The 164,842-nt window shown below is 72.3% G+C and carries 141 protein-coding genes, 6 tRNA genes and 2 pseudogenes; 82 read left to right on the top strand and 67 right to left on the bottom strand.

All coding sequences use genetic code 11. From position 1 onward, the window contains the following. The first annotated feature begins 144 nt into the window (after positions 1–144). From kdsB to cysN, 10 genes are all read left to right on the top strand, one after another. On the top strand, positions 145–921 hold the full coding sequence (kdsB, locus tag ML340_RS08440) for a 3-deoxy-manno-octulosonate cytidylyltransferase (protein ID WP_240098662.1): 777 nt from the start codon (positions 145–147) through the stop codon (positions 919–921). Next, a complete protein-coding gene (locus ML340_RS08435) occupies positions 918–1,397 on the top strand; it encodes a low molecular weight protein-tyrosine-phosphatase (protein WP_240098660.1) in 480 nt (159 codons plus the stop codon). Before kdsB ends, ML340_RS08435 begins: the two co-directional genes overlap by 4 nt. Positions 1,398–1,402: 5 nt before the next feature. Then, entirely contained in the window at positions 1,403–3,286 is a 1,884-nt protein-coding gene (gene uvrC / locus ML340_RS08430; protein WP_240098659.1) for an excinuclease ABC subunit UvrC, read from the top strand. Next, complete coding sequence (pgsA, locus tag ML340_RS08425; RefSeq protein WP_240098656.1) at positions 3,283–3,906, top strand: CDP-diacylglycerol--glycerol-3-phosphate 3-phosphatidyltransferase; 624 nt, start codon at positions 3,283–3,285, stop codon at positions 3,904–3,906. The genes uvrC and pgsA overlap by 4 nt, the downstream gene beginning before the upstream one ends. Next, positions 3,897–3,972 (top strand) — tRNA-Gly (locus ML340_RS08420). The genes pgsA and ML340_RS08420 overlap by 10 nt, the downstream gene beginning before the upstream one ends. A 93-nt stretch (positions 3,973–4,065) precedes the next feature. Then, a tRNA-Cys gene (locus tag ML340_RS08415) sits at positions 4,066–4,139 on the top strand. Between the two features lie 246 nt (positions 4,140–4,385). Beyond that, a tRNA-Leu gene (locus ML340_RS08410) sits at positions 4,386–4,472 on the top strand. An 18-nt stretch (positions 4,473–4,490) separates the two neighbouring features. Next, the gene (locus ML340_RS08405) at positions 4,491–6,119 is read left to right on the top strand and encodes an FMN-binding glutamate synthase family protein (RefSeq protein ID WP_240098654.1); all 1,629 of its coding nucleotides are present in this window, start codon (positions 4,491–4,493) and stop codon (positions 6,117–6,119) included. 34 nt (positions 6,120–6,153) lie between these two features. Further along, positions 6,154–7,059, top strand: a complete 906-nt coding sequence (gene cysD, locus ML340_RS08400; RefSeq protein WP_425608301.1) for a sulfate adenylyltransferase subunit CysD — start codon at positions 6,154–6,156, stop codon at positions 7,057–7,059. After that, positions 7,059–8,948, top strand: coding sequence for a sulfate adenylyltransferase subunit CysN (cysN, locus tag ML340_RS08395; RefSeq protein WP_240098652.1), 1,890 nt, complete (start codon positions 7,059–7,061; stop codon positions 8,946–8,948). The genes cysD and cysN overlap by 1 nt, the downstream gene beginning before the upstream one ends. Before the next feature lie 112 nt (positions 8,949–9,060). Here the strand turns inward: cysN and ML340_RS08390 are convergent. Beyond that, positions 9,061–9,135: transfer RNA gene (locus ML340_RS08390), tRNA-Val, on the bottom strand. 146 nt (positions 9,136–9,281) lie between these two features. On the opposite strand from ML340_RS08390, the gene ML340_RS08385 reads away from it, so the two are divergent. The 26 genes from ML340_RS08385 to ML340_RS08260 all read left to right on the top strand — a co-directional run bounded on the left by ML340_RS08385 (position 9,282) and on the right by ML340_RS08260 (position 39,477). After that, positions 9,282–9,998 carry a polysaccharide biosynthesis/export family protein gene (locus ML340_RS08385; protein WP_240098650.1) on the top strand — a complete coding sequence of 239 codons (717 nt, stop codon included), beginning with the start codon at positions 9,282–9,284 and terminating at the stop codon, positions 9,996–9,998. Positions 9,999–10,013: 15 nt separating this feature from the next. Then, on the top strand, positions 10,014–12,308 hold the full coding sequence (locus ML340_RS08380) for a GumC family protein (RefSeq protein ID WP_240098648.1): 2,295 nt from the start codon (positions 10,014–10,016) through the stop codon (positions 12,306–12,308). Between the two features lie 3 nt (positions 12,309–12,311). Continuing rightward, a complete protein-coding gene (locus ML340_RS08375; protein WP_240098646.1) occupies positions 12,312–13,694 on the top strand; it encodes a J domain-containing protein in 1,383 nt (460 codons plus the stop codon). Further along, positions 13,691–14,914: a tetratricopeptide repeat protein gene (locus ML340_RS08370; RefSeq protein ID WP_240098644.1), complete on the top strand. Its 1,224-nt coding sequence runs from the start codon at positions 13,691–13,693 to the stop codon at positions 14,912–14,914. Before ML340_RS08375 ends, ML340_RS08370 begins: the two co-directional genes overlap by 4 nt. Before the next feature lie 68 nt (positions 14,915–14,982). Beyond that, entirely contained in the window at positions 14,983–15,468 is a 486-nt protein-coding gene (locus tag ML340_RS08365) for a hypothetical protein (RefSeq protein ID WP_240098642.1), read from the top strand. 112 nt (positions 15,469–15,580) lie between these two features. Further along, positions 15,581–17,002 carry an O-antigen ligase family protein gene (locus ML340_RS08360; protein ID WP_240098640.1) on the top strand — a complete coding sequence of 474 codons (1,422 nt, stop codon included), beginning with the start codon at positions 15,581–15,583 and terminating at the stop codon, positions 17,000–17,002. A gap of 28 nt (positions 17,003–17,030) precedes the next feature. Further along, positions 17,031–18,317 (top strand): Vi polysaccharide biosynthesis UDP-N-acetylglucosamine C-6 dehydrogenase TviB, encoded by a 1,287-nt coding sequence (tviB, locus tag ML340_RS08355; RefSeq protein WP_240098638.1) that lies wholly within the window; start codon positions 17,031–17,033, stop codon positions 18,315–18,317. 10 nt (positions 18,318–18,327) lie between these two features. Next, on the top strand, positions 18,328–19,248 hold the full coding sequence (locus tag ML340_RS08350; RefSeq protein WP_240098636.1) for a WxcM-like domain-containing protein: 921 nt from the start codon (positions 18,328–18,330) through the stop codon (positions 19,246–19,248). A 163-nt stretch (positions 19,249–19,411) separates the two neighbouring features. Further along, positions 19,412–19,888 (top strand): GNAT family N-acetyltransferase, encoded by a 477-nt coding sequence (locus tag ML340_RS08345; RefSeq protein ID WP_240098634.1) that lies wholly within the window; start codon positions 19,412–19,414, stop codon positions 19,886–19,888. Further along, entirely contained in the window at positions 19,885–20,835 is a 951-nt protein-coding gene (locus ML340_RS08340; protein ID WP_240098632.1) for a GNAT family N-acetyltransferase, read from the top strand. Before ML340_RS08345 ends, ML340_RS08340 begins: the two co-directional genes overlap by 4 nt. A 78-nt stretch (positions 20,836–20,913) precedes the next feature. Beyond that, on the top strand, positions 20,914–21,324 hold the full coding sequence (locus ML340_RS08335; protein WP_240098630.1) for a sugar 3,4-ketoisomerase: 411 nt from the start codon (positions 20,914–20,916) through the stop codon (positions 21,322–21,324). After that, positions 21,321–22,421, top strand: coding sequence for a DegT/DnrJ/EryC1/StrS family aminotransferase (locus ML340_RS08330; protein ID WP_240098628.1), 1,101 nt, complete (start codon positions 21,321–21,323; stop codon positions 22,419–22,421). The genes ML340_RS08335 and ML340_RS08330 overlap by 4 nt, the downstream gene beginning before the upstream one ends. A gap of 2 nt (positions 22,422–22,423) precedes the next feature. Continuing rightward, positions 22,424–23,929: an O-antigen translocase gene (locus ML340_RS08325; protein ID WP_240098627.1), complete on the top strand. Its 1,506-nt coding sequence runs from the start codon at positions 22,424–22,426 to the stop codon at positions 23,927–23,929. A gap of 6 nt (positions 23,930–23,935) precedes the next feature. Beyond that, complete coding sequence (locus ML340_RS08320) at positions 23,936–24,946, top strand: glycosyltransferase (protein ID WP_240098625.1); 1,011 nt, start codon at positions 23,936–23,938, stop codon at positions 24,944–24,946. 159 nt (positions 24,947–25,105) lie between these two features. Beyond that, positions 25,106–26,260: a glycosyltransferase gene (locus tag ML340_RS08315; protein ID WP_240098623.1), complete on the top strand. Its 1,155-nt coding sequence runs from the start codon at positions 25,106–25,108 to the stop codon at positions 26,258–26,260. 2 nt (positions 26,261–26,262) lie between these two features. Beyond that, positions 26,263–27,462, top strand: coding sequence for a glycosyltransferase (locus ML340_RS08310; RefSeq protein WP_240098621.1), 1,200 nt, complete (start codon positions 26,263–26,265; stop codon positions 27,460–27,462). Between the two features lie 44 nt (positions 27,463–27,506). Continuing rightward, positions 27,507–28,517: a glycosyltransferase family 4 protein gene (locus ML340_RS08305; protein WP_240098619.1), complete on the top strand. Its 1,011-nt coding sequence runs from the start codon at positions 27,507–27,509 to the stop codon at positions 28,515–28,517. Positions 28,518–28,520: 3 nt separating this feature from the next. Next, positions 28,521–30,470, top strand: a complete 1,950-nt coding sequence (asnB, locus tag ML340_RS08300) for an asparagine synthase (glutamine-hydrolyzing) (protein WP_240098617.1) — start codon at positions 28,521–28,523, stop codon at positions 30,468–30,470. Continuing rightward, the gene (locus ML340_RS08295; RefSeq protein WP_240098615.1) at positions 30,470–31,510 is read left to right on the top strand and encodes an EpsG family protein; all 1,041 of its coding nucleotides are present in this window, start codon (positions 30,470–30,472) and stop codon (positions 31,508–31,510) included. Before asnB ends, ML340_RS08295 begins: the two co-directional genes overlap by 1 nt. A 7-nt stretch (positions 31,511–31,517) precedes the next feature. Beyond that, a complete protein-coding gene (locus ML340_RS08290) occupies positions 31,518–32,654 on the top strand; it encodes a glycosyltransferase family 4 protein (protein ID WP_240098613.1) in 1,137 nt (378 codons plus the stop codon). Then, positions 32,654–33,058, top strand: a complete 405-nt coding sequence (locus tag ML340_RS08285; RefSeq protein ID WP_240098611.1) for a VanZ family protein — start codon at positions 32,654–32,656, stop codon at positions 33,056–33,058. The genes ML340_RS08290 and ML340_RS08285 overlap by 1 nt, the downstream gene beginning before the upstream one ends. 30 nt (positions 33,059–33,088) lie before the next feature. Beyond that, a complete protein-coding gene (locus tag ML340_RS08280) occupies positions 33,089–34,099 on the top strand; it encodes an NAD-dependent epimerase (protein WP_240098610.1) in 1,011 nt (336 codons plus the stop codon). Beyond that, on the top strand, positions 34,096–35,211 hold the full coding sequence (locus ML340_RS08275) for a nucleotidyltransferase family protein (protein ID WP_240098608.1): 1,116 nt from the start codon (positions 34,096–34,098) through the stop codon (positions 35,209–35,211). Before ML340_RS08280 ends, ML340_RS08275 begins: the two co-directional genes overlap by 4 nt. Positions 35,212–35,259: 48 nt before the next feature. After that, a complete protein-coding gene (locus ML340_RS08270) occupies positions 35,260–36,663 on the top strand; it encodes a mannose-1-phosphate guanylyltransferase/mannose-6-phosphate isomerase (protein WP_240098606.1) in 1,404 nt (467 codons plus the stop codon). Next, positions 36,641–38,323: an ABC transporter ATP-binding protein gene (locus tag ML340_RS08265; RefSeq protein WP_240098604.1), complete on the top strand. Its 1,683-nt coding sequence runs from the start codon at positions 36,641–36,643 to the stop codon at positions 38,321–38,323. The genes ML340_RS08270 and ML340_RS08265 overlap by 23 nt, the downstream gene beginning before the upstream one ends. 83 nt (positions 38,324–38,406) lie before the next feature. Beyond that, complete coding sequence (locus ML340_RS08260; RefSeq protein ID WP_240098602.1) at positions 38,407–39,477, top strand: MraY family glycosyltransferase; 1,071 nt, start codon at positions 38,407–38,409, stop codon at positions 39,475–39,477. 146 nt (positions 39,478–39,623) lie between these two features. Here ML340_RS08260 and ML340_RS08255 read toward each other — a convergent pair whose 3' ends face one another. From ML340_RS08255 to ML340_RS08215, 9 genes are all read right to left on the bottom strand, one after another. Beyond that, positions 39,624–40,709 (bottom strand): radical SAM/SPASM domain-containing protein, encoded by a 1,086-nt coding sequence (locus tag ML340_RS08255; protein ID WP_240098600.1) that lies wholly within the window; start codon positions 40,707–40,709, stop codon positions 39,624–39,626. Next, complete coding sequence (locus ML340_RS08250) at positions 40,706–41,008, bottom strand: PqqD family protein (RefSeq protein ID WP_240098598.1); 303 nt, start codon at positions 41,006–41,008, stop codon at positions 40,706–40,708. The genes ML340_RS08255 and ML340_RS08250 overlap by 4 nt, the downstream gene beginning before the upstream one ends. After that, positions 41,005–41,838, bottom strand: a complete 834-nt coding sequence (locus tag ML340_RS08245) for a hypothetical protein (protein WP_240098596.1) — start codon at positions 41,836–41,838, stop codon at positions 41,005–41,007. Before ML340_RS08245 ends, ML340_RS08250 begins: the two co-directional genes overlap by 4 nt. Then, on the bottom strand, positions 41,835–42,218 hold the full coding sequence (locus ML340_RS08240; RefSeq protein WP_240098594.1) for a S24/S26 family peptidase: 384 nt from the start codon (positions 42,216–42,218) through the stop codon (positions 41,835–41,837). Before ML340_RS08240 ends, ML340_RS08245 begins: the two co-directional genes overlap by 4 nt. A gap of 83 nt (positions 42,219–42,301) precedes the next feature. Further along, positions 42,302–42,469, bottom strand: a complete 168-nt coding sequence (locus tag ML340_RS08235; protein WP_240098592.1) for a hypothetical protein — start codon at positions 42,467–42,469, stop codon at positions 42,302–42,304. Between the two features lie 155 nt (positions 42,470–42,624). After that, positions 42,625–44,811: a hypothetical protein gene (locus tag ML340_RS08230; RefSeq protein WP_240098590.1), complete on the bottom strand. Its 2,187-nt coding sequence runs from the start codon at positions 44,809–44,811 to the stop codon at positions 42,625–42,627. A 604-nt stretch (positions 44,812–45,415) separates the two neighbouring features. Then, on the bottom strand, positions 45,416–46,285 hold the full coding sequence (locus ML340_RS08225) for a tetratricopeptide repeat protein (RefSeq protein WP_240098588.1): 870 nt from the start codon (positions 46,283–46,285) through the stop codon (positions 45,416–45,418). 409 nt (positions 46,286–46,694) lie between these two features. Beyond that, entirely contained in the window at positions 46,695–47,321 is a 627-nt protein-coding gene (locus ML340_RS08220) for a TetR/AcrR family transcriptional regulator (protein ID WP_240098586.1), read from the bottom strand. A 13-nt stretch (positions 47,322–47,334) separates the two neighbouring features. After that, on the bottom strand, positions 47,335–47,592 hold the full coding sequence (locus ML340_RS08215; RefSeq protein ID WP_240098584.1) for an acyl-CoA-binding protein: 258 nt from the start codon (positions 47,590–47,592) through the stop codon (positions 47,335–47,337). Positions 47,593–47,727: 135 nt separating this feature from the next. Here ML340_RS08215 and ML340_RS08210 point away from each other — a divergent pair, with 135 nt between their 5' ends. After that, positions 47,728–49,725 (top strand): SDR family oxidoreductase, encoded by a 1,998-nt coding sequence (locus ML340_RS08210; protein WP_240098582.1) that lies wholly within the window; start codon positions 47,728–47,730, stop codon positions 49,723–49,725. Positions 49,726–49,904: 179 nt separating this feature from the next. Here ML340_RS08210 and ML340_RS08205 read toward each other — a convergent pair whose 3' ends face one another. The 3 genes from ML340_RS08205 to ML340_RS08195 form a co-directional block, all read right to left on the bottom strand. Beyond that, on the bottom strand, positions 49,905–50,858 hold the full coding sequence (locus ML340_RS08205) for a restriction endonuclease (RefSeq protein WP_240098580.1): 954 nt from the start codon (positions 50,856–50,858) through the stop codon (positions 49,905–49,907). 181 nt (positions 50,859–51,039) lie between these two features. Next, entirely contained in the window at positions 51,040–51,663 is a 624-nt protein-coding gene (locus tag ML340_RS08200) for a phasin family protein (RefSeq protein WP_240098578.1), read from the bottom strand. A gap of 58 nt (positions 51,664–51,721) precedes the next feature. Next, positions 51,722–52,969 (bottom strand): patatin-like phospholipase family protein, encoded by a 1,248-nt coding sequence (locus ML340_RS08195; RefSeq protein WP_240098576.1) that lies wholly within the window; start codon positions 52,967–52,969, stop codon positions 51,722–51,724. Positions 52,970–53,055: 86 nt separating this feature from the next. On the opposite strand from ML340_RS08195, the gene ML340_RS08190 reads away from it, so the two are divergent. After that, positions 53,056–53,793 carry a DUF8198 family protein gene (locus tag ML340_RS08190; protein ID WP_240098574.1) on the top strand — a complete coding sequence of 246 codons (738 nt, stop codon included), beginning with the start codon at positions 53,056–53,058 and terminating at the stop codon, positions 53,791–53,793. Positions 53,794–53,802: 9 nt separating this feature from the next. Here ML340_RS08190 and ML340_RS08185 read toward each other — a convergent pair whose 3' ends face one another. After that, entirely contained in the window at positions 53,803–54,594 is a 792-nt protein-coding gene (locus ML340_RS08185) for an FHA domain-containing protein (RefSeq protein ID WP_240098572.1), read from the bottom strand. 87 nt (positions 54,595–54,681) lie between these two features. On the opposite strand from ML340_RS08185, the gene ML340_RS08180 reads away from it, so the two are divergent. Beyond that, complete coding sequence (locus tag ML340_RS08180) at positions 54,682–54,954, top strand: polyhydroxyalkanoic acid system family protein (protein WP_240098570.1); 273 nt, start codon at positions 54,682–54,684, stop codon at positions 54,952–54,954. Here ML340_RS08180 and ML340_RS08175 read toward each other — a convergent pair. Next, positions 54,938–55,561, bottom strand: coding sequence for a protein-methionine-sulfoxide reductase heme-binding subunit MsrQ (locus ML340_RS08175; protein WP_240098670.1), 624 nt, complete (start codon positions 55,559–55,561; stop codon positions 54,938–54,940). The two genes, ML340_RS08180 and ML340_RS08175, sit on opposite strands and share 17 nt — an antisense overlap. A gap of 29 nt (positions 55,562–55,590) precedes the next feature. Continuing rightward, positions 55,591–56,547 (bottom strand): protein-methionine-sulfoxide reductase catalytic subunit MsrP, encoded by a 957-nt coding sequence (msrP, locus tag ML340_RS08170; protein WP_240098568.1) that lies wholly within the window; start codon positions 56,545–56,547, stop codon positions 55,591–55,593. A gap of 184 nt (positions 56,548–56,731) precedes the next feature. Between msrP and serC the strand changes: the two genes are divergently transcribed. The 4 genes from serC to aroA are packed head-to-tail and all read left to right on the top strand — an operon-like array spanning position 56,732 to position 61,386. Further along, positions 56,732–57,817, top strand: a complete 1,086-nt coding sequence (gene serC / locus ML340_RS08165; protein WP_240098566.1) for a 3-phosphoserine/phosphohydroxythreonine transaminase — start codon at positions 56,732–56,734, stop codon at positions 57,815–57,817. Continuing rightward, positions 57,810–58,964 carry a prephenate dehydratase gene (pheA, locus tag ML340_RS08160; protein WP_240098564.1) on the top strand — a complete coding sequence of 385 codons (1,155 nt, stop codon included), beginning with the start codon at positions 57,810–57,812 and terminating at the stop codon, positions 58,962–58,964. The genes serC and pheA overlap by 8 nt, the downstream gene beginning before the upstream one ends. After that, positions 58,961–60,082: a histidinol-phosphate transaminase gene (hisC, locus tag ML340_RS08155; protein ID WP_240098563.1), complete on the top strand. Its 1,122-nt coding sequence runs from the start codon at positions 58,961–58,963 to the stop codon at positions 60,080–60,082. The genes pheA and hisC overlap by 4 nt, the downstream gene beginning before the upstream one ends. Further along, on the top strand, positions 60,079–61,386 hold the full coding sequence (gene aroA, locus ML340_RS08150) for a 3-phosphoshikimate 1-carboxyvinyltransferase (protein WP_240098561.1): 1,308 nt from the start codon (positions 60,079–60,081) through the stop codon (positions 61,384–61,386). The genes hisC and aroA overlap by 4 nt, the downstream gene beginning before the upstream one ends. Before the next feature lie 127 nt (positions 61,387–61,513). On the opposite strand, the pseudogene ML340_RS08145 reads toward aroA, so the two are convergent. The 12 genes and pseudogenes from ML340_RS08145 to ML340_RS08090 form a co-directional block, all read right to left on the bottom strand. After that, positions 61,514–62,032 (bottom strand): annotated as a pseudogene (locus tag ML340_RS08145) (lipocalin family protein); the annotation flags it as partial. Beyond that, positions 62,029–63,114: an SAM-dependent methyltransferase gene (locus ML340_RS08140; RefSeq protein WP_240098557.1), complete on the bottom strand. Its 1,086-nt coding sequence runs from the start codon at positions 63,112–63,114 to the stop codon at positions 62,029–62,031. The pseudogene ML340_RS08145 and the gene ML340_RS08140, both read right to left, overlap by 4 nt. Beyond that, positions 63,111–63,905, bottom strand: a complete 795-nt coding sequence (locus ML340_RS08135) for a DUF1295 domain-containing protein (RefSeq protein ID WP_240098556.1) — start codon at positions 63,903–63,905, stop codon at positions 63,111–63,113. Before ML340_RS08135 ends, ML340_RS08140 begins: the two co-directional genes overlap by 4 nt. After that, complete coding sequence (locus ML340_RS08130) at positions 63,902–64,435, bottom strand: DUF2878 family protein (RefSeq protein WP_240098554.1); 534 nt, start codon at positions 64,433–64,435, stop codon at positions 63,902–63,904. The genes ML340_RS08135 and ML340_RS08130 overlap by 4 nt, the downstream gene beginning before the upstream one ends. Further along, positions 64,435–65,700, bottom strand: a complete 1,266-nt coding sequence (locus ML340_RS08125) for an SAM-dependent methyltransferase (protein ID WP_240098552.1) — start codon at positions 65,698–65,700, stop codon at positions 64,435–64,437. The genes ML340_RS08130 and ML340_RS08125 overlap by 1 nt, the downstream gene beginning before the upstream one ends. Continuing rightward, positions 65,697–66,479, bottom strand: a complete 783-nt coding sequence (locus ML340_RS08120) for a DUF1365 domain-containing protein (protein ID WP_240098550.1) — start codon at positions 66,477–66,479, stop codon at positions 65,697–65,699. Before ML340_RS08120 ends, ML340_RS08125 begins: the two co-directional genes overlap by 4 nt. Next, positions 66,476–67,786 (bottom strand): NAD(P)/FAD-dependent oxidoreductase, encoded by a 1,311-nt coding sequence (locus tag ML340_RS08115; protein WP_240098548.1) that lies wholly within the window; start codon positions 67,784–67,786, stop codon positions 66,476–66,478. Before ML340_RS08115 ends, ML340_RS08120 begins: the two co-directional genes overlap by 4 nt. Further along, positions 67,783–68,724 (bottom strand): acyl-CoA desaturase, encoded by a 942-nt coding sequence (locus ML340_RS08110; RefSeq protein WP_240098546.1) that lies wholly within the window; start codon positions 68,722–68,724, stop codon positions 67,783–67,785. The genes ML340_RS08115 and ML340_RS08110 overlap by 4 nt, the downstream gene beginning before the upstream one ends. Before the next feature lie 95 nt (positions 68,725–68,819). Further along, a complete protein-coding gene (locus tag ML340_RS08105) occupies positions 68,820–69,587 on the bottom strand; it encodes a hypothetical protein (RefSeq protein ID WP_240098544.1) in 768 nt (255 codons plus the stop codon). A gap of 74 nt (positions 69,588–69,661) precedes the next feature. After that, the gene (locus ML340_RS08100) at positions 69,662–70,339 is read right to left on the bottom strand and encodes a ChrR family anti-sigma-E factor (RefSeq protein WP_240098542.1); all 678 of its coding nucleotides are present in this window, start codon (positions 70,337–70,339) and stop codon (positions 69,662–69,664) included. Then, complete coding sequence (locus ML340_RS08095) at positions 70,336–70,902, bottom strand: sigma-70 family RNA polymerase sigma factor (protein ID WP_425608300.1); 567 nt, start codon at positions 70,900–70,902, stop codon at positions 70,336–70,338. The genes ML340_RS08100 and ML340_RS08095 overlap by 4 nt, the downstream gene beginning before the upstream one ends. A gap of 114 nt (positions 70,903–71,016) precedes the next feature. Next, positions 71,017–71,664, bottom strand: a complete 648-nt coding sequence (locus tag ML340_RS08090) for an energy transducer TonB (RefSeq protein ID WP_240098528.1) — start codon at positions 71,662–71,664, stop codon at positions 71,017–71,019. A 93-nt stretch (positions 71,665–71,757) separates the two neighbouring features. Here ML340_RS08090 and serS point away from each other — a divergent pair, with 93 nt between their 5' ends. Both serS and ML340_RS08080 read left to right on the top strand, forming a co-directional pair. After that, positions 71,758–73,038 carry a serine--tRNA ligase gene (serS, locus tag ML340_RS08085; RefSeq protein WP_240098525.1) on the top strand — a complete coding sequence of 427 codons (1,281 nt, stop codon included), beginning with the start codon at positions 71,758–71,760 and terminating at the stop codon, positions 73,036–73,038. A 7-nt stretch (positions 73,039–73,045) separates the two neighbouring features. After that, on the top strand, positions 73,046–74,044 hold the full coding sequence (locus tag ML340_RS08080; protein WP_425608299.1) for a LysR family transcriptional regulator: 999 nt from the start codon (positions 73,046–73,048) through the stop codon (positions 74,042–74,044). 5 nt (positions 74,045–74,049) lie between these two features. Here the strand turns inward: ML340_RS08080 and ML340_RS08075 are convergent. Continuing rightward, positions 74,050–74,139: transfer RNA gene (locus tag ML340_RS08075), tRNA-Ser, on the bottom strand. Positions 74,140–74,278: 139 nt separating this feature from the next. Here ML340_RS08075 and ML340_RS08070 point away from each other — a divergent pair. Beyond that, entirely contained in the window at positions 74,279–74,929 is a 651-nt protein-coding gene (locus ML340_RS08070; RefSeq protein WP_240098522.1) for a response regulator, read from the top strand. A gap of 27 nt (positions 74,930–74,956) precedes the next feature. Here ML340_RS08070 and ML340_RS08065 read toward each other — a convergent pair whose 3' ends face one another. After that, positions 74,957–77,992 (bottom strand): Rne/Rng family ribonuclease, encoded by a 3,036-nt coding sequence (locus ML340_RS08065; protein ID WP_240098520.1) that lies wholly within the window; start codon positions 77,990–77,992, stop codon positions 74,957–74,959. A 403-nt stretch (positions 77,993–78,395) separates the two neighbouring features. Here ML340_RS08065 and ML340_RS08060 point away from each other — a divergent pair, with 403 nt between their 5' ends. After that, positions 78,396–79,361: an RluA family pseudouridine synthase gene (locus ML340_RS08060; protein ID WP_240098518.1), complete on the top strand. Its 966-nt coding sequence runs from the start codon at positions 78,396–78,398 to the stop codon at positions 79,359–79,361. Positions 79,362–79,370: 9 nt separating this feature from the next. Here ML340_RS08060 and ML340_RS08055 read toward each other — a convergent pair whose 3' ends face one another. Next, on the bottom strand, positions 79,371–79,712 hold the full coding sequence (locus ML340_RS08055) for a 4a-hydroxytetrahydrobiopterin dehydratase (RefSeq protein ID WP_240098516.1): 342 nt from the start codon (positions 79,710–79,712) through the stop codon (positions 79,371–79,373). Between the two features lie 96 nt (positions 79,713–79,808). On the opposite strand from ML340_RS08055, the gene ML340_RS08050 reads away from it, so the two are divergent. Next, entirely contained in the window at positions 79,809–80,402 is a 594-nt protein-coding gene (locus tag ML340_RS08050) for an NfuA family Fe-S biogenesis protein (protein ID WP_240098514.1), read from the top strand. Positions 80,403–80,417: 15 nt separating this feature from the next. Next, a complete protein-coding gene (locus ML340_RS08045) occupies positions 80,418–82,085 on the top strand; it encodes a TrbL/VirB6 family protein (protein ID WP_240098511.1) in 1,668 nt (555 codons plus the stop codon). Positions 82,086–83,206: 1,121 nt separating this feature from the next. Here the strand turns inward: ML340_RS08045 and ML340_RS08040 are convergent. The 12 genes from ML340_RS08040 to ccmA form a co-directional block, all read right to left on the bottom strand. After that, positions 83,207–83,293, bottom strand: a tRNA-Leu gene (locus tag ML340_RS08040). Between the two features lie 42 nt (positions 83,294–83,335). Then, complete coding sequence (locus ML340_RS08035) at positions 83,336–83,941, bottom strand: cysteine dioxygenase family protein (RefSeq protein ID WP_240098509.1); 606 nt, start codon at positions 83,939–83,941, stop codon at positions 83,336–83,338. Between the two features lie 33 nt (positions 83,942–83,974). After that, positions 83,975–85,117 (bottom strand): homoserine O-acetyltransferase MetX, encoded by a 1,143-nt coding sequence (gene metX, locus ML340_RS08030; RefSeq protein ID WP_240098507.1) that lies wholly within the window; start codon positions 85,115–85,117, stop codon positions 83,975–83,977. 93 nt (positions 85,118–85,210) lie between these two features. Further along, positions 85,211–86,221 (bottom strand): tetratricopeptide repeat protein, encoded by a 1,011-nt coding sequence (locus tag ML340_RS08025; RefSeq protein WP_425608298.1) that lies wholly within the window; start codon positions 86,219–86,221, stop codon positions 85,211–85,213. Continuing rightward, positions 86,221–86,673, bottom strand: coding sequence for a cytochrome c-type biogenesis protein (locus tag ML340_RS08020; protein ID WP_240098503.1), 453 nt, complete (start codon positions 86,671–86,673; stop codon positions 86,221–86,223). The genes ML340_RS08025 and ML340_RS08020 overlap by 1 nt, the downstream gene beginning before the upstream one ends. Then, positions 86,670–87,218, bottom strand: a complete 549-nt coding sequence (locus ML340_RS08015) for a DsbE family thiol:disulfide interchange protein (protein WP_275672678.1) — start codon at positions 87,216–87,218, stop codon at positions 86,670–86,672. Before ML340_RS08015 ends, ML340_RS08020 begins: the two co-directional genes overlap by 4 nt. Next, entirely contained in the window at positions 87,215–89,161 is a 1,947-nt protein-coding gene (locus ML340_RS08010) for a heme lyase CcmF/NrfE family subunit (RefSeq protein ID WP_240098501.1), read from the bottom strand. Before ML340_RS08010 ends, ML340_RS08015 begins: the two co-directional genes overlap by 4 nt. Beyond that, positions 89,162–89,626, bottom strand: a complete 465-nt coding sequence (gene ccmE / locus ML340_RS08005) for a cytochrome c maturation protein CcmE (protein ID WP_240098499.1) — start codon at positions 89,624–89,626, stop codon at positions 89,162–89,164. Next, positions 89,623–89,787 (bottom strand): heme exporter protein CcmD, encoded by a 165-nt coding sequence (gene ccmD, locus ML340_RS08000; RefSeq protein WP_240098497.1) that lies wholly within the window; start codon positions 89,785–89,787, stop codon positions 89,623–89,625. Before ccmD ends, ccmE begins: the two co-directional genes overlap by 4 nt. Next, positions 89,784–90,533, bottom strand: a complete 750-nt coding sequence (locus ML340_RS07995) for a heme ABC transporter permease (RefSeq protein WP_240098495.1) — start codon at positions 90,531–90,533, stop codon at positions 89,784–89,786. Before ML340_RS07995 ends, ccmD begins: the two co-directional genes overlap by 4 nt. Before the next feature lie 96 nt (positions 90,534–90,629). Continuing rightward, complete coding sequence (gene ccmB, locus ML340_RS07990; protein WP_240098493.1) at positions 90,630–91,301, bottom strand: heme exporter protein CcmB; 672 nt, start codon at positions 91,299–91,301, stop codon at positions 90,630–90,632. Next, entirely contained in the window at positions 91,298–91,942 is a 645-nt protein-coding gene (gene ccmA, locus ML340_RS07985) for a heme ABC exporter ATP-binding protein CcmA (RefSeq protein WP_240098491.1), read from the bottom strand. The genes ccmB and ccmA overlap by 4 nt, the downstream gene beginning before the upstream one ends. A gap of 92 nt (positions 91,943–92,034) precedes the next feature. Here ccmA and ML340_RS07980 point away from each other — a divergent pair, with 92 nt between their 5' ends. From ML340_RS07980 to tpx, 3 genes are read left to right on the top strand one after another with little or no spacing between them, the layout of a single operon-like run. Next, a complete protein-coding gene (locus ML340_RS07980) occupies positions 92,035–93,183 on the top strand; it encodes a pyridoxal phosphate-dependent aminotransferase (protein ID WP_240098489.1) in 1,149 nt (382 codons plus the stop codon). A gap of 26 nt (positions 93,184–93,209) precedes the next feature. Then, on the top strand, positions 93,210–94,055 hold the full coding sequence (locus ML340_RS07975; protein WP_240098666.1) for an amidohydrolase: 846 nt from the start codon (positions 93,210–93,212) through the stop codon (positions 94,053–94,055). A gap of 31 nt (positions 94,056–94,086) precedes the next feature. Next, positions 94,087–94,587, top strand: coding sequence for a thiol peroxidase (gene tpx, locus ML340_RS07970; protein ID WP_240098487.1), 501 nt, complete (start codon positions 94,087–94,089; stop codon positions 94,585–94,587). A 153-nt stretch (positions 94,588–94,740) separates the two neighbouring features. Here the strand turns inward: tpx and ML340_RS07965 are convergent, their stop codons facing one another. The 4 genes and pseudogenes from ML340_RS07965 to ML340_RS07950 form a co-directional block, all read right to left on the bottom strand. Further along, positions 94,741–95,616, bottom strand: a complete 876-nt coding sequence (locus tag ML340_RS07965) for a pirin family protein (protein WP_240098485.1) — start codon at positions 95,614–95,616, stop codon at positions 94,741–94,743. 109 nt (positions 95,617–95,725) lie between these two features. Further along, positions 95,726–97,105 (bottom strand): pseudouridine synthase, encoded by a 1,380-nt coding sequence (locus ML340_RS07960; RefSeq protein ID WP_240098483.1) that lies wholly within the window; start codon positions 97,103–97,105, stop codon positions 95,726–95,728. Positions 97,106–97,127: 22 nt separating this feature from the next. Beyond that, positions 97,128–97,817 (bottom strand): annotated as a pseudogene (gene scpB / locus ML340_RS07955) (SMC-Scp complex subunit ScpB); the annotation flags it as partial. A 5-nt stretch (positions 97,818–97,822) separates the two neighbouring features. Next, on the bottom strand, positions 97,823–98,680 hold the full coding sequence (locus tag ML340_RS07950) for a segregation and condensation protein A (RefSeq protein ID WP_425608297.1): 858 nt from the start codon (positions 98,678–98,680) through the stop codon (positions 97,823–97,825). Positions 98,681–99,009: 329 nt separating this feature from the next. Here ML340_RS07950 and ML340_RS07945 point away from each other — a divergent pair, with 329 nt between their 5' ends. From ML340_RS07945 to ML340_RS07900, 10 genes are all read left to right on the top strand, one after another. Then, positions 99,010–99,309, top strand: coding sequence for a YciI family protein (locus ML340_RS07945; RefSeq protein WP_240098479.1), 300 nt, complete (start codon positions 99,010–99,012; stop codon positions 99,307–99,309). Between the two features lie 2 nt (positions 99,310–99,311). Then, a complete protein-coding gene (locus ML340_RS07940; RefSeq protein WP_275672683.1) occupies positions 99,312–99,629 on the top strand; it encodes a BolA family protein in 318 nt (105 codons plus the stop codon). A gap of 165 nt (positions 99,630–99,794) precedes the next feature. Then, positions 99,795–100,874, top strand: coding sequence for a LacI family DNA-binding transcriptional regulator (locus ML340_RS07935; protein ID WP_240098476.1), 1,080 nt, complete (start codon positions 99,795–99,797; stop codon positions 100,872–100,874). Positions 100,875–100,896: 22 nt separating this feature from the next. Then, the gene (locus tag ML340_RS07930) at positions 100,897–103,938 is read left to right on the top strand and encodes a TonB-dependent receptor (RefSeq protein ID WP_240098474.1); all 3,042 of its coding nucleotides are present in this window, start codon (positions 100,897–100,899) and stop codon (positions 103,936–103,938) included. 67 nt (positions 103,939–104,005) lie between these two features. Next, on the top strand, positions 104,006–105,526 hold the full coding sequence (locus ML340_RS07925) for a tryptophan halogenase family protein (RefSeq protein ID WP_240098472.1): 1,521 nt from the start codon (positions 104,006–104,008) through the stop codon (positions 105,524–105,526). 26 nt (positions 105,527–105,552) lie between these two features. Next, a complete protein-coding gene (locus tag ML340_RS07920) occupies positions 105,553–107,013 on the top strand; it encodes a glucoamylase family protein (protein ID WP_240098463.1) in 1,461 nt (486 codons plus the stop codon). Positions 107,014–107,015: 2 nt separating this feature from the next. Beyond that, positions 107,016–108,299: a sugar ABC transporter substrate-binding protein gene (locus ML340_RS07915; RefSeq protein WP_240098461.1), complete on the top strand. Its 1,284-nt coding sequence runs from the start codon at positions 107,016–107,018 to the stop codon at positions 108,297–108,299. Beyond that, a complete protein-coding gene (locus ML340_RS07910) occupies positions 108,296–109,177 on the top strand; it encodes a carbohydrate ABC transporter permease (RefSeq protein ID WP_240098459.1) in 882 nt (293 codons plus the stop codon). The genes ML340_RS07915 and ML340_RS07910 overlap by 4 nt, the downstream gene beginning before the upstream one ends. After that, entirely contained in the window at positions 109,177–110,004 is an 828-nt protein-coding gene (locus ML340_RS07905) for a carbohydrate ABC transporter permease (protein WP_240098457.1), read from the top strand. Before ML340_RS07910 ends, ML340_RS07905 begins: the two co-directional genes overlap by 1 nt. Positions 110,005–110,042: 38 nt before the next feature. Continuing rightward, positions 110,043–113,135, top strand: coding sequence for a discoidin domain-containing protein (locus ML340_RS07900; RefSeq protein ID WP_240098455.1), 3,093 nt, complete (start codon positions 110,043–110,045; stop codon positions 113,133–113,135). A gap of 61 nt (positions 113,136–113,196) precedes the next feature. On the opposite strand, the gene ML340_RS07895 is transcribed toward ML340_RS07900, so the two are convergent. After that, positions 113,197–114,591, bottom strand: coding sequence for a GH1 family beta-glucosidase (locus tag ML340_RS07895; protein WP_240098453.1), 1,395 nt, complete (start codon positions 114,589–114,591; stop codon positions 113,197–113,199). 101 nt (positions 114,592–114,692) lie between these two features. Here ML340_RS07895 and ML340_RS07890 point away from each other — a divergent pair, with 101 nt between their 5' ends. From ML340_RS07890 to gyrA, 8 genes are all read left to right on the top strand, one after another. Beyond that, the gene (locus tag ML340_RS07890) at positions 114,693–115,772 is read left to right on the top strand and encodes an ABC transporter ATP-binding protein (RefSeq protein ID WP_240098451.1); all 1,080 of its coding nucleotides are present in this window, start codon (positions 114,693–114,695) and stop codon (positions 115,770–115,772) included. A gap of 130 nt (positions 115,773–115,902) precedes the next feature. Further along, positions 115,903–119,406, top strand: a complete 3,504-nt coding sequence (smc, locus tag ML340_RS07885) for a chromosome segregation protein SMC (protein ID WP_240098449.1) — start codon at positions 115,903–115,905, stop codon at positions 119,404–119,406. A 22-nt stretch (positions 119,407–119,428) separates the two neighbouring features. Continuing rightward, positions 119,429–120,139 (top strand): cell division protein ZipA, encoded by a 711-nt coding sequence (zipA, locus tag ML340_RS07880; protein ID WP_240098447.1) that lies wholly within the window; start codon positions 119,429–119,431, stop codon positions 120,137–120,139. Between the two features lie 30 nt (positions 120,140–120,169). Then, complete coding sequence (gene ligA, locus ML340_RS07875) at positions 120,170–122,272, top strand: NAD-dependent DNA ligase LigA (protein ID WP_240098445.1); 2,103 nt, start codon at positions 120,170–120,172, stop codon at positions 122,270–122,272. Further along, on the top strand, positions 122,269–123,249 hold the full coding sequence (epmA, locus tag ML340_RS07870) for an EF-P lysine aminoacylase EpmA (protein ID WP_240098443.1): 981 nt from the start codon (positions 122,269–122,271) through the stop codon (positions 123,247–123,249). Before ligA ends, epmA begins: the two co-directional genes overlap by 4 nt. A gap of 176 nt (positions 123,250–123,425) precedes the next feature. Continuing rightward, positions 123,426–124,214 (top strand): DUF3011 domain-containing protein, encoded by a 789-nt coding sequence (locus tag ML340_RS07865; RefSeq protein WP_240098441.1) that lies wholly within the window; start codon positions 123,426–123,428, stop codon positions 124,212–124,214. A gap of 37 nt (positions 124,215–124,251) precedes the next feature. Continuing rightward, a complete protein-coding gene (gene mtnA / locus ML340_RS07860; RefSeq protein ID WP_240098439.1) occupies positions 124,252–125,331 on the top strand; it encodes an S-methyl-5-thioribose-1-phosphate isomerase in 1,080 nt (359 codons plus the stop codon). Positions 125,332–125,528: 197 nt separating this feature from the next. Further along, positions 125,529–128,144 carry a DNA gyrase subunit A gene (gene gyrA / locus ML340_RS07855; protein ID WP_240098437.1) on the top strand — a complete coding sequence of 872 codons (2,616 nt, stop codon included), beginning with the start codon at positions 125,529–125,531 and terminating at the stop codon, positions 128,142–128,144. A 15-nt stretch (positions 128,145–128,159) separates the two neighbouring features. Here gyrA and ML340_RS07850 read toward each other — a convergent pair whose 3' ends face one another. Continuing rightward, complete coding sequence (locus ML340_RS07850; protein WP_240098435.1) at positions 128,160–128,645, bottom strand: peroxiredoxin; 486 nt, start codon at positions 128,643–128,645, stop codon at positions 128,160–128,162. 162 nt (positions 128,646–128,807) lie between these two features. Between ML340_RS07850 and ML340_RS07845 the strand changes: the two genes are divergently transcribed. Together ML340_RS07845 and ML340_RS07840 are read left to right on the top strand one after the other, a co-directional pair. Continuing rightward, complete coding sequence (locus ML340_RS07845) at positions 128,808–129,290, top strand: Hsp20/alpha crystallin family protein (protein WP_240098433.1); 483 nt, start codon at positions 128,808–128,810, stop codon at positions 129,288–129,290. 107 nt (positions 129,291–129,397) lie between these two features. Next, positions 129,398–130,291: a DnaJ C-terminal domain-containing protein gene (locus ML340_RS07840; protein WP_240098431.1), complete on the top strand. Its 894-nt coding sequence runs from the start codon at positions 129,398–129,400 to the stop codon at positions 130,289–130,291. Between the two features lie 26 nt (positions 130,292–130,317). Here the strand turns inward: ML340_RS07840 and ML340_RS07835 are convergent, their stop codons facing one another. The 9 genes from ML340_RS07835 to purB all read right to left on the bottom strand — a co-directional run bounded on the left by ML340_RS07835 (position 130,318) and on the right by purB (position 141,641). Next, entirely contained in the window at positions 130,318–130,692 is a 375-nt protein-coding gene (locus ML340_RS07835) for a response regulator (protein WP_240098429.1), read from the bottom strand. A 72-nt stretch (positions 130,693–130,764) separates the two neighbouring features. Next, on the bottom strand, positions 130,765–131,775 hold the full coding sequence (locus tag ML340_RS07830; protein WP_240098427.1) for a YhdH/YhfP family quinone oxidoreductase: 1,011 nt from the start codon (positions 131,773–131,775) through the stop codon (positions 130,765–130,767). Then, positions 131,772–132,383, bottom strand: coding sequence for an LOG family protein (locus ML340_RS07825; protein ID WP_240098425.1), 612 nt, complete (start codon positions 132,381–132,383; stop codon positions 131,772–131,774). Before ML340_RS07825 ends, ML340_RS07830 begins: the two co-directional genes overlap by 4 nt. Positions 132,384–132,454: 71 nt before the next feature. Next, positions 132,455–133,888, bottom strand: coding sequence for a dihydrolipoyl dehydrogenase (lpdA, locus tag ML340_RS07820; RefSeq protein WP_240098423.1), 1,434 nt, complete (start codon positions 133,886–133,888; stop codon positions 132,455–132,457). 55 nt (positions 133,889–133,943) lie between these two features. Further along, positions 133,944–135,152 carry a dihydrolipoyllysine-residue succinyltransferase gene (gene sucB / locus ML340_RS07815; protein WP_240098421.1) on the bottom strand — a complete coding sequence of 403 codons (1,209 nt, stop codon included), beginning with the start codon at positions 135,150–135,152 and terminating at the stop codon, positions 133,944–133,946. A 33-nt stretch (positions 135,153–135,185) separates the two neighbouring features. Continuing rightward, positions 135,186–138,020 (bottom strand): 2-oxoglutarate dehydrogenase E1 component, encoded by a 2,835-nt coding sequence (locus ML340_RS07810; protein ID WP_240098419.1) that lies wholly within the window; start codon positions 138,018–138,020, stop codon positions 135,186–135,188. A 140-nt stretch (positions 138,021–138,160) separates the two neighbouring features. After that, the gene (locus ML340_RS07805) at positions 138,161–139,072 is read right to left on the bottom strand and encodes a GNAT family N-acetyltransferase (protein ID WP_240098417.1); all 912 of its coding nucleotides are present in this window, start codon (positions 139,070–139,072) and stop codon (positions 138,161–138,163) included. Next, positions 139,069–140,271 (bottom strand): cupin domain-containing protein, encoded by a 1,203-nt coding sequence (locus tag ML340_RS07800; RefSeq protein ID WP_240098415.1) that lies wholly within the window; start codon positions 140,269–140,271, stop codon positions 139,069–139,071. The genes ML340_RS07805 and ML340_RS07800 overlap by 4 nt, the downstream gene beginning before the upstream one ends. 2 nt (positions 140,272–140,273) lie before the next feature. After that, entirely contained in the window at positions 140,274–141,641 is a 1,368-nt protein-coding gene (gene purB / locus ML340_RS07795; protein WP_240098413.1) for an adenylosuccinate lyase, read from the bottom strand. Positions 141,642–141,722: 81 nt separating this feature from the next. On the opposite strand from purB, the gene ML340_RS07790 reads away from it, so the two are divergent. Then, the gene (locus ML340_RS07790; RefSeq protein ID WP_240098411.1) at positions 141,723–143,153 is read left to right on the top strand and encodes a class II fumarate hydratase; all 1,431 of its coding nucleotides are present in this window, start codon (positions 141,723–141,725) and stop codon (positions 143,151–143,153) included. A gap of 33 nt (positions 143,154–143,186) precedes the next feature. Here ML340_RS07790 and ML340_RS07785 read toward each other — a convergent pair whose 3' ends face one another. The 5 genes from ML340_RS07785 to ML340_RS07765 are packed head-to-tail and all read right to left on the bottom strand — an operon-like array spanning position 143,187 to position 146,381. Beyond that, the gene (locus ML340_RS07785; RefSeq protein ID WP_240098409.1) at positions 143,187–143,900 is read right to left on the bottom strand and encodes a DUF2884 family protein; all 714 of its coding nucleotides are present in this window, start codon (positions 143,898–143,900) and stop codon (positions 143,187–143,189) included. Between the two features lie 34 nt (positions 143,901–143,934). Next, positions 143,935–144,918, bottom strand: a complete 984-nt coding sequence (locus ML340_RS07780) for an ABC transporter permease (RefSeq protein ID WP_240098407.1) — start codon at positions 144,916–144,918, stop codon at positions 143,935–143,937. Next, positions 144,915–145,778, bottom strand: coding sequence for an ABC transporter ATP-binding protein (locus tag ML340_RS07775; RefSeq protein WP_425608296.1), 864 nt, complete (start codon positions 145,776–145,778; stop codon positions 144,915–144,917). The genes ML340_RS07780 and ML340_RS07775 overlap by 4 nt, the downstream gene beginning before the upstream one ends. Further along, a complete protein-coding gene (locus tag ML340_RS07770) occupies positions 145,775–146,146 on the bottom strand; it encodes a GntR family transcriptional regulator (RefSeq protein WP_240098403.1) in 372 nt (123 codons plus the stop codon). Before ML340_RS07770 ends, ML340_RS07775 begins: the two co-directional genes overlap by 4 nt. Before the next feature lie 4 nt (positions 146,147–146,150). Next, positions 146,151–146,381, bottom strand: coding sequence for a hypothetical protein (locus ML340_RS07765; RefSeq protein WP_240098402.1), 231 nt, complete (start codon positions 146,379–146,381; stop codon positions 146,151–146,153). A 193-nt stretch (positions 146,382–146,574) separates the two neighbouring features. Between ML340_RS07765 and ML340_RS07760 the strand changes: the two genes are divergently transcribed. From ML340_RS07760 to ML340_RS07740, 5 genes are all read left to right on the top strand, one after another. Then, complete coding sequence (locus ML340_RS07760) at positions 146,575–147,498, top strand: FKBP-type peptidyl-prolyl cis-trans isomerase (RefSeq protein WP_240098399.1); 924 nt, start codon at positions 146,575–146,577, stop codon at positions 147,496–147,498. Positions 147,499–147,580: 82 nt separating this feature from the next. After that, positions 147,581–148,363 (top strand): FKBP-type peptidyl-prolyl cis-trans isomerase, encoded by a 783-nt coding sequence (locus tag ML340_RS07755; RefSeq protein WP_240098397.1) that lies wholly within the window; start codon positions 147,581–147,583, stop codon positions 148,361–148,363. 73 nt (positions 148,364–148,436) lie between these two features. Then, entirely contained in the window at positions 148,437–149,786 is a 1,350-nt protein-coding gene (locus ML340_RS07750) for a UDP-glucose dehydrogenase family protein (RefSeq protein WP_240098395.1), read from the top strand. A 4-nt stretch (positions 149,787–149,790) separates the two neighbouring features. Beyond that, positions 149,791–150,036 (top strand): SlyX family protein, encoded by a 246-nt coding sequence (locus tag ML340_RS07745; RefSeq protein ID WP_240098393.1) that lies wholly within the window; start codon positions 149,791–149,793, stop codon positions 150,034–150,036. Between the two features lie 20 nt (positions 150,037–150,056). After that, complete coding sequence (locus tag ML340_RS07740; RefSeq protein WP_240098391.1) at positions 150,057–150,665, top strand: DUF2058 domain-containing protein; 609 nt, start codon at positions 150,057–150,059, stop codon at positions 150,663–150,665. A 3-nt stretch (positions 150,666–150,668) separates the two neighbouring features. On the opposite strand, the gene ML340_RS07735 is transcribed toward ML340_RS07740, so the two are convergent. Genes ML340_RS07735 through ML340_RS07720 form a run of 4 tightly spaced genes read right to left on the bottom strand, consistent with a single transcriptional unit; the run spans position 150,669 to position 156,538 of the window. After that, positions 150,669–151,820, bottom strand: a complete 1,152-nt coding sequence (locus tag ML340_RS07735; RefSeq protein WP_240098389.1) for a prephenate dehydrogenase — start codon at positions 151,818–151,820, stop codon at positions 150,669–150,671. Further along, positions 151,817–154,501: a methionine synthase gene (gene metH, locus ML340_RS07730; protein ID WP_240098388.1), complete on the bottom strand. Its 2,685-nt coding sequence runs from the start codon at positions 154,499–154,501 to the stop codon at positions 151,817–151,819. Before metH ends, ML340_RS07735 begins: the two co-directional genes overlap by 4 nt. After that, the gene (locus tag ML340_RS07725) at positions 154,498–155,601 is read right to left on the bottom strand and encodes a homocysteine S-methyltransferase family protein (protein ID WP_240098387.1); all 1,104 of its coding nucleotides are present in this window, start codon (positions 155,599–155,601) and stop codon (positions 154,498–154,500) included. The genes metH and ML340_RS07725 overlap by 4 nt, the downstream gene beginning before the upstream one ends. A gap of 7 nt (positions 155,602–155,608) precedes the next feature. Beyond that, the gene (locus tag ML340_RS07720) at positions 155,609–156,538 is read right to left on the bottom strand and encodes an ArsR/SmtB family transcription factor (RefSeq protein ID WP_240098664.1); all 930 of its coding nucleotides are present in this window, start codon (positions 156,536–156,538) and stop codon (positions 155,609–155,611) included. 149 nt (positions 156,539–156,687) lie between these two features. Between ML340_RS07720 and ML340_RS07715 the strand changes: the two genes are divergently transcribed. The 4 genes from ML340_RS07715 (at position 156,688) to ML340_RS07700 (ending at position 164,709) form a co-directional block, all read left to right on the top strand. Next, the gene (locus tag ML340_RS07715; protein ID WP_240098385.1) at positions 156,688–157,836 is read left to right on the top strand and encodes an acyl-CoA dehydrogenase family protein; all 1,149 of its coding nucleotides are present in this window, start codon (positions 156,688–156,690) and stop codon (positions 157,834–157,836) included. Positions 157,837–157,897: 61 nt separating this feature from the next. Then, entirely contained in the window at positions 157,898–162,820 is a 4,923-nt protein-coding gene (locus ML340_RS07710) for an NAD-glutamate dehydrogenase (protein ID WP_240098383.1), read from the top strand. Between the two features lie 68 nt (positions 162,821–162,888). Continuing rightward, positions 162,889–163,659 (top strand): NAD kinase, encoded by a 771-nt coding sequence (locus tag ML340_RS07705; RefSeq protein ID WP_240098381.1) that lies wholly within the window; start codon positions 162,889–162,891, stop codon positions 163,657–163,659. A gap of 144 nt (positions 163,660–163,803) precedes the next feature. After that, positions 163,804–164,709 (top strand): 5'-nucleotidase, encoded by a 906-nt coding sequence (locus ML340_RS07700; RefSeq protein ID WP_240098379.1) that lies wholly within the window; start codon positions 163,804–163,806, stop codon positions 164,707–164,709. The last annotated feature ends 133 nt before the right edge of the window (positions 164,710–164,842 follow it).

Here is a 164,842-nt window from a genome sequence, read left to right as displayed (position 1 = left end):
GGGCTGCAAGAAAGGACGGTCCGGCACAGGCACCCAGTGCTCAGTCGCGGGCTTCATTCACTGGCCCAGAGGCCGCTCGGGCTGCCCGAGCCGGTCCGCGGGCTGAAAGATACAAGGCCGCGCCGGCTCGGCGATAATGGCGGCATGTCCCCGCCCGATTTCGTGGTCGCGATCCCCGCGCGCTATGCCTCCACCCGCCTGCCCGGCAAGCCGCTGCAGCGGATCGGCGATGCCCCGATGGTGCTGCACGTGGCGCGCCGCGCGCTGGCCGCCGGCGCGCGCCAGGTCTGGGTGGCGACCGACGATGCGCGGATCGCCGCCGCGCTGGAGGGCAGCGGGGTGCAGGTGGCGATGACCTCGCCCGCGCATGCCTCCGGCAGCGACCGCCTGGCCGAGTGCGCGGCGCTCGCCGGCTGGCCGGAGGACACGATCGTGGTCAACCTGCAGGGCGACGAGCCGTTCGCGCCGGCGGCGGGGATCGCCCAGGTCGCCGCCGTGCTCGCCGCCGGCGGTGCCCGCATCGCCACCCTCGCCAGCCCGATCGACGACGCCGCGACCCTGTTCGACCCCAATGTGGTCAAGGTGGTGCGCGGCGAGGACGGGCGCGCGCTGTACTTCAGCCGCGCCCCGGTGCCGTGGCCGCGCGACGCCTTCGCCCGCGACCGCGGCGCGCTGCCGGAGGGCGCGCTGTGGTGGCGCCACATCGGCCTCTACGCCTACCGGGTCGCCGACCTGCATGCGTTCGCCGCGCTGCCGCCGGCGCCGCTGGAGCGGGTCGAGGCGCTCGAGCAACTGCGCGCGCTGGAGGCCGGCTGGCCGGTGGCGGTGGCCGCGGCGGTGGCCGCGTTCCCGCCGGGGGTGGACACCCCGGAGGATCTCGCCGCGGCGCGCGCGCGGCACGCGCGCGGGGAGGGCGCATGAACCGCGCACCGGGCCTCCTGATGGTGTGCATGGGCAACATCTGCCGTTCGCCGATGGCCGAGGGTGCGCTGCGCCAGCGCCTGGCCGCGGCCGGGCTGGCGCAGGCACTGCGGGTGGATTCGGCCGGCACCAGCCGCGCGCACGCGGGCGAGCCGCCGGACCCGCGCGCGGTCGCCTGCGCCGCGCGCCACGGCGTGGACATCGCCGCGCAGCGCGCGCGCGGGCTGGAGCCGGAGGACTACGACCGCTTCGACTACCTACTGTGCGCGGACCGCAGCGTCCTGCACGATGCCGGCGTGCGCAAGCCGCGCACCGCGCATGCGCAGGTGGTGCTGCTGCTGGACTGGACCGGGCAGGGCCGGCGCGACGTGCCCGACCCGTACTACGGCGGCAGCCGCGATTTCGAGCACGTGTGGCGGCTGGTGGACGCGGCCGCGGCGGAGATCGTCGCGCGCGTCCAGGCCGGGGCGCTGTAGCCGCGATGCCCGCACGCCGCCCGCCCGAACCGGCGCCGCCGGCGTTCGACGGCAAGGCGGTGGCCGCCGGGCTGCCGCTCGCGCCCGGGGTGTACCGCATGCTCGACGCGGCCGGCCAGGTGCTGTACGTCGGCAAGGCGCGCGCGCTGCGCAACCGGGTCGGCAGCTACTTCAACGCCACCCCGAAGCCGGCGCGGATCATGGCGATGCTGGCGCAGGTGGCGCGCATCCAGGTCACCGTCACCCGCAGCGAGGCCGACGCGCTGCTGCTGGAGAACCAGCTGATCAAGTCGCTGCGCCCGCGCTACAACGTGATGCTGCGCGACGACAAGAGCTACCCGTACGTGCTGCTCACCCGCGAGGACTGGCCGCGGCTGGCCTTCCACCGCGGCGCGCGCGCGCAGCCGGGGCGCTACTTCGGCCCGTACCCGAGCGCCGGCGCGGTGCGCGAGACCCTGGCCCTGATGCACAAGCTGTTCCGCCTGCGCAGCTGCGAGGACAGCGTGTTCCGCAACCGCAGCCGGCCCTGCCTGCAATACCAGATCGGCCACTGCAGCGGGCCGTGCGTGGGGCTGGTGGCGGCCGACGAGTATGCCGATGCGGTGCGCCGCGCCACCCTGTTCCTGGAGGGGCGCAGCGCCGAGCTCGACGCCGAGCTGGCGCAGGCCATGCAGCGCGCCAGCGAGGCGCTGGAGTTCGAGCAGGCCGCGCGCCTGCGCGACCTGATCGCCACCATCCGCAAGCTGCAGGCGCGCCACACCATGGACGGCCGCAACGCCGACCTCGACGTGCTCGCGGTGGCGATGCAGGGCAGCCATGCCTGCGTGCTGCTGCTGGCCTTCCGCGACGGCCGCAACCTCGGCACCCGCGCGCACTTCCCGCGCACCAACGGCGAGGACAGCCCGGCCGAGGTGCTGGCCGCGTTCGTCTCGCAGTACTACGCCGAGCAGCCGCCGCCTGAGGAGATCGTGCTCGACCGCGACATCCCGGAGCAGGCGCTGATCGCGCAGGCGCTGTCCGAGCACGCAGGGCGCCGGGTCGAACTGCGCAGCCGGGTGCGCGGCGAGCGCGCGGCGCACCTGGAGCTGGTGCGCCGCAATGCCGAGCTGGCGCTGGCGACCGAACTGGCCAGCAGCCGCACCCAACAGGCGCGCCTGCAAGACCTGCAGCGGCTGCTGGGCCTGCCGGCGCCGCCGCGCCGGATCGAGTGCTTCGACATCAGCCACACCGGCGGCGAGGCCACCGTCGCCGCGTGCGTGGTGTTCGATGCGCAGGGGGCGGTGCGGGCCCAGTATCGCCGCTACAACATCGTCGGGATCGAGCCGGGCGATGACTACGCGGCCATGCAGCAGGCGCTGCAGCGGCGCTTCCGCGCCGCCGCCGCGGGCGACCCGGAGGCGGTGCTGCCGGACGTGCTGCTGATCGACGGCGGCGCCGGCCAGGTCGCGCAGGCGCGCGAGGTGCTGACCGACGCCGGGATCGACGGCATCGCCCTAGTCGGCGTGGCCAAGGGCCCGGAGCGCAAGCCGGGGGCCGAGACCCTGCTGCTGCCGGACGGCCGCGACGTGCGCCCGGGCGCCGCCTCGCCGGCGCTGCAGCTGATCCAGCAGGTGCGCGACGAGGCCCACCGGTTCGCGATCACCGGGCACCGCGGGCGCCGCCAGAAGGCGCGCGCCAGCAGCCGGCTGGAGGACATCGCCGGGATCGGGCCGCGCCGGCGCGCGGCCCTCTTGCGGCATTTCGGCGGTCTGTCAGGATTGCAGGCGGCCGCGGTCGACGAGATCGCGCGGGTGGAGGGCATCCACCGCGCGCTGGCCGAACGCATCTGGGCCAGCCTGCACGGGCTGGAGGCAGCCGCCGCGGCGGCGGAGACGGACCGGGCGCCATGACCCTGACGCTACCCACCTGGCTCACCCTGGCGCGGATCGCGATGATCCCGGTGCTGGTGGTGGTCTACTACCTCGACTACCGCTGGACCAACCTGGCCGCGGTGCTGATCTTCATCGGCGCCTCGCTGACCGATTGGCTGGACGGCTGGATCGCGCGCCGCTACGGGCTGTATTCGGCGTTCGGCGCGTTCCTCGATCCGGTCGCGGACAAGCTGATGGTCGCGGTCGCGCTGGTGATCACCGTGCAGTACCACCACACCGTGTGGATGGCGCTGTGGGCGAGCGTGATCATCGGCCGCGAGATCGCGGTCTCGGCGCTGCGCGAATGGATGGCCGAGCTGGGCCAGCGCGCCGCGGTCGCGGTGGCCACGGTCGGCAAGGTCAAGACCGTGGTGCAGATGGTGGCGCTCGGCTTCCTGCTGTACCGCGAGCCGTTCTTCGGCCTGCCGGTGTTCCAGGTCGGCGAGTGGCTGCTGGCCGCGGCGGCGGTGCTGACCCTGTGGTCGGGCCTGCAGTACGCGCGCGCTGCGTGGCCGGCGTTGCGCGCGCAGGAAATGCGCCAGCGGGGTGTTGACAGCGATCGGCCAGCCCGTAAAATGCCGGCCTCCACGCGGGAATAGCTCAGTTGGTAGAGCACGACCTTGCCAAGGTCGGGGTCGCGAGTTCGAGTCTCGTTTCCCGCTCCAGATGCACCGAAGCCCCGTTCGCGGGGCTTCGCTTTTTCCGGCTCGCCTCGGCGTGCCGGATGTGGAAGAATCGCCCCGCGCGATGCGCCTCCCGGCCGGGTGGCAGAGTGGTCATGCAGCGGACTGCAAATCCGCGTACGCCGGTTCAATTCCGACCCCGGCCTCCAATCCAGCGGCCCCGCCCCCGGCGGGGCCGTTTTCGTTGCAGGGCCACTCCGGCACCCCACGGGTGTGTCGGCGTGGCCGGCGGCGCGACGGGCGGCGCGGGGACGTTGCGGCGAATGCGAGCGCAGGCTCCGGGCGCGGTGCGAGGGCGCCTGGCGCGCTGGCCGCCGTGCAGCCTGCGGCGCGCGGGCAGGGCGGTAGCCATGGGGCGCGCGGGCGCCATGCCGCTCGCGTAAGCTTTGGGCCACGCCCGGGTGGCGAAACCGGTAGACGCAGCGGACTTAAAATCCGCCGGCCGCCAGGCCCTGAGGGTTCGAGTCCCTCCCCGGGCACCACATTGCGCAGGAGGTGCGATGTCGCGCTACGCCGCCTATGCCGCCAGCCTGGCGCTGACGTTGCTCTGCCTGCTGCTGGCCTGGCGCTTCGGCGCGGCTTGGGGCTGGGGCGTGCTGGTGTTCGGCGCGTTCGCCGTGCTCGGCAGCGTCGACCTGCTGCAGCGGCGCAGCACGCTGCGCCGCAACTACCCGATCCTCGCCCACTTCCGCTACGGCCTGGAGGCGATCGGGCCGGAGATGCGCCAGTACTTCATCCAGTCCGACACCGCCGAGGTGCCGTTCTCGCGCGAGCAGCGCGCGCTGGTGTACCAGCGCGCCAAGGGTGTGAGCGACGTGCGCCCGTTCGGCAGCCTGCACGATCCCTACGCGGTGGACTACGAGTGGATCAACCACTCGCTGGCGCCGGCAGCGATCGCGTCCGCCGACTTCCGGATCGCGATCGGCGAGGCATGCGCGCAGCCGTATCCGGCCAGCGTGTTCAACATCTCGGCGATGAGCTTCGGCGCGCTGTCGGCGGCGGCGATCCGCGCGCTCAACGCCGGCGCCGCGCGCGGCGGCTTCTACCACGACACCGGCGAGGGCGCGATCTCGCCCTACCACCGCGAGGCCGGCGGCGACCTGGTGTGGGAGATCGGCTCGGGCTACTTCGGCTGCCGCGACGAGGACGGCCGCTTCAGCGAGGAGCGCTTCGCCGCGCAGGCGCGCGATCCGCAAGTGAAGATGGTCGAGGTCAAGCTGTCGCAGGGCGCCAAGCCGGGCCACGGCGGGGTACTGCCCGCGGCCAAGGTCAGTGCCGAGATCGCCGCCACCCGCGGGGTGCCGCCCGGGGTGGACTGCGTGTCGCCGGCCGCGCACAGCGCTTTCTCCGACCCGCGCGGGCTGCTGCGGTTCGTCGCCCGCCTGCGCGCGCTCTCCGGCGGCAAGCCGGCCGGGTTCAAGCTCGCGATCGGGCATCCGTGGGAATGGTTCGCGATCGCCAAGGCCATGCACGAGACCGGCGAGCTGCCGGACTTCATCGTGGTGGACGGCGCCGAGGGTGGCACCGGCGCGGCCCCGGCGGAGTTCATCGACCACGTCGGCCTGCCGATGCACGAGGCCCTGCTGCTGGTGCACAACACCCTGGTCGGACTGGGCCTGCGCGAGCGGATCCGGCTCGGCGCGGCCGGCAAGATCGTCAGCGCGTTCGACATCGCGCGCACGCTCGCGCTCGGCGCGGACTGGTGCAACGCCGCGCGCGGCTTCATGTTCGCGCTCGGCTGCATCCAGTCGCTCAGCTGCCACACCGACCGCTGCCCGACCGGGGTGGCGACCCAGGACCCGGCGCGCTGGAAGCGGCTGGACGTGGCCGACAAGGCGGCCCGGGTCGCCGCGTTCCACCGCAACACCCTGCTGGCGCTGCGCGACCTGCTGGCCGCGGCCGGGCTGGAGCACCCGCGCGAGCTCGGCCCGGAGCACATCCTGCGCCGGGTCAGCCCGACCGAGATCCGCTCGCTGGCGGCGCTGTACCGCTTCCTCGAGCCGGGCGAGCTGCTCGGCGGGCGGGTGCCCGAGCACGCGGTGTTCCAGGCGTTCTGGCCGCTGGCGGCCAGTGACAGCTTCGCGCCGCCGGAGCGGGTGCGCGCGCTGCGGGCGCGCAAGACGGCTTGATAGACTGCCGCCCCCGTTGCCGTCCGCCATCGCCGTGCCCCGATCGCCGACCCACCTGGACCGCCTCGAGGCGGAGAGCCTGCACATCCTGCGCGAGGTCGCCGCCGAGTTCCGCAACCCGGTCCTGCTGTATTCGATCGGCAAGGACAGCACGGTGCTGCTGCACCTGCTGCGCAAGGCGTTCTTCCCGGCGCGCCCGCCGATCCCGCTGCTGCACATCGACAGCACCTTCGAGTTCCGCGAGACCTACGCCTTCCGCGACCGGGTGGCCGCGCGCGGCGACGTCGAGCTGCGCGTGCACGTCAACCAGGAGGGCGTGCGCCAAGGCATCAATCCGTTCGCGCACGGCGCCAGCGTCTACACCGACGTGATGCGCACCCAGGCCCTGCGCCAGGCGCTGGCGGAGGGCGGCTACGACTGCGCGATCGGCGGGGCCCGCCGCGACGAGGAGAAGTCGCGCGCCAAGGAGCGCATCTTCAGCTTCCGCAGCGCGCAGCAGCGCTGGGATCCGAAGAACCAGCGCCCGGAGCTGTGGAACCTCTACAACACCCGCATCCACAAGGGCGAGTCGGTGCGCGCGTTCCCGCTCTCGAACTGGACCGAGCTGGACGTGTGGCTGTACATCCTGCGCGAGGGCATCGAACTTCCGCCGCTGTACTTCGCGCGGGTGCGCCCGGTGGTGGAGCGCGACGGGGTGCTGATCATGGTCGACGACGAGCGCCTGCCGCTGCGCGCGGGCGAGCTGCCGCAATACCGCAAGGTGCGCTTCCGCACCCTCGGCTGCTACCCGCTGACCGGCGGGGTGGAGTCGGAGGCCGAGACCCCGGCGCAGGTGGTGGCGGAACTGCTGGCCGCGCGTACCTCCGAGCGCCAGGGCCGGGTGATCGACCACGACCCGGCCGACTCGATGGAGAAGAAGAAGCAGGAGGGCTACTTCTGATGCGCCTGGACGACGCCGAGGCGCGGGTGGCCGAGCACCTGCGCCGCCACGAGGACAAGCAGCTGCTGCGCTTCATCACCTGCGGCAGCGTGGACGACGGCAAGAGCACCCTGATCGGGCGCCTGCTGCACGACACCCGCCAGCTGCGCGACGACCAGCTGCGCGCGCTGGAGGCCGACAGCCGCCGCCACGGCACCCAGAACGGCGCGCTCGACTTCGCCCTGCTGGTCGACGGCCTGGCCGCCGAACGCGAGCAGGGCATCACCATCGACGTGGCCTACCGCTTCTTCGACACCGCGCGCCGCAAGTTCATCGTCGCCGACTGCCCCGGGCACGCGCAGTACACCCGCAACATGGCCACCGGCGCTTCCACCGCCGACCTCGCGGTGGTGCTGGTGGACGCGCGCAAGGGCCTGCTCACCCAGACCCGCCGGCACAGCTATATCGTGTCGCTGCTGGGCATCCGCCACGTGGTGCTGGCGGTCAACAAGATGGACCTGGTCGGCCACGATCCGGCGGTGTTCGCGCGGATCGAGGAGGCCTACCATGCGCTGGCCGCGCAGCTGGGCATCGCCCGGGTGGACGCGGTGCCGCTGTCGGCTCTGCACGGCGACAACGTGACCGCGCGTTCGCAGGCGCTGCCGTGGTATGCCGGGCCGTCCTTGCTCGAGTTGCTGGAGAGCGCGCCGCCGGCGCGCGCGGGCGAGGCCGAACGGCTGCCGTTCCGGATGCCGGTGCAATGGGTGTGCCGGCCCGACCAGGACTTCCGCGGCTTCGCCGGCACCATCGCCGGCGGGCGGGTGGCGCCGGGCGATGCGGTGGTGGTGCTGCCGTCCGGGCGGCGCACGCAGGTCGCGCGGATCGTGACCGCCGACGGCGACCTCGATGCCGCCGAGGCCGGGCAGGCGGTGGTGCTGACCCTGGCCGATGAGGTCGATGCCAGCCGCGGCGACGTGATCGCGGCCGCCGCGGCGCCGCCGGAGATCGCCGACCAGTTCGCCGCGCACCTGCTGTGGATGGGCGAGGAGCGCCTGCTGCCGGGCCGGCCCTACCTGCTCAAGCTGGGCACCCGCACCGTCGGCGCCACGGTCACCGAGATCAAGCACAAGATCGACGTCGACACCCAGGAGCCGCTGGCGGCCAAGACCCTCGAGCTGAACGAGGTCGCGGTGTGCAACCTGCACCTCGACCAGCCGCTGGCGTTCGCCCCGTACGCCGAGGACCGCACCCTCGGCGGGTTCATCCTGATCGACCGCCACAGCAACGCGACCCTCGCCGCCGGCACCCTCGACTTCGCCCTGCGCCGCGCCGGCAACCTGCACTGGCAGCCGCTCGACGTGGACAAGGCCGCGCGTGCGCGGATCAAACAGCAGGCGCCGCGCTGCCTGTGGTTCACCGGGTTGTCGGGGGCCGGCAAGTCGACGATTGCCAACCTGGTCGAGCGCCGGCTGCTGGCGCTGGGGCGGCATACCTACCTGCTGGACGGCGACAACGTGCGCCATGGGCTGAACAAGGACCTCGGCTTCACCCCCGAGGATCGGGTCGAGAACATCCGCCGGGTCGCGGAGGTGGCGCGGCTGATGACCGACGCCGGGCTGATCGTGCTGGTCAGCTTCATCAGCCCGTTCCGGGCCGAGCGCGAGATGGCGCGCCGCCTGTTCGCGCCCGGCGAGTTCCTCGAGGTGTTCGTGGACGTGCCGCTGGCGGTGGCCGAGCAGCGCGACGCCAAGGGCTTGTATGCCAAGGCGCGGCGCGGCGAGCTGCGCAACTTCACCGGCATCGATTCGCCCTACGAGCCCCCGGAGCAGCCGGAATTGCACCTGCACGCGGCGGAGGCGGACGCGGAGGCGCTGGCGGCGCAGGTGGTGGCCGCGCTCGGGCTGGACTGAAGCTGGCTGGCTGCCGCTGCGCGGTCGGCGGCTGCGCTCGGTATGGATTGATACCGCGAACGGATGCCGGCCTGAAACGCCGCAGCCGGCGCGGGGCCGGCTGCGTGGGAAGTGGTGGGCGGTGTAGGGTTCGAACCTACGACCCTTGCCGTGTGAAGGCAATGCTCTACCGCTGAGCTAACCGCCCGGGTCGGGGCGCGCATTGTACAGGAACCCGGCGGCGCGGCAAGACTGTCTGTCGGTGGATGTGCAACTGATTCGTCGTGCTTTTGCGCGCATGCTTGGCACGGGCATAATGCAAGTCAAACGGGTTTGGTCGTCCAAGGGCATCGCATGTCAGGGACTAAAACGGCTATCCGGCTGTGGGGGGCGCTGCTGCTGGCGCTGCTGCTGGCCGCGTGCGCCGGTGGCGGCGGTGTGCGCACGGTCGTCGGCGGCGCGGGCACGTTGGCGCCGCCGGACTCGACCAATGCCCAGGGCGCCTACGAGGGCGCCAGCGACTACCGCATCGGCGCGCAGGACCTGCTCAACATCAGCGTGTTCGGGGTCGAGGAGCTGACCAAGGACGTGCGCGTCAATTCCAACGGCCAGATCTCGCTGCCGCTGGTGGGCACGGTGATGGCCGGCGGCAAGACCATTCCGGAGCTGGAGGCGGAACTGGCCCGCCGCTATGCGGACGGCTACCTGCAGAACCCGCAGGTGACCGTGTTCGTCAAGGAATTCACCAGCCAGCGGGTGACCCTGGAGGGCGCGGTCAACAAGCCCGGCATCTACCCGCTGACCGGGCGCACCTCGCTGCTGCAGGCGATCGCGCTGGCCGGCGGGATCGACGACCGTACCGCCGACCTCGGCGGGATCGTGGTCATGCGCCAGATCGGCGGCAAGCGCCAGGCCGCGGTGTTCGACCTGCGCAAGATCCGCCACGGCCAGATGGAGGATCCGCAGATCTACGGCGACGACATCGTGGTGGTCGAGCAGTCCGGCAGCAAGACCGCGTTCCGCCGCTTCATCGAATCGGTCCCGGCCCTGGGCCTGTTCCGTCTACTGTGATGCAAGGACGCAGCTATGAGTGAGGACCACCTGCCGATGCCGCCGGGCGGCGACGGCGAGCGCCTGCCGGCCCGCCCGGCGTCGCCCCATGCCGCGCTGGCCCAACGCCAGGCGCTGCCGGCGGCCCTGCAGTTCCAGGACACCGCGGCCAAGGCCGATCCGGATGCGATCGACCTGTTGGCCTACTGGCAGGTGCTGGTCAAGCGGCGCTGGCTGGTGCTCGGCTGCGTGGCCGCGGCGCTGGTGGCGGCGCTGCTGGTCACCCTGCTGACCACCCCGGTGTACCGCGCCAGCGTCCTGCTCGAACTGCAGCAGCAGGGGCCGCAGGTGGTGCAGGTCGGCGGGGTGCAGCCGTCCGACTACGCCGGCTGGGACCCGGACTTCATGCAGACCCAGGTGCAGCTGCTGCAGAGCCAGTCGCTGGCGGAGCGGGTCGCGGACGAACTGGACCTGGATCCGGGCATGCTGGCGCGCCTGGAGGCACCCGGCCCGCTGCAGCGCCTGCTCGGCCTGCTGCGGCCGCAGCCGCGCGCGCAGGCGCAGGCGCGCCCGCGCGACCCGCGCGCCGCGCAGGCGCTGGACCGCCAGGTCGCCGGCCTGATCCGCGCCGGGCTGAGCGTGACCCCGGTGCGCGACTCGCGCCTGGTCTACGTCAATTACGACAGCGTGGCCCCGGACTTCGCGGTGCGGGTCGCCAACGCGATCGCCGACGGCTTCATTGCGGCCGGGATTGAGCGCCGCTTCGGGGCGACCTCGTACGCCAAGACCTACCTCGAGGACCAGCTGCGCCTGACCAAGGCCAAGCTGGAGGACTCCGAGCGCCGGCTGGTCGAGTTCGCGCAGAAGGAGAACCTGGTCAACACCGGCAAGGACGACCAGTCGCTGGCCAGCCAGAACCTGGTGCAGCTCAACGCGGCGCTGGCCGCGGCCCAGGACCAGCGCATCCGCGCCCAGGCGCGCTGGCGGCAGGCCGCCTCCGGCGGCGCGCTGCCGGCGGACATGATCGGCAATTCCAGCATCCGCGCCTTGCAGCAGCAGAAGGCCATGCTGCAGGCCAAGTACCAGGAGCTGTTGCAGAAGTTCAAGCCGGACTACCCGGACATGCTGCAGCTCAAGGGCCAGATGGACGAGCTGGACAGCCAGATCGCGCGCGAGGTCGCCAGCGTGCGCGCGTCGGTCAAGGCCGAGTACGACGCCGCCGCCGCCCAGGAAAATCTGCTCAAGGGCCAGATCGCGCAGTTGCGTAACGAGGCGCTGGCGGTGGACGGGCGCAGCATCCAGTACAACATCCTCAAGCGCGAGGCGGACACCAACCGCCAGCTCTACGACAGCTTGTTGCAGCGCTACAAGGAGATCGGGGTCGCCGGCGACGTGCGCGCCAACAACATCGCGATCATCGACCGCGCGCAGGACGCCGGGCGGATCCGCCCGAGCCTGCGCAACAACCTCGCGCTCGGCCTGCTGGCCGGGCTGCTGCTGGGGGTGCTGGCCGCGTTCCTGCTCGAGTTCCTGGACGACACCCTGAAGCTGCCGGCGGACATCGAGCAGAAGCTGCACCTGCCGGTGCTCGGGGTCATCCCCAAGCTCGGTCCCAAGGACAGCATCGCCGCGGCGATCGCCGACCCGCGCTCGCACTTCTCCGAGGCCTACCGCTCGGTGCGCACCGCGCTGCAGTTCGCCACCGACCACGGGGTGCCGCGCACCCTGCTGGTGACCAGTTCCGGCCCCGGCGAGGCGAAGTCGACTACCGCATTGACCTTGGCCCGCAATTTCGCCCAGATGGGCAAGCGTGTGCTGCTGATCGAGGCCGACCTGCGCAACCCGTCGCTGCGCCGCAACTTGCGCCTGGAGGGTGGGGAGCAGGGCCTGAGCAATCTACTGGCCGGCAGTTGCACTTTGTCCGAAGTGATCCTCCCGACGGACGACCCGCGGCTGAAGGTGGTGCTGGCCGGGCCGCTGCCGCCGAACCCGGCGGAACTGCTGTCCGGCAGCAAGCTGGTCTCGGCGCTGACCATCGCCGCCGAGACCTACGACCAGGTGATCGTGGACGGCCCGCCCACCCTGGGCCTGGCCGATGCGCTGATCCTGGCCAACGCGGTGGACGGCACCCTGCTGATGGTGACCAGCGGCAAGACCAAGATCAGCGTCGCCCAGGCCTCGCTCAAGCGGCTGCTGTCGGCGCGGGCAAGGATCGTGGGCGCGGTGCTGGCCAAGTACGATGCGCGCGCCGCCGGCTATGGCTACGGCTACCACTACGACGCCTATTCCTACTACGGCTACGGCCACCGCCCGCGGCTGGGCAAGGGCTGAGCGATGGCCGCCACGGGCGACGACGCGCTGCACTGGGCGTTGGCGCTGCTGCAGGCGCCGGGCGAACGCCACGTGCTGCGCCGGCGCCCGCTGCCCGGCGGGATCGAGCGCCTGCTGCTGATTGCCGGGGGCGAAGCGCCGGAGGTGCTTGCGCAGGCCGCCGCCGAGACCCAGGAGCCGCCGGCGCGGCTGATCGAGGCTGCGCGCTTCTATGCCCGCGAGGTGCTGTTCCATCCGCAGGCGGATGCCTACCGCCTCCTCGGTGCGACCGCCGATGCGGATGCCGCCGTCCTCAAGCGCCACCATCGCCTGCTGCAGCACTGGCTGCATCCCGACCGGGTGCGCGAGGCCGAGGATGCGGTGTTCGCGGCGCGCATCAACCAGGCCTGGAACCGCCTGCGCACTCCGGCGCTGCGCGCTGCCTATGACGCCGGCCAGGCGCATGCGAGAGATCGCAATGCGATGGTGGAGGAGGCCGGCCTCCCCATGCCGCCCGGCAGCGCGGTGCGCGACTGGGCGTCCGCCGACGCGCTGGCGCGGCCGGCCCCGCGGCGCCAGCGTTGGCCGGTGTACGCCCTGCTTGCGCTGGGCCTGCTGCTCGGCCTGCTGGTCCTGCGCGAGACCGCGCGCGAACCGGCGCGGCTGGGGATCGAGGACGCCGACCTCCGCCAGCCAGCGGCCGCAGAGGACAGCGAAACGTTGCTGCGGCAGGCGCTGTCGATGCACTCGCCCTATGCGGTGAGGCAGGAATCGCCGTCCCGCCGTGCCGGACCGGCGACGGTGGCGGCGTCGGCGGCTCCGACGGCTCCGACGGCAGGCCGGCAGCCCGTGCCGGCCGAGGCGGTCACCCCAGCGCCGGCGCGCGCGAAGGTGGTGCGGTCTGCGCCCGCGGCCGATCTGGTGGCGCGGCAGACGCTGGCACCGCCCGCATCGCGCCCGCCAGCGGCCGCTGCCGCGGTGGCGGTCGCCGCGCCGTCCGCCAGCGCGGCTCCTGCTGCTGCTGCGAGCACGGAATCCGCCCATGCCCCCGCCGCCGTCGCCGCGCGCGAAGACGAATTGCCGAGCATGGCCCGGGTGGTGGCGGCGCGCAGCAGCGGCGAGCGGCTGCTGGCCTACCTGGATCGCGCCGGGCAGCCATCGCCGCCGATCTGGAACAACCCGCGGGTCGAGGCCGCGGCGGCCCAACTCGGGGTGGTCCTGCGCCAGTCCGGCGCGCGCCGGGTGGGCGAGGCCGACTGGCGGATCGGCAGCCTGCAGGCGAGTCTGCGCCAGCGCTACCGGATCCCGGAGGTCGGGGAGCGCAGGATCCATGCCGACCTGGTCTGGCGCGAGGGCCAGTGGTTGGTGCGCGGGATCGAACTGGAACCGCCGGAGGCCGAGGCATGAGCCGGGCGCGCCTCGTGGTGCTGGCCTTGGTGGTGCTGGCGGCGCTGTTCGCCGGCTGGCGGATCCTCGGCGAACTGCAGGCCGAGCGGCTGGCGACAAGCCAGCCGGAGGCCGCCTTGCGCTGGCGGCCGCAGGATCCGCAGGCGCTGCGGGCACTGGCCGAACGTGCCCTGCAGCAAGGCCAGCCGCAGCGCGCGGCGGAACTGGCACGCCGCCTGCTTGCGGCCGAGCCGCTGCCGGGGGAGGCCTACCGGGTCCTGGGCCAGGCCGCGGACGCCGCCGGCGAACGCACCGCGGCCACGCGGCTGTACGCGATCGCGGCGGCTCACGCCCCGCGCGACCTGCCGGCGCAGGCGCCACTGGTCCAGTCGGCCCTCGTCGCTGGCGACTACCCGCAGGCGCTGGCGCGGATCGACCTGATCCTTCGCGCCACCCCGGCACGCGGCACCCAGGTGTTTCCGCTACTGGCGCAATTGGCGCAGGATCCCGGCTTCGCCGCGGCACTGGCAGACGCTCTGGCGCGCGATCCGCCCTGGCGCGAAGGGATGATGGCCTATCTGCGCGACCCACGGGCCGCCAGCGGGCATGCCGCCGGCCGGATCATGGAGGCCCTGCGCACGCGCGGCGCGCTCGACCCGCAGGAGTACGCCGACTGGCTGGACGGCCTGCTGCAGCAGGGGCGCTGGGGCGAGGCCTATGCGCGCTGGGCCGGCACCGTCCCGTTGCCGGCCGACGGCCGCTTGCCGCTGCTGTACAACGGCGACTTCGCCCGCCTGCCGGGCGGGCGCGGCTTCGACTGGCGCCTGCCGCGGGTGCCCGGCGTACTGGCGGAGTTCGCCCCGGCGCCGGGCGGCGGCTACATGGCCTGGCTGCGCTTTCTCGACCGGCCGGTGGGCGAGACCGGGCTGGCGCACGCCCTGGTCCTGGCCCCCGGGCGTTACCGCCTGGACATCCGCCAGCGCGCGGCGGCGCTGCGCGGAGAACTCGGGCTGCAATGGCAGCTCGCCTGCGCCGGCCCGGCCGGGGAACTGGCGCGCAGCGATCCGTTAGAGGGCAGCTTCGACTGGCGCGAGAGCACACTGGAGTTCACAGTCCCGTCACAGGGCTGTGCTGGAGTCTGGCTGCGGCTGGTCAACGCCGTGCCCGCCGGCGCCGGCTCGCGGCTGAGCGGCGAGGTTTGGGTCGATCGGGCGTACGTGGTGCCGATGACCATTCCATGAAAAAACTGCTTGCCGATCCCGATGCTTGTTGTTAAGTTAAACGCAAATGGATACGGGGGTACGTCGCAATGAAGCGCTATTACAGCTTCGCCCTGGTGGCTATCTTTCTTGGCAGCATGTCTCTGACTGCCTTCGCCCAGTCCACAACTGATGCCTCGCGTAGCGACAGCAGCGGCTGGGACAAAATCGTGCTCGAAGACAAGTCCGGCAGCGTCATGGTTAGCACGGGTGGCGACTACCAGATGGCGAGCGCCGGTCAGCAGCTTGCAGTCGGTCAGCGAATGATGCTGACCGGAGGTGACTCGATGGCGAAGGTGGTCTACTACAAGCTGGATCGCGATGGCCGCGTAGTGCAGCGCTGCGTCAAGGACTACCGCAATCCCGAGACCTATATCATCGACGCCAGCTGCGTTGCGGCGGGGTGGGCCGATGGTGCCCGCAATGCGGGGGGGGGCGCGATTATTGCTGGCGCTGCGGTCGCCGGTGCGTTGCTGCTGAATTCCGCGGGTAACGTTCCTACCCAACCGGGGGCGGTCAGCGCCTGCACGCGTTGAGCATGCGTGCACCGGCGAGCGCCGTTGGCGTGCGCGTCGGCATTCGAAGGGCAGGCATGGCGCCTGCCCTTCGCGTTTGCGGGGTACCGTGGGCATGAGCATGGGCACGAGCATGGGCGCCATCACGACCGGACGCTGGGGCCTGGGCCTGCACCGGCTGTTGCCATGGGCCCTGCTGGGGCTGCTGGTGGCGGTCTGGCTCGGCGGCGGGGTCAGCGTGGATCCCAGCGCGGCCGACGAGGTGCTGGAACTGCTGGCGCTGCCGGTGTTGGTGATCGCGGCGGCGGCGCTGCTGGCGGACGGCGTGCACGACCGCCTGGCGCGTGCGGGCGTGGTCCTCGCGCTCGCCCTGGTCGCACTGCCGCTGCTGCAGCTGCTGCCGCTGCCGGCGGGGCTGTGGTCGCTGCCGGCCGCGCGGCAGGCGCTCGCCGCGGATCTCACGGCTGCGGGAGTCGCGGCGCCGGACCTGCGCTGGACGCTCACCCCGGCCGCGACCGAGCAGGCTCTGTGGAGCACGCTGCCGGCGCTGGCGCTGTTCCTGGCCGCGTTGGCGCTGGATACACCGCGCCTGCGGCTGTGGATGGTGCGCGCACTGCTGGCGATCCTCGCCGGCAACGTGCTGTTCGCGTTCTTCCAGGCCAGCCTGCCGGAGGACAGCGCGCTGCGCCTCTACCACAGCTGGGGCCCGAACTTCGGTGGCCTGCTGGTGAATGCCAACCACCACGCCACCGCGTTGCTGATCGGGCTGAGCCTGGCGGTCGGGCGCGCGGTGCATGCCCGCCGCCGCGCAGCGGCCGGGCGTGCGGCGCCGACGGCCTGGCTGTGGCCGGCCGGGTTCGCCCTGGCCTGCGTGCTGCTGATCCCGCTGACCGGCTCGCGCGCGGGCATGGTGCTGGCGCTGCCGGTGCTGGTCGCCGCGCTGTGGCTGACCGGGGCGGTGGATGCGCGCCGTCTGCGGCGTTCGCCGCGGATGCTGGCAGCGGTGCTGGCCAGCCTGGTGCTGCTGGCGTTGGCGGCGTGGTCGGTCGCCGGTTGGATGCAGGTGGATGCGGTGCACGAACTGCGCGGGCGGATCGCGCAGGCGACGCTCGCGATCGCTGCCACCCAGCAGCCGTGGGGCAGCGGCGTCGGCAGTTTCGTGCCGGTGTTCGCGCAGGGGGCGCCGCCCGACCTGCTGCTGGATGCCTACATCAACCATGCCCACGACGAATACGTGCAGTGGTGGCTGGAGGCCGGCTGGGCCGGGCTGCTGGCCATGCTGGCCTTCGCCGCGCTGATGCTGGCCGCGCTGCGCCGCCTGTGGCGCATGCGCGGGCAGAGCGGCGAGGCCATCCTCGCCGCCTCCTGCTGGGTCGCGCTGCTGGCGCTGCTGCTGCATTCGACGGCGGATTTCCCGCTGCGCACCCTGACCCTGATGGGCACCGGCGCGCTGCTGGCCGGGCTGATGCTCGGCGCGCTCGCTGCCTGCCCGGACGCGCGGCCGGCCGCGATCGCGCGTGATGCCGGCCACCCCGGCCCGCTTCCATCGGCATAATCCCTCCATCCACCATACCCGTTCGCACATGGACTTGCAGCAACGCCTCGCCGATGCGCGCATCGCCGTCATCGGCCTCGGATACGTCGGCCTGCCGCTGGCGGTCGAATTCGGCAAGCAGCGCCCCACCGTCGGCTTCGACATCAACCCGACCCGGATCGCGGAACTGCGCGCCGGCCGCGACAGCACCCTCGAGGTGGAACCGCAGGAACTGGCGCAGGCACGTCACCTGCGCTATGGCGACCGCCTCGATGCGATCGCCGAATGCAACGTCTTTATCGTGACGGTGCCGACTCCGATCGACGCGGCCAAGCGCCCCGACCTCGGGCCGCTGGTGCGCGCCAGCGAGACCATCGGGCGCGTGCTCAAGGAGGGCGACGTGGTGGTGTACGAATCCACCGTCTATCCCGGCTGCACCGAGGAGGTCTGCGTGCCGGTGCTGGAGCGGGTCTCCGGCCTGCGTTGCAACGCCGGCTTCCATGTCGGCTACAGCCCGGAGCGGATCAACCCGGGGGACAAGCAGCACCGGCTGCCTTCGATCCGCAAGGTCACCTCCGGTTCCACCCCGGAGGCCGCCGACTTCGTAGACGCGCTGTATGCCGGGATCATCACCGCCGGCACCCACAAGGCGCCGTCGATCAAGGTCGCCGAGGCCGCCAAGGTGATCGAGAACACCCAGCGCGACCTCAACATCGCGCTGGTCAACGAACTGGCGGTGCTGTTCCACCGGCTCGGCATCGACACCCTCGACGTGCTGGAGGCGGCCGGCACCAAGTGGAACTTCCTGCCGTTCCGGCCCGGCTTGGTCGGCGGCCACTGCATCGGCGTGGACCCGTACTACCTGACCCACAAGGCGCAGGAGATCGGCCACCACCCGCAGGTGATCCTCGCCGGGCGCCGCACCAACGACGCCATGGGCGCCTACGTCGCCGGGCGCGTGCTCGAGCTGCTGCTGCGCAAGCGCATCAACCCGGTGGACGCGCGGGTGCTGGTGCTGGGGCTGGCCTTCAAGGAGAACTGCCCGGACCTGCGCAACACCCGGGTGATCGACACCGTGCACGCCCTGCGCGGCTACCACTGCGCGGTGGACGTGCACGACCCATGGGTGGACGCCGCCGAGGCGCGCCACGAGTACGGCCTCGACCTGGTCGCCGCGCCCGCAGCGGGCGCCTATGATGCGGTGGTGCTCGCCGTGGCCCATCGCCAGTTCGCCGCGCTCGGCGGCGACGGCGTGCGCGCCTTCTGCAAGCCGCAGGCCGTGGTGTACGACGTCAAGGGCGTGCTGCCCCGGGAAGCGGTGGATGGGCGGTTGTGAGGATGCACAGATGACCGGTTCCAGTGGAGTGATGCAGCACCCCAGCGCCGATGTGCAGAGCACCGCCATCGGTGCGGGCACCCGTATCTGGCAATACGTGGTGATCCTGCCCGGCGCGCGGATCGGGGCGGATTGCAACATTTGCTCGCACTGCTTCATCGAGAACGACGTGGTGGTCGGGGATCGCGTCACGGTCAAATCCGGCGTGCAACTCTGGGATGGTCTGCGCGTTGGGGATGACGTGTTCATCGGGCCGAATGCTAGTTTCACCAATGACCGTTTTCCTCGCAGCCGTTGCAAGCCGGAGCACTTCGTCAACACAGAAATTGAATCGGGGGCATCCATAGGCGCGAACGCGACCTTGCTCCCGGGGGTGCGCATCGGACGCAATGCCATGATCGGGGCTGGTGCCGTGGTGACGCGGTCGGTACCACCAAATGCCATCGCAGTCGGCAATCCGGCGCGGATCGTTGGTTACGTGGATGCTTCGCCCGCACTGTCAGTGGAAAAAGTGTCGCCAGCGTCTCCGCGCTCGGACGACTATCTGAAAGAATTGCCTTTGGTCGAGGATATCCGCGGCAGCCTGAGCGTCGGTGAGTTCCTCAGATCGGTTCCGTTCGAGGCGAAGAGATATTTCCTGGTATTCGATGTGCCCAGTGAGCAGACCCGTGGCGAGCATGCGCACCGGCAGTGCCATCAATTCCTGGTGTGCGTGCACGGCAGGGTGCATGCCATCACCGACGATGGTCGCCGCCGCCGTGAATTCGTGTTGGATCGTCCCAATCTCGGCCTGCACCTGCCGCCGATGACCTGGGGCACCCAATACAAATACTCGCCGGATGCGGTGCTGTTGGTGTTCGCCTCGCATTACTACGATCCGGACGACTACATCCGCGATTACGACGAGTTCCTGCGTTTGGTCTCGGCGTAAATTGAGCCTTCATTCTGGTGCCTGGTTATGGTAGTGTCCGAATTTTTCTGCGTGCCATTCGAGGGGTTATACAATTTTTGCATTGCGGCGAATTCTGTGACGCATTATCGGTGCCGACTGGTGATTGTGGGGTGTTGAGATGGGCAATCAGCATGCTGCTGTCTTGCCGGAGCACGATGCGGGGTCACTGATGTTGGTACCCTATACGCGTGAATGTCTAGATTTGTCCTGGGGCTGGCTGAATGATCCAGAAATACGCGCATTAACCATGACGCCTGCATTTACTCGGCAGGAGCAACTGCAATTCTTCGATGACTTGCCGTCTCGGGTTAATTATCACATCTGGGGCGTTCAATATGATGCTCAGATTGTGGGTGCCGCAGGACTGAAAAACTTTAGAGGTGATACTGCCGAATACTGGGGGTATATCGGAGTCAAGGGGTTGTGGGGGCGCGGTTTGGGGCGACGGATGGTGGAGCAGGTCGAGAGTAAGGCAAGAGAGCTAGGGGTTGCTGCACTAGACCTGAAAGTTGCAGCCAGCAATCCCCGTGCCATCGCACTGTATCGCAAAATGGGCTATGCGGTGGTCGCAGGTGATGATAACGGCATGGTCTTGCGCATGCTGAAGGCATTGCCATGAGTATAAAGGTGGTTCGCTATTCGCCGGAGTTGCGTAGTGATTGGCATGCGGTCGTCGCAGGTGCGCGTAATGCGGTGTTCCAGTTTGAGCGTGAATTCATCGAATACCACGGTGATCGTTTCGTCGACATGTCCCTGCTGGCCTACATGGATGGCGCGCCGGTTGCGGTCGTGCCGGCTGCATATGACCCCATCGGTCAGAAGCTGATCAGCCACCCCGGGCTGACCTTTGGCGGAATCGTCGTGTTGCGCGAGTTGCGCGGGGGCGATTGTATCGCGGTGGTTGACGCAGTGCTCGAGGTCTGCAAGGCATGGGGGATGCGTGCATGTATCCTCAAGCCTTTGCCAGCACAGTTTTGTAACTACCCTTCGGGGGATGTTGAATACGCGCTTTGGCGCATGGGGTTCAAGGTCATCCGCCGCGACCTGTCCAGCTTGTTGCCCCTGTATGATGCAATTCGGCCGAGTAATCTGCGGCGGCGTTCACTGCGCAAGGCGCGACGTGCCGGGGTTTGCGTGCGGGTAGAATCCGATATCAAAGCATTCCATGCCTTGCTGACGTCTGTTCTGTCTGTTCGTCACGGCATCAAGCCCGTGCATTCAGCGGATGAGATGAGATTACTCATGTCAAGGTTTCCAGAAAATATCTCGATTTTCACGGCCTATTTGGCGGATACCATGCTGGCCGGTGCCATGGTCTTCCGGTATGGCCACGTCTGGCACACCCAGTATCTCGCAAATTCTCCTCGTGGTTGCGAAATTGGCGCTCTGGACGTAGTTATCGACGATGTCGCGGAACGTGCGCGCGAGGCCGGTGCCAAGTACCTGAGTTTCGGCATTTCAACCGAGGACCAGGGGCGTGTCTTGAATGATGGGCTGCTTTGGCAGAAAGAGAGTTTCGGTGCGCGAGCGATCACTCATGATTTCATGGAGTGTCAACTGTGTTGAAATTAAAGTTGGGTGAAATGCATGGTGTCCTTCCCGCTTGCGGTGCAGATCTGTTGCTAGCCATGCAGGAGTTGATGTGTGTCCATCCATGACTGCTACCTCCTCGATCTACCGCAAATCACGAATCCGCGCGGCAACCTTACGTTTATCGAAGGAGGGGTGCACGTCCCGTTCGAGATACGCCGGGTCTACTACCTCTATGACGTGCCCGGTGGAGCAGAGCGTGGTGGCCATGCTCACAAAGCCCTACAGCAGCTGATCATTGCGATGTCCGGAAGTTTTGACGTCGTCTTGGATGACGGGCGCGAGAAACGGCGCTTTCATCTCAATCGTTCGTATACCGGATTGTACGTCTGCCCGATGATCTGGCGCGAGCTCGACAATTTTTCATCGGGTTCGGTTTGCATGGTACTGGCTTCCAATCTGTACGACGAGGGTGACTACTACCGGAACTATCAGGATTATCTGCGCGCACGAGGCCTGCGATGAAGCAGGTTCCGTTTCTCGACCTCAAGGCACCGCACCAGGAATTGCAGGCCGAACTGGATGCGGTCTGGGCGCGCGTGCGCGATTCCGGTTGGTACATCCTCGGCCCCGAGGTGGAGGCCTTCGAGCAGGAATATGCGGAGTACTGCGGCGTGCGTCACTGCGTCGGCGTCGCCAATGGCCTGGATGCCCTGCATTTGGCGCTGCGCGCAATGGATGTCGGCACAGGCGATGAGGTCATCGTCCCGTCCAACACTTACATCGCCACCTGGCTCGCGGTCAGCCAGTGCGGCGCGACGCCGGTGCCGGTGGAGCCGGATCCTGCGACCCACAACCTCGACCCGGATCGGATCGAGGCGGCGCTCACCCCGCGCACCAAGGTCATCCTGCCCGTGCACCTGTACGGGCAGCCGGCCGACCTCGACCCGATCCTGGCGATCGCGCGCCGGCATGGCCTGCGCGTGCTGGAGGATGCCGCGCAGGCGCACGGTGCACGCTACAAGGACCGGCGCGTCGGCGCGCACGGCGATGCGGTGGCCTGGAGCTTCTATCCCGGTAAGAACCTGGGCGCGCTGGGCGATGCCGGTGCGGTCACCACCAACGACGACACCATCGCCGACCGCCTGCGCGTGCTGCGCAACTACGGCTCGCGGGTGAAGTACGTGAACGAGGTGCAGGGTTGGAACAGCCGGCTGGATCCGCTGCAGGCGGCCATCCTGCGGGTGAAGCTGGCGCATCTGGATGCCTGGAATGCTCGTCGCGTGGAGATTGCGGCGCTCTACCTGCGCGAACTGGCGGATTGCGGCGTGCGGCTGCCGCAGGTTCCGGAGTGGTCACAGCCGGTATGGCACCTGTTCGTCATCCGTCATCCGCAGCGCGACGGATTGCAGCAGCGGCTCGCCGAGGCCGGCGTCGACACCCTGATCCACTACCCGATCCCGCCGCACCGGCAGCAGGCCTATGCCGCGCAGGGCTGGCCGGAGGCGGCATTCCCCATCGCCGAGCAGTTGGCCGGGGAGGTGCTGAGCCTGCCGATCGGCCCGCATCTGTCGCCCGATCAGGCACAGCAGGTCGTTGCGGCAGTGCGCGCGGCGCATTGAGCATGTCGGAAGGCCATGGCTACCACCACATCCTGCGCTCGTCCTCGATCATGGGCGCGGCGCAGGCCATCAACTACCTGGCCGGCCTGCTGCGGGTGAAGGTGGTGGCGATCCTGCTCGGCCCTGCCGGCGTCGGCGTGGTCGGGTTGTACACCTCGGCCACCAATCTGATCGGGACGATCAGCGGCCTGGGCCTGCAGGGCAGCGCGGTGCGCGCCATCGCGCAGGCCCACGGCCACGGCGATGCGAAGGCCGTGGCGCGCAGCATCCGCGTGCTGCGCCGGCTGTGCTGGGCGGCGGGGTTGCTCGGCTGGCTGCTGAGCATCGCCCTGGCGCTGCCGCTCAGCCGATGGATGTTCGAGAACGATCAACATGCCGGGGCGCTGGCGGTGCTAGGCGGCATGACGCTGCTGACCCTCATCGGCAATGGCCAGTTAGCGTTGCTGCAGGGCCTGCGCCGGATCGGCGATATCGCGCGCGCGCAGGTGCTGGCGGCGGTGCTGAACACCGTGGCGACGATCGCGCTGTACGCCTGGCTGGGCACGCGCGGCATCGTGCCGGTGCTGCTTGTGACGGCTGCCCTGACCCTGCTATCGAGCTGGTGGTTCGCGCGCCGGGTGCAGGTGCCGCCGGTGCCGCTGGACTGGGCGCAGACCCGGGCGATCGCGCGGCCCATGCTCGGGTTGGGGTTGGCGATGATGTGGAGCGGCCTGCTGGCGATGGGGCTGGACCTGCTGACGCGCAGCCTGCTCAGCCGCCATTTTGGGCTGGATGCGGCGGGGCTGTACCAGGCGGCCTGGTCGCTGTCCGGCCTGTTCGCCGGATTCGTGCTCAGCGCGATGGGCACCGACTTCTATCCGCGCCTGACCGCCGTGATCCACGACCGCGCGCGCGCGATCGCCACCATCAATGAACAGACCGAGATCGGCCTGCTGCTGGCGCTGCCGGGGCTGCTGGTGACCCTGGGCTTCGCCCACTGGATCGTGTGGCTGCTGTATTCGGCCAGGTTCGCCCCGGCGGCGGACGCGCTGGCATGGATGGTGCTGGGGGTGCTCGGGCGCGTGCTGTCCTGGCCGCTGGGCTACCTGCTATTGGCGCGCGGGGATGCGCATCGCTACGCCGCGACGGAGATGCTGTTCGCCGGGTTGCAGGCCGTGCTGCTGTGGCTGTGGATCCCGCGTCAGGGCGTGGTCGGCGCGGCGTATGCCTTCGCCACCAGTTATGCGCTTTACCTGCTCGGCGTGCGCTGGCTGGGCGGGCGCCTGCTCGGCTTCGCCTGGGGCGGGCAGGTGCGTAGCATGATGGCCGTGGCCGCGGGGCTGGTACTTGCCACGCTGGCCGTCGAGCGCTGGCTGGCCGGATCCGCCGGATTGGCGGTTGCCAGCCTGACCAGCCTCATCGGTACGGCCTGGAGCCTGCGCGTGCTGGCGCAGCGGCTGGGGCACGGGCACCGGCTGGTGCGCTGGCTGCAGCGCCTGCCGGGCGCTCGCGCCGTGCTGGGAGTGTGAGGACGCATGTCGCAGGACTATCCGCTGGTCACCTTCGCCCTGTTCGCCTACAACCAGGAGCGCTACATTCGCGCGGCGGTGGAGGCGGCCCTGGCGCAGGATTATCCGAATTTGGAGATCCTGCTCTCAGACGATGCTTCGACCGATGCCACCTTCGAAATCATGCAGGACGCCGTGGCCGGATACCGCGGGCCGCACAGGTTGCGCTTGAATCGCAATCCCAAAAACCAGGGGCAGGGTGGATTGGGTGCACATGTCAATCAGGTATTGGCGCTTGCGCAAGGGGTGATTGTGGTTTTTGCGGCGGGTGACGATGTTTCCCATCCGACGCGCGTGTCGCGTTTGGTGCGATTGTGGGAAGAACATGGTCGGCCGACTGCCTCGCTACACAGCGCGGTGCGGGCGATTGATGAGCATGGATCTCCGCTGCAGATCTTGTCGGGTCGCGAATCTTATGCGGGCTGTAGTGTTGAGGCGATGATCCGGAGCGGTGGCCGTGGCGTGCTCGGTGCCTCGCATGCGATCACGCGTGATTTGTTCGAGCGGTTCGGCGAACTGAGTCCCGGTGCCCTCTTCGAGGATCGGATATTGATGTTCCGTGCTTTCCTGGCGGGGCGGATCTTATATTGTCAAGACGTTTTGGTTGATTACCGCATCCATTCTGGAAATATCAGCGGGCGCGCCATTTATGTCGACCCAGTGCGTTGGAGGCGCTGGGTGAATGCAAGTATCGATGTGTTGTCGCATTACGAGCGAGACTGCGCGCGAGTGCATAACGGAACGTTGCCGCCACGCTTGCTGCGGGCTTTGGCGAATGAAAAAAAGCGGCTCGCAGGCTGCTTTGACGTATTGTCCGACAGGCGTTGGCGACGCATTCAGGCAGGCTGGCGCTATGCCGCTGACCAAACTCTGATCCATCGGCTTGCGTTCACCCTCCAGTGCGCCGGATGGGGGGATGCGGCCTTGGTCAGAGGAATGCGGTACATCAGAAACAAGATGCTGAAGTGCATGGCATGATAGATCCTGCGGCGGGCAATACCATAGGGCCGGGCGAAGTCGACCGCTGTGGCAGGCCTGGTGCGCGAGGGTCATGGCTGCGGGCGTCACGGCCGTTTGCGAGGAGTAAGCATCGCGCCTATCGGGGTTTCAGGCGGCGATGGTGCCTGAGTGGTGAGTGTGAGGAAGATCATGGCCCATAGAAAATCGAATTTGGTGGACATCGCCATTGTCCTTCCCAATTTGCGGGCCGGTGGTGCCGAGCGCGTCAGCATTTACCTCGCCAATGCATTCATTTCCCGCGGGCTGCGCGTCGATATGGTGCTGATGCAAGCGGAGGGTGAGCTTCAGTCGCTGCTCGATCCGCGTGTTCGCGTCGTCGATCTGCAGTGTGGGCGGGTCCGGCATCTGTTCCGACCGTTACGGCGCTATTTGCTGGACGTGCACCCGTCGGGCTTGTTAGCGAACATGTGGCCGCTAACGGCGATGGCAGTGGCCGTGGCGTCACTTTTGCGACTCAATACCCGCATTGTGGCGGTCGAACACAACACCTGGTCCGTGCATGGCCGTGGTTATAGGGCGTCCCATCGGGTGGCGTTGCGCAGCAGCATGCGAAAGCTGATGCCATATGCGGATGCCCTCGTCGGTGTCTCGGGCGGAGTCGCGCGTGACCTCGAGGATATGGCAGGTCTGCCTGTAGGCCGAGTGCATACGATATACAACCCGGTCACTGGTCTGCCGGCTAAGCAGGACGATCCCAATATCGATCCAGTCTTTGCGCGGGACTGGCTGCACTCGTCTGGTAAGAAAATCATCGCGGTGGGCACGCTGAAGGCCCAGAAGCGTTTCGATCGCCTGCTGCATGCATTCGCGCGCCTGCCACGTGAAGATGTGGTGCTTCTGATCGTGGGGGAAGGTACGGAGCGACAGGCGCTGGAATCATTGGCCAGCGACCTTGGTGTGCGCCCGCGCGTCTTCATGCCTGGATTCACCCGCGACCCGGCGGTGTACCTGCGCCAGGCGGACCTGTTCGTGCTTTCCTCGGATTATGAAGGTCTGCCGACCGTTCTGATCGAGGCTCTGGAGGCGGGTACACCTGTCGTCAGCACCGACTGCCCATCCGGTCCGCGCGAGATCCTGGACGATGGCAAATACGGCACGCTCGTGCCGGTCGCAGACGTGGACGCCCTTGCACGGGCGATGGAGGAGGCGCTGTCGCGCAAGCACGACCGTGATGCGTTACGCCGTCGGGCTCAGGACTTTAGCGTGGACAAGGCCGCTGATGCCTATCTGGACCTGCTGCTGCCGGGGTGGCGGAAGGGGTGCTCCACGTGAGCATGGGCGTGCTCTACATCAGCTATGACGGCATGTTGGAGCCACTCGGACAGTCGCAAGTGCTGACCTATCTGGAGCGGCTGGCGCCCGACTGGCGCATCCATCTTGTGAGCTTCGAGAAGGCCGAGGACTGGGCCGATCTGCCGCGGCGGCAAGCGCTGCGCAAACGCATTGCCCAGGCCGGAATCACATGGCACCCGCGCCGCTACCATAAGCGCCCTTCTACGGTGGTGACGGCGTGGGATGTGATCGTGGGGGTCGTCACTGGCCTATGGCTGGCCTGGCGGCACCGGTTGCGCATCGTGCATGCGCGCAGCTACGTGGCGGCGCTGATGGCGCTGGTGCTGAAACGACTGGCGGGGATGCGCTTCCTGTTCGACATGCGTGGCTTCTGGGCGGACGAGCGCGTCGATGGCGGGCTGTGGCCGCGTGATGGCCGCATGTATCGGATTGCAAAAGGCTTCGAACGCCGGTTCTTGTTGAGTGCGGATCACGTGGTGTCGCTAACCCATGCGGCCGTCGTGGAAATGCAGAGGTTCGATTATCTGCAGGGAGGTATGCCGCCGGTCACGGTGATTCCGACCTGCGCCGATTTGGAGCGTTTCATGCCGATCGAGGGGCGGCGCGATCCGCGCGCATTCACGTTGGGATACGTGGGATCGGCTGGGACCTGGTATCTGTTCGACGCTGTGGCGCGCGCGATGCGCCTGCTGCTGGACCTGCGGCCGGAGGCGCGTCTGCTGGTGGTGAACCGGGGTGAGCACGAGCACATCCGGGCCTGCTTGCGAACTGCGGCGATCCCGGATTCTTGCGTGGAGTTGCGCCGCGCCGACCCGGCCGAAATGCCCGAGCTGATGGCGCGGATGGATGCGGCGGTGTTCTTCATCAAGCCGGTCTTCTCCAAGCAGGCATCGGCACCTACCAAATTGGGGGAGTTGCTGGGTTGCGGCATCCCGGTGCTGGCCAATACGGGTGTCGGCGACATGGCGACGATCTTGGTCGAGGATACGGTCGGCATCGCGGTGTCGGGGTTCGACGCCGACAGCCTCCGGCAAGGCATGCGCGATCTGCTCGCATTGGTTGCCCAGCCGGGTATCCGTGAGCGCTGCGTGGCGAGCGCTCGTCGCCATTTCTCGCTCAAGGAGGGGGTTGCGCGTTACTCGGCCATCTATGAGCGCCTGGTGAGCGGATGCGCGTCCTGATGCTGCCCCGCTACACCCGCGCCGGCGCCAGCAGCCGGGTGCGGATGTACGACTACCTGCCGGCGCTGCGCGCCGCGGGCTTCGAGGTCGAGGCCGTAGCGCTGTTGGACGATGCCTACGTGCAGGCGCTGTACGCCGGACGGCGAGCGCCGGTGAGTGTGCTGCGCGGCTACCTGCAGCGGCTGCGGGCGATGTGGCGTACGCGCCAGTTCGACGTGGTGTGGCTGGAGAAGGAACTGCTGCCCTGGCTGCCGGCCTGGGTGGAGCGGCTGCCGGGGCGGGTGCCGCTGGTCGTGGACTACGACGATGCCGTGTTCCACCGCTACGACGCCCACCGCTCGCGCCTGGTGCGCGGCCTGCTCGGCGGCCGGATCGATGCGGTGATGCGGCGTGCGGATGCGGTGACGGCGGGCAATGCCTACCTTGCGGAGCGCGCGCGGCGGGCCGGCTGCCAGCGGGTGGAAACCGTGCCGACCGTGGTCGATCTGGATCGCTACGCGGCCACACCGCTGCGCAGCGAGGCCGCGGTGCCGGTGATCGGCTGGATCGGGTCGCCGGCCACGGCCGGTTATCTCCAGCGCGTCGCCGGCGTGATCGAACGCTTGCGAAAGCGGTGGCCACTGCGGGCAGTGGCGGTCGGCGCCCGGCCCGACCAGATTGCAGGCACGCCGTTCGAAGCGGTGCCGTGGTCGGCCGCCGACGAGGCTGCGCAGGTGGCCGCGTTCGACATCGGCATCATGCCGCTGCCGGATGCGCCCTGGGAGCGCGGCAAGTGCGGCTACAAGCTGATCCAGTACATGGCCTGCGGGCTGCCGGTGGTGGCCTCGCCGGTCGGAGTCAACTGCGAACTGGTGCAGCCTGGCGTCAACGGAGCGCTGGCCGAAAGCGAGTCCGACTGGGAAAATGCGCTGGCCAAGCTGCTGGACGACGCAGCATTGCGGCGACGGCAGGGGCAGGCCGGGCGGGCGCGGGTGGCAGAGTGGTATTCGTTGCAGGCGCAGGCGCCCCGGATCGTCGGCATCTTGCAGGACGTGGCCCGCAGGGGGCGGAGTTGAGGCATGTGCGGAATCGCAGGCGCCTGGCAGCCGGGCGCGGACAGGGAGGTGCTCGTCGCGCGGGCGCAGGCGATGGCCGCGGCCATCGCCCACCGTGGGCCGGATGATGCGGGCGCCTGGGCGGACGCCGAGGCCGGCCTCGCGCTCGGCCATCGTCGCCTGGCCATCCTCGACCTCAGCGCGGCCGGCCACCAGCCGATGCTGTCCGCCTGCGGGCGCTGGGTGATCGTGTTCAATGGCGAGATCTACAACCACCTGGACCTGCGCGCGCAGTTGCAGGCGGCGGGTGCGGCACCGGCCTGGCGCGGGCATTCGGACACCGAGACCCTGCTGGCGGCGGTCGCGCACTGGGGACTCGAGCAGACCCTGCGTCGCTGCACCGGGATGTTCGCGCTGGCGCTGTGGGACCGCGAGCGGCGGGTGCTGGCGCTGGCGCGCGACCGGCTCGGCGAAAAGCCGCTGTACTACGGCTGGCAGGGCGGGGCCTTCCTGTTCGGGTCCGAGCTGAAGGCGCTGCGCGCGCATCCGGCGTTCGTCGGCGGGATCGATCGCGGCGCACTGGCACTGCTGCTGCGCTACAACTACGTGCCGGCGCCGTATTCCATCCACCCCGGCATCCGCAAGCTGCCGCCGGGGACCTGGCTGGAACTGGCGGCCGGCGAGCGCGAGCCGTCGCCGCGGGCGTACTGGTCGCTGCGCGAGGTGGCCGAGCGCGGGATGGCGGCGCCGTTCGAAGGCAGCGAGGCCGAGGCGCTGGATGCGCTGGCCGAGACGCTCGGGCGCGCGGTCGCCGGGCAGCGGCTGGCCGACGTGCCGCTTGGTGCGCTGCTCTCCGGCGGCATCGATTCGACCCTCGTCACCGCGCTGATGCAGGCGCAGAGCCGCCAGCCGGTGCGCACCTTCACCATCGGCTTCGAGGAAAAGGCCTACGACGAGGCCGAGCATGCGCGCGCCATCGCCGGGCACCTGGGCACCGCACATACCGAAGTGCGCCTGACTGCCGAAGATGCGCGCGCGCTGATCCCGCGCATGCCAGAGGTCTATGACGAGCCGTTCGCGGATTCCTCGCAGTTGCCGACCTGCCTGGTGATGCAGCTGGCGCGCCGGCACGTCACGGTGGCGTTGTCCGGCGATGGTGGCGACGAACTGTTCGGCGGTTACAACCGCTACCTGCTGGGGCCGCGCGTGTGGCGGCGGATGGCGCCGGTGCCGGCGCCGCTGCGGCGGCTGGCGGGCGCGGGCTTGCAGGCGCTGCCGGCGCAGACGGTGAACCGGCTGGCCGGACCCTTGGCCCGCCACGCCGGGATCGCCCAGCCGGGGGACAAGGTCCACCGCCTCGGCCAGCGCCTGCGGACCGTCCAGAGTTTGGACGACATGTATGTGTCGCTCGTCAGCGAATGGCCGCAGCCGGCGGCCATGGTGGTGAACGGGGCCTTGCCGCCGAGCCTGCCGGATCTACGCGACCAGTGGCCGCGCCTGTCCGACCCGGTGGCGCGGATGATGGCGCTGGACGCGCTGACCTACCTGCCGGACGACATCCTGGTCAAGGTCGACCGCGCGGCGATGGCGGTCTCGCTGGAGACGCGCGCACCGTTCCTGGACCATGCGGTGGTCGAACTGGCCTGGCGGCTGCCGATGGCCATGAAGCTGCGCGGCGGCCGCGGCAAGTGGATCCTGCGCCAGCTACTGGATCGTTACGTGCCGCGCGCGCTCATCGAGCGCCCGAAGATGGGGTTCGGCATTCCGCTGGATGCCTGGCTGCGTGGTCCGCTGCGTGGCTGGGCGGACGATCTGCTCGACCCGGCGCGGCTGCGCCGCCAGGGCCTGCTGGACCCGGCACCGGTGCAGCGGGTGTGGCAGGCGCACCGGCGCGGCCAGGGTCAGTACGGCTACCGGCTGTGGTCGGTGCTGATGTTCCAGGCCTGGCTGGATGCGCAGGGCGGTGGCGGCTGATGTGGCCCTACTGGCTCATGTTCCTGGTGCCGGCCTGGGGCGTGCTGCTGCCCGGGCGGCTGGCGCGCCGTCAGGCCTGGTTGCCCTGGGCCGCGGTGTTCCTGCTGTTCTCCCTGCTGGTGGGGCTGCGCCACCAGGTCGGTGGGGATTGGATGAATTACCTGCCGATGTTCGAGCGCGCTTCGCGGTTGGATCTGGGTCAGATTTTGGAAATGAGCGACCCCGGTTATTACCTGCTCAATTGGTTGGTGGGGCGCACTGGCGGCGACATCTACTGGGTCAACCTGATATGCGCGCTGGTCTTGATGGCCGGCACCGTGCGCTTCTGCCGCGCCCAGCCCAATCCCTGGCTGGCGCTGCTGGCGGCAGTGCCGTACATGCTGATCGTGGTCGGCATGGGCTACACCCGCCAGGCAGTGGCGCTGGGCTTTGCGCTGCTGGGCCTGACCGCGCTCGGGCGGGGGCGGGTGCGCCGGTTCGTGCTGTGGGTGGCGATCGGGGCGACCTTCCACAAGTCGGCGGTGCTGCTGCTGCCGATCGCGGCGCTGGCCGCCAGCCGCAACCGGATCCTGACTGCAGTGCTGGTGGCGGCGACCACCGCGCTGCTGTACTACCTCTTGGTGGCGGATGCGTCCGAGCGGCTGTGGCAAAACTATGTCGAGGCCGACTACCAGTCGCAGGGCGGCCTGATCCGCGTACTGATGAACGTCGTGCCGGCGCTGCTGCTGCTGGCGTTCCGGCGCCATTTGCTGCCGGATCCGCAGGAGCGCCGGCTGTGGCTGTGGATGGCGGCCTTCGCGCTGGTGTGCCTGCCGCTGGTGCCGCTGGCCTCGACCGCGGTGGATCGGGTGGCGCTATACCTGATCCCGCTCCAGCTGTTCGTGTTCGCGCGCCTGCCGCGGCTGGCGCAAAGCGTGCAGGTGCGCACGCCGCTGGTGCTGGCCGAGGTGGGCTACTACGCGGCGGTGCTGTTCGTCTGGCTGCACTTCGCCGTACACGCGCGGCTGTGGGTGCCGTACCAGTTCATGCCGCTGGGCTGAGGCGGCGATGAAGGCGGTTCTGTTCGCCAATACCGACTGGTACCTGTGGAACTTCCGGCGCTCGCTGGCGCTGGCCCTGCACCAGGCCGGGCACGAGGTGCTGCTGCTCTCGCCCGACGGACCCTACGGCGAGCGTCTGCGCGGCCTCGGGTTGCGCTGGCAGGCGCTGCCGATGGACCGCCGCAGCCTGCATCCGCTGCGCGAGGCGCGCCTGCTGCTGCACCTGTGGCGGCTCTTGCGGCGCGAGCGCCCGCAGTTGGTGCACGGCTTCACCATCAAGTGCGCGGTGTACGGATCGTTGGCGGCGCGCCTGGCGCGGGTGCCGGCGCGGGTCAACGCGGTCGCCGGCATGGGCTATGTGTTCACCAGCCAGGACCTGCGCGCGCGCCTGCTGCGGCCGTTGCTGCGCCGGCTGTTCCGGCCGGCGTTCGCCGGCGGCAATGCGCGTCTGATCCTGCAGAACCCCGATGACGTGGCGCTGTTCGCCGGCTCCGGGCTGGTCGATCCGGCCGCGATCCGCCTGATCCCCGGCTCCGGGGTGGACTGCGCGCGCTTCGCCCCGGATCCGGCGCGCACGCCGGGGCCGCGCGTGCGCGTGCTGCTGCCGGCGCGGCTGCTGTGGGACAAGGGCCTGGCCGAGTACGCCGCGGCCGCGCGCCTGCTGCGCGCGCAGGGCGCGCCGGTGGAGCTGCTGTTGGCCGGCGAGCCGGACCCGGGCAATCCCGCGGCGGTGCCGGAGGCGACCGTGCGCGGCTGGGTGCAGGAAGGGCTGCTGCAATGGCTGGGGCATGTGCAGGACATGCCGGCGCTGCTGCGCACGATCGATGTCGTGGCGCTGCCGAGCTACCGCGAAGGGCTGCCCAAGGGCCTGATCGAGGCCGCCGCCTGCGGCTGCGCGCTGGTCGCCTCTGACGTGCCCGGCTGCCGCGAAGTGGTCGAGCACGGGGTCGACGGCCTGCGCGTGCCGGTGCGCGACGCGCCGGCGCTGGCGCAGGCGATCGCGCGCCTGGCTGCGGATCCGGCGCTGCGCGCGCGCCTGGGCGCGGCCGCGCGCGCCAAGGCCGAGGCCCGCTTCGACGAGCGGATCGTGGTGCGCGACACCCTGGCGGTGTACCGCGAGCTGTGCGGCGAGGCGATGGGCTGATGCGGCGCGTCCTGCTGCGCGGGCTGCTGTTGTTGGTGCTGGCGCTGGTGCTGCTGGCGGTGCTGGTGCCGAACGACCTGATCGCCGCCGCGCGCGCGCACTGGGCCTGGCTCAACCGGCCGATGATCTGGATCGAGAACCTGCACAGCACGGTCAACCTGTTCCACCTGCTGCTGTTCGCGCTGCTCGGGGCGGTCGCGGCGCTGGCGCTGCCGGCCTGGCGCGCGCGCCGGATCGCGCTGGCGCTGCTGCTGATCGGCATCGGGACCGAGGTCGCGCAGATCTGGATCCCGGGGCGCGACCCGCGCGTGTCCGACGTACTCATCGACCTGCTGGCCGGACTCGCCGGCTGGGCAGTGCCGGCCGCGCTGCGCGCCCTGTGGGTGCGCGGCCGTGGCCAGTAGAATCCCGCCATTCCATCCGCTGTCCTCCGCATGCCCATCCTCGTCACCGGCACCGCCGGCTTCATCGGCTCCCACGTCGCCCACCGCCTGCTCGACCGCGGCGAGCAGGTGGTCGGGCTGGACAACCTCAACGACTACTACGACGTCACCCTCAAGCAGGCCCGACTGGCGCGGCTGCAGGCGCGTGCGGGCTATGTCCACGTCGCCGCGGATCTCGCCGACCGCGCGGCGATGGAGGCGCTGTTCGCGGCGCACCGCTTCGAGCGCGTGGTGCACCTGGCCGCGCAGGCGGGCGTGCGCTATGCCGCCGAGAACCCGCACGTATACGTCAGCAGCAACGTCACCGGCTTCCTGCACGTGCTGGAAGGCTGCCGCCGGCAGGGCGTGCAGCACCTGGTGTACGCCTCCACCAGTTCGGTGTACGGCGCCAATACCGCGATGCCGTTCTCCGAGCACGCCTCGGCCGAGCATCCGCTGACGCTGTATGCAGCCACCAAGAAGGCCAATGAGCAGATGGCGCACAGCTATGCCCACCTGTACGGCATCCCGTGCACCGGCCTGCGCTTCTTCACCGTGTACGGCCCGTGGGGGCGGCCGGACATGGCGCTGTTCCTATTCACCCGCGCGATCCTGGCCGGCGAGCCGATCCGGGTGTTCAACCATGGCCGCCACAAGCGCAGCTTCACCTATGTGGACGACATCGTGGAGGGCGTGCTGCGCACCCTCGACCGGGTGCCGGGCCGGGACCCGGGCTGGTCGGGCGCGCACCCGGATCCGGCCACCAGCGGGGTGGCGCCGTACCGGCTGTACAACATCGGCAACGAGCGCCCGGTCGAACTGCTGCGCTACATCGAGGTGCTGGAGCAGTGCCTCGGGCGCAAGGCGCGGATGGAATTGCTGCCGCTGCAGGCCGGCGACGTGCCCGACACCGAGGCCGACGTGTCCGACCTGGTCGCGGACGTCGGCTATCGCCCGCAGGTGCCGGTCGAGGAGGGCGTGGCCCGCTTCGTCGCCTGGTACCGCGAGTACTACCGGGTGTGACCGCGGCGCGCGCCGACGCCGACGGCGTGGACCTGCGCGCAGCCTGCGCCGGCACGCTGGCCGGGCGCGCGCAGGCCTTGCAGGCGCTGCTGGCGGCCGATCCGGAGGCGGTGCTGGCCTGCGCCGAGGCCGAGGGCGTGGCGCCGCTGCTGGCGCGCGCGCTGCCGGCGCAGGCACCGACCGCCGCGCTGCGCGCGCGGCTGGCGGCGCAGGCGCGCCTGGACGGGATGCGCCTGCTCGCGCGCGAGGCCAGCGCGCGCGCGGTGCTCGACCAGCTCGCCGAGGCCGGGCTGCCGTGCTTCGTGCTCAAGGGCATGGCGCTCGGGCAATGGCTGTATCCGGCGCCGGAACTGCGCCCCGGCTGCGACATCGACCTGCTCGTCGCCGATCTGGCGCAGGCCGAGGCGGCGACCGCGGCGCTGGTGGCGGCCGGCTGGACATTGGCGCATGGCGTGGCCCCGCGCCAGGCCAGCGACACCCAGGTCGCGCTGGTGGATCCGGCGCGGCGCGGGGTGGTGCTGGACCTGCACTGGCGCCTGCTCAACCATGCCGGGCTGGACCGCGGGTTGGCCTTCGCCGACCTGTGGGCGCGCGCGCAGGCGCTGCCCGGCCTGCATCCGCAGGCGCGCGCGCTGGGCGCGGCGGATGCGTTGCTGCACGCGGCCCTGCACCGCGCCGGCAACCGCGCGGCCGGCACCCACGACCGCCTGCTGTGGCTGTACGACGTGCACCTGCTCGCCGCGCGCTGCGGGCCCGGCGACTGGGCGCGGCTGCTGGCGCCCGCGGCCGATCCGGTGCACCTAGCCGCGCTGGTGGACGCCTTGCAGGCCGCGCATGCGGCGTTCGCGACCGCCTTGCCGCCGGAGCTGGCCGAGGCCGCCGCGCGCAGCGCCGGTGCCGGCCTGCACCTGGACGCACCCGGCGCGTTCGACCGCAGCCATCTGCGCGGATTGCCCTGGCCGCAGCGGCTGCGCTGGCTGTGGCACAAGCTGCTGCCGCCGCCGGCCTTCATGCGCCATCGCTACGACGCCCACGGCCCGCTCGGCCTGGCCGCGGCCTACCTGCGGCGCTGGGGCGTCGGCCTGCGGCGCGCGCTCGGGGCCGACCGCTGAGCCGGCGCCGGCCGGCGACCGCCGCAAGGTGGCTGGCATAATCCGCCGATGATCCCGGTCATCCTCTCCGGCGGTTCCGGCACCCGGCTGTGGCCGCTCTCGCGCGACGCCTATCCCAAGCAGTTCCTGCCGCTGGTGGGCGAGGACTCGATGCTGCAGGCCACCTGGCGGCGGGTCGCGCCGCTGGCCGCGGCTGCGCCGATCGTGGTGGCCGGCGAGGAGCACCGCTTCATGGTCGCCGAGCAGCTGCGCGAGGCCGGCGCCAGCGCGGCCACCATCCTGCTCGAGCCGGTCGCGCGCAACACCGCGCCGGCGATCGCGGTCGCCGCGCTGGAGGCGCTGCGCGGGGGCGAGGACCCGTTGCTGCTGGTGCTGCCCTCCGATCACGTGATCGCCGATCCGGCCGGCTTCCGCGCCGCGGTGCAAGAGGCCGCGCCGGCGGCCCGGGACGGCCAGCTGGTCACCTTCGGCATCGTGCCGGACGCGCCGGAGACCGGCTACGGCTACATCCAGGCCGCGCCGGGGCAGGGCGTGCGCGCGGTGCGGCGCTTCGTCGAGAAGCCGGATGCCGCGACCGCTGCCGCCTACCTGGCCGCCGGCGATCACTACTGGAACAGCGGCATGTTCCTGCTGCGCGCCTCGGTCTACCTGGAGGAACTCGCGCGGCTGCAGCCGGCCATGCTGGAGGCCTGCCGGCACGCGCATGCGCAGGCACGGCGGGATCCGGACTTCGTGCGCCTGGACGCGCAAGCGTTCGCCGCCTGCCCGGCCGATTCGATCGACTACGCGGTGATGGAGCACACCGCGCGCGCCGCGGTGCTGCCGCTGGAGGTGGGCTGGAACGACGTCGGCAGCTGGGCCGCGCTGTGGCAGGTCGCGGAGCAGGACGGCGACGGCAACGCCCACCGCGGCGACGTGCTCGCGCTGGACTGCCGCGACACCCTGGCCTGGGCCGACGGCGGCCGCCTGGTGGCGCTGCTCGGGCTGCAGGATGTGGTGGTGGTGGACACCGCCGATGCGGTGCTGGTCGCGCGCAAGGACGCGGTGCAGGACGTGCGCCGGCTGGTCGCGGCGCTGAAGGCGCAGGGCCGCCCGGAGGTGCAGCTGCACCGGCGGGTGTACCGGCCGTGGGGCAGCTACGAGGCGATCGACGCCGGGCCGCGGTTCCAGGTCAAGCGGATCACGGTCAAGCCGGGCGCGGCGCTGAGCCTGCAGATGCACCACCACCGCGCCGAGCACTGGGTGGTGGTGCGCGGCACCGCGCGGGTCACCCGCGGCGAGGAGGTGATCCTGCTCGGCGAGAACCAGAGCACCTACATCCCGCTCGGGGTGCGCCACCGCCTGGAGAATCCCGGCAAGCTGCCGCTGGAACTGATCGAGGTGCAGTCGGGCGGCTACCTCGGCGAGGACGACATCGTGCGGTTCGAGGATGCCTACGGCCGCCAGCACTGAGGCCGCCGCCGCGGCGCGGCCGTGGCGGCCGCTCCTGGGCCTGCTGCGGCCGGACTGGGCACAACTGGCCGTCAGCGCCCTGCTCATGTGCCTGCAGAGCGCCGCGCTGCTGGCGATGCCGTGGCTGGCCGGGCGCGCCACCGCCGCCTTCGCCCACGGCGGGGCATTGGCGCCGCCGTTGCTGGGGCTGTTCGCGCTGGTCGCCGCCCAGGCCGGGCTGGGCTGGTGGGTGGCGGTGCGGGTGCAGGCGGCGACCGCGGCGATGACCGCGCGCGGCAGCGCCCGCCTGTACGCGCATCTGCTCGCGCTGCCGCTGGACTGGCACCGCCGGCGCCGGCGCGGCGACCTGCTGGCCCTGCTCGGCGAGGACATCGATCGCCTCGGCGCCTTCCTCGGCGCGACCCTCACCACCTTGGTGCCGTTGCTGCTCACCTGCGCCGGCGCGCTGCTGATGATGCTGCGGATCGCGCCGCTGCTGGGCCTGGGGCTGGCACTGCTGGCGCCGCTGGGCTGGCTGCTGCTGAAGCTGGCCGGGCGCCGCCTGCGTCCGCTCGGGCGGGCGCTGGCGGAGGCGCAGGCGGCGCGCGCCGCACAGGCCGAGCGCGGGCTGGCGCTGCTGCCCCTGGTCAAGGCCGACGGGGCGCTCGCGCGCGAGGCCGCGGCGTACGCGGACCGGGCCGAGGCCCTGCGCGTGCTCGACCTGCGCCAGGGGCGGCGGCTGGCGGCGATCGCACCGGTCGTGCGCACCCTGGCCGCGGCGCTGGTGCTGGCCCTGCTGGGCCTGGCCGGGATGCAGGTGCAGGCCGGGCTGCTGGCCGGCGCGGATCTGGTGAGCCTGCTGCTGTATGGCCTGCTGCTGGCGCAGCCGGTCGGCGAGCTGGCCGGCGTGTACGGCGAGTGGCAGGCGGTGCGCGGTGCGTTCGGGCGGATCGTCGAGGTGCTGGCCGTGGCCCCCGAGGCCGATGCCCCGGCGTCCGAGCCATTGCCCGTGCGCGCACGCGGCGCGCTGTCGTTCCGGGGCGTGCATTTCGCCTATCCGGACGGCCCGCCGGTGCTGCGCGGGGTGGATCTGGAAATCCGTCCCGGCGAGGTGGTCGCGATCACCGGCGCCAACGGCGCCGGCAAGAGCACCCTGGTGCAACTGCTGCTGCGCTTCGCCGACCCGGATGCCGGCCAGATCCTGCTCGACGGCCGCGACCTGCGCGAATGGCCGCTGGACCTGCTGCGCCGGCAGATCGGCTGGGTCGCGCAGCCGGTGCTGCTGGCGCATACCGGGATCGCCGCCAACATCGCCTATGCCGATCCCGGTGCGACACCCGAGCGGATCGAAGCCGCGGCGCGCATGGCCTGTGCCGACGCCTTCATCGCGGCGCTGCCGCAGGGCTATGCGACTGCAGTCGGCGACGACGGGCTGCGCCTGTCCGCCGGGCAGCGCCAGCGCATCGCGCTGGCGCGCGCGCTGCTCAAGGACGCGCCAGTGCTGGTGCTGGACGAGGCGACCGCGATGTTCGACCCGGTGGCCGAAGCCGACTGGGTTGCGCAGGCGCGCGCGGCGCTGCGCGGGCGCAGCGTGCTCTTGATCACCCACCGCCCGGCCAGCCTGGCGCTGGCCGACCGCGTGCTGGAACTGGCCGACGGCGTGCTGCGCGAACGCGGTTGAAACCCATGCGCTGACGTTACGATGGTTGGCGGCATCGGGCGGCCGATCCAGGCGGCCCATCCAGAACGGGAAGCAGGGGGAGCATGCTGCAGGCATTCAATCCGGGACTGATCCTGCTGGCGTTTGCGCTCGCGGCGGTGCTGCCGTGGCTGCTGCAGCCGCTGGCGCGACGCTGGGATCTCTACGACCGGCCCGCGGGACGCAAGGACCATGCAGTGCCCACGCCGGTCACTGGCGGATTGGCGATGGCGGCGGCCGCCGCGGCTGCCGCTGGCCTCTGGACCGGGCAGGCGCCGCCGCCCTCGCTGCTGGCGTTCGCCGCTGCGGCGGCGGTGCTGGTCGTGGTCGGGCTGTGGGACGACCGCCGCGACCTGCGCTGGTACTGGCGGATCCTCGCCCAGGTCGTGGCGGCGCTGATCATGATCTACGGCGGCCAGGTGCGGGTGGAGCAACTCGGCCCGCTGTTCGGGCTGCCCTCGCTCACGCTCGGGTTCCTGTCGGTGCCGTTCACCGTGTTCGCCACCGTCGGCCTGATCAACGCCATGAACATGATCGACGGCGCCGACGGGCTGGCCGGGCTGCTCGGGCTGGCGGCGCTGGTGATGCTCGCCGCGGCGGCGGTGTATGCGGGCAACTTCGGGCTGGCGCAGCGGGTGGCGATCCTGTGCGGCGCGCTGGCCGGGTTCCTGCTGTGGAACCTGCGCTTCCCCTGGCGGCCGCGGGCACGGATCTTCATGGGCAATGCCGGCAGCGGCTTCCTTGGCCTGGTGATCGCCTGGGTCGCGTTCCGCCTGACCCAGAATCCCGGGCATCCGGTCAACCCGGTGCTGGCGCTGTGGCTGGTGCCGGTGCCGGTGATGGACACCCTGGTGCTGATCGTGCGCCGGCTGCAGGAGGGGCGCTCGCCGTTCGCCGCCGGGCGCGACCATATCCACCACCTGATGCAGGACGCCGGCTTCGGCGCGACCCGCGCCGCGGTCTGGCTGACGGTGTTCAGCCTGCTGTGCGGGCTGGCGGCGGGGCTGGCGATGCGCCTGCACGTGCCGCATCCGCTGCTGCTGTTGGCCTATGTGGCGTTGTGCATCGGCTGGTATTGGCTCAGCCGCGACCGCGCGCGCGCGATTGCGCTGTTCCGCTGGCTGTTGCGCGATTGAGCCGGACACGCGCGGAGGCCGCTGCCGCAGGCCGCCTGCCGGGGATCGCAGGTGGCGCGATGGCCACAGGTCGTTGGCAGCGGCCAGCCGCGGAGCCGCCGGTCAGAGAATGAGACGGCCCCGGCAGGCAGTCGCCACGCGGCCCTTCATTCCACCACCACCAGCGGGATGCTGCGCCCCTGCTTGCGCAGCAGGTTGCGCGAGGGCACCCCGGTGCGCGCGAAGGACTTCTCGCAGTCCTGGGTCGATGGCCCGCGCATGTTGCCTTCCAGGTAGGCCAGCCCCGGGCAGCGGGTGCAACTGCTGCCATGCACGCAGCTCGAGCAGCCTTCCAGGTCCGACACCCGGATCGCGCGCACCTCGTTGAGCTGCGGGGAGTCGCGCCAGATGTCCAGGAAGCGCTGCTCGCGGATATTGCCCACCTTGTACGGGAACTGCACGCAGGGGTACACGTCGCCATACGGGGAGACATAGCAGGCGGTGTGGCCGGCGCTGCAGGGCAGGGTCTCGTAGGCCTCCTCCAGCGGGGTCGGGCCGGACGGGGGGGCGAGGAAGCGCTCGGCCTGGTCGCCCAGCAGCGAGGTGTCGTGCAGGATGCCGCGCAGGCGCTCGCCGTCCATGTTCAGCGCGACCGGGGTGCGGTCGCCGTCCAGCATCGGGGTGATCGTGGCGTCCACCTCGTAGCGCACGCCCATGGCCTCCGCCAGCGCCTGCACCTGTTTGTAGTGGTCGGCGTTCTGCGCCATCAGCACGTTGGCGAAGATCACCTTGATCCCGGCCTCGCGCAGTAGGCGCGCGGCCTCCACGCTGCGCTTGAACGAGCCGGGCAGCTTGGTGATCGCGTCGTGGGTCTCGGCATCGTGCGAGTACAGGCTGATCTGCACCGATTCGATGCCCAGCTGCGCCAGACGCCGGGCCTTGGCCGCGCGGATCATCACCCCGTTGGTCTTGAGCTTGACCGAGAACTGCCGCCGGCGCGCGTGTTCGATGATCTCGAACAGGTCCGGGCGCATGAAGATCTCGCCGCCGCTGAGGTTGAGGAAGAAGGTGCCGGCCTCGGCCAGTTGGTCGAGCAGGCCGAGCACTTCATCGGTGCGCAGCTCGCCGTGGTCCTCGTGGTCGAGGTAGCAGTGGATGCAGCGCTCGTTGCAGCGGTAGGTCAGGTCCACCTGCACGGCCAGCGGGATGCCCAGCGCCATCGCGCGGGTGGCCATGGTCTCCATCACGCTCATCCGTCGGTCTCCGCGAACGGCCGGTCGGCCACCTGCAGGATGCCATGCCCGGCCAGCCCCTGCACCAGCTCCAGCGCATCGGCCAGGGCCGTGTCCACATCCACCGCGTAGCGTGGGCAGATCCGGGTGCGCACGATCTCCTGCAGCGGGGTGCGGCCATCGGCGGCGTCCCACAGCAGGGCCGCGGTCTCGTTCAGGCTGAACACCGCGGACGCCTGCCCGGACATGATCATCAGTTCGTCGCCGATCCGGCGCGCGGCCACCTGCGGGGAACGGAGGATGTAGGTCGGCTCGGTCATGCGGAGGCTCGCAGCAGATCCCACACGCGGTGGTCGGGGTAGAAGGTCAGCCGGCGGACCGGCACCGCGGCCGCCAGCGCGATGGCATTGTCGAACACGCGTGCGGTCAGGGCGTCGTCGCGCGCGAAGTAGAGCACGTTCGCCAGCAGGGTGCGCACGGCCTGCGCCGGCGGCAGCGGGTCGATCCGGTTCTGCTCGCCCTTGGCCAGCAGGAAGATGCCGGCCAGCGGGGCGCTGGTGTTCTCGCCCGGGGTGGACAGCTCGCCCGCGAACGGGGTGCCGTGGGCGCGGTAGCCGCCGGCAGGATCGCGGCGAACGAACGACATCTCGTCGGTCAGCACCCGGGCATCGCGCGGGGCCAGGCGCGAGATCGTGGTCTTGCCCGAGCCGGAGACGCCGGTGAACAGCCAGGCGCGGCCGTCCAGCACGGCGCTGGAGGCGTGCATCAGCATCCCGCCTTCCTCGGCCAGCAGCACCGTGTGGAGGATGCGCAGCACGGTGTCGAGCGAGTACGGGCTCGGGTGCAGGCGCACCCGGCCGCGCCCGGCGCGCGGGTCGAAGCGGGCCTCGAAGTCGCCGCAGGTCAGGCGCCAGGCGCTGCCCTCGCGGTGCACGCCAACCTCGGTGGTAGTGCCGTCCAGCACCGGGTCCGGCGTACCCAGGGGCACCACTTCGGTGTCGAACACGTAGTGCGGTGCGCCGGTCGGGGCGGTGAAGCCGCGGAAGCGCGCGGCCATCATCTGGGCGAAGTCCGGCGATTGGGTCTCCAGGCGCACGTTGATGCCGCCGATGCCGATGTCCAGCGGAAACGGGGCAGGAGCGGTGGTCATCGCAGCAGGTCGCTCAGGCGGGGAAAACGGACGGCCACCCGGCGTGCGCCGGGCAGATGGCGCAGCAGCCAGCGGGCGAGGCGGGTGCGCCAGCGCGCCGGACCGTGGGGCGGTGGCAGGGCGCGGCCGGCGCGCGACTGCGCCACCAGCACGCCGAGGACATCATGCAGGGCAATGGCGCCGTCGCGGTGGCGGAGGCTGTCCCCCTGGGTCACGATGGCGTCCGCCCCGATCGCCACGATCCGATGCACGCGCAGCGCGTCCCTCTGGCGCAGCAGCACGATCTGCCCGAGCCGCAGGCCCTCCGCGGCGACCGGCGCGAACACCAGCTCGTCGCCCGGCTGGATCGCCGGCAGCATGCTGCTGCCATAGGCGCGCATCCGTAGCACTCCGGATTGGCGCAGGCTGTCCTGCGCCAGCTGAAGGCGGGCGCCGTCGCGGGTCGCCGGCGTGGATCGAATCCTCAGGACGCGTTGCGGCGGCCGCGGCAGGCTTGCTGGGTGATGTTGACCTTGCCGCAGGCCAGGGCCATGGTCTCGAACACAGGCTCGTGCTGGAAGGCCGGCTTCTGGTACGGAAGGCGCTCGAACTGCCCCTGCTGCGGGGCTGTGGCGTGCTGCTGATCCTTCACGATGGCATCTCCTATCGATTGGGCTTGATGAGCTTACAGATTCAGCGCGCGACAAGCCAACGATATCTGGATCGGGACGACGTCTGCAAATTTTTTGGTCTCAGGCCATCAGCGGCTGTTGCTCGGGATGAGGGCTGCAGAGCGCATACGGGCCATCAGAGCAGCCCGGCCTGGCTGGCTTGCACCGCGTTGCCGGTGCCGTTGACGTTGCCGCCATGGCTGAAATACACCTGCGAGGCGCCGGGGGAACTGCTGATGTTGTCCACCACGATCCCGCTGGTGCCGCCGAAGGTCGGCAGGCCGGCGCCGGGGGCCAGGCTGGGCGACCACGGGCCGCTGGCGACGTCGAACATGTACAGGCAGTCGCCGGTGCAGCCGGTGGCCGGCAGGTTGGCCTTCTTGGCCATGCTGAAGTAGAGGAACTCGCGGCTGCCGTTCTTGATCACGGTCACCGGCGACCAATCCCAGTTGTTGGTCAGGCAGTCGCCGACCGTGTTGCAGTCGTTGAGGCCGACCACCGGCCCGATGACCGGAGTGCCCATCGCGCCGTTGACCAGCGGGATCTTCCACAGGGTCGGAACGAATGTGTCGTTGCTGGCACCACCGACGATGTAGAGCGCCCCGGTGCCGGTCGGGCTGCTGTAGTAGGCCTCGTCGAACATCCCGGCGTACAGCGTGCTGACCGTGCTGTTGCCGCGGCCGACATAGGCGATCTCGGCCGGCGGCGCGCCGGCGGCGAAGGTGAGCGGATAACGCACTACCGCACGGCACGCATTGGTCAGGCCATTAGTGCTCGGGCTGATCGTGCAGGTGGGCTGGTCACTGGCGATGGGCGTGCTGAACAGGAAGCCGAACACGCTGCCGGTATTGGCGTCCACCAACACGCTGTCGCGCAGGCCGGTGGTGTTGTCGAACGCGAGCTTGGCACCGCTGACCACGCTGCCGGTGCTGGCATCCACCCGGTGCAGCTTGCCGCCGATACCGGCACCGCCGCTCTGGCTGCCGACGTACACCTGGCCGGCGAAGGCCACCGGCGAGGACAGCTTCATGCCGGCCTCGACCGTGGCCGGGAACCCGCCGGTGGTGACTTCGGTCGGCACGCCTTGGAACACCCCGGTGAACTTGTGCAGGCGGCCGTTGCCGTCGCCGACCCACAGCACGTCGGCGGCGTAGTCCACGTAGGGCGAGGAGAAGGTCGCCTGGCCGTCGGTATTGCTGGTGCCGCTGAAGGTCAGCGCCAGCATCGCGCTGCCGCTGCCGGCGCGCGCGGCGGCGTAGGCGGCGCCGCTGGTGGCCACGGTGGCCGGGGTGGCCGGGCTGGCGGCGGTGCCCTGGCCGGCGGCCCACTTCAGCAGCACCAGTTGCAGGGTGTTGCCGTTGCGCTGCACGAATGCGACCTGGCGCGCATCGTCGTGGTAGGACAGCACCGGCGAGGTCTCGACCGTGTAGCCGTTGCCGGTGTTGTAGGCCCACAGGACGTTCGGCGCCTTGATCGCACCGTTCTGGTTCCATGGGCCGTTGCACTGGCCCTGGTAGAGCTGGTTGAAGGCGACGATGGTGGGTTGGCCGGCCGTGCCGGTGCCGTTTGTGCGGGTGAGGCTGAAGTTGTTGAGGGTCTCGCTGACCAGGCTGTTGGTCACGTTCCCCGTGGTTTCCGAATATATGGTGACCTGGGCGCCGCTGGCGACCGCAGTGAAACCGGTCTGGCTGCTGTAGCGGTTGATCGCCGCCGCCAGGTTGGCGGCCCGGGTGTTGTTGTTGTTGGGGTTCTGGAAATTGGTGCCGGTGTTGTCGCTGGCGCTGGCGGTCAGCACCACCTGGCGCGGCATGGCACTGCCGATGGTGACAGTGTTGCCGTTGCCCGGATTGCCGGTGAAGGTGCCGACCCACTGCTCGCGGCTGCCGCTGGAATTGGCACCCGGCGCGACGGTCGGATAGACCACGAAATCGTTGGTGCAGTTCGGCGCGGCGAAGATGTCGTAGCTGTACTTGGCCGGGAACAGGTTGAGCGAGCCGCGCCCGCCCTGGCCGTTGGGGCCGCCGCCGAGCACGTTGCTCCAGTCGCGCTGCAGGGAACTGGTGGCGGGAGGCGGCGTGTTGGGGCTGCGGCGATGGCGCACGTCACGGGTCGCACTGGCCTGCAGCGCACTGGGCGCGGCGTAAGCCATGGCTGCGGGCACCGCGCCGGCCTCGGCCTGCAGCCGTTTGGCCATCGACAGCAGATAGCGCGGGTCGCGGTAGCGCACGTCCCAGCCGGCCCCGCCGAGGCGGGCGTCCGCAGTGGCGCCGGGCAGCAGCGGGTCGGCATACACCACCGCGCGCTGGCTCCAGTCCTGCGGCACGCCGACATGGCTGGCGACCGGCGCGGCACGGGTGGGAAGCGGGGCAGGGGCGGTCCGGACAGCGGATCCGCCGGGGGAAGCCGCCAGCGCGGCCAGAGTGAAGGACAACAAACCAACTGCGGCGCCCGCGAGGGCGCCCTTGCGATGACCCGTCATGGCATCTCCTAAGAAAGCGGGATGGAACCATGCCCCCCTGTAGGGCATTTCGCGAAGCCTATCACGCTTTAATGGTGATACCGCTGGGGGTTCCGACGAGCGGTCGCGCACGCGTGGTGCGTGGCATCCGGCACGCGACGTGCGCGCATCGCGCGGCTGAGCCGGGCGGGCCGCTGGCGGCCCCGGCTATGCAGGGCTCGGCATGGCCGGCAAGCGGGATGCCTGCCCTGCATGCTTGCCGTGCCCATGGGGTGCCGGCGCTAGCGTGTGCCGGCCCGGCCCGGCCGTGCGCACGCGCATGCCCCGCGCGCCGGTGCCCAGAACGCTGCTCCCATGCGGGTTACGACCGGGGCGTGCTCCCGCGCCGGGCATTGCCTTGCTGGCGCGGGTCCGCGGGCGCGGCCGGGCGTACGCCCGGCGCCGGCTCAGCGGCCGGCGGCGCCCGGCCTCATTCGATCTGGTCGCGCGCCCAGGCCGCGTCCAGCGCCTCCATGGCATCGCGCGGCGTGCACTGGGCGGCCCGCTCGTAGGCCGCGGCGGCGGCGTCCTCGTTGTGGTCGGAGTCCAATAGCAGGAGCAGGTTGCCGTGCTCGACGTGCACGATCGGGGCCTTCGGGGTGAGCTTGAGCGCGGTCTGGATGTGGCGCTCGGCCTCGCTGGCCTTGGCCCCGTAGGTCAGACCGGCCAGCAGGCTGCCGACCTTGGCCACGATCTCGGCGTGGTACAGCGCCAGCGCCGTGTGCGCCTCGGCATGCTTGGGCGCCAGCGCCAGCGTCCGGTCCAGCGCGCTGCGGACTTTGCCGGCGATCCCCAGCTTCAGCGCCTTGGCGATCGACAGCCCCTGGCTGTAGCGGCCCAGCGCGAACGCCAGCCGGTAGTGGCTGTTGGCCTCGTCCGGCAGCGCCTGCACCGCGGCCTCGGCCAGCGCGGCGGCGCGCTCGAAGCGCTTGAGCTTCTCGTCCGCATCCTCCACCAGATGGGTGGCATGGATGCCGAGGGCCTTGACCGCCACCGAGGCGCCGACCGGCCCGAGCGCGCTTCCGGCGTCGAACGCGGCCTTGAAGTCGCCGCGGTGGAAGGTGCGCCAGGCCGCCTGCAGGGCCTCGGCGAGGGCATCCGCGGTGAGATCCGGGGCGGCCCGGCCGGCGGCCTTCAGCAGCGCGGCGGCGCGCTTGCGATCCGGCCACGGCTCGCCGTCGCCGGCGTGCAGCCCGGGCCAGGCCTGCTTGAGCGCATCGCCGGGATAGGCGAAGGCCGCGGCATCCAGCGGGAAGGCGGCCCAGGCGGACTTGGATGCGGGCTTGGACTTGGCGGCCATGTGCGGCTCCGGCGGTGGCGGAGCCGGCAGCATCCGGCGCGGCGCGGGCGCTGGCAAGGGGGCGGCCGCACGGCGCGGCGGGCCGCGGCGCGGGCACGGCTAGTGTGAATGCTCCATGCCGCTGGTCGAGGCTGGTGCGGCAACCCTGCTGGAGCCATCGCCATGCGTGCACGTCGCCCCGTCCGTCCTTCCCGCAGCGCCGCCCGTCCGGCGCCGACCGCCCGTCACCTCTGGCTGGCGGCACTCGGTCTGCTGGTGGCCGGGCCGCGCCAGGCCCGCCGGCTGCTGCGCGCCGCCCCGGAGCTGGCGCAGGCGCTGTGGCCGCGCGTGCGGCCCGCGCGCCGCCGGACAAGGGCGGCGGCGAAGCGGCGCACGCCACGCCGCTGAAGGTGTCCGCCCGCACCGGCCGTCAGTCCAGGTAGGCGCGGGTGAGGGTGTTCAGATGCACCCGCTCGGCATCGCGCAGGAACGGCGCGATCAGCATCATCACCTGCACGATGCCGTCGCGGATCGCGGCCTGCTCGTCGCGGTCGCCGCGCGCGGCGGCATAGTTCAGCCAGAACGTGGCCACCACCAGCACGTTGGTGGCCGCCGCGTCCAGCTCGGCGGCGGAGGCGCGCATCACCCCGGCCTTGACCAGCCCGCGCATGACCGCGTGGGCCTGCTCGTCGGCGCGCTTGAGGATGCGCGCGAAGCGCAGGCGCAACCGCCGGTTGCGGCTGAGGATGTCGACCAGGTCGCGGTACAGGAAGCGGTAGTCCCAGATGCACTCGAACACCAGGTGCAGCTGCAGCCAGATGTCCTCCAGCCCCGGCAGGCGGCCCTGCGGCGCCGAAAGCGCCGCGTCCATGCGCGTCTCGTAGCCGGCGAACAGCTGCTCGATGATGTCGTCCTTGTTGCGGAAGTGGTAGTACAGGTTGCCGGGGCTGATCTCCAGCTCGTCGGCGATGTGGTTGGTGGTGACGTTCGGCTCGCCCTGCGCGTTGAACATCGCGAGCGACGCATCCAGGATGCGCTGGCGGGTCTGGCGGGCCATCGGCGGCGGGGGCTTACGCGGTGAGCTTCTTCACCAGCGCCACGTACTGCCGCATCGCGTCCTCCTGCGCGGTGCCCTTGAGCTTGGCCCAGGCCTCGTACTTGGCGGTGCCGACGAAGTCGAAGAAGCCCGGCTTGGGGCCGCTGATGTCGCCCTCCGAGCCCTGCTTGTAGAGCGCGTACAGGCGCAGCAGGGTGTCGTTGTCGGGGCGCTCGGACAGCGAGTGGACGTCCTTGGCGGCTTGCTCGAACTGGGCCTTGAGGTCGGACATGGCGGCATCTCCGGAGGGAGCCGGCATCACACCATCGCGCCGGCGCCGAATCAACCGGCGGCGGGAATTGTCCGGGCGCGGCGGCTCTGGCAACGTAGCGGCCACGATGGCGGCGCATGCGCGCGGGAGGGTGCGATGCACTATCTGGTGACCGGCGGGACCGGGTTCCTGGGGCAGTTCCTGATCGAGCGCCTGCTGGCGCGCAAGGGCAGCACGGTGCACGTGCTGGTGCGCAAGGCCTCGCTGAAGAAGTTCGCGGCGCTGGCGAAGAAGCGCGGCTGGGACCCGCGCCGGGTGCTGGCGGTCGAGGGCGACATCGCGCAGCCGGGCTGCGGGCTGGCGCCGGCGACGCTGCGCGCGCTGGCGGCGAAGAAGATCGCCCATGTGTTCCACCTCGCCGCGGTGTACGACCTCACCGCCAGCGCCGAGGAGCAGCGCGCGGCGAACGTGGATGGCACCCGGCACGCGCTGGACCTGGCGGTCGCGCTCAAGGCCGGCTGCTTCCACCACACCAGCTCGATCGCCGCGGCCGGGCTGTATCCGGGCGTGTTCCGCGAGGACATGTTCGAGGAGGCCGAGGGGCTGGACGATCCCTACCTGCGCACCAAGCACGAGGCCGAGGGGCTGGTGCGCGCGGAGACGCGCATCAAGTGGCGGATCTACCGCCCGGGCATGGTGGTCGGGCACTCGCAGACCGGCGAGATCGACAAGATCGACGGGCCCTACTACTTCTTCACCCTGATCAAGAAGCTGCGGCAGATGCTGCCGCCGTGGATGCCGATGCTCGGGATCGAGGGCGGGCGCATCAACCTGGTGCCGGTGGACTACGTGGCGGCGGCGATGGACCACATCGCGCACAAGCCGCGGCTGGACGGCCACTGCTTCCACCTGGTCGACCCGGAGCCGCTGCGGGTGGGCGAGGTGCTCAACGTGTTCGCGCGCGCCGGCCACGCGCCGGAGATGAGCATGCGCATCGACGCGCGCATGTTCGCGTTCGTGCCCGGCAGCGTGCGCACGGCGATCGGCAACCTGCCGCCGGTGCGGCGCTTCGTCGGCATGCTGCTGCGCGACTTCCGCATCCCGCGCCAGACCCTGAAGTTCCTGACCTATCCGACCCGGTTCGACAACCGCGAGACCGAGCGCGCGCTGAAGGGCAGCGGGATCGCGGTGCCGCGCCTGGAGGACTACGCCTGGCGGCTGTGGGACTACTGGGAGCGCCACCTCGACCCGGACCTGTTCGTGGACCGCAGCCTGCGCGGGCGCGTGCGCGGCAAGGTGGTGGTGGTGACCGGCGGCTCGTCCGGGATCGGCCTGTCCACCGCGCAGAAGGTGGCGGCGGCCGGCGCCACCACGGTGATCGTGGCGCGCGGCGAGGAGGAGCTGTTCAAGGCGCGCGACGCGATGGTCGCGGCCGGCAGTAAGGTGTTCGCCTACACCGCCGACCTCAGCGACATGGCCGACTGCGACCGCCTGGTGCAGACCGTGCTCAAGGAGCACGGGCACGTGGACATCCTGATCAACAACGCCGGCCGCTCGATCCGGCGCTCGATCGAGCTGAGCTTCGACCGCTTCCACGACTTCGAGCGCACCATGCAGCTGAACTACTTCGGCAGCCTGCGCCTGATCATGGGCTTTTTGCCCGGGATGATCCAGCGCCGCCGCGGCCACATCATCAACATCAGCTCGATCGGGGTGTTGGCCAATTCGCCGCGGTTCTCCGCCTACGTCGCGAGCAAGGCCGCGCTGGATGCGTTCAGCCGCTGCGCGCAGGGCGAGCTGTCGGGCAAGGGCATCAGCTTCACCACCATCAACATGCCGCTGGTGAAGACGCCGATGATCGCACCCACCAAGATGTACGACAGCGTGCCGACCCTGACCCCGGACGAGGCGGCGGACCTGGTGGTGAAGGGCATCATCGAGCGCCCGAGCCGGATCGCGACGCGCCTGGGCATCTTCGCCGCGCTGGTCAACGCGCTGGCGCCGAAGGCCTACGAGGTGGTGATGAACACCGCGTTCGAGCTGTTCCCGGACTCGGCCGCGGCGCGCGGCGACAAAGCGGCGCTGAAGGGCGAGGCGGCGCCGAGCAGCGAGCAGATCGCGTTCGCGGCGCTGATGCGCGGGGTGCACTGGTAGGGCGCGGGGGCGTGCACTGGGCGTTCCCGCGCGTGGTCGACAGGCCCGCCGCGAACGGGGATGCGGGCCGGGAACGAACGGAAACCCGGATGCGCCGTCAGCAGGGCTGCGGGCGTGCTACCCAGGGAGACCGGGAGGAGCGCCAGCGCGCGCAAGTGCCGCCCGCGCAGTGGGCGGCATCAGAACGTGCGGCACTGCCGGAAGCGCACCGGGCGGTGGCTGTCCGGCGGCGGCTGCAGCTGCACGCGCGAGGGGGCCAGCTCCTCGTAGCGCACCAGCAGCGGGCACAGCTGCGGCAGCGGGTCGGCGTCCTCGCTGGCGAGGTAGACCAGCAGGGTGGATTGGGTCGACCACAGCGCGCGCGCGACGCCCGGCAAAGTCGAGATGGCGTCCGCGGCTTCCTTGCGCCGGCGTTCGAGCTCCACCGGATCCGACGGCGCGGGGGAACTGGCCGGCCCGGTGGCCGCGGGCGCCGCGGGGCGCGGCGCGGAGGCGATGCTGGCAGGCGCGCCGGTCGGCACCGTGTCCGCCGCCGGTTCGCCGGGCGCGGCCAGCCAGCCGGCGACCGCGGCCAGCGCGAGTGCGACCAGCCACGGCGCGGCCTGGTGGAGCGGCGGTGTCGCCCGCTTCGGCAGCGGCAGTGCGGAGGCATCCACCAGCGGGCGCAGCTGCGGCCACAGGGCCTCGCCGTCGATCAGTTCGATCCCCTGCCGCTCGCCCAGGCGGCGCGCCTCGTCGTCGAAGCGGCCGGGGCTGACCACGATGACGTGGGTGGCGCCGCGCAGCTCGGCGGCCTTGGCCAGGCCCATCAGCGGCTGGCTGCCGACCACCGCGCCGGTGCCGTATTTGCAGGCCAGCAGAGTGCGCTGGCCCTCGCGCTCGAGCAGGATGTCGCCGCCGTCGGCGGGTACGTCGTCGGCCTGGCCGTCGCTGCGCAGCACCCGGTAGTGGCGGGTGCGCATCAGCGCCAGCACCAGGCGGGTGAATTCGCGCCAGCGCAGCGAGGCCAGGTACGCCAGCCCGGCTTGGCGGTCGTCGTCCGGCGTGGCCGCGGGCGTGCGCCGGCGCAACCAGACGTGGCCGCCGAAGCCGACCAGCAGGAACACGGCGAGAGCGATCAACAGCGCGGGCATGGACGGGAACGGACCGGCACGGGAATGCGAGGGCGGCGACTATAGCCGTTCACGCGGCCCGCGGGCAGGGTCGGTCATCCGCGGCGTGATCGCCGGCAAGCAATGCCCGCCAGTCCGGGAATCGCAGGGGGAGGGGGCGTGCGACGCGACGGACTGGCGGGACTTGGACCGGATACAGGGATCAGGCCTGCGCGGTGCTGCTGCCGGTCTCGGTGCTGGTGCCAGCGGCACGCTTGCGCGGGGCGGCGGGCTTCGCGGCCGCGGCCTTGGCCGCCGGCGTCTTCGCGCTGGCGCGCTTGCGCGGGGCTGCCGCCGACTTGGCCGAATTGGCCGGCTTGGCCGCGCTGCCGCCTTGGCGCAGCTGGGCGGTCAGGCGTTCGACCCGCTCGCTGAGCGCCGCCAGGTCCTCGCGGCTGGGCACGCCCAGGCGCACCAGCGCGCGCTGCACGCGCTCCTCGAACACCTTCTCGAGCTTGTCCCAGGTGTCGGCGGCGCGCTCGCGGGCCTGGCCGACGGTGCCCTCGACCGCGTCGCGCACGACATCGGCGCGCGTGCTGGCGAAGCGGCGGGCGCTCTGCTCCAGCGACAGGCCGTCGCGCACCAGGCTCTCGAACAGGCGGCTGCCCTCGGCCTGGGCGCGGGTGAAGGCACCCATGCCGGCCAGCCAGATCTGCTGCGCGGATTCGGTGATCGAGCGCCCGAGCAGGCGATCGGCGGACGCGCCGCTGGCCTTGCGGGTCTTGCCGGTGGGCTTGGACGCCTTGCCGGCGGCGGACTTGCGGGCGGACTTCTTCAGCGTGGCCATGGGCCCTCCGGGGGCGATGGGAGCGTGCCTCGCAGGATGGGCGCGTGGGCTAGAGCATTCACACCATGCGCGCGGGCCGGGCCAGGCGGTGCTCGAGGTCGTCCAGCGCCCGCGCCAGGCGCGCGGTGGTCTCGGTGCGGCGTGGCGCGGCCGGCAGGTGGGCCACGATCGAGCGCGGACGGTCGGCGATCACGTCCGCGCGCAGGCGGATGCCATGCCGGGCCAGCACCGGGGCCAGCGCATCGCGGCGCCGGCGCAGATCGGCCAGGGTGTTGCGGTAGCCGAGCTGGAGGATGCGCCGGCGCGCGGAGAAGCTGAAGAAGTTGGTGTAGAACAGCTCGCGGTCGTCGGGATTGGGTTCCAGCACCAGCTGGTCGATCCCGGGGTACTGCTGGGCGTAGCGCGCCAGCCCGACCTGCATGCGCGACTGCAGCATGGTGCGCATGGTCTGCGACAGCACGCCGGGCAGCCCGCCGTCGGCGATCCGGCGGTCGCTGAAGCGGTGCCCGCGCGCGCTGGCCTCGGCATCGTCGCCGGGGTTGAACGGCACCAGCGGGTTGATCCCGATCAGCAGGTCGACCCCACGCTCGAGCAGCAGCGAGGCGTGCATGGTGCGGCGCAGGGCGCCGTCCACGATGTGGCGGCCGCGCAGTTCCACCGGCGGGTACAGCCCGGGCAGGGCGGCGCTGGCCTGCACCGCCTGCGAGATCGGTATGTCGTCCCAGCCCGGCCCGCCGAACTGCACGGTCTGGCCGCTGTCGAGGTCGACCCCGACCACGTACAGCGGGCGGTCGAGGGTGCGGAAATCGTTGCTGCGGCCGTGGCGGGTGAACACCCGGCGCAGGTAGGCCTCGATCGGGCGGTTGTCGAACAGGCCGGTCGGCACGAGCGCGCCGAGGCGGGTCACCAGGTCCGACCAGCGCGAGTCGCCGCGGCCCTGCCAGAGGTCGGCGAGCAGGCGCGCCCCGGTGTCCGGCAGCCGCCGCAGGCGGCGCGCGTATTCGCCGAGGGCCGGGCGCAGGAAGGTGTCCGGGCGCAGCCGCAGCTCGGCGCCGGGGTCGTCGAGCAGCATCCGGCACAGTTCGGCGGTGCCGATCCGGTTGGCCAGGCCGGCGGCGAAGAACGCGCCGGAGCTGACCCCGACGTAGCCGTCCAGGCGGGTCAGGTCGAGGCCGTCGCAGGCCTCGTCCAGCGCGCGCAGCGCGCCCAGTTCGTACATCGCCCCGACCGGGCCGCCGCCGGCGATGGCCAGGCCGATGCGGGTGGGAGCAGTGGGTGGACGGGGGCTGGCGTGGAGCGCGAGCATGCGGAAGCCGGGACGGGACCGGGCGCAGTGTAGCCGAGCCGCGCGGCGGGCTTGTCGAGGCGCAGGCCGCCCCCATCTGGGCGGCGATGGCGACCGTCGCTTCCGATCCCGGCGCGCGGGTCGCGCGCTGCCTGGCCTGGCACCGCGCGCTGCACGACCCCGTGCGCGAGCCGCGCAACCGCGCGCCTTGGCTCAAGCCGCTGCAGGCCTGGCAGGCGGCGCGCCTGCAGCGCAGCTTCGCCGGGTTCCTGCGCGATCCGCGCCAGCGCCCGGCGGCCGAGTTCTTCCTCAGCGACCTCTACGGCCCGCACGATTTCAGCCGGCGTGATGCGGATCTGGCGCGGGTCGCGCCGATGATGCAGCGGCTGCTGCCGCGCCCGCTGCTGGCGACCCTGGCCGATGCGATCGCGCTCGGCGCGCTGACCCATGCCTTCGACCTGCGCATGGCGCAGGCCCTGGGCGCGCAGCGTCCGCCGCTGGCGGCGATCGACGTCGCCGCGTATGCCGAGGCCTACCGCCGGGTCGGATTGCCGCGCCTGCGCGCGCGCCAGATTGCGTTGATCGATGCGGTCGGCCACGGCCTGGCCGCCGCCCTGCGCCTGCCCGGGGTCGCGACCCTGCTGCGGCTGTCGCGCGGGCCGGCGCGCGCGGCCGGGGTCGAGGCCCTGCAGGGCTTTCTGGAGCGTGGGCAGGCGGCGTTCGCCGCGCTCGGCGACGCCCGTCCGTTCCTCGCCCGCATCCGCCGTGACGAGACCGCGGTGATGCAGCGGCTGTTCGCCGGCGACCCGGCGCCGTTCGGGCCGGACTGGCACGCGCTGGATTGAGGCGCGCGGTCAGCGGCTGCCGAACAGCAGCAGGGCGGCGAGCAGCGCCGCCAGCAGCGCGGCGCTCACCAGCAGCCATGGCACCCGGCGCCAGCCGGCGGGCGCCGGCGGCGGAGCGTCCAGATCGGCATGCGCGGCGGCAGGGCGCGCCGGCAGCGGATGGTGCGGTGGCGGACCTTCCAGCACGAAGCGCTGGCCATCGGCGAACGCCAGCTGGTCGCCGGCTTGCAGCGGCATACTCTGCACCGGCAGGCCGTTGCGCCAGACCCGGCCGGTCTCGACGTGGAGCCAGACCCGATCGCCGTGCAGGGCGAGGCGCGCGCGCACCGGCGCAGCGTCCCTGGCCAGCGGCGCATCGGCGTCCGGATCGCTCGCGAGCCGGCGCGGGCGCTCCAGCGACAATGCCAGGCCGTGGTGGCGCCCGCCGATGCCGCGCAGCACGTGCCGCAGTCCGCTGGCCGGATCTGCGGGCGGCGCGGCGGGGGCCGGCGGCGGGACTAGCGGGGCGTCCTCTTCCCCCGCGCGCACCAGCAACAGCGCGCTGCCGTCCACGTGCAGCAGATCGCCCGCGCGCAGGAACGCCAGCCGGCACACCGGGCGGCCGTTGACGTGCACGCCGGGCGCAGCGTCGGGCAGGGCCAGCCAGATCCCGCGGCGATCGACGCTCAGCTGCAGGCGCCAGGCGTCCTCCGGATCGACCCGGTCGAGGCCGTGCGGCCGCACGCCGAGCCGGTGCACGCCGGCAGGCAGGGCCAGGTCGGGGCGTTCGCCGTCCGTGAAGCGCAGGCGCAGTTCGTCCATCCGCTCGAATCTAGCATGCGCCGGTGCCGGTCGATTGGCCGCACCGCGGGCGCGCGGCACAATGGCGCCCCGCCCACGGAGCCTCCCATGTCCAGGATCGACATCCGCCACCCGCATGCCCTCGGCCGCGCGCAGGCGCGCAAGGCGGTCGAGCAGATCGCGCGCACCCTGGCCGAGCGCTTCGACATCCAGTACGACTGGCAGGGCGACGTGCTCGAGTTCCGGCGTGCCGGGGTCGACGGCCGGATCGCGCTGGAGGACGCGGCGCTGCACGTGCAGGCCAAGCTCGGGTTCCTCACCGCGATGTTCAAGGAGCCGATCGAGCAGGAGATCCGGCGCGTGCTCAGGGAGAAGTTCTGACCGCGCGCGCCTGCCGCGCCCGCTGCCACAGCGCGCGCGCCGCGCGCCAGCCGAGCAGCAGCGCGACCAGCGCGGCGTACAGCAGCGGCTCGCGCACGTCGGCCTTGACCAGCCACCAGAAGTGCAGCACCGCCAGCACCGCGACCGCGTACACCAGCCGGTGCAGCTGGCCCCAGTGCCGCCCGAGCCGGCGCATCCAGCCGCGGGTCGAGGTCACCGCCAGCGGCACCAGCAGCAGCCAGGCCAGGAAGCCGACCGTGATGTAGGGGCGCTTGGCGATCTCCTCGAACACCTGCGTCCAGTAGCGGCGCAGGTCCAGCCCGAGGTAGGCGGCGAAGTGCAGGCTGGCATAGGCGAAGGCGTACAGGCCGAGCATGCGCCGGAAGCGCAGCAGCACGCTCCAGCCGGTCAGCTGGCGCAGCGGGGTGACCGCCAAGGTCAGCAGCAGCAGGCGCAGCGCCCACAGCCCGAGGCGGTGCTCGATCTCGGCCACCGGGTCGGCGCCGAGGGCGTCGCTCGCCTGGGTAGCGACCTGCCACATCTGCCAGCCCAGCCACCCCAGCGGCGCGAGCAGGGCCAGGTGCAGCCCGGCCTTGGCCGCGACCAGGCCGCGCCCGGCCGCAGGCGGCGGGCGGGTCAGTACCACCGGCGCAGGTCCATCCCGGCGTACAGCGCCGCGACCTGGTCGGCATAGCCGTTGAACGGCCGGGTCGGGATGCGCTCGGCGAACAGGTTGCCGCCGTTGCCGGCGATCCGGCGCTCGGTCTTCTGGCTCCAGCGCGGGTGGTCCACCGCCGGGTTGACGTTGGCGAAGAAGCCGTACTCGGACGGCTGCGCGCGGTTCCAGCTGGTGCGCGGCATGCGCTCGACGAAGTCGATCGCCACGATCGACTTGATGCCCTTGAAGCCGTACTTCCACGGCACCACCAGCCGCAGCGGCGCGCCGTTCTGCTGCGGCAGCGGCTTGCCGTACATGCCGGTGGCGAGCAGGGTCAGCGGATGCATCGCCTCGTCGATGCGCAGGCCCTCGCGGTACGGCCAGTCCAGCACCGGCACCCGCACGCCCGGCATCTGCACCGGATCGGCGAGGCTGGTGAAGGCCACGTACTTGGCCTGGGCGGTCGGCTCGAACCGGCGCAGCACCTCGCCCAGCGGCACCCCGCGCCAGGGGATCACCATCGACCAACCCTCGACGCAGCGCATGCGGTAGATGCGCTCCTGCACCGCCAGTCCCTGCAGCAGGGTTTCCAGCGGCACCAGCCCCGGCCGCGCGCAGTGGCCGCCGACCGCGACCGACCACGGCGCAGTGCGCAGGGTGCGCGGCGCGCGCGCAGGGTCCGCCTTGCCGGTGCCGAATTCGTAGAAATTGTTGTAGGACGTGGCGTCCGCCTCGCGGGTGGGCGGCTCGTCGGTGGCGAAGCCGGCGCGCACCCGCGCCGGGTCGATCCGCGCCTGCGGCATCGCCGGTTCGGCGCGCCCGCACGCGGACAGGGCCAGCGCCGGCAGGCTGGCGAGGCCCGCCAGCAGGCGGCGCCGGTCGCGGTACACCGGCTCGGGGGTGATCGCATCGACGGGCTCGGGGGGCAGGCGCATGGCAAGGCTCCGAAGGCGGCCTGGCGCAGGGTGACGCCAGCGGCATGAACCGCTCAGGAAGACTACGCCGCGGCGGGCTGTGCGGTTGCAGGGGCGGGGCTTGGCATCGGTTGCGCGGGCAACCGCCGTCCCAAGCCTGCTGCGCTGCGGCATACTGCAGGCCGCATTCAGCGGAGGAGCCGTGATGGCGCGCGCCTACAATTTCAGCCCGGGACCGGCCATGCTGCCCGAGCCGGTGCTGCGCCAGGCGCAGGCGGAACTGCTGGAATACCGCGACGCCGGCGCCTCGATCGTGGAGCTGAGCCACCGCGGGCCGGAGTTCCTCGAGGTCGCGCAGCGCACCGAGGCCGACCTGCGCCGCCTGCTGGCCATCCCCGACGACTACGCGGTGCTGTTCACCGCCGGCGGCGCGACCACCGTGCAGGCGCTGCTGCCGCTCAACTTCGCCGCGCCCGGCCAGGCGGCCGACTATGTGCTCACCGGGCATTGGGGCAAGACCGCCTACCTGCAGGCGCAGCCGGCCTGCGCCGCGCGCATCGCCGCCAGCAGCGAGGCGGACGGCTTCACCCGGCTACCGCCGCGCGCCGAGTGGGCGCTGGCGGCGGATGCGGCCTACGTGCACATCACCGCCAACGAGACCATCCACGGCGTCGAGTTCCCGGAGGTGCCGGAGGTGGGCACGGTGCCGCTGGTCGCCGACTTCAGCTCCTCGATCGCCTCCGCGCCGCTGGACGTGCGCCGGTTCGGGCTGATCTACGCCGGGGCGCAGAAGAACCTGGGGCCGGTGGGGATCGCGGTGGTGATCGTGCGCCGCGACCTGCTCGAGCGCGCCGGCCAGCCGCGCGCGCCGATCCTCGACTACCGCGTCCAGCTGGCCGCCGAGTCCATGCTCAACACCCCGCCGAGCTGGAACTGGTACATGCTCGGCCTGACCGTGCGCTGGATGCTCGACGAGGGCGGCGTCGAAGCGTTCGCCGCGCGCAACGCGCGCAAGGCGGCGCGCCTGTATGCGGCGATCGACGGCTCCGGCGGGTTCTACCGCAACCCGGTGGCGCCGGAGGCGCGATCGCGCATGAACGTGCCGTTCTTCCTGCACGATCCGCGCTTGGATGCCCCGTTCCTGGAGGGCGCGCGTGCGGCCGGCCTGATCGGGCTGAAGGGCCATCGCGTGCTCGGCGGGATGCGCGCCTCCATCTACAACGCGATGCCCGAGGCCGGGGTGGAGGCCCTGGTCGACTACCTGCAGGAGTTCCAGCGCCGCCATGGCTGAGCGCCGCCCCCCCCGCAAGCCCGCGCGCCCGCGCGCCGCGCGCACGCAGGCCGAGGCGGAGACCGCCGCCGCGCCCGACCTGGCCCAGGTGCGCGCGCGCATCGACGGCATCGACCAGCAGATCCAGGCCCTGATCGCCGAGCGCGCGCAGTGGGCGCGCCAGGTCGGCAAGGCCAAGGGCAAGCTGGCGGCGGCGGTCGACTACTACCGCCCGGAGCGCGAGGCGCAGGTGCTGCGCAAGGTGGTGGACCGCAACCAGGGGCCACTCTCGGACGAGGTCCTGGTGCGCCTGTTCCGCGAGATCATGTCGGCCTGCCTGGCGCAGCAGGAGCCGCTCAAGATCGGCTACCTCGGGCCGGAGGGCACTTTCAGCCAGCAGGCGGCGCGCAAGCACTTCGGACATTCCGCGCACGGGCTGCCGATGGCCAGCATCGAGGAGGTGTTCCAGGAGGTCGCGGCCGGCAATGCCGACTTCGGGGTGGTGCCAGTGGAAAACTCCGGCCAGGGCACCATCCAGGTCACGCTCGACCTGTTCCTGACCTCGCCGCTGCGGATCTGCGGCGAGGTCGAACTGCGCGTGCACCAGCACCTGCTCTCGCGCAGCGGCCGGATCGAGGACATCGAGCGCATCTACGCGCACCCGCAGGCGTTCGCGCAGACCGCCGGCTGGCTGCGCACGCATCTGCCACATGCGGAGAAAATCCCGGTCTCCAGCAATGCCGAGGGCGCGCGCCGCGCGCGCAACGCCGACGACGCCGCTGCCATCGCCGGCGAGTCGGCCGGGCTGATGTACGGGCTGAAGCGGGTCGCCGGCCCGATCGAGGACCGCAGCGACAACACCACTCGCTTCCTGGTGATCGGGCGCGAATCGTTCCCGCCCTCCGGGCACGACCGCACCTCGCTGCTGGTGTTCATCCGCGACCGCCCCGGCGCGCTGTACGGCGTGCTGGAGCCGCTGGCGCGGCGCGGGATCAGCATGAACCGGATCGAGTCGCGGCCGGCGCACGGCCACCTGTGGCAGTACGCGTTCTTCATCGACGTGGCCGGCCACTGCCAGGAGGCGCCGCTGAAGGACGCGCTGGACGAGATCGCCGCGCGCGGCGACGAGGTGCGCGTGCTCGGCTCCTACCCGGTGGCGATCCTGTGAGCGCGCCGGACTTCGAGGCCCTGGCCCAGCCCGGCATCCGCCGCCTGCGCGCCTACGACCCCGGCCACGACCTGGTCGCCCTGCGCCGGCGCTTCGCCGAGGCGCAGCTGGTCGAACTGGGCTCGAACGAGAACCCGTCCGGGCCGAGTCCGCGCGCGCTGGCGGCGGCCGCCGCCGCGTTGCCGCGCATGCACCTCTACCCCGATCCGCTCGGCGGCGACCTCAAGCGCGCGCTGGCCACGCACCACCGGATCGACCCGGCGCGGCTGCTGCTCGGCAACGGCTCGCACGAGCTGCTGATGCAGCTGGCGCAGGTGTTCGCCGGGCCGGGCGACGAAGTGGTCGCATCCAAGTACGGCTTCGCGGTCTACGCGCTGGCGGCGCAGGCGGTCGGCGCCGAGCTGCGGCTGGCCGAGGCGTTGCCGCGCACGGCGGCGATGCCGCTCGGGCACGACCTTCAGGCCCTGCACGCCGCGGTCGGCCCGCGCACGCGGCTGGTGTACCTGGCCAATCCCAACAACCCGACCGGCACCTGGTTCGGCGCGGAGGCATTCGCGCGCTTCCTCGCGGCGCTGCCGGCGCGGGTGCTGGTGGTGGTGGACGAGGCCTATGCCGAGTATGTGGACGCGCCGGACTGGGCCTCGGCGCTCGGCTGGCTGGAACGGCACCCGAACCTGGTCGTCACCCGCACCTTCAGCAAGGCGTATGCGCTGGCCGGCCTGCGCGTGGGCTATGCCATCGCGCATCCGGGCCTGATCGCGCTGATGGAGCGCGTGCGGGAAAGCTTCAACGTCAATGCGGTCGGGCTGGCCGCGGCGGAGGCGGCGCTCGCCGATGCGCAGCACCTGGCGGCGGCAGTGGCCGCCAATGCCGCCGGGCGCGCGGCGCTGGCCGAGGGGCTGCGCGCGCGCGGCTGGACGGTGTTCCCGTCGCAGACCAACTTCCTGCTGGTGCGCTTCGGCGAACGCGCCGGCGCGCTGGAGGCGGCGCTGCTGGCGCGCGGCATCGTGCTGCGCCCGATGGCCGGCTACGGCCTCGGCGACTGCCTGCGGATCACGGTCGGCAGCGCGCAGGAGAACGCCCGCCTGCTGGCCGCGCTGGACGAGGTGGCGGCATGAGCGCGCGCCGCGACTGGATCGCCGCCCCGGGCGGTGCCCTGCATGGCGCGTTGGCGGTGCCCGGCGACAAGTCGGTGAGCCACCGCGCGGTGATGCTCGGCGCGATCGCCGAAGGCACCACCCGGGTCGACGGCTTCCTCGAGGGCGAGGACACCCGCGCCACCGCCGCGGTGTTCGCGCGCCTGGGCGTGCGCATCGAGGCGCCGCAGGCGGGGGTGCGGATCGTGCACGGGGTCGGGCTGCACGGCCTGCAGCCGGCCGACGCGCCGCTCGACTGCGGCAATGCCGGCACCGCCATGCGCCTGCTGGCCGGGCTGCTGGCGGGGCAGCGTTTCGACAGCGTGCTGGTCGGCGATGCCTCGCTGTCGCGGCGGCCGATGCGGAGGGTGATCGAACCGTTGCAGCAAATGGGCGCGCGGATCGCCGCCGAGGACGGCCACGCCCCGCTGCGCATCCGCGGCAGCCAGGCCCTGCGCGGGATCGATTACCGGCTGCCGGTGGCCAGCGCGCAGGTGAAGTCGGCGCTGCTGCTGGCCGGGCTTTACGCCGACGGCCAGACCCGCGTGCGCGAGCCGCATCCGACCCGCGACTACACCGAGCGCATGCTCGCGGCGTTCGGCGCCGCCTGCGCCTACGTGCCGGGCGAGGCCGCGGTGCAGGGCGGGCATGCGCTCAGCGCGCGCGCGGTCGCGGTGCCGGCGGATTTCTCCTCGGCCGCGTTCTTCCTGGTCGCGGCGAGCCTGGTGCCCGGATCCGACCTCGTGCTGCGCCGGGTCGGGGTGAATCCGCGCCGCACCGGCCTGCTGCAGGTGCTGCGCCTGATGGGCGCGGACATCGCCGAGCATCCGGCCGGCAGCGAGGGCGGCGAGCCGGTGGCCGAGCTGCACGTGCGGCATGCGCCGCTGCGCGGGATCGAGGTGCCCGTCGCCTGCGTGCCGGACATGATCGACGAATTCCCGGTGCTGTTCGCCGCCGCCGCCTGCGCCGAGGGGGTGACCCGGGTGCGCGGCGCGGCCGAGCTGCGGGTCAAGGAGTCCGACCGCATCGCGGCCATGGCCGCGGGGCTGCGCGCGCTCGGGATCCGGGTCGAGGAGACCGCGGACGGCGCCGACATCCACGGCGGGCCGCTGCAGGGCGGGGAGGTCGACAGCCACGGCGACCACCGCATCGCGATGGCCTTCGCGGTGGCGGCGCAGCTGGCGCGCGGACCGGTGCGGATCGCGGACGTGGCCAACGTCGCCACCTCCTTCCCCGGCTTCGAGGCGCTCGCGCGCGCGGCCGGGATGGGCCTGGCCGCGGCGTGAGCGCGCCCGCGTGCGGGCGTCAGTGCGCGGGGGCGGGGGTGCCGGGGGCGGTCGCGGCGGGCGGGATGTCGGCCGCCTGCGGCGTGTTCGGCGCCGGGCGCGGGTCCGGGCCGGTCTCCGGCCAGCGCTGCGGCACCTGCCGGATCTTCGAGGTGTCGTAGCCCAGCGCCTGCGCGCGCTGCACGAGGGCCTGGTAGTCGGCTTCCGGCAGGCGCGGGGTGCGCGCCATGATCCACAGGTAGTCGCGCTTGCTGCGCCCGATCAGGGTCCAGCGGTACTCCGGGTCGAGCGCCACGATCACGTACTCGGCCTGGATCGGCCACACGAACTGCATGCCCCAGACCGCGTTGCCGGTGCCGGGCACCACGGTGGCGACCGGGCGCATGGTGTCCAGGGCCGCGTCGAAGCTGCCGTCGCGGAACTGGAACACGGTCTGGATGCGGCCGTCCGGACGCAGCGCGTAGGACTCCACCGCGTTGTAGGCGTGCCGTTCCGGCAGCGCGGGGATGTGCGCGACCACGTACCAGTCGCCCATGAAGCGCGGCAGGTCCACCTGCGCCACGTGCGGGATGGTGGTTGGGGTGCTGGCGCAGGCGCCGAGCAGGCCGGACAGGACGGTGCCGAGGGTGAGCCGATGCCAGTTCATGCCGGCCTCCGGAAACGGTAGTGGGCGACCATCCACTGGCGCCCGTGGTCGAGCCCGAACAGCTCCGCGCAGGCCATCCAGAACAGCCGCCAGCGCCGGAACCAGAGCGGCGCGCCGGCGCCGTAGGCCTGCCGCAGCGCGGCCATCACCGTCTCGCGGCGGTCGTCCTGGTTGGCCAGCCAGTGGTCGGCGGTGCGCTGGTAGTGGCGGCCGTCCACCAGCCAGCGCTGCTCGATCCGCAGCGCGTCCTGGAACCACAGCAGGGTGTCCGCGGCCGGCATCAGCCCGCCGGTGAAGAAGTGGCGGCTCATCCAGTCGTCGCGGCCGGCGTCCGCGAACGGGTACAGCAGGGTGCGGTGGCAGAAGATGTGCACGAACAGCGCGCCGCCCGGCCGCAGCCAGCGCCCGATCCGCTCCAGCAGCCCGCCGTAGTTGCGCATGTGCTCGAACATCTCGATCGACACGCAGCGGTCGTAGGCCTGTTCCGGAAGCTCCAGCCGGTTCACGTCGCAGGTCAGCACGCGCACGTTGCCGAAGCCGCGCTCGCGGCAGCGCGCCTCGATGAATTCCCGCTGCGGCCGCGAGTTGGACACCGCGGTGATGCGCGCCTGCGGGTAGCGTTCGGCCATCCACAGGGTCAGCGAGCCCCAGCCGCAGCCGAGCTCGAGGATGTCCTGGCCGTCCGCCAGCTGCGCGCGCTCGCCGTACAGCGCCAGCATGGCCTCCTCGGCGGTGGCCAGATCCTCGTCGCCGCGCGGGTAGTAGGCGCAGGAATACTTCAGGCGCGGGCCGAGGCAGGCCTGGAAGAACGCCGGCGGCAGCTCGTAGTGCTGGCGGTTGGCGGCATCGGTGTGGATCGCCAGCGGGCTCTGGCGCAGGTCCGCAAGCATCGCGGCGGCGCGCGCGGCGGCCGCCGCCGGGTCGTCGGCATGTTCGTCGCGCAGGCGCTGGCGGCACAGCCGGCGGATCCCGGCGCGCACCAGCGCATCCGGCACCCAGCCGCGCTCGGCCAGCCCGATCAGGCCCGGTTCCGGACGCTCGTGGCCGGCGTCCAGCGCCGGCAGTTCGCTCACGCGGTTCATCGCTCCTCCTTCGGGAACCAGGGAAACAGCATCGGCGTGCTGCGCTGGTAGCGCGCATAGTCCTCCCCGCGGTGGCGCAGCGCCTGCTGCTCGGTCCACGGAATGCCGCTGATCCAGCGCAGGAACACGTACATCACCAGCGGCCCAGCCCAGGCCAGCCAGCCCAGCGGCGCGCCCACCGCCAGCAGCACGTAGGCAAACCAGTGCAGCCACTCGAAGAAGTAATTCGGGTGGCGCGAATAGCGCCACAGTCCGGCGCGGCAGGTGCGGCCGCGGTTGCCCGGGTCGGCGCGGAAGCGGGCGAGCTGGGCATCGGCCAGCGCCTCCCCGGCGACCGCGACCGCCCATACCGCGATCGCCGCTATGAATGCCGGGTGCCAGTGCGGCTGCGGGTTGCCGGCCACCGCCACGAACGGCAGCGCGAACAGCGGCACCAAGAGTGCCTGCAGCTGGAACAGCGCCAGCCACTTGCCCGGGGACGCGCCCCAGCGCGCGCGCAGGGCGGCGTAGCGGCCGTCCTCGTTCTCGGCGCGGAAGCGGCGCAGGATGTGGGTGCCCAGGCGCAGGCTCCACACGCCGGCCAGCAGGGCCAGCAGGACCCGCGGCAGCACCGCGCCGGCGCCGGTCAGCGCGGCCAGCAGCGCCGCCGCGCCGAGGCTGTACGACCACACCACGTCGACCAGGCCGGCATTGGCATGGCGCTGCTGCCAGGCCCAGGCCACAGCCTGGGCGAGGACCGCCAGCAGCCACGCCAGCAGCAGTTGTTGCCAGGGCGAGAGGGTCGGGATCATGACGGCACTCCGTGGGGATGCGGCGAGGCGACGGCCGGCGCCCCCAGCCGCGCGAACAGGAACATGGCCAGCCCCCAGCCGATGGCCAGCCAGATCAGCGCCGGCCCGGTCTGCACGAACTGCACCGCGTCGAAGCCGCGCGCCGCGCCGAGGTAGGCCAGCGGCCCGCCGAGCGCGCCGAACAGCGCCGCCAGCGCCGGCCGCCGCAGCAGCCAGCCCAGCAGCGGCTGCAGGATCACCGCGAACGCCGCCCACAGGCCGAGGATCCACAGCGGCGCCAGCAGCGCCGGCCGGGCGGCTCCGTAGTGCAGCCAGCCGAGCAGGCGCAGGCCGCCGTCGAGCAGCACCCCGCAGGCCAGCGCCGCCGCGAGCAGGCGCAGGTCGCCGCGCAGGCCGCGGCTGCTGGCCAGCATCGCTGCGGTGAACGCGGCGGCCGCCAGCAGGCCCGGCCACCACAGCCCGCGGCCGGCGCTCCAGGCGGCGACCAGCCACACGGCTTGGTTCCCGAGCAGGGCCAGCCAGGCGCGCATCAGGCCTCCAGCACGCCGGGCAGGTAGGGGCTGCCGCGCCAGCCGGGTCGGGCCAGCAGCAGGTGTGCGACGCCGATCGAACGCTCGCGGAAGCCGCCCTCGCAGTAGGCGAGGTAGAAGTCCCAAAGGCGCAGGAAGCGCGCGTCGAAGCCGAGCGCGCGCACCTGCTCGCGCTGGGCATGGAAGCGCCGGCGCCATTCGGCCAGGGTGCGCGCGTAGCTGGCGCCGAAGTCCTCCAGATGCAGCAGGGCCAGGTCGCTGCTGCGGGTCTTGGCCGCCAGCATCGCCGCGATCGACGGGATGAAGGAGCCGGGGAACACGTGGAGCTTGATGAAGTCCACCTCGCGCACCGCCTGCGCGTAGCGGTGGTCCTCGATGGTGATCGCCTGGATCAGCGCGAGCCCCTCCGGCTTGAGCAGGCGGCCGACGGTGGCGAAATAGGTGTCCAGGTACTGCGCGCCGATCGCCTCGATCATCTCGATCGAGACCAGCTTGTCGTACTGCCCGCCGAGGTCGCGGTAGTCCGACAGCAGCACCTGCACGCGCTCGCCCAGCCCGGCTTCGGCCACCCGCTGGCAGGCCAGCGCGTGCTGCTCGCGCGAGATGGTGGTGGTGGTGACCCGGCAGCCGTAGGTGCGCGCCGCATGCAGCGCGAAGCCGCCCCAGCCGGTGCCGATCTCCACCACATGGTCGTCCGGGCCGAGCCGCAGCTTCTGGCAGATGCGCTCGAGCTTGCGGGTGGAGGCGGCCTCGAGGGTGTCGTCCGGCCCGGTCCACAGCGCCGAGGAATACATCAGGTCCTCGGACAGGAACAGGCGGAAGAAGTCGTTGCCGAGGTCGTAGTGGGCGGCGATGTTGCGGCGCGCGCCGCGGCGGGTGTTGCGGCGCAGGGCGTGGGCGGCGCGCAGCAGCGCGGAGGCCAGCCGCGCCGGGCCGCGCTCCATGCGGTCGAGCAGGTCGCGGTTGCGCACCAGCAGGCGCACCAGGCCGACCAGGTCGTCGCACTGCCAGGCGCCGTCCATATAGGCCTCGGCCGCGCCGACACTGCCGCCGAGCGCGAGCGCGCGGTAGAAGCCCGGATCCTCCACCTGCAGCTGCAGCGCCGGACCGTGGCCGGGCTCGCCCACCCGCACACGCCCGAGCGCGTCCTGCAGTTCGACCTCGCCGCCGCGCAGCGCCGCCAGCTGCTCCAGCAGGCGCCGGCGCAGCAGGCGGTCGAGGCCGCCGAGGCGGGGGCGGGCGAGGGTATCGGCGGGGCTGCTCATGCGCGGGTCTCCGTCGCGGGCGAGGGGGCGGGGTGGTCGTACACCGGCACGCGCTTGGCCCACAGCCGCAGCGCCTGCCAGTAGATGCCGCCGATCACCTGCGCGGTCATCAGCGGGTAGCGCCACAGCACGCGCGCCAGCGCCGCGCCGGTCAGCGCGCGCCGCCGCAGGTGCAGGGTGGCGTCGAAGTCGCGGCCGTCGCTGGCGAGGACGTCCATGTGCACGTGCAGGTCGTCGCCGGGCGGGGTGAAGCGCCAGGCATAGCGGCGCTGCATCGGCAGGAACGGCGAGACATGGAAGGCCTTGTCGAAGTCCCAGCGCAGGGCGCGTCCGTGGCGGGCCGCGGACGCTACCGGCAGCACGTAGGCGTGGCGCTCGTTCCAGGGGGTGTTGGTGATCTCGGCGACGATGCTGTGCAGCTGACCGTCCCCGCCGTGGCAGTAGTAGAAGCTCACCGGGTTGAACACATAGCCGGCATAGCGCGGATGGGTGAGCAGGCGCACCGGGCCGTCCGGGCGCTCGCCGGTGGCGGCCGCGACCCGCGCGCGCACCGCCTCCGCCAGCGGCTGCCGCGGATCGCCGAGGTAGTCGGCGCGGCGGAAGCTGGCCAGGTTGGGGCGTTCCAGCGACCACAGCCAGCGCCCGCGGAACACCGCGTCCAGCTCGTCGAGGTCGAGGTAGAGCTGCGCCATGCGGTAGCCGAACGCGTGCGGGCGCGGCCGGTGGCGGCGATGGCGCACCTGCCCCTCGTACACGGCGCTGGCCAGCGCGGGGTTCATGCCGCGGCCTCCAGCGGCGATGTGTGCGCGGGCAGCGGCATCGGCGCAGCCTGCGGCCAGTCCACGCCGAGCGCCTGCGCGACCTCGACCGCGCTGCGCAGGCCATCCTCGTGGAAGCCGAAGCCCCAGTACGCGCCGGCGAACCAGGTGTGGCGCTGGCCCTGGACCAGGCCCTTGCGCGCCTGCGCGGCGACCGCCGCGTGGGTGAACACCGGATGCCGGTAATGGCGGCGGGCGAGGATGCGCGCCGGATCGATCGCCTCGCTGCGGTTGAGGGTCACCACCAGCGGCACTTCGCCCGGCAGCGACTGCAGCAGGTTCATGCAGTAGCTGACGGTGCAAGCTTCGCCCGGCTGCGCCGGGACATGCGCGTTCCAGGCCGCCCAGGCCTTGCGCCGGCGCGGCAGCAGGCGCGCGTCGGTGTGCAGCACGGTGTCGTTGGACTGGTAGGCGAACGCGCCGAGCACGTCGCGCTCGTCCGGCGTCGCGTCCGCCAGCAGCCGCAGCGCGTCGTCGGCATGGCAGGCCAGCACGACCTGGTCGAAGCGCTCCACGCCGCGGGCATGCCGCAGCTCGACGCCCGCAGGATCGCGCCGGACCGCCAGGACCGGCGTGGCCAGGCGCTCGCGCACGTCCCAGCGCGCGCGCAGGGCCTCGACGTAGCGCGCCGAACCGCCGCGCACCACCCGCCACGGCGGGCGCCCCGTCAGCTGCAGCATGTGGTGGTTGGCCATGAACCGCACCAGGTGGCGCGCCGGGAACTCAAGGATGCGCTCGGCCGGCGAGGACCACAGGGCGCTGGCCATCGGCACCAAGTGCAGGTCGCGGAACATCGCCCCGGTGCCGAGCCGCTCCAGGTACTCGCCGAGGCCGGGCCCCGGGCCGGCCTCGGCGAGCAGCTCGGGCGCGCGCCGGTAGAACCGCACGAGATCCCGCAGCATGCCCCAGAAGCGCGGGCTGAGCAGGTTGCGGCGCTGGCAGAACAGCGCATCCAGCGAGGTCGCGTTGTACTCCAGCCCGGAGCGCGCATCGCTGACCGAAAAGCTCATGGTGGTCGGCTGGCTGGCCACCCCGAGCTCTGCGAACAGCCGGGTCAGCAGCGGATAGTGCACCGGGTTGTGCACGATGAAGCCGGTGTCCACCGCCAGCCGGCGGCCGCCGACCTCGACCTCGTGGGTGTCGGTGTGCCCGCCGAGGCGGTCGTCCGCCTCGAACAGAGTCACCTGGTGCCGGCGCCCGAGCAGCCAGGCCGCGCCGAGCCCGGCGATGCCGCTGCCGACCACGGCGATCCGTTGCGGCGTCCTCATCGCTGCGCCTTCGCCAGCACCCAGGCCGGCACCGGCTTGAGGTCGCGCACCAGCCCGAGCCAGGCCAGCACGCGCAGGCCGTACCAGGTCAGGTCGATCTCCCACCAGCGGAAGCCCTGGCGCGCGCTGCCCGGAAAGAAATGGTGGTTGTTGTGCCAGCCCTCGCCGAAGGTCAGCAGTGCCAGCCACAGGTTGTTGCGGCTGTCGTCGCGGGTCGGGAAGCGGCGCCGGCCGTAGCGGTGCGCCAGCGAGTTGATGGTGACGGTGGCATGGAACAGCACCACGGTGGAGACGAAGAAGCCCCAGACGAGCAGCTGCGGGCCGTCGGTGCCCAGCCCCGGGGCCCAGCGCTCCAGCGCGGCGCCGAGCGCGTACAGCAGCATCGCCAGCAGGGCCGGTACCGCGATGTCGAAGCGGTCCAGCCAGCGCAGCTCCGGGTAGCGCAGCAGGTCCGGGATGCGACGCGGATCGGTGGCGAACGCGGCCGGGGTCAGGAACCACAACATGTGGCTGCGCCAGAAGCCCTTGCGCGGGGTGTGCGGATCCTGTTCGGTGTCGGCGTGCAGGTGGTGGTGGCGATGGTGCGCCGCCCACCACAGCGGGCCGCGCTGCGCGCTGGCGGCGCCGAGCACGGCGAACGCGAATTGCACCGGGCGCGAGGCGCGGAAGGTGCGGTGCGCGAAGTAGCGGTGGTAGAAGCCGGTGATCGCGAACATCCGCACGGCGTACAGTGCGGCGGCGACCGCCAGCGCGGTCGCCGACACCCCGACCCAGAACACCCCGAGGCAGGCCAGGTGCATGGCGAGGAAGGGAGCCGCGCGCAGCCAGTCCACGCGTTGGTCGTCGGTCCCCGCCACGGCCGGAGCACCGGCGTCGAACCAGCGTCGCAATGCAGCCCGCCAGGACGGGATGGGAGCCGGGGGAGAGGCGGGCGACATGCAGACTCCGTGACGGGGACCTTGCTCGATCCTACGCGGCGAGATTGCAGACGGATGCGGCGAGCGCCCGTCGTGATCGACTGCGTTCGCTGCGCTCAGAACGGACAGCGGCCGTCCAGCGGGCGCGCCGCCAGCGCCGCCGCGTCGGCGTCGGGAGCGGGCAGCGGCGTGCGCGCGCCGTCGAACACGATCCGCACCTGCGGGTTGCGCCCGCGCGCATCGCGCAGGTTGCTGGTGCCGGCGAATTCCAGCAGGCGGGTGCCATCGCCGCTGTAGACCAGCCCGAGCTCCGGCACCGCGAAGCCGAACCAGGTGTCCAGGCGCAGGCGCAGGCGCTCGGCGGCCTGCCCGCGCCAGCGCGTGCTGCCGATGCGTTCCACCCATACCGGGTAGAACTGGCCGCGGCTCGGCACCAGGAACTGGAAGCGCACGCGCTCGCCGCGCAGCAGGCGCGGCCAGGCTTGACGCACCGCGGCATCGAAGCCGGCGTCGATCACGCCGTCCGCCGGCACCGGCAGCGGGCGTGCCGCGCGCGCCCCGTGCGCCAGCAGCTGCCGCTGCGGGCCATTGCCGGTCACGGACTCGCGTGCGCCGTCGCGGCCGTCCTCGAGCACGAAGTCGGGCGCGGGGCCGGCGCCCTCGACCTGCTTGCGCGCGAACGCGCGGCCGTCCGGACAGGTGTAGAGGACCCAGCGGCGCGGCGACGTCCCGCCCTGCACGATGTGCAGTTCGCGGTAGAGCAGGCGTCGGCCGTCGGCGGTGTAGGCGGCGGCCTGTTCGCGCCAGCCGCCGGCATCGGCCTGCGCGGGCCGCAGCGCGCACAGCGCGAACGCAAGCAGGACCATCCCGGCCGCACGCGGCATCGCCGATCTCCATCTCGTGGCTGTGCTGCCGCTACGCGCGGGCTGCCAGCGCGGATGCGCCGACGTGCGGGCCTTCAGATCCGCAGCAGCGGCTGCAGCAGGCGCGCGATCCGGCCCGGATAGCGCAGCGGGGCGTCGAGCGCCGCCACGCAGATGCAGTCCTCGCCGGGACAGGTGACTGGCTGGTGCTGGGTCTCCGCGTCCAGGTCGGCGATATCGCCCGGCCCGAAGTGGCCGAGCGCATCGTGGTAGGCGCCGCGCAGGATCTGGGTGATCTCGCTGCCGTGGTGGCCGTGCACCGGCAGCTTGCGTCCGGGCGCGATGCGCAGCATCAGCAGGGTGCCGCCTGCGGGCCCTTCGGTGCGCAGGTAGCGCAGGCCGGGGCCCATCCAGCGCCACTTGAGCCCGCTGTAGCGCGGGCCGAAATACGGCCGCAGCGGCGCGGGCAGCAGGTCCGGATCGTTGCTGGCGGGCGCGGAGGCCGCCGGGGCCGGTGCCGGCGCGGGCGCCTGTGCCAGGCGCTGGCGCATGGCCTCGCGCAGCGCGGCCGCGCGTCCGGTCTGCGCCGCTGCCGGCTGCTGCTGCTCAAGCAGCGCGCCGCCCACGGCCTCGGCGCGGGCGAGTGCGGCGCGGCAGTGGGCGCAGCCAGCCAAATGGGTGTCCACCACCACCGCCAGATCCGGAGAGAGCGCGCCGGCGGCGTAGCTGAGCAGGGTGGCCGGGTCGAGATGGTGGCGCGGGGCGGTGTTCATGCCGGCTCTCCCAGCTGGCCCTGCAGGCGCAGGAACGCCCGCCGCAGGTGCGACTTCACCGTGCCTAGCGGCATTCCGAGCTCGCTGGCGATCTCCTGGTGGCTCTTGGCTTCGAAATAGGACATCCGCAACAGCCGCGCCTGCACCGGCGAGAGTGCATCGATCCGGCGCTGCAGCAGCACCGCATCGGCCTGGTCCTCGGCGTCCGCCGGCTGGCTGGCGGCGTCCAGGTCCAGTTCCTCGTCGGCGACCTGCGGGCGCAGCGCTTCGCGCCGCAGGCGGTCGATGTGCAGGTTGCGCGCGATCCGGAACAACCAGGTGCTGACCGCGCTGCGCGTCGCGTCGTACGCGCCGGCATGCAGCCATAGCCGCAGCAGGGCTTCCTGCGCCAGATCCTCGGCGGTCGCGTCGGTACAGCCGAGCCCGCGCAGGTACAAGCACAGCCGCGGCATGAAGTGGTCGTACACGCGCAGGAAGGCGTCCTGGTCGCGGCGCTGCGAGATCGCCGCCATCTCGGCGGTCCAATCGGGGGGTTCGCGCAGCAACATGCCGGCCGTGGACATCCGTCGCGCCGCCTCGAACGGCGTGGATCGGTCGCTGTGGGACTGTGGGGCCATCGTACACCCGGGCTTGCGAATGCCCCGTCTACGCGGCGGCGGCGCCGGCGGATGCAGGGCTCACGGCGGCGGCCGGAACTCCAGCGGCACGATCACCTCGGCCGCGACCGCCTGCCCGCCGCGCTGCGCCGGGCGGAAGCGCCAGCGCCGCACGGTCTCCAGGGCGGCGCGGTCGAGCTCGCGGTGGCCGCTGCCCTCGGCCAGCTCCAGCCGCTCCACGCTGCCGTCGGCGGCCACCGTGACCCGCAGGCGCACCTGGCCGCCGAGGCCGCGGCGCATTGCCTCCGCGGGATAGGTCGGGGCCGGGGTCTCCAGCGGCGTCGGCGGGGTGTCGGCCGGGTCGGTGGTGCTGTTGGCGTTGGCGGGCGTGGAGGGCGAGGGCGGGGGCGACGGCGTCGCGGCGGCCGCCGGTTCGGGCGCCGGCGCAGGCGCGGCCGCCGGTGGCGGCGCCGCAGGGGCATTCGGGTCGACCTGCAGCCCGCTCACTCCCGGCCCCGTGCCCGCCACGTCGGCCGGCACCGGTGCCGGCAGGTCGTTCGCCGGGCCGGTGGCCGCGGCGGGCGCCTCGCCGGCGGTATAGAAGTCGTAGTCGTCGCGCTGCTGCCACCACACCAGCAGGAACAGCAGCAGGCCGGCGAGGAAGGCCGGCACGATCCACCGCCACGGGGGCGGCAGCGGCCAGCGCAGGGACGGGCGGGGCAGGGGCATGCACGGATTCTGGCACGGCCTCGCCGGCCTGCGCCGCGGCGTGCGGGGCTCGGCGATAATGCAGGTTCATCCTTCGCGCCATGCGGTCCTTCCATGCTCGATCCCGTCCTGCTGCGCCACCATCCCGCCGACCTCGCCGAGCGCCTGCGCACGAGCCGTGGCTTCGACCTCGACGTGGCCCGCCTGGAGGCGCTGGAGGCCGAGCGCAAGCGCATCCAGGTGCGCACCCAGGAACTGCAGCACCTGCGCAACACCCGCAGCAAGCAGATCGGCGTGCTCAAGGCCAAGGGCGAGGACGTGTCCGCGGTGATGGCCGAGGTGGCCGGCTTCGGCGAGGAGCTGAAGGCCTCCGAGATCGAACTGGAGCGCCTGCGCGCCGAGCTGGACGCGATCGCCGCCGGCATCCCCAACCTGCCGGATCCGTCCGTGCCGCTGGGCAGCGACGAGGCCGGCAACGTCGAGCAGCACCGCTGGGGCACGCCGCGCGCGTTCGATTTTCCGGTCAAGGACCACGTGGAGCTGGGCGCGCGCCACGGCTGGCTGGACGCCGAGACCGCGGCCAAGCTGTCGGGCGCGCGCTTCACCGTGCTGCGCGGCCCGCTGGCGCGCCTGCACCGCGCGCTGGCGCAGTTCATGCTGGACCTGCACGCCGGCGAGCATGGCTACGAGGAAACCAACGTGCCGGTGATCGTCAACGCCGAGGCGATGCGCGGCACCGGGCAGCTGCCCAAGTTCGAGGAGGACCTGTTCTCCACCCGGCTGGGCGAGCACACCCGCTACCTAATCCCGACCAGCGAGGTGCCGCTGACCAACAGCGTGCGCGAGGAGATCCTCGACCCCGAACGCCTGCCGCTGCGGATGACCGCGCACTCGATGTGCTTCCGCGCCGAGGCCGGCTCCGCCGGGCGCGACACCCGCGGCATGATCCGCCAGCACCAGTTCGAGAAGGTGGAGCTGGTGAGCATCGCCCACCCCGAGCAGTCCGACGCCGAGCACGAGCGCATGACCCGCTGCGCCGAGGTGGTGCTGGAGCGGCTGGGCCTGCCGTACCGGCGCATGCTGCTGTGCAGCGGCGACATGGGCTTTTCCGCGCGCAAGACCTACGACCTCGAGGTCTGGCTGCCGTCGCAGGGCAGCTACCGCGAGATCTCCTCCTGCTCCAACTGCGGCGATTTCCAGGCGCGCCGGATGCAGGCGCGCTGGCGCAACCCGGCCACCGGCAAGCCCGAGCTGGTGCACACCCTCAACGGCTCCGGGGTGGCGGTCGGGCGTGCGCTGATCGCGGTGATGGAGAACTACCAGCAGGCCGACGGCAGCATCGCGGTGCCGGCCGTGCTGCGCCCGTACATGGGCGGCGCCGAGCGGATCGCCTGAGGCCGGCATGCGCACCCCGCCCGCCCATGCGCTGCCGCCGGTGCAGGACCTCAACGACCTGTACTACTTCTCGGCGGTGGTCGAGCACGGCGGCTTCGCCGCGGCCGAGCGCGCGCTGGGCATCCCCAAGTCGCGCCTGAGCCGGCGCATCAGCGCGCTGGAGGCGGAGCTGGGCGTGCGCCTGCTGCAGCGCTCCACCCGCCGCTTCGCGGTCACCGACGTCGGCCTCAACGTGCACCGCCACGCGCAGTCGATGCTGGCCGAGGCGCAGGCCGCGCGCGAGGCGGTGGAGCGCCTGAGCGCCGAGCCGCGCGGGGTGGTGCGGGTGAGCGTGCCGGTGTCGATCGCGCAGCAGCAGATGCCGAAGCTGCTGCCGGACTTCCTCGCGCTGTACCCGCAGGTGCGCGTGCAACTGCAGGTCAGCAACCGCCGGGTGGACGTGATCAACGAAGGCGTGGACGTCGCCCTGCGCGTGCGCAGCCGGCTCGACGACGACGGCAGCCTGGTGATGCGCAGCTTCGGCCAGGTGCAGGAGCTGCTTGTCGCCAGTCCAGCCTACCTCGACCGCGCCGGCCGCCCGCAGGCGCCGGAGGATCTGGCCCAGCACGTCACCCTGAGCATCAGCGAGGACGAGGCGCGCCAGCGCTGGGAGCTGCACGGACCGGAGGGCGAAGTGCGCCGGGTCGAGCTGCAGCCGCGCATCACCGGCTTCGACTTCCCGATGATGCAGGCGATGGCCGAGGCCGGGATCGGCATCACCCTGCTACCGGAGACGGTCTGCGCCGATGCCGTGCGCGAGGGCCGCCTGGAGGTCGTGCTGCCGCAGTGGCGGCTGCCGCAGGGCATCGCGCACGCGGTGTTCGCCTCGCGCCGCGGGCTGCTGCCGGCGGTGCGGGTGTTCATCGACTTCCTGGCCGAGAAATTGCCGCCGATGCTGGAGTCGGCGCGGCTGGAGTGCAGCGACCCGGAGTGCCTGAAGCGGCAGGCGGCGCGCCGTCGCGCCTGAGGAACTGGCGGAAAGGGTGGGATTCGAACCCACGGTGGCATTGCTGCCACGGCGGTTTTCAAGACCGCTGCCTTAAACCCCTCGGCCACCTTTCCGTGCGGGCATTTTCGCATGCCGCGCCGGCGCCGCGACCGACCCGGCCGGCGGGCGTTTTCCGACGCGCGGATGCGCCGATGCCGGGTTGCTGGCAGGATGCGCCTGCACTAGCGTGGAGGCTCAGCAAGGGGGACTGCCATGGCCATCAGGGTGTTTCTGGTCGACGATCACGCGCTGGTCCGCACCGGGTTCCGGCTGATCCTGGGCGGCGAGCCCGACCTCGAGGTGGTCGGCGAGGCCGAGACCGGGGAGGAGGCGCTGCCGCAGATTCGCCGGCTCAAGCCGGACGTGGTGCTGTGCGATCTCAACCTGCCGGGCATCAGCGGGCTCGAGGTCACCGAGCGGGTGGTGCGCGGCGAGTACGGCGCGCGGGTGATCGTGGTCTCGGTGCTGGAGGACGGGCCGATGCCGCGGCGGGTGCTGGAGGCCGGGGCCTGCGGCTACGTCGGCAAGGCCTGCGACGCGACGGAGCTGGTGCGCGCGGTGCGCGACGTGGCGCGCGGGAAGAAGTACCTGGCCAGTTCGATTGCGCAGGGCATGGCGCTGTCGGCGCTGCAGGGCGATGCGTCGCCGTTCGATGCGCTCACCCCGCGCGAGCTGGAAGTGGCACTGCTGCTCAACCAGGGCCTGCGCCAGGAAGCGATCGCCAAGCGCCTGAGCCTGTCCGCCAAGACCGTGAACACGCACAAGTCGCGGCTGTTCGAGAAGCTCGGCATCCACGACAGCATCGCGCTGGCGCGCCTGATCGCGCAGTACGGCCTGGCCGACCCCGCGCGCGCCGTCGGCTGAGGCACGCGCGTGGCGTCGCGCGCCGGCTCAGGCCGGCGGCGGACGCGGAGTATCGGCGGGCTCGCCGTCGGCAGGCGCGGATGCCGCGGGCGGCACCGCGCCGCCCTCGGCGGGGGCAGCCCCGCCATCACGCGCCTGCTCGAACAGGCTGCGCAGCTGCAGCGCGCGCTGCGGCGCGGGCGCGCGTGGCGGCATTGCCAGCGGGACCGCGGGCAGCGGCGGCGCAGCCGGGGCCGGCGTGGGAGTCGGCGCGGGCGGCGCGGTCTCGGCGGCGGCCGGGGCCGCTGCCGCAGGCGCGGTGTCGGTTTCCGTGGCCACGGGTCCCTCGGCCGCGACCGACGGAGCCGGGTCGGCCGGCGCGGTGGCCGCCGCCGTTGCGCTGGTCGACGGGCCCGCCGCGGTCGGCGCGACCGGCACGTCGCGCATCGCCGGATCCGCCGGCGGCAGCACGGACGGCGCGGCCGCGCCGGCGATCGCCGGCGCCTCGGCCATCCGCGCGGGCGCAGCGGCAGGCGGCACCGGTGCGACGCCCGACGGGTTCATCGCGACCGGTTGGGCCGACTCTGCCGCTGACGCCGCGGCGGGGGTGCCGGGCGCCACCTCCGCCGCAGGCACAGCCGGGCGCACGTCTGCGAAATCGAACTCGGGCTGCGGCGTCTGTGCCGACAGCGGCAGGTCGATGTCGTCCTCGTGCAGGTCCTCGCCCGCCAGGGCGGCGGTGCCGGCCTCGGCGCCATTGCCGCGACGACGGCGGCGCCCGCCGCGACGGCCGCGGCGGCGCTTGCCGCCGGTGTCGGTGGCGGCCGTCGCGGTCGCATCGCCGGCTGCGGCTGCGGCTGCGGCTGCGGCGGCGTCGGTGGCGACGGGGAGCGTCACTTCGGTCGCAGGAGTCGCGGGCGTGGTCGTGGCCGGCGTGTTCACTGCCTCGGCGCGCGCCTCCGCTGCTGCCACCGCAGTGGCGGCGGGTGCGGCCGGCGCGTTGCGCGGCGCGGCGGGAGCGGGCTTGGGCTCGCGCAGCGGGGCCGGCTGCGCCGGCTTCTCCTGGGTGACCGGCGGGGCCGGGCGCTCCTGCGGCTTGGGCTTGTCCGCGCGCGGCTTCGGCGGTGGCTGCGGGGCGCGGGCGGGCGGGGTGCCCTGCGCCGGCTTGCCGGGCTTGCCTTCGGACGTCGCCGGCGCGCGGCCCTCCCCGCGCGGCCGGTCCTGGCGCCGCGCCGCGCGGCCCTGGCCCTCGCCCTTGCCGGCGGCCGGGGCAGGCGCCGGGGGCGGCGTGGCCGGAGTCGGCGCCGGCACCGCCGTGGCCGGGGCACCGAACAGGCTACGCAGCCAGCCGATCACGCCGCCGGTCGCCGGGGCGGGAGCGGCAGGCGCGGCCGGTGCCAGCGGCGCCGGAGGCGGCGAGGGCGGCGGGGGCGGCATCGGCGCGGCTTCGGCCGGGGCCGGCTTGGGCTCGCGCAGCGGGGCCGGCTGCGCCGGCTTGACCTGGGTGACCGCCGGCGCCGGCGGGATGTTCAGCTGCGCCTTGGTCAGGGCGATGGTCGCCAGCTTGCGCGGGGTGCCGCGCTGGTAGCTCGGCTTGCTGGTCTCCTCGCCGAGCTCGTTCTCGCGGATGCGGGTGACCTCGTAGTGCGGAGTCTGCAGCTGCTCGTCGGCGACGATCACGATCGGGCAGTCGTGGCGCTGCTCGATCTCGCGCAGCGCGCTGCGCTTCTCGTTGAGCAGGAAGTTGGCGATCTCCACCGGCGCCTGCACCAGCACCTGGCCGGTGTTGTCCTTCATCGCGTGCTCCTCGGCGACGCGGATGATCGACAGCGACAGCGACTCCACGCTGCGCATGCGGCCGTGGCCCTCGCAGCGCGGGCAGACCACCTGGCTGGCCTCGCCCAGGCTCGGGCGCAGGCGCTGGCGGCTCATCTCAAGCAGGCCGAAGCGGCTGATGCGCCCGATCTGCACCCGCGCGCGGTCGTACTTGAGCGCGTTCTGCAGGCGGTTCTCGACCTCGCGCTGGTGCTTGCTGCTGGCCATGTCGATGAAGTCGATCACCACCAGCCCGCCGAGGTCGCGCAGGCGCAGCTGGCGGGCGATCTCCTCGGCCGCCTCGAGGTTGGTGTTGAACGCGGTCTCCTCGATGTCGCTGCCCTTGGTGGCGCGCGCCGAGTTGACGTCGATCGCGGTCAGCGCCTCGGTCTGGTCGATCACCAGCGCGCCGCCGGAGGGCAGGCGCACCGTGCGCTCGTAGGCGCTCTCGATCTGCGACTCGATCTGGAAGCGGTTGAACAGCGGGATGTCGTCGGTGTAGTGCTTGAGCTTGCGCAGGTTGTGCGGCATCACCTGCTCGACGAACTCGCGCGCCTCGGCGTACATCTCCGGGGTATCGACCAGGATCTCGCCGATGTCGCTGCGCATGTAATCGCGCAGCGCGCGCACGATCAGCCGGCTCTCCTGATAGATCAGGAACGGCGCCGGCTTGCTGAGGGCGGCCTCGGCGATCGCGCGCCAGATGCTCAGCAGGTAGTCGAGGTCCCACTGCAGTTCCTCGGCGTCGCGGCCGACGCCGGCGGTGCGGATGATCACGCCCATGTCGTCGGGGATGGTCAGTGCGTCCATCGCCCGCTTCAGCTCGGCGCGGTCCTCGCCCTCGATCCGGCGCGAGACGCCGCCGGCGCTGGGCGAGTTGGGCATCAGCACCATGTAGCGCCCGGCCAGCGAGATGAAGGTGGTCAGCGCCGCGCCCTTGTTGCCGCGCTCCTCCTTGTCGACCTGGACCACGACTTCCTGGCCCTCGCGCAGCAGCTCGCGGATGCCGGCCTTGTGCGGGTCGACCCCGGCCTGGAAGTAGTCGCGCGAGATCTCCTTGAGCGGCAGGAAGCCGTGGCGCTCGGCGCCGTAGTCGACGAACGCCGCTTCCAGCGAGGGTTCCAGCCGGGTGATCCGGCCCTTGTAGATGTTGGACTTCTTGTTGTCCTTGGCCGGTTGTTCGATGTCGACGTCGTACAGGGTCTGGCCGTCGACGATCGCCACGCGCAGTTCTTCCGCCTGCGTGGCATTGATCAGCATCCGCTTCATTGTCGCGTTCCTCGTGCGCTCGTCCCCGCACGGTGGCGGGCGCGCGGAACGCCATGGGCGTTACGCCTCTGGAGACCATGGCCGCCGCCCGCGGGCGGCGGCCCGAGTATTCCAGCGCTACGACACCACGGCAGGCCGCGGGAGCGCTTTGTCAAATGGGTTGTCGTGTTGCAGGGCCGGCGACGTCCGGCCGGGGCCGGGGCGTCGCGCGGGTCGTGTTCAGCTTGCACCGGGCCGCGCCCGGCGATGTGCGGGCCTGCCGCGCAGCCGTTAACATGGCCGCCCCGTGGGCGGTGGTTCCGACACTGCGGCGGATTCGCCGGCAGCCGGGCTTTCGGCCGCTGGACTTGCCGGGAAATCAAACCCTTACATCGCCGGCCGAGTGTAGCAGATCAACCCGACCATGAGACAGCCGCCGCCTTCGCCCGCTTCGGGCGCCCGCCTGCTGCGCGTGCCCGATGAGCGCGCCGGGCAGCGCCTGGACAATTTCCTGCTCGGCCAACTGAAGGGTGCACCGCGCTCGCTGGTCTACAAGCTGGTGCGCAGCGGCCAGGTCCGGGTCAATGGCGGGAGGGTCAAGGCGGAGCGCCGGCTGGAAGCGGGGGATGAGGTCAGGATCCCGCCCGTTCGCGTCGATTCTCCGCAGGATGGCGACCGATCGCCGCCGAACGGCCTGCTGCAGGCGCTCGAGGCGGCGATCGTGTACGAGGATGCGCGCCTGCTGGCGCTGAACAAGCCGGCCGGGGTTGCCAGCCACGGCGGCAGCGGGGTCGCGTTCGGGGTGATCGAGGCCCTGCGCGCGCTGCGCCCCGGGCAGCCACTGGAGCTGGTGCACCGGCTCGACCGCGACACCTCCGGGCTGATGGTGCTGGCCAAGAAGCGCTCGGCGCTGACCGAATTGCAGCGCCTGCTGCGCGAGGACCACGGGGCCGGGATCGAGAAGCGCTACCTGGCCCTGCTGGTCGGCCGCCTGCCGGACGGCACCCTGAGCGTGGACGCGCCGCTGCACGTCGGCCTGCGCCAGGGCGGCGAGCGCCATGTGCGGGTCGATCCGGCCGGCAAGCCCTCGCTCAGCCACGTGCGGGTGCTGGAGCGGCGCGGTGGCCACAGCTACTGCGAGGTGCGGATCGCCACCGGGCGCACCCACCAGATCCGCGTGCATGCCCAGCACCTCGGCCATCCGGTCGCCGGCGACGACAAGTACGGCGATCCGGAGGTCAACCGCCGCCTGCGCGAGCAGGCCGGCCTCAAGCGGCTGTTCCTGCACGCCGCGTCGCTGGAGTTCGCGCTCGACGGCGGGCGCGCGCCCTACCTGCTGCACGCGCCGCTGGCACCGGAGCTGGCCGCGGTGCTCGACCGCCTGGCCTGAGCCGGTCGTTCAGGACGCGAGCACGTCGGTGCGTGCGGCGCAGATGAAGTCGTTCTCGGTGAGCCCGCCGGCGTCGTGGGTCGACCAGCGCACCACGCAGCGGTCGTAGTGCACCGACAGGTCGGGGTGGTGGTCCTCGCGGTTGGCCATGTGCGCCAGCGCGTTCACGAACGAGATCGTGCGGTAGTAGTCCGGGAAGCGGAAGGTGCGCACCAGCGCGCGTCCGTCCTCGGCCAGTTCCCAGCCCGGCACCTGCGGCAGCAGCTCGCGCAGGCTGGCCTCGCCGAGGCGGTGTTCGTGCCCGCGGCGCGGCGTGCAGTGGGCGAGGGCGAGCGGGACGAGGTCGGACATGGCGGCGGTTCCTGCGGGGGCGAGGACTGAACGGCGGCGGGCGCCGGCCGCACGGGGTGTCACGTGGCGGCGCCGGGCTGTGCCTAGAATAGCCGCATGATCGAGATCACCGAAGCCGCGCAGGCCCACTTCCGCCGCCTGCTGGAACGCGAGGGCATCCCCGGGCTCGGCGTGCGCCTGGCGGCGCGCGAGCCGGGCACGCCGCGCGCCGACGTGCGCCTGGAGTTCGCCGAACCGGGCGAGTTGGATGGCAGCGAGTGGGCGATCGACTGCGAGGGCTTCACCCTGTGGCTGGAGGCGGCCAGCGTGCCATGGCTGGAGGACGCGCGGATCGACTACCAGACCCTGCCGACCGGCGGCCAGCTGCAGATCCGCGCCCCGCGGATCAAGGGCGAGGCGCCGGGCGCGCAGGCCTCGCTAGTGGAGCGCGTGCGCTGGGTGGTGGAGCACGAGATCAACCCGCAGCTGGCCCAGCACCGCGGCCACGTGCGGCTGGAGGAAGTGACCGCCGAGGGCGTGGTGGTGCTGCGCTTCGGCGGTGGCTGCCACGGCTGCGGCATGGCCAACGTCACCCTCAAGCAGGGGATCGAGCGCACCCTGCTGGACCGGGTCGCCGGCGTGACCGCGGTCCGCGACGCCACCGACCACGCCACCGGAGCGGCGCCCTACATCCCGCGCGACGCGGCCTGAGCAGACCGCGCGCGCATGACGACCGCCGCCGACGTCATCGCCGCCCTCCAGCAGCGTCGGCAAGGCCAGGCCGAATCGGCCCTCGCCGCAGCCGCAGCCGGCAGTTGGGCGCGCTGGCTGCAACGCGCGCCGATCGCGGCCGGCGAACGTAGTGCGCTCGCGCCCGCCGCGCTGCTGGCGGTGCTGCAGGCGCGGCCGCTGCGCCCGCCGCCGCGGCGGGCCCCGGCTCTCGGGCGCGGGCAGGCCCTGCTGGCCCTGCTGCGCCCGGGCTGGACGCCGGCCCCGCGCGACGAGCGCGGCCTGCGGATCGCCGCCTCGGTGCTGGACATCGTCCTGCACGTGGTGCTGGTCGGGTTGCTGCTGTGGCTGATGTACCTGCGCTTTTTGGCCTTGGCGACGCCGCCCCAGGACGACAGCGGCAGCGTGGTGCAGGTCGAGTTCATCGGCCGCGGCAACCGCGCCGCGGGCGGCGGCGCCATGGCCGCGGCGGCGCCGGCGCGCACGGGCCGTCCGTCGGCGCCCGCGGCGATCCGCAACGTCCCCCCGCCGCCGGCCGAGCGGCTGGCCGTGGCCAACGAGCCCGCGGCCGCCCTCGCACGCCCGGCGCCCCCCGAGCCGGCGCCGGCTGCGCAGCCGCTGGAGGTCAGCCAGACCCCGCAGCCGCCGCCGGCGGAGGCCTTCCAGCTGCCGCCGCCGCGCCAGCGCGAGGTCGTGCTGCGCACGCCGGAGCTGCGCGAGGTCGGCCCGCGCCAGCAGGTCGAGGAGATCGCCACTGCCCCCGAGCCGGTGGTGCGCACGCTGCAGGCGCCGGCCGCCGCCCCGCAGCTGCGCATGCCGACCCCGGTCCAGCGCCCGCTGGAACTGGACGTGCCGGAGCCGCAGCGGATGCCGGAGATCACCGCGCGCCGGCTGCCTGCCGCGGCGAACGCCGAACCGACCCTGCGCGAGCCGCAGGTGCGCGGCGAGCTGCGCGAGATCCCGCTGCCGGCAGGCGCCGAGGCGGGGACCACCGGCAGCGCCGCCTCGGGCAACGCGCCGCGCACCGGGGCGGTCGGCGGGGCGGGCGAGGCCCGCACGGGCGGACAGGCGAACGCCGGCGACGGCGCCGGACAGGCTCCGGCGGCCAGCGGTGGTCGCGGCGTGGCCGCCAGCGGCAGCGGCGCGGGACCGCGTTCGACCGCGGCGCCGGGTGGCTGGCCGGGCGCGGCCAAGAGCGATGACTGGGGCGCCTCCGCACGCAACACCGCCGGCAGCGGCAACGGGGCGGGCGATGCCAGCGGCCGCGGCCAGGCGGGCGGGCAGCGCGGCGAGGGCCTGTTCGACCGCGATGGCCGGGTGCGCCTGCCGGATGCTTGGGCGCAGGGCAAATCGCTCGATCTCGACCGCGCCGGTACCTGGCTCAAGCGGCCGGGACTGGAGTACCGCGCCACCCGCTTCGACAAGTACTGGATCCCGGATGGCACCCTGCTCGAGGAATGGGTGCGCCGCGGGATCAAGGAGTTGTCGATCCCGATCCCCGGCACCGGGTTGCAGCTCAAATGCGTGGTCTCGCTGCTGCAACTGGGCGCCGGCTGCGTGCCCGTCGATCCGGACGTCAACGAGCAGCCGGCGCGTCCGCGCCCGCCGCCGGACGTGCCGTTCAAACCGGCACTGCAGGAAGACAACGGCAGCGTGCGGCCCTGAGCCGCATCCGCCGGCTCGTTGCCGGCAGCCAGTCGGCGCGCAGCGTGTGCGGGCCGGATCGCGCTGGATCGGCCCGATCCGCGGCGCGCGCGGCCCCGCACGCCCGCGCCTGCACGGGGCTGGCGCGGGCGGGCCTTGCCGCGGTGCATCCGCCGGCCGGGCCGGATGCAGCAGCGCGGCCCGGCGGCACTTCGGTGGTATCGCGCCCACCGATCCTGCGCGGCTCTCCCGCAGGTTGCGCACCCGCGCGAGGGGCGTGCGTTCGCCGCGCATGCAGGATGCGGGCGCCGTCCTTGCCCGGTCGGTCGTGGAGCCCTGTGATCGTGTTCGCAGGTCAGGCCGGGTAGGACTTTTCCTACCCGAACATCGGGCATGTCCCGACTGCCGGCCCGGCGTCCTTGCTGCACGCTGAACAACGCCGGCAGCATGCAGGCCAGGCCGGGAAAACGCAGCGCAGGACGCGCGATCAGGGAGCCGGACCGACAGGATCACAGTGTCCACCGCAGGGAGGTGGCCCGGCAGGACGCCTGCATGTGAACCGCAGGGACGCGGTTCGGCCGGCGCCCCGCTGGTCGGGGCATCAGCTTCGCGCAGTCGGGGGCAGGGTTCGGCGAGGAGGGGGCATGTTCTTGCGTGCGTTGCAGCCTGAGGGAATCCGGAATGTGGCCCGTGGTCGCACGACGGATTGCCTGCCTGCCGTGCCGGCAGCGTGGATGCACGCTGCGCCCGGCGCGATGGCCGATGGCCGGGCCGCGGCGCCGCTGTGGCCGGGCGGCCGGCGGGGGGCCTCGCCCGGGAGCTGGCATGCGGCCGGGCACCGCCTCGACGTGCCAGATCCGCAGCGTTGAGGCTGCACCGCGACCTTGGCAGATGCGCCGGCGGGAATCAGGCGCCGCGGCGGGCGATCCGAACCGTCGCCGCCATCCGCAGTATGGCGCAGCGCAATCGCTTGCAAGCACCCCGCGGGGCGCTTGCCGCGTGCCGATTGCTGGGCTGCCGCCGTTGCATTCCGATGGCCAGTAGAAAGCCACCGGAGCCGGCACCATCGTGCCGGCTTACAGCGCAACCTCAGGGCGGCGAAGCGCGCATGCGGTGGCGTCGGAACAACGCCGGCGCTGCGCTGGTGCCGGAGGTGGGACTCGAACCCACACGCTTTTGAGGGCGGCGGATTTTGAGTCCGCTGCGTCTACCGATTCCGCCACTCCGGCGCGCGCCGGCAGTATAGCCGAGCAGCGCCGTGGACCCGCAGTTCAGGCCAGCTCCGCATCCAGCTGCAGGTGCCGGCGCTGCAGGCGATGCAGGCCGTCGCCGGCGTCGAGGTAGACGCCGCAGGCGGTCATCTCGTGCGGGTAGATGTGCAGCGACACCGCCACTCCCTCGCCGCCGGCATGGCGGATGACGTGGTGGTCGGCCGGCGGGAACACGCAGGCGCACTCACCGGGGCCGGCGCACAGCACCGGGCCGGATTGGAAGCGCCAGCCATCGTGCTCGCGCGCGACCACCCGCTGCGGGATGACCTCGATCCGGCCGTGGCAGACGCCTTCCACGCCCCACATGCCATCGTGGTCGTGGATCGGGGTGCCCTGGCCGGGCGCCCAGGTCATCGCGATCACCACGTAGCCGTGCTCCGCGCTGCGGTAGAGCAGGCGGCGCGCGTAATGGTCGGTGGCCGGCTCCAGCACCACCGCCGGCGGTTGCAGGCGGCCGGAGCGGATCAGCCGTTCCAGCGACGCGGCCAGCGCCGCGCCGATGGCCTCCGGTTCCTGCAGGGCGATCGCCGCGTCGATCGCGGCGACCAGCTCGGCGCGGCCGGGGAAGTCGCAGGAGGACGGCGCGGGCGAGGCCTGGCAGGACATGCCCGCAGTCTACTGCGCGATCGGGTTATTCCCTCATTCCATCGCGGCATGTGACAGGCCGGCGAGGAACCCGCCGACCGCGGGGCCGAAGCGCGCGGCATCGACCAGGAAGGCGTCATGTCCCTGCGGCGAGGGCATGGCGTGGAATTCCACCCGGCAGCCGGCGGCGCGCAGGCCCTCGGCGATCTCCTCCTGCTGCTCGATCGGGAACAGGATGTCGGTGCCGACCCCGATCACGCAGGCCGCTTCCAGCCCGCGGATCGCCGCCAGCGCGGCCACGGCGTCGCCGGGGCGACCACAGCATTCGCCGAGGTCGAACCAGTCCATCGCCCGGCTCAGGTAGAGGTAGCTGTTGGGGTCGTAGCGGCGCACGAAGCGGCGGGCATGGCCCTCGAGGTAGCTTTCCACCTCGAACTCCAGCCCGAACGGCTCGTCGTCGGGGCGGCGGTCCGGATCCAGCCGCACGCGCCCGAAGCGGCCGTGCCATTCCAGTGCGGAGCGGTAGGTGATCACCCCGAGCTTGCGCGCGATGCGCATGCCGGATTCGGGGTAATGCGCCTCGTCGTAGCGGCCCTCGGCCCAGGCGGGATCCAGCCGGATCGCCTCGCGCTGCAGCGAGCGCACCGCGATCGAGAACGGCAGGGCATGCGCCGCGCCGCAGATGTTGACGTGCGCGCGGGCGATGCCGGGATGGCGCGCCAACAGCGCCAGCGCCACCATCCCGCCCATCGAGTTGCCGATCACGCCGGCCAGGCGCGGGATGCCCAGCCCGCGCACCAGCGCCGCGGCGGCATCGGCGATGTCCTCGATCGACAGGGGCGGGAAGTCCAGCCGGTAGGGCTCGCCGGTGCGCGGGTCGGGGCTGGCCGGGCCGGTGCTGCCCTTGCAGCTGCCGAGCGGATTGACGCAGACCACGAACCAGCGCTCGGTGTCGATCGGCTTGCCCGGCCCGAGCATCCATTCCCACCAGCCGGGGCGGGGGTCGTCGGCGTGCGCGGCGGCATGCGCGTCGGGCGACAGGCCGGTGAGCAGCAGGATGGCGTTGCTGCCGTCGGGGGCGAGCCGGCCCCAGGTCTCGTAGGCCAGGCGCGCGCCGTGCAGGACGCCGCCGCGCTTGAACGGGAAGGGCGAGGGGAGCGCGAACCAGCGCGTGCCGGGCGGGATGAATTCGGTCATGCGGCAAGTGTAGGCGGGGGCGCTTGCCGCGCCGAGGCAGCCGGCGGAATACTGCGATGCCGCGCTGGCATCAGCACCCGCCGGCGCGCCGGCTCACGGCTGCGCGGGGGCCCCGATCACCAGCTCCACCGCGCCCTTGGCCGGCTGGATGACGGTGACCGCCGGCGAGCTGATGTCGTCCGGCTGCGGCATCGCCTCGCCGCTGGGGGACAGGCGTGCGAGCAGTTCCACCTGTGGCAGCTGCGAGAGGCGCCGGGTCGGCATCGGGCTGTCGGCGTCGTCCAGCCGCACCTGCAGCGGCAGTGCGCTGGCCGGGTGGCGTTCGACCGCGACCGGCATCGGGCCGCCGCCCGGGGCGCGCGCGATCACGAACACCTGCGCCCGCGGCATCGTCGCCAGCCGCGCGGCCAGCGCCGGGGCCAGCCGCACCGCGACCTGGATCCCGCCCGTGCTGGCGGCGGCCGGTGCCTCCGCAAGAGGCGGCAGCCCGGCGGCCTTGCGGGCGTCTTCGATCTGTTCGCGCAGGGCGGCGCCGGTCTCGCCGTCGAGCGCGCCCAGCAGCGGCTCCCAGGTGCGCGCCGCGCCGGCGGCATCGCCGGCCTGGCGCAGCGCGACGCCGAGGAACCAGCGCGCGCGCTGGTGCTCGGGATGCAGGCGCACCGCCTTCTCCAGCATGGCCCGCGCGGCGGCATCGAAGCGGCGGTCGGGCGCGGCCAGGGCGCGCGACTGCGCGGCTTCGGTCAGCGCGTCGGGATCGTCCGGGGCCAGCGCCAGTGCGCGCGCATAGGCATCGCGCGAGGACTGAAGCTGGCCTTGGCGGGCGTAGGCCATGCCCAGCAGCATCCAGCCCTCGGGCTGGTCGGGATCGCGTGCGAGCCGCCGCTGCAGCTGCGCGATCGCCTCCGGCAGGGTCTGCGGCGCGCGCAGCATGGCCGGGTCGAGCGCCTCCGGCGTGCCGACCGCGCGGTACAAGAGCGCCGCGCCCGCGACCAGGGCGACCCCGAGGGTGAGGGCCAGCCCGCGCCGCGCCGGCCATAGCGGGCGCAGCAGGATCGCCAGCACCGCCAGCACCAGCGCGCCGGCCAGCGCGATGAACAGCCCCATCACCATTCCTGTTCCTCGTCGTCCTGCGGCGGCGTGGACGGGCGCCGACGGCGTACCGCCAGCGCCAGCGCAACGGCGCCGCCGGCCAACAGTAGCCCCGGGCCGAGCCACAGCAGCCAGGTGCGCGCCTCCAGCCGCGGCCGGTACAGCACGAACTCGCCGTAGCGCTGCACCAGGAAGTTCTTGATCTCATCGTCGCTCTTGCCCTGGCGCATCAGCGCCAGCACCTCGCGGCGCAGGTTGAGCGCGATCAGCGCATTGGAATCGGCCAGCGACTGGTTCTGGCACATCACGCAGCGCAGCTCCGCGGTGAGGGCGTGGAAGCGCGCCTCCTCGGCGGGGTCGTGGAAGCGCAGCGGCGCGGCGTCGGCCTGCTGGTTGGCCTGGGCGCGCGCCAGCGGCGGGACCAGGCCCAGCAGCAGTGCCAGCGCGGCGGTGGCGATCCGGTTCATCGGCGGCCCCCCTCCAGCGCGCGCAGCTGCGGTTCCAGCTCGCCGGCGAGCACCGCATCGTCGATCGGGCCGACATGCTTCCAGCGCACGATGCCGTCGGCGTCCACCAGGAAGGTCTCCGGCGCGCCGTAGATGCCCCAGTCGATCGCGCTGCGGCCCTCGACGTCGCTCAGCACCAGCCAGTAGGGATTGCCGAACTGCGCCAGCCAGCGCAAGGCGTCGGCCGGTTCGTCCTTCCAGTTGTAGCCGACCACCCGAATGCGGCGGGTCTCGGCCAGGCGGGTGATCACCGGGTGTTCGACCCGGCACTCCACGCACCAGCTGCCCCAGACGTTGAGCAGGAACGGCTGGCCCTTGAGGTCGGCCAGGCGCACCGTGCGTCCCGGCTCGTGCAGCACCGGCAGCGCGAACGCCGGCGCCGGCTTGCCGATCAGCGGCGAGGGCAGGGCATCGCGGTCGGGCTTGCGGCTCATCCACACCCCGGCGCCCAGCAGCGCGGCGAGCAGGACGAAGACCGCCAGCGGCAGCCAGCGCCCGGCCTTCATGGCGTGGCCTCGGCGGCGGTGCGGCGGAAGCGGCGGTCGCTGGCGGTGACGAAGCCGCCGAGCGCCATCAGCAGCGCGCCGGCCCAAATCCAGCGCACGAACGGCTTGACGTGCACCCGCAGCGCCCAGGCATCGCCGCCGAGCGGCTCGCCGAGGGCGACGTAGAGGTCGCGCAGGACCCCGGCGTGCAGCCCGACCTCGGTCATCACCTGGCCGCCGGCGACGTAGCGGCGCTTCTCCGGGTGCAGGGTGGTCAGCGGGGTGCGGCAGTCGGCCAGCACGTCCACCGTGCCGCGGTCGCTGACGTAGTTGGGGCCTTCCTCGTGCGCGATCCCGCGCAGCACGAAGCAGGTGTCGCCGAGCTGCACCTGCATGCCCGGGCGCACCGCGACCTCGCGCTGCTGGGACAGTCCTTCGACCAGCAGCGCGCCGGCCAGGAACACCGCGATCCCGAGGTGGGCCAGGGTCATGCCCAGCATCTCGCGGGTCAGGCGCGCGCCCGGCTGCTGCCAGCGCGACCACAGAAAGCGCAGGGTGCCCAGCGCGACCCACAGCGCGGCCACGACCCCGAGCGCCGCCTTCCAGCCGCCCTGCGGCATCAGCACGAACGCGCTGGCGCCGGCCACCAGCGCCAGCAGCGCCCACGGCGCCAACAATCGCAGCGGCTGGCGCGGATCCTCGCGCTGCCAGCGGGTGAGCGGGCCGAACGGCAGCAGCAGCACCAGCGGCGCCATCAGCAGCAGGAACATGAACGAGAAGTACGGCGGGCCGACCGAGATCTTGCCCAGTTCGAGGGCGTCCGCCAGCAGCGGGTACAGGGTGCCGAGCAGGACCATGCCGCAGGCGGCGGCCAGCAGCAGGTTGTTGGCCAGCAGCAGGGTCTCGCGCGAGGCCAGGGTGAACGGCTTGGCCTGGCGCTCGGTGTCCGGCGCGCGCAGCGCGTACAGCAGCAGCGAGCCGCCGATCACGAGGCCGAGGAACACCAGCACGAACAGGCCGCGGGTGGGGTCGGCGGCGAACGCATGCACCGAGGTCAGCACGCCCGAGCGCACCAGGAAGGTGCCCAGCAGCGACAGCGAGAACGCCGCGATCGCCAAGAGCAGGGTCCAGCCGCCGAAGCTGCCGCGCTTCTCGGTCACCGCCTGCGAGTGCAAGAGCGCCGCGCCGGCCAGCCACGGCATGAAGCTGGCGTTCTCCACCGGATCCCAGAACCACCAGCCGCCCCAGCCAAGCTCGTAATAGGCCCACCAGCTGCCGAGCGCGATCCCGAGCGTGAGCAGGCCCCAGGCCACGTTGGTCCATGGGCGCGCCCAGCGCAGCCACTGCGCATCGATCCGGCCCTCGAGCAGGGCGGCGATCGCGAACGCGAACGGCACCGAGAACCCGACGTAGCCGGCGTACAGCATCGGCGGGTGCATCACCATCCCCGGATCCTGCAGCAGCGGGTTGAGGTCGCGGCCCTCGGCCGCGGCCGGCAGCAGGCGCTCGAACGGGTTGCTGGTGAAGATCAGGAACGCGAGGAAGCCGACCGCCACGATCCCCATCACCCCCAGCACGCGCGCGACCACCGGCAGCGGCAGCCGCGCGGAGAAGCGCGCCACCGCGGCGGTCCACACCGCCAGCACCAGCGCCCACAACAGCAGTGAGCCCTCGTGCGCGCCCCACACCGCGGTGTAGCGGTAGACCAGGGGCAGCAGCGAATTGCTGTTCTCGGCCACGTAGCGCAGCGAGAAGTCGCCGTCCACGAACGCGCGGGTGAGCACGGCGAACGCCAGCCCGACCAGCGCCAGCTGCAGATAGGCCGCCGGCCGCGCCAGCGCCATCAGCGCCGGCTGCGCGCGCCAGGCCCCGAGCAGCGGCAGCACGGCCTGCACCGCCGCCACCAGCAGCGCCAGCAGCAGGGCGAACTGGCCCAGTTCCGGCAGGAACGCGAGCGCGCCCACTTACTGCGGCATCCCGGCCGGGGCGGCCTGCACGTTGTGCTTCTTGTGCGCCAGGCCCATCTTGTCGGCCACTTCCTTGGGCATGTAGGTCTCGTCGTGCTTGGCCAGCACCTCGTCGGCCACGAACACGCCGCCCTGCATGCGCCCGGTGGCGACCACCGCCTGCTTCTCGCGGAACAGGTCGGGCAGGATGCCGGTGTAGACCACCGGCAGCACCGCCTCGCCGTCGTCCACCGCGAAGTGCGCCTCCATCGAGCCGGGTGCGCGCCGGAACGAGCCGGCCGCGACCATCCCGCCGAGGCGGAAGCGGGCGTGCCCGCCGGCGTCGCCGCGCAGCACCTCGCTCGGGGTGTAGAGGTAGGCGACGTTGCGCTGCAGGGCCAGCGCGATCAGGGTGGTGGCGAGGCCGGCGGCGGCGACCAGCGCCAGCACCAGCCACAGGCGGCGTTTGCGGGTGGGGTTCATCGTTGCAGGTCCGTCGGGGCGGCGCGGGTGCCCTGGCGGGCGAGGCGCCGGCGGGTCGCGCGCAGGGCCGCGCGCAGTTGCAGCCGCGGGATGAGCCAGTCCCACAGCAGGAAGATCGCGAACACCGCGTAGGCGGCCAGCACGTACTCGCGGTAGCTCATCGCGCCTGCTCCGCCAGCCGGTTGACCCAGTCCTTGCCCAGCTCGCGCCGCAGGTTGTCCGCGCGCGCGCGCGCCAGCAGGGCGCCGGCGAACCAGACATGGGTGCCGAGCACCATCCACCACAGCGGCGGCAGCATGCTCGGGTCCATGCTCGACTGCCCGAACAGGCGGATGGTCTGGCCCTGGTGCAGCGAGTTCCACCACACCACCGACCAGCGGATGACCGGCAGCAGCGCGACCCCGACGATCGCCAGCAGCCCGGCCGCGCGCGCGGCGTTGCGGCGGTCGTCGATCGCCGCGTACAGGCCCATCACGCCCAGGTAGAGGAACAGCAGGATCAGCTCGGTGGTCAGGCGCGGATCCCAGTCCCACCAGGTGCCCCACATCGGCTTGCCCCAGATCGAGCCGGTCAGCAGGGTGACGGTGGTGAAGCCGGCGCCGATCGGCGCGCACGCCATCGACAGGATCTCCGCCAGCTTGATCCGCCAGATCAGCGCGATCGCCGCATACAGCGCCATCAGCGCGAACACCGCCATGCTCATCCAGGCCGCGGGCACGTGGATGTAGAGGATGCGGAAGCTGTCGCCCTGCTGGTAGTCGGCCGGGACCTGGAACAGCGCGCCGTACAGCCCGATGAGCATCGCCAGCAGGCCCAGCCCGTAGCCCCACGGCGCCCAGCGGGCGGCGAAGCGGTCGAAATAGGGGGGCGAGCCGAGTTGGTGGAACCAGCGGATCAGCGGATGCATGGATGCTGCGGCGCGGCACGTGGCCGCCGGGGCGGGCCGGCAGGATACCAGTTACCGGCCCGTGGTACGCCGGGGGGTATCTGGTGGGCGGGGTGTTCAGGTATGGGCGATCCGCAGCGCCGCCGCCGCGGTCAGCGGGGCCAGGACCAGCGCGAAGACCAGCCCGGCCGCCAGCAGCAGCAGCGCGCCGATGGCGTCCAGCCCCTGCGCCTGCGCGGCGACCGCGCCGGCGCCGAACACCAGCACCGGCACGTACAGCGGCAGCGCCAGCAGCGCCAGCAGGATGCCGGCGCGGCGCATGCCGACCGTGAGCGCGGCGACCACCGCGCCGAGCAGGCTGAGGATCGGCGTGCCCAGCAGCAGCGAGGCCAGCAGCACCGGCAGCTGCGCGTGCGGCAGGTGCAGCAGCTCGCCCAGCAGCGGCACCGCCACGATCACCGGCAGCGCGGTGGTGAGCCAGTGCATCAGGGTGCGCACCAGCACCAGCCACCACAGCGGCACCGGCGCCAGCATCCACTGCTCCAGCGAGCCGTCCTCGGCATCGCCGCGGAACAGGTTGTCCAGCGTCAGCAGGCCGGCCAGCAGCACCGCCAGCCACAGCACCGCCGAGGCGACCGGCGCCAGCGCGCGCGCGTCGCCGCCGAGGCCGAGCGCGAACAGCACCACCGTCAGCAGCGCGAACAGCAGCGGCTGCAGGGCATCGCCGCGGCGCGCCCACAGCAATTGCAGGTCGCGTGCGGCGAGGGCGCGGGCGGCGCGCCACATCATGCCACGCTCCCCAGTTCGAGCAGGCGGGTGCGCACCGGCGGCGCGGCGTAGGCGCCATGGGTGGTGATCAGGGCCGCGCCGCCGTCGCGCAGATGCGCCTGCACCATGCGGTTGACCAGGGTGATGCCGTCGAGGTCGAGGTTGGCGTAAGGCTCGTCCAGCAGCCATAGCGGCGCCGGCGACAGCCACAGCCGCGCCAGCCCCAGGCGCTTTTTCTGGCCCGCGGAGAGCGTGCGCAGCGGCGCGTCCTCGTAGCCGGCCAGGCCGACCATCGCCAGCGCGGCTTCCGGCAGCTGGCGCGGACGGCGCCCGTGCAGGCCGCACAGGTAGTGCAGGTTCTGCAGCGCGCCCAGGTCCGCCTTAAGCCCCGGCAGGTGGCCGAGGTAGGCCATCGCGCGCGCGCGCCGGGCCGGGCCGGCCGGTTCGCCATCGAGCAGGATGGCGCCGGCGTCCGGGCGCAGCAGGCCGGCCAGCACCCGCAGCAGGGTGGTCTTGCCGGCGCCGTTGCCGCCCTGCACCAGCAGCGCCTCGCCCGCGTCCACCGCGAACGCGAGCGGCCCGAACACCGGCTCCTCGTTGCGGGCGAACGCAAGCCCGCGGACGGCGAGCAGGGCGGCGGGGGCGGGGTCGGCGGACGGCATGGAGCGCGGATTCTATCGGCTGCGCCGCGCGCCTGCCGGCGGCGCGCGTCCGATTGCGTACACTCTGCGCCCATCCTCCGCCGCACGTCGCCATGGCTCCGGACAGCAAGCTGCCGCAGGTCGGCACCACCATCTTCACCGTGATGTCGCAGCTGGCGGCCGAGCACGGCGCGATCAACCTCGGCCAGGGTTTCCCGGACTTCCCGGTGCCGGACGCGCTGGTGGAGGCGCTCGCACGCGCCATGCAGGCCGGCCACAACCAGTACGCGCCGATGACCGGCATCCCCGCGTTGCGGCGGGCGATCGCGGACAAGACGCAGCGCTGCTACGGCTGGCGCCCGGATGCCGACGCCGAGGTCACCGTCACCAGCGGCGCCACCGAGGCCATCTTCGACGCCATCCACGCGGTGGTGCGCGCCGGCGAGGAGGTGATCGTGCTCGATCCCTGCTACGACTGCTACGAACCGGCGATCGCGCTGGCCGGCGCGACCGCCGTGCACGTGCCGCTGGACCCGGCCAGCTTCGCCCCGGACTGGGACGCGGTGCGCGCCGCCATCACCCCGCGCACCCGGCTGCTGATGGTCAACAGCCCGCACAACCCCTCCGGCGCGATGTTCACCGCCGCCGACCTGCAGGCGCTGCAGGACCTCCTGCGCGGCACCGACATCCTGCTGCTGAGCGACGAGGTGTACGAGCACATCGTGTTCGACGGCGCCCGCCACGAATCGGTGCTGCGCCATCCGGCGCTGCGCGAACGCGCGTTCGTCGTCTCCAGCTTCGGCAAGACCTACCACTGCACCGGCTGGAAGGTCGGCTACTGCATCGCGCCGCCGGCGCTCACCGCGGAGTTCCGCAAGGTGCACCAGTACAACGTGTTCTGCACCTTCCACCCGGCGCAGCACGCGTTCGCGGAGATGATCGCGGCCGACCCGGCCCACTACGAATCGCTGGGCGCGTTCTACCAGGCCAAGCGCGACCGCTTCCGCGCCCAGCTGGAGGGCACCCGGCTGACGCCGCTGCCGGTGCCGGGCGGGTATTTCCAGCTGGTGGACTACTCCGCGGTCAGCGACCTGCCGGATCTGGAATTCGCGCGCTGGCTGACGGTGGAGCATGGCGTCACCGGCATCCCGCTGTCGCCGTTCTATGCCGCGCCGCCGCCGGGACAGCGCCTGCTGCGGCTGTGCTTCGCCAAGAGCGAGGCCACCCTGGACGCGGCGATCGAACGCCTGTCGCGGCTGTGAGCGCGGCCATGCCCGAGCCCCAGCACATGCCGGACCTGCGCGTCTCGCTGGTCCAGGGCGAGACGCGCTGGCACGACCCGGAGGCGAACCGCGCCTATTACGGCGGGCTGATCGCGCCGCTGCGCGGGCAGACCGACCTGGTGGTGCTGCCGGAGACCTTCACCAGCGGCTTCTCGAACGCGGCGATCGCGCGCGCCGAGGGCATGGACGGCGCGACCGTGGCCTGGATGCGCCAGCAGGCGGCGACGCTGGGCGCGGCGGTCGCCGGCAGCGTGCAGATCCGCACCGAGGCCGGAGTGTTCAACCGCCTGCTGCTGGCCACCCCGGACGGCGCGCTGGCGCACTACGACAAGCGCCACCTGTTCACCTTCGCGCGCGAACACGAGCGCTACGCCCCCGGCCGCGCGCGCGTGGTGGTGGCGTGGAAGGGCTGGCGGATCCTGCTGCAGGTCTGCTACGACCTGCGCTTCCCGGTGTTCTCGCGCAACCGCTTCGATCCGGCGCACCCCGGCCAGGCCGACTACGACCTGGCGCTGTACGTCGCCAACTGGCCGTCGGCGCGCGCCTACGCCTGGCAGACCCTGCTGCGCGCACGCGCGATCGAGAACCTGTGCTACGTGGTCGGCGTGAACCGGGTCGGGACCGACGGCAACGGCCTGCACTACCGCGGCGACAGCGCGGCGATCGACGTCTTCGGCCAGCCGCTGGTGGAATGCGGGGATGCCCCGGCGGTGGTCACCGCCACCCTGTCGGCGGCCGACCTGCTGGCCCACCGCCAGCGCTTCCCGGCGCTGCAGGATGCCGACCGCTGCGTGCTGGTGGGCGCCGGCGAGGAGCCCGGCGATGACGCCGGCGCAACGCCCGCCGGCTAGGATGCCCTTCCCTTTCCTGCGGAGCCCTGCGATGTCCACCGTCACCCTCAAAGGCACTCCGGTCCGCGTCGGCGGCCAGCTCCCGAGCGTCGGCAGCCAGGCGCCGGCCTTCTCGCTCGTCGGCACCGACCTGGCCGACCGCACGCTGGCCGACTTCGCCGGCAAGCGCAAGCTGCTGAACATCTTCCCGAGCGTGGACACCGGCGTGTGTGCCGCGTCGGTGCGCCGTTTCAACCAGGACGCCGCCAAGCTGGCCGACACCGTAGTGCTGTGCATCTCCGCCGACCTGCCGTTCGCGCAGGCGCGCTTCTGCGGCGCGGAGGGCATCGACCGCGTGGTGATGCTGTCCACCCTGCGCGGGCGCCGCTTCCTGCGCGACTACGGGGTGGAGCTGGAGGACGGCCCGCTGGCCGGGCTGGCGGCGCGCGCGGTGATCGTGCTCGATGCCGCCGATACCGTCCGCTACGTGCAGCTGGTGCCGGAGATCACCCAGGAGCCGGACTACGCCGCCGCGCTGGCCGCGCTGGGCTGAGGCTGGGCGGCGCTCGCGCTCCTTCACCCGTTGGTCCTGGGCCTGTCGCGGCACGAACGGGAGGCGCGGCCCGTCCGGGGTTCGGCAGGCCCATCACGGAGGGACGTGGGCATGCGCGCGAACGCGGGAACCGTCCCGTAGCGGCGCGCGGCCTCAGGAGGCGAGGCTGCCGAAGCGGCCGCTGTTGAAGTCGGCGATCGCCTGCTGGATCTCCTGGGCGGTGTTCATCACGAACGGGCCGTAGCCGACCACCGGTTCGTCGATCGGCTCGCCGGCGAGCAGCAGCAGCTTGGCGTCGCCGCTGGCCTCGATGGTGACGCCGGTGCCGGCAGTGGACAGCGTGGCCATCTGCGCCGGGCGCAGCACCTGGGTGCCGTTGAGCTGGAGGGTGCCGTCCAGCACCACCAGCAGCGTGCTCCAGCCCTCCGGCTGCGGCAGCGCCACCGTCTTGCCGGCGGCCAGGCGCAGGTCCCAGACGTGCATCGGGGTGAAGGTGCGCGCGGGACCGCGCCGGCCCGCGTATTCGCCGGCGATCAGGCGGGCCACACCGGCCCCGCCCGGCAGGGCGACGACGGGGATCTGCGCAGCCAGCAGCCCTTGGTAGGCGGGCGGTGCGGCCTTGTGCCGGGCCGGCAGGTTGACCCACAGCTGCACCATCTCGAACGGCCCGCCCTTGGCGGCGTAGGTCGGGGAGTGGAATTCCGCGTGCAGGATGCCGCGGCCGGCGGTCATCCACTGCACGTCGCCGGGCCCGATCACGCCGCCGTTGCCGGCGGAGTCGCGGTGCTCCACCTCGCCGGCATACACGATGGTCACGGTCTCGAAGCCGCGGTGCGGGTGGGTGCCGACGCCGCGGCGCTCGGCGGTCGGCGTGAAGTGGGTGGGGGCCGCGTAGTCCAGCAGCAGGAACGGGCTGCGCTGGGCGACGCCGGGCCCGCGGTAGTCGAACATCCCGTGCACCGGGAAGCCGTTGCCGACCCAGTGGCGATCGGGGGCGCTGCGGACGTCGAGGATCTGCTTGTCGGCCATGGCGGGGCTCCGGTGGCCGGCGGCGGCCGGCGGGTGTCCTCACCATGGGCGCCGCGCCGGGGCACGGCAACCGTCGTCCGGGCGATGCAGCGTTCTGCCGCCGGCGGCGTCAGCGCCCGCCGCGCGGGCCGCGCCCGCGGCCGCCCGGCTTGCCGCCGCGGCGCGGGCCGGGGGCGGCGTGCCCGCCGTGGGCGTGGTCGGAGGGGAAGCTCGGGGCGTTGCCGGGATGCCCGTAGGGTTTGGGCGCGCGCGGCTTGGCGGCGAACGGGCGTGCCCCGCGCGGGCCCGGGTTGCGGTGCCCGGCCGGGCCGGTGCCGGCGCCCTCCGGCACGTACCAGGTGCGCATGGCCGCCGGGTTCTCGCCGCGCGCCTCGCCCGGGCGCAGCTTCTGCCCCGGCTGGCGCGGGCCTTTGAGCTTGATCTTCTTGCTCGCCTGCTTGGCGGCCATTTCGCCGGTCACGGTCAGCGCGGCGGCGGGCCGCTGTCCGCCGCGGCGGCCGCGCTCCTCGCGGAACTGGTCGAAGCGGCGCAACTCGCGGCCCTCGTCCGCGGTGACGTGGCCGTTGACATAGCCCTGCCCGCGCGCATGGCCGGTGACCACGGTCTTGCCCGCCTTGCGCTGGCCGATCACCGGCATCAGGGTGAGTGCCGACGGGACCGCATCCTCGAGCCCGACCGCCTGGCGCAGCGCGGCGACCTCGGCCGGCGGCAACTCCTGCACCTGTCCGCGCAGCAGCGGCTGCGGCAGGCGCACCTGGCCATAGCGGATGCGCTTGAGGCGGCTGACCTGGCAGCCCTGCGACTCCCACAGCCGGCGCACCTCGCGGTTGCGGCCTTCCTTCAGCAGCACCCGGAACCAGTCGTGCGAGTCGCTGCCGCCGATTCGCTCGATCTCGTCGAACTTGGCCGGGCCGTCCTCCAGCGCCACGCCGCGGGCCAGCCGCTCGACGATGCGCTCGGGCACGCGTTCCTCGCCTTCCGGCGGGCGCACCCGGCAGACGTACTCGCGCTCGACTTCGTGGCTGGGATGCATCATCGCATTGGCCAGCTCGCCGTCGGTGGTCAGCAGCAAGAGGCCGGTGGTGTTCGCGTCGAGGCGGCCGATCGCGATCCAGCGCGCGCCCTTGAGCGCGGGCAGGGTGTCGAACACGGTCGGGCGGCCCTCGGGGTCGTCGCGGGTGGTCAGCTCGCCTTCCGGCTTGTTGTACATCAGCACCCGCGGCGGGTCGGTCAGCGCGGTGGCGACGAAGGTCTTGCCGTCGAGTTCGATCCGGTCGCCGCCGCTGATGCTCATGCCGGTCTGCGCGACCTCGCCGTTGACCTTGACCTGGCCTTCGGCGATGCGCTGCTCGAGTGCGCGGCGCGAGCCGAGGCCGGCCTGTGCCAGCACCTTGTGCAGGCGTTCGCTGATGCGCGGGGATGGGGTGTCGGCGATCTGGCCGCGCTTGAGGCTGAGGGGGCGGCGGGTCGGGGTGTCAGGCTTGCTCATGCGTATGCTCCGGCGCGGCAACGGGCGCGGCGCCTGGGTGGGGAAGGGCGGTGGGTTCGGGATCGCGGGAGGCGTCGGGATCGCTGTCTGGCGGCACGGGCGATCCGGCCGCGTCCCCGCTGTCGGCCGCCGTGTCGGAGGCGGCGGCGGGGATCGCCGGCAGCGGCAGCTCCGGTTCCAGTTCGCCGATCTCCTTCAGTTCCGACAGCGGCGGCAGCTCGTCCAGGCGCTTGAGCCCGAAGTAGTCGAGGAACTCGCGGGTGGTGGCCAGCAGCTCGGGCTTGCCGGGCACGTCGCGGTGGCCGACCACCCGGATCCAGCCGCGCTCCTCGAGCGCCTTGATGATGCTGCTGTTGACCGTGACCCCGCGGATCTGTTCGATCTCGCCGCGGGTGATCGGCTGCCGGTAGGCGATCAGTGCGAGCGTCTCCAGGGTGGCGCGGCTGTACTTGGTCTGGCGCTCGGTCCACAGCCGCGCGACCCAGGGGTGGATCTCGCGCCGGACCTGGTAGCGCCAGCCGCTGGCCACCTCGACCAACTCCACCCCGCGGTCCGCGCAGGCGGCCTGCAGTTGTGCGAGGGCGGCCTCGATGCTGCCGTCCGGGGCGGGTTCGTCGAGCGGGAACAGGCCCTTGAGCTGCACCAGCGACAGCGGCTGCTGCGCGGCGAGCAGGGCGGCTTCGACGATGCGGGTGACCTGCGCGGGATCGATCTGGCTCATGCCGGGGTGTCGGGTTCGGGGTCGGCGAAGGCCTCGCCGTCGGGAGCGCCGCCGGCCTGCGCGCCGGCCAGCGATTTCACGTAGATCGGCGCCAGCGGCGCCTCCTGCACGATGTCCACCAGCTGCTCCTTGGCCAGGGTCAGCAGGGCGAGGAAGGTGACCACCACGCCGAGCCGGCCTTCCTCCGCGGCGAACAGCGCCTCGAAGCGCAGGAACGCGCCGTCGGCGAGGCGCTCCAGCAACTCGCCCATGCGCTGGCGCACGCTCAGCGCGTCGCGCCGGATCGCATGCTGGCCGAACAGCTCCGCGCGCTTGAGCACGTCCTGCAGGGCCAGCAGCAGCTCGCGCAGCTCGACCGGCGGCGGCACCCGGATCGCCGCGCGGTCGGGCACGTGCGCGGCGACGGGCACGGTGTCGCGCTCCAGCCGCGGCAGGGCGTCGAGGTCCTCGGCTGCCTTCTTGTAGCGCTCGTATTCCTGCAGTCGGCGCACCAGCTCGGCGCGCGGATCCTCCTCCTCGGCGCCGTCCTCGGCCGGCGGCCGCGGCAGCAGCATGCGCGACTTGATCTCGGCCAGCATGGCGGCCATCACCAGGTAGTCCGCGGCCAGCTCGAAGCGCAGCTCGTGCATGGTCTGGATGTACTCGACGTACTGGCGGGTGATCTCCGCCACCGGGATGTCGAGGATGTCCAGGTTCTGGCGCCGGATCAGGTACAGCAGCAGGTCCAGTGGCCCCTCGAACGCCTCCAGGATGATCTCCAGCGCGTCCGGCGGGATGTACAGGTCCTGCGGGATCTGCAGCACCGGCTGGCCGAGCACCACCGCCAGCGGGATCTCCTGCTGGCGGGGCGCCATCGCCGGGTTGTGGGCGGCGCCCGCGGCGGCGCCGGATTCGGATGTCATCGTCGGCGGCCCCCTCCGGGCCACGGCAGCAGCGGTTCCGGCGCGGGGCCGGGCACGGCGGTTCGTTCGGTGATGGCCTGCGCCGGGCCGGCCGGGCCGATGCGGCGGCGGCGGGTGGCGAGGATGGCCGGTCAGTGGGCGCGGTGCGGCGTGGGGAGGCCGGCGGTGCGCGGGGCCACGGGACGGGCCGGAAGCGACGGGGCTAAGCCTAAGCATTCCCCGGCGGGCTGTCCACTGGCCGCGCCTACAATGGCGGCCGGCGTTCATCCGGGAACAACGGCATGTGGTACGTGATCGAGGGGTACGACGGGCAGGACGTGCTGGCGCAGCGGCAGGCCGCGCGCCCGGCGCATCTGGCGCGGCTGCACGCCCTGCGCGACGCGGGCCGGCTGCTGCTGGCGGGTCCGTGTCCGGCGATCGATGCCGAGGACCCCGGCCCTGCCGGCTTCAGCGGCAGCCTGATCGTCGCGGCGTTCGAATCGCTGGAGCAGGCGCAGGCCTGGGCCGAGGCCGATCCCTACGTTGCTGCCGGGGTCTACCGGCGGGTCGAGGTGCGGCCGTTCCGCAAGGTGCTGCCGTGAGCCTGCCGGCCGACGCGCGCGCGGCGCGGCTGGCGCGCATCCGCGCACGGCTGGAGGCCGCGTTCGCCCCGCAGCGGCTGGACCTGCGCGACGACAGCGACCGTCATGCCGGCCACGCCGGCGCGCGCGATGGCCGCGGGCATTTCGCCGTGACCATCGTCAGCGCGGCGTTCGCCGGGCGTCCGCCGCTGGCCCGCCACCGGCAGGTGTATGCCGCGCTCGGCGAACTGATGCAGACCGACATCCACGCGCTCGCGATCCGTGCGCTGGCCCCGGGCGAGGACACCGCGCCGCCCGCTGGCGGGCAGGACGGGGCGTGAAAGTTTTGTTGCGCCGCCGCAAGTAAACGTTTCCAGCGGCAACCTCACCCTTTGCGAATCAATGGGTTGTGATTCGACGCGGCGGACGCGCGCCGGTTTGCGGCGGCTGTGCTTGCGTCCGCGATGGAAACGTTTACAGTCGCGCCGTCGTTCCGGGGGACAGGCATGACGGTGACCATCAAGGACGTTGCGCGCGAGGCCAAGGTCTCGGTGGCCACGGTGTCGCGCGCCCTCAACGGCCAGCAGAACGTGGCCGAGGCCGTGCGCCGGCGGGTGCAGGCGGTCGCCGAGCGCCTGCGCTACACCCCGCACCACGCCGCGCGCAGCCTGAGCAGCCGCCGCACCGGCACCATCGGGGTGGTGCTGCCGGAGGTGTACGGCGAATTCTTCTCCGAGCTGATGCAGGGCATCGACCAGGTCGCGCGTATGCACGGCCTGCACCTCTTGGTCTCGTCCTACCACGGCGACCCGCGCGAGCAGGGCGACGCCCTGCGCGGGATGCGCGGACGGGTCGACGGCCTGCTGGTGATGTCGCCCTACGCGGATGCCGACGGCCACCTGGCCGAGGCGCTGGCGGCCTGGCCGCAGGCGGTCAGCATCGGCGCCCGCGCGCCGCAGGGCATCGCCCGGGTCGGGATCGACAACCACGCCGGTGCGCTGGCCATGGTTCGCCATCTGGTCGAGGCGGGCCATCGCCGGATCGCGTTCATCGCCGGGCCGGAGGACAACTTCGACGCCGCCGAGCGCCTGCGCGGCTACCGCGAGGGGCTGGCGACGCTGCTGCCGGGCGCGGATGCCGACGTCCTGCCCGGCGACTTCCGCGAGGCGTCCGGCGCGCGCGCGGCGCAGATGCTGCTGGCGCGCGCCGACCTGCCGGACGCGGTGTTCGCCGCCAACGACATGATGGCGCTCGGCTGCCTGTCGGCGCTGACCGCCGCCGGCCGCCGGGTGCCGGACGACATCGCGGTCGCCGGCTTCGACGACATCCCGCTGGCGCGCTACGTACCGCCGGGGCTGACCACCATGCGGGTCGACATCGCCGGGCTCGGCGCCGCGGCGATGCGGCGCCTGCTCGACGCCGAGGCGCCCGCACCGGGCCTGCGCGTGCCCGAGCTGGTGGTGCGCGCCTCCAGCGGTCACGTGCGGCCGACGCCGGCCCCTGCGCCCACGCCTGCATCCACATCCGCATCCAAGGCCGGCCGCCGCCGGCCACGCTCCACTGCATCCACTGTTGCCAAACGCTGATCGCCATCCGGAGGGGAGTCCCATGCAACGCACGCACCGGTCCACCACGCCGCGGTCCACGCCGCATCGCACCCTGCTGGCCTGCGCGCTGGCCAGCTGCCTGATGCTGGGGGGCGCCCCGGCGCTGGCGCAGTCCGCCAACGCCACCCTGCGCGGCAAGGCGCCGGCCGGCGCCGAGGTCACCGCGGTCAACACCGCCACCGGGCAGGTGCGCAAGGTCAAGGTCGCCGCCGACGGCAGCTTCGCGCTCACCGGCCTACCGCCGGGCACCTACAAGGTCGAGGCCGGCCCTGGCACCGAGAAGACCGTGACCCTGGCGGTGGCGACCTCGGTCAACCTCGACCTGCTGCCGCCGGGGCAGGGCGGGGTCAAGACCCTGGACACGGTCACCGCGACCGGGGTGGCGTTGCAGGAGGTCAAGACCTCCGAGGTCGGCAACAACGTCTCGCTCAAGACCATCAGCACCCTGCCGCAGGTGTCGCGCAACTTCCTCGAGTTCGCCGACACCGTGCCCGGCATGCAGTTCGAGGCCAACCCGAACGGCACCACCCAGCTGCGTGGCGGCGCCCAGACCACCAGCGCGATCAACGTCTTCATCGACGGCGTGGGCCAGAAGAACTACGTCCTCACCGGCGGTATCACCGGCCAGGACCAGAGCCGCGGCAACCCGTTCCCGCAGCTGGCGATCGGCGAGTACAAGGTCATCACCTCCAACTACAAGGCCGAGTACGACCAGGTCGCCTCGGCGGTGGTGATCGCCGCCACCCGCTCCGGCACCAACGAGTTCTCCGGCGAGATCTTCGGCCGCTACACCGATACCGGCCTGCGCTCGCGCACGGTGTCGGAGGTCGGCGCCGGCGCGGCCAAGCAGAAGACCGAGCAGAAGGAATACGGGGTCGCGCTCGGCGGCCCGATCATCCGCGACCGCATGCACTACTTCGTCAGCTACGAGGCCAAGGACTTCGTGGTGTCGATGCCGCCGGTCGCGGTGCCCAACCAGTGGGCCTCGTTCGCGGGCTTCCTGCCGGCCGCGGCCAAGGACCAGCTCGGCCCGGCCACCGCGCCGTTCAAGGAGGACCTGTACTTCGCCAAGTTCGACTGGGACCTCGGGATGGACGACCGCATCGAGCTGTCGTTCAAGCGCCGCGACGAGAACGGACGCACCGACGTCGGCGGCATCACTGCCGCCTCGGCCTCCAAGATCAACTACAACACCGAAGATCGCTACGACCTGCGCTGGACCCATTACGGCGCGGCGTTCATGAACGAGGCGCGGCTGACCTACGAGGACGCGCTGTTCAATCCGCGCCCGTACCGGATCGGCAACCAGTCGATCTACACCGTCGGCATCAATCCCAACAACGTGCTGCTGTTCGCCGACGCCACCAGCGCGCTGGCGATCCAGCGCAAGGGGCAGAAGGGCCCGGCGTTCCAGAACGACATCACCTTCAACAGCTTCGACTGGCACGGCAGCCACGTGATCAAGGCCGGCGTCAAGATCAAGCACGTCGAATTGATCCAGAGCGAGAACTCCGACCTGATCCCGTCGTTCCGCTACGCGGTCAACGACGGCAGCCTGCCGCCCAGCCCGTACACCCCGGTCGGCACCAACGCGATCCCCTACCAGGTCAATTTCAACGCGCCGTTCGCCGGGGCCGCGCCGATCGTGACCACCAAGAGCCGGCAGATCGGGCTGTACGTGCAGGACGACTGGGACGTGACCGACAAGCTGCAGCTGAACATCGGCGTGCGCTGGGACTACGAGAAGATCCCCTCCTACGTGGACTACGTGACCCCGCCGGAGGTGGTGGCCGCGCTGACCGGGCCGGGCACCAACCCGGCGGTGTCCGCGACCTACGCGCAGCAGCTGGCCAAGGGCGGCATCAACATCAACGACTACATCAGCAACGGCCATAACCGCAAGGTCGACAAGAACAACTTCGCCCCGCGCCTGGGCTTCTCCTACGACATCAACGGCGACGAGAGCCTGGTGTTCTTCGGCGGCTTCGGCCGCAGCTACGACCGCAACCTGTACGACTACATGGGCCTGGAGCAGGTCAAGTCGGCGCTGGCCTCCTACCAGATCCAGTTCGTGCAGAGCACCGGCTGCACCCCGGCGCCCGGCTCCTGCGTGAACTGGGATCCGAAGTACCTCAACGGGGTCGAGAACCTGCAGGCGCTGGTGACCTCGCGGGTGCGCAACGGCGAGATCGACCTGCTCAACAACAACCTGAAGACGCCGTATTCCGACCAGATGTCGCTCGGCCTGCGCGCGCGCCTGGTGGACTGGAACGTCTCGGCCGCGCTGAGCAACGTGCACAGCAAGGAAGGCTTCGTGTTCACCCTCGGCAACCGCTACCCGGACGGCAAGTTCTGGTCGGCGCCGTCGTGGAACGCGAACGACGTGGCGCAGCCGTGGGAGCACGCACCGCCGGGCTTCGGGCCGCTGATCCTGGGCAACAACGGGATCGAGACCAAGACCAGCCAGCTGCTGCTGAGCGCGGAGAAGCCGTACGACAAGGCCTCCGGCTGGGGCGTCACGGTCGCCTACACCTACAGCCATGCCAAGGGCAACCGCGGCGGCGACGAGCACTATTCGTTCGACGCGCCGACCATCGCCGACTACCCGTTCATCTACCTCAGCGTGGTGCCCAAGCACCGCCTGGTGGCGACCGCGATCCGCGACCTGCCCTGGGATGTGACCCTGTCGGCCAAGCTGACCCTGGCCTCGCCGCCGCCGCTGAACGCGATCGTGGGCTGGTGGGAATACGGCGCCAGCCCGCGCCCGCCGCTGATCGTGGCCGCGTTCCCGCCGCAGAGCATCGGCACCAAGCAGCTCGACCTGGCGCTGTCCAAGGACTTCCGCCTGTTCGCGGGGATGACCTTCCAGCTGCGCGCGGACGCAATCAACGTGTTCAACAACAAGAACTACAACTCCTACAACATCAACTGGGGCAGCAACGGGATCTACAACCCCGTGATCGACCTGATCACCACCGGCGGCGGCGTGAACAGCTACACCACGCCGCGCACCTACTTCCTCTCCGGGCGCCTGAGCTGGTGATGGCGATCCCGGCCGCAGCACGCCACCGGGGCCCGCGCGAGCGGGCCCCGGCATGAGGGAGGCGGGGATGGACGACGGCGCGATCCGGCGGGTGGTGGTGGTCGGCGGCGGCTCGGCCGGCTGGATGGCGGCGGCGGCCTGCATCCGCCACCTCGCGCCGGCCTGCGAGGTGCACCTGGTCGAGTCCGAGGAGATCGGCACGGTCGGGGTGGGCGAGGCCACCGTCCCGCACATCCGCACCTTCAACACCCAGGTGCTGGGGTTGGACGAGGCCGAGTTCGTGCGCGCCACCCAGGGCACGTTCAAGCTCGGCATCCAGTTCCGCGACTGGGGCCGCCGCGGCGATGCCTATTTCCACGGCTTCGGCAGCGTCGGGCTCGACCTCGGGCCGGTCGCGTTCCACCACTACTGGCTGCGCGCGCACCGGCACGGGCTGGCCCGGCCGCTCGGCGAGTACGCGCTGCAGGCCAGCGCCGCCGCGCAGGGGCGGTTCCTGCCCGGCGCCGCGGACGCGCCGGCCGGCTCGCCGCTGGCCGCGGTGGCCTACGCCTACCACTTCGACGCCGGCCTGTACGCGCGCTTCCTGCGCCGCTACGCGGAGCAGCGCGGGGTGCGCCGGCACGAAGGGCGGATCGTCGGGGTCGAGCAGCGCGGCGAGGACGGCTTCGTCGCCGCGCTGCAACTGGAGGACGGCCGCCGCATCGCGGGCGACCTGTTCCTCGACTGCTCCGGCTTCCGCGGCCTGCTGATCGGGCAGGCGCTGGGCGTCGGCTACCAGGACTGGAGCCACTGGCTGCCCTGCGACCGCGCGCTGGCGGTGCCCAGCGCGCGCGCGCCGGAACTGGCGCCGTACACCCGCTCGACCGCGCTGGAGGCCGGCTGGCAGTGGCGGATCCCGCTGCAGCACCGCACCGGCAACGGCCATGTCTACTGCAGCCGCTACCTGAGCGACGACGAGGCCGCCGCGCGCCTGCTCGGCAACCTCGACGGCGCCGCGCTCGCCGAGCCGCGCCCGCTGCGCTTCACCACCGGCCGCCGAGAGCGGTTCTGGGAGCGCAACGTGGTCGCGGTGGGGCTGGCCAGCGGGTTCATGGAGCCGCTGGAATCGACCAGCCTGCTGCTGGTGCAGACCGCGATCCTGCGCCTGCTGGACATGTTCCCGACGCGCGCCTGCGACCCGGTGCTGGTCGCGCGCTACAACGCGGCGACGATCTTCGAGTACGAGCGCATCCGCGATTTCATCATCCTGCACTACAAGGCCAACCAGCGCGACGACAGCCCGTTCTGGCGCGACTGCCGGCACATGCCGGTGCCGGATGGCCTGCAGGAGACCATCGACCTGTTCCGGCGCACGGGCAGGTTCTACCGCAACGGCGAGGAGTTCTTCGCGCTGCAGAGCTGGGTGCAGGTCATGGTCGGCCAACGCCTGCTGCCGGAGCGCTGGCACCCGTTCGCCGACCAGATGCCGGAGGAGGAATTGGTGCAGTTCCTGCAGCACGTGCACGCGGTGATCCGCAACTGCGTGGAGGCCATGCCGCCGCAGCAGGCCTTCATCGACCGCCACTGCCGCGCGCCGGAGGCCGCATGATCGGGCATCTGGCGCGGCGATTGGGGATGCCCGTCGCCCTCGCCCTGGCCCTGCTGCTGGGCGGGTGCGGGCGTTCCCCGGCGCCGCCGGCGGCGGCCGACCCCGCGCCGGCGCGCGCGGTGCAGGCCCTGCCGCCGCTGGTGGAGGATCTGGAGCGCAGGACTTTCGACTGGTTCTGGGAACTGGGCAATCCGGACAACGGTCTGGTGCCCGACCGCTGGCCGACGCCCTCGGCGTCCAGCATCGCCGCGGTCGGCTTCGGCCTGACCGCGTACGGGGTCGGGGTCGAGCGCGGCTGGATCACCCGCGCCGAGGCGGTGGAGCGCACCCTGGCCACCCTGCGCTTCTTCGCGCGCGCGCCGCAGGGGCCGAATGCGAGCGGCGCCGCCGGCTACCGCGGCTTCTTCTACCATTTCCTCGACATGGACACCGGCACCCGCGCCGGCAGCAACGAGCTGTCGAGCGTGGACACTGCGCTGCTGCTGGGCGGGGTGCTGTTCGCGCAGAGCTACTACGATCGCGAGGACCGCAAGGAGGCGGAGATCCGCCGCCTGGCCGAGAAGATCTACCGGCGGGTGGACTGGACCTGGATGCAGGCGCGCCCGCCGTGGATCGCGATGGGCTGGAAGCCGGAGGAGGGCATGCTCAAGCACGACTGGCAGGGCTACAACGAGGCGATCCTGGTGTACGTGCTGGCGCTGGGCTCGCCGACCCACCCGGTCGGAACCGATGCCTGGCAGGCGTGGACCTCCACTTACGACCGCACCTGGGGCACCTTCTACGGCCAGCAGCACCTGAGCTTCCCGCCGCTGTTCGGGCACCAGTACTCGCACATCTGGATCGACTTCCGCGGCATCCAGGACGACTACATGCGCCGGCGCGGGCTGGACTACTTCGAGAACAGCCGCCGCGCGACCTATTCGCAGCAGGCCTACGCGACCGCCAACCCCGGCGGCTGGGCCGGCTACGGCAAGCACGTGTGGGGCCTGACCGCCTGCGACGGGCCGACCGATGCCAGCTTCGACTATGCCGGCAGCACCCGCCTGTTCCACAGCTACTCGGCGCGCGGCGCCGGCATCGAGTACGTGCTCGACGACGGCACCCTGGCGCCGACCGCGGCCGCCGGCTCGATCGCGTTCGCGCCGGAGATCGTGATCCCGGCGATCACCGCCATGCACGAACGCTACGGCCGCGACATCTACGGCGAGTACGGCTTCCTCGACGCCTTCAACCCCAGCTTCACCTTCGCCGGCGCGACCCTCAAGCACGGCCGGCTGACGCCCAGTGGCTGGGTCGACACCGACTACCTCGGGATCGACCAGGGCCCGATCGTGCTGATGATCGAGAACTACCGCAGCGGCTTCGTGTGGGAGGTGATGCGGCGCAATCCCCACATCCGGCGCGGGCTGGAGCGCGCCGGCTTCCGCGGCGGCTGGCTGCAGGCGGCCGCCGCGCCTGCCGGCGCGGCCCGGAGTACGGGCGGCTGAGCATGCGCGCGCGCCTGTGCCCGCGCTGGCTGCTGCTCGGCCTGCTGCTGGTCCTCGCCGGCTGCGCGCGCGAGGGCGACGGCCGGCGGGTGGTGCGGCTGTGGGCGATGGGCTACGAGGGCGAGGTGGTGGCGCGCCTGCTGCCGGAGTTCGAGCGCGCGCATCCGGGCATTCGGGTCAAGCTGCAGCAGCTGCCGTGGACCGCCGCACACGAAAAGCTGTTGACCGCCTTCGCGGGCGACGCGCTGCCGGACGTGGTGCCGCTCGGCAACACCTGGATCGCCGAGTTCGCCGCGCTGCGTGCGCTCGAACCGCTGGATCCGTGGTTGCGGCGGCCGGGCGGGATCGATCCCGGCGACTACTTCCGCGGCGCCTGGGATGCCGGGGTGATCGATGGGGTGACCTACGCGGTGCCGTGGTACGTCGAGACGCGCCTGCCGTACTACCGCAAGGATCTGCTGGCCGCCGCCGGGGTGGCGCGCCCGCCGCGCGACTGGGCCGAGTGGCGGACGGCCATGCAGGCGGTCAAGCGTCAGGTCGGCGCGGACCGCTTCGCCATCCTGCTGCCGCTCAACGAGTTCGAGCCGCTGCTCAACCTCGCCGTGCAGCAGCCGGAGCCGCTGTTGCGCGACGGCGGGCGCTACGGCAACTTCCGCAACCCCGGCTTCGTGCAGACGCTGGGGTTCTACCGCGGCCTGTTCGACGCCGGGCTGGCGCCGCGGGTCGACAACACCCGCATCTCCAACGTGTGGGACGAATTCGGGCGCGGCTATTTCAGCTACTACATCAGCGGCCCGTGGAACATCGCCGAGTTCCGCGCGCGCCTGCCGGCGCGGCTGCAGTCGGCCTGGGGCACGATGCCGCTGCCGGGCCCGCGCGGGCCGGGCGCCTCGGTCGCCGGCGGCACCAGCTTCGTGGTGTTCCGCAGCGCGCGCGACAAGCCGGCGGCGTGGGCGCTGGTGGCCTGGCTGTCGCAGCCGGCGCAGCAGATCCGCCTGCACGCGCTCACCGGCGACCTGCCGCCGCGGCGCTCGGCATGGGACACGCCGGCGCTGGCGCGAGATCCCAACGCGCAGGCCTTCCGCGCCCAGCTCGAGCGCGCGGTGCCGGCGCCGAAGGTGCCGGAATGGGAGCGCATCGCGCAGGAGCTGCGGATCGTCGGCGAGCAGCTGGCCAACGACCGCCTGAGCGTGGCGCAGGCGGCCGCGGAGATGGACCGTCGCACCGACGCCATCCTCGCCAAGCGGCGCTGGATGCTCGACCACCGCCGCGGGGCGCTGCCGTGAGCGCGCGCGCGCTGGCCGGCTGGCTGTTCGCGGCGCCGGCGCTGCTGGTGATCGGCCTGTTCTTCGGGCTGCCGGTGTTGGCCGGGCTGGCGCTGAGCCTGACCGACTTCGACATCTATGCGCTCGCGGACCTGCGCAACCTGCGCTTCGTCGGCCTCGGCAACTACCTGGCCCTGCTGCAGGACCCGCTGTTCTGGAAGGCGCTGGGCAACACGTTCTACTTCGTGCTGGCCGGGGTGCCGCTGTCGATCGCGCTGTCGCTGTTGGCCGCGCTGCTGCTGCACTCGGCGCTGGCGCGCGGCAAGGCGTTCTTCCGCACCGCGCTGTTCGCGCCGGTGGTGACCACGGTGGTCGCGGTGGCGCTGATCTGGCGCTACCTGTTCCATACCCAGTACGGGCTGGTGAACTGGCTGCTCGGGGCGCTCGGGATCGCGCCGGTGGACTGGCTGGGCGACCCGCGCTGGGCGATGCCCACCATCATCCTGTTCGCGGTGTGGAAGAACTTCGGCTACAACATGGTCATCCTGCTGGCCGGGCTGCAGGGCATCCCCGAGGACCTGTACGAGGCGGCGCGGATCGACGGCGCCTCGCGCTGGCGGCAGTTCCTGCACATCACCCTGCCGCAGCTCGGGCCGGTGCTGCTGCTGGTCGGCATCCTGACCATGGCCGGCTACTTCCAGCTGTTCGCCGAGCCCTACGTGATGACCCAGGGCGGGCCGCTGCAGAGCACCGTGAGCGTGCTGTACCTGATGTACGAGCAGGGCTTCAAGTGGTGGAACCTGGGCAGCGCCTCGGCGGTCGCCTTCCTGCTGTTCCTGATCATGAGCGCGAGCACCAGCCTGCTGCTGTGGTGGGCGCGCCGGCGCGGGGTGGAGTGATGCGCCTGCCGCGCGTGCTGCCCGCGATCGTAGTGAACGGCCTGCTGCTGGCGCTGGCGGCCTTCAGCCTGCTGCCGCTGCTGTGGATGCTGTCGGTCTCGTTCATGCCCGCGGGTGCGGCCAGCCATTTCCCGCCGCCGCTGCTGCCGCAGGCGCCGACCTGGGACAACTACCGCGCGCTGTTCCTGCGCGCCGGCATGGGCCGGCATTTCCTCAACAGCCTGGTGGTGGCCGGCGGGGTCACCGTCATCTCGCTGCTGCTCAACACCATGGCCGGCTACGCCTTCGCCAAGCTGCGCTTCGCCGGCCGCGAGCGGGTGTTCCGCCTGCTGCTGGCGGTGCTGGTGATCCCGGGGCAGGTGGCGATGATGCCGCTGTTTTTGATGCTCAAGCCGCTGGGCCTGATCAACACCTACCTCGGGGCGATGGTGCCCGGGCTGGCCGGGGTGTTCGGCATCTTCCTGGTGCGCCAGTATGCGCGCGCGATCCCCGACGACCTGCTGGACGCGGCGCGGATCGACGGCGCCGGCGAGTGGCGGATCTTCGTGCAGATTGTGCTGCCGGTGCTGCGCCCGATCCTGGTGACGCTGGCGGTGTTCAGCTTCCTCGGCGCCTGGAACGACTTCATGTGGCCGCTGATCGTGCTCAGCGAGGACCGCCTGCAGACCCTGCCGGTGGCGCTGGCCGGGCTGTCGCGCGAGCACGTGCAGGACAACGAGCTGATGATGGCCGGCGCGGTGGTCACCGTGCTGCCGGTGCTGCTGCTGTTCCTGGCCCTGCAGCGGCATTACCTGCAGGGGCTGCTGCTGGGCAGCGTCAAGGGCTGAGCGGCCGCCGGGCCGCAGGTGCGGGACGAGGAGGACGGATGCGATCGACGTGGGGCAGGCGGCTGGGCGCGCTGGCGCTGGCGGCACTGTGGGCGCTGCCGGCGGCCGCGGCGGAGCCGGCGCGGCGGCTGGACGGGTTTTCCGAGGCCGCTGCGTGGCAGGTGGTGGCCTCCGATCAGGTCGAGGGCCGGCTGCAGCCGGAGGCGGGTGGCGACGGCCGCGCGGTGTGCCTGGTCTACGACTTCCACGGCGTGTCCGGCTATGTGGGCCTGCGCCGCGCGCTGCCGCTGGCGCTGCCGCCGAACTATGCCTTCGACCTGCGCCTGCGCGGCAGCGGTGCGCGCAACGAGCTGCAGTTCAAGCTGGTGGATGCCAGCGGGGACAATGTGTGGTGGGTGCGCAGGCCAGGCTTTTCGCCACCGGCGGCGTGGACCGACCTGGTGCTGCGCCGGCGCGAGGTGGAGAAGGCCTGGGGCCCATCGCCACAGGCCGAACTGGACGCGAGCGCCAGCCTCGAGATCACCCTCGCCAGCGGCGAGGGCGGCAAGGGCCGGCTCTGCTTCGATGCGTTGCGCCTGCGCACGCTCCCGCCGCGCGACGATTCGCCGCTCACCGGCCAGCTGCGGCCCGCCGGCCGCGGCGGGGTATACGACCTTGGCCGGGTGCGCGAGTTCGGCGGCGTGCGGTTGCAGTGGGCGCCGGGCGCCGCCGCCGGCGACTACCGGGTCGAGGGGTCTGACGATGGCCGGCATTGGCGCACCTTGCGGCGGGTGATCGCCAGCGACGGCGGCGAGGACGCGCTGGCGCTGCCCGACAGCGAGGCGCGCTACCTGCGCGTGGTGCCGGCCGCGGCGGCCGGGCCGGCCCTGCGCGCAGTGGAGGTGCAGCCGCTCGCGTTCGGCGCCAGCCCGAACGCGTTCCTGCAGGCGCTGGCGCAGCGCGACCCGCGCGGCACCTGGCCGCGCGGGTTCTCGGGCGAGCAGCCCTACTGGACGATCGTCGGCATCGACGGCGGCCGCGAGCAGGGGCTGATCGACGAGGACGGCGCGATCGAACTGGGCAAGGGCGGGCCGCGGGTGGAGCCGTTCCTCGCGGTCGATGGCCGCCTGCTGACCTGGGCGGACGTGCAGACCACGCAGTCGCTGCAGGACGGCGACCTGCCGATCCCGTCGGTGGAGTGGGCGCATCCGGACCTGCGGCTACGGATCACCACGTTCGCCAGCGGCCGCCCGGGCGATGCCTGGCTGCACGCGCGCTACCGCCTGGCCAACACCGGGCCTGCAGCGCGCGAATTCGCACTGGTGCTGGCGCTGCGGCCGCTGCAGGTCAACCCGCCGCGCCAGTTCCTGGCCGTGCAGGGCGGGGTCAGCCCGCTGCATGCGGTGTCCGCCGGGCGCGACCGCCTCGCCGGCGACCGCTGGCAGGTGTGGCTGGGGCAGCCGGCCAGCGCGACCCTCGCAACCACCCTCGACCGCGGCGAGCTGGTGCCGCTGCTGCGCGCGCGGCTGGCCGCGCCGGGCGCCGTGGCCGCCATCGGGGCGCCGCCGCGCCGCCTGCACGACCCGCAGGGACTGGCCAGCGCGGCGGTGGTGTACCGCCTGCGCCTGGCGCCGGGAGAGGCACGCGAGATCGATTGGCGCAGCCGGCTGGAAGGTCCGATGCCGGCCCGCCCGCCCGCCGGGCCGCCGGTGCCCCAAGTGCAGGCGGAGGTCGCCGCGGCCTGGCGCGCGCGGCTGGACCGGGTCGGGTTCGCGGTGCCGCCAGAGGCGCGCAAGCTGGTGGACACCCTGCGCACCGCGCTGGCGCACATCCTGATCAGCCGCAGCGGACCGCGCCTGCAGCCCGGCACGCGCTCCTACGCGCGGGCCTGGATCCGCGATGGCGCGATGATCGACGAGGCCCTGCTGCGGCTGGGGCATGCCCAGGTCGCCGAGGACTTCGTGCGCTGGTTCGCGCCCTACCAGTTCACCAGCGGCAAGGTGCCCTGCTGCGTGGACGACCGCGGCAGCGACCCGGTGCCGGAGAACGACAGCCACGGCCAGCTGATCCACGCCATCGCCGAGGTGTACCGCTACACCGGCGATCGTGCCTTCCTCGCGGCGATGTGGCCGCACGTGCAGGGCGCGGTGGCGTACATGGAGCAGCTGCGCCAGAGCGAGCGCACCGAGGCCAACCGCGCGCGCGACCCTGCGTTCTACGGGCTGATGCCGGCCTCGATCAGCCACGAGGGTTATTCCGCCAAGCCCATGCATTCCTACTGGGACGACGCCTGGGCGCTGCGCGGCTACAAGGACGCGGTGGAGATCGCGCGCTGGCTCGGGCATGCCGACGCCGCCGCGCGCTATGCGGCCGCGCGCGACGAGTTCCGCGCCGACGTGCTGGCCTCGCTGCGGCTGGCAATGGCGCGGCACGGCATCGATTACCTGCCCGGCGCGGCCGAACTGGGCGACTTCGACGCCACCTCCAGCACGGCCTGGCTCGCGCCCGGGGGCGAGCAGGCACGGCTGCCGCAGGACGCGCTCGCAGCCACCTTCGAGCGCTACTGGGCGCAGTTCGTCGCCCGCCGCGACGGCACCCGCGCGTGGAAGGACTACACCCCCTACGAGCTGCGCACGGTCGGCAGCATGGTCCGCCTGGGCTGGCGCGAGCGCGCGCTGCAGGCGCTGGCCTTCTTCCTGCGCGACCAGCAGCCGCCGGGCTGGAACCAGTGGGCCGAGGTGGTCTCGGCCACCCCGCGGGTGCCGTTCTTCCTCGGCGACCTGCCGCATGCCTGGGTGGAGTCGGACTACATTCGCGCCGCGCTCGACCTGTTCGCCTATCCGCGCGAGCAGGACGACGCGCTGGTGCTCGCCGCCGGCCTGCCGGCGCAGTGGCTGCAGGGCGAGGGCGTGGCGGTGCGCCGGCTGCGCACGCCGCAGGGCGAGCTCAGCTACCGCCTGCACGCGCAGGGCGGGGTGCTGCAGGTGGAGATCGCCGCCGGCCTGCAGCTGCCGCGCGGCGGCCTGGTGCTGGCGCCGCCGGCGCCGTGGGCCCGGGGCCAGGTGGAAGGCGGCCCGCCGCTGGTCGGTGGCGAACTGCGGATCGACCGCCTGCCGGCGCGCCTGGCCATCCTGCCCGGCGCCGCGGACTGAGCGCGCAAAAAACGGGCCGCGCACTGCGCGGCCCGCACGCCGACGCGGGGGAGGGGTGGCGTCAGTCGGGCAGCGGATCGGCCAGGCTGCGGCCGTGGCTGGCGATCACCTTCGCGTACCACAGCGCGCTGTCCTTCGGGGTGCGCTCCTGGGTCGCATAGTTCACGTGCACCATGCCAAACCGCTTGGAATAGCCCAGCGACCACTCGAGGTTGTCCAGCAGCGACCACAGCATGTAGCCGCGCACGTCCACCCCGGCCTGGATCGCCGCATGCACCGCGCGCAGGTGGCGGTGCAGGTAGTCGATCCGCAGTGGATCGCGCACGCGCCGGCGGCCGTCCTCCTCGATCCGCGCCTGCGGCGGGTCGTAGAACGCGGCGCCGTTCTCGGTGATGTAGACCGGGATCTCGCCGTAGGTGCGGCGGAACCACAGCAGCAGCTCGGTCAGCGCCTGCGGGTACACCTCCCAGCCGGTCTCGGTGTAGGTGGACTGCGGCTGGCGCACCGCCCCGGCGTTGAGCGGGTAGCTCTCCTGCGCGCGGGTCACGCTGCGGGTGTAGTAGTTGATGCCGACGAAGTCCAGCGGCTGGCGGATCAGCGCGAAGTCCTCCGCCGGCCAGTCCGGCCAGGCGTCGCCGAAGATTTCCTTGAGCTCCGGCGGGTAGTGGCCGAGCAGCGCCGGATGCAGGTACTGCTCGTTCATGTAGGCATGCGCGCGGCGGGTGGCGGCGGCGTCCGCGGCGCTGTCGCTGGCCGGGTACTTGGGCTCGATGTTCACCACCAGCCCGATCCGGTGCCGGCCGAGCGCGCGGTAGGCCTGCACCGCCGCGCCGTGCGCGCGCATCAGGTTGTGGCTGGCGATCGGCGCCTCGTAGCGGCTGCGGTGGCCGGGCGCGAGCGCGCCGTGCAGGTAGCCGCCGTCGGTGATCACCCACGGCTCGTTGAGGGTGACCCAGGTCTTCACCCGGCCGTCGAGCGCGCGGTACAGCACCGAGGCGTACTCGGCGAACCAGTCCGCGCAGTCGCGGTTGAGCCAGCCGCCGCGGTCGTCCAGCGCCGCCGGCAGGTCCCAGTGGTAGAGCGTGAGCAGCGGCTCGATGCCGTTCTCGAGCAGGGCATCGACCAGCCGCGAGTAGAAGTCCAACCCCTTCGGGTTGACCCGTCCGGTGCCCTCCGGCAGCACCCGCGACCACGACACGCTGAAGCGGTAGGCCTGCAGCCCGAGCGACTTCATCAGCGCCACGTCCTCGCGCCAGCGCCGGTAGTGGTCGCAGGCCACGTCGCCGGTGTCGCCGTTGAGCATCATCCCCGGCGTGTGCGCGAAGCGGGTCCAGATGCTCGGGCCGGCCCCGTCGGCCAGCGGCGAGCCTTCGATCTGGTGGGCGGCGGTGGCCGCGCCCCACAAAAAGCCGTCGGGGAAGCGGAAGTCACAGGTCTCGGCGGGCGCGGCGGTCACGGGCGGCGGGCTGGCATGTAAACGGTTACATGGCAGAATAGCCGGGCTTTCGGCGGTTTGCACCTGCCGGTTGCAGCCGAATCCGATCGTGAGGGGAGGCCATGGCCGAGGTCGTGCTGGAATCCGTGCGCAAGGTGTACCCGTCCGGGCAGGTCGCGATCCCGGGCGCGAGCTTCACGGTGGCCGACGGCGAGCGGGTGGTGATGGTCGGCCCCTCCGGCTGCGGCAAGACCACCCTGCTGCGGATGATCGCCGGGCTGGAGGCGATCAGCGCGGGCACCCTGCGGATCGGCGCGCGCGTGGTCAACGACGTGCCGCCGGCCGAGCGCGACATCGCGATGGTGTTCCAGAGCTACGCCCTGTACCCGCACATGACGGTGGCGGAGAACATGGCCTTCGCCCTGCAACTGCGCCGTTTCCCGCGCGCGCAGATCGAGGAGCGCGTGCGCGAGGCGGCCGAGGTGCTGGAACTGGGCGCGCTGCTGCAGCGGCGGCCGGCGCAGCTGTCCGGCGGCCAGCGCCAGCGGGTCGCGCTCGGGCGCGCGCTGGTGCGGCACCCGCAGGTGTTCCTGCTGGACGAGCCGCTGTCGAACCTGGACGCGCGCCTGCGCGCCGGCATGCGCGCGGAGATCGCGCGGATCCATGCGCGCACCGGCACCACCATGCTCTACGTCACCCACGACCAGGTCGAGGCCATGACCCTCGGCCAGCGCATCGTGGTCCTGCGCGACGGCCGGATCCAGCAGATCGACACCCCGATGGCGCTCTACCGCGACCCGGCCAACCTGTTCGTGGCCGGCTTCATCGGCAGCCCGGCCTTGAACGCGCTGGCCGGCACCGTGGTCGCCGACGGCGGCCCCGCGCTGCAGCTGGCCGACGGTAGCCGGATCGCGCTGGACGGCGTGCCGGCGCCGCCGCCCGGGCAGCAGGTGGTGCTCGGCCTGCGCCCGGAGCACCTGCTGCCGGCGGCGCCGGGCACCGGCGCGGCGTTCCGTGCGCGGCTGGAGTCGGTCGAGCCGGTGGGCAACGAGGTGTTCCTGAACCTCGCGCTCGGCGGCGAGCGCCTCATCGCGCGGATGCCGCCGGAGCAGGTGCCCGAACCGGGGGCGGAGGTCGCGGTCGCGCTGCGCCCGGGCCAGGCCCTGTTCTTCGCCCCCGACGGCCGCCGGCTGCGGCCCTGAGGCTCGCTATACTGCCGCCGCGGCCCCCCGGCCGCGGCCTTCCATCGCCTGCCGGATCAGGCACTTGCGCGAGGGAGGTCCCGCCTTGAGGTTTCATAGCGGCGTGCCGCCGCGGGGTCCCACGACGCGCATGCGCCTGTCCACCATCAAGCTGTCCGGCTTCAAGTCCTTCGTCGATCCGACCACCCTGCACCTGCCGACCAACTTCACCGGCATCGTCGGGCCGAACGGCTGCGGCAAGTCCAACATCATCGACGCCATCCGCTGGGTGATGGGCGAGAACGCCGCCAGCCGCCTGCGCGGCGATTCGCTGGCGGACGTGATCTTCTCCGGCAGCTCGGCGCGCAAGCCGGTCTCGCAGGCCTCGGTCGAGCTCATCTTCGACAACAGCGACCGCACCATCGTCGGCGAGTACGCCGCCTACAACGAAATCTCGGTCAAGCGCACCGCCGGCCGCGACGGCCAGAGCCAGTACTACCTCAACGGCAGCAAGTGCCGCCGGCGCGACATCACCGACCTGTTCCTCGGCACCGGGCTCGGCCCGCGCAGCTACTCGATCATCGAGCAGGGCATGATCACCCAGGTGATCGAGGCCAAGCCGGAGGAGCTGCGCGTCCACCTCGAGGAGGCGGCCGGCATCTCCAAGTACAAGGAGCGCCGCCGCGAGACCGAGACCCGCATCCGCCACACCCGCGAGAACCTCGACCGTCTCAACGACCTGCGCGAGGAGGTCGGCAAGCAGCTGCAGCACCTGGCGCGGCAGGCGCGCCAGGCCGAGCAGTACACCGCGCTGCAGGAGGAACGCCGGCACAAGGACGCGCAGTGGCAGGCGCTCGAGTTCCGCGCGCTGGACGCGCGCCTGCGCACGCTGCGCGAGGCGCTGGCGCGCGAGGAGACCCGGCTCGAGCAGCTGGTGGCCGAGCAGCGCCATGCCGAGCGCGCGCTGGAGACCGGCCGCGCGCAGCGCCAGGGCGCGGCGGACGCGCTCGCGGCGGCGCAGGCCGCGGTCTATGAGGTGAGCGCCGCCTTGGCGCGGGTCGAGCAGCAGATCGCGCACCAGCGCGAGCTGGCGCAGCGCCTGCTGCGCGCGCGCGACGAGGCGCAGGCGGCGCTGGCCGAGATCGGCGGCCACATCCAGGACGACCAGCAGAAGCTGGAGACGCTGCGCGCGTCACTCACTGAGGCCGAGCCGCGCCTGCTGGCCCTGCAGGAGGAGGACGCGCAGCGCCAGGACGCCCTGCGCGAGGCGGAGGCGCGGCTGGCCGAGTGGCAGCAGCGCTGGGACGCCTACAGCCGCGACCAGGCCGACGCCGCGCGCGCCGGGGAAGTGGAGCGCACCCGCATCGAGCAGCTCGACCGCCAGATCCTGGACGCCGACCGCCGCCGCCAGCAGCTGCGCGAGGAGCGCGCCGGGCTCGACCTCGACGCGCTGGCGGAGGCCTTCGAGCAGCTGCAGCTGCAGCACGCGACCCAGAAGGAATCGCTGGAGGCGCTGACCGTCGAGGTCGAGGCGCGCAAGCAGGCCAGCGCCGAGGTGCAGGAGCGCCAGCGTCAGGTGCAGGCCGAGCTGGCCGAGCTGCGCAAGCAGGCGCAGGCCGCGCGCGGCCGGCTGGCCTCGCTGGAGACCCTGCAGGCGGCGGCGCTCGGGCAGGAGCAGGGCGCCGCGCGCGATTGGCTGCAGGCGCAGGGCCTGCTGGACGCCGCGCGGGTGGGCGAGCGCCTGCAGGTGGAGGCGGGCTGGGAGAACGCGGTCGAGGCCGCGCTGGGCCAGCTGATCGAAGCGGTGCTGGTGGACGCGCCGGAACAGCTGGTGGAGGCGCTCGCCGAGTTCGGCGAGGGCCGGCTGGCGCTGGTGGCGGCCGCGGACGATGCCGGTGCCTATCCGGCCACTTCGCTGGCGGCCAGAGTGCAGGGGCCACGCGCGATCCGGCGCCTGCTGGCGCGCCTGCACGTGGCCGAGGACCTGGCCGCCGCGCGCGCGCTGCAGGCCACGCTGGGCGAGGGCGAGTCGGTCATCACCCGCGGCGGCGAGCGCCTCGGCGCCGGCTGGGTGCGGATCGCGCGCTCCGGCGCCGCCCGCCAGGGCGCGCTGCTGCGCGAGAAGGAGCTGCAGGCCCTGCGCGCAGAGATCGCCGCGCACCAGCAGCGCGAACAGGCGCTGGAAGCGCAGTCGGCCGAACTGCGGCAGGCGCAGCTCGCCGCCGAGCAGCAGCGCGAGGACGCGCAGCGCCAGCTCTACCTCGCCCACCGCGGCGTGTCGGAACTGGCCGGGCAGCTGCAGGGCCAGCAGGGCCGGCTGGACGGCGCGCGCAGCCGGATCGCGCGGATCGACGCCGAGCTGGCGCAGATCGGCGAGGCGCTAGAGGCGAACAAGGAGCAGGCGGCGGAGGCGCGCCTGCGCCTGGAGGAGGCGCTCGAGCGCATGGCCGCGCTCGAATCCACCCGCCATGCGCTGGAACAGGACCGCCACGCCCTGACCGCCGCGCGCGAGGCCGCCCGTGGCGCCGCGCGCAGCGCGCGCGAGGCCGCGCACGCATTGGCGCTGGCGCTGGAGGCGCAGCGGGTGCAGGCGGCGGCGCTGGCGCAGGCGCTGGAGCGCATGGGCAGCCAGCGCGGCCAGCTGGACGCGCGCCTGGGCGAACTGGCGGCGCAGCTGGCCGACGGCGATGCCCCGGTGCAGGCGCTGGAGCAGCAGCGCCAGGCCGCGCTCGCCGAGCGGGTGCGCAGCGAGCGCGCGCTGGCGGAGGCGCGCAGCGTGCTCGACGGGATCGACGCCGACCTGCGCCAGCACGAGCAGCAGCGCCAGCAGCGCGATGCCGAGGCGATCGCGCAGCGCGAGGCGATCGCGCAGCGCCGGCTGGAGCTGCAGGCACTCGCGCTCAAGGCCGAACAGTACGCCGCCGCGGTCGCGACTGCCGGCTTCGTGCTGGAGGAGGTCGTCGCCGCGCTGCCTAAGGATGCCGACCCGGTGCAGTGGGCGCGCGAGGTGGCCGAGCTGGACGCGCGCCTGCGCCGGCTGGAGCCGGTCAACCTGGCCGCGATCGCCGAGCACGCCGAGGCCGTGCAGCGCAAGGAATACCTCGATGCCCAGCATGCCGACCTGACCGCCGCGCTGGAGACCCTGGAGGAGGCGATCCGCAAGATCGACCGCGAGACCCGCGGCCGCTTCAAGGACACCTTCGACCGCGTCAACGCCAGCTTCCAGGAGCTGTATCCGCGCCTGTTCGGCGGCGGCCACGCCTACCTCGAGCTGAGCGGCGAGGACCTGCTGGACGCCGGCGTGACCATCATGGCGCGCCCGCCGGGCAAGCGGGTGGCGAACATCTCGCTGCTGTCCGGCGGCGAGAAGGCGATGACCGCGGTCGCGCTGGTGTTCGCGATCTTCCGCCTCAACCCGGCGCCGTTCTGCCTGCTCGACGAGGTGGACGCGCCGCTGGACGAGGCCAACGTCGGCCGCTACACCCAGCTGGTGGCGGAGATGAGCGAGAAGGTGCAGTTCCTGGTGGTGACCCACAACAAGGTCACGATGGAGGCCGCGCACCAGCTGTCGGGCGTGACCATGCGCGAGCCCGGCGTGAGCCGGCTGGTGTCGGTCGACCTGGCCGAGGCCGCGCGCCTGGCCGGGGTGGCCTGACCGGGGAATGGGAGGAGGATGCATGTCGGACGTCGCCTGGCTGCGGATCGGGATCGCCATCGCGCTGTCGCTGCTGTTCGGCGCGATCATCTATTTCGGGCGTAGCGGCCGCGGCGGCCAGGGCCGGCGCGTGCGCGGGACGCCGCCGCCGGCGGCCGCCGGTGGCGAGGCCACACCTGCCGGCGCGGGCGCCGACGAGGTTCGGGAGGTCGGGGACGGCACCCAGCAGGACCTGCCCCTGCCGGCTCCGCAGGCGGAGCTGGGGCGCCGCCCGAACGAGGCGTTCGACCGCATCGTGACCCTGTACGTGGCCGCCACCGCCGGCCACCAGCTGCGCGGCGAGGACATCGTGGTCGCGGCCGAGAAGGCCGGCCTGGTCTATGGCCACATGGGGATCTTCCACCGCCTGGTCGATGGCCGCCCGGAGCTGGGCCCGGTGTTCAGCGTGGCCAACATCCTGCGCCCGGGCAGCTTCGACCTGGCGCGGATCGGCGAGCTGCAGACCCCGGCGATCGCGTTCTTCCTGACCCTGCCGGCGCCGGTGCCAGCGCTGGAAGCCTGGGAGACGATGGAGCCGGCCGCGCAGCGGATCGCGCAGCTGCTCGGCGGGCTGGTGCTGGACGAGGATCGCAACGCACTCGGGCGCCAGCGCATCCAGCACATCCGCGAGGAGCTGCGCCAGTACGACCGCCAGCACGCCGCGCCGCCGCTGGGCCGCGGCGCCCGCTGGTAGGCGCGCGCCGGCGCGGCGACAATCGCCGCCATGGACGCCCTTGCCGCCCGCGCCGCCGAACTGCGCCGCCGCCTCGAGGAGGCCAACTACCGCTACTACGTGCTCGACGATCCGGACATCGCGGACGCCGAGTACGACGCCCTGCTGCGCGAACTGCAGGCCCTGGAGGCGGCGCACCCGGAACTGGCCCGCCCGGACTCGCCCACCCGCACGGTCGGGATCGCGCCGCAGTCCGGGTTCGCCGAGGTACGGCACGCGCTGCCGATGCTGTCGCTGGCCAACGGCTACGAGCACGAGGACGGCCACGACGATGCCAGCCGCTTCCCGGAGGCCGCCGATTTCGTGCGCCGCGCGCAGGCCGAGCTGGGTCGCAGCGAGCTGGTGTTCTCGGCCGAGCCCAAGTTCGACGGGCTGGCGATCAACCTGCGCTACGAACGCGGCGCGCTGGTGCAGGCCGCCACCCGCGGCGACGGCAGCGTGGGCGAGGACGTCACCGCCAACGTGCGCACCATCCGCGCGATCCCGCTGCGCCTGCGCGGCACGCCGCCGGAGGTGCTCGAGGTGCGCGGCGAGGTGGTGATGCCCAAGGCCGGGCTGGAGGCCTTCAACCGGCGCGCGCTGGCGCACGGCGAGAAGCCGCTGGCGAACCCGCGCAACGGCGCCGCCGGCTCGCTGCGCCAGCTCGACCCGAAGGTGACCGCGCAGCGCCCGCTGGCGTTCTTCGCCTACGGCCTCGGCGAAGTGCAGCCAGCGGATGCAGCCCCGCCCAGCCAGTCGCGCATCCTGCAATGGCTGCGCACGCTCGGCCTGCCAGTGTCACCGGAGGTCGCGGTCGCGCATTCCTTCGCGGAGCTGATCGCCTACTACCGTGGGCTCGCGGCGCGCCGCGCGCAGCTGCCCTACGACATCGACGGGGTCGTGTTCAAGCTGGATGCGGTCGCCGACCAGGAGCGGCTGGGCTACGTGGCGCGTGCGCCGCGCTGGGCGCTGGCGCAGAAGTTCCCGGCCGAGGAGCAGGAGACCGTGCTGGAGGCGATCGACGTGCAGATCGGGCGCACCGGCGCGGTCACCCCGGTGGCGCGCCTGCGCCCGGTGCAGGTGGCCGGGGTGACCGTCACCAACGCGACCCTGCACAACGCCGACCAGGTCGCGCGGCTGGACGCGCGCGTCGGCGACACCGTGATCGTGCGCCGCGCCGGGGACGTGATCCCGGAAGTGGTGCGGGTGGTGCCGGACCGCCGCCCGCCTGGCACCCGGCCCTGGCACATGCCGACCCACTGCCCCGAATGCGGCTCGCGGATCGAGCGCCTGGACGGCGAGGTGGTCGCGCGCTGCACCGGCGGCCTGGTGTGCCCGGCGCAGCGCAAGCAGGCGCTGCTGCATTTCGCCTCGCGGCGGGCGATGGACATCGTCGGCCTCGGCGAGCGCCAGATCGACGGGCTGGTGGATTTCGGCTACGTGCACGGGATCGCCGACCTGTACCGGCTCACGGTCGCCGACCTGGTCGCGATGAAGCAGCGCCAGGACGCGGCCGCCGGCAGCGTCCCGGAGACGGTCAAGGCCGGCAAGGTCGCCACCCGCTGGGCGGAGAACCTGGTCGCGGCGATCGCGCGCAGCCGCAGCACGACGCTCGAACGGCTGCTGTACGCGCTCGGCATCCGCGAGGTCGGGGAGAGCACGGCCAAGCTGCTGGCGCGCCAGTTCGGCAGCCTGCAGGCGCTGATGGATGCGGACGAGGCGAGCCTGCAGCAGGTGCCGGACATCGGCCCGGTCGCGGCCACGCGGATCGCGCACTTCTTCGCCGAGCCGCACAACCGCGAGGCGCTCGCGGCCCTGCGCAAGGCCGGGGTGCACTGGCCGGAAGGCGCGCCGCAGCGGGCCGCGCAGGGGCCGCTGGCGGGCAAGACCGTGGTCCTGACCGGCACCCTCGCCGCGCTCACCCGCGAGCAGGCCGGCGAGCGCCTGGAGGCGCTCGGCGCCAAGGTGGCCGGCAGCGTGTCCAAGAAGACCAGCTTCGTGGTGGCGGGTGCCGATCCCGGCTCCAAGCTGGCCCGCGCGCAGGAGCTGGGCATCGAGGTCTGGGACGAGGCGCGCCTGCTGCACGAGCTGCGCCGGCACGGGCAGGCGCCGTGAGCGCCGCCTGGCCGTGGCGGCCGAGCGCCGCCGCGCCCGCGCTGCGGCTGCGGGCACGGCTGAACGCGCTGGTGCGCGCCTTCTTCGCCGCGCGCGGGGTGCTGGAAGTGGAGACCCCGGTGCTGTCGCGCGCCGGCAACACCGAGCCCAACATCGCCTCGTTCGCGCTGGAGTTCTCCGGACGTACCGACGGCGCGCCGCGCACGCGCTGGCTGCGCACCTCGCCCGAGTTCGCGCTCAAGCGCCTGCTCGCGGCCGGGATCGGCGACTGCTACGAACTGGGCCGGGTGTTCCGCGACGGCGAGGCCGGCGGCCGCCACAACCCCGAATTCACCCTGCTCGAGTGGTACCGCGTCGGCTGGGACCACCTGCGCCTGCTGGAGGAGACGGTGGCGCTGGTGCGTGAGGCGCTGGCGCTGGTGGGGCGCGATGCCGCGCCGCAGGTGACCACCTTTCGCGACCTGTACTGGCAGCGCCTGCAGCTCGACCCGTTCACCGCCGATGTCGAGGTCCTGCGCAACGCGCTGGGCGATGTGGCCCTCGATCCCGAGGGCCTGACCCGCGACGACTGGCTGGATCTGCTGATGACCCATCGCCTGCAGCCGGCATTCGATGCCGACACCCTGCTGGCGGTACACGACTGGCCGGCCTCGCAGGCGGCGCTGGCGCGCATCCGTGACGGCGACCCGCCAGTGGCCGAACGCTTCGAGCTGTACCTGGGGCCGCTGGAGCTGGCCAACGGCTACCACGAGTTGACCGATGCCGGCGAGCAGCGCGCCCGCTTCGCGCGCGACGGCCGCGTGCGCGCCGCGCGCGGGCTGCCGGCGGTGCCGCTGGACGCGGCGTTGATCGACGCGCTGGCGCACGGCCTGCCGGCCTGCGCCGGGGTGGCGCTGGGCGTAGACCGGCTGCTGATGGCGCTACTCGGCACCGAGCGCATCGCCGACGTGCTGGCGTTCGACTTTGCACGCGCCTGAGCCGCCGCAGGTTGGTGCGTACGCCCGCTGCGCGCTGAACGCGCGCGCCTGCCGCGCCGCATCGGGGGTGATTTTCGGCCGCGATTCATCGGGCCTGCGCATGCTGCCAGGCGGGCGGCCCCTCCGGGCCGGGACGAGGAGACGGGACGATGCGGCGGATCGGGACGGCGTGGGTGTTGGGCGCATTCGCAGGGCTGGGCATGGCGGCCGGGGCGGTGCAGGCCGCACCACAGGCGTGGCCGGGCGAGGGCGGTTGGCAATCGGGCTGGGGCAGCGGGCCGGTGGCCAGGGTGCGCTGCGAATCCAACGACGGGCGCTACCGGCAGTGCCGCACCGGCGGCGGCTGGGTCGAACTGGAGCGGCAGCGCTCGCGCGCGCCTTGCATCGAGGGCCGCAGCTGGGGCCGGTTGCCGGATGGGGTGTGGGTCGATGGCGGTTGTCGCGCCGATTTCAGGGTGCTGGGCGATGGCGGCTTTCCGGGGTATCCGACTTATCCCGGGTATCCGACCTATCCCGGGTATCCGGGCGACTGGGCGGATGCGCCGGGCGAGCGCTTCCGCTGCGAATCGCGCGATGGCCGTCCGGCACGGTGTGGTGTGCCCGGCCGCGGCGCGGTGGTGCTGGTGCGCCAGCTGTCGCGTGCGCCGTGCATCGAAGGTCGCAGTTGGGGCCAGGACCGCGGCGGAGTGTGGGTGGACGGCGGGTGCCGCGCCGAGTTCGCGCGCCTGCCCGGGCGCGGGCGCTGGGACGACGACCGCGGCTGGAGCGAGCGGGTCCGCTGCGAATCGCGGGACGGCCGCTACCGCGAGTGCGCGGCCGACGTCCGCGGCGGGGTGGTGCTGGTGCGCCAGCTCTCGCGCGCGCCCTGCCTCGAGGGCCGCAGTTGGGGCGTGAGCCGGCGCGGGCTGTGGGTGGACGGCGGCTGCCGCGCGGAGTTCCAGACCGGCGTCGGTCGCCGCTGGTGAGGCGGCCGCGCGGTGCGTGATCGCGGATAATCCGCGGATGCACACCGCCCCCGACGCCACCGCCCTCGACTTCGACCGCTACGATCGCGTGCGCCCGCTGCGCTGGACCGGGCAGGCGCTGGAACTGCTCGACCAGCGCCGGCTGCCGTTCGCGGTCGACTACCTGGCCTGCACCGACAGCGATGCGGTGGCCGCGGCAATCCGGGATCTGATCGTGCGCGGGGCCCCCGCGATCGGGATCGCCGCGGCCTGGGGGGTGGTGCTGGCGGCGCGCGCGCTGCCGGCCTCGGTCACGCAGGCGGCAGAGGCCGCCAGCCGGCTGGAACCGGCGCTGCAGCGGCTGGATGCGGCGCGCCCGACTGCAGTCAATCTGCGCTGGGCGCTGGCGCGGATGCGGCGCGTGCTCGCCACCGCCGGTGCTGACTGGCGTGCGGCGCTGGAGCGCGAGGCGGAGGCGATCGCGCGCGAGGATCTGGCCGCCAACCGCCGCATGGGCGCGCTCGGTGCCGCCCTGATCGCGCCCGGCAGCGGCGTGTTGACCCACTGCAACACCGGCTCGCTTGCGACCGCCGGGTTCGGCACCGCGCTCGGGGTGATCCGCGCAGGCGTCGCCGCCGGCCGCATCGCGCGCGTGTTCGCCACCGAGACCCGACCGTGGAACCAGGGCGCGCGCCTGACCGCGTGGGAGCTGGCGCAGGACGGGATCGCACCGACCCTGATCGCCGACTCCGCCGGCGCCCACCTGATGCGCTCGGGCCGGGTGCAGTGGCTGGTGGTGGGCGCCGACCGCATCTGCGCGAACGGCGACACCGCCAACAAGATCGGCACCTACCCGCTGGCGATCGCCGCCCGCCACCACGGGGTGAAGGTGATGGTGGTGGCGCCGTCCTCGACCGTGGACATGGCCACCGCCAGCGGCGACGGCATCGAGATCGAGGAGCGCGATCCGGGCGAGCTGCTGCGCTTCCGCGGCGAACGCGTGGTCGCCGACGGCGTGCAGGCGTGGAACCCGGTATTCGACGTCACCCCGCATGCCCTGATCGACGCCATCGTCACCGAGCGCGGGGTGCTCGAGCGCCCGGATGCGGCGCGCATGCAGGCCTTCGCCGCGGGCTGAGCCCGCGCGCTCCGCGGGCGCTGCCGGAAAGACCCGCGTGCGGGCCCCAAAGTGGGGTGCAAGTGCTTGTTTCTTCGTGGAAATCCGGCGTGCGTCGGGGGGCGCCGGATGGTATGATTTCACGTTCCTGAAACCCTTCCGCGGCGCCCGCTCGGGGCCTGCCCGCGGGAGCCGCCGCCGACCCGACCGGACCCACGATGGCCGACCTCGCCAAGGAAATCATCCCCGTCAACCTGGAAGACGAGATGCGCCGCAGCTACCTCGATTACGCCATGAGCGTGATCGTGGGGCGTGCGTTGCCGGACGTGCGCGACGGCCTGAAGCCGGTGCACCGGCGCGTGCTGCACGCCATGAACGAACTGGGCGCGCACAGCAACAAGCCGTACTACAAGTCCGCGCGCATCGTCGGCGACGTGATCGGCAAATACCACCCGCACGGCGACAGCGCGGTGTACGACACCCTGGTGCGCATGGCGCAGCCGTTCTCGTTGCGCTACCTGCTGGTGGACGGGCAGGGCAACTTCGGCTCGATCGACGGCGACTCCGCCGCGGCGATGCGCTACACCGAGGCGCGCATGTCGCGCCTGGCGCACGAGCTGATGGCCGATATCGACAAGGACACCGTCGACTTCCAGCCGAACTACGACGAGAAGGAACTCGAACCCACGGTGATGCCGACCCGGGTGCCGAACCTCTTGGTCAACGGCGCCGCCGGCATCGCGGTCGGCATGGCGACCAACATCCCGCCGCACAACCTCGGCGAGGTGGTGGATGCCACCATCGCCCTGATCGACGACCCGCAGATCGACATCGACGGCCTGATGGAGCACATCCCGGGTCCGGATTTCCCGACCGCCGGCATCATCAACGGCGTCGGCGGCATCCACCTGGCCTACCGCACCGGCAAGGGCCGCGTGCGCATCCGCGCCAAGGCCGAGATCGAGGTGGCCGACAACGGCCGCGAGGCGATCATCGTCACCGAGATCCCGTACCAGGTGAACAAGGCGCGCCTGATCGAGAAGATCGCCGAGCTGGTCAAGGACAAGAAGCTCGAGGGCATCAGCGAGCTGCGCGACGAGTCCGACAAGGACGGCATGCGCATCTACATCGAGGTCAAGCGCGGCGAGTCGGCCGAGGTCGTGCTCAACAACCTGTACGCGCAGACCCCGCTGGAGTCGGTGTTCGGCATCAACATGGTGGCGCTGGTCGACGGCCGCCCGCAGCTGCTCAACCTCAAGCAGATCCTCGAGGCCTTCCTGCGCCACCGCCGCGAGGTGGTGACCCGCCGCACCATCTTCGAGCTGCGCAAGGCCCGCGCCCGCGCCCACATCCTGGAAGGCCTGACCGTCGCGCTGGCGAACATCGACGCGATGATCGAGCTGATCAAGACCTCGGAGAACCCGCAGGTCGCCAAGGAGCGCATGCTGGCGCGCACCTGGCAGCCGGGCCTGGTCGGCAGCCTGCTGGCCGCCGCCGGCGCCGAGGCCTCGCGCCCGGAGGACCTGCCGGCCGGTGTGGGCCTGCTGGCGGAGGGCTACCAGCTCACCGACACCCAGGCCCAGCAGATCCTGGAGATGCGCCTGCACCGCCTGACCGGGCTGGAGCAGGAGAAGCTCACCGACGAATACCGCCAGCTGCTGGAGGAGATCGCCGGGCTGATCCGCATCCTCGAGAACCCGGACGTGCTGCTGGAGGTGATCCGCGAGGAACTGCGCGCGCTCAAGGCGGAGTTCAACGACCCGCGCCGCAGTGAGATCCGCGCCTCCGAGGAAGACCTCGACATCCTCGACCTGATCGCGCCGGAAGACGTGGTGGTCACCCTGTCCCACGCCGGCTACGCCAAGCGCCAGCCGGCCACCGCCTACCGCGCGCAGAAGCGCGGCGGCAAGGGCCGCAATGCGGCGGCGACCAAGGACGAGGACTTCATCGACCAGCTGTGGCTGGTGAACACCCACGACACCCTGCTGACCTTCACCAGCCAGGGCCGGGTGTTCTGGCTGCCGGTGTACCAGCTGCCGGAGGCCGGCCCGAATGCGCGCGGCCGCCCGATCATCAACTGGATCCCGCTGGAGGAGGGCGAGAAGGTGCAGGCGGTGCTGCCGGTGCGCGAGTACGCGGAGGGCAAGTACGTGTTCTTCGCCACCGCGCGCGGCACCGTGAAGAAGACCGCGCTGACCGAGTTCGCCTTCCGCCTGGCGCGCGGCAAGATCGCGATCGGGCTGGAGGAGGGCGATGCGCTCATCGGCGCGGCGCTGACCGACGGCGCGCGCGACATCATGCTCTTTGCCAGCAACGGCAAGGCGGTGCGCTTCGACGAGGGCGAGGTGCGCGCGATGGGCCGCACCGCCACCGGCGTGCGCGGGATGAAGCTGGCCGAGGGCGAGCGCGTGGTCAGCCTGATCGTGGTGGACGGCGAGGGCGACATCCTCACCGCCAGCCAGAACGGCTACGGCAAGCGCACCGCGCTGGCCGAGTTCCCGAAGAAGGGCCGCGGCACCCAGGGCGTGATCGCGATGAAGACCAGCGAGCGCAACGGCGCGCTGGTCGGCGCGATCCAGCTCTCGGACCACCACGACGTGCTGCTGATCTCCGACGGCGGCACCCTGGTGCGCACCCGCGCCTGCGAGATCTCGCAGGTCGGCCGCAACACCCAGGGCGTCACCCTGATGCGGCTGGCCGAGGGCGAGAGCCTGCAGGCGATCGAGCGCCTGGACGCGAGTCTGGACGAGGACGCCGGCAGCGAGGACTGCGGCGAGCCCGCACCCCCGGCGCGGGCGCAGACGCCCGCCGCCGAACCGCCCGCCGCCGGCTGAAAGCCCGGCCGCCGGTCAGTCCGGCGGCAGGTGCGCCAGCACGTAGTCCGCGGCGGACACCCGGAACTCGCCGGGCGCCTCCACCCACAGCCCGCGCACCACGCCGTCCACCGCGTACAGCGCGAAGCGGCGGCTGCGCAGGCCCATGCCGTAGCCGCTGGCGTCCAGCTCCAGCCCGAGTGCGCGGGTGAACTCGGCATTGCCGTCGGCGAGCATGCGCAGCCCCGCCGGCACGCCCTGCTGCGCGCCCCAGGCCTGCATCACGAACGGATCGTTGACCGCCATGCAGGCGACCTCGATGCCGCGCCGGCGGAACTCCTCGAAGTGCTGCACGTAGCCGGGCAGGTGGTGTTCCGAACAGGTCGGGGTGAACGCGCCGGGGACCGCGAACAGCAGCAGGCGGCGGCCGCCGAACAGGGTGGGCGTGTCGATCCGGTGCACGCCGCCGTCGATGTATTGCAGGGTCGCCTCCGGCACCCGCTGGCCGATCTGGATCTGCATCGCCGCTGCCCTCGCCTGGACTGAATCCATCCTAATGGTGGCGCATGCACAGGCAATCAACGCCTTGATCGCGCGGTTGCGCAGACCCATCTGGCAGGCATGGCCCCGGGCCCGGGCCGCGACCCAGACGTGAACCCACCAGTGTTTGCCAGGAGCATGACCATGACCACCTACTATCCCAACCGTGCCGCGGTGCAGCGCGGCATCGCCGCCGCGCAGGCGGCCCAGGACGAGTTCCGCCAGCTGTTCGAGCGCTTCTTCCAGGTCGGAGAGGACGCCGACGCCTCCTCGGTGGTGACCAGCCAGTGGATCCCGCCGGTGGACATCCGCGAGGACGCGACCGGCTTCACCATTCTCGCCGACCTGCCGGGGATCGACCCGAATGCGGTCGAGATCCTGATGGACAAGGGCATCCTGTCGATCAAGGGCGAGCGCAAGGAGGAGAGCCGCGGCGAGGGCGAACGCTTCAGCCGCAGCGAGCGCCGCCACGGCACCTTCCACCGCCGCTTCGCGCTGCCCGACAGCGCCGATGCCGACGGCATCACCGCCAGCGGCAAGGATGGGGTGCTCGAGATCCGCATCCCCAAGCGCCCGGAGACCACCCCGCGGCGGATCCCGGTCGGCAGCGCGCGCGCGGCCGGCTGAGGCCGCCTGCACGGGCGCATGACGCGCCCGCCGGCTAGACTGCGGCCCGCCCATGCGCGGGCCGCCGTCGTTGCGGGCCGACCCGCACGCACCCGACAGGACAGCACATGCAATTCAAGGACTACTACGAGATCCTCGGCGTGGAGCCCAGCGCCGGCGAGGCCGAGATCAAGGGCGCCTACCGCCGCCTGGCGCGCAAGTACCACCCCGACGTGAGCAAGGAGCCGGGGGCCGAGGAGAAGTTCAAAGCCGTCAACGAGGCCTACGAGGCCCTGCGCGATCCGCAGAAGCGCGCCGCCTACGACCAGCTGCGTGCGCAGGGCTACCGGCCCGGCGACGAGGTCAGGCCTCCGGGCGGCGTCCCGCCCGGCGCGGGCGGCCAGGACTTCGACTTCGAGGAGATCTTCGCCGGCGGCGGCCCCGGCGGCGGGTTCTCGGACTTCTTCGAGAGCCTGCTCGGCCGGCGCGCACACGCCGGGCGCCGCGGCGCGGCGCCGGCCGGCCCGACCCGCGCGCGGTTGGCGGTGCCGCTGAGCGCGGTGTATGCCGGCAGCAGCGTGCGCATCGGGGTCGGCGGACGCACCCTGGACGTGAAGATCCCGCGCGGCATCCGTCCCGGCCAGGCGATCCGGCTGGCCGGCCAGGGCGGCGCCGGCAACGACCTGCTGCTGGAGATCGAGTACGCCGCGGACCCGCAATTCGAGGTCGACGGCCGCAACATCCTCTACACCCTGCCGGTGGCGCCGTGGGAGGCCGCGTTGGGCGCCACCGTCAGCGTGCCGACCCTCGGTGGCCCGGTGGAGCTGAAGATCCCGGCCGATTCGGAGGCCGGACGCAAGCTGCGCCTGCGCGGGCGCGGGCTGCCGGGCACTGGCGGCGCGCCGGCCGGCGATCAGATCGTGGAGCTGGAGATCCTCGCCCCGCGGGCACACACCGCCGCGCAGCGCGAGGCCTATGCGCGCATGCGCGAGGCGTTCGGGGACGACTGGCGGCGCGGCTGAGCGCTGCGCGCCGGGGGCGCCCGGGCTCAGGCCGGGGCGCCGCCCAGGTGCTGCACGATCAGGGTGGCCAGCTCGGCCTCGCTGAAGGGCTTGGTGATGTAGGCCTTGGCGCCCTGGCGCATGCCCCACACGCGGTCGGTGTCCTGGTCCTTGGTGGTCACCAGGATCACCGGGATGTGCTTGGTCGCCGGATCGCGGGTGATCGAGCGGGTGGCCTGGAAGCCGTTGAGGTTGGGCATCACCACGTCCATCAGGATCAGGTCCGGCAGGTCGCGCCGGGCCATCTCGACCCCGGCCGCGCCATCCTCGGCGGTCAGCGCCTCGTGGCCCAGTTTCTCCACGATGCGGCGGATGCCCATCAGCTGCGAGGGGGAATCATCGACGATCAGGATGCGGGCCATGCGCGCTCGGGGTCCCCGGGGATTGCGCAGATTGTAGCGGCGGCCGGCGGGGGCGCAATCGTCGCCTGCCGCTCACGCCGGCACGCCGATCCGGACCAGGGTGCGCCCCAGCGAGCCGCCGGCCAGCATGCCGGCGAAGACCTCCGGCAGGCCGTCCAGGCCGACTTCGCGGGTGCAGATCGCCTCCAGCCGGTCCGGCTTCCAGTCGCCGGCCAGGCGCCGCCAGACCTCGTCGCGGATGGCACGCGCGGTGCCGGCCGAGGCCACGCCCAGCAGCGACACGCCGCGGATGATGAAGGGCATCACCGTGGCGTGCAGCTCCGGCGAGGCCGCCAGCCCGCAGCTGGCGACATTGCCGTAGGGCGCGGTCTGCGCCAGCAGGCTCGCGAGCATCGGCCCGCCCACGTTGTCGAGGCCGCCGCCGAAGCGGGCGCTGTCCAGCGGCCGGGTGGTCGACAGCGCGTCGCGGCCGAGCACGGCGCTGGCGCCCAGGGACTTCAGGTAGTCGGCGTGCTCCGGCTTGCCGCTGATCGCGTGCACCTCGTAGCCGGCCTTGCGGAAGATCGCGATCGCCAGCGAGCCCACGCCGCCGGTGGCGCCGGTGACGGCCAGCGGCCCCAGGTCGGGCGTCTGCCGGTTCTCGACCATGCGCAGCAGGCCCAGCGCGGCGGTGAAGCCGGCGGTGCCGAGGATCATCGCCTCGCGCAGGGTGAGCCCGGCAGGCAGGGCGATGACCCATTTCGATTCCAGCCGCGCGTACTCCGCGTAGCCGCCATCGCGGGTTTCCGACAGCCCGCTGCCGGTCACCAGCACCGCATCGCCCTCCTTGAAGGCGGGATCGGTGGAGGCGACCACGTGGCCGGCCACATCGATCCCGCCGACCAGCGGGAACCGGCGCAGGATCTTGCCCTGGCCGGTGCCGGCCAGCGCGTCCTTGTAGTTCACCGAGGAATAGGCGGTCTTGACCACCACCTCGCCGGGATTGAGGTCGTCCAGCGCAATGGATTCGAGGCCGCTGCGGTAGCCGCCGTGGCCATCGTCGCCGTGGATGCGGAACGCGCGGAACCGGGTCGGGATGCTCATACGTTCTCCGGGGTGAGCTTCAGCTGCGCGCGGCGCTTCTCGTCCAGCCACTTGTCGGCCTGCGCCGGCACGTAGGCCTGCATCCACGCGAGCAGGGCGTCGATGTCGCTGCCGTGCCACATGTCGGTGCGCTGCTCGGGGTGCAGGAAGCGCTCGCGCACCATGGTGTCCAGCATCGCCATCAGCGGCTGCCAGAAGCCGTTCACGTCGAGGAAGGCGCAGGGCTTCTTGCCGAGGCCCAGCTGGCGCCAGGTCAGCATCTCGAACATCTCGTCCAGCGTGCCGAAGCCGCCGGGCAGGGCGACGAAGCCGTCGGCCAGTTCGAACATGCGCGCCTTGCGGGTGTGCATGGAGTCCACCACCTCCAGCCGGGTGACGCCGGTATGCGCCACCTCCCAGTCCACCAGCTGCTGCGGGATGACGCCGACCACCTCGCCGCCGCCGGCCAGCACGGCGTCGGCCACCGTGCCCATCAGGCCGACGTTGCCGCCGCCGTACACCAGCGCGATGCCGTCGCGCGCCAGGCGCGCGCCGAGGGCGCGGGCCAGCCCGGCATAGGCCGGATCGCCGCCGGCATTGGAACCGCAATAGACGCAAATCGTCTTCATCTCGCCATTATCCTCCCGGAAACGAAACGGCGCGCCGAAGCGCGCCGTTTGGCAGACAACAGGCCTTGCTCTCAGTTGGCCTTGTGGATCGCCCGCTTGTGCACCGCCATCGCGGCGTCGTGCACGGCTTCGCTCAGCGACGGGTGGGCGTGGCAGATGCGCGCCAGGTCGTCGGCGCTGCCCTTGAACTCCATCGCCAGCACGCCTTCGTGCACCAGCTCGGAGACGTTGGCGCCGACCAGGTGCATGCCGAGGATGGTGTCGGTCTCGGCATGCGCCAGCACCTTCACGAAGCCCGCCGGCTCGGCCATCGCCACCGCGCGGCCGACCGCCGCGAACGGGAAGCTACCGGCCTTGTACGGGATGCCCTCGGCCTTCAGCTGCTCCTCGGTCTTGCCGACCCAGGCGATCTCCGGCTCGGTGTAGATCACCCACGGGATGGTGTCGAAGTTGACGTGGCCGGGCAGGCCGGCGATCAGCTCGGCCACCGCGATGCCTTCCTCGAAGCCCTTGTGCGCCAGCATCGGGCCGCGCACGCAGTCGCCGACCGCCCACACGCCGTCCACGCCGGTGTGGCAGTGCGCATCGACCACGATCCGGCCGCGCTCGTCGAGCTGCACGCCGGTGCCCTCGGCCAGCAGGCCGGAGGTGGCGGCGCGGCGGCCCACGGCCACCAGCAGCTTGTCCACCACCAGTTCCTGCGCGGCGCCCGTGGCGTCGGTGTAGTGGACGTGCACCCCGTCCTGCTTCACCTCGGTGTTGCTGACCTGGCAGCCCAGGCGGATGTCCAGGCCCTGCTTCTTGAACTCGCGCGCGGCGACCTTGCTGACTTCGGCGTCGGCGGCGGCGAGGAAGGTGGGCAGGCCCTCGAGGAGGGTGACCTCGGCGCCCAGGCGGTTCCACACGCTGCCCAGCTCCAGCCCGATCACGCCGGCGCCGATCACGCCCAGGCGCTTGGGGACCGCGGTGAAGTCGAGCGCGCCGACGTTGTCCACGATGTGCTCGCCGTCGAACTTGGCGAACGGCAGCTCGATGGAGTCCGAGCCCGCGGCGAGGATCACGTTGGTGCCCTTCAACTCCACTTCGGAACCGTCGTGCTGCTTCACTTTCACCACGTTGCCCGGCTGCAGCTGGCCGAAGCCATGGAACGCGGTGATCTTGTTGGCCTTGAACAGCGCCGCGATGCCGCCGGTGAACTGCTTCACGATGGCGTCCTTGCGGGCGACCATCTTGGCCACGTCGATCGCCGGCTTCTCGAAGCGGATGCCGTGCTGGTCGAACAGGTGGCCCATGTTCCAGAACTGGCGGCTGGAATCCAGCAGCGCCTTGGACGGGATGCAGCCCACGCGCAGGCAGGTGCCGCCGAGCGCCGGCTTGCCGTCCTTGCCCAGGGCGACGTCGATGCAGGCGACCTTCATGCCCAGCTGCGCCGCGCGGATGGCGGCGTGGTAGCCGGCGGGGCCGGCGCCGATCACGACGACGTCGAAATTCTGTGCTTGGCTCATTGCGGATGATCCTTCGTTGCAAACAGGAAGCCCCGCTGGGCGGGGCTTCGCGCGGTCACATGCCGAGCAGCATGCGGTGCGGGTTCTCGAGCTGGTTCTTGATGTCCACCAGGAACAACACCGCGTCCTTTCCGTCGATGATGCGGTGGTCGTAGCTCAGCGCGATGTACATCATCGGCGCGATCACCACCTGCCCGTTCTCCGCGATCGGGCGCTCCTTGATCGCGTGCATGCCGAGGATGGCGCTCTGCGGCGGATTCACGATCGGAGTGGACATCAGCGAGCCGAAGGTGCCGCCGTTGGTGATGGTGAAGGTGCCGCCCTGCAGATCCTCCAGCTTCAGCCCGCCCTCGCGCGCGGCCTTGGCGAAGCCGGCGATGCCCTTCTCGATCTCGGCGAAGCCCATGCGCTCGACGTTGCGCAGCACCGGCGTCACCAGCCCCTTGTCGGTCGCCACCGCTACGCTGATGTCGGCGTAGCCGTGGTAGATGATGTCGTTGCCGTCCACCGAGGCGTTGATGATCGGGTGCTTCTGCAGCGCGTTGGCGGCGGCCTTGGCGAAGAAGCTCATGAAGCCGAGCTTGATGCCGTGGGCCTTCTCGAACTGCTCGCCCAGCTCCTTGCGCATCTGCATGACCTTGCCGAGGTTGACCTCGTTGAACGAGGTCAGCATGGCGATCGAGTTCTTGGACTGCATCAGGCGCTCGGCGATGCGCGCGCGCATGCGCGTCATCGGCACCCGCTCCTCCGGGCGGGCGCCGCCGGCGATGCCTGCGGTCTTGCCGCTGGCGTAGTTGACGATGTCCTCCTTGGTGACCATGCCGCGGCGGCCGGTGCCGGTCACCTCGGCCGGGTCCACGCCGCTGGTGGCGGCGGCGAAGCGCGCGCCCGGCGGCAGCTCCGCGGCAGCGGCGGGCGCCGCCTTGGCCGGGGCCGCGGGCGCCGGGGCCGGAGCCGCGGCCTTGGGGGGCTCCTGCGCGGCGGGGGCGGCGGTCGCGGCCGTGGCCGCCGGCGCGGCGGCCACGGCACCTTCCTCGATCACCGCGATCACCTGCTGGCTGGTGACGGTGGCACCGGTGTCGAACTTGATCTCCTTGAGCACGCCGTCCACCGGCGCCGGCACTTCGAGCACGACTTTGTCGGTCTCCAGGTCGAGCAGGTTCTCGTCGCGCTTGACCGCCTCGCCGGCCTTCTTGTGCCAGGCCGCGATCACGGCGTCGGAGACGGATTCGGGGAGGACCGGAACTTTGACTTCGGTGGCCATGCGGGCGTCCTGTCGGAAGGCGGGTGGCGGGGGTTATTCGGCGGCGTGCTGTGTGGCCAGCGGATTGACCAGGGCGTCGGCGACCAGCTGGATCTGCTCGGCCAGGTGCTCGGCCAGGTGGCCGGCGGCGGGCGAGGGCGAGCGCGCGCGCCCGGCGTAACTGAGGGTCTGCTTGGGCTGCAGGCAGGCGCGCAGGTGGTGCTGGATCTGGTACCACGCGCCCTGGTTCTGCGGCTCCTCCTGGCACCACACGACCTCGGTGGCGGAGGCGAAGCGCTTGAGCTCGGCGGCCAGCTCCGGGCGCGGGAACGGATACAGCTGCTCCACCCGCACCAGCGCCACGTCCTTGATGCCCTGCTTCTGCGCCTCCTCCAGCAGGTCGTAGTAGACCTTGCCCGAGCACAGCACCACCCGGCGCACCTTCTTGGCGGTCGCGGTGGTGTCCGGGATCAGGCGCTGGAACTGGCCGTTGGCCAACTCGTCGAGGCTGGAGACCGCCAGCTTGTGGCGCAGCAGCGACTTGGGCGTCATCACCACCAGCGGCTTGCGGGTGCCCATCCGCATCTGCCGGCGGATCATGTGGAAGTCCTGCGCCGGGGTGGTCGGCGCGCACACCACCATGTTCTCCAGCGCGCACAGCTGCAGGAAGCGCTCCAGGCGCGCCGAGCTGTGCTCGGGGCCTTGGCCCTCGTAGCCGTGCGGCAGGTACAGCACCAGCCCGCACAGGCGGTCCCACTTGGCCTCGCCGGCGGCGAGGAACTGGTCGATCACGACCTGCGCGCCGTTGGCGAAGTCGCCGAACTGCGCCTCCCAGATGTCCAGCGTCATCGGGTCGGCGGTGGCGTAGCCGTATTCGAAGGCCATCACCGCCTCCTCGCTGAGCAGCGAGTCGATGATGGTCACGTCCTCCGGGTTCTGCACCAGCTGCCGCAGCGGCAGGTAATAGGCGTCGGTGTCCTGGTCGTGCAGGATCGCATGGCGGTGGAAGAAGGTGCCGCGCCCGCTGTCCTGCCCGACCAGGCGCAGGCGGTAGCCCTCGTCGAGCAGGGTGGCGTAGGCCAGGTTCTCGGCGAAGCCCCAGTCGCCGGCCAGCTCGCCGGCGGCCATCTTGCGGCGATCCTCGTAGATCTTGGCCACCCGCGGGTGCAGGCGGATGCCGTCGGGGATGGCGTTGATCTGCTGCGCCAGCGCGTCCAGGCGCGCGCGCGGCACCCGGGTGTCGACCGGGTCGGACAGGTGCGCGCGCAGGTACGGCGTCCAGTCCACGGTGAGGGCATCCGGCTGCGGCGGCGCCAGCTCGGTGGTGACCTCGCCGGCGTCCAGGCGCGCGCGGTAGGCCTCGACCATCGCTTGCGCCTCGGCCGCGGGCACCACGCCCTCCGCGTCCAGGCGCGCCGCGTACAGCTCGCGGGTGGTCGGCATCGCGCGGATCTTCCGGTACATCACCGGCTGGGTCGCCGCCGGCTCGTCGGCCTCGTTGTGGCCGTGGCGGCGGTAGCAGACCAGGTCGATCACCACGTCCTTGCCGAACGCCTGGCGGAAATCCAGCGCCAGCTCGGTGACGAACGCGACCGCCTCCGGGTCATCGCCGTTCACGTGCAGCACCGGCGCGCCGACCATCTTGGCCACGTCGGTGCAGTACAGGGTGGAGCGGGCGTCCTCGGCGGCGCTGGTGGTGAAGCCGACCTGGTTGTTGATCACGATGTGCACGGTGCCGCCGACCGCGAAGCCGCGCGCCTGCGACATCTGGAACAGCTCCATCACCACGCCCTGCCCGGCGAACGCGGCATCGCCGTGGATCAGCACCGGCAGCACCTGGCGCCGGGCCTGGTCGCCGCGGCGCAGCTGGCGCGAGCGCACGCTGCCGGTCACCACCGGGTCCACGATCTCCAGGTGCGAGGGGTTGAACGCCAGCGCCAGGTGTACCGGACCGCCCGGGGTGGCGAGGTCGCTGGAGAAGCCCATGTGGTACTTCACGTCGCCGGTGTGCGCGTGGTCCTCGCCGCGGACGTGCTCGAACTTGCCCTCGAACTCGTCGAACAGCTTGCGCGGCGGCTTGCCGAGGGTGTTGACCAGCACGTTCAGGCGGCCGCGATGGGCCATGCCCAGCACCACGTCCTTGACCCCGCCCTCGCCGGCCCGCCGCACCAACACGTCCAGCATCGGGATCAGGCTCTCGCCGCCCTCCAGCGAGAACCGCTTCTGGCCGACGTACTTGGTGTGCAGGTAGCGTTCCAGCCCCTCGGCCGCGGTCAGGCGCTCGAGGATGCGCCGCTTCTGCTCGCGGCTGCGCCCGAAGTCGCCGGCGGCGGCCTCCAGGCGCTCGTACATCCAGCGCCGCTGCTCGGCGTCGGTGATGTGCATGAACTCGGCGCCGATGCTGCCGGTGTAGGTCGCGCGCAGGCGCGCCAAGAGGTCGCCCAGGCGCATGCGCGCGTGCCCGCCCACGCCGCCGGTGCTGAATTCCACCCCGAGGTCGGCCTCGCCGAGGCGGTGGAAGGCCAGGCCGAGGTCAGGGGCGTCGGGCTTGGTGGCCAGGCCCAGCGGGTCGAGGTTGGCGGCCAGGTGCCCGCGCGAGCGGTAGGCGGTGATCAGGCGTCCGACCGCGCGCTCGCGCTCGTCGCCAGCGCCGGCGGGCGGGCAGGTGCCGTTGGCCGCCGCGCGCGCGGCCTGCTCGATCCGCGCGATCACCGCCGAATGCGGGACGTCGCCGGCCTCGCGGCCCTTGAGCTCGTCGAAGTAGCGCCGCCACTGCGGGTCCACGCTGTCGGGGGCGACCAGGTACTGCTCGTAGAGGTCCTCGAGGTAGGCGGCGTTGGCGCCGAGCTGGGAGGACCGCGCAAACTGCTTCAGGAGGCTATCCGCCATGGCGTGGGGGCGTGGCTGGTGCAAGGCATTGATCCGGCTGGGTTCGGCCGAGCGTCCGCAGGCGGATGAATACGTGCGTGAAGGGGCCGGCATTATACGCCCTGCCTCTTTCGCACTGCACCATCACGGGCTGGCGACCCTCATAGGCCGAGCGCGCGGTATTCGCTGACCGGGCGCGCGCGCTCCCAGGCCTCGGCATGCGCCAGCTGCAGCGGCCGCACCCGCGCGGGCGCGGCGAGCATGGCTTCGCCCTCGACTGGCTGGCCGCGGCGGCGCAGGTAGTAGCCGCCGGCATCGCTGGCCAGGAACGCGGCCGGATCCTCGCGGTCGACCGGATCGACCAGCTCGCGGAAGCGGAACACGCTCGGCAGCCGCTGCGCCAGCGCCAGCAGCGGCGCCAGCGCGCGCTGCGGGGCGGCGGCATCGTGCAGCAGGATGCGCACCTCGCCGCCGCGCCCGGCGGTGGCGAAGCGGCGCAGCGCGGCCAGCAGCGGCGGGCGGTCGAACAGCCCCGGATCCAGCGCGTGGCTGCGGATCCACAGCGCGCGCCGGGCCGACAGCACGATCCGCGCCGACAGCGCCAGCGCCTGCCGCGGATCGGCCACCGCCAGCGGCCCATCCAGGCGGAGCGCCATGGCCTGGTGGTCGATGCCGGCCTCGCGGAAGGGCTCGCCCTGCGCGCGGAAGCCATGGCGGGCGTAGAACGCCTGCGCCGGCCGCTGGGCGTGCAGGTGCACGCCGGCATCGCCGCGACGCGCCGCCAGCTCCAGCAGCGCCCACAGCACCGCCGCGCCGACGCCCTGGCGGCGCCAGGGTGCGCGCACCGCCATCCGCCCGATGCGGCCGTCCGGTGCCAGCCGGCCGGTGGCGACGGGCGTGCCGTCCTCCAGCCGGGCCAGCACGTGCAGGCAGGCAGGGTCGAGCGCGTCGTGCTCGAGCGCGGCCGGGACGCCCTGCTCGCGCACGAAGACCTCCTCGCGCACCGCGCGCAGCGCCGCGGCGGCGGCGTAGTCCACCGCCTCGACCCGCACCGGGCCGGGATCGCGGCTCATGCCGGGGCGTGGTCCACGCGGTAATGGCCGGCGCCGAGCAGGGCGCACACCGCAGCGCGCCCGCGTGCGCCCAGCCGCTGCCAGTCGGCACCGTCGAGGGTGTCGGCGGCGGCCAGGCGCGCGGCATCGCGCACGCCCATCGCCAGCACCTGGCCGCCGGCGTACAGCCGCGCGTCGCGCGCCGCACGCCGCCAGGCCATGCGCGACCACGGATGGCGCGCCAGCCGCGCGCCCGTGGCGAGCGCGGCGGCGAGCGTCTCGGGCGTCGGTACCACGCCGTCGCCGGCCGGTTCCATCGCGTTGCGATAGCGGGTGATGAAGCCCGCGAACCAGTCCGCCAACTGTTCCGGATCGCGCATGCGCAGCGCCTGCAGCGCGGCCACCGCGCGGCGCAGGGCGGCGCGGTCGATCTCCCACGGATCCGCCGGCGGGGCGAGGTCCGGGTCGGCGTAGCGCAGGTCGTCCGGGGCCTCGGCGGCCAGGGTGTCCACGTAGTCGCCCAGCAGTTCCGCGGCGGCCGGCGCGCGCATCCCGACCGAGAAGGTCAGGCACGGGTCCTCGGCGATGCCGTGGTGCGGCACGCCCGGCGGCAGGTAGAGCATGTCGCCCGGCGCCAGCACCCAGTCGTGGGTCGGGGTGAAGCGCTGCAGCAGCTTCAGCTCGACGTCCGGGCGGAAGTCCAGCGGCGGGTTGGGGCCGGCGTCGATCTGCCAGCGGCGGTGGCCGCGGGCCTGCAGCAGGAACACGTCGTACTGGTCCACGTGCGCGCCGACCGAGCCGCCGGTGGCGGCGAAGCTCACCATCACGTCGTCGATCCGCCAGCGCGGCAGGAACGCGAAGTGGTCGAGCAGGGCACGCAGGTCGGCGTCCCACTTGTCCATGTCCTGCACCAGCAGGGTCCAGTCGTGGTCGGGCAGGCCGGGGAAGTCGTCCTCGGCGAACGGCCCGTGGCGCACGCGCCAGCCATCGCGGGCGCGGTCGTGCTGGATCAGGCGCGCCAGCACGCCCTCCTCGCAGGCCAGCCCGGCCAGGTCCTCCGGTTCCAGCGGCGCGACATAGCCGGGGAACGCGTTGCGGATCAGCAGCGGGCGCTTCTGCCAGTACTCGCGCAGGAAGCGCGCGGGCGGCATGCCCAGCGGGAAGGGGCCGGCGGCGGCGTCGATTTCGATCGGCAGTGGCCGGCGGCGGGCGGCAGGCATGCTCAGATCTCCCGCGCCAGCCGCTCGGCCAGGCCGGTGTAGCCGGCCGGGGTCAGGTCCAGCAGGCGCTGCTTGTCGGCCGCCGGCAGGTCCAGCGTCTCGACGAAGGCGCGCATCGATTCGGCGCTGATGCCCTGGCCGCGGGTCAGCGCCTTCAGCTGCTCGTAGGGGTTCGGCAGCCCGTGGCGGCGCATCACCGTCTGCACCGCCTCGGCCAGCACTTCCCAGCTGGCGTCGAGGTCGGCGGCCAGCCGCGCCGGGTCGGCGCTGAGCTTGCCCAGCCCGCGCTGCAGGGCGTCGAAGCCGATCAGCATGTGCCCGAAGGCAGTGCCCAGCGCGCGCAGCACGGTGGAATCGGTGAGGTCGCGCTGCCAGCGGCTGATCGGCAGCTTGGCGGCGAAATGCTCGAACAGGCTGCTGGCGATGCCGAAGTTGCCTTCCGCGTTCTCGAAGTCGATCGGGTTGACCTTGTGCGGCATGGTGCTGCTGCCGACTTCGCCGGCCTTCACCGCCTGCCGGAAGTAGCCCAGCGCGATGTAGCCCCAGAGGTCGCGGCAGAGGTCGATCGCGATGGTGTCGATGCGCTTGCAGGCATCGCACAGCTCGGCGATGCCGTCGTGCGGCTCGATCTGGGTGGTGTAGGGCTGCCAGTCGAGCCCGAGCGAGGCCACGAAGCGGCGCGAGAACGCCGGCCAGTCCAGGTCCGGGTAGGCCGCCACGTGGGCGTTGTAGTTGCCGACCGCGCCGTTGATCTTGCCCGGCATCGGCAGCCCGGCCAGCACCTCGCGTTGGCGGCGCAGGCGCGCCACCACGTTGGCCAGCTCCTTGCCGACGGTGGTGGGCGAGGCGGTCTGGCCGTGGGTGCGCGCGAGCATCGGCAGCGCGGCGTATTCGTGCGCCAGCGCGCGCAGTGCCTCGATCAGCGCGTCGAGCTTCGGTAGCAGCACCTCCTGCCGCGCCCGGCGCAGCATCAGCGCGTAGGAGAGGTTGTTGATGTCCTCGCTGGTGCAGGCGAAGTGCACGAATTCCAGTGCGGGCCCGAGCTCGGCATCGTCCTTGAGGCGTTCCTTGAGGAAGTATTCGACTGCCTTGACGTCGTGGTTGGTGGTGGCTTCGATCGCCTTCACCCGCGCCGCGTCGTCCACCGAGAAGCCCGCGGCCAGCGCGCGCAGGCGCGCCACGGCGGCCGCGGAGAACGGCGCCAGCTCCGGGATGCCCGGCTCGGCGGCCAGCGCCAGCAGCCATTCCACCTCGACCTGCACCCGCGCCCGGAGCAGCCCGTATTCGGAGAAGATCGGCCGCAGCGGGTCCACCTTGCCGGCGTAGCGGCCGTCCAGCGGGGACAGGGCGGTCAGGGCAGTCGCGCTCATGGCATCCGGCGGGTGCAGGGCAATGCACGATTCTAACCCCGGGCGCGGCTATGCTCCGGCCATCGTCCACCGGAGCAGGCCATGGCCACCCGCACTTCCCACCGCAAGCCGGGCAGCGGATTGCGCACCGAACACGACAGCATGGGCCCGCTGCAGGTGCCCGCCGCCGCGCTGTGGGGCGCGCAGACCCAGCGCGCGCTCGACAACTTCCACATCTCCGGGCGGCCGCTGCCGCCGGCGTTCCTGCGTGCGCTGGCGTTGGTGAAAGCCGCCGCCGCGGTGGTCAACGGCCACCTCGGGCTGCTGGACGCGGCGCGCGCGGAGGCCATCGTGCAGGCGGCCACCGCGATCGCCGCCGGCGCGCATGCCGACCAGTTCCCGATCGACCGCTACCAGACCGGCTCGGGCACCTCCAGCAACATGAACGCCAACGAGGTGATCGCCCACCTCGCGGCGGCGGCCACCGGGCTGGCGGTGCATCCCAACGACCACGTCAACCTCGGCCAGAGCAGCAACGACGTGGTGCCGACCAGCATCCGGGTGATGGCGGTGGTGGAGGCGCGGCAGGCGCTGCTGCCGGCGCTGGCGCACCTGCGCAAGACCATCGACCGCCGCGGCAAGGCCCTGGCCGGCACCGTCAAGACCGGGCGCACCCACCTGATGGATGCGATGCCGCTGACCTTCGCGCAGGAGTTCTCGGCGTGGTCGGCGCAACTGTCCTCCGCGCAGGCGCGGATCGAGGACAGCTTGAAGCGCGTGCGCCGGCTGCCGATCGGCGGCACCGCCATCGGCACCGGCATCAATGCCCATCCGAAGTTCGGCAAGCGCGTGGCCAAGGCCCTGGCGGCCGCCACTGGCGCCAAGTTCGAGCAGGCCGGCAACACCTTCGAGGGGCTGGCCGCGCAGGACGACCTGGTGGAGCTGTCCGGCCAGCTGGCGGCGCTGGCGGTGGCGCTGATGAAGATCGGCAACGACCTGCGCTGGATGAACTCCGGGCCGCTGGCCGGCCTGGGTGAGATCGAACTGCCGGCGCTGCAGCCGGGCAGCTCGATCATGCCGGGCAAGGTCAACCCGGTGATCCCGGAGGCGCTGTGCATGGTCTGCGCACAGGTGATCGGCCTGCACCAGGCGATCGTGGTGGCCGGCCAGAGCGGCAACTTCCAGCTCAACGTGATGCTGCCGCTGATCGCCTGCAACCTCGACGAGCAGCTGGCGCTGCTGGCCAACGCCATGCGCGCGCTGGCCGATAAGGCGGTCGCCGGGCTGAAGGTGCGCACCGAGGTCGTGGCCGCCGCGCTGGACCGCAATCCGATCCTGGTGACGGCGCTCAACCCGGTGATCGGCTACGAGAAGGCCGCGGCGATCGCCAAGCGCGCCTACGCCGAAGGCCGCCCGGTGCTGGCGGTGGCGCTGGAGGACAGCGGGCTGGACGAAGCCCGCCTGCGCCGGCTGCTGGATCCGGCCGCGCTGACCCGTGGCGGCATCGGCAGCGGCGCCGGCGGCGGGGGATGACCGCCGCGGCGCCTGCCGCATCTGCCGCCGCGATCAGCCGCCGGCGGCGGTGACCGCCACCCCGCTGCCCTTGCCGTGCTTGCTGCAGTCGTCGATGTCGGACTGGGTCATGGTGGCGTAGGGCTTGAACGCCGGCAGCGAGGCCGCCAGCGACTGCTGCAGCGCCAGCAGCGGCGGCAGCTGCACGCACAGCTTGCGTGCCTCGGCTTCGATCTGGTCGCTCTTGGCCTGCATCCGGCGCTCGAAGTCCTGGCGCGCCTGCTCGCCGCCGAAGACCGCCGACAGCGCGCCGGAGACCGCCTCGCCGGCGATGTCGGCGCCCTTGCCGCCGATCGCCATCCCTGCCTCGGCTAGCGCGATCACGTGCTGGCGGTAGTCCAGCAGCTGCCGGCGCTGGGCGGCGTCGATCGCCACCGGCTTGCCGGCCACCAGCAGGTCGCCCTGCGGGGTGATCTCGGCCTTCGGCAGCGCCGCGTCCGGGCGGCGCACGCGGTGGCCATTGACATCGATGGCGAGATCGCCGTTGAGGCTGATGTTGCCCTCGCGCAGCTCCTTGCGCGCCTGTGCCAGTGCCTCCTCGACCTTGCGGCCAATCAGGTTGGAGGATCCGCCACTGCCGGCGGCGGGCTGGCCGGCCGCGGGCGGCGGGGGCGGGCCGCCCGCGGGGCTGCAGGCGGCCAGCGGCAGGGCGGCGGCGAGAACGAAGGGAGCGAATGGGGCGAAGGAAATCGGCGGAGTGCGGCGCATGGTCGGATTCCTCGAAGGCAGGGGGAGCGCAGGCTCAGGCGTCGTCGCGCCAGCGGCGCAGGCGGATGGCGAGCAGGACCATGCCCACGCCGACTGCGGCGCCGATCCAGAGGTCGGCGGTGGCCAGTGCGTGCAGGCTGCGGGTCAGGTCGAGCACGCGGCTCAGTTCGTCCGGTCCCTGGATCTGGACGCGGTCGTCGAACCCGCGCGCGGCCGGGAACCAGCTGCCCATGGCCACGCTCAGCAGCAGCCGGTAGATCACGTACCAGACCCGGCCGAGGTCGATGTTCAGGCCCAGGATGCCGGTGAGCAGGCTGATCGTGGCCGCGGCCAGCACCGGCACCAGCACGGCCCACAGGAACGGCTTGCTGCGCGCCCAGGCGGAGACCAGCATCAGCCAGCCGACCGTCGGCAGCGACCACAGCGCGTAGACCGGCAGCAGGCCGAGCAGGTAGCCGATCACGCGCAGCGGGTGGGAGTGGGTGAACACCGCGAAGCCGGCCGGCAGCCCGTTCACGGTCAGGGTCAGCGCGGTGATGACCCACAGCGCCAGGCCCACCACGACCCCGACCGCGATCGCGAGCAGCGGCGCGAGCAGCACGGCCCAGGCCAGCTTGGACAGCACCGTCTCGGTGTCGGACACCGGCAGCGACTTCCAGAACAGCACGCTGCGGTCCTTGCGCTCGTCGTACAGGCTGCCGAGGGCATAGAAGAACACCACGAACGCCAGCACCACGGCGCTGAGCACCATGCCGGCCATGAGCATGCCGTCGCCCATGCCGCCGATGACGGCGTTGAGCTTGTCGCCCTGCAGGCTCGCATCGTCGATCACCATGCCGGAGCGCACGCCCTTCTGATGGGCGGTGAGGCTGCCGGCCAGGGCACCGAGGAAGGCCAGGGTGCTGACCACGGTGCCGGCGATCAGCGGTGCCCACAGGAAGCCGCCGCGGTTCTCCCAGTATTCGCGCTTGAGCAGGGTCTTGAAGCGGCCGGAGGCCGTGAGGGTGGCGGTGTTCATGCGTAGGTCCCCTTCATGGTGGCGACGAACAGGTCGGCCAGGCCGGGCGTGCGCGTCTCGCCCAGCTCGGCCAGGCGCGCCGGGTCGGCGCCGTCGTACAGCAGCACGCTCTTGCCGAACGGCAGGCTGCGCTCGTCGATCGGCCGCAGCGCGCGCGCGGCCTCCAGCCGGTCGGCGTTGACCAGCACTTCGGTGTAGCGCTCGCCGAGGCTGTCCATCGCTGCGTCCAGCACCACCTTGCCGCCGCGGATGAACATCACGTCGGTCAGGATGTGCTCGATCTCCTCGACCTGGTGGGTGGTGACCAGGATGGTCTTGTGCTCGTCGAAGTAGTCCTCCAGCAGGCGCTGGTAGAACTGCTTGCGGTAGAGGATGTCCAGGCCGAGGGTGGGCTCGTCCAGCACCAGCAGGCGGGCGTCGATCGCCATCACCAGCGCCAGGTGCAGCTGCACGATCATGCCCTTGGACATCTCGCGCACCTTCATCTTGGGCGTGAGCTGGGTGCCTTCCAGGAAGCGCCGGCAGCGCGCGGCATCGAAGCGCGGGTGCACCCCGGCGACGAAGTCGATCGCCTGCGCCACCGTGATCCAGCGCGGCAGCACGGCCACGTCGGCGATGAAGCAGACGTCGTTCATCAGCGCATCGCGCTGGGTGCGCGGGTCGCGCCCGAGCACGTCCAGCTCGCCCTCGAACGGGATCAGGCCGAGGATGGCCTTGAGCGCGGTGGTCTTGCCGGCGCCGTTGGGGCCGATCAGGCCGACGATCCGCCCGGCGGGGATCTCGAAGCTGGCGCCGTCCAGCGCCAGCGTGTGCTTGTAGGCCTTGCGCAGGCCGCGTGCGCGGATCACGTGCGTGTTCACTTGTGCCCCCATTTGGATTGCGGATCGAGCAGTTCGGCCGGGTCCAGCCCCAGCCGCTGCATGCGCTCGAGCACCTGCGGCCATTCCTCGCGCAGGAAGCGCTCGCGCTCGCTCTGGCGCAGGCGCGCGGTGGCGCCCTCGGTCACGTACATGCCCAGCCCGCGGCGCTTCTCCACCAACTGCTCGTCCACCAGTTCCTGGTAGGCGCGCGAGACCGTGATCGGGTTGAGCTGGTACTCCGCCGCCACCTGGCGCACCGAGGGCAGGGCGTCGCCGGGCTTGAGCGCGCCGTCCAGCAGCATCGCGATCACCCGCTCCTTGAGCTGGCGGTAGATCGGGATGCCCTCGCTCCATTCCACGCCGGTCATGGCCTCACCCCCGGCGCGCGAAGGAGTAGAAGGGCATGGCGACCGACGACTGCCCGCCGCGGCGCGACGGGCGGCGCGCGTGGTCGCCGTCGGCCGCCACCGGGCCGTCGGCCGCGAGCACGGGCGTGGCCAAGTCGGCCGCCGCCGGCAGCGGTCGTGCCAGGGAGGCCAGCGCCAGCCCGAGCAGGCCGCAGGCGATGAGGCCCGTTCGCGCATTCTGGAGTCTGCGGTGCATCGCGCACCTCCTGCCTTGCATGATTGGTGTTGTAGATGACTATAACACCAGAATCGCACCGGTCAAGCCCGCTGCGCCCCAACCAATGGCATACGCGTGGCCACCATGGGATTGCCGCCCGGCGGACGGCGGCCGACAATGCGCGCGCGCCCGCCGAGCGGGTCCGCCCTCCCAGATGCCTTGGAGTCACTGCATGATCGTCCGCCCGCGCGCCTTTTGCGCGCTGCTGCTCGCCGCCGTGCTCGCGCTGCCGGCCGCCGCCCAGACCCCGGCTTCGGCGCCCGTCAGCGAACGCGACCAACTCGGCTATGCCATCGGCATGGACGTTGGCCGCTCGATTGGGCTGGCAGTGCCGGACATGGACATGGCGGCGTTCCAGCGCGCGCTGGAAAACGCGCTGGCCGGTGGCAAGCCGCTGCTGGAGCCCGCCGCGGCCAAAGCCACCGCGAATGCCCTGATGACCAGCATCAATGCGCGCCGCAGCGGCGGCAGTGCGCCGGCGCCGGATCGCCAGCAGGTCGGCTATCTGATCGGCGCCGATGTCGGCAGCAAGCTGGCGCCGGTGCGCGCCGAGTTCGACGTGCCGATGCTGGTCGCCGGCCTGCGCGCAGCTAGCACCCCCGATGCGAAGCCGGCACTGGACGATGCGCGCGTGCGCGCGCTGCTGTCCGGGCTGGCGGCCAAGGTCGCCGCCGCGCGGGCTGCTCAGCGTAGCGCACAGGCGGAGGCCAACCAGAAGGCGGGCGAGGAGTTCCTGGCCCGCAACAAGACGGTCAAGGGCGTGTTCACCACCCCCAGCGGGCTGCAGTACATGGTGCTGCGCCAGGGCAACGGGGTGCGCCCCAAGCCGGGCCAGAGCGTGCGCGTGAACTACGAAGGCCGGCTACTGGACGGCACGGTGTTCGACAGTTCCTACCGGCGCGGCGAGCCGGCCGAGTTCGGCCTCAATCAGGTCATCCCCGGCTGGACCGAGGGCCTCGGCCTGATGCCGGTCGGCGGCAAGTACCGGTTCTGGATCCCGGCCAAGCTCGCCTACGGCGAGCGCGGAACTCCCGACGGATCGATCGGTCCCAACGCCGTGCTGGAATTCGACGTCGAACTGCTGGGCGTGCAGTAGGCCCGCCGCGCCGGCCGCGCCGGCACCTTCCTCCCGCGCCCCGCGCGGGCCTGATTCCCCCGATCCCGGAGCAAGCAATCCGATGAAACCCGCCATCCGCGCCACCGCCGTCGCCCTCGCCAGCGTGCTGGCCCTGTCCGCCTGCGACAAGCCGGGCGCCAAGCCGGCCGATGCCAAGGCCGACGCCGCCAAGTCCGAGCCCGGCAAGAGCGCCTATCCCGGCCTGCCGACCGAGAAGGAGCAGATCAGCTACGCGATCGGCCTGGCGATGGGCAAGCAGCTGTCCGAGATCAAGGACGAGATCAACGTCGACACCGTGGTGAAGGCGATGCGCGCGCAGCTGGCCGGTGAGAAGGTGCTGCTCGACGACCAGCAGGCCAAGGCGGTGTTCGAGGCCTTCGCGCAGAAGATGCAGGCCAAGCAGATCGCCAAGATGATGGCCGAGGCCAAGTCCAACCTCGAGGCCGGCGAGAAGTTCCTGGCCGAGAACGCCAAGAAGCCGGGTGTGGTGACCACCCCGAGCGGGCTCGAGTACCAGGTGATCACCGAGGGCAAGGGCCCCAAGCCGGGCCCAACCGACGGGGTCAAGGTGCAGTACAAGGGCAGCCTGCTCGACGGCAAGGTGTTCGACAGCTCCTACGACCGCGGCGAGCCGGCGGTGCTGCCGTTGCAGGGCGTCATCCCGGGCTGGAGCGAGGGCCTGCAGCTGATGCCGGTCGGCTCCAAGTTCAAGTTCTGGATCCCGGCCAAGCTGGCCTACGGCGAGCAGGCGCCGCCGATGATCGGCCCCAACCAGGTGCTGGTGTTCGAGGTCGAGTTGCTGGACATCATCAAGCCGCCGAAGGGCCAGGCCCCGGCCAAGTAACCGCGCCGTCGCGGGGCGGGCGTACCCTCGCGGTGCGCCCCCCGCGCAACCCGCCGCACGGAGTTCCCAGCGCATGCGCGTGAGCATCTTCGGCACCGGCTACGTCGGCCTGGTGACCGGCACCTGCCTGGCCGAAGTCGGCCACGACGTGGTCTGCATCGACATCGACGCGGCCAAGGTCGAAGGCCTCAACCGCGGCGTGGTGCCGATCTACGAGCCGGGCCTGGAGCCGATGGTCAAGGCCAACCACGCCGCCGGCCGGCTGCGCTTCACCACCGACGCCGGCGCCGGGATCGCACACGGCGACGTGCTGTTCATCGCGGTCGGCACCCCGCCGGACGAGGACGGCAGCGCCGACCTGCAGTACGTGCTGGCGGTGGCGCGCACCATCGGCCGCCACCTGCAGCGCCCGGCGATCGTGGTGGACAAGTCCACCGTGCCGGTGGGCACCGCCGACCGCGTGCGCGCGGCGATCGCGGAGGAGCTGGCCGCGCGCGGCGCGGACCTCCGCTTCGACGTGGTCTCCAACCCGGAGTTCCTGAAGGAGGGCGCCGCGGTCGAGGACTGCATGCGCCCGGACCGGATCGTGATCGGCACCGACAGCCCGGCGGCGCTGGACACCCTGCGCCGGCTGTATGCGCCTTTCAACCGCAACCACGAGCGGATCGTGGCGATGGACGTGCGCTCGGCGGAGCTGACCAAGTACGCCGCCAACGCGATGCTGGCGACCAAGATCAGCTTCATGAACGAGATCGCCAACATCGCCGAGCAGGTCGGCGCGGACGTGGAGATGGTGCGCAAGGGCATCGGCTCCGACCCGCGCATCGGCTGGCACTTCATCTACCCCGGCGCTGGCTACGGCGGCTCCTGCTTCCCCAAGGACGTGCAGGCGCTGGCGCGCACCGCCGAGCAGTACGGGGTGACCCCGCGCCTGCTGCACGCGGTAGAGGCGGTGAATGCCGCCCAGAAGCAGCACCTGTTCGCGCTGATGGCGCGCCACTACGGCGGCGCCGAGGCCCTGCGCGGCAAGACCATCGCGCTGTGGGGGCTGGCGTTCAAGCCCAACACCGACGACATGCGCGAGGCCTCCAGTCGCACCCTGCTGGCGCAGCTGTGGCAGGCCGGTGCGCGGGTGCGCGCGTTCGATCCGGAGGCGATGGACGAGGCGCGCCGGATCTACGGCGCGCGCGCCGACCTGTGCCTGTGCGACAACGCCTATGCCGCACTCGAAGGCGCGGACGCGCTGGCGGTGGTGACCGAGTGGAAGCAGTTCCGCAGCCCGGACTTCGCGCGCCTGCGCGCGGCGCTGGCCGATGCGGTGGTGTTCGACGGCCGCAACGTGTACGCGCCCGACGAGGTCGAGGCCGCGGGCCTGGCCTACTACGGCATCGGCCGCGGCCGCTCGCTGCGGCGCCCGGAGTGAGGCGGTGGCCACCGGATCGGACAGCCACGCCCTGGAGCACCGGCTGCAGGCGCTGGAGGAACGCCTGGCCTTCCAGGAGCACGCGCTGGAGCAGCTGAGCCAGGCGCTGGCCGAGGCGCGCGCGGAGGAGGCGGCCAATGCCTTGCGCCTGCACCGCGCGCTGGAGGAGCTGCGAGAATTGCGGCGCGCGCTGGCGCTGCAGCCCGCGGTGGGCGATGCCGCCAGCGAGCCGCCGCCCCCGCATTACTGATGCCTTGCTGCGAGCCGACCATGAGCCATTCCCTGCGCGACCAACTGCTCGGACTGGGCTTCAAGGAAGCCCCGCGCGAGCCGCGGCGCCCGCCCGCGGCCGGGGCGCCGCCCGCCGGGCAGGGCGCCGGTGCCGGCAAGTCCCCGAAGTCGAAGTCCACGCAGCCCGGCAAGCCGCGCCCGGCCGGCAGGCCGCGCACCCCCGGCGAGATCGACCTCGCCCGCGCCTATGCCCTGCGCGCGCAGCAGGAGAAGCAGGAGCGGATCGCGGCCGAGCGCCAGCGCCAGGAGCAGGCGCGGCTGCGGCGCGAGGCGCGCGCGCGGCTGGAGGCCCTGCTGCAGGGGCGTGCCCTCAACGCGGCCGAGGCCGAGCACGTGCGCCATTTCGAATACGGCGGCAAGATCAAGCGCGTGCACGTGACCGCCGAGCAGCTCAAGGCGCTCAACGCTGGCCAGCTCGGGGTGGTCCAGCTGCACGGGCGCTACCTGCTGGTGGACGCGGCCACCCTGGCCGAGGCGGAGGCGGTGTTCCCGGAGGCGGTCGCGCTCAAGGTGGACCCGCAGGCGCCGGCCGCCGAGGACCCGTACGCCGACCCGCGCTACCAGGTGCCGGACGACCTGGTCTGGTGAGGCTCAGGCCGCATCGTCCGCGGCCTCCAGCACGCGCCCGATCCCGGCCTCGGCGATCGCCGCGCACAGCGCCTCCAGCGGCAGCGGCAGCGGGTCTAGCCCGATCCGGAAGTGCAGCTCGCCGGCCGGGGTGCGCGAGGAATGGATCGAAGCGAGGTTGACCCCGAGCCGCTCGAACACCGCCAGCAGGCGGCGCAGCGCGCCGGGCCGGTCCTCGGGCAGGAACACGCTGACGTAGCGCGGGCTGCGCAGGTCGGCCTGGAGGTCGCCGAGGCGGTCGAAGTCGTGGCTCAGCCGGGCCAGCCGCGTGCCGCCCAAGGCCGCGGCCGGCGCCGCCAGGAAGCGTGCGGCCAGCGCCGCGCGCGCGGCATCGTCGCCGCGCGCGACCTGCGCGCGCAGGTCGGCCAGCGCCTGCGCCAGCCGCTCCAGCACCGCCGCCACGTGCGGGTTGTCGAACTGGATGTCGGTGTAGATCGCCGGGTTGCCGGCGAGGATGCGCCCGGTCACGGTCAGGTCGAGGGCGTGGCCCACGGTGCCGAGCGCATCCAGCAGCGCCAGCCCGCCGGCCTCGTCGGCGAGCGCGGCCAGCACCTCGGCCTGCGCCATGTGGCTGGCATGCACCAGGCCCTGCACCAGCGCCATCGCGCGGTCGTGCGCGGCCGGATCGACCGTGACCACGCGCGCGCCGGTGGCCTGCAGGAACTGTTCCAGCCACGCCTCCCAGCGCTGGGTGCGGGCGCGGCAGACGGCGAGCGTGCGCCCGTGCAAGGTCGCGATCTTGGGCGGCGCGGCCATCGGATGCAGCCCGGCGACCTCGGCCCGGCTGCTGAGCATGGCCGCCACCGGCGCCTGCTTGATCGAGGTCAGGTCCAGCCACAGCGCACCGGCCTCGCGGCCGCCCGCGGCCTGCGCGGTGGCGGCGATGATCGCCGCGGCCTGCCGGATCGGCACGCTGAACACCAGCACCTGGCAGCGCGCGGCCAACTCGCCCGGCGGCGGCGAGCCCGGTTCGGCCGGGTCGCTGCCGAGCACCGCCAGCCCCATGCGCTCGCGGAAGAAGCGCGCCAGCCAGCGGCCGTAGGCGCCGGCATGGCCGACGATGCCGACTGTCGGCGGGCGGCCGTCCGCGCCGGGCAGGGGCGAGGGCAGGTTCATTCCGGGTCGTAGTCCAGGTGCGAAGCGAGCCAGCGCTCGGCCTGCGCCAGCGGCACGCCCTTGCGGCGGGCGTAGTCCTCCACCTGCTCGCGCCCGAGCCGGCCGACCACGAAATACTGGCTGCGCGGATGGCTGAAGTAGTAGCCGCAGACCGCGGCGGTCGGCAGCATCGCGAAGCTCTCGGTCAGGCGCAGGCCGGCATGGCGCTCGGCGTCCAGCAGTGCGAACAGGGTCGCCTTCTCGCTGTGGTCGGGGCAGGCCGGATAGCCCGGCGCGGGGCGGATGCCGCGGTAGCGCTCGGCGATCAGCGCGGCGTTGTCGAGCGCTTCGTCGGCGGCGTAGCCCCAGAACTCGGTGCGCACGCGCTGGTGCAGGCGCTCCGCCAGCGCCTCGGCCAGGCGGTCGGCCAGCGCCTTGAGCAGGATGGCCGAGTAGTCGTCGTGGGCCGCCTCGAAGCGCGCCACGTGCGCTTCGATGCCGTGCCCGGCGGTGACCGCGAACGCGCCGATCCAGTCCTGCACGCCGCTGTCCTGCGGGGCGATGAAGTCGGCCAGGCAGAAGTCCGGGCGCTCGCGCGGCTTGTCCACCTGTTGGCGCAGGAAGTGCAGCCGGTGCGCGCGGCCGTCGGCCTGCAGCACGACGTCGTCGCCGACGCTGTTGGCCGGCCACAAACCGAACACCGCGTGCGCGGTGAGCCAGCGTTCGCGCACGATCTGCTCCAGCATCGCGCGCGCGTCGCGGTACAGCGCGCGCGCCTGCGCGCCGACCACCGCATCGTCGAGGATCGCCGGGAACCGCCCGGCCAGTTCCCAGGCCTGGAAGAACGGGGTCCAGTCGATGTAGTCCACCAGCTCGGCCAGCGGATAGTCGGCCAGCACGTGCAGGCCGGGCCGGCGCGGCGCCGGCGGGGCATAGCTGTCCCAGCCGCCGTCGAAGCGCTGCGCGCGCGCCTGCGCCAGCGGCGCCAGGCGCTGGCCGTCGCGCTGGCGGTGGCGGGCGCGGATCTGCGCGTACTCGGCCTCGTTGGCGGCCACGAACGCCGGCCGCAGCGCGGGCGACAGCAGCGACTGCGCGACCCCGACCGCGCGCGAGGCGTCCTTCACCCACACCGTCGGCGCGGCATAGTGCGGCGCGATCTTGAGCGCGGTGTGCGCGCGCGAGGTGGTGGCGCCGCCGATCAGCAGCGGCAGCGCAAAGCCCTGGCGCTGCAACTCGCGGGCGACGTGGCCCATTTCCTCCAGCGAGGGGGTGATCAGCCCGGACAGCCCGATCATGTCGGCGCCGACGCTGCGCGCGGTGTCGAGGATGGTCTGTGCCGGCACCATCACCCCGAGGTCGACCACTTCGAAGTTGTTACAGGCCAGCACCACCCCGACGATGTTCTTGCCGATGTCGTGCACGTCGCCCTTGACCGTGGCCAGCACGATCCGGCCGTTGCTGCGCCCGGCCTCGCCGCCCTGCTGCTTCTCCGCCTCGATGTAGGGCAGCAGGTAGGCCACCGCCTTCTTCATCACCCGCGCCGACTTCACCACCTGCGGCAGGAACAGCTTGCCGGCGCCGAACAGGTCGCCGACTACGTTCATGCCGGCCATCAGCGGGCCTTCGATCACCTCCAGCGGGCGCGCCGCGGCCTGCCGCGCCTCCTCGGTGTCCTGCTCTACGTACTGGTCGATTCCATGCACCAGCGCGTGCGCCAGCCGCGCCGCCACCGGCAACGTGCGCCAGGCCAGGTCCTCGGTTTTCTTCTCGCCCTTTTTCTTCCTGTAGTCGTCGGCGATCGCCAGCAGGCGCTCGGTGGCGTCCGCGCGGCGGTTGAGCACCACGTCCTCGACCCGCTCGCGCAGCACCGGGTCGAGCTCGTCGTAGATCGGCAGTGCGCCGGCGTTGACGATGCCCATGTCCATCCCGGCGCGGATGGCGTGGTACAGGAACACCGCATGGATCGCCTGCCGCACCGGCTCGTTGCCGCGGAACGCGAAGGAGACGTTGGACACCCCGCCGGACACATGGCAGTGCGGGAAGCGGCGGCGCAGCTCGCGGGTGGCCTCGATGAACGCCACCGCGTAGTCGTCGTGCTCGGGGATGCCGGTGGCGACCGCGAACACGTTGGGGTCGAAGATGATGTCCTCGGGCGGGATGCCGACTTCCGCGGTGAGCAGCCCGTAGGCGCGGGTGCAGATCTCTATCTTGCGCGCGGTGGTGTCGGCCTGGCCGGCCTCGTCGAAGGCCATCACCACCACCGCCGCGCCGTAGCGGCGCACCAGCCTGGCCTGGCGCAGGAACTCGGCCTCGCCCTCCTTGAGCGAGATCGAGTTGACGATGCCCTTGCCCTGCAGGCACTGCAGGCCGGCCTCGATCACCTCCCACTTGGAGGAATCCACCATCACCGGGACCCGCGCGATGTCCGGTTCGGCAGCGATCAGGTTGAGGAACTCCACCATCGCCCGCTTCGAGTCCAGCAGGCCCTCGTCCATGTTGACGTCGAGCACCTGGGCGCCGTTCTCCACCTGCTGGCGCGCCACTGCGACCGCTTCGTCGTAGCGGCCCTCGCGGATCAGCTTCCTGAACTGGGCGCTGCCGGTGACGTTGGTGCGCTCGCCGACGTTGACGAAGTTCGTCTGCGGGGTGAGGACCAGCGGCTCCAGCCCGGCCAGGCGGGTGTGGCGGAGCAGGCGGGTCATGCCGGTTCCAGCATGGGCACGCGCCGCGGCGGCAGGCCGTGCACCGCCGCCGCGATCGCGCGGATGTGCTCGGGGGTGGTGCCGCAGCAGCCGCCGACGATGTTCAGCAGCCCGGCCTCGGCGAAGCCGCGCAGGGTGGTGGCCATGTCCTCCGGGGTCTCGTCGTAGCCGCCGAAGGCATTCGGCAGCCCGGCGTTGGGATGGGTGCTGACGTGGGCATCGGCGACCTGCGCCAGCACGTCCACATGCGCGCGCAGCTCGCGCGCGCCGAGCGCGCAGTTCAGCCCGATCGCGAGCGGCTCGGCATGCCGCAGCGAGTACCAGAACGCCTCCGCGGTCTGCCCGGACAGGGTCCTCCCGGAGGCATCGGTGATCGTGCCGGACACCATCACCGGCAGGCGCGCGCCGGCCTCGGCGAACACGTCGTCGATCGCGAACAGCGCGGCCTTGGCGTTCAGGGTGTCGAACACGGTCTCGACCATCAGCAGGTCGGCGCCGCCCTCGAGCAGCCCGCGCGCGGCATCGCGGTAGGCCGCGGCGAGCTCGGCGAAGGTGATCGCGCGGAAGCCGGGGCGGTTCACGTCCGGGCTGATCGAGGCGGTGCGGTTGGTCGGCCCGAGCACGCCGACCGCGAAGCGCGGCCGGCCGGGGTCGCGCGCCTCGGCGGCATCGCACTCGGCGCGCGCCAGGCGTGCGCCTTCGCGGTTGAGTTCGCGCGCGAGGTGGGACAGGCCGTAGTCGGCCAGCGCCACCGCGGTGGAATTGAAGGTGTTGGTCTCGATCAGGTCGGCGCCGGCGTCCAGGTAGGCGCGGTGGATGCCGCGGATCAGGTCGGGGCGGGTGAGGCTGAGCAGGTCGTTGTTGCCGCGCTGGTCGTGGCCCTGGCAGCCGCAGCCGGGGCCGTGCGCATGCGCGTGCGCCGCCCACAGGCGGTCGTAGCCCTCGGCGAAGCGCTCGCCGCGGTAGTCGGCCTCGCCCAGGCCGTGCTGCTGGATCATGGTGCCCATCGCCCCGTCCAGCACCAGGATGCGGGCCTTGAGCGCGGCGTGCAGCGCGGCCACCCGCGCCGGATCGCGCCAGGGCAGGGTGTTCACCGGCATGCGTTCCTCACGGCTTCACCGCGATCAGCGAGATCACCTCGAAATGCGGCGGGCGGCGCTCGCGGGTGACCGACTCCACCGGGCCCGGGCGCAGGCCGGCGCGCTCGGCGAACTGGCGCAGCTGGCGCGCGCCGAAGCCGAGGTTGAGGTGGCCATAGGCCTCGACCACGCTGCGGTGCTCGTGGCGGGCCAGGCTGGACAGCAGCAGGCGCCCGCCGGGGCGCAGCACGCGCGCGGCCTCGGCCACCGCCTGCGCCGGCTTGGCGGCGTAGGTCAGTGCGTGCATCAGCACCACCAGGTCGAAGCCGGCGTCGGCGAACGGCAGCGCGTGCATGTCGCCCTCGCGCACCTCGACGTTGGGATAGCGGCGCAGGCGCTCGCGCGCCGCCGCCACCACCCGCGGGCTGGCGTCCACGCACACGTAGCGCCCGGCGTGCGGGGCCAGCAGTTCGGCCAGCACGCCGTCGCCGGAGGCGATGTCGAGCACGTCCCCGGGCTGCAGCAGCGGCAGCGCGCTGCGCGCCAGCGCCTCCCAGGTGCGGCCCGGCGAGTAGTGGCGCTCCATGTCGCCGGCCACGCTGTCGGCCCAGTTCTGGTCGGCTGCCCGCATCGCCAGCACCGCCGGCACCCGTTCGGCGTCCTGGCGCAGCAGCGGGTCGTCGCTGCCGGTGCTGATCGACTGCCACAGCGCGCGCTGCGCCGGATCCAGCGCGTCCTCGTCGAAGCGGTAGTAGGCCGAGACCCCGGCGCGGCGGTCACGCACCAGCCCCGCCTCCTTGAGCTTGGCCAGGTGGGTGGACACCCGCGGCTGCGCCAACTGGGTGATCGCCGACAGCTCCGCCACGGTCAGCTCCTCGCGTGCCAACAGCGCCAGCAGGCGCACCCGGGTGGCATCGGCGAACACCTTGAGCCGGCTCGACCAGCCTTCCAGATCCATTTTCATCTTTCCATCGCGATTTAAAGATAAGTTTCGGCGGCGGCCGCAGCCGCGGTCAAGCACCGGCGCGAGAAGACCAGCCGCGGCTGCGGGTTCGCCGCGGGGCAGGGTTACAATTGCAAGCATCGCCCAGGCAGCGGAGCAGCAGCGTGGAATTCGGATTCACCGACGAACAGCGCATGATCCAGGACGTGGCGCGCCGGATCGCGCAGGAGAAGATCGCCCCCAGCGCCGAGCACTACGACCGCACCGGCGAGTTCCCGCTCGAGAACATCCGCACCCTCGGCGAGAACGGCCTGATGGGGATCGAGGTGCCGGCCGAGTACGGCGGCGCCGGGATGGATCCGATCAGCTACGTGCTGGCCATGATCGAGGTGGCGGCCGCGGACGCCGCGCACAGCACGATCATGTCGGTCAACAACTCGCTGTTCTGCAACGGCATCCTCACCTTCGGCAGCGAGGCGCAGAAGCAGAAGTATGTGCGCGCGATTGCGGAAGGCCGCGAGATCGGCGCGTTCGCGCTGACCGAGCCGCAGTCCGGCTCGGACGCCACCGCGATGCGCTGCCGCGCGGTGAAGCAGGCCGACGGCCGCTTCGTGGTCAACGGCAAGAAGAGCTGGATCACCTCCGGCCCGGTCGCCAAGTACATCGTGCTGTTCGCGATGAGCGACCCCGACAAGGGCGCGCGCGGCATCACCGCGTTCCTGATCGACACCGAGCGCGCCGGCTTCCACCGCGGCAAGACCGAGCCCAAGCTCGGCATCCGCGCCTCCGCCACCTGCGAGATCGAGTTCACCGACTACGTGGTGGAGGCCGACGAGGTGCTGGGCGAGGAGGGCCAGGGCTTCAAGATCGCGATGGGCGTGCTGGACGCCGGCCGCATCGGCATCGCCAGCCAGGCCATCGGCATCGCCCGCGCCGCGTACGAGGCCACCCTGGCCTACGTCAGGGACCGCAAGGCCTTCGGCCAGCCGATCGGCGCGTTCCAGATGACCCAGGCCAAGATCGCCGACATGAAGTGCAAGCTGGACGCGGCGCTGCTGCTGACGCTGCGCGCGGCGTGGCTGAAGGGGCAGGGCCAGCGCTTCACCACCGAGGCCTCGGTGGCCAAGCTCACCGCCTCGGAGGCGGCGATGTGGATCACCCACCAGGCGCTGCAGATCCACGGCGGCATGGGCTATTCCAAGGAGATGCCGATCGAGCGCTACTTCCGCGACGCCAAGATCACCGAGATCTACGAAGGCACCAGCGAGATCCAGCGGCTGGTGATCGCCCGCAACGAGACCGGGCTGCGCTGACCTACGACCCCCGTCCGGCCGCGCCCCTCGCGCGGCCGGCGTCCTTCCAAGGCCCCCACCGATGAGCAAGCAGACCCGCCCCGGCGATCCCGCCTTCCTCCGCGCCATCCTGTCCGCCCTCGCCGAGCAGTTGCCCGCACCCGAGCGCGCCGAGGCGGAGGCCTTCGCGCGTGCGTTCTACCGGCGGATGGACGCCGAGGAGTACGCCCTGCACCCGGCCGCCGACTGGGCGGCGCTGGCGCGCGACATGCTCGCGTTCGTGCGCAGCCGCCGCCGCGGCGCGGCCAAGGTGCGCCTGTTCAACCCGACCCGCGCCGGGCACGGCTGGGAATCGCCGCACACCGTGCTGCAGATCGCCAACGACGACATGCCGTTCCTGGTGGACTCGGTGAGCATGGCCCTGGCCGAGCGCGGGATCGGGGTGCACGTGCTCGGGCACCCGGTGATGCGCCTGCAGCGCGACAAGGCCGGCCGCCTGCAGGCGGTCGGCGAGGGCGCGCCGGAATCGCTGATGCACCTGGAGCTGGACCGCCAGCCGGCCTCCGCGCTGCCGGCGCTGAAGGCAGCGATCGAGGCGGTGCTGGCCGACGTGCGCGCGATCGTCGAGGACTGGGAGCCGATGCGCGCGCGCATGCAGCAGCTCGCCGAGGACCTCGGCCGCCGCCTGCTGCCGGTCGATGCCGACACCCGCCGCGAGCTGCAGGAATTCCTGCGCTGGGCCGCGGACGACCATTTCACCTTCCTCGGCTACCGCGAGTACCGGGTCGAGAAGCGCGGCCGCCAGGCGGTATTGGTGGCCGACCCGGAGAGCGGCCTCGGCCTGCTGCGCGCGGCGCCCTCCACCCCGCGCCCGCTGGACGCGCTCGCCGGCAGCGGCAGCGGCGCCCAGGACGTGCTGATCCTGACCAAGACCAACGCGCGCGCCACCGTGCACCGGCGCGGCTACATGGATTACATCGGGGTGCTGCAGTACGACGCCAAGGGCCGCGCGGTCGGCGAGCAGCGCTTCCTCGGCCTGTACACCTCCAGCGCCTACCGCCGCCGCCCGTGGGACATCCCGCTGGTGCGCCAGCGCCACGAGCACGTGATGCAGCAGTCCGGGCTGGACCCGGCCAGCCACAGCGGCAAGGCCCTGCGCCACATCCTGGAGACCCTGCCGCGCGACGAGCTGTTCCAGTCCAGCCGCGAGGAGCTGGCGCAGACCGCGCTCGGCATCCTCGGGCTGCAGGAACGGGTGCGCAGCCGCCTGTTCGTGCGCCGCGACCGCTACGGCCGCCACTACTCGGCGCTGGCCTACGTGCCGCGCGACCGCATGAGCACACAGGTGCGGCAGCGGATCGAGGCGATGCTGCGCGACGCGCTCGGCGGCGGCCAGGTGGACACCACCGTGCAGATCGGCGAATCCCCGCTGGCGCAGCTGCACATGGTGGTGCGCCCGCCGCAGGGCGCCGCGGTCGAGCCCGACCTCGGCGCGCTCGAGGCGCAGCTGGCCGAGATCGTGCGCGACTGGCGCGACGGCCTGCGCGAGCAGCTGGTGGCCCGCCACGGCGAGGAAGCCGGGCTGCGCCTGCTGGAGCGCTACGGCCGCGCGCTGCCGGCCGGCTACATCGAGGAGGTCAGCCCGGAGGTCGCCGCCGACGACGTCGAGCACCTGGCCGCGCTGGCCGGCGCCGACGACCTGCGGCGCGCGCTGTACCGCCGCCGCGACGGCGGGCTGCGCTTCAAGCTGTACCGGCGCGACGACGACATCCCGCTGTCGGACGCGCTGCCGATGATGGAGAACATGGGCCTGCGGGTGATCTCCGAGCACCCGTACCGGGTCGAGGCCGACGGCGAGGTCGCCTACATCCAGGACTTCGAGGTCGAGCCGATGTTCGCCGCCGGCTTCGACGTGGAGGCGGTCGACGACACCTTCGAGGAGGCGTTCGCGCGGGTCTGGCGCGGCGAGGCCGAGAACGACGGCTTCAACCGCCTGGTTCTGGGCGCCGGCCTGTCCTGGCGCCAGGTCGCGGTGCTGCGCGCCTACTGCAAGTACCTGCTGCAGGTCGGGGTGCCGTTCTCGCAGAGCTACATGGAGGCCACCCTGGCGCGCTATCCGCTGCTGGCGCGCCTGCTGATCGAACTGTTCGAGGCGCGCTTCGACCCGGCGACCGGGCAGGAGAGCGCGGCCGAGATCGAGCAGGGCATGCAGCGCTTCGGTGCCCAGCTACAGGCGCTGGCCGCCGGCGACGAGGCGGCGATGGCGGCCCTGCGCGCGCTGGTCGCGGCGCGCCGGCAGGACCGCGCGCAGCAGGTCGAAGCCGCGCGCGGCGCCCTGCTCGGGCTGCTCGACCGGGTCGCCAGCCTCGACGAGGACCGCATCCTGCGCAGCTTCATCGGGGTGATCGACGCCACCCTGCGCACCAACTACTACATCGACTACCCCGGCGGCCGCCGCAAGGACGGCGGCCCGGCCGACTACCTCGCGTTCAAGCTGGATTCGGCGCGCGTGCCGGACCTGCCCAAGCCGCGCCCGTACCGCGAGATCTGGGTGTGCGGCCCGCGCGTGGAGGGCATCCACCTGCGCTTCGGGCCGGTCGCGCGCGGCGGCCTGCGCTGGTCCGACCGCCGCGAGGACTTCCGCACCGAGGTGCTGGGCCTGGTCAAGGCGCAGATGGTGAAGAACACCGTGATCGTGCCGGTCGGCAGCAAGGGCGGGTTCTACTGCAAGCAGCTGCCCGACCCGGCGCAGGACCGCGAGGCCTGGTTCGCCGAGGGCGTGGCCTGCTACCAGCGCTTCATCAACGGCCTGCTCGACCTCACCGACAACCTGTCCGCCGACGGCAAGGTGCTGCCGCCGGCCGGGGTGGTGCGCCACGACGGCGACGACCCGTACCTGGTGGTGGCGGCCGACAAGGGCACCGCGACCTTCTCCGACATCGCCAACGGCATCGCCCAGGCGCACGGTTTCTGGCTGGACGACGCGTTCGCCTCCGGCGGCTCGGTCGGCTACGACCACAAGGGCATGGGCATCACCGCGCGCGGCGCGTGGGAGTCGGTCAAGCGCCACTTCCGCGCGCTCGGCCGCGACTGCCAGAACGAGGATTTCACCGTGGTCGGCATCGGCGACATGTCCGGCGACGTGTTCGGCAACGGCATGCTGCTCAGCCGCCACATCCGGCTCGTGGCCGCGTTCGACCACCGCCACGTGTTCGTGGACCCGGATCCGGATGCCGAGCGCTCGTTCCGCGAGCGCGAGCGCCTGTTCCGGCTGCCGCGCTCGTCCTGGGACGACTACGACAAGTCCCTGATCAGCGCCGGCGGCGGGGTGTGGCCGCGCAGCGCCAAGTCGATCCCGGTCTCGCCGCAGATGCGGCAGGCGCTGGGGATCGCCGGCGAGGTGCACGCGCTCAGCCCGACCGAGCTGATCAGCGCGATCCTGCGCGCGCCGGTGGACCTGCTGTGGAACGGCGGCATCGGCACCTACGTCAAGTCCAGCCGCGAGAGCCACGCCGATGTCGGCGACCGCGCCAACAACGCGCTGCGGGTGGACGGCTGCCAGCTGCGCTGCAAGGTGGTGGGCGAGGGCGGCAACCTCGGCCTGACCCAGCTCGGGCGGGTCGAGGCGGCGCTGCACGGGGTGCTGCTCAACACCGACTTCATCGACAACTCGGCCGGGGTGGACACCTCCGACCACGAGGTCAACATCAAGATCCTGCTCAATGGCGAGGTGCAGAAGAAGCGCCTGAAGCTGGCCGAGCGCAACAAGCTGCTGGCGGCGATGACCGACGAGGTCGCGCAGCTGGTGCTCAACGACAACTACCGCCAGAACCAGGCGCTGAGCTTGATGGAGCGCATGAGCACCACCCGGCTCGGCTCCAAGCAGCACTTCATCCGCACCCTGGAGGCGCAGGGCCTGCTCGACCGCCAGATCGAGTACCTGCCAAGCGACGCCGAGATCGCCGAGCGCAAGGCGCGCGGGCAGGGCCTGACCCGGCCGGAGCTGGCGGTGCTGCTGTCCTATTCCAAGCTGGTCGCGTACCAGCAACTGCTCGATTCCGACGTGCCCGAGGACCCCTACCTGTCCAAGGAGCTGGAGCGCTATTTCCCGCAGCCGCTGCAGAAGAAGTACGCCGCCGCGATGCAGCAGCACCGGCTCAAGCGCGAGATCATCGCCACCGCGGTGACCAACTCCACGATCAACCGCATGGGCGCCACCTTCCTGCTGCGCATGCAGGAGGACAGCGGACGCACCCCGGGCGAGGTGGCCAAGGCCTACACCATCACCCGCGAGACGCTGGATGCGCGCGAGCTGTGGGCGCAGATCGACGCGCTCGACGGCAAGGTCGCCGAGTCGGTGCAGGTGGATGCCCTGCAGGTGATCTGGGAGCTGCAGCGCAGCTTCACCCGCTGGCTGCTGGCGCGCCCGGGCGCGATCCCGGACATCGCCACCGCGGTCGAGCGCTATCACGACGGCTTCCGCGACATCCGCGCCGGCGCCGGCATCCTGCCGGACTCGCAGCGGCCGGCGTACGAGGCCAGCCGCCGCCACTGGCGCGAGGTCGGGGTGCCGGACGCGCTGGCCGACCAGCTGGCGGCGCTGCCCTACCTGGATGCCAGCCCGGACATCATCGAGCTGGCGCGCGAGCGCCGGTTGCGCGCGGTCGAGGTGGCCAAGGTCTACTTCCGCCTCGGCGACGCCCTGCGCCTGCCGTGGCTGCGCGCGCAGATCGAGGCGCTGAACGTGGAGGGCCGCTGGCACGCGGTCGCGCGCGGCGTGCTGCGCGACGAACTGGCGGCGCAGATGCGCGTCCTCACCGGCCAGGTCCTGCAGATGCCGGGCAAGGACGCGGATGCCAAGGTCGGCGCGTGGATGGCGCGTGACGACCAGAGCCTGCGCTTCACCCTGGCCATGCTGGCGGAGCTGGCGGCGCAGAAGACCCTCGACTACCCGATCGCCTCGGTCGCGGTGCAGCGGCTGGCCCAGCTGGCCAGCCGCGGCTGAGCCGCCGGGCGGCGCAGCGCCGTCGCGGCCGGCTGCCGCGGCGGCGCGATCGCGGGTAAGCTCGGCGCATGGACCGCCCGCGCCTGGCCTTCCTCGCCAGCCCGACCGACGATGCCCGCGCCGCGCAGGCGGCGCTGGCCGCGCGCCATGGCCACGTGCCGCCGGAGGAGGCCGAGGTGCTGGTCGCCCTCGGCGGCGACGGCTTCATGCTGCAGACCCTGCACCGCCACGGCGCGCTCGGGCGGCCGGTGTACGGCATGAAGCTCGGCACGGTCGGGTTCCTGATGAACCACTACCGGCCCGAGGACGACCTGCTGGCGCGCATCGCGGCGGCCGAGCCAGCGGTGCTGCATCCGCTGGAGATGCTGGCGCAGACCGAGTCCGGCGCCAGCGTCGGCTCGCTCGCCTACAACGAGGTCTCGCTGCTGCGCCAGACCCGGCAGGCCGCGCACCTGGGCATCGAGCTCAACGGCCAGCGCCGGCTGGACGAGCTGATCTGCGACGGGGTGATGGTGGCCACCCCGGCCGGCAGCACCGCCTACAACTTCTCCGCCGGCGGCCCGATCCTGCCGCTCGGCGCCAACGTGATGGCGCTGACCCCGATCGCGCCGTTCCGCCCGCGGCGCTGGCGCGGCGCGGTGCTCAAGTCGGGCACCGAAGTGCGTTTCCGCGTGCTCGACCCGCACAAGCGCCCGGTCAGCGCCACCGCGGACTCGCACGAGGTGCGCGACGTGATCGAAGTCAGCGTGCGCGAATGCCGCCAGCGCCGCGTGACCCTGCTGTTCGACCCCGAGCACAACCTCGAGGAGCGCATCCTCAGCGAGCAGTTCATGAGCTGAGGGCCGGGCGGCCGGTCCCGCGCGGCCGCCAGAACAGAGCCGCGCGCCGCCACCGTACCGCCGGCATGCAACGTCCGCGGGGGCGCCCGGCACGGGCTTGCGTGCGCCGGCGACAGCCGCGCCGGCATCCGGCACACTGGCGGCATGGACGACCGCATCCCCCCGCCGCTGGTGGTGGCGATCACCACCCGCGCGCTGTTCCACATGGAGGACAGCCACGCGCTGTTCGAGCAGCAGGGCATCGAGGCCTTCGCCGAGTACCAGCGCCGGCACGAGGACGTGCCGCTGGAGCCGGGGATCGCCTTCCCGCTGGTGCGCAAGCTCCTGGCGCTGAACCGGCTCAACCCGGCGCACGCGCCGCAGGTGGAGGTGATCCTGCTGTCGCGCAATTCCGCGGACACCGGCCTGCGGGTGTTCAATTCGATCCAGCACCACGGGCTGGACATCCGGCGCGCGACCTTCACCTCCGGCGAGCCGGTCTGGCCCTATATCCGCCCGTTCGGCGCGCAGCTGTTCCTGTCGGCCAACCCGGACTCGGTGCGCGCGGCGCTGGAGGCCGGGGTGGCGGCGGCCACCATCCTGCCGGCGCGCGCCGGCGAGCCGCGCCACGACCAGCTGCGGATCGCCTTCGACGGCGATGCGGTGCTGTTCGGCGACGAGAGCGAGCGGGTCTCGCGCGAGCAGGGGGTGGAGGCGTTCGGCCGCCACGAGCGCGAGCGCGCGCGCGAGCCGCTGTCGGGCGGGCCGTTCCGCGGGTTCCTGGCCGCGCTGCATGACCTGCAGGCGGCGTTCCCGGCCGGGGAGGCGGCGCCGATCCGCACCGCGCTGGTCACCGCGCGCTCGGCCCCGGCGCACGAGCGGGTGATCCGCACCCTGCGCGAATGGGGGGTGCGCCTGGACGAGGCGCTGTTCCTCGGCGGCCGCGACAAGGGGCCGTTCCTGGAAGCGTTCGGCGCGGACATCTTCTTCGATGATTCGCCGCACAACATCGCCTCCGCGCGCCGGCACGTCGCCGCCGGGCACGTCCCGCACGGGGTGGCGAATTCCTGAGCCGGCCGGCGCGCCTTGTATCTTTCAGCCCGCGGACCGGCTCGGGCAGCCCGAGCGGCCTCTGGGCCAGTGAATGAAGCCCGCGACTGAGCACTGGGTGCCTGTGCCGGACCGTCCTTTCTTGCAGCCCGAA

It is taken from the genome of Thermomonas flagellata (genome assembly GCF_022419185.1).
GTDB lineage: Bacteria > Pseudomonadota > Gammaproteobacteria > Xanthomonadales > Xanthomonadaceae > Thermomonas > Thermomonas flagellata.
This window is presented reverse-complemented; position numbering and strand designations above follow the sequence as displayed.

Bases quoted from the DNA above. Each gene is read 5' to 3' on its own strand.
- kdsB (WP_240098662.1), top strand. From the start codon at position 145: ATGTCCCCGCCCGATTTCGTGGTCGCGATCCCCGCGCGCTATGCCTCC.
- ML340_RS08435 (WP_240098660.1), top strand. From the start codon at position 918: ATGAACCGCGCACCGGGCCTCCTGATGGTGTGCATGGGCAACATCTGC.
- uvrC (WP_240098659.1), top strand. From the start codon at position 1,403: ATGCCCGCACGCCGCCCGCCCGAACCGGCGCCGCCGGCGTTCGACGGC.
- pgsA (WP_240098656.1), top strand. From the start codon at position 3,283: ATGACCCTGACGCTACCCACCTGGCTCACCCTGGCGCGGATCGCGATG.
- ML340_RS08405 (WP_240098654.1), top strand. From the start codon at position 4,491: ATGTCGCGCTACGCCGCCTATGCCGCCAGCCTGGCGCTGACGTTGCTC.
- cysN (WP_240098652.1), top strand. From the start codon at position 7,059: ATGCGCCTGGACGACGCCGAGGCGCGGGTGGCCGAGCACCTGCGCCGC.
- ML340_RS08385 (WP_240098650.1), top strand. From the start codon at position 9,282: ATGTCAGGGACTAAAACGGCTATCCGGCTGTGGGGGGCGCTGCTGCTG.
- ML340_RS08380 (WP_240098648.1), top strand. From the start codon at position 10,014: ATGAGTGAGGACCACCTGCCGATGCCGCCGGGCGGCGACGGCGAGCGC.
- ML340_RS08375 (WP_240098646.1), top strand. From the start codon at position 12,312: ATGGCCGCCACGGGCGACGACGCGCTGCACTGGGCGTTGGCGCTGCTG.
- ML340_RS08370 (WP_240098644.1), top strand. From the start codon at position 13,691: ATGAGCCGGGCGCGCCTCGTGGTGCTGGCCTTGGTGGTGCTGGCGGCG.
- ML340_RS08365 (WP_240098642.1), top strand. From the start codon at position 14,983: ATGAAGCGCTATTACAGCTTCGCCCTGGTGGCTATCTTTCTTGGCAGC.
- ML340_RS08360 (WP_240098640.1), top strand. From the start codon at position 15,581: ATGGGCGCCATCACGACCGGACGCTGGGGCCTGGGCCTGCACCGGCTG.
- tviB (WP_240098638.1), top strand. From the start codon at position 17,031: ATGGACTTGCAGCAACGCCTCGCCGATGCGCGCATCGCCGTCATCGGC.
- ML340_RS08350 (WP_240098636.1), top strand. From the start codon at position 18,328: ATGACCGGTTCCAGTGGAGTGATGCAGCACCCCAGCGCCGATGTGCAG.
- ML340_RS08340 (WP_240098632.1), top strand. From the start codon at position 19,885: ATGAGTATAAAGGTGGTTCGCTATTCGCCGGAGTTGCGTAGTGATTGG.
- ML340_RS08330 (WP_240098628.1), top strand. From the start codon at position 21,321: ATGAAGCAGGTTCCGTTTCTCGACCTCAAGGCACCGCACCAGGAATTG.
- ML340_RS08325 (WP_240098627.1), top strand. From the start codon at position 22,424: ATGTCGGAAGGCCATGGCTACCACCACATCCTGCGCTCGTCCTCGATC.
- ML340_RS08320 (WP_240098625.1), top strand. From the start codon at position 23,936: ATGTCGCAGGACTATCCGCTGGTCACCTTCGCCCTGTTCGCCTACAAC.
- ML340_RS08310 (WP_240098621.1), top strand. From the start codon at position 26,263: ATGGGCGTGCTCTACATCAGCTATGACGGCATGTTGGAGCCACTCGGA.
- ML340_RS08305 (WP_240098619.1), top strand. From the start codon at position 27,507: ATGTACGACTACCTGCCGGCGCTGCGCGCCGCGGGCTTCGAGGTCGAG.
- asnB (WP_240098617.1), top strand. From the start codon at position 28,521: ATGTGCGGAATCGCAGGCGCCTGGCAGCCGGGCGCGGACAGGGAGGTG.
- ML340_RS08295 (WP_240098615.1), top strand. From the start codon at position 30,470: ATGTGGCCCTACTGGCTCATGTTCCTGGTGCCGGCCTGGGGCGTGCTG.
- ML340_RS08290 (WP_240098613.1), top strand. From the start codon at position 31,518: ATGAAGGCGGTTCTGTTCGCCAATACCGACTGGTACCTGTGGAACTTC.
- ML340_RS08285 (WP_240098611.1), top strand. From the start codon at position 32,654: ATGCGGCGCGTCCTGCTGCGCGGGCTGCTGTTGTTGGTGCTGGCGCTG.
- ML340_RS08280 (WP_240098610.1), top strand. From the start codon at position 33,089: ATGCCCATCCTCGTCACCGGCACCGCCGGCTTCATCGGCTCCCACGTC.
- ML340_RS08270 (WP_240098606.1), top strand. From the start codon at position 35,260: ATGATCCCGGTCATCCTCTCCGGCGGTTCCGGCACCCGGCTGTGGCCG.
- ML340_RS08265 (WP_240098604.1), top strand. From the start codon at position 36,641: ATGCCTACGGCCGCCAGCACTGAGGCCGCCGCCGCGGCGCGGCCGTGG.
- ML340_RS08260 (WP_240098602.1), top strand. From the start codon at position 38,407: ATGCTGCAGGCATTCAATCCGGGACTGATCCTGCTGGCGTTTGCGCTC.
- ML340_RS08255 (WP_240098600.1), bottom strand. From the start codon at position 40,709: ATGAGCGTGATGGAGACCATGGCCACCCGCGCGATGGCGCTGGGCATC.
- ML340_RS08250 (WP_240098598.1), bottom strand. From the start codon at position 41,008: ATGACCGAGCCGACCTACATCCTCCGTTCCCCGCAGGTGGCCGCGCGC.
- ML340_RS08245 (WP_240098596.1), bottom strand. From the start codon at position 41,838: ATGACCACCGCTCCTGCCCCGTTTCCGCTGGACATCGGCATCGGCGGC.
- ML340_RS08240 (WP_240098594.1), bottom strand. From the start codon at position 42,218: ATGCGCGCCTATGGCAGCAGCATGCTGCCGGCGATCCAGCCGGGCGAC.
- ML340_RS08225 (WP_240098588.1), bottom strand. From the start codon at position 46,285: ATGGCCGCCAAGTCCAAGCCCGCATCCAAGTCCGCCTGGGCCGCCTTC.
- ML340_RS08220 (WP_240098586.1), bottom strand. From the start codon at position 47,321: ATGGCCCGCCAGACCCGCCAGCGCATCCTGGATGCGTCGCTCGCGATG.
- ML340_RS08215 (WP_240098584.1), bottom strand. From the start codon at position 47,592: ATGTCCGACCTCAAGGCCCAGTTCGAGCAAGCCGCCAAGGACGTCCAC.
- ML340_RS08210 (WP_240098582.1), top strand. From the start codon at position 47,728: ATGCACTATCTGGTGACCGGCGGGACCGGGTTCCTGGGGCAGTTCCTG.
- ML340_RS08205 (WP_240098580.1), bottom strand. From the start codon at position 50,858: ATGCCCGCGCTGTTGATCGCTCTCGCCGTGTTCCTGCTGGTCGGCTTC.
- ML340_RS08200 (WP_240098578.1), bottom strand. From the start codon at position 51,663: ATGGCCACGCTGAAGAAGTCCGCCCGCAAGTCCGCCGCCGGCAAGGCG.
- ML340_RS08195 (WP_240098576.1), bottom strand. From the start codon at position 52,969: ATGCTCGCGCTCCACGCCAGCCCCCGTCCACCCACTGCTCCCACCCGC.
- ML340_RS08190 (WP_240098574.1), top strand. From the start codon at position 53,056: ATGGCGACCGTCGCTTCCGATCCCGGCGCGCGGGTCGCGCGCTGCCTG.
- ML340_RS08185 (WP_240098572.1), bottom strand. From the start codon at position 54,594: ATGGACGAACTGCGCCTGCGCTTCACGGACGGCGAACGCCCCGACCTG.
- ML340_RS08180 (WP_240098570.1), top strand. From the start codon at position 54,682: ATGTCCAGGATCGACATCCGCCACCCGCATGCCCTCGGCCGCGCGCAG.
- msrP (WP_240098568.1), bottom strand. From the start codon at position 56,547: ATGCGCCTGCCCCCCGAGCCCGTCGATGCGATCACCCCCGAGCCGGTG.
- serC (WP_240098566.1), top strand. From the start codon at position 56,732: ATGGCGCGCGCCTACAATTTCAGCCCGGGACCGGCCATGCTGCCCGAG.
- pheA (WP_240098564.1), top strand. From the start codon at position 57,810: ATGGCTGAGCGCCGCCCCCCCCGCAAGCCCGCGCGCCCGCGCGCCGCG.
- aroA (WP_240098561.1), top strand. From the start codon at position 60,079: ATGAGCGCGCGCCGCGACTGGATCGCCGCCCCGGGCGGTGCCCTGCAT.
- ML340_RS08140 (WP_240098557.1), bottom strand. From the start codon at position 63,114: ATGAACCGCGTGAGCGAACTGCCGGCGCTGGACGCCGGCCACGAGCGT.
- ML340_RS08135 (WP_240098556.1), bottom strand. From the start codon at position 63,905: ATGATCCCGACCCTCTCGCCCTGGCAACAACTGCTGCTGGCGTGGCTG.
- ML340_RS08130 (WP_240098554.1), bottom strand. From the start codon at position 64,435: ATGCGCGCCTGGCTGGCCCTGCTCGGGAACCAAGCCGTGTGGCTGGTC.
- ML340_RS08125 (WP_240098552.1), bottom strand. From the start codon at position 65,700: ATGAGCAGCCCCGCCGATACCCTCGCCCGCCCCCGCCTCGGCGGCCTC.
- ML340_RS08120 (WP_240098550.1), bottom strand. From the start codon at position 66,479: ATGAACCCCGCGCTGGCCAGCGCCGTGTACGAGGGGCAGGTGCGCCAT.
- ML340_RS08115 (WP_240098548.1), bottom strand. From the start codon at position 67,786: ATGAGGACGCCGCAACGGATCGCCGTGGTCGGCAGCGGCATCGCCGGG.
- ML340_RS08110 (WP_240098546.1), bottom strand. From the start codon at position 68,724: ATGTCGCCCGCCTCTCCCCCGGCTCCCATCCCGTCCTGGCGGGCTGCA.
- ML340_RS08105 (WP_240098544.1), bottom strand. From the start codon at position 69,587: ATGCCGCGTGCGGCCGGGATGGTCCTGCTTGCGTTCGCGCTGTGCGCG.
- ML340_RS08100 (WP_240098542.1), bottom strand. From the start codon at position 70,339: ATGAACACCGCCCCGCGCCACCATCTCGACCCGGCCACCCTGCTCAGC.
- ML340_RS08095 (WP_425608300.1), bottom strand. From the start codon at position 70,902: ATGTCCACGGCCGGCATGTTGCTGCGCGAACCCCCCGATTGGACCGCC.
- ML340_RS08090 (WP_240098528.1), bottom strand. From the start codon at position 71,664: ATGCCCCTGCCCCGCCCGTCCCTGCGCTGGCCGCTGCCGCCCCCGTGG.
- serS (WP_240098525.1), top strand. From the start codon at position 71,758: ATGCTCGATCCCGTCCTGCTGCGCCACCATCCCGCCGACCTCGCCGAG.
- ML340_RS08080 (WP_425608299.1), top strand. From the start codon at position 73,046: ATGCGCACCCCGCCCGCCCATGCGCTGCCGCCGGTGCAGGACCTCAAC.
- ML340_RS08070 (WP_240098522.1), top strand. From the start codon at position 74,279: ATGGCCATCAGGGTGTTTCTGGTCGACGATCACGCGCTGGTCCGCACC.
- ML340_RS08065 (WP_240098520.1), bottom strand. From the start codon at position 77,992: ATGAAGCGGATGCTGATCAATGCCACGCAGGCGGAAGAACTGCGCGTG.
- ML340_RS08060 (WP_240098518.1), top strand. From the start codon at position 78,396: ATGAGACAGCCGCCGCCTTCGCCCGCTTCGGGCGCCCGCCTGCTGCGC.
- ML340_RS08055 (WP_240098516.1), bottom strand. From the start codon at position 79,712: ATGTCCGACCTCGTCCCGCTCGCCCTCGCCCACTGCACGCCGCGCCGC.
- ML340_RS08050 (WP_240098514.1), top strand. From the start codon at position 79,809: ATGATCGAGATCACCGAAGCCGCGCAGGCCCACTTCCGCCGCCTGCTG.
- ML340_RS08045 (WP_240098511.1), top strand. From the start codon at position 80,418: ATGACGACCGCCGCCGACGTCATCGCCGCCCTCCAGCAGCGTCGGCAA.
- ML340_RS08035 (WP_240098509.1), bottom strand. From the start codon at position 83,941: ATGTCCTGCCAGGCCTCGCCCGCGCCGTCCTCCTGCGACTTCCCCGGC.
- metX (WP_240098507.1), bottom strand. From the start codon at position 85,117: ATGACCGAATTCATCCCGCCCGGCACGCGCTGGTTCGCGCTCCCCTCG.
- ML340_RS08025 (WP_425608298.1), bottom strand. From the start codon at position 86,221: ATGGGGCTGTTCATCGCGCTGGCCGGCGCGCTGGTGCTGGCGGTGCTG.
- ML340_RS08020 (WP_240098503.1), bottom strand. From the start codon at position 86,673: ATGAACCGGATCGCCACCGCCGCGCTGGCACTGCTGCTGGGCCTGGTC.
- ML340_RS08015 (WP_275672678.1), bottom strand. From the start codon at position 87,218: ATGAAGGCCGGGCGCTGGCTGCCGCTGGCGGTCTTCGTCCTGCTCGCC.
- ccmE (WP_240098499.1), bottom strand. From the start codon at position 89,626: ATGAACCCCACCCGCAAACGCCGCCTGTGGCTGGTGCTGGCGCTGGTC.
- ccmD (WP_240098497.1), bottom strand. From the start codon at position 89,787: ATGAGCTACCGCGAGTACGTGCTGGCCGCCTACGCGGTGTTCGCGATC.
- ML340_RS07995 (WP_240098495.1), bottom strand. From the start codon at position 90,533: ATGCATCCGCTGATCCGCTGGTTCCACCAACTCGGCTCGCCCCCCTAT.
- ccmB (WP_240098493.1), bottom strand. From the start codon at position 91,301: ATGATGTGGCGCGCCGCCCGCGCCCTCGCCGCACGCGACCTGCAATTG.
- ccmA (WP_240098491.1), bottom strand. From the start codon at position 91,942: ATGCCGTCCGCCGACCCCGCCCCCGCCGCCCTGCTCGCCGTCCGCGGG.
- ML340_RS07980 (WP_240098489.1), top strand. From the start codon at position 92,035: ATGGCTCCGGACAGCAAGCTGCCGCAGGTCGGCACCACCATCTTCACC.
- ML340_RS07975 (WP_240098666.1), top strand. From the start codon at position 93,210: ATGCCGGACCTGCGCGTCTCGCTGGTCCAGGGCGAGACGCGCTGGCAC.
- tpx (WP_240098487.1), top strand. From the start codon at position 94,087: ATGTCCACCGTCACCCTCAAAGGCACTCCGGTCCGCGTCGGCGGCCAG.
- ML340_RS07965 (WP_240098485.1), bottom strand. From the start codon at position 95,616: ATGGCCGACAAGCAGATCCTCGACGTCCGCAGCGCCCCCGATCGCCAC.
- ML340_RS07960 (WP_240098483.1), bottom strand. From the start codon at position 97,105: ATGAGCAAGCCTGACACCCCGACCCGCCGCCCCCTCAGCCTCAAGCGC.
- ML340_RS07950 (WP_425608297.1), bottom strand. From the start codon at position 98,680: ATGGCGCCCCGCCAGCAGGAGATCCCGCTGGCGGTGGTGCTCGGCCAG.
- ML340_RS07945 (WP_240098479.1), top strand. From the start codon at position 99,010: ATGTGGTACGTGATCGAGGGGTACGACGGGCAGGACGTGCTGGCGCAG.
- ML340_RS07935 (WP_240098476.1), top strand. From the start codon at position 99,795: ATGACGGTGACCATCAAGGACGTTGCGCGCGAGGCCAAGGTCTCGGTG.
- ML340_RS07930 (WP_240098474.1), top strand. From the start codon at position 100,897: ATGCAACGCACGCACCGGTCCACCACGCCGCGGTCCACGCCGCATCGC.
- ML340_RS07925 (WP_240098472.1), top strand. From the start codon at position 104,006: ATGGACGACGGCGCGATCCGGCGGGTGGTGGTGGTCGGCGGCGGCTCG.
- ML340_RS07920 (WP_240098463.1), top strand. From the start codon at position 105,553: ATGCCCGTCGCCCTCGCCCTGGCCCTGCTGCTGGGCGGGTGCGGGCGT.
- ML340_RS07915 (WP_240098461.1), top strand. From the start codon at position 107,016: ATGCGCGCGCGCCTGTGCCCGCGCTGGCTGCTGCTCGGCCTGCTGCTG.
- ML340_RS07905 (WP_240098457.1), top strand. From the start codon at position 109,177: ATGCGCCTGCCGCGCGTGCTGCCCGCGATCGTAGTGAACGGCCTGCTG.
- ML340_RS07900 (WP_240098455.1), top strand. From the start codon at position 110,043: ATGCGATCGACGTGGGGCAGGCGGCTGGGCGCGCTGGCGCTGGCGGCA.
- ML340_RS07890 (WP_240098451.1), top strand. From the start codon at position 114,693: ATGGCCGAGGTCGTGCTGGAATCCGTGCGCAAGGTGTACCCGTCCGGG.
- smc (WP_240098449.1), top strand. From the start codon at position 115,903: ATGCGCCTGTCCACCATCAAGCTGTCCGGCTTCAAGTCCTTCGTCGAT.
- zipA (WP_240098447.1), top strand. From the start codon at position 119,429: ATGTCGGACGTCGCCTGGCTGCGGATCGGGATCGCCATCGCGCTGTCG.
- ligA (WP_240098445.1), top strand. From the start codon at position 120,170: ATGGACGCCCTTGCCGCCCGCGCCGCCGAACTGCGCCGCCGCCTCGAG.
- mtnA (WP_240098439.1), top strand. From the start codon at position 124,252: ATGCACACCGCCCCCGACGCCACCGCCCTCGACTTCGACCGCTACGAT.
- gyrA (WP_240098437.1), top strand. From the start codon at position 125,529: ATGGCCGACCTCGCCAAGGAAATCATCCCCGTCAACCTGGAAGACGAG.
- ML340_RS07850 (WP_240098435.1), bottom strand. From the start codon at position 128,645: ATGCAGATCCAGATCGGCCAGCGGGTGCCGGAGGCGACCCTGCAATAC.
- ML340_RS07845 (WP_240098433.1), top strand. From the start codon at position 128,808: ATGACCACCTACTATCCCAACCGTGCCGCGGTGCAGCGCGGCATCGCC.
- ML340_RS07840 (WP_240098431.1), top strand. From the start codon at position 129,398: ATGCAATTCAAGGACTACTACGAGATCCTCGGCGTGGAGCCCAGCGCC.
- ML340_RS07835 (WP_240098429.1), bottom strand. From the start codon at position 130,692: ATGGCCCGCATCCTGATCGTCGATGATTCCCCCTCGCAGCTGATGGGC.
- ML340_RS07830 (WP_240098427.1), bottom strand. From the start codon at position 131,775: ATGAGCATCCCGACCCGGTTCCGCGCGTTCCGCATCCACGGCGACGAT.
- ML340_RS07825 (WP_240098425.1), bottom strand. From the start codon at position 132,383: ATGAAGACGATTTGCGTCTATTGCGGTTCCAATGCCGGCGGCGATCCG.
- lpdA (WP_240098423.1), bottom strand. From the start codon at position 133,888: ATGAGCCAAGCACAGAATTTCGACGTCGTCGTGATCGGCGCCGGCCCC.
- sucB (WP_240098421.1), bottom strand. From the start codon at position 135,152: ATGGCCACCGAAGTCAAAGTTCCGGTCCTCCCCGAATCCGTCTCCGAC.
- ML340_RS07810 (WP_240098419.1), bottom strand. From the start codon at position 138,020: ATGGCGGATAGCCTCCTGAAGCAGTTTGCGCGGTCCTCCCAGCTCGGC.
- ML340_RS07805 (WP_240098417.1), bottom strand. From the start codon at position 139,072: ATGAGCCGCGATCCCGGCCCGGTGCGGGTCGAGGCGGTGGACTACGCC.
- ML340_RS07800 (WP_240098415.1), bottom strand. From the start codon at position 140,271: ATGCCTGCCGCCCGCCGCCGGCCACTGCCGATCGAAATCGACGCCGCC.
- purB (WP_240098413.1), bottom strand. From the start codon at position 141,641: ATGAGCGCGACTGCCCTGACCGCCCTGTCCCCGCTGGACGGCCGCTAC.
- ML340_RS07790 (WP_240098411.1), top strand. From the start codon at position 141,723: ATGGCCACCCGCACTTCCCACCGCAAGCCGGGCAGCGGATTGCGCACC.
- ML340_RS07785 (WP_240098409.1), bottom strand. From the start codon at position 143,900: ATGCGCCGCACTCCGCCGATTTCCTTCGCCCCATTCGCTCCCTTCGTT.
- ML340_RS07780 (WP_240098407.1), bottom strand. From the start codon at position 144,918: ATGAACACCGCCACCCTCACGGCCTCCGGCCGCTTCAAGACCCTGCTC.
- ML340_RS07770 (WP_240098403.1), bottom strand. From the start codon at position 146,146: ATGACCGGCGTGGAATGGAGCGAGGGCATCCCGATCTACCGCCAGCTC.
- ML340_RS07765 (WP_240098402.1), bottom strand. From the start codon at position 146,381: ATGCACCGCAGACTCCAGAATGCGCGAACGGGCCTCATCGCCTGCGGC.
- ML340_RS07760 (WP_240098399.1), top strand. From the start codon at position 146,575: ATGATCGTCCGCCCGCGCGCCTTTTGCGCGCTGCTGCTCGCCGCCGTG.
- ML340_RS07755 (WP_240098397.1), top strand. From the start codon at position 147,581: ATGAAACCCGCCATCCGCGCCACCGCCGTCGCCCTCGCCAGCGTGCTG.
- ML340_RS07750 (WP_240098395.1), top strand. From the start codon at position 148,437: ATGCGCGTGAGCATCTTCGGCACCGGCTACGTCGGCCTGGTGACCGGC.
- ML340_RS07740 (WP_240098391.1), top strand. From the start codon at position 150,057: ATGAGCCATTCCCTGCGCGACCAACTGCTCGGACTGGGCTTCAAGGAA.
- ML340_RS07735 (WP_240098389.1), bottom strand. From the start codon at position 151,820: ATGAACCTGCCCTCGCCCCTGCCCGGCGCGGACGGCCGCCCGCCGACA.
- metH (WP_240098388.1), bottom strand. From the start codon at position 154,501: ATGACCCGCCTGCTCCGCCACACCCGCCTGGCCGGGCTGGAGCCGCTG.
- ML340_RS07725 (WP_240098387.1), bottom strand. From the start codon at position 155,601: ATGCCGGTGAACACCCTGCCCTGGCGCGATCCGGCGCGGGTGGCCGCG.
- ML340_RS07720 (WP_240098664.1), bottom strand. From the start codon at position 156,538: ATGGATCTGGAAGGCTGGTCGAGCCGGCTCAAGGTGTTCGCCGATGCC.
- ML340_RS07710 (WP_240098383.1), top strand. From the start codon at position 157,898: ATGAGCAAGCAGACCCGCCCCGGCGATCCCGCCTTCCTCCGCGCCATC.
- ML340_RS07705 (WP_240098381.1), top strand. From the start codon at position 162,889: ATGGACCGCCCGCGCCTGGCCTTCCTCGCCAGCCCGACCGACGATGCC.
- ML340_RS07700 (WP_240098379.1), top strand. From the start codon at position 163,804: ATGGACGACCGCATCCCCCCGCCGCTGGTGGTGGCGATCACCACCCGC.